Source organism: Cellulomonas sp. NEAU-ZC6, from assembly GCF_056844425.1.
Window position 1 is genome coordinate 2,001,255 of sequence record NZ_JBXFYH010000001.1, and the last position, 172,571, is coordinate 2,173,825.

The 172,571-nt window shown below is 75.1% G+C and carries 158 protein-coding genes, 4 tRNA genes and 1 pseudogene (1 of these 163 only partly in view); 58 read left to right on the forward strand and 105 right to left on the reverse strand.

The window, feature by feature from the left end; genetic code table 11:
* Nucleotides 1-1,357: the 3' portion of a xylulokinase gene (gene xylB / locus AC1050_RS09255; protein ID WP_482387060.1), read on the forward strand. The gene continues 80 nt to the left of window position 1, outside the view; only the last 1,357 of its 1,437 coding nucleotides appear in the window; its start codon lies off the left edge, out of view; the stop codon is at nt 1,355-1,357.
* 248 nt (nt 1,358-1,605) lie between these two features.
* Here the strand turns inward: xylB and AC1050_RS09260 are convergent, their stop codons facing one another.
* The 19 genes from AC1050_RS09260 to dacB all read right to left on the reverse strand — a co-directional run bounded on the left by AC1050_RS09260 (nt 1,606) and on the right by dacB (nt 21,138).
* Nucleotides 1,606-1,953, reverse strand: a complete 348-nt coding sequence (locus AC1050_RS09260; protein WP_482387061.1) for a histone-like nucleoid-structuring protein Lsr2 — start codon at nt 1,951-1,953, stop codon at nt 1,606-1,608.
* 121 nt (nt 1,954-2,074) lie between these two features.
* A complete protein-coding gene (locus AC1050_RS09265; RefSeq protein ID WP_482387062.1) occupies nt 2,075-2,248 on the reverse strand; it encodes a hypothetical protein in 174 nt (57 codons plus the stop codon).
* A gap of 57 nt (nt 2,249-2,305) precedes the next feature.
* Nucleotides 2,306-3,841 (reverse strand): lysine--tRNA ligase, encoded by a 1,536-nt coding sequence (gene lysS / locus AC1050_RS09270; protein ID WP_482387063.1) that lies wholly within the window; start codon nt 3,839-3,841, stop codon nt 2,306-2,308.
* A 37-nt stretch (nt 3,842-3,878) separates the two neighbouring features.
* Nucleotides 3,879-4,775, reverse strand: coding sequence for a carboxylating nicotinate-nucleotide diphosphorylase (nadC, locus tag AC1050_RS09275; protein ID WP_482387064.1), 897 nt, complete (start codon nt 4,773-4,775; stop codon nt 3,879-3,881).
* Nucleotides 4,776-4,880: 105 nt separating this feature from the next.
* The gene (locus tag AC1050_RS09280) at nt 4,881-6,584 is read right to left on the reverse strand and encodes an L-aspartate oxidase (protein WP_482387065.1); all 1,704 of its coding nucleotides are present in this window, start codon (nt 6,582-6,584) and stop codon (nt 4,881-4,883) included.
* Nucleotides 6,581-7,141 (reverse strand): aspartate 1-decarboxylase, encoded by a 561-nt coding sequence (panD, locus tag AC1050_RS09285; RefSeq protein WP_482387066.1) that lies wholly within the window; start codon nt 7,139-7,141, stop codon nt 6,581-6,583. Before panD ends, AC1050_RS09280 begins: the two co-directional genes overlap by 4 nt.
* Nucleotides 7,142-7,143: 2 nt before the next feature.
* Nucleotides 7,144-8,031: a pantoate--beta-alanine ligase gene (panC, locus tag AC1050_RS09290; protein WP_482387067.1), complete on the reverse strand. Its 888-nt coding sequence runs from the start codon at nt 8,029-8,031 to the stop codon at nt 7,144-7,146.
* Complete coding sequence (locus AC1050_RS09295) at nt 8,028-9,077, reverse strand: Rossmann-like and DUF2520 domain-containing protein (RefSeq protein WP_482387068.1); 1,050 nt, start codon at nt 9,075-9,077, stop codon at nt 8,028-8,030. Before AC1050_RS09295 ends, panC begins: the two co-directional genes overlap by 4 nt.
* Nucleotides 9,074-10,717 (reverse strand): PH domain-containing protein, encoded by a 1,644-nt coding sequence (locus AC1050_RS09300; RefSeq protein WP_482387069.1) that lies wholly within the window; start codon nt 10,715-10,717, stop codon nt 9,074-9,076. Before AC1050_RS09300 ends, AC1050_RS09295 begins: the two co-directional genes overlap by 4 nt.
* Nucleotides 10,714-11,235 (reverse strand): PH domain-containing protein, encoded by a 522-nt coding sequence (locus AC1050_RS09305; RefSeq protein ID WP_482387266.1) that lies wholly within the window; start codon nt 11,233-11,235, stop codon nt 10,714-10,716. Before AC1050_RS09305 ends, AC1050_RS09300 begins: the two co-directional genes overlap by 4 nt.
* Before the next feature lie 186 nt (nt 11,236-11,421).
* The gene (locus tag AC1050_RS09310; RefSeq protein WP_482387070.1) at nt 11,422-11,907 is read right to left on the reverse strand and encodes a DUF3180 domain-containing protein; all 486 of its coding nucleotides are present in this window, start codon (nt 11,905-11,907) and stop codon (nt 11,422-11,424) included.
* Nucleotides 11,907-13,415, reverse strand: a complete 1,509-nt coding sequence (folK, locus tag AC1050_RS09315; RefSeq protein WP_482387071.1) for a 2-amino-4-hydroxy-6-hydroxymethyldihydropteridine diphosphokinase — start codon at nt 13,413-13,415, stop codon at nt 11,907-11,909. Before folK ends, AC1050_RS09310 begins: the two co-directional genes overlap by 1 nt.
* The gene (gene folP, locus AC1050_RS09320) at nt 13,412-14,230 is read right to left on the reverse strand and encodes a dihydropteroate synthase (protein ID WP_482387267.1); all 819 of its coding nucleotides are present in this window, start codon (nt 14,228-14,230) and stop codon (nt 13,412-13,414) included. The genes folK and folP overlap by 4 nt, the downstream gene beginning before the upstream one ends.
* 108 nt (nt 14,231-14,338) lie before the next feature.
* Entirely contained in the window at nt 14,339-14,941 is a 603-nt protein-coding gene (gene folE, locus AC1050_RS09325) for a GTP cyclohydrolase I FolE (RefSeq protein WP_482387072.1), read from the reverse strand.
* 2 nt (nt 14,942-14,943) lie between these two features.
* Nucleotides 14,944-16,971: an ATP-dependent zinc metalloprotease FtsH gene (gene ftsH, locus AC1050_RS09330; protein ID WP_482387073.1), complete on the reverse strand. Its 2,028-nt coding sequence runs from the start codon at nt 16,969-16,971 to the stop codon at nt 14,944-14,946.
* Between the two features lie 127 nt (nt 16,972-17,098).
* Nucleotides 17,099-17,638, reverse strand: a complete 540-nt coding sequence (gene hpt, locus AC1050_RS09335) for a hypoxanthine phosphoribosyltransferase (RefSeq protein ID WP_482387268.1) — start codon at nt 17,636-17,638, stop codon at nt 17,099-17,101.
* A gap of 11 nt (nt 17,639-17,649) precedes the next feature.
* Complete coding sequence (gene tilS / locus AC1050_RS09340) at nt 17,650-18,738, reverse strand: tRNA lysidine(34) synthetase TilS (RefSeq protein ID WP_482387074.1); 1,089 nt, start codon at nt 18,736-18,738, stop codon at nt 17,650-17,652.
* Between the two features lies 1 nt (nt 18,739).
* The gene (locus tag AC1050_RS09345; RefSeq protein ID WP_482387075.1) at nt 18,740-19,726 is read right to left on the reverse strand and encodes a zinc-dependent metalloprotease; all 987 of its coding nucleotides are present in this window, start codon (nt 19,724-19,726) and stop codon (nt 18,740-18,742) included.
* 23 nt (nt 19,727-19,749) lie between these two features.
* Complete coding sequence (gene dacB / locus AC1050_RS09350; RefSeq protein WP_482387076.1) at nt 19,750-21,138, reverse strand: D-alanyl-D-alanine carboxypeptidase/D-alanyl-D-alanine endopeptidase; 1,389 nt, start codon at nt 21,136-21,138, stop codon at nt 19,750-19,752.
* Between the two features lie 184 nt (nt 21,139-21,322).
* Here dacB and AC1050_RS09355 point away from each other — a divergent pair, with 184 nt between their 5' ends.
* On the forward strand, nt 21,323-21,820 hold the full coding sequence (locus AC1050_RS09355) for an inorganic diphosphatase (RefSeq protein ID WP_213281274.1): 498 nt from the start codon (nt 21,323-21,325) through the stop codon (nt 21,818-21,820).
* 63 nt (nt 21,821-21,883) lie between these two features.
* On the opposite strand, the gene AC1050_RS09360 is transcribed toward AC1050_RS09355, so the two are convergent.
* On the reverse strand, nt 21,884-23,299 hold the full coding sequence (locus tag AC1050_RS09360; RefSeq protein WP_482387077.1) for a C40 family peptidase: 1,416 nt from the start codon (nt 23,297-23,299) through the stop codon (nt 21,884-21,886).
* Between the two features lie 516 nt (nt 23,300-23,815).
* On the opposite strand from AC1050_RS09360, the gene AC1050_RS09365 reads away from it, so the two are divergent.
* The 5 genes from AC1050_RS09365 (at nt 23,816) to AC1050_RS09385 (ending at nt 29,334) form a co-directional block, all read left to right on the forward strand.
* Nucleotides 23,816-25,135, forward strand: a complete 1,320-nt coding sequence (locus AC1050_RS09365) for a bifunctional o-acetylhomoserine/o-acetylserine sulfhydrylase (RefSeq protein ID WP_482387078.1) — start codon at nt 23,816-23,818, stop codon at nt 25,133-25,135.
* 104 nt (nt 25,136-25,239) lie between these two features.
* Complete coding sequence (gene metX / locus AC1050_RS09370; protein WP_482387079.1) at nt 25,240-26,403, forward strand: homoserine O-acetyltransferase MetX; 1,164 nt, start codon at nt 25,240-25,242, stop codon at nt 26,401-26,403.
* A gap of 53 nt (nt 26,404-26,456) precedes the next feature.
* Nucleotides 26,457-27,278, forward strand: coding sequence for a maleylpyruvate isomerase N-terminal domain-containing protein (locus tag AC1050_RS09375; protein ID WP_482387080.1), 822 nt, complete (start codon nt 26,457-26,459; stop codon nt 27,276-27,278).
* A gap of 105 nt (nt 27,279-27,383) precedes the next feature.
* Nucleotides 27,384-28,346: a zinc-binding dehydrogenase gene (locus tag AC1050_RS09380; protein WP_482387081.1), complete on the forward strand. Its 963-nt coding sequence runs from the start codon at nt 27,384-27,386 to the stop codon at nt 28,344-28,346.
* A 19-nt stretch (nt 28,347-28,365) separates the two neighbouring features.
* The gene (locus AC1050_RS09385) at nt 28,366-29,334 is read left to right on the forward strand and encodes an alpha/beta hydrolase (RefSeq protein ID WP_482387082.1); all 969 of its coding nucleotides are present in this window, start codon (nt 28,366-28,368) and stop codon (nt 29,332-29,334) included.
* Nucleotides 29,335-29,340: 6 nt separating this feature from the next.
* On the opposite strand, the gene AC1050_RS09390 is transcribed toward AC1050_RS09385, so the two are convergent.
* The gene (locus AC1050_RS09390) at nt 29,341-30,480 is read right to left on the reverse strand and encodes a restriction system modified-DNA reader domain-containing protein (protein ID WP_482387083.1); all 1,140 of its coding nucleotides are present in this window, start codon (nt 30,478-30,480) and stop codon (nt 29,341-29,343) included.
* Nucleotides 30,481-30,675: 195 nt separating this feature from the next.
* The gene (locus AC1050_RS09395) at nt 30,676-30,969 is read right to left on the reverse strand and encodes a thiamine-binding protein (protein ID WP_454050883.1); all 294 of its coding nucleotides are present in this window, start codon (nt 30,967-30,969) and stop codon (nt 30,676-30,678) included.
* Nucleotides 30,970-31,099: 130 nt separating this feature from the next.
* On the opposite strand from AC1050_RS09395, the gene AC1050_RS09400 reads away from it, so the two are divergent.
* On the forward strand, nt 31,100-31,519 hold the full coding sequence (locus AC1050_RS09400) for a DUF4383 domain-containing protein (protein WP_482387084.1): 420 nt from the start codon (nt 31,100-31,102) through the stop codon (nt 31,517-31,519).
* The gene (locus AC1050_RS09405; protein WP_482387085.1) at nt 31,516-32,166 is read left to right on the forward strand and encodes a hypothetical protein; all 651 of its coding nucleotides are present in this window, start codon (nt 31,516-31,518) and stop codon (nt 32,164-32,166) included. Before AC1050_RS09400 ends, AC1050_RS09405 begins: the two co-directional genes overlap by 4 nt.
* Nucleotides 32,167-32,490: 324 nt before the next feature.
* Here the strand turns inward: AC1050_RS09405 and rplA are convergent, their stop codons facing one another.
* From rplA to AC1050_RS09430, 5 genes are all read right to left on the reverse strand, one after another.
* Nucleotides 32,491-33,210 (reverse strand): 50S ribosomal protein L1, encoded by a 720-nt coding sequence (gene rplA / locus AC1050_RS09410; protein ID WP_482387086.1) that lies wholly within the window; start codon nt 33,208-33,210, stop codon nt 32,491-32,493.
* 100 nt (nt 33,211-33,310) lie between these two features.
* Entirely contained in the window at nt 33,311-33,742 is a 432-nt protein-coding gene (gene rplK, locus AC1050_RS09415; protein ID WP_454050879.1) for a 50S ribosomal protein L11, read from the reverse strand.
* An 82-nt stretch (nt 33,743-33,824) separates the two neighbouring features.
* Complete coding sequence (gene nusG, locus AC1050_RS09420; RefSeq protein WP_482387087.1) at nt 33,825-34,667, reverse strand: transcription termination/antitermination protein NusG; 843 nt, start codon at nt 34,665-34,667, stop codon at nt 33,825-33,827.
* Between the two features lie 73 nt (nt 34,668-34,740).
* Nucleotides 34,741-35,025 (reverse strand): preprotein translocase subunit SecE, encoded by a 285-nt coding sequence (secE, locus tag AC1050_RS09425; RefSeq protein WP_482387088.1) that lies wholly within the window; start codon nt 35,023-35,025, stop codon nt 34,741-34,743.
* 112 nt (nt 35,026-35,137) lie between these two features.
* Nucleotides 35,138-35,210 (reverse strand) — tRNA-Trp (locus tag AC1050_RS09430).
* A 200-nt stretch (nt 35,211-35,410) separates the two neighbouring features.
* Between AC1050_RS09430 and AC1050_RS09435 the strand changes: the two genes are divergently transcribed.
* From AC1050_RS09435 to AC1050_RS09460, 6 genes are all read left to right on the forward strand, one after another.
* On the forward strand, nt 35,411-36,670 hold the full coding sequence (locus AC1050_RS09435; protein WP_482387089.1) for a pyridoxal phosphate-dependent aminotransferase: 1,260 nt from the start codon (nt 35,411-35,413) through the stop codon (nt 36,668-36,670).
* 84 nt (nt 36,671-36,754) lie between these two features.
* Entirely contained in the window at nt 36,755-37,672 is a 918-nt protein-coding gene (locus tag AC1050_RS09440) for an ABC transporter ATP-binding protein (protein ID WP_482387090.1), read from the forward strand.
* Nucleotides 37,669-38,514 (forward strand): ABC transporter permease, encoded by an 846-nt coding sequence (locus tag AC1050_RS09445; RefSeq protein ID WP_482387091.1) that lies wholly within the window; start codon nt 37,669-37,671, stop codon nt 38,512-38,514. Before AC1050_RS09440 ends, AC1050_RS09445 begins: the two co-directional genes overlap by 4 nt.
* A gap of 61 nt (nt 38,515-38,575) precedes the next feature.
* Nucleotides 38,576-39,853: a histidine kinase gene (locus tag AC1050_RS09450; RefSeq protein ID WP_482387092.1), complete on the forward strand. Its 1,278-nt coding sequence runs from the start codon at nt 38,576-38,578 to the stop codon at nt 39,851-39,853.
* Nucleotides 39,850-40,503, forward strand: a complete 654-nt coding sequence (locus AC1050_RS09455; protein WP_482387093.1) for a response regulator — start codon at nt 39,850-39,852, stop codon at nt 40,501-40,503. Before AC1050_RS09450 ends, AC1050_RS09455 begins: the two co-directional genes overlap by 4 nt.
* Nucleotides 40,504-40,553: 50 nt before the next feature.
* Nucleotides 40,554-41,594 (forward strand): adenosine deaminase, encoded by a 1,041-nt coding sequence (locus AC1050_RS09460; RefSeq protein WP_482387094.1) that lies wholly within the window; start codon nt 40,554-40,556, stop codon nt 41,592-41,594.
* 61 nt (nt 41,595-41,655) lie between these two features.
* Here AC1050_RS09460 and AC1050_RS09465 read toward each other — a convergent pair whose 3' ends face one another.
* The 3 genes from AC1050_RS09465 to AC1050_RS09475 form a co-directional block, all read right to left on the reverse strand.
* Nucleotides 41,656-42,750: a UDP-N-acetylmuramate dehydrogenase gene (locus tag AC1050_RS09465; protein ID WP_482387095.1), complete on the reverse strand. Its 1,095-nt coding sequence runs from the start codon at nt 42,748-42,750 to the stop codon at nt 41,656-41,658.
* Nucleotides 42,747-43,982, reverse strand: a complete 1,236-nt coding sequence (locus tag AC1050_RS09470; RefSeq protein ID WP_482387096.1) for an MFS transporter — start codon at nt 43,980-43,982, stop codon at nt 42,747-42,749. Before AC1050_RS09470 ends, AC1050_RS09465 begins: the two co-directional genes overlap by 4 nt.
* A 77-nt stretch (nt 43,983-44,059) precedes the next feature.
* The gene (locus AC1050_RS09475) at nt 44,060-45,562 is read right to left on the reverse strand and encodes an MFS transporter (RefSeq protein WP_482387097.1); all 1,503 of its coding nucleotides are present in this window, start codon (nt 45,560-45,562) and stop codon (nt 44,060-44,062) included.
* Nucleotides 45,563-45,848: 286 nt separating this feature from the next.
* Here AC1050_RS09475 and AC1050_RS09480 point away from each other — a divergent pair, with 286 nt between their 5' ends.
* On the forward strand, nt 45,849-46,916 hold the full coding sequence (locus AC1050_RS09480; RefSeq protein WP_482387098.1) for a LacI family DNA-binding transcriptional regulator: 1,068 nt from the start codon (nt 45,849-45,851) through the stop codon (nt 46,914-46,916).
* 87 nt (nt 46,917-47,003) lie between these two features.
* Here AC1050_RS09480 and AC1050_RS09485 read toward each other — a convergent pair whose 3' ends face one another.
* From AC1050_RS09485 to AC1050_RS09510, 6 genes are all read right to left on the reverse strand, one after another.
* A complete protein-coding gene (locus AC1050_RS09485) occupies nt 47,004-47,429 on the reverse strand; it encodes a MaoC family dehydratase (protein WP_482387099.1) in 426 nt (141 codons plus the stop codon).
* A complete protein-coding gene (locus AC1050_RS09490; RefSeq protein ID WP_482387100.1) occupies nt 47,429-47,878 on the reverse strand; it encodes an FAS1-like dehydratase domain-containing protein in 450 nt (149 codons plus the stop codon). The genes AC1050_RS09485 and AC1050_RS09490 overlap by 1 nt, the downstream gene beginning before the upstream one ends.
* A 17-nt stretch (nt 47,879-47,895) precedes the next feature.
* A complete protein-coding gene (gene rpmG, locus AC1050_RS09495; RefSeq protein ID WP_147463597.1) occupies nt 47,896-48,066 on the reverse strand; it encodes a 50S ribosomal protein L33 in 171 nt (56 codons plus the stop codon).
* An 83-nt stretch (nt 48,067-48,149) separates the two neighbouring features.
* Nucleotides 48,150-48,223 (reverse strand) — tRNA-Met (locus tag AC1050_RS09500).
* A gap of 47 nt (nt 48,224-48,270) precedes the next feature.
* Nucleotides 48,271-48,342, reverse strand: a tRNA-Thr gene (locus AC1050_RS09505).
* Between the two features lie 168 nt (nt 48,343-48,510).
* Nucleotides 48,511-48,592, reverse strand: a tRNA-Tyr gene (locus tag AC1050_RS09510).
* Between the two features lie 125 nt (nt 48,593-48,717).
* Between AC1050_RS09510 and AC1050_RS09515 the strand changes: the two genes are divergently transcribed.
* The 5 genes from AC1050_RS09515 to AC1050_RS09535 all read left to right on the forward strand — a co-directional run bounded on the left by AC1050_RS09515 (nt 48,718) and on the right by AC1050_RS09535 (nt 52,546).
* Complete coding sequence (locus AC1050_RS09515) at nt 48,718-49,218, forward strand: YajQ family cyclic di-GMP-binding protein (RefSeq protein ID WP_482387101.1); 501 nt, start codon at nt 48,718-48,720, stop codon at nt 49,216-49,218.
* Nucleotides 49,219-49,327: 109 nt separating this feature from the next.
* Nucleotides 49,328-49,798 (forward strand): putative T7SS-secreted protein, encoded by a 471-nt coding sequence (locus AC1050_RS09520; protein WP_482387102.1) that lies wholly within the window; start codon nt 49,328-49,330, stop codon nt 49,796-49,798.
* Nucleotides 49,795-50,595 (forward strand): hypothetical protein, encoded by an 801-nt coding sequence (locus AC1050_RS09525; protein WP_482387103.1) that lies wholly within the window; start codon nt 49,795-49,797, stop codon nt 50,593-50,595. Before AC1050_RS09520 ends, AC1050_RS09525 begins: the two co-directional genes overlap by 4 nt.
* Nucleotides 50,592-52,067 carry an alpha/beta hydrolase family protein gene (locus AC1050_RS09530; RefSeq protein ID WP_482387104.1) on the forward strand — a complete coding sequence of 492 codons (1,476 nt, stop codon included), beginning with the start codon at nt 50,592-50,594 and terminating at the stop codon, nt 52,065-52,067. The genes AC1050_RS09525 and AC1050_RS09530 overlap by 4 nt, the downstream gene beginning before the upstream one ends.
* Entirely contained in the window at nt 52,064-52,546 is a 483-nt protein-coding gene (locus tag AC1050_RS09535; protein ID WP_482387105.1) for a hypothetical protein, read from the forward strand. Before AC1050_RS09530 ends, AC1050_RS09535 begins: the two co-directional genes overlap by 4 nt.
* 24 nt (nt 52,547-52,570) lie before the next feature.
* Here the strand turns inward: AC1050_RS09535 and htpX are convergent, their stop codons facing one another.
* A complete protein-coding gene (htpX, locus tag AC1050_RS09540; protein ID WP_482387106.1) occupies nt 52,571-53,446 on the reverse strand; it encodes a zinc metalloprotease HtpX in 876 nt (291 codons plus the stop codon).
* Between the two features lie 126 nt (nt 53,447-53,572).
* Here htpX and AC1050_RS09545 point away from each other — a divergent pair, with 126 nt between their 5' ends.
* From AC1050_RS09545 to AC1050_RS09555, 3 genes are read left to right on the forward strand one after another with little or no spacing between them, the layout of a single operon-like run.
* Complete coding sequence (locus AC1050_RS09545; RefSeq protein WP_482387107.1) at nt 53,573-54,424, forward strand: ABC transporter substrate-binding protein; 852 nt, start codon at nt 53,573-53,575, stop codon at nt 54,422-54,424.
* Complete coding sequence (locus AC1050_RS09550) at nt 54,424-55,326, forward strand: amino acid ABC transporter permease (RefSeq protein WP_482387108.1); 903 nt, start codon at nt 54,424-54,426, stop codon at nt 55,324-55,326. The genes AC1050_RS09545 and AC1050_RS09550 overlap by 1 nt, the downstream gene beginning before the upstream one ends.
* Nucleotides 55,323-56,066, forward strand: coding sequence for an amino acid ABC transporter ATP-binding protein (locus AC1050_RS09555; RefSeq protein WP_482387109.1), 744 nt, complete (start codon nt 55,323-55,325; stop codon nt 56,064-56,066). Before AC1050_RS09550 ends, AC1050_RS09555 begins: the two co-directional genes overlap by 4 nt.
* A 107-nt stretch (nt 56,067-56,173) precedes the next feature.
* On the opposite strand, the gene AC1050_RS09560 is transcribed toward AC1050_RS09555, so the two are convergent.
* Nucleotides 56,174-57,571 (reverse strand): FAD-dependent oxidoreductase, encoded by a 1,398-nt coding sequence (locus tag AC1050_RS09560; RefSeq protein ID WP_482387110.1) that lies wholly within the window; start codon nt 57,569-57,571, stop codon nt 56,174-56,176.
* A 283-nt stretch (nt 57,572-57,854) separates the two neighbouring features.
* On the opposite strand from AC1050_RS09560, the gene rarD reads away from it, so the two are divergent.
* Entirely contained in the window at nt 57,855-58,814 is a 960-nt protein-coding gene (gene rarD, locus AC1050_RS09565) for an EamA family transporter RarD (protein ID WP_482387111.1), read from the forward strand.
* A gap of 4 nt (nt 58,815-58,818) precedes the next feature.
* On the opposite strand, the gene AC1050_RS09570 is transcribed toward rarD, so the two are convergent.
* Genes AC1050_RS09570 through eccD form a run of 3 tightly spaced genes read right to left on the reverse strand, consistent with a single transcriptional unit; the run spans nt 58,819 to nt 62,810 of the window.
* Nucleotides 58,819-60,069, reverse strand: coding sequence for a S8 family serine peptidase (locus tag AC1050_RS09570; RefSeq protein WP_482387112.1), 1,251 nt, complete (start codon nt 60,067-60,069; stop codon nt 58,819-58,821).
* Entirely contained in the window at nt 60,066-61,457 is a 1,392-nt protein-coding gene (gene eccB / locus AC1050_RS09575; protein WP_482387113.1) for a type VII secretion protein EccB, read from the reverse strand. Before eccB ends, AC1050_RS09570 begins: the two co-directional genes overlap by 4 nt.
* Nucleotides 61,458-61,460: 3 nt before the next feature.
* A complete protein-coding gene (gene eccD / locus AC1050_RS09580; protein WP_482387114.1) occupies nt 61,461-62,810 on the reverse strand; it encodes a type VII secretion integral membrane protein EccD in 1,350 nt (449 codons plus the stop codon).
* 381 nt (nt 62,811-63,191) lie between these two features.
* Between eccD and AC1050_RS09585 the strand changes: the two genes are divergently transcribed.
* The 6 genes from AC1050_RS09585 (at nt 63,192) to AC1050_RS09610 (ending at nt 68,626) form a co-directional block, all read left to right on the forward strand.
* Entirely contained in the window at nt 63,192-63,503 is a 312-nt protein-coding gene (locus AC1050_RS09585; protein ID WP_482387115.1) for a WXG100 family type VII secretion target, read from the forward strand.
* A gap of 18 nt (nt 63,504-63,521) precedes the next feature.
* Entirely contained in the window at nt 63,522-63,806 is a 285-nt protein-coding gene (locus tag AC1050_RS09590; RefSeq protein WP_482387116.1) for a WXG100 family type VII secretion target, read from the forward strand.
* A 193-nt stretch (nt 63,807-63,999) separates the two neighbouring features.
* The gene (locus AC1050_RS09595) at nt 64,000-64,335 is read left to right on the forward strand and encodes a hypothetical protein (protein WP_482387117.1); all 336 of its coding nucleotides are present in this window, start codon (nt 64,000-64,002) and stop codon (nt 64,333-64,335) included.
* A complete protein-coding gene (locus AC1050_RS09600) occupies nt 64,335-65,666 on the forward strand; it encodes a S8 family peptidase (protein ID WP_482387118.1) in 1,332 nt (443 codons plus the stop codon). The genes AC1050_RS09595 and AC1050_RS09600 overlap by 1 nt, the downstream gene beginning before the upstream one ends.
* The gene (locus tag AC1050_RS09605) at nt 65,659-67,161 is read left to right on the forward strand and encodes a hypothetical protein (protein WP_482387119.1); all 1,503 of its coding nucleotides are present in this window, start codon (nt 65,659-65,661) and stop codon (nt 67,159-67,161) included. Before AC1050_RS09600 ends, AC1050_RS09605 begins: the two co-directional genes overlap by 8 nt.
* Nucleotides 67,162-67,333: 172 nt before the next feature.
* Nucleotides 67,334-68,626: a S8 family peptidase gene (locus AC1050_RS09610; protein ID WP_482387120.1), complete on the forward strand. Its 1,293-nt coding sequence runs from the start codon at nt 67,334-67,336 to the stop codon at nt 68,624-68,626.
* 13 nt (nt 68,627-68,639) lie between these two features.
* On the opposite strand, the gene AC1050_RS09615 is transcribed toward AC1050_RS09610, so the two are convergent.
* Nucleotides 68,640-69,986 carry an RDD family protein gene (locus AC1050_RS09615; RefSeq protein ID WP_482387121.1) on the reverse strand — a complete coding sequence of 449 codons (1,347 nt, stop codon included), beginning with the start codon at nt 69,984-69,986 and terminating at the stop codon, nt 68,640-68,642.
* A gap of 55 nt (nt 69,987-70,041) precedes the next feature.
* Nucleotides 70,042-71,403 (reverse strand): hypothetical protein, encoded by a 1,362-nt coding sequence (locus tag AC1050_RS09620; protein ID WP_482387122.1) that lies wholly within the window; start codon nt 71,401-71,403, stop codon nt 70,042-70,044.
* Nucleotides 71,404-71,676: 273 nt separating this feature from the next.
* Here AC1050_RS09620 and eccCa point away from each other — a divergent pair, with 273 nt between their 5' ends.
* Nucleotides 71,677-75,654 carry a type VII secretion protein EccCa gene (gene eccCa / locus AC1050_RS09625; RefSeq protein WP_482387123.1) on the forward strand — a complete coding sequence of 1,326 codons (3,978 nt, stop codon included), beginning with the start codon at nt 71,677-71,679 and terminating at the stop codon, nt 75,652-75,654.
* Between the two features lie 499 nt (nt 75,655-76,153).
* On the opposite strand, the gene AC1050_RS09630 is transcribed toward eccCa, so the two are convergent.
* From AC1050_RS09630 to AC1050_RS09715, 18 genes are all read right to left on the reverse strand, one after another.
* Nucleotides 76,154-77,623 (reverse strand): RDD family protein, encoded by a 1,470-nt coding sequence (locus tag AC1050_RS09630; protein ID WP_482387124.1) that lies wholly within the window; start codon nt 77,621-77,623, stop codon nt 76,154-76,156.
* Between the two features lie 25 nt (nt 77,624-77,648).
* Nucleotides 77,649-78,656 (reverse strand): polyprenyl synthetase family protein, encoded by a 1,008-nt coding sequence (locus AC1050_RS09635; protein ID WP_482387125.1) that lies wholly within the window; start codon nt 78,654-78,656, stop codon nt 77,649-77,651.
* A gap of 89 nt (nt 78,657-78,745) precedes the next feature.
* Nucleotides 78,746-80,554, reverse strand: a complete 1,809-nt coding sequence (gene nuoN, locus AC1050_RS09640) for an NADH-quinone oxidoreductase subunit NuoN (RefSeq protein WP_482387126.1) — start codon at nt 80,552-80,554, stop codon at nt 78,746-78,748.
* A complete protein-coding gene (locus tag AC1050_RS09645; RefSeq protein ID WP_482387127.1) occupies nt 80,551-82,140 on the reverse strand; it encodes an NADH-quinone oxidoreductase subunit M in 1,590 nt (529 codons plus the stop codon). Before AC1050_RS09645 ends, nuoN begins: the two co-directional genes overlap by 4 nt.
* 10 nt (nt 82,141-82,150) lie before the next feature.
* Nucleotides 82,151-84,058, reverse strand: a complete 1,908-nt coding sequence (gene nuoL, locus AC1050_RS09650; RefSeq protein ID WP_482387128.1) for an NADH-quinone oxidoreductase subunit L — start codon at nt 84,056-84,058, stop codon at nt 82,151-82,153.
* A 13-nt stretch (nt 84,059-84,071) separates the two neighbouring features.
* Nucleotides 84,072-84,371, reverse strand: a complete 300-nt coding sequence (gene nuoK, locus AC1050_RS09655; protein ID WP_482387129.1) for an NADH-quinone oxidoreductase subunit NuoK — start codon at nt 84,369-84,371, stop codon at nt 84,072-84,074.
* Complete coding sequence (locus AC1050_RS09660; protein WP_482387130.1) at nt 84,368-85,282, reverse strand: NADH-quinone oxidoreductase subunit J; 915 nt, start codon at nt 85,280-85,282, stop codon at nt 84,368-84,370. The genes nuoK and AC1050_RS09660 overlap by 4 nt, the downstream gene beginning before the upstream one ends.
* The gene (nuoI, locus tag AC1050_RS09665; protein WP_482387269.1) at nt 85,279-85,929 is read right to left on the reverse strand and encodes an NADH-quinone oxidoreductase subunit NuoI; all 651 of its coding nucleotides are present in this window, start codon (nt 85,927-85,929) and stop codon (nt 85,279-85,281) included. Before nuoI ends, AC1050_RS09660 begins: the two co-directional genes overlap by 4 nt.
* A gap of 100 nt (nt 85,930-86,029) precedes the next feature.
* Nucleotides 86,030-87,430, reverse strand: coding sequence for an NADH-quinone oxidoreductase subunit NuoH (gene nuoH, locus AC1050_RS09670; RefSeq protein WP_482387131.1), 1,401 nt, complete (start codon nt 87,428-87,430; stop codon nt 86,030-86,032).
* The gene (locus tag AC1050_RS09675; RefSeq protein WP_482387132.1) at nt 87,427-90,009 is read right to left on the reverse strand and encodes an NADH-quinone oxidoreductase subunit G; all 2,583 of its coding nucleotides are present in this window, start codon (nt 90,007-90,009) and stop codon (nt 87,427-87,429) included. Before AC1050_RS09675 ends, nuoH begins: the two co-directional genes overlap by 4 nt.
* A gap of 52 nt (nt 90,010-90,061) precedes the next feature.
* On the reverse strand, nt 90,062-91,408 hold the full coding sequence (gene nuoF / locus AC1050_RS09680) for an NADH-quinone oxidoreductase subunit NuoF (RefSeq protein ID WP_482387133.1): 1,347 nt from the start codon (nt 91,406-91,408) through the stop codon (nt 90,062-90,064).
* The gene (nuoE, locus tag AC1050_RS09685; RefSeq protein WP_482387134.1) at nt 91,408-92,427 is read right to left on the reverse strand and encodes an NADH-quinone oxidoreductase subunit NuoE; all 1,020 of its coding nucleotides are present in this window, start codon (nt 92,425-92,427) and stop codon (nt 91,408-91,410) included. The genes nuoF and nuoE overlap by 1 nt, the downstream gene beginning before the upstream one ends.
* On the reverse strand, nt 92,427-93,782 hold the full coding sequence (locus tag AC1050_RS09690; protein WP_482387135.1) for an NADH-quinone oxidoreductase subunit D: 1,356 nt from the start codon (nt 93,780-93,782) through the stop codon (nt 92,427-92,429). The genes nuoE and AC1050_RS09690 overlap by 1 nt, the downstream gene beginning before the upstream one ends.
* Entirely contained in the window at nt 93,779-94,576 is a 798-nt protein-coding gene (locus tag AC1050_RS09695; protein WP_482387136.1) for an NADH-quinone oxidoreductase subunit C, read from the reverse strand. Before AC1050_RS09695 ends, AC1050_RS09690 begins: the two co-directional genes overlap by 4 nt.
* On the reverse strand, nt 94,573-95,124 hold the full coding sequence (locus AC1050_RS09700) for an NADH-quinone oxidoreductase subunit B (RefSeq protein ID WP_482387137.1): 552 nt from the start codon (nt 95,122-95,124) through the stop codon (nt 94,573-94,575). The genes AC1050_RS09695 and AC1050_RS09700 overlap by 4 nt, the downstream gene beginning before the upstream one ends.
* Before the next feature lies 1 nt (nt 95,125).
* Nucleotides 95,126-95,494 (reverse strand): NADH-quinone oxidoreductase subunit A, encoded by a 369-nt coding sequence (locus AC1050_RS09705; protein WP_482387138.1) that lies wholly within the window; start codon nt 95,492-95,494, stop codon nt 95,126-95,128.
* A 128-nt stretch (nt 95,495-95,622) separates the two neighbouring features.
* Complete coding sequence (locus tag AC1050_RS09710; protein WP_482387139.1) at nt 95,623-96,918, reverse strand: geranylgeranyl reductase family protein; 1,296 nt, start codon at nt 96,916-96,918, stop codon at nt 95,623-95,625.
* A gap of 145 nt (nt 96,919-97,063) precedes the next feature.
* Nucleotides 97,064-97,765, reverse strand: a complete 702-nt coding sequence (locus AC1050_RS09715; RefSeq protein ID WP_482387140.1) for a demethylmenaquinone methyltransferase — start codon at nt 97,763-97,765, stop codon at nt 97,064-97,066.
* Between the two features lie 146 nt (nt 97,766-97,911).
* Between AC1050_RS09715 and AC1050_RS09720 the strand changes: the two genes are divergently transcribed.
* Entirely contained in the window at nt 97,912-99,240 is a 1,329-nt protein-coding gene (locus AC1050_RS09720; RefSeq protein WP_482387141.1) for an isochorismate synthase, read from the forward strand.
* Nucleotides 99,241-99,449: 209 nt separating this feature from the next.
* Here the strand turns inward: AC1050_RS09720 and AC1050_RS09725 are convergent, their stop codons facing one another.
* The 3 genes from AC1050_RS09725 to AC1050_RS09735 all read right to left on the reverse strand — a co-directional run bounded on the left by AC1050_RS09725 (nt 99,450) and on the right by AC1050_RS09735 (nt 104,089).
* A complete protein-coding gene (locus AC1050_RS09725) occupies nt 99,450-101,201 on the reverse strand; it encodes a S1C family serine protease (RefSeq protein WP_482387142.1) in 1,752 nt (583 codons plus the stop codon).
* 105 nt (nt 101,202-101,306) lie between these two features.
* Complete coding sequence (gene menD, locus AC1050_RS09730; protein WP_482387143.1) at nt 101,307-103,124, reverse strand: 2-succinyl-5-enolpyruvyl-6-hydroxy-3-cyclohexene-1-carboxylic-acid synthase; 1,818 nt, start codon at nt 103,122-103,124, stop codon at nt 101,307-101,309.
* Nucleotides 103,121-104,089 carry an o-succinylbenzoate synthase gene (locus AC1050_RS09735; protein ID WP_482387144.1) on the reverse strand — a complete coding sequence of 323 codons (969 nt, stop codon included), beginning with the start codon at nt 104,087-104,089 and terminating at the stop codon, nt 103,121-103,123. Before AC1050_RS09735 ends, menD begins: the two co-directional genes overlap by 4 nt.
* A 42-nt stretch (nt 104,090-104,131) precedes the next feature.
* Here AC1050_RS09735 and AC1050_RS09740 point away from each other — a divergent pair, with 42 nt between their 5' ends.
* Complete coding sequence (locus AC1050_RS09740) at nt 104,132-105,091, forward strand: 1,4-dihydroxy-2-naphthoyl-CoA synthase (RefSeq protein WP_482387145.1); 960 nt, start codon at nt 104,132-104,134, stop codon at nt 105,089-105,091.
* Between the two features lie 225 nt (nt 105,092-105,316).
* On the opposite strand, the gene AC1050_RS09745 is transcribed toward AC1050_RS09740, so the two are convergent.
* Nucleotides 105,317-106,378: a DUF3048 domain-containing protein gene (locus AC1050_RS09745; RefSeq protein WP_482387146.1), complete on the reverse strand. Its 1,062-nt coding sequence runs from the start codon at nt 106,376-106,378 to the stop codon at nt 105,317-105,319.
* A 94-nt stretch (nt 106,379-106,472) separates the two neighbouring features.
* On the opposite strand from AC1050_RS09745, the gene menE reads away from it, so the two are divergent.
* Complete coding sequence (gene menE / locus AC1050_RS09750) at nt 106,473-107,645, forward strand: o-succinylbenzoate--CoA ligase (RefSeq protein WP_482387147.1); 1,173 nt, start codon at nt 106,473-106,475, stop codon at nt 107,643-107,645.
* 104 nt (nt 107,646-107,749) lie between these two features.
* The gene (locus AC1050_RS09755) at nt 107,750-108,619 is read left to right on the forward strand and encodes a 1,4-dihydroxy-2-naphthoate polyprenyltransferase (protein ID WP_482387148.1); all 870 of its coding nucleotides are present in this window, start codon (nt 107,750-107,752) and stop codon (nt 108,617-108,619) included.
* Between the two features lie 10 nt (nt 108,620-108,629).
* Here the strand turns inward: AC1050_RS09755 and AC1050_RS09760 are convergent, their stop codons facing one another.
* Complete coding sequence (locus AC1050_RS09760; RefSeq protein ID WP_482387149.1) at nt 108,630-108,932, reverse strand: DUF4229 domain-containing protein; 303 nt, start codon at nt 108,930-108,932, stop codon at nt 108,630-108,632.
* Nucleotides 108,933-109,026: 94 nt separating this feature from the next.
* On the opposite strand from AC1050_RS09760, the gene AC1050_RS09765 reads away from it, so the two are divergent.
* Nucleotides 109,027-109,416 carry a PLDc N-terminal domain-containing protein gene (locus AC1050_RS09765; protein WP_482387150.1) on the forward strand — a complete coding sequence of 130 codons (390 nt, stop codon included), beginning with the start codon at nt 109,027-109,029 and terminating at the stop codon, nt 109,414-109,416.
* 387 nt (nt 109,417-109,803) lie between these two features.
* On the opposite strand, the gene ccsB is transcribed toward AC1050_RS09765, so the two are convergent.
* Genes ccsB through AC1050_RS09795 form a run of 6 tightly spaced genes read right to left on the reverse strand, consistent with a single transcriptional unit; the run spans nt 109,804 to nt 115,402 of the window.
* Entirely contained in the window at nt 109,804-110,907 is a 1,104-nt protein-coding gene (ccsB, locus tag AC1050_RS09770) for a c-type cytochrome biogenesis protein CcsB (protein ID WP_482387151.1), read from the reverse strand.
* 6 nt (nt 110,908-110,913) lie between these two features.
* Nucleotides 110,914-112,650, reverse strand: coding sequence for a cytochrome c biogenesis protein ResB (resB, locus tag AC1050_RS09775; protein WP_482387152.1), 1,737 nt, complete (start codon nt 112,648-112,650; stop codon nt 110,914-110,916).
* Between the two features lies 1 nt (nt 112,651).
* On the reverse strand, nt 112,652-113,539 hold the full coding sequence (locus tag AC1050_RS09780; RefSeq protein WP_482387270.1) for a cytochrome c biogenesis CcdA family protein: 888 nt from the start codon (nt 113,537-113,539) through the stop codon (nt 112,652-112,654).
* Nucleotides 113,539-114,147, reverse strand: coding sequence for a TlpA family protein disulfide reductase (locus AC1050_RS09785; RefSeq protein ID WP_482387153.1), 609 nt, complete (start codon nt 114,145-114,147; stop codon nt 113,539-113,541). Before AC1050_RS09785 ends, AC1050_RS09780 begins: the two co-directional genes overlap by 1 nt.
* On the reverse strand, nt 114,144-114,800 hold the full coding sequence (locus tag AC1050_RS09790; protein ID WP_482387154.1) for a histidine phosphatase family protein: 657 nt from the start codon (nt 114,798-114,800) through the stop codon (nt 114,144-114,146). Before AC1050_RS09790 ends, AC1050_RS09785 begins: the two co-directional genes overlap by 4 nt.
* 44 nt (nt 114,801-114,844) lie before the next feature.
* Nucleotides 114,845-115,402, reverse strand: coding sequence for a MarR family winged helix-turn-helix transcriptional regulator (locus AC1050_RS09795; RefSeq protein WP_482387155.1), 558 nt, complete (start codon nt 115,400-115,402; stop codon nt 114,845-114,847).
* A gap of 129 nt (nt 115,403-115,531) precedes the next feature.
* On the opposite strand from AC1050_RS09795, the gene AC1050_RS09800 reads away from it, so the two are divergent.
* Entirely contained in the window at nt 115,532-116,089 is a 558-nt protein-coding gene (locus tag AC1050_RS09800; protein ID WP_482387156.1) for a YceI family protein, read from the forward strand.
* An 88-nt stretch (nt 116,090-116,177) separates the two neighbouring features.
* Here the strand turns inward: AC1050_RS09800 and AC1050_RS09805 are convergent, their stop codons facing one another.
* Complete coding sequence (locus AC1050_RS09805) at nt 116,178-116,831, reverse strand: redox-sensing transcriptional repressor Rex (protein ID WP_482387157.1); 654 nt, start codon at nt 116,829-116,831, stop codon at nt 116,178-116,180.
* A 15-nt stretch (nt 116,832-116,846) separates the two neighbouring features.
* A complete protein-coding gene (locus AC1050_RS09810) occupies nt 116,847-117,137 on the reverse strand; it encodes a glutaredoxin family protein (protein WP_482387158.1) in 291 nt (96 codons plus the stop codon).
* 34 nt (nt 117,138-117,171) lie between these two features.
* Here AC1050_RS09810 and AC1050_RS09815 point away from each other — a divergent pair, with 34 nt between their 5' ends.
* Together AC1050_RS09815 and AC1050_RS09820 are read left to right on the forward strand one after the other, a co-directional pair.
* On the forward strand, nt 117,172-118,023 hold the full coding sequence (locus tag AC1050_RS09815; RefSeq protein WP_482387159.1) for an HAD family hydrolase: 852 nt from the start codon (nt 117,172-117,174) through the stop codon (nt 118,021-118,023).
* Nucleotides 118,020-118,550: a GNAT family N-acetyltransferase gene (locus AC1050_RS09820; protein ID WP_482387160.1), complete on the forward strand. Its 531-nt coding sequence runs from the start codon at nt 118,020-118,022 to the stop codon at nt 118,548-118,550. The genes AC1050_RS09815 and AC1050_RS09820 overlap by 4 nt, the downstream gene beginning before the upstream one ends.
* A gap of 11 nt (nt 118,551-118,561) precedes the next feature.
* On the opposite strand, the gene AC1050_RS09825 is transcribed toward AC1050_RS09820, so the two are convergent.
* From AC1050_RS09825 to arfA, 4 genes are all read right to left on the reverse strand, one after another.
* Entirely contained in the window at nt 118,562-119,131 is a 570-nt protein-coding gene (locus AC1050_RS09825; protein WP_482387161.1) for a PIN domain-containing protein, read from the reverse strand.
* Nucleotides 119,132-119,159: 28 nt separating this feature from the next.
* Nucleotides 119,160-119,585 carry a helix-turn-helix domain-containing protein gene (locus AC1050_RS09830; protein ID WP_482387162.1) on the reverse strand — a complete coding sequence of 142 codons (426 nt, stop codon included), beginning with the start codon at nt 119,583-119,585 and terminating at the stop codon, nt 119,160-119,162.
* 77 nt (nt 119,586-119,662) lie between these two features.
* Nucleotides 119,663-120,766 (reverse strand): arabinan endo-1,5-alpha-L-arabinosidase, encoded by a 1,104-nt coding sequence (locus AC1050_RS09835; protein ID WP_482387163.1) that lies wholly within the window; start codon nt 120,764-120,766, stop codon nt 119,663-119,665.
* Nucleotides 120,759-122,267: an arabinosylfuranosidase ArfA gene (gene arfA, locus AC1050_RS09840; protein ID WP_482387164.1), complete on the reverse strand. Its 1,509-nt coding sequence runs from the start codon at nt 122,265-122,267 to the stop codon at nt 120,759-120,761. The genes AC1050_RS09835 and arfA overlap by 8 nt, the downstream gene beginning before the upstream one ends.
* 291 nt (nt 122,268-122,558) lie before the next feature.
* Between arfA and AC1050_RS09845 the strand changes: the two genes are divergently transcribed.
* The 5 genes from AC1050_RS09845 to AC1050_RS09865 all read left to right on the forward strand — a co-directional run bounded on the left by AC1050_RS09845 (nt 122,559) and on the right by AC1050_RS09865 (nt 127,911).
* Nucleotides 122,559-123,905 carry an ABC transporter substrate-binding protein gene (locus AC1050_RS09845; protein WP_482387165.1) on the forward strand — a complete coding sequence of 449 codons (1,347 nt, stop codon included), beginning with the start codon at nt 122,559-122,561 and terminating at the stop codon, nt 123,903-123,905.
* 86 nt (nt 123,906-123,991) lie between these two features.
* Nucleotides 123,992-124,984 carry a carbohydrate ABC transporter permease gene (locus AC1050_RS09850; RefSeq protein WP_482387166.1) on the forward strand — a complete coding sequence of 331 codons (993 nt, stop codon included), beginning with the start codon at nt 123,992-123,994 and terminating at the stop codon, nt 124,982-124,984.
* Nucleotides 124,985-124,997: 13 nt separating this feature from the next.
* A complete protein-coding gene (locus AC1050_RS09855) occupies nt 124,998-125,858 on the forward strand; it encodes a carbohydrate ABC transporter permease (protein ID WP_482387167.1) in 861 nt (286 codons plus the stop codon).
* Nucleotides 125,855-127,234, forward strand: a complete 1,380-nt coding sequence (locus tag AC1050_RS09860; protein ID WP_482387168.1) for an arabinan endo-1,5-alpha-L-arabinosidase — start codon at nt 125,855-125,857, stop codon at nt 127,232-127,234. Before AC1050_RS09855 ends, AC1050_RS09860 begins: the two co-directional genes overlap by 4 nt.
* Nucleotides 127,231-127,911, forward strand: a complete 681-nt coding sequence (locus AC1050_RS09865) for a DUF624 domain-containing protein (protein ID WP_482387169.1) — start codon at nt 127,231-127,233, stop codon at nt 127,909-127,911. The genes AC1050_RS09860 and AC1050_RS09865 overlap by 4 nt, the downstream gene beginning before the upstream one ends.
* A gap of 2 nt (nt 127,912-127,913) precedes the next feature.
* Here AC1050_RS09865 and AC1050_RS09870 read toward each other — a convergent pair whose 3' ends face one another.
* From AC1050_RS09870 to AC1050_RS09910, 9 genes are all read right to left on the reverse strand, one after another.
* Complete coding sequence (locus AC1050_RS09870; protein ID WP_482387170.1) at nt 127,914-128,603, reverse strand: NADPH-dependent F420 reductase; 690 nt, start codon at nt 128,601-128,603, stop codon at nt 127,914-127,916.
* Nucleotides 128,600-129,652, reverse strand: a complete 1,053-nt coding sequence (locus AC1050_RS09875; protein WP_482387171.1) for an LLM class flavin-dependent oxidoreductase — start codon at nt 129,650-129,652, stop codon at nt 128,600-128,602. The genes AC1050_RS09870 and AC1050_RS09875 overlap by 4 nt, the downstream gene beginning before the upstream one ends.
* Before the next feature lie 98 nt (nt 129,653-129,750).
* A complete protein-coding gene (locus AC1050_RS09880) occupies nt 129,751-130,797 on the reverse strand; it encodes a LacI family DNA-binding transcriptional regulator (RefSeq protein ID WP_482387271.1) in 1,047 nt (348 codons plus the stop codon).
* A 153-nt stretch (nt 130,798-130,950) separates the two neighbouring features.
* Complete coding sequence (locus AC1050_RS09885; protein ID WP_482387172.1) at nt 130,951-131,880, reverse strand: carbohydrate ABC transporter permease; 930 nt, start codon at nt 131,878-131,880, stop codon at nt 130,951-130,953.
* Nucleotides 131,870-132,841 (reverse strand): carbohydrate ABC transporter permease, encoded by a 972-nt coding sequence (locus AC1050_RS09890; RefSeq protein ID WP_482387173.1) that lies wholly within the window; start codon nt 132,839-132,841, stop codon nt 131,870-131,872. Before AC1050_RS09890 ends, AC1050_RS09885 begins: the two co-directional genes overlap by 11 nt.
* A gap of 16 nt (nt 132,842-132,857) precedes the next feature.
* Nucleotides 132,858-134,135, reverse strand: a complete 1,278-nt coding sequence (locus AC1050_RS09895; RefSeq protein WP_482387174.1) for an extracellular solute-binding protein — start codon at nt 134,133-134,135, stop codon at nt 132,858-132,860.
* A gap of 480 nt (nt 134,136-134,615) precedes the next feature.
* On the reverse strand, nt 134,616-134,714 hold the full coding sequence (locus AC1050_RS09900) for a 30S ribosomal protein bS22 (protein WP_003792170.1): 99 nt from the start codon (nt 134,712-134,714) through the stop codon (nt 134,616-134,618).
* 201 nt (nt 134,715-134,915) lie between these two features.
* On the reverse strand, nt 134,916-135,161 hold the full coding sequence (locus AC1050_RS09905; RefSeq protein ID WP_482387175.1) for a helix-turn-helix domain-containing protein: 246 nt from the start codon (nt 135,159-135,161) through the stop codon (nt 134,916-134,918).
* 203 nt (nt 135,162-135,364) lie between these two features.
* Entirely contained in the window at nt 135,365-136,546 is a 1,182-nt protein-coding gene (locus tag AC1050_RS09910; protein ID WP_482387176.1) for an acetoin utilization protein AcuC, read from the reverse strand.
* A gap of 131 nt (nt 136,547-136,677) precedes the next feature.
* Between AC1050_RS09910 and AC1050_RS09915 the strand changes: the two genes are divergently transcribed.
* The 5 genes from AC1050_RS09915 to AC1050_RS09935 all read left to right on the forward strand — a co-directional run bounded on the left by AC1050_RS09915 (nt 136,678) and on the right by AC1050_RS09935 (nt 142,391).
* Nucleotides 136,678-138,054 carry a TrkH family potassium uptake protein gene (locus AC1050_RS09915; RefSeq protein WP_482387177.1) on the forward strand — a complete coding sequence of 459 codons (1,377 nt, stop codon included), beginning with the start codon at nt 136,678-136,680 and terminating at the stop codon, nt 138,052-138,054.
* Between the two features lie 121 nt (nt 138,055-138,175).
* Nucleotides 138,176-138,811 carry a potassium channel family protein gene (locus tag AC1050_RS09920; RefSeq protein WP_482387272.1) on the forward strand — a complete coding sequence of 212 codons (636 nt, stop codon included), beginning with the start codon at nt 138,176-138,178 and terminating at the stop codon, nt 138,809-138,811.
* Nucleotides 138,812-138,819: 8 nt separating this feature from the next.
* Nucleotides 138,820-140,001 carry an ROK family transcriptional regulator gene (locus tag AC1050_RS09925; protein ID WP_482387178.1) on the forward strand — a complete coding sequence of 394 codons (1,182 nt, stop codon included), beginning with the start codon at nt 138,820-138,822 and terminating at the stop codon, nt 139,999-140,001.
* A gap of 129 nt (nt 140,002-140,130) precedes the next feature.
* Nucleotides 140,131-141,336, forward strand: coding sequence for a PP2C family protein-serine/threonine phosphatase (locus tag AC1050_RS09930; RefSeq protein ID WP_482387179.1), 1,206 nt, complete (start codon nt 140,131-140,133; stop codon nt 141,334-141,336).
* 26 nt (nt 141,337-141,362) lie between these two features.
* Complete coding sequence (locus AC1050_RS09935; RefSeq protein ID WP_482387180.1) at nt 141,363-142,391, forward strand: magnesium and cobalt transport protein CorA; 1,029 nt, start codon at nt 141,363-141,365, stop codon at nt 142,389-142,391.
* Between the two features lie 63 nt (nt 142,392-142,454).
* Here AC1050_RS09935 and mmsB read toward each other — a convergent pair whose 3' ends face one another.
* From mmsB to AC1050_RS10025, 18 genes are all read right to left on the reverse strand, one after another.
* Nucleotides 142,455-143,636, reverse strand: coding sequence for a multiple monosaccharide ABC transporter permease (gene mmsB / locus AC1050_RS09940; protein WP_482387181.1), 1,182 nt, complete (start codon nt 143,634-143,636; stop codon nt 142,455-142,457).
* Entirely contained in the window at nt 143,633-145,171 is a 1,539-nt protein-coding gene (gene mmsA / locus AC1050_RS09945) for a multiple monosaccharide ABC transporter ATP-binding protein (protein WP_482387182.1), read from the reverse strand. The genes mmsB and mmsA overlap by 4 nt, the downstream gene beginning before the upstream one ends.
* A gap of 103 nt (nt 145,172-145,274) precedes the next feature.
* Complete coding sequence (gene chvE / locus AC1050_RS09950) at nt 145,275-146,414, reverse strand: multiple monosaccharide ABC transporter substrate-binding protein (RefSeq protein ID WP_482387183.1); 1,140 nt, start codon at nt 146,412-146,414, stop codon at nt 145,275-145,277.
* Between the two features lie 428 nt (nt 146,415-146,842).
* The gene (gene araA / locus AC1050_RS09955) at nt 146,843-148,351 is read right to left on the reverse strand and encodes an L-arabinose isomerase (protein ID WP_482387184.1); all 1,509 of its coding nucleotides are present in this window, start codon (nt 148,349-148,351) and stop codon (nt 146,843-146,845) included.
* The gene (locus tag AC1050_RS09960) at nt 148,351-149,100 is read right to left on the reverse strand and encodes an L-ribulose-5-phosphate 4-epimerase (RefSeq protein WP_482387185.1); all 750 of its coding nucleotides are present in this window, start codon (nt 149,098-149,100) and stop codon (nt 148,351-148,353) included. The genes araA and AC1050_RS09960 overlap by 1 nt, the downstream gene beginning before the upstream one ends.
* Before the next feature lie 32 nt (nt 149,101-149,132).
* Nucleotides 149,133-150,746: a xylulokinase gene (locus AC1050_RS09965; protein WP_482387186.1), complete on the reverse strand. Its 1,614-nt coding sequence runs from the start codon at nt 150,744-150,746 to the stop codon at nt 149,133-149,135.
* A 265-nt stretch (nt 150,747-151,011) separates the two neighbouring features.
* Entirely contained in the window at nt 151,012-152,034 is a 1,023-nt protein-coding gene (locus tag AC1050_RS09970) for a LacI family DNA-binding transcriptional regulator (protein WP_482387187.1), read from the reverse strand.
* 10 nt (nt 152,035-152,044) lie between these two features.
* Nucleotides 152,045-152,905: a pyrroline-5-carboxylate reductase gene (gene proC / locus AC1050_RS09975; protein ID WP_482387188.1), complete on the reverse strand. Its 861-nt coding sequence runs from the start codon at nt 152,903-152,905 to the stop codon at nt 152,045-152,047.
* Nucleotides 152,906-152,964: 59 nt separating this feature from the next.
* On the reverse strand, nt 152,965-153,297 hold the full coding sequence (locus tag AC1050_RS09980) for a YnfA family protein (protein WP_482387189.1): 333 nt from the start codon (nt 153,295-153,297) through the stop codon (nt 152,965-152,967).
* A 124-nt stretch (nt 153,298-153,421) separates the two neighbouring features.
* Nucleotides 153,422-155,557, reverse strand: a complete 2,136-nt coding sequence (locus AC1050_RS09985) for a permuted SH3 domain-containing protein (protein WP_482387190.1) — start codon at nt 155,555-155,557, stop codon at nt 153,422-153,424.
* Nucleotides 155,550-156,428, reverse strand: coding sequence for a hypothetical protein (locus AC1050_RS09990; RefSeq protein WP_482387191.1), 879 nt, complete (start codon nt 156,426-156,428; stop codon nt 155,550-155,552). The genes AC1050_RS09985 and AC1050_RS09990 overlap by 8 nt, the downstream gene beginning before the upstream one ends.
* A gap of 41 nt (nt 156,429-156,469) precedes the next feature.
* Nucleotides 156,470-157,702 (reverse strand): ABC transporter permease, encoded by a 1,233-nt coding sequence (locus AC1050_RS09995; RefSeq protein WP_482387192.1) that lies wholly within the window; start codon nt 157,700-157,702, stop codon nt 156,470-156,472.
* Entirely contained in the window at nt 157,699-158,436 is a 738-nt protein-coding gene (locus AC1050_RS10000; RefSeq protein ID WP_482387193.1) for an ABC transporter ATP-binding protein, read from the reverse strand. The genes AC1050_RS09995 and AC1050_RS10000 overlap by 4 nt, the downstream gene beginning before the upstream one ends.
* Nucleotides 158,429-159,703, reverse strand: coding sequence for an efflux RND transporter periplasmic adaptor subunit (locus AC1050_RS10005; protein ID WP_482387194.1), 1,275 nt, complete (start codon nt 159,701-159,703; stop codon nt 158,429-158,431). The genes AC1050_RS10000 and AC1050_RS10005 overlap by 8 nt, the downstream gene beginning before the upstream one ends.
* Before the next feature lie 204 nt (nt 159,704-159,907).
* Nucleotides 159,908-161,470, reverse strand: coding sequence for a DUF7059 domain-containing protein (locus tag AC1050_RS10010; RefSeq protein ID WP_482387195.1), 1,563 nt, complete (start codon nt 161,468-161,470; stop codon nt 159,908-159,910).
* Nucleotides 161,471-161,484: 14 nt separating this feature from the next.
* A complete protein-coding gene (locus AC1050_RS10015; protein WP_482387196.1) occupies nt 161,485-162,141 on the reverse strand; it encodes a histidine phosphatase family protein in 657 nt (218 codons plus the stop codon).
* Nucleotides 162,142-162,145: 4 nt separating this feature from the next.
* Nucleotides 162,146-162,589 (reverse strand): hypothetical protein, encoded by a 444-nt coding sequence (locus tag AC1050_RS10020; RefSeq protein ID WP_482387197.1) that lies wholly within the window; start codon nt 162,587-162,589, stop codon nt 162,146-162,148.
* Nucleotides 162,590-162,644: 55 nt separating this feature from the next.
* Nucleotides 162,645-164,939, reverse strand: coding sequence for a sodium-translocating pyrophosphatase (locus AC1050_RS10025; RefSeq protein WP_482387198.1), 2,295 nt, complete (start codon nt 164,937-164,939; stop codon nt 162,645-162,647).
* A gap of 279 nt (nt 164,940-165,218) precedes the next feature.
* Between AC1050_RS10025 and AC1050_RS10030 the strand changes: the two genes are divergently transcribed.
* From AC1050_RS10030 to AC1050_RS10065, 8 genes and pseudogenes are all read left to right on the forward strand, one after another.
* Nucleotides 165,219-165,752: a sigma-70 family RNA polymerase sigma factor gene (locus AC1050_RS10030; RefSeq protein ID WP_482387199.1), complete on the forward strand. Its 534-nt coding sequence runs from the start codon at nt 165,219-165,221 to the stop codon at nt 165,750-165,752.
* Entirely contained in the window at nt 165,749-167,191 is a 1,443-nt protein-coding gene (locus AC1050_RS10035; RefSeq protein ID WP_482387200.1) for a hypothetical protein, read from the forward strand. The genes AC1050_RS10030 and AC1050_RS10035 overlap by 4 nt, the downstream gene beginning before the upstream one ends.
* Nucleotides 167,192-167,362: 171 nt before the next feature.
* On the forward strand, nt 167,363-167,899 hold the full coding sequence (locus AC1050_RS10040; RefSeq protein WP_482387201.1) for a SigE family RNA polymerase sigma factor: 537 nt from the start codon (nt 167,363-167,365) through the stop codon (nt 167,897-167,899).
* The gene (locus AC1050_RS10045; protein ID WP_482387202.1) at nt 167,896-169,461 is read left to right on the forward strand and encodes an outer membrane protein assembly factor BamB family protein; all 1,566 of its coding nucleotides are present in this window, start codon (nt 167,896-167,898) and stop codon (nt 169,459-169,461) included. Before AC1050_RS10040 ends, AC1050_RS10045 begins: the two co-directional genes overlap by 4 nt.
* Nucleotides 169,462-169,777: 316 nt before the next feature.
* Nucleotides 169,778-170,308 carry a sigma-70 family RNA polymerase sigma factor gene (locus AC1050_RS10050; protein ID WP_482387203.1) on the forward strand — a complete coding sequence of 177 codons (531 nt, stop codon included), beginning with the start codon at nt 169,778-169,780 and terminating at the stop codon, nt 170,306-170,308.
* Nucleotides 170,305-171,651: a hypothetical protein gene (locus AC1050_RS10055; protein WP_482387204.1), complete on the forward strand. Its 1,347-nt coding sequence runs from the start codon at nt 170,305-170,307 to the stop codon at nt 171,649-171,651. Before AC1050_RS10050 ends, AC1050_RS10055 begins: the two co-directional genes overlap by 4 nt.
* Before the next feature lie 119 nt (nt 171,652-171,770).
* Nucleotides 171,771-172,301 carry a sigma-70 family RNA polymerase sigma factor gene (locus AC1050_RS10060; RefSeq protein WP_482387203.1) on the forward strand — a complete coding sequence of 177 codons (531 nt, stop codon included), beginning with the start codon at nt 171,771-171,773 and terminating at the stop codon, nt 172,299-172,301.
* Nucleotides 172,298-172,571 (forward strand): annotated as a pseudogene (locus AC1050_RS10065) (hypothetical protein); the annotation flags it as partial. The gene AC1050_RS10060 and the pseudogene AC1050_RS10065, both read left to right, overlap by 4 nt.

The following is a 172,571-nucleotide window of genomic DNA, read 5'->3' on the forward strand; positions in this document are numbered from 1 at the left end:
GCGCTCCGGTCGCGCGTCGCACCCCGACGGCACCGAGATCGACCCGCGGCACTGGTGGGACGCCCTGCAGGTGGCGGTCCGGGACGCCGGCGGGCTCGACGACGTCGACGCGGTCGCTGTCGGCGGGCAGCAGCACGGCATGGTGACGCTCGACGACGAGGGCCGGGTCGTCCGCGACGCGCTGCTGTGGAACGACACCCGCTCCGCCCCGTCGGCGCTCGCGCTGATCGACGAGCTCGGCGGCCCCCAGGCCTGGGCGGACGCGATCGGCTCGGTCCCCGTCGCGTCCCTGACCGTCACGAAGCTGCGCTGGCTGCGCGACCACGAGCCCGACGCCGCCGCCCGGGCGGTCGCCGTGGCGCTCCCCCACGACTGGCTGACCTGGCGCCTGACCGGGCAGGGCGAGGACGGGCGCAGCGCGGACCTGCGGCTGCTGACCACCGACCGGTCCGACGCGTCGGGTACCGGCTACTGGTCCCCGTTCACCGAGGGCTACCGCGACGACCTCCTCGAGCTCGCGCTCGGGCACGGCGCCGTCCTGCCCCGGGTCGTGGCCCCGCACGCCGTCGCGGGCCGCGTCGTCGCCGACGGCCTGCTGCGCGCCGGCACGGTGCTCGGCGCGGGCGCCGGCGACAACGCCGCCGCGGCCCTCGGGCTCGGCATGGTCGCCGGCGACGTGGCGATCTCGATCGGCACCTCCGGCGTGGTGTCCGCCGTCTCCGCGACGCCCACCGCGGACGGCTCCGGGCTCGTGACGGGCTTCGCGGACGCCACCGGCGCCTACCTCCCGCTCGCGTGCACGCTCAACGCCTCCCGGGTGCTCGACGCCGCGGCGCGCATGCTCGGCGTCGACCACCGCGGGCTGTCCGAGCTGGCGCTGTCCGCCCCGGCGGGGGCCGACGGCCTGGTGCTCGTCCCGTACCTGGAGGGCGAGCGCACCCCGAACAAGCCGGACGCCACCGGCGCGCTGCACGGGATGCGGCTGGCGAACACCACGCCCGCGCACCTGGCGCGGGCCGCCGTCGAGGGCATGCTCTGCGCGCTGGCCGACGGCCTGGACGCGCTGCGGGCGCAGGGCGTCCCGGTCGAGCGGGTGCAGCTGATCGGCGGCGGCGCGCAGTCCGAGGCCGTGCGGCGGATCGCCCCCGCGGTGCTCGGGCTGCCGGTCACCGTGCCGACCCCCGGCGAGTACGTCGCCGACGGCGCCGCGCGGCAGGCGGCGTGGGTGCTCGCCGGCACGGAGCAGCCCCCGGCGTGGACCGCCGCGGGCGAGCCCGAGGTGTTCGAGGCCGAGCCGGTCCCGGTGGTCCGCGCCCAGTACGCGGCGGTCCGCGACCTCACCGCCACCCGCCCCTGACGGGCGGCGGGCCCGCCCCTGACCGCACGCGCGCCCGGACGGGCTGGGCACCTGACGATCCGCGTCCCCGCGGCGTCACCGTCCCGCGAGGTCGTCAGATCGCGGCGAGGTCGTCACTCCTGCATGACGACCTCGCCGACGTATGACGACCTCGCGGCCCGGCCGGAGCGCGGCGGGACGTCCGCGCCGGACGCGCGAAGGCCCGGCACCCCGTGGGGTGCCGGGCCTTCGTGCGTGCGAGCGGGGCGTCAGCCCTGCGCGGCCTCGTAGGCCTCGCGGATCTCGGCCGAGATGCGACCGCGCTCGGAGACCTCGTGGCCGTTCTCCTTGGCCCAGGCGCGGACCGCGCCGGCGTCGGAGGAGCGGCGCGGGCGGCTGCCGCCGGCGCCGCTGCTGCCGCCGCTGCGACCGGAGGAGCGGCCGCCGACCTTGCGCGCGTGGCCGACCCAGGTGCCGAGGGCGTCGCGCAGCTCGGCGGCGTGCTCGGTCGTCAGGTCGATCTCGTACGAGACCCCGTCGAGCGCGAACGTCACCGTCTCGTCGGCGGTCCCGCCGTCAATGTCGTCCACGAGCAGGACCTGAACCTTCTGTGCCATTTCGCCCTCCCGAGCTGTTGGCCGCTGCTGCTGCCCCCGGATGGCGAGCGGCGCGAATCACGCGTTCGGGAAAAGCATGGCACCCGAGAACACCCGCCGTCAAAGGACGGCGTGCATTCGTTCAGATTTCGGGCGAGTTCTCCGGCTTATCTGCTCGCGCATCCTCGGCATCCATCCGCGCCAATGCGGCGCGTTCGGACCGGTCGGCGTTCACGAGCGCGCGGATGACCAACCAGAAGATGAGGCCGACCCCGACGGACGGGAGCAGCGCGGCCAGCGCGGGTCCGATGTTCATACCGCGCAGCGTACGCCGCGCGCCTGGACCCGCCGGGGGCCGGCCGGGTGCCGCAGATCAGGCCTGCGGCTTCACCAGCGGGAACAGGATCGTCTCGCGGATGCCCAGGCCGGTCAGCGCCATCAGCAGCCGGTCGACGCCCATGCCCATGCCGCCGGTCGGGGGCAGCGCGTACTCCACGGCGGCGAGGAAGTCCTCGTCCACCCGCATGGCCTCGTCGTCGCCGGCGGCGGCCAGCAGCGCCTGCGCCTCGAACCGCTGCCGCTGGATGACCGGGTCGACCAGCTCCGAGTAGGCGGTGGCCAGCTCGAAACCGCGCACGTACAGGTCCCACTTCTCGACCTGGCCCCGGATGCTCCGGTGGTCGCGGGTGAGCGGGCTGGTCTCGACCGGGAAGTCGCGCACGAACGTCGGGGCGTGCAGGTGGTCGCCCACCAGGTGCTCCCAGACGACCTCGACCAGCTTGCCGTGGCTGACGCGCTTCGGGTCCAGCGTCACCTCGAGCCGGTCGGCGATCTTCTGCAGCTGCGCGACGGACGTCTCGGGGGTGATCTCCTCGCCGAGCGCCTCGGAGAGCGAGCCGTACATGGTCAGCTGGGCCCACTGCCCGCCGATCTCGTACTCCTCGCCGTCGGGCAGGGTGATCGTCGTGGTGCCGAGCACGTCCTGCGCGGCGGTCTGCACCAGGTCCTGGGTGAGCGCGGCCATGGTGTCGTAGTCGCCGTAGGCCTCGTACGCCTCCAGCATCGCGAACTCCGGCGAGTGCGTGGAGTCCGCGCCCTCGTTGCGGAAGTTGCGGTTGATCTCGAACACGCGCTCCAGCCCGCCGACCGCGGCGCGCTTGAGGAACAGCTCGGGCGCGATCCGCAGGTACAGGTCGATGTCGAACGCGTTCATGTGCGTGACGAACGGCCGGGCCGCGGCGCCGCCGGGCTGCGTCTGCAGCATCGGCGTCTCGACCTCGAGGTAGTCGCGGCGGTGGAAGTTCTCCCGCAGCGAGCGCACGACGCCCGCGCGCAGCCGGACGGCGTCGCGCGCGGCCGGGCGGACGATCAGGTCCACGTAGCGCTGCCGGACCCGGAGCTCCTCGGACAGCTCCGGGGCCTCCTCGTCGCCCTTGGCGTACAGGTTGGGCAGCGGGCGCAGCGACTTGGCCGCCAGCGTCCAGGCGTCGGCCATCACGGAGAGCTCGCCGCGGCGCGAGGCCACGACGGTGCCGTGCACGAACAGGTGGTCGCCCAGGTCGACGTCGGCCTTGAACGCGGCCAGGCGGTCCTCGCCGACGTTGGCCAGGCTCAGCATGGCCTGCAGGCGGTTGCCCGCCCCGTCCTGGAGCGTGGCGAAGCAGAGCTTGCCGGTGTTGCGCAGGAACACGACGCGGCCGGCGACGCCGACGACGTCCTCGGTCTCCTGACCGGGCTCCAGGTCGGGGTGCGCGGCGCGGACGTCCGCGATGGTGTGCGTGCGCGGGACGCCGACCGGGTAGGGCTCGACGCCCTCGGCCAGCATGCGGTCGCGCTTCTCGCGACGGACCCGGAGCTGCTCGGGGAGGTCGTCGGCGGTGGGCACGGGTGCTGCGGGCGTCTCGGTCACGCCCGGAATCCTACCGAGCGCCGGGGCACCTCCCGCGTCACACCCCGGCGACGAGGTCCAGCGCCAGGTCGAGGATCGGCGAGGAGTGCGTGAGGCCGCCGACGGACAGGTAGTCCACGCCCGTCGCGGCGACCTCGGCCGCCCGGTCGAGCGTGAGGTTCCCGGTGGCCTCGAGCTCGACGCGCCCCGTGCCGCCCTCCCCCGCGCGCACCGCGGCGACGGTCGCGGCGAGCACCGGGGTCGGCATGTTGTCGAGCAGCAGGAACCGCGCGCCGACCGCCACGGCCTCCAGCGCCTGCTCGACGGTGTCGGCCTCGACCTGGATCGCGACGTCCGGGAACCGGGCGCGCACGGCCTGCACCGCCGCGGCGACGCCGCCGGCCGCGACGACGTGGTTGTCCTTGACCATCGCGACGTCGTACAGGCCCATCCGCTTGTTGGTCCCGCCGCCGCAGCGCACGGCGTACTTCTCCAGCTCCCGCAGGCCCGGCGTCGTCTTGCGGGTGTCGAGCACCTGCGCGCCGGAGCCCGCGAGCGCGTCGGCCCACCGCCGGGTGTGCGTCGCGACGCCCGACGCGCGGGACGCCAGGTTCAGGGCGGTGCGCTCGGCGACCAGCAGCGCCTGCACGGGGCCCGTGAGCACGGCGAGCACGTCGCCCGGCGCCACGGCCGTGCCGTCCGGCACCCGCTGGTCGACCGCGGCGGGCGCCAGGCCCAGCCGCGCGGTCACCTGGGCCAGCACCTCGGCGACGACGGGCAGGCCGGCGACGACGCCGCGCTCCCGCGCGACCAGGTGCGCGACGCCCGGCACGTCGGGGGCGACGGTGGCCTGCGTGGTGACGTCGCGCCCGGGCGCGGTGCCGAGGTCCTCGTCGAGGGCGGTGGCCACCGTGCGGGCCAGCCAGGCGGGGTCGAGGCCGTCGGTCGCGATCACGCCAGCCACCTTAGGGCGCGCACGCCGCCGAGATGACACCGCGCGCCTGCGCGGCCCGGGCGGCGCACAGGCGCGGACCGTCATCTCGGCGAGGGACGACCGGGGTCAGACCAGCGGGGTCGGGCGCTGGTCCAGGGTGCCGTCCGGGGCCAGCGCGGCCTCGACGCGCAGCAGCCACGCCGCGTCGTCGCGGGCGGGGTAGTCGCTGCGCAGGTGCCCGCCGCGGGTCTCGTGCCGGGTCGCGGCGGTGGCGGTGAGCACGGTGGCGACCTGGTGCACGTTGGTGGTCTCCCACTCGGCGACCTGCGGGTCCGCCACCGGGTGCTCGCCGCCGTCCACGGCCCGGTGCGCGTCGGTGCGGACGCCGCGCAGCGCCGCCGCGGCGGCCTCGAGCCCGGCGGCCGAGCGCAGCACGCCCGGGCCCTCGCTCGCGATCCGCTGGACCCGGGACCGCGCCGCACCCGCGACCAGCGCCTCGGGGCCCGGCCGCTCGACGGGGTCGACCTGCCGCAGGGTGCCGGCCTCGACGCGGCGGGCGATGTCGTGGGCGGCGCGGTGCGCGAACACCAGGCCCTCCAGCAGCGAGTTGGACGCGAGCCGGTTGGCGCCGTGCACGCCGGTGCAGGCAACCTCGCCGACGGCGTACAGGCCCCGCAGGGTCGAGCGCCCGACCAGGTCGCTGACGACGCCTCCCGAGTGGTAGTGCTGGGCCGGGGCGACCGGCACCAGGTCCGTGGCCAGGTCCAGCCCGTGCTCGGCCAGACGGCCGGCGATGGTCGGGAACCGCCGCCGCAGCCGCTCGGCGCCGAGGTGCCGCGCGTCCAGCAGCACGTGGTCGGCGCCCGTCCGGGCCATCCGCCGCACGATGGCCTTGGCGACCACGTCGCGGGGCGCGAGCTCGGCCAGCGGGTGCACCTCGGGCATGAACCGGTGCCCGTCGGTGTCGACCAGGTGCGCGCCCTCGCCCCGCACGGCCTCGGAGATCAGCGCGAGCTGGCCCTTCACGCCCGCGCCGAGCCACAGCACGGTGGGGTGGAACTGCACGAACTCGACGTCGCCGACCGTCGCGCCCGCGCGCAGGGCGGCAGCCAGCCCGTCGCCGGTGGCCTGCACGGGGTTGGTGGAGGACCGGAAGACCTGCCCGATGCCGCCGGTCGCCAGCACGACCGCCGGAGCGAGCACCGCGCCGACGCCGTCGCGGCTGCCCTCGCCGATCACGTGCAGGGTGACCCCGCAGACCGGGCCCGGCCGCCCGTCGCGGCCCGGGGCGCCGGTCAGCACGTCCAGCACCAGGGCGTGCTCGACCACCTCGATGCCCGGGTCGGCGTGCACCGCGGCGAGCTGGGCGACCAGCGCGCGGGAGATCTCGGCGCCGGTGGCGTCCCCGCCGGCGTGCGCGACGCGGTCGGCGTGGTGGCCGCCCTCGCGGGTCAGGCTGAGCGTGCCGTCGGCCTCGGTGTCGAAGACCGCGCCGCGCGCGACCAGCTCCCGGACCCGCGCCGGGCCCTCGGTCACCAGCACCTCGACGGCGCGCGGGTCGCAGAGGCCGACGCCGGCCTCGAGGGTGTCCCGCAGGTGCGCCGCCGGGGAGTCGGCCGGGTCGAGCGCCGCGGCGATGCCGCCCTGCGCCCACACGGTCGACCCGGAGACGAGCTGGCCCTTGGTCACCAGCAGCACCCGCGGCACGCGGGTGCGCAGCTCCAGGGCCGCGGTCAGCCCGGCGATGCCGGAGCCCACGACCACCGCGTCGGCCTGCACCGTCCACCCGGGGGCGGGGGCGGCGAGCCGGCGCGCGAGGCGCGGCGTCACCGGCCGGTGCCCGCGTCCCGCCCGGTGCCGTCGGCCCCCGCGCCCAGGTCGTCCCGCACCGGGTGCGCGCCCGGGTCGGCGTCCCGCGGGGCCCCGTCGTGCTCGACCAGCGCGCGACCCTCGTCGAACGGCACGCCGCTGGGGTGCAGCCCGGAGGCGGCGGTCCACGCGGCGGGCACGGTGCCCGGGTCGTGCCCGGTGTCCATGACGCGGTTGTCGGCGTCGACGAGCACGACGTGCGGCTCGTAGGTGCGCGCCTCGGCGTCGGACAGCATCCCGTAGGCGATCAGGATGACGACGTCGCCGGGGTGCACCAGGTGCGCGGCGGCGCCGTTGATGCAGATCTGCCCGGAGCCGGGCTCGCCCGCGATGACGTAGGTGGTCAGCCGGGCGCCGTTGGTCACGTCGACGACGTCGACCTGCTGGCCCGGCAGCAGGTCCGCCGCGGCGAGCAGGTGCGCGTCGACGGTGATCGAGCCGACGTAGTGCAGGTCGGCCTGGGTCACCGTGGCGCGGTGGATCTTGCCGATCATCATCGGCCGCAGCAGCGAGGTCATGGTCACGCCCACCTCACGTCGGAGTTGTCGATCAGCCGGGTGGCGCCGACGGTCGCGGCCACGGCCAGCACGGCCGTCCGCCCGGCGGGCACCTCGGTCACGTCGGCGAACGTCGCGAGGTCGACCAGGGCGACGTAGTCGGTGCCGACCCCGGCGGCGTCCAGCACCGCGCGCGTCGCCGCGCGCACCCCGTCCGGGCCCGCGCCGTCGGCCGCGGCGGCCCGGCCGGCGGCGAGCCCGCGGCTCAGCGCCAGCGCCTGCTCCCGCTCGGTCGCGGACAGGTACACGTTGCGCGAGGACAGGGCGAGGCCGTCGGCGTCGCGGACGGTCTCGACACCGAGCACCTCGACCGGCACGTCCAGGTCGCGCACCATGCGGGTGACGGCGACCAGCTGCTGGACGTCCTTGCGCCCGAACAGCGCGACGTCCGGCGCCGTCAGGTGCAGCAGCTTGAGCACGACGGTCAGGGCGCCGTCCAGGTGGCCGGGGCGGGTGGCGCCCTCGTACACCCGCCCGACGGGACCGGCGTCGACGCGCACCAGCGGGTGGCCGTCCGGGTACATCTCCTCCGGACCGGGCGTGAACACCACGTCGCCCGTGCCCAGCAGGTCGGCGGCGGTGAGCGCGGCCAGGTCGCCCGGGACGTCCCGCGGGTAGCGGTCCAGGTCCTCGGTGGGGCCGAACTGCAGCGGGTTGACGAAGATCGTCACCACGACCTGCTCGGCGCGGGCGCGGGCCGCGCGCACCAGGGACAGGTGGCCGGCGTGCAGGGCGCCCATCGTCATGACGACCGCACGCGTCGGGCGGCCGCCGGGACCGGGGCGCAGCGCGTCGGCGAGCTCGGCGCGCGTGCGCGCCACGGTGGGGGCACCGGTCCGTGCCTGGGTCATGCCTGGTCCTCCTGGTCGGCGCCGGGCGTTGCCGGGCCGTTCCCGTCGTCCTCGTCCTCCTGCGCGCCGAGCACCGTACCCCCGTCCGGACCCGGGGCGTGAGCCGGGGCCGCGGGCTCCCCCGCGGCGAGCACGTCGAGCACGGCCCGGCCCTGCTCGACGCCCAGCAGCCCGGCGGCGAGCGCGCGGCCGGTCGCGGCCCGGGACAGCGCCCGGTACGACGCGGCGACGTCGGTCGCGCCCGTCCGCACGCCCAGCGCGGTGAGCTCGTCCAGGTGGTCGCGGACGGTGCCGGCGTCGCCGCGCCGGACCGGACCGGTCAGGGTCGTGACGGCACCGGCCGTGACGTCGCCGCCGGCCTCCCGGCCGCCGCTCGCGGACTCCGCCCGCAGGGCGCCGTCGAGCGCGGCGGTCAGCAGCGGCCGCAGCACCGCCCCGGGGTCGGCGACGCCCGCCGCCGCGAGCGCCTGCCCGGCCTGGGCCACGAGCACCACCAGGTGGTTCGCGCCGTGCGCCAGGGCCGCGTGGTAGAGCGGGCGCGCCGCCTCCTCGACGACCACCGGCTCCCCGCCCATCTCGACGACCAGCGCCTGGCCGATCGGCAGCACCGCGGTCGGCGCGGTGACGGCGAAGGTGCTGCCGACCAGCCGGGACAGGTCCAGCGACGTCCCGGTGAACGTCATCGCGGGGTGCAGCGCGATCGGGATCACGCCGGCCGCCCGGGCCGGGTCGAGCACGGCGGCGCCGTACCGGCCGGCGGTGTGCACGACGATCTGGCCGGCCTGCCACGCACCGGTGGCGGCCAGGCCGGCGACCAGGTCCGCGAGCGCGTCGTCCGGCACGGCGAGCAGCACGAGCTCGGCGCGGCGCACCACCTCCGGCACGTCGAGGACGGGCACGCCCGGCAGCAGCACCTCCGCGCGGTCCCGCGACGCCGCGGACACCGCGCTGACGCCGACGACCGGGTGCCCGGCCGCCCGCAGCGCGCTGCCGAGCACGGCGCCCACCCGGCCCGCGCCGACCACGCCGATCCCCAGCCGGGTCATCCGCGCATCCACTGCTCGGGGCCGGCGCCGGCACGGGCGGTGCGGGCGCGGGTGGCCTGCTCGTCCAGCAGCCCGGCCGCCACGCGCGCGTCCAGGTGGTCGACGCGCGGCGCGACCGGCCCGGGCGTCGAGTGCAGCTGGAACGACGCGAGCCCGAGCCGGCGCTGCAGCGGCCCCTGCGCCAGCCCGAGGGACTGCGTGCGCTCGTGCGGGACGACGACCAGCTGGCGGGTGAGCACGCCGGAGCGCAGCACCAGCGCGCGCTCGGTCACGGTGACGCCGTGCCGGCGCCAGCCGACCGGGTCCAGCCAGCGCGACCTGCGGGGCGCGACGGCCCAGTCGCCCTCGCCGTCGCGGCCGGTGAGCCCGGCGTCGACCAGCGCGCGCGGGTCGGCGGTACCGAGGTCCGGCAGCACCAGCCAGAGCGCGAGCATCGCCTCGTCCCGGGTGCCGGCGGGCAGCAGCACGTTCTCGCTCTGGGTCTGGTCGGTGCCGCTGCCGTACCCGGCCACGTTGACCTCGACGCGCCACCAGTCGGGGCGCCGCCACAGGAGGCCCTGGGTGACCCGCACGGCCTGCACCCGGCCCGGGGGCACCGTCTGGGCGCGGGACTCGGTCAGGCCGTGCCGCAGCCGGATGCCGTCCGGGGAGATCGCCGCGCGGAAGTTCGCGCCCCGGTTGAACCGGGTCCACGTGTACGACACCATCCCGAGCACCGCCGGCAGCAGCACGAACGCCGACTCGAACCGGCCCGAGGTGACGATCAGCACGACGACGCCGGCGATCACGACGAGCAGCCAGAACGTCGTCGCGGACAGCAGCGTGGCGGCGAGCAGGCGGCCGACCGGGACCTCGTAGACGGGGCGCTCCGGCGCGACCGGGGCGACGTCGTCCCAGCCGTCGTCCGCGGGCTGCTCGACGGGCACGGTGACCGACGGCGCCGCGGCGGCGTCGGTCACGGGGGCCGCGCCGGGCTCCGCACCGAGGGGCGGGGGCGCCGGGGCGTCCGGCGCCTCAGGGGCTGCGGGGGCCCCGGGCACCGTGGCGGCCCCGGGCGCGTGGGCGGCCGGGGCGGGACGGCGCCCGCGGTGGATCCCCGCGGCGCGCGCGAGCAGCTCGGCCCGCAGCTGCTCGGCCTCGGCCTCGCGCAGGAACGCCAGCGACACGGCCGATCCCGCGCCGCCCGCGACCTCGAGCCGCAGCTCGGACAGCCCGAGGATGCGCGCCAGCAGCGGCTGCACCACGTCGACGGCCTGCAGCCGGTCCAGCCGGGCCTGCCGCTGCTGGCGGAACAGCACGCCGGACCGGAGGTGCACGGCGTCGTCGGTGACCGCGAACCGGGTCATCCGCCAGGCGATCGCGGAGTACCCGAAGCCGATCAGGGCGACGAGCACCACCACGCCGCCGATGTAGAGCCAGGCGCGCACCCCGAGCCACTCGGCGAGGTCCCGGACGTCGTCGGCGGCGTTCCACGCGACGACGGCCAGCATCGCGGCCAGCACCTTCCAGCCCTTCACCGCCGGGGTGACGGGGTGCATCCGGCGCCAGGCGAGGTCGTCCGCCGCGGGCTCCGGCACCGGCGGCGCGGGGGTCGTCGCGCTCGCGCCGGCGGGGACCGGCAGGGCGCGGTCCTCGGTCACAGCCCCGCCAGCCGGGCCTCGCCGCGCGACGCGAGCTGGTCGCGCAGCCGCGCCGCCTCGGCGGTCGGCAGGCCGTCGATCGACGCGTCGGTGCCGGGCGACGCCGTGTGCAGCTGCACGGACGCGATCCCCAGCTTGCGCGCGAGCGGGCCGGCGGACACGTCGACGTACTGCATCCGGCCGTAGGGCACGACGACCATCGAGCGGAACAGGATGCCGCGGCGCAGCAGCAGGTCGTCCGCGCGCTCGGCGTAGCCGAGGGCGCGGACCTGGCGCGGCACCAGCCAGACGGTCCAGAGCACGAACGCGGCGAGGACGGCGACGCCGATCCAGAGCCACGCGACCCCGGACAGCGCGGCCGCCACCGCGAGGCCGGCCAGCGGCACGCCCAGCCAGATCAGCGCGACCAGCAGCCGCGCGCTCGCGAGCCGCGGCGACACCGGCGTCCAGTCCACCCCGGTGGGCTCGAACGGCTCGCTCTCGTGCACCGGCTCGACCGCGGGCGGGGCGTCGGCCACCGCCGGCGGGGCGTCGGCGGGCGGAGGCACGTCGGCGAGCGGGAACGCCCCGGGCGACGGCGCGGCACCCGGCAGCGGGGCGGCGTCGGGCAGCGGGCGGGCGGCGGCGTCGCCGTCGGGCGTGGTCATGCCGTCATCCTCCCATCGTGGGACGGGCCCGCGGGTCGGCCGCGAGGATGAGCCGGGTCAGCCGGCGGCGGGGTCCGGCGCGGCCCCGGGCGCCTGCTCCGGGTCCTCCGGCGGCGGGACGCGGCACATCCACTCGACGACCAGGCCGACGGCGGCCAGCACCACGGCGCCGAGCACCGCCAGCCCCGCCGCCAGGGCGCGGTCCCGCTGGGACTCGATGGCGAGGTCCCCCAGCACGTCGACCACCTGGGCCGCGTACCAGCCGGCCAGCAGCGCGCCGGTGTAGCAGGAGGCCTTGGCCAGCACCGCCGTGCGGGCGGCGCGCAGCGGGTCCAGCGTCGGGTGCTTGCCGCGCAGGTACTGCCGAACCGACCAGCCCATGGCGAGCACCACCGCGGCGATCAGCACGAGCACCGCCGCCATCGCCCACGGCACGGGCGGCAGCACGACGCCCCGGCTGCCCAGGACGCGGACCACGAGCCAGCCGAGCGCCGTCGCGGCGACGGCGACCAGGACCAGCGCGCGCAGGCGGGTGCGCGCCATCAGGGGTCCAGCCGTACGGGACCGGTGCCGCCGAGCGGGTCCTGCGGGTCGTACCGGGCGTCGTGCGCGTCGTACGGGGCGTCGTGCGCGTCGTACCGCGAGTCGTGCCGGGCGTCGCGGAACGGCTCGACCAGCGGGCCGTCCAGCGGGTCGTACGCGGGCGCACCGAGCGGGTCGCCGGTGCCGATCCCGGCGGAGCCGGCGACGTCCTCGGCAGGGTCCGGCTGCGCCGCGGGCACCGCGGTGGTCAGCCAGTCGAGCGCGAGCCAGCGCACGCCGTCCCGGTCCGGCGCGGTCGCCGCGAGCTGGGCGACGGGCCCGCCGCCCAGGCCGGGCAGCACGGCGTCGGGCCGCACCTGGGCCCACGGCTGCAGCACGAACGCGCGCTCGTGGGCGCGGGGGTGCGGCAGCTCCAGGTCGTCGGTGCCCGCCGACACCTGGCCGTACACGATGATGTCGACGTCCAGCGTGCGGGGGCCCCAGTGCACGGTGCGCTCCCGCCCGTGGATCCGCTCGACCTCGGCGGTCGCGCGCAGCAGGTCGCGCGGCGACAGCGTGGTGCGCGCGATGACGACGGCGTTGAGGAAGTCGGGCTGGTCGGGCCCGCCGACCGGCGCGGTCCGGGCGAGCGCGGAGACGTCCACGACCTCGATGCCCGGCGACGCGGCGAGGTCCGCCACCGCGTCGCGCAGGGTGTCCTGCGCGGCGCCGAGGTTGGACCCGATCGCCAGCACGACCTCGACCGGTGCCGCCGGGGCGGCGTCCAGGGCGTCCTGCACGAGCTCGGCGTCCACGACGTCGTCGTCCTCGGCCGGCCCGCGGTCGTCGGGGGCGCGGTCGTCCGGCCGGGGTGCGTCGAACGGCGTCGGCACGGGCGCGTGGACCGGCGCCTGGACCGGCACCGGGGTCGGCACCGCGCTCGGCGGCGCGGGCGGCGGCGCCACCTCGGGCACGCCGAGGGCGTCCGGCGGCAGCAGCCCCGCGGACGGCGGCAGCCGCAGCGGGTCGGGGACCGCGGCGGCCTCGGCCGGCTGCGGGCCGGTCTCCGGGGCGGCGGCCGGCAGCCACCGCGGGGCGTCCGCCGGCACGGGCTCGGCAGCGGGCAGCCACGACCGGTCGCGGCGCACCTCGACGACGACGTCCCCGAAGGGCACGGTGATCGGCGCCTGCGGCTTGTGCACCGCGACGTCCACGCACTGCACCTGCGGGTGCGCGAGCACGGTCGCGGCGATCCGCTCGGCGACGGTCTCGACCAGGTCGGCCGGCTCGCCGGCGAGCACGGCGACGACCTGCTCGGCCAGGGTGCCGTAGTTCAGGGTGTGCACGAGGTCGTCCGTCGCGGCCGCGCGCCGGGTGTCCAGGTGCGCCACGACGTCCGCGACGAAGGTCTGGCCCTCGCGGCGCTCGTGGTCGAACACCCCGTGGTAGCCGGTGGCCGTCACGCCCAGCAGCCGGATCCGGTCCAGCCGGTGGCCCTGCGAGCCGACCACGTCCGCCTCGTCGCTCATCGGTCGTCCTCCCTCGTCGGCGCCGCCGCCGTCCACCGGGCCGCGACGCGCACCGCGTCGGCCGTTCCTCGTGCCTCGTGCACCCGGACGCACCAGGCGCCCGCCGCCGCCGCCAGCGCGGACACCGCCGCCGTCGCCGCGTCCCGGCGGTCGGGCGGCACGGGCGTCCCGTCCTCGCCGGCCAGCAGGTGCCCCAGGAACCGCTTGCGCGACGCCCCGACCAGGACCGGGAAGCCGTCCGCCAGCAGCTCCGGCAGGCGGGCGAGCAGCGGCCAGTTGGCGGCGCCGGGCTTGGCGAACCCCAGGCCGGGGTCCAGCACGACCTGGTGGTCGGCGACCCCGGCCGCGCGCAGCTCGGCGACCCGGTCGGCCAGCTCGCGCCGCACGTCGGTCACCACGTCGTCGTAGTCGGCGAGGGTGTCCATCACGTCGGCGTGGCCGCGCCAGTGCATCGCGACGTAGACGACGCCCGTCCGCGCGACGACCTCGCGGATCGCGGGGTCGGCCAGGCCGCCCGACACGTCGTTCACCACGACCGCGCCCGCCGCGACGGCGGCCTCCGCGACCTCGGCGCGGGTCGTGTCGACGCTGACGGCGGCGCCCCGGGCGGTGAGCTGCCGGACCACGGGCAGCACCCGGTCCAGCTCCTCGGCGACGGGCACGCGGGCAGCCCCGGGCCGGGTCGACTCGCCGCCCACGTCCAGCAGGTCCGCGCCGTCGGCCAGCAGCGCCAGGCCGTGCGCGACGGCCGCGTCGGGGGCGAACCACCGCCCGCCGTCCGAGAAGGAGTCGGGGGTCACGTTCACCACGCCCATGACCAGCGTCCGGCCGTCGCGACCGGCGGCGGTCAGCGCGGGCGGCAGCGGCGAGGGGGGACGCACGGTGTCAGCCTAGGCGTTCGCGCGGGGGCGGTGGCGCGCCGCTCAGCGCCCGCTGACGAGGCTCATCGCCTCGGCGCGCGTGGCGGGGTCGCGCATCTGGCCGCGCACGGCGGACGTGACGGTCCGGGAGCCGGGCTTGCGCACGCCGCGCATCGACATGCACAGGTGCTCGCACTCCACGACGACGAGCACGCCGCGCGGCTCCAGGATCTCCACCAGGGCGTCGGCGATCTCCCCCGTCATCCGCTCCTGCACCTGGGGCCGGCGCGCGTAGACGTCGACCAGCCGCGCGAGCTTGCTCAGGCCGGTGACCCGACCGGTCGGGCCGGGGATGTAGCCGACGTGCGCGACGCCGTGGAACGGCACGAGGTGGTGCTCGCAGGTCGAGTACACCTCGATGTCCTTGACCAGGACCATCTCCTCGTGACCGATGTCGAAGGTCGCGCTGAGCACGTCGCGGGGGTCCTGGCGCAGCCCGGCGAAGATCTCGCGGTACGCCCGGGCCACGCGGGCCGGGGTGTCCCGCAGCCCCTCGCGCTCCGGGTCCTCGCCGACGGCCAGGAGCAGCTCCCGGACCGCGGCCTCGGCGCGCGGGGCGTCGTAGGGCGGGACCTCGCGGTGCTGGCCCCGGCCGTCGGCGGCCACGCTCAGGCGTCCGGCGTCTGGCTCGGCGGGACCTCGACCGCGACCTGGGCGGGGTGCTCGTCCTTGGCCGCGGCGGCCTCGTCCTCCGGGACCACGTGCCCGTTCTGCTGGGCCTTCTCGGCGTCCGTGAGCACGGGGGGCCGGTCGGACACGGCGCGCTGCTCGGACGACAGCCACACCTGGCGCGGCGGGCGCTTGGTGATCGGCTCGAAGATGACGGCCAGCTCCTGCTGGTTGAGCGTCTCCTTCTCGAGCAGCTCCAGCACCAGGGCGTCCAGGACGTCGCGGTACTCGACGAGGATCTCCCACGCCTCGGTGTGCGCGGCGTCCATCAGCTTGCGCACCTCGACGTCCACGGCGCCGGCGACCGACTCCGAGTACTCCCGGCCGTGGCCCATGTCGCGGCCCATGAAGACCTCGCCGGAGTCCTGGCCGAGCTTCACGGCGCCGATCAGCTCGCTCATGCCGAACTGCGTGACCATCTTGCGGGCCGTGGCGGTGGCCTTCTCGATGTCGTTGCTCGCGCCGGTGGTCGGGTCGTGGAACACGAGCTCCTCGGCCACGCGGCCGCCCATGGCGTACGCGAGCTGGTCCAGCAGCTCGTTGCGGGTGGTGGAGTACTTGTCCTCCGTCGGCATCACCATCGTGTAGCCGAGGGCGCGGCCGCGGGGCAGGATCGTCACCTTGGTCACCGGGTCGGTGTACCGCAGGGCCGCCGCCACCAGGGCGTGGCCGCCCTCGTGGTACGCGGTGATCTTCTGCTCCTTGATCTTCATGACGCGGGTGCGCTTCTGCGGGCCGGCGATGACGCGGTCGATCGCCTCGTCCAGCGCGCGGTTGTCCACGATTTGCGCGTTGGACCGGGCGGTGAGCAGCGCGGCCTCGTTCAGCACGTTGGCCAGGTCGGCACCGGTGAAGCCCGGGGTGCGGCGGGCGACGGCCTCGAGGTCGACGTCCGTGGCCATCGGCTTGCCCTGCGCGTGCACCTGCAGGATCCGCTCGCGGCCCTTGAGGTCCGGCGCCTCGACGGAGACCTGGCGGTCGAACCGGCCCGGGCGCAGCAGCGCGGGGTCGAGGATGTCGGGGCGGTTGGTCGCCGCGATGAGGATGACGTTGGTCTTGACGTCGAAGCCGTCCATCTCGACCAGCATCTGGTTGAGGGTCTGCTCCCGCTCGTCGTGCCCGCCGCCCATGCCGGCGCCGCGGTGCCGGCCGACGGCGTCGATCTCGTCGATGAAGATGATCGCCGGCGAGTTCTCCTTGGCCTGGTTGAACAGGTCGCGGACGCGGCTGGCGCCGACGCCGACGAACATCTCGACGAAGTCCGAGCCGGAGATCGAGTAGAACGGCACGCCCGCCTCGCCCGCGACGGCACGGGCCAGCAGGGTCTTGCCGGTCCCGGGCGGGCCGTACAGCAGCACGCCCTTGGGGATCTTGGCGCCGACGGCCTGGAACTTGGCGGGCTCGGAGAGGAACTCCTTGATCTCCTGCAGCTCCTCGAGCGCCTCGTCCACGCCGGCGACGTCGTCGAACGTGACCTGCGGGGACTCCTTGGAGACCAGCTTCGCCTTGGACTTGCCGAACGACATCACCCGCGAGCCGCCGCCCTGCATGGACGACATCAGGAACCAGAACAGGCCCAGGATGATGATGAACGGCAGCACCAGCGTCAGCAGGCTCGCCCACCACGACTGCTGCGGGACGTCGGAGGTGTACCCCTGCTCGGGGTCCGCGTCGGCGATCGCCTCGACGACGGCCGGGCCCTGCGGCACGACGTAGTAGAACTGCACGGCCGTGCCGAGGTTCTCGTCGTCCTTGACGAAGTCCTCGGTGAGCGTGAGGTCCACGCGCTGCGAGCCCTCGGTGATCTTGGCCTGCTCGACCTTGCCGGTCTGGATCAGCTCGAGGCCGTCCGAGGTGTCGATCCGCTGCACGCCCGAGGACATGAAGGCGCTGGCCGCGACCCAGAGGATCACGACCGCGACGAGGATCCACAGGACGGGCCCGCGGGTGAGGCGCTTGAGAGTCATGGGCAGACGGGGGCGTGCCCCCTCGTCCCTCCGGTCGCAGGGGTGGAGGCTCCGAAGTTACACGCTGGACCTGGGGCCGACGGGGTCTGTTCGCCCCGGGCGGACCCCGCGGACCCGGCCCGGCGGCTCAGGAGGAGTAGACGTGCGGCGCGAGCGTCCCGACGAACGGCAGGTTGCGGTACTTCTCCGCGTAGTCCAGGCCGTAGCCGACGACGAACTCGTTGGGAATGTCGAAGCCGACGTACTTGACGTCCACCTCGACCTTGGCCGCGTCCGGCTTGCGCAGCATCGTCGCGATCTCGACCGAGGCCGGGCCGCGGCTGCGCAGGTTGGCGAGCAGCCAGGACAGCGTCAGGCCGGAGTCGATGATGTCCTCGACGATCAGCACGTGCCGGCCGGTCAGGTCGGCGTCCAGGTCCTTGAGGATCCGGACGACGCCGGAGGACTTGGTGCCGGAGCCGTAGGACGACACCGCCATCCAGTCCATCGCCAGCGGGGTGCTGATCCGGCGCGCCAGGTCGGCCATCACCATGACGGCGCCCTTGAGCACGCCGACCACGAGGATCTCCCGGCCCGCGTAGTCCGCGTCGATCTGCGCGGCGATCTCGTCCAGACGGGCCCCGAGCTGCTCCTCGGTGAGGAGCACGCGCTCCAGGTCCGCGCCCATGTCGTCCACGTTCACCGCTGCCGGTCTCCCTCGTGCGTGCCGCGGCCCGGGTCGGTCGACTCCGGGCGCAGGGAAAGCCTGCCACACCCGCGGTGCACCGCCACGTGCCCCGGCAGGTGCACCGGTCCCTGGCCGCGCCAGCCCGTGACGAGCGCCGCCAGCGCGGCGACGTGGGTCCGGGTGACGGCGCCGGCCGGTGCGCCCGCGCGGACGGCCGCGGCCCGCAGGGCGCGGTGCCGCAGCGCCGCGGGGGCGCCGTCGAGCAGGGCGACGTCGAGGTCCAGACCGGCGCCCGCGCCGGCGTCGCCGTCGTCGGGAGCGGCCGGCAGCAGCGCCCGCGCCAGCAGGTCCGCCGCCAGCGCGTCCAGGGCGTCGGCGTCCTCGCGCAGCAGGTCGGCGGTGCGGGCCAGCGCCGCGGCGACGCCGGGCCCCAGCTCCGCCTCGAGCACCGGCAGCACCCGGGCCCGCACCCGCGACCGCGCGGGGGCGTCGTCCTCGTCGGCGGCGGGCGTGTTGGTGGGGTCGAGCCACGGGTCCAGCCCGAGCGCCGCGCACGCCGCCACGGTCTGCGCCCGCGCGAGCGCCAGCAGCGGGCGGCGCAGGAGGCCGCGCGCCGCCGGCATCCCCGCGAGCGACCGCGCGCCGGAGCCGCGCGCGAGCCCCAGCAGGACGCCCTCCGCCTGGTCGTCGCGGGTGTGCCCCAGCAGCACCGCGGCGGCACCGGCCCGCTCGGCGGCGGCGTGCAGCGCGGCGTACCGGGCGTCCCGCGCCGCGGCCTCGGGTCCGCCGGGCCCGCGGGGGTGCACCCGGACCACCTCCACCGGGGCCAGGCCGAGCGCCCGGCAGGCGTCCGCCGCCCGCGCGGCGACGCCCGCGCTGCCGGGCTGCAGCCCGTGGTCCACCACGACGGCGCCGACCGCGCGCCCGGGTCCGCCGCGCCGCCGGTCCCGGTCCGCGACGAACGCGGCACCGGCCGCGAGCGCCAGGGAGTCCGGGCCGCCCGAGCAGGCGACCAGCACCGGCGCCCCGGGCGGCAGGTCGGCGAGCCCGGCGGCCACGGCACGGCGCACGGCGGCGACCGCGGGGTGGGGACCGGCCACGTCAGGCGTGCACCCGGCGCACCCACGCGGCCGGGTCGGCGATCTCCGCGGCGGTCGGCAGCGCGCCGGCCGAGGACCAGACCGCGTTCAGCCCGTCGACGCCCGCCCGGCGGCGCACGCCGCGCACGAACGCCGCGCCGTCGCGGTACTGGGCCAGCTTCACGTCCATGCCGAGCACCGCGCGCAGGGTCCGCCGCATGCCACCGGTGCCGGCGGCGCCGTCCCGGCGCGCCTCGAACCGGCGCCGGATCCGCCGGACCGACGGGACGACGGACCGGCCGACCGCGTCCATCGTCACGTCGGCGTGCCCCTCGAGCAGCGCCATGACGGCGCCCACCTCGTCCAGCACGACGCGCTGGCGCGGGTCGACCAGGTCCAGCAGCGAGCGCGGGCGGGACGCGGGCAGGTGCACGCGCGCCCCCGCGTCCTCGTCGTCCAGCAGCACCCGCAGCCGCGAGGCCAGGTGGTCGGCCAGCCACGGCGCCGCCGCGAACTGCAGCGCGTGCGTCTGCTCGTGCAGCGTGACCCACAGCCGGAAGTCGGCGCGGTCCACGCCGAGCGCACGTTCCACCGCCAGCACGTTGGGCGCGACCAGCAGCAGCGTGCCGCGGCCGGACCACGGGTCGAACTGGCCCAGCACCGAGCCCGACAGCAGCCCGAGCACCGCGGCGACCTGCCCCGCGCCGGCCGTGCCGCGCAGGCCGTGCGCCCCGGGCACGCCGACCCGGGCGGACAGCACCCGCAGCGCGTGCACGTTCGCCCGCGCCCAGGACGCGCGGTCGACCACGCGGACCTCGTGCCCGCCCTCGGCGCCCGCGTCGGCGGGCGTCAGGCGGGTCAGGCGCGCCACGTGCTCCCCGGCGACCGGGGCGGCGTCCCGCAGCGCGGCGACCACGTCCTCGCGCTCGGCGCGCGTGGCGACGGGCCCGGACCGCACCGCACGCGCGGCGAGCCGGGCGGCCAGGTCCCAGTCGACGGCCGGCTGCACCCGCCCACCGTAACCAGGCGGCGTCACGCGGAGCAGCCGCACCCGGCCAGCTGCGTGACGAACCCGTCCAGGGCCGCCCGCGGCTGGCCCTGGCCGACCGCACCGGTCTGGTCGGCCATCAGCACGAACAGCAGCAGCCGGCCGTCGGCGTCCAGCACCGAGCCGGCCAGGGAGGTCACGCCGGCCAGGCTGCCGGTCTTGGCGCGGACGAGACCCGTGCCGTCGCCGGAGGTGAACCGCTGCGCCAGCGTCCCGGTGAGGCCGCCGACGGGCATGCCGGTGCCGACCTCGCGCAGCTCGGGGTGCCCGGGGTCCACCACGAGCTGTAGCAGCCCGAGCAGCAGGTCCGGCGGCAGGGCGGACCCGTCGGCCAGGCCGGAGGCGTCCGCCAGCACCGCGCCGGTCGTGTCCGCGCCCAGGGTCTGCACGGTCCGCAGCACGGCCTGGGTCGCGCCCTCGAAGCTGCCGGGCAGGTCCAGGTCCAGCGCGACCATGCGGGCGACCACCTCGGTGATCGTGTTGTCGGACGTGTCGAGGAAGTACTGCGTGACCTCGGACGCGGGTGCGGACCGCACGACGCCCAGCACGTCGCCCGTCGCGGCCTCGCGGACGCGCGCCGGGGTGCCGGTCACGGTGATGCCGAGCTCGCCGAGGCGCGCGGCGAACTCCGTCGCGGCGTGCATCGCGGGGTCGGTGCGCCGGGGCGGGTACTCCCCGGCGCCGATCTTGGCGATGTCCACCGCCAGGGGCGCCACCGGGGCGACGAAGCCGTTGTTCACGTCCGCGGCGTCCCAGCCGGGCGCCAGGGCGGGGCCGGTGAACAGGGTGTCGTCCAGCCCCACGGTGACGGTGTCCCGGCCGACCAGCTGCAGCTGCAGCGCGACCTGGGCGGCGAGGTCCGCCAGGCCCGCGCGGCCGTTCACCGCGTCGGGGTCGCCGACCCCGGCCGCGAGCATCATGTCCCCGCCGCCGACCAGCACCACCTGGTCCCCGGCACCCTGGCGGACGGTCGTGTCGAAGGTGCGCTCCGACCCCAGCCGGGTGAGCGCCGCGACGCCGGTGACCAGCTTGGCGGTGGAGGCGGGCGTCCGGGGGGCGTCCGCGGCGTGGCCGGCCAGCACGTCGCCGGTCAGCGCGTCGGCGACGACGACGCCCGCGCTCGGGCCGACCCGCGGGTCGGTGACCAGCCCCTGCACCAGCGCCTGCACGCGCGCGGCGGCGGGCACCGGTGCGGCCGCGTCCAGGTCGGCCAGGACCTCCGCCCCCGCGCCCACCGTGCCCGCGGCCGGGGCCTGCGGGAACGGGGCCGCCGGGTCGGGCTCGGGTGCGAGCGTCACGACACCGGGTACGACGTCGTAGGCGTCCGCGGTCGCGTACGCCCCGCCCGCGAGCACCAGCACGAGCGCGCTCACGCCGATCGTCCTGCCCACGCGCGCCACCGCCGCACCCGCTCCCGCACCTCGCCGGCGCCGCGGGCTCCTCCCGCGCCGTCCGTGCGTCACACTAGGTCCTGAAGCGCGGGGGGCCACCACCTGGCACGCCGCCGTGATCAGCTGCGCGCCGCGCCCCACGGGCCGGCGGGACGAAGGAGCGGGTGTGGAGTTCGACGTCACGATCGAGATCCCGAAGGGCCAGCGGAACAAGTACGAGGTGGACCATGCGACCGGCCGCATCCGGCTGGACCGCATGCTGTTCACCTCGACCCGGTACCCGGACGACTACGGCTTCATCGACGGCACCCTGGGCGAGGACGGCGACCCGCTGGACGCGCTGGTGCTGCTCGAGGAGCCCACGTTCCCGGGCTGCCTGATCCGCTGCCGCGCGCTCGGCATGTTCCGCATGCGGGACGAGGCCGGCGGCGACGACAAGGTGCTGTGCGTGCCGACGGGCGACCAGCGGGCGGCGTGGCGCCAGGACATCGACGACGTGTCGGACTTCCACCGCCTGGAGATCCAGCACTTCTTCGAGGTCTACAAGGACCTGGAGCCGGGCAAGTCCGTCGAGGGCGCCCACTGGACCGGCCGCGCCGAGGCCGAGGCCGAGATCGAGCGGTCCCGCCAGCGCGCGATCGACGCGGGCTACGACCAGCACTGAGCCCTGCGACGACGACGGCCCCCGCCGCGTGGCGGGGGCCGTCGTCGTCTGCGCTGCCGGGGGTCAGGGACGCCCGGCGTAGGTCATCGTCCCGGAGTACCGCATCGACGTGATGCGGACCGGCGTGCCGGGCTTGGGCGCCTCGATGATCTGGCCGCCGCCCAGGTACATCGCCACGTGGTAGATGGAGCTCGCGTCGTTGGGGTTGCTGCCCCAGAACACCAGGTCGCCCGGCCGCATCTCGGCGTAGGAGATCTTCTTCACCTGGCGGTACTGGTCGCGCGACGTGCGGTTCAGGCTGACGCCGGCGGAGCGCCACGCGCCCTGGGTCAGACCGGAGCAGTCGTACCCGTTCGGGCCGACGCCGCCCCACAGGTACGGCAGGCCCAGCTTGGTCTTCGCCCACGCGATCGCGGCCTCGGCCGAGGCCGTGCTCCCGGAGGACGAGCCGCCGGTCGCCGGCGGGGTCGGCTTCGGCGTCGTCACCGGCGGCGTCGTGACCGGCGGGGCGGTGACCGGCGGCCGGGTGGCCGGCGGCGTCGTCGCGGGCGGGGTCGTCGTCGGCGGGGTGCTCGGCGTCGCGGGGGTCGACGGCGCGGCGGGGGTGCTCGGGCCGGCCGGCGTCGCCGTGCCGGTGCCGGGGGCGGCCGGCGCGGCCACGGGGGTGGTGCGCTCGGCCTGCGCCGCCGCCTCCGTCCGCGCGCGCCGCTCGGCGTCGATCTGGTCCTGGCGGGCCTGCTCGACCTCGGTGCTCGTGCTGCGCGCCGCGGCGAGCTGCACGATGAGGCCCTGGCGCTCCGTCCGGGCCGACGCCACCGCGGCGTCCGCGTCGCTCTGCGCCTGCTCGGCGGCGGTCAGCGCCGTCCGGGCCTCCTCGGACGCGGCCTCCTGGGCCGCCTCCGCCTGCTCGGCCTTCGACTTCAGCGTGGTGGCGACCTGCTCGGCGGCGAGGTAGCCCTGCACCGCCTGGTCGGCCTTGGTGCTGACGTGCGACAGGCCCTCGCTGCGCGAGACGACGTCCTCGAAGCCGTCGGCGGAGAGCACCGCCTCCAGCGTGTCCATCGACCCGCCGGACCGGGCGGCCTCGCGGGCGATGGCCACGAGCGTGGCGCGGGCCGACTCGAACTGCTCCGCGGCCTCGTCGTACTGGCCGGCGGCCTCGGCGGCGTCCTGCTGCGCGGCGGCGAGGTCGGCCTGCGCCTGGGCGTAGGTCTCACCGGCCTGCTGCACGGCGATCTCGGCGGTGTCCGCGAGGGTGCTGAGCTCCGCGAGCCGCACCTCCATCGACGCGACGGCGCCGGAGGCGGAGGTGACCGCCCGCCGCGCGTCCCGCACGTCCTGGTCGGTCACGTCCGGATCGGCCAGCGCCGCTCCGCCCGCGGGCACCAGCAGCACCGCCGCCGTGATCACCGCGGCGGCACCGCGAGCCGCGCGCGCCCGTCCGGTCGTCCGCACCACGTCCACACCCTTCGTCGTCATCGCTCCCACCGGCCGGCGCGTCCTGCGCGCCCGGCGTGGCGGGTACCGGTCGTCCGGCTCGCCCCGCGAAGGACGCTACCGGGGAAAATCACAGAAGTGAACACGAGTCACACCGTTCACACGAGTCACATCGGCGTGGTTCGGGAGGAACTGGACATCTCACCGACCGAATCACCCGCCCGGGCGACGACCGCGCCCCGACCAGGGCGCCTACCCGCCCCTCCGGCCCGGTTCCTGGACAGCGCGTCCCACATGACGAGACGCCCGTTCCGCCCCCGCGGGGCGCCTCCGTACGCTGGGCGGCATGTCCCGCCGAATGTGTCGCTGATCAGCGCACGCTCGGCTGTGCCCGCAGACCGGTCCCCGGACCCGCGGAGCCGGCGCCCCCCCGCGACAGCGACCGTCGCCCCCGGGACGCCGCACACCGGCACCTGACGGCCCGGACCCTCCTGGCACGACGCGCGTGCGCACCGCCCAGAACCGCAAGCGAACCGCCCGCAGCCCCAGGAGACCGTCATGACCCAGCCCCAGTGGTCCTTCGAGACCCGCCAGATCCACGCCGGCCAGACCCCCGACGCGGCCACCGGCGCCCGCGCCCTGCCGATCTACCAGACGACGTCCTACGTGTTCCCCGACGCCGGCGTCGCCGCCGACCGGTTCGCGCTCAAGGACCTCGGCCCGATCTACACCCGGATCGGCAACCCCACGGTGCAGGCGGTCGAGGACCGGATCGCCTCGCTCGAGGGCGGCGTCGGCGCCCTGCTGGTGGCCTCGGGCCAGGCCGCGGAGACGTACGCGATCCTCAACGTCGCCGAGGCCGGCAGCCACGTCGTCGCGAGCCCCAGCCTGTACGGCGGCACGTACAACCTGCTGCACCACACGCTGCCCCGGTACGGCATCGAGACCACGTTCGTCACCGACCCGACCGACCCGCAGGCGTGGCGGGACGCGGTCCGGCCGAACACCAAGGCGTTCTTCGCCGAGACGGTCCCGAACCCCCGGCAGGACGTGCTCGACATCGAGGCGGTCGCGGGCGTCGCGCACGAGGCCGGCGTGCCGCTGATCGTCGACAACACCGTCCCGACCCCGTACCTGATCCGGCCGCTGGAGTGGGGCGCCGACGTCGTCGTGCACTCCGCCACCAAGTACCTCGGCGGGCACGGCGCGGCGATCGGCGGCGTCATCGTGGACGGCGGCACGTTCGACTACGGCGCCGACCCCGAGCGGTTCCCGTCCTTCAACCAGCCGGACCCGTCCTACGACGGCCTGGTGTTCGCCCGGGACCTCGGCTCCGGCGGGGCCTTCGGGGTGAACCTGTCCTACGTGCTGCGCGCACGCGTCCAGCTGCTCCGCGACCTCGGCGCCGCCATCAGCCCGTTCAACGCGTTCCTCATCGCCCAGGGGCTGGAGACGCTGTCGCTGCGGGTCGAGCGGCACGTCGCCAACGCGCAGCGGGTCGCCGAGTGGCTCGAGGCCCGCGACGACGTGCTCTCGGTGACCTACGCCGGCCTGCCCTCGCACCCCCAGCACGAGCTCGGCCGCAAGTACGGCCCGCGCGGCACCGGCGCCGTCCTGGCGTTCGAGGTCGCCGGCGGGGCCGAGGCCGGTCAGGCGTTCGTGTCGGCGCTCGAGCTGCACTCCAACGTCGCGAACATCGGCGACGTGCGCTCGCTGGTCATCCACCCCGCGTCGACCACCCACAGCCAGCTCACGCCGGCCGAGCAGGCGCTGTCCGGCGTCACGCCCGGCCTGGTGCGGCTCTCGGTCGGCCTGGAGGGCATCGAGGACATCCTCGCCGACCTCGACGCCGGCTTCCGCGCCGCCAAGGGGGCCTGACCGGCCTCGTGACCCCTCCCGCCACCACCCCGACGGGCGCCGCGCTCCCCACGGCGCCCGTCGGCGCACCCCCGTCAGGACAGCCCGCCGTGCGACGATCCACCGTGCCCTCGACCTCGACCACCCGCCGCCGCGCGGCGCCCACCGACCCGCCCCGCGCGTCCTCCGCCTGGCGGGCCGGGGACCCGGTCGGCCGGCGGCAGTTCGCCGACGTCGGCGCGCTCGACCTGGAGGCCGGCGGGCACCTGCCCGGTGTGCAGCTGGCGTACGAGACCTGGGGCACCCTCGCGCCCGACGGCGGCAACGCCGTGCTGGTGCTGCACGCCCTGACCGGCGACTCGCACGTGACCGGCGACGCGGGCCCGGGCCACCCGACCCCCGGCTGGTGGTCGACGCTGGTCGGGCCCGGCGCGCCGATCGACACGGACCGCTGGTTCGTCGTCGCCCCGAACGTGCTCGGCGGCTGCCAGGGCAGCACCGGCCCCGCGAGCCCCGCGCCGGACGGCGCGCCCTGGGGCAGCCGGTTCCCGCAGCTGACGGTCCGGGACCAGGTCGCCGCCGAGCTCCGGCTGGCCGACGCCCTGGGCATCGGGTCCTGGGCCCTCGTGGTCGGCGCGTCGATGGGCGGGCAGCGCGCGCTCGAGTGGGCGGCCACCGCGCCGGACCGGGTGCGCCGGCTCGCCGCGATCGCGACCACCGCGCAGACCTCCGGCGACCAGATCGCGTCCTTCCACACCCAGCTGACCGCCCTCGCCGCGGACCCGCGGTTCCGCGGCGGCGACTACTACGACGCGCCGGACGGCGAGGGGCCGCACGTCGGCCTCGGCCTGGCCCGGCAGATCGCGCACCAGACGTACCGGTCGGCCGCCGAGCTGGACGCGCGGTTCGGCCGGGTCCCGCAGGGCGGCGAGGAGCCGCTGGACGGCGGCCGGTTCGCGGTGCAGTCCTACCTGGACCACCACGGCGACAAGCTCGCGCGGCGGTTCGACGCCAACACGTACGCGGTGCTGACCCGGTCGATGATCACGCACGACCTCGGCCGGGACCGCGGCGGCGTGGAGGCGGCGCTCGCCGGCATCACCGCCGACACCCTCGTCGTCGCCGTCGACTCCGACCGCCTCTTCCTGCCCGCGCAGTCCGCCCGGGTCGCCGCGGGGGTCCCCCACGCCCGGCCCCTGCAGACCCTGCACACCCCGTACGGGCACGACGGGTTCCTGATCGAGCACGACCAGCTCGGGCCGCTGGTCCGCGCGCACCTCGAGGGCTGAGGGGCGCCGGCCACGGCCCTCGGCGCACGCCGGCCCCGTGGCACGCTGACCCCATGACGCGCACCGAGGACATCGCCCGCCGGACCGACGTGCTCCGGCGGCAGTGGGACGCGCTGCGCTCCTGGGTGGGCGACGTGCTCGACGCCGGGACCGCGGACGTGCCGAGCGTGCTGGACGGGTGGACGGTCGCCGACCTCGTCGCGCACCTCGGCCGGGCGATGAACGCGCTGACGGTCTGCGAGCCCGCGCCCGCCGGCACCGTGCCGCTCAGCCTCGCCGAGTACCTGGGCGGCTACGCGGACCGCGCCTCCGACATCAGCCGGGTCACCCGCGAGCTGGCCGAGCAGATCGCCGCCGACCCGCTCGGCCGGGTCGACGCCCTGGTGGCCGGGGCCTTCGACCAGCTCGTCGTGCTCGGTCCCGCCGACCGGGTGGTGCAGGCCCGCCGCGGGCCCGTGCTGCTGTCGACGATGCTCGCGTCCCGGATCACCGAGCTGGTCGTGCACGCCGACGACCTGCAGCGCTCCCTGGCCCGGGCCCGCGGCGCCGCGCCCGGGTCGCGCGCGGAGCTGGGCAGCGGCGTCGGCCCGCTGCCCGGCGTGCGCGGCGGGCTCGGGCCCGCGGACGAGCTGGGCGACGGCGTGACCGCCGGCGGGCCGCTCGACGGCGACGCCCTGGACCTGGTCGCCGGCGAGCTGCTGCGCATCGTGCGGGCGCGCGGCGGCTGGGACCTGGAGGTCGCCCAGCCGCTGACCTGGGTCCGCCTGGCCGCGGGCCGGGTCCCGTACGACGTCGACGTGCTCGCGGCGGCGCTCGCCCCGCGGTTCACCTCCGACGGCGTCCCGGACCTCGGCCGCATGCTCCCCCTCCTCTGACCCCGCCCGCGCCGCCTCCCCCTTCCCGGGCCGGACGCAGGGGCGAGGGCCCGGGCGGGACCGGGGACCCGGCGGGGGCGGCGGGGCGCGGGGTACGGTCGGGGCGTGCTCGCCGCCTTCGTGTCGTCGTTCTCGTCCGACTCCCCGCTGGCCGGGCTGACCGTCGGGGAGCGACCCGAGCCGGAGCCCCGCGAGCACTGGACGACGGTGGACGTGCGGGCCGCCGCGCTGAACCAGCACGACCTCTGGTCGCTGCGCGGCGTGGGCCTGCGCCCGGAGCAGCTGCCGATGGTGCTCGGCACCGACGGCGCCGGGGTGACCCCCGACGGGCGCGAGGTCGTGGTGCACGCGGTGGTCGGCGGGGCCGGCGGGCACGGCGTGGGCCCGGCGGAGCCGCGGTCGCTGCTGTCCGAGCGCTACCCCGGCACGCTCGCCGAGCGGGTGGCCGTGCCGACGTGGAACCTGGTCGACAAGCCGGCCGAGCTGTCCTTCGTCGAGGCCGCGTGCCTGCCCACCGCCTGGCTCACGGCGTACCGGATGCTGTTCACCACCGGCCGGGCGCAGCCCGGCCAGCGGGTCCTGGTGCAGGGCGCCGGCGGGGGCGTCGCCACGGCAGCGACCGTGCTGGGTGCGGCCGCGGGGCTCGAGGTCTGGGTGACCAGCCGGGACGCGGACCGGCGCGCGCGGGCCGTGGCGCTCGGCGCCGCCGGGGCGGTCGAGCCCGGCGCGCGGCTGCCGGGACGGGCGGACCTGGTCGTCGAGACCGTCGGCGCGGCGACCTGGTCGCACTCGGTGCGGTCCGTGCGTCCGGGCGGGACGATCGTCGTCGCCGGTGCGACCACGGGCGAGCCGGAGCGGATGGAGATCCAGCGGATCTTCTTCCTGGAGATCGCCGTGCTCGGCGCGACGATGGGCAGCCGGCAGGACCTGGAGCAGCTGCTCGCGTTCCTGGCCCGCACGGGGGTGCGTCCGGTCGTCGACTCCACGGTTCCGCTGGCCCGGGTCGCCGACGGCCTGGCACGCTTGGCCGACGGCGCCCAGTTCGGCAAGGTCGTCGCCGAGATCTGAGCGAGGGGGCGGGGCGCACGTGGCGGGACGCTGGCAGACCGACGTCCTGGGCGAGGACTACCGCGTCCGCACCATCGAGCTGGAGCCGGACGACGAGGGCGAGGTCGTCGCCAGCCTGGTCCGGTACGCGCCGCCGACGCCGGAGCCGCTGCGCCCGTCGCGGGCGGTGCTCTACGTGCACGGCTGGTCCGACTACTTCTTCCAGACCGGGCTCGCCGAGTTCTGGCACGGGCAGGGGGCGGCGTTCTACGCCCTGGACCTGCGCAAGTACGGCCGCAGCCTGCGCCCGCACCAGACCCCCGGGTACGTCACCGACCTGCGCACGTACGACGAGGAGATCGAGGCGGCGCTGGCCCAGGTGCACCGCGACCTCGGCACCCGGGCCCGGGTGATGCTGATGGGGCACTCGACCGGCGGCCTGATCACGGTGCTGTGGGCGAACCGGAACCCCGGGCGCGTCCACGGGCTGGTGCTGAACTCGCCCTGGCTGGAGCTGCAGGGTGCGGCGGTCGTCCGGCACATCAGCGCGCCGGCGGTGCAGCGGCTCGCGCGGCTGCAGCCGAAGGCCCCGCTGCCGAACATCGACCCGGGGTACTACGCGCGCACCCTCCGGGCCGCGGACGGCGGCGAGTGGACCTACGACGACGCCTGGCGCCCGGTCCCGTCGTTCCCGGCGCGGGCCGGGTGGCTCGCGGCGGTGATGGCCGGGCACGCGGAGGTGGCGCGCGGCCTGCACATCGGCACCCCGGTGCTCATGCTGGCCTCGGCGCGCACCGTGATCAGCCCGCGCTGGAGCGAGGACATGCGGGCGGCCGACGTCGTGCTGGAGGTCGAGCTGCTGGCCCGGCGCGCCGTGCAGCTGGGGCCTCTGGTGTCCGTGGTGCGGATCGCCGGCGGGCTGCACGACCTGACGCTGTCGGCCCCGCCGGTGCGGGCGCGGCTGTACGCCGAGATCAGCCGCTGGACCGCGGCGTACGGCTGGTCCTGACCGGCGTCAGCCCCCCCGGCCGACGCCCTCGCCGAGCGTGGGGCCGTCGTCCCCGAACCGCCACACCCGCCAGCCGTCGGTCGGCCGCTCCAGGTCGGCCGCCACGGAGGCCGCGGCATCGGGGTCCGCGTGCACGCTGCCGTCCGGGAGCTCGATGAGCCCGTCGGCGCGCAGGGTCGCGACCAGCCGCTGACCGCGGCGCACCCGCAGCCAGACCAGCTCCATCGCCTGCCGCTCGGCGGCGGCCAGCGCGGCGAGCTCGGGCAGCGGCGTGGTGTCCTGCGCGTGCCGGTGGCGCTCGCCGTCGGCGTCGGCGCCCGGGGTGTCGTCGGTGACGGGCGCCATCAGCGTCGTCTCGTCGGCCCGGGCGGCGGGGCGTGCCGGCTCGGGCTCTGGCGCCGCGTGCCGGTGCGGCCCGTGGTCGTCGGTCGCGGGCTGCGGTGCCCCGGCGGGCACCACCGGCGTCGGGTCGGTGACGGCGGCCGGGCGGCGCCGCGGGACGGTGACCCGGGCGGGCGCCTGCTGGTCGGCGGCGCGGACCGCGGCGACCGCGCCGGTGCGCGGACCGGGCTCGACGGCGCGGCGCGGCGCGGCGGACCAGGTGAGCGGCGAGACGTCCAGGTAGCGGCGGCCGCCGGGTCCCTGCGTCACCCCGACGCGCAGCACCTCGACGTCGCCCGTGGCGGTGACGTGGTCGACCGCGTCGGCGACGTCCTCCGCCACGTCCGCGCAGACGACGACCAGCCGGGCGCCGGCCCGGGCCGGGGCCTGCGCCTGCAGGAACGGCGCGCGGTCGCGGAACACCGCGAGGTCCGCCTCGAAGGCCTCGCGGCCGCCGTGGTACATCCGGGCCAGGTCGGCGTGGCTCAGCCGGGCGGCACCGCCGGCGTGCCGCAGCGCCCGGACCAGGCCCGCGGCGTCGAGCAGCTGCACGACCTCGACGACGACCGGGCGCGCGCGGGCGTCCAGCGCGAGCAGGTGCGGACCGCCGGAGCCGCCCTCGCGCACGGTGAGCACCTGCTCCCCCAGCAGGTCGGACACGTGGTCCGCCACCAGGGTGCTGGACTCGGCCTCGAAGGAGTCGGCCCGGGGCCGCATCGGCTGGACGACGCTGCTGCGGCCGCCGTCGAGCTCGAAGATCGCCATCAGAACGCTGCTTCCTTCCCGCGGCCGCTGCTCGACCACCGTCCGCCGCGTCGCCGCGGCGTGGCGGTCACCCGCCGTCGCCCGTGCCCGGTGCCCGCGTCCGCGGTGCGCGCACCACCGGACGAAGTCTGTCAGGTCCGGGACCGGCTCCGGCCACGGATCCACCCATCTGCACCAGATGTCCACGCGCGCGCGTCACGAGGACAGGTGCGCCTCCAGCCGGTCCACCTTCCCCGTGAGCTCGCCCGTGTGCCCGGGCCGGATGTCGGCCTTGAGCACCAGGCTGACCCGCCCGGCGTGCCGCCCCACCGCCTCGGCGGCGCGGCGCACCACGTCCATGCACTCGTCCCACTCGCCCTCGACCGTCGTGAACATCGCGTCGGTGCGGTGCGGCAGGCCGGACTCCCGGACCACGCGGACGGCGTCCGCGACGGCCTCGGTCACGGACTCGCCCGCACCGAGCGGGGACACGGAGAACGCCACGAGCATGCGTCCCACCCTGGTGCACCGAGGACGCCGAGTCCAGTCCGCGCGCCGACCCATCCACCGGCCCGCGGGCTCCGAACCCGGTGCGCACACCGACACCGACCGCGGGGACGTCCCCGCAGAGGAGATCACCATGAGCCAGTCCGCCAACCGCCTCGTCGGCGGCGTCTTCGGCGCCGTGTACCTGCTCGTCGGCATCGCCGGCTTCTTCGTGAGCTCGGGCGCCGACTTCGCGGGCACCGAGGGCGGCACCCTGATCGTCTTCGAGGTCAACCCGCTGCACAACATCGTGCACCTGGCCATCGGCGCCGTGCTGCTCGGTGCCGCCTCGTCCTCCGTCCGCGCGGCGCGCGGGGCCAACACCGCCGTCGGGGCGGTCTACCTGCTGGTCGGCCTGCTCGGGCTGTTCCTGGTCGGGTCGTCGGCCAACATCCTGGCGCTGAACGGCGCGGACAACGTCCTGCACTTCGCCAGCGCGGTCCTGCTGCTGGGCGTCGGCCTCGCCGCCGACCGGGCCACCGCGGACGCGACCACCGCCCGCCGCGCGGCATGACCGCCCCGCTCGCCGCCGGGTACCGCCCGCACGGGGCGCTGCTCGGCGGCCACCCGGTCGCGCGTTCCCGGCCGGCGGGCGGCGCCCGGGTCGTGCCGGACGGCACGGCGGCCGACGCCGAGGGTGCGCTCGCGCTGACCGGCCGGACCTGGGCTGCGCTCGGCGCGCTCGGGTTCGGCCTGGTCGCCAGCGGCACCGGCGCCGGGCACCTCGAGCACCACCCCGCGGTCGGCGTCGCGCTGGCCGCCGCCGGCATCACCGCGATCGGCTGGGCGGTGCTCGCGCTGCGCGGGCCCGCACCGGCACCGCGCGCGGCGGTCGCGGCGCTCCTGGTCGCCGGCCCGGCCACGCTGCTCAGCGCGCCGCTCACCGGCACCGCCACGTCCGCCGCAGAAGGCGCCGCGCTGGTCCTGGCCCTGGGCGCGGCGATCCTGCTGGCGCTCGGCCGGCGGGCCGCCGGTGCCCCTGATCGCCCGGGCCGCCCGCACCGCCTCGGCGGCGCCGGCCAGGCGGGCGTGCTCGCGCTCGGCGCCCTGCTGGTCGCCCTGGTGACCGTGCCGGGGCTGGCCGCCACCGAGGCCGGCGCGCACGCCGTCCCGCACGGCAGCCACGGGCTGCCCGCGCAGCCGGGTCACGCCGGGCACTGAGCCCGGCCCCACGAACCCGCGCGGCGCCGGCCGGGACGGCTCCCCCGGCGTCGCGCGGCCCCGCACAGCCCGCGCGTCGACCCATCCGCACGCGCTGGCGCCCCGCGCCGTACCCGCGCCCTCCGCGGCGGCGAGGTCGTCACATCCCACCGAGGTCGTCACTCGTATGTGACGACCTCGGCCCGTTGTGACGACCTCGGGCCGGTGCGAGGACCTCGGGCCGGTGCGACGACCTCGGGCCCGGAGCGCGGGCCGCACGCACGAACGCCGCAGGCCCGGGCCCCCGAGGGGGTCCGGGCCTGCGGCGTCAGGAGGGGAGGCCGGTCAGGCCGCCTCGTCCTCCGAGGTCAGGTTCCGGGTCTTGTTCTGGTCGACCAGGATGCCGGGGCCGTTCGTGGTGGAGACGGTCGCCTTGGTGATGTAGCGACCCTTCGACGCGGACGGCTTGAGACGCAGGATCTCCTCGAGCGCCGCCGCGTAGTTCTCGACCAGCTGGACGTCGGAGAACGACGTCTTGCCCACGATGAAGTGCAGGTTCGCGTGCTTGTCGACGCGGAACTCGATCTTGCCGCCCTTGATGTCGGTGACAGCCTTGGTCACGTCCATCGTCACGGTGCCGGTCTTCGGGTTCGGCATCAGGCCACGGGGACCGAGCACCTTGCCGAGACGACCGACCTTGCCCATGAGGTCCGGGGTGGCGACCGCGGAGTCGAAGTCGGTGTACCCGGCCGCGACCTTCTCGATCAGCTCGTCGCCGCCGACCTCGTCCGCACCGGCGGCGCGGGCCTGCTCGGCACGCTCACCCGTCGCGAACACGATCACGCGGGCGGTCTTGCCGGTGCCGTGGGGCAGGTTGACCGTGCCGCGGACCATCTGGTCCGCCTTGCGCGGGTCGACGCCGAGGCGCATGGCGACCTCGACGGTCGCGTCGTACGTGGTGGTCGAGGTGGCCTGCGCCAGGCGGATGGCCTGGAGCGGGTTGTAGACCTCGGTCGCGTCGAACTTCTCGAGCGCGGCGCGGTACGCCTTGCTGTGCTTCGTCATCTGCTCTCTCTCTTCTTCAGCAGTCGTGGTCGTCGGGCCGCACAGGGCCCTGCCACTCCCGCGCCCGGGAGGTTCCCGGGCGCGGGTCGTACCCGGGCGGTCAGCCCTGGACGGTGATACCCATCGAGCGCGCGGTGCCGGCGATGATCTTCTCGGCGGCGGCGAGGTCGTTGGCGTTGAGGTCCTCGAGCTTGGTCGAGGCGATCTCGCGGACCTGGTCGGCGGTCAGCGTGGCGACCTTGACGGTGTGCGGCGTGGGCGAGCCCTTGTCGACACCGGCGGCCTTCTTGATGAGCTCCGCGGCCGGCGGGGTCTTCGTGATGAAGGTGAAGGAACGGTCCTCGTAGACCGTGATCTCCACCGGGATCACGTTGCCGCGCTGGGCCTCGGTCGCCGCGTTGTAGGCCTTGCAGAACTCCATGATGTTGACGCCGTGCTGACCGAGCGCGGGGCCGATCGGGGGCGCGGGGGTCGCCGCGCCGGCCTTGATCTGGAGCTTGATGAGGCCGGTGACCTTCTTCTTCGGGGGCATGAGCCACCCTTTCTTCTCTCGTGGGCCGACGCCGTGGGCGATGACCCGGTTGCAGTGCTGACGAACCCGCCCGGGGGCAGGGTCAGATCTTGGCGACCTGGCTGAACGACAGCTCGACCGGGGTCTCCCGGCCGAAGATGGAGACGAGGACCTTGAGCTTCTGGTTCTCGGGGCTGATCTCGGAGATCGTGGCCGGCAGCGTGTCGAACGGGCCGTCGGTGACGGTCACGGACTCGCCGACGGTGAAGTCGACCTCGATCGGGGTGGCCGACTTCTGGGCACCGGCGGCGGCGGGCGCCGTGGGCTTGGCCTCGATCGTCGGGGCGAGCATCGAGAAGACCTCGTCCTGCGTCAGCGGGACCGGCTGGTGGGTGTGGCCCACGAAACCGGTGACGCCGGGGGTGTGCCGGACGGCGCCCCACGACTCGTCGGTGAGGTCCATGCGCACGAGGACGTAGCCGGGGATCCGGACGCGGCGCACGACCTTGCGCTGCGCGTTCTTGATCTCCACGACCTCCTCCATGGGGACCTCCACCTGGTAGATGAAGTCCTCCATGTTGAGGCTCTGCGTGCGGTTCTCGAGGTTCGTCTTCACGCGGTTCTCGTAGCCCGCGTAGGAGTGGATGACGTACCAGTCGCCGGGCTGCGTCCGCAGCTGCGCCTTGAACGCCGCGACCGGGTCCTCCTCGACGTCGGGCTCGTCGCCCTCGTCGGTGCCGGCCTCGGTCTCGTCCTCGTCCGCCGCGACCTCGCCGACGGTGCCGTCGGCGTCGTCGCCGACCTCGGCCGTCTTCACGTCGTCCGTCGCGTCGACGGACTCGTCGGTGCCGGCCGCGGGGGCCTCGACCGCCTCGATCGACGCCAGGGCGTCGTCGAGCTCGGACTCGGCGGCACCCGTACCGGGCTCCTGCGATTCCTGCGACACGTGACAACCTGCTTTCTGCTGCGGATGGTGGTGCTGGCCGGACGTGCGCCCCGGCGGGGGGCGCCGCGGAGGATCAGCCCCCGAAGATCCAGAACGTCGCGCGGCCGACGACCAGGTCGACCAGGGTCACGAAGGCCATCACGACGACCACGAACACGAGGACGACGCCCGTGTAGGTGAAGAGCTCGTTCCGCGTCGGGCGGACGACCTTCTTGAGCTCCGCGACGACCTGGCGGACGAACAGGGCGATGCGCGCGAACAGGCCGCGCTTCTTCTCCTGGCGGGCGGGCCTGTCGCCACCGGTCCGCTCAGCGGGCTCGCCCGCGTCGGACGCCGCCACGGGTGCCGAGTCGCTCACCTGATCCGTTCCCCTACGTTCGCGACGCCGGCCGTCGCCGGACGCCTCATGTCCCCGCGGGCCCGGCCCGAGGGATTCCTCGAGATGGAGACGCGGTCCGTGACCACACGAGCAGGGCAGGCGAGACTCGAACTCGCAACCGCCGGTTTTGGAGACCGGTGCGCTACCAATTGCGCCACTACCCTACGGATCGCGACGCCGTCGTGACCGCCGCTGCGGGACCAGCCCGGGCGCGGCACATCATGGCGGACGTCAACCACCGAGGGACCACTGTACGCGACGCGCGGACCGGGGTCGAACCGCTCCGCCGACGGCGGACGTCGGGCGCGGGCCGTGCGGGCGGACGCCCCCGCGCCCGCCCGCGGAACTCTGCGAGGATGGCCGGGTGAGCGCGCCCGCCCAGCCCAGCCAGCCCAGCCAGCCCGCCCCCGCGGCCCCGACCACGCCGGCCCGCCGCGTCTCGCAGCGCGTCGGCGGCATCGCCGAGTCCGCCACCCTGGCCGTCGACGCCAAGGCCAAGGCCCTCAAGGCCGCCGGCCGCCCCGTGATCGGCTTCGGCGCCGGCGAGCCCGACTTCCCGACGCCGGACTACATCGTCGAGGCGGCCGTCGCCGCGGCGCGGGAGCCCGCGAACCACCGCTACTCCCCCGCGGGCGGCCTGCCGGTGCTCAAGGAGGCGATCGCGGCCAAGACGCTGCGCGACTCCGGCTACGCGATCTCCCCCGCCGACGTCCTGGTGACCAACGGCGGCAAGCAGGCGGTCTACCAGGCGTTCGCCACGCTGCTCGACCCGGGCGACGAGGTCCTGCTGCCCGGGCCGTACTGGACCACCTACCCCGAGGCGATCCGCCTGGGCGGCGGCGTGCCGGTCGAGGTGATCGCGGGCGTCGACCAGGGCTACAAGGTCACCGTCGAGCAGCTCGAGGCCGCGCGCACGCCGCGCACCAAGGTGCTGCTGTTCTGCTCGCCGTCCAACCCGACGGGCGCGGTCTACTCCCCGGAGCAGACGGCGGAGATCGGCCGCTGGGCGCTGGAGCACGGGATCTGGGTCGTCACCGACGAGATCTACGAGCACCTCACCTACGACGGCGTCGTGTCGACGCCGATGCTGCGCGCGGTGCCCGAGCTGGCGGACACCACCGTGGTGCTGAACGGCGTCGCCAAGACCTACGCGATGACCGGCTGGCGGGTGGGCTGGCTGGTCGGCCCGTCGGACGTGGTCAAGGCCGCGACCAACCTGCAGTCGCACCTGTCGTCCAACGTCGCGAACGTGTCGCAGCGCGCGGCCGTCGCGGCGCTCACGGGCGACCTGTCCGCCGTCGCCGCGATGCGCGAGGCGTTCGACCGCCGGCGCCGGACCATGGTCTCGATGCTGTCCGAGATCGACGGCGTGGTCATCCCGGCGCCCGAGGGCGCGTTCTACGCCTACCCCGCGGTCGAGGGCCTGCTGGGCCGCACCTACCGCGGCGTCACGCCCACCACCTCGGCCGAGCTGGCGGCGCTGCTGCTGGACCAGGCCGAGGTCGCGGTCGTGCCGGGTGAGGCGTTCGGGCCGAGCGGCTACCTGCGCCTGTCCTACGCGCTGGGCGACGACGACCTCGTCGAGGGCGTCGGCCGGATCCAGGCCCTGCTCGCCGAGGGCTGACCCGCGCGTCCACCGATCGGTGGACGCGCGGTCCCGTCCGCCGGTCGTCGCGGCGCCGGGGGCCGCCCGGCCAGGCTCGTCACCATGGACGACAACGACCTGGCGGTCCGGGTGACCGGGCTGGAGAAGCGGTACGGCGACAAGCGCGCCGTCGACGGGCTGGACCTCGAGGTGGCCCGGGGCGAGATCGTCGCCGTGCTCGGGCCGAACGGCGCCGGCAAGACGACCACGGTGGAGATCCTCGAGGGCTACCGGCGCCGGGACGCGGGCGAGGTCCGCGTGCTCGGCGTCGACCCGCAGACCGCCGGCCGCGCGTGGCGGTCCCGGATCGGGATCGTGCTGCAGACCAGCAACGACCTCGCCGAGGCGACGGTGTCCGAGCTGGTGCACCACTTCGCCCGGTACTACCCGGCGCCGCGCGACCCCGACGAGGTGATCGACGCCGTCGGGCTGCGCGACAAGGCCCGCACCCGCACGCGGCAGCTGTCCGGCGGCCAGCGCCGGCGGCTCGACGTCGCGCTCGGCATCGTCGGCCGGCCGGAGCTGCTGTTCCTCGACGAGCCGACCACCGGCTTCGACCCCGAGGCGCGGCACGCGTTCTGGGACCTCGTCACCGGGCTGCGCGACGGCGGGACCACCATCCTGCTCACCACGCACTACCTGGAGGAGGCCGAGCACCTCGCCGACCGGGTCGCCGTCGTGCGCTCCGGGCACGTCGTCGCGGTGGACACCCCGGCCGACCTCGGCGGGCGCTCCGCCCGGCGCGCGGTCGTCCGCTGGACCGAGGGCGGCGCCCACCACCAGGAACAGACCGACTCCCCGACGGCGCTCGTGCACGCGCTCGCCGGGCGGCTCGGCGGACCCGGCGGCGAGGTCCCCGGGCTGCAGGTGCTCCGGCCGACGCTCGAGGACGTGTACCTCGGGCTGATCGCCGACGACGAGGCGGCGTCCGTCCCCGCCACCCCCGCTCCCGCGCTGATGACCACGGAGGCCGCGCGATGACCGCCACGACCCTGCCCGCCGCCCCGGCGGCGGTGCGGCTGCCCGGGACCCTGCGCCTCGGGCTCGAGCGCTCCCGGTACGAGATCCGCGGGTTCTTCCGCGAGCGGGACGCGATCGTCTTCATCTTCGCGTACCCGATCATCATGCTGGCGATCTTCGCCACGGTGTTCGGCCAGGACGGCGCGGAGGTCGCCGACGGCGTCCCGTTCGCGCAGTACTTCCTGCCCGGGATGATCGCGACCGGCGTGCTGCTGTCCTCGTTCCAGTCGCTGGCGATCTCGATCCCGGTCGAGCGCGACGAGGGCGGGCTCAAGCGCCTGGGCGGCACGCCGCTGCCGGCCGCGGCGTACTTCCTGGGCAAGGTCGGCCAGGTGCTGGTCGTGTCGGTGGTCCAGGTCGCGCTGCTGCTGGTCGTGGCGGCGACGCTGTTCGACGTCGCGATGCCCGCCACCGCCGCGCTCTGGGGGACGTTCGCCTGGGTGTTCGTGCTGGGCGTCGCCACCGGCGCGGTCTGCGGCGTCGGGTTCTCCGCGCTGCCGCGCTCCGGCCGGTCCGCGAGCGCCGTGGTCACGCCCGTGGTGCTGGTGCTGCAGTTCATCAGCGGCGTGTTCTTCACCTTCTACGACCTGCCGACCTGGATGCAGCAGGTGGCGTCGGTGTTCCCGCTCAAGTGGATGGCCCAGGGGATGCGGTCGGTGTTCCTCCCGGACGAGGCGGCGTCGCTCGAGCCCGCGGGGTCCTGGCAGCACGGGGCGACGGCCGCGGTGCTGGTCGCCTGGCTGGTCGTCGGCCTGGTGGTCGGGGTCCGGACGTTCCGGTGGCGTCGCCGTGATGACGGCTGACCGGCCCGGGCTGCGCGAGACTGGGCGCCATGACGACGCCGGCGCCCCGGGGCGTGCCGCGGTGACCCCCGCGGCACGCCCTGGCGGCGCGCTCGCCGACGCGGAGCGGAGCCCCGCCGAGCGCGCGGACTTCTGGCGCCGGTCGCTGCTGGGCTGGGACATCGTGTTCTACCTGCTGCTCGCCATCAGCGCGGCCTCGATGGTCGTGGTCGACGGGGCGCCCCCGCTCGACGGGGCGACGGTCGCCGCCCTGGTGGCCTGCGCCGTCCTGCTCGTGGCGTACCTGGCGCTCGGCCGGCGCGGGGCGCTGCGCGGCGACGTCCGGATGACGCGGGCGTACCTGGTCGTCCTGGTGGCGGCGGTGACGCTGGCCGGCGGGGTCAGCTCGCTCGGCTCGATCATGCTGTTCATCGGGTTCTCGCAGATCTGGTTCTTCGCGTCCAGCCTGCGCGAGGGCGTCGTGGTGTCCACCGTGCAGGCCGTCGCGATCAGCGCGTCGATGGCGCTCCAGCTCCGGGCCACCGGCAGCGACCTGCTGCAGCTGGCCGGGCAGATGGCGGTCGGCCTGGCGTTCGCGCTGGCGCTGGGCATCTGGATCACCCGGCTGGCGGAGAAGTCCGAGGAGCGCGCCGGGTTGATCGAGCGCCTGGAGGCCGCGCAGGCGGAGCTCGCGGCGAGCAACCACGCCGCCGGAGTCCTCGCGGAGCGCGAGCGGATGGCGCAAGAGATCCACGACACCCTCGCGCAGGGCTTCACCAGCGTCGTCATGCTCGCGCAGACGGCGCAGGCGCAGCTGGACGCCGGCCAGGCCGACGCCGCCCGGGAGCGCTCCGCCCAGATCGAGCAGGTCGCCCGCGAGAACCTGGCCGAGGCCCGGGCGCTGGTCGCCGCCTTCGGCCCGGCGGCGCTGGCCGACGCGACCCTCGCCGAGGCCCTGGAGCGGCTGGGCGAGCGGTTCCAGGCCGAGACCGGCGTGCGGGTCGAGGTGGTGCTGGGCGCCGTCGGCCGCACCGACCGGGACGCCGAGGTGGTCCTGCTGCGCGCGGCGCAGGAGGCGCTGGCCAACGTCCGCAAGCACGCCGGCGCCCGCCGGGTGCTGCTGCGCCTGCAGCGGGACGACGGTGCCGTCGCGCTCGAGGTGCTGGACGACGGGCAGGGGCTCGCGCCCGGTACCGCCGAGGGCGTCGGGCTGCGCGGGATGCGGGACCGGGTGACCGCCGGCGGCGGCACGCTCGAGGTGGCCGGGGAGCCCGGCCGCGGGACGCGGGTGCGGCTGGCGCTGCCGCTGCACGACGACGAGGCACGGCCGCCGCTGCGGCCGGAGACGGGGACGGCGTGACGACGCAGGACGACCAGCGGGACGAGCGCGTGCGGGTGCTGGTGGCCGACGACCACCCGGTGGTGCGCTCCGGCCTGGTCGGCATGCTCGGCGTCGAGCCGGGCGTCGAGGTGGTCGGCGAGGCCGCCGACGGTGCCGCGGCCGTGGCCGCGGCGCACGATCTGCGACCCGACCTCGTGCTGATGGACCTGCGGATGCCGGTGCTGGACGGCGCCGCCGCGACCGCCCGGATCACCGCGGAGCTGCCCGGCGTGCGCGTGCTGGTGCTCACCACCTACGAGACCGACGCCGACATCCTGCGGGCCGTCGAGGCCGGTGCCACGGGCTACCTGCTCAAGGACACCCCGCGCGAGCAGCTGGTCGCCGGGGTGCGCGCCGCGGCCCGCGGCGAGTCCGCGCTGTCGCCGTCGGTGGCGTCCCGGCTGGTGCAGCAGGTGCGCGGCGAGTCGGAGCGGCTCACCCCTCGGGAGCTCGAGGTGCTGGCCGGCGTGGCGCGCGGGCTGTCCAACGCCGCGATCGGGCGCGAGCTGTTCATCGCCGAGGCGACCGTGAAGACGCACCTGCTGCGGTCGTTCACCAAGCTCGGCGTCGACGACCGCACCGCCGCCGTCACGGTCGCCATGCAGCGCGGGGTGCTCCCGGCCCCCTGAGCCGGGTGTCCCGGTGCGCCGGAGCGGGCGTCGTCGGGCAGACTCGCGGTGTGCGCGACCTGGCTCTGCTCCCGAAGGCCCACCTGCACCTGCACTTCACCGGCTCGATGCGGGTGCCGACGCTGGCGGAGATGGCGGTCGAGCGCGGCGTCCGGCTGCCCGCGACGCTGCTCGACGGCGAGGGCCTGCGGGTGCCGGCCGACGAGCGCGGCTGGTTCCGGTTCCAGCGGCTCTACGACGCCGCCCGCGCGTGCGTGCGCGGCGAGGCCGACCTGCGCCGGATCGTGCGCGAGGCCGCTGCCGACGACGCCGCGGAGGGCTCGGGCCGGCTGGAGATCCAGGTGGACCCGACGTCGTACGCCCCGCCGGTCGGCGGCATCACGCCCGCGCTGGAGATCGTGCTGGACGAGGCGCGGGCCGCGAGCGCGGACCTCGGCACCGAGGTCGCCGTCGTCGTCGCCGCGTCCCGGATGCGGCACCCGCTCGACGCCCGGATCCTCGCGCGCCTCGCGGCCCGGTACGCCGGGGACGGCCCCGGCGAGGTGGTCGGCTTCGGGCTCAGCAACGACGAGCGCCGCGGCGACACGGCGGAGTTCGCCCCGGCGTTCGCCATCGCCCGGCGTGCGGGCCTCGCGTCCGTGCCGCACGGCGGCGAGCTGCTCGGCCCGCCGCACGTCGAGGACGTGCTGGAGGCGCTGGTCCCGGACCGGCTCGGGCACGGCGTCCGGTCGGCGGAGGACGGCGCGCTGCTGCGCCGGATCGTGGACCGGGGCGTCGCGCTGGAGGTCTGCCCGGCGTCGAACGTGTCGCTCGGGGTGTACCGGCACGACGCGGACGTCCCGCTCCGGCGGCTGGTCGACGCCGGCGCGACGGTGGCGCTCGGCGCGGACGACCCGCTGCTGTTCGGGTCCCGGCTGGTCGACCAGTACACGTCCGCGCGCGAGGTGCACGGCTTCTCGGACGCCGAGCTGGCGGACCTGGCGCGGGCGTCGATCCGGGCGAGCCGGGCGAGCGACGGGTCGAAGGCCCGGCTGCTGTCCGCCGTGGACGCGTGGCTGGCCAGCGAGCCGGTTGGGCAACCCGCCGTTTGAGCAACGGTCGCGTTGGCTGCCCTGGTCAGCGGCGGCGTCGGCCCGCGTCGGCGGCCCGCTGCTACAGCGCGGTGCCGACCACGACCGGCTCGGGCTCCAGCGTGATGCCGAACCGCTGGTGCACGCCGTCCCGCACCGTGCGCGCGAGCGCCAGCAGGTCGCCGGCGTTCGCCCCGCCGCGGTTGGTGAGCGCGAGGGTGTGCTTGGTGGACAGCGCCGCCGGTCCCGGCATGCCGTAGCCCTTGCCGAAGCCGGACTGCTCGATCAGCCACGCCGCGCTGGTCTTCACCAGGCCGTCGCCGGCGGGGAACCGCGGCGCGCCCTCGGGCAGCAGCGCCGCCTCGTCGGCCGTCACGACCGGGTTGGTGAAGAACGAGCCCGCGGACCGGGTGTCGGGGTCGGTCGGGTCCAGCACCATGCCCTTGCGCCCGCGCAGGGCGAGCACGGCGGCCCGCACCTCCGGCAGGGGGGCGCGCTCCCCCACCGCGATGCCGAGCTCGCGGGCCAGCTCGGCGTACGCGATCGGCTCGGACAGCGGGGCGACGCGCAGCTGGAAGGTCACGTCGAGCACCACGTAGCGGGGCGTGGGGAACCAGGGCGCGTTCGGGTCCGCCTCGGACGGCAGCGCGCGCATCGAGCGCTTGAGCAGCGACGTCCGGTACCCGAACTGCAGGTCGACCAGCGGCAGCGTGCGCACCCGGCTGCGCTGCCGGTCCCAGACCCGCACGGTGGCGATCGTCTGCGACACCTCCTGGCCGTACGCGCCGACGTTCTGCACCGGGGTGGCGCCGGTCGACCCGGGGATGCCGGACAGCGCCTCGACGCCCTTGAGCCGGTGCGACGCTGCGTGCGCGACGACGTCGTCCCAGGACGTCCCCGCGACGGCGGTCACGGTGACGCCCGCGCACGCCGAGTGGTCCGGCGTGGTGAGGTCCTGGCGCACGTCGCGCACGACGACGCCGTCGAATCCCGCGTCGGACACGAGCAGGTTGGACCCGCCGCCCAGTACGAGCAGGGGCGTGCCCTCGGCGTCCGCGGTGCGGACCGCGTCGATCAGCTCGGCCTCGGTCGTGGTCTCGACGAGCTGCCCCGCGGGCCCGCCGACCCCGAGGGTGGTCAGCTGGCTGAAGGTCGCGGACTGCACGTCGGTCGTCACGGGACGAGCGTAGGCCGGTCGGCGGGCTCCTGCCGCGCCGGCGCCGCCGCGTTCACGACCAGCAGACCGATGACGATCGGCACCGCGATGGCCAGCAGCGCGTGCCGGTAGCCGACGTGCTCGGCCAACAGACCCAGCAGCGGCGGGCCCGCGAGGAACGCGGTGTACCCGATGGTCGACACGACGCTGACCCGCGCGGCCGCGTGCAGCGGCTCGTCGCTGGCGGCGCTCATCCCGACCGGGAAGCCGAGCGCGGCGCCCATGCCCCAGAGCACGGCGCCGGCCAGCGCGAGCCACAGCATGTCGTCCGGCACCAGGCCGAACACCAGCAGCCCGACCAGCGCCAGGCCCGCGCAGAGCCGGAGCACGGCGACGCGCCCGTACCGGTCCAGCAGCCCGGTACCGAGGAACCGCATCACCGTCATCGCGGTCACGAACACGGCGAACGACGCCGCGCCGACCGCGTCCGTCTGCTCGAACCCGTCGACCACGGCGAGGCTCAGCCAGTCGTTGCCGGCGCCCTCGGTGAGCGCCGCCGCGAGGACGACCAGGCCGATCAGCAGCGTGCGGGGCTCGAGCCAGGCCGCGAACACCGACCGGCCGGCGCGCGGGTGCTCGCCGTCGGCCGCGGGCGCGTGCTGCCCGGCGGGCAGGAACCACCGGACCGCGAGCAGCACGACGACCGACGACAGCGCGACCGCCACCGGCACGTGCACCTGCACCGGGACGTCCAGCCGCGCGACCAGCGCCGCCGCCCCGGCCGCGATCACCGTGCCCAGCGAGAAGCCCGCGTGGTACCGGGGCATGACCGTCCTGCCGAGCTTCTGCTCGACGATCGCGCCCTCCAGGTTCATCGCCGCGTCCCACACCCCCGTGCCGACGCCGAACAGCACCAGCCCCGCCGCGGTCACGACGACCTCGCCGAGCGAGGCGCCGAACGCCGCGACGACGAGCCCGGCGGCGTTCAGCATCGCGAAGCCCGCGACCGCGCGCACCGCGCCCACCCGGGTCACCACCAGCCCGGACAGCGGCAGCGCCACCAGCGACCCGCAGGCGCCGACCAGCAGCAGCAGACCCATCTGGCCCTCGGACAGCCCCAGCGCGTCCCGCACCGCCGGCAGCCGCGCCGCCCACGTCGAGAAGTTGAACCCGGCGAGGGCGAACACCGTGAACACCGCGACGGAGGCGGTGCGGACCGTGCGCGGGTCGAGCGAGGTGGTCGGGTGCGTCATCGCGTGCTCCACGTCGTGCGTCGGTGTCGTGCGTCGGTGTCGTGCGCCGGGTCGTGCCGGGTCGTGCACGGTGCGGGTCAGGCGGGGTGGACCGGCTGCGGCGCGTGGTCGCCGGCGTGCTCCCGACGGACGCTACCGGACGGCACGCAGCCGGCCGGGTCGCCGTCGGGGCCGTCCGACGCGGGGACCGCGACCGGGGCGGCGGTGGCGACGACGGGCGCGCCCGGGTCGTCCACCGGCGCGCCCACCGCTCCGGCGGGCGCGGCGGCGTCGGGGCGGCGGACGGTCTTCGCCAGCAGCACCGAGGCCACCATCGCGACGGTGATCAGCAGCAGCGCGTGCCGGGTGCCCATCAGCTCCGCCGCGAGGCCGAGCAGCGGCGGCGCGGCGAGCGACGCGGTCGACGAGAACGCCGACACGACGGCCACCCGGCTCGCCGCCCGGAGCGGGTCGTCCGACGCCGCGGCGATGCCCAGGGGCACGGTGAGCGCGGCACCGAAGCCCCACGCGACGATGCCGACCGCGGCCAGCGGCAGCGACGGCGCGAACCCGAACAGCAGCAGGCCGGCGAACGACACCAGGCCCGAGGTGCGCAGCACCACGACGCGGCCGAACCGGTCGATCAGCCTCGTGCCGAGCAGGCGCACCGCCGTCATCGCACCGACGAACACGCCGAACATCGCGGCGCCGACGGCCTCGACCTGGTCGAACCCGTCGACGACCGCCAGCGCCAGCCAGTCGTTGGCGGCACCCTCGGACAGCGCGGCGGACATGATGACGACGCCGATCAGCAGGGTGCGCGGCTCCCGCCAGGCACCCAGCGCGGAGCCCGGCCGGGCGACCCGGCGGACGCGGGCGGCCCGCAGCCGGCCGGCGATCCCGGCCTCGCGCGGCGTGCGCCCCTCGGCGCGGGCCTCGCTCGCCGCCCGGGCGGCCGCGCGGTCGGCGGGGAGCGACTCGATGACGGCGCCCGGCACGGAGAGCAGGCGCCAGACGGTCCCGACCACCGCGGTCGCGGTGAACTGCGCGAGCAGCGGGACGTCGGCCACCGCGCACAGGGCGCCGATGCCGGACCCGAGCACGGACCCGATCGAGAACGCGGCGTGGAACTGCGGGAGGACCGTGCGGCCCATCCGGCGCTCGACCGCGGCGGTCTCGACGTTCAGCGGGACGTTGCCGATGGCGAACCCGACGCCGGACAGGAAGATGCCCGCGGTCAGCACCGGCACGGACCCGATGGTCGGTCCCAGGCCGATCAGCACGTACGCCGCGGCGAACGCGACCATCGACACGTACAGCACGACCCGGCCGCCGTACCGGTTCACCAGCGCGCCGGCCACGGACACCGTGGCGAGCGACCCGACCGACCCGGCGATCAGCAGCCCGCCGAGCTCCGCGGTCCCCAGGTCCAGGGCGTCCCGGACGGCGGGGAGCCGGGCGAGCCAGCCGGACAGCATCAGCCCGCTCAGCGCGAAGAGCCCCATCAGCAGCCAGCGCGCGCGCTGCACCGCCGGGTCGACGGGCAGCCGCGGCGTCGCGCCCCGGCCCGCGCGCCCGCCGAGCCGGCGTCCGCCGGTCACGGGGGCCTCAGGTCGGGGTCGGCGGTTGGCCGGGCGGAGGGGGGCGCGGCCGGTACGGGCCCGCGGCTGGCTCACGGCAGCTCCAGATCGGTACGAGGGGTGGTCAAGCGACGGGAAACAGATCGTCGAGCGATCGTTCGAATCGATTCGATCCAGGCACCGAGATGCTCTGTCGAATCGATTCGGGGGATGGCTCAAGTCTGCGGGTACGCTGGCGGCGGCGTCAACAGACTTCCGCCGTCTGTGATCGGCGCCTCCCCCGCCCCCCAGTCCCGGAGGCCAGCCGGTGTCCCACCGCCCGACCCTGGCCGACGTGGCCGCCGCCGCCGGGGTCTCGGTGTCGACCGCGTCGCTCGCGTTCTCCGGCGCCGGCCCCATCGCCGGCGCGACCCGGCAGCGGGTGCTCGACGCCGCTGCGTCCCTCGACTACTCCGGCCCGAACCCGCTCGGCCGGCAGCTGCGCAGCGGCCGGTCCGGCATCGTCGGCGTCGTCGTCGGCGACGCGCTGCGCCGGGCGTTCCGGGACCCGATCTCGGTGCAGCTGCTCGACGGCCTGGTCGACGCGCTCGGGCCGCTCGGGCTGGGCGTGCTGCTGATCCCCGGCAACACCGACCCCGGGCAGCCCGCCGTCGACCCGCTGGTCGAGTCCGCGGCGATGGACGTCGCCGTGATGATCTGGGGCGGCACCCTGGACGACCCCACGTTGCGCGCGCTCGAGCGCCGCGGCATCCCCGCCGTCGTCGTCGAGGGGCACGACCTGCGCGACGTGGTCACCGTCGGCATCGACGACCGCGGCGGCGTCGCCGACGTCACGCGGCACCTGGTGGAGCTCGGGCACACCCGGATCGCGGCGGTCACGCTGCCGTTCGGTCCCGAGCGGCGGCTCGGCCTGGCCGACGCCGCGCGCCAGGACGAGATCGTCTGGACGCTCGCCCGCCGCCGGCTGGACGGCGTGCTGGACGCGGGCGTCACGCCGACCGCCGTGTACGAGACGCCGGCCTCGCTGGTCGAGCACGGCACCGCCGCCGCCCACGCCCTGCTGTCGGGGCCGGCCGCCGAGCGCCCCACCGCGGTGGTCGCGCACTCGGACCTGCTGGCGTCGGGCGTCGTCCTCGGCGCACGCGAGCTCGGCCTGCGGGTCCCGGAGGACGTGTCGGTCGCCGGGTTCGACGGCCTCGACCTGCCCTGGCTGGCACCGGACGTGCTCACCACGGTGGTCCAGCCGATCGCCGACAAGGGCGCGGCCGTCGGTCACGCGATCGAGGCGCTCCTGGCCGGGGACACCCCGCCGGACGCCGTGCTCCCGGTCCACCTCCGCCCGGGCACGACCACGGGCCCCGCGCCGCGCACCTAGTCCCCCGTTGAACGCGGACAACCCGGGAGACGAACCGGGACGAGACGGACGGGTTCGTCCGCGTTCAACGCCCGGCCGCGCGGGGGTTCAGGTCAGGCGGACGAGGGCCTGGCACTTGGCCAGGACGCGGGTGCCCGCGGTCGTGACCGTGAGGTCGATGCGCGCGGTGCGGGAGTCCGCGTCCAGGGCACCGACGGCGGCGACGACCTCGACGGTCGCCGCGCCCGGGTCCGGCACCGGCACGGGGCGGGCGAACCGGGTCTGGTAGTCGAGCACCGCGCCGGGGTCGCCGGCCCAGTCGGCGACGACGCCGACGGCCGCACCCATGGTCCACATGCCGTGCGCGATGACGCCGGGCAGGCCGACCTCGGTCGCGAACCGCTCGTTCCAGTGGATCGGGTTGAAGTCGCCGCTCGCACCGGCGTACCGGACCAGCCGGGACCGGTCGACGGCGATCTCGCGGCGGGCGACCTCCTGGCCGACGGCCAGGTCCTCGAACGTCGGGCGCGCCATCAGGCGTCCTCCCCCCGGACCGCGAGCGTGGAGGTCACCGTGGCGACCGGCTCCCCGTCCTCCGCGGCGATGACCGCGCGCGTCGTCACCATCGACAGTCCCGCGCGCTCGGTCACCGCGTCCACGTGCAGCACCGTGACCAGGCGGTCGCCGGCGTGGATCGGGCGGTGGTGGATGAACCGCTCGTCGGCGTGGACGACCCGGCTGAAGTCGATGCCCGCCTCGGGGTCCTCGATCAGCTGCGCCTCGGCGCGCTGCGCCACGACGACGGCGAACGTCGGCGGCGCGATCACGTCGGGGTACCCGAGTGCTCGCGCCGCGTCTGCGTCCGTGTGGGCCGGGTGCAGGGCACCGACCGACTCCGCGAACTCGCGGAGCTTCTCGCGGCCGACCTCGTACGCCTCGTTCGGCGGGTACTGGCGTCCCGCGTACTCGGGGTTGACGGCCACGACGATGTGCTGAGGGGTCAGCGGGTCTCGCGGTGGACGGTGTGCTTGCCGTCGCGCGGGCAGAACTTCTTCATCTCGAGCCGGTCGGGGTCGTTCCGACGGTTCTTCTTCGTGATGTAGTTCCGCTCCTTGCACTCCGTGCACGCGAGCGTGATCTTCGGACGGACGTCCGAGCTCTTGCTGGCCATGGTCTTGCCACCTCTCGCGCCGAGACAGCGCTTGCGATCTTCGTCGACGCGCGCCGGCGGACGCGCGACTGGTTCAGTCCTTGTAGCGGGGGCGGGGCTCGAACCCGCGACCTCACGATTATGAGTCGTGCGCTCTCGCCAACTGAGCTACCCCGCCTCGGATGCACCGGCCAGGACGAGTCCTGGCCTAGCGGCACACCACAGAGCCCCGAACGGGATTCGAACCCGTGACCTCTTCCTTACCAAGGAAGTGCTCTACCACTGAGCTATCGGGGCAGCGCGGACTAGGCTACACGGTGCTCCGGGCCGGTGCGAAATCGGCCCCGTGAGCCGCGCGATCGCGTCCGTCGGAGCCGGTCCTGCCCTGCGTCCGGAGCAGGTCGAGCCTGCCCGTGCGTGCCGACGGGGCGCCCTCCCGGAGGAGAGACGCCCCGTCGACGTGCGTGGCGGGTGAGGGATTCGAACCCCCGTAGGCGTTGCCAGCTGATTTACAGTCAGCCCCCTTTGGCCACTCGGGTAACCCGCCAGGGTGCGCGCCACGGTGACTGCGTCTCCGGGGTGCGGATGGAAGGATAGCAAGGGATCGGGCCCGGACCGAAACCGGGGCCGACGAGGGCACTGCAGCACCCGCACCACACGTCAGGAGGAGTCATGGCGAGCGAGTCGTCGTTCGACGTCGTCAGCAAGGTGGACCGCCAGGAGGTCGACAACGCGCTGAACCAGGCGGTCAAGGAGATCGCCCAGCGCTACGACTTCAAGGGAGTCGGCGCCTCCATCGCGTGGAGCGGCGAGAAGATCGTGATGATCGCCAACTCCGAGGAGCGGGTCCGCGCGGTGCTGGACGTGTTCCAGACCAAGCTGATCAAGCGGAACATCTCGCTGAAGGCCTTCGACACCGGCGAGGGCGACCCCCGGCCGTCGGGCAAGGAGTACCGCCTCGAGGGCGTCATCAAGGAGGGCATCTCCACCGAGAACGCCAAGAAGGTGACCAAGCTGATCCGTGACGAGGGCCCGAAGGGCGTCAAGACGCAGATCCAGGGTGACGAGGTGCGGGTCTCCGCGAAGTCCCGCGACGACCTGCAGGCCGTCATCGCGCTGCTCAAGGGCGCCGACGACATCGACGCGGCGCTGCAGTTCATCAACTACCGCTGAGCCGGCGGTCGCCGAGGCCGGGCACCCGCTCCGGGGCCCGGCCTCCGTCGTCCACAGATGCAGAAGACGGCCTGTCGCCGGGCCCGTGACCTCTGCTTGCATCGACGGCATGGCAGCAGGCGGAGACCCGGACGCGATCCGGCAGCACGCGCGGCGGATGCGCTCGACGGCGGACGACCTGGACCGGACCGGTGACCGGGTGCGGTCCGGCGCCGGCATCGCGTGGGCGGGCGTCGCGGCCGACCGGTACCGCGAGCGCCTCGCGCAGCACGGGGCGCGGGTGGCCGCGGCGCAGGACGCGGTGCTGGGCGCCGCAGGGGCGCTCGACGCGCTGGCCGACCGGCTGGAGGCGCGGCAGGCCGCGATCCGGCGCGCGATGCAGCTCGTCGAGGACCGCGTCGACGACGCCCGGCGTACCGTGCACCGGCTCGGTGGCCTGGCGGACGACGTCCTGACCGTGGCGGAGCGCGGCACCCGGGACGCCGCCCGGGTGCTGCTCGGCACCGTGGCGGGCGGGCTCCCCTCCCCCGGCCAGCCCGCGTGGACCGGCCTCGCCGACCGGATCGGGCGCCTCGGGTGACCGCCGCGCCGACGCTGCAGGACGGGGCGCTCCGGGCTCGGCTGGGCGAGCAGGAGTGGGCGGAGGCCTGCGCCGCCGTCACGGGCCTGCCGGGCTGGGCGGCCGCGCTGCCGGTCGACCGGGACGGCACGCCCGTCACGGTCCCGGCCGGCGCTCCCGACGACGTCGACCCCGTCCTGCGGGCCGCCGTCGAGGGTGGTGGCGCGGCGGTCGTCGCGGTCGAGGTGGCCGCCGTCGCACGCGAGCGTGCCGTGCTCGCCGTGCTCTGGTCGGACGCCGAGGCGGGCTCGGGTGTGGCCCGGGGCGTCGACGTGACACCCGGTGCCGGTCCGGCCGGCACGACGCCGCGCCCCGGGGTCGAGGTCAGCGCGTTCCCGGTGTCCCGGCTCGCCGACGAGGTGCTCCGGCACCTCCCCGACGCTCCCGTGCGGGCCGAGGCGGAACCGGCCACCGTGCCCGAGGAGCTCACCGTCGCGCTCGCGCAGGCGATGCGCACCGGCGACCACGCCACGGTCGACGCGCTGTGCGCCGAGCTCGGCACCGACGGGCCGCCCGCGGTGCTCGAGGCCGCCGTGCGCAGCACCGACGGCAACGTCGTCGTCTCCGTCAGCAGCCGCCGGCGGCCGGACGTGTCGACGCTCGGCCTGCTGCGCACCGACGCGGGCTGGGTCGAGCTGACCCGGACCGCGGACGCGCGGATCGTGCACACGCCACGCAGCCGCGCGGACGTCCGTGCCGCGCTGCTCCACGACCTGACCGGCCGGTTCGCCGCCGCGGCGACGGAGGCGGGCGCATGACCGGGCTGACCGTGAGCGGCGGCGCGGGCGGCGTCGGCGCCCGGCTGCAGGACCTGCGGTCGGAGGCCGGGCTGCTCGACGGCGCCGGTGACGACGTCCGGCGGTGGAGCGGGTCGGTCGCCGCCGTGGCGCTGCACCCGGACGTCACCATCGCGACCCTGCTCTGCCCCGCCGAGGTCGCGTCGGTGGCGGTCTCCGTCGCGGGTGCCACCATCGGCGCCGACGGGCTGCTCGTGGTGAGCACCGGCTTCGAGGCCACCGCGCTCGTCCTGCGGGCGTCCGCGACGACCTACGAGCTCGTCGACGCGTCCGCGCAGCGGGTCCTCGACCAGCTGCAGACCGTCGCCGGGTTCACCCTCGGTGCGGCCCTGCCGCTGCTCGCCCTCGGTGGTGGCGTGCTGCTGGTCGGCGGCGCCGGCGTGGCGCTGGCCACCCCCGCGACGTGGCCGGCGCTGGTCCTCGCGGCACGCACGACCGACCTCGGCAGCCTCGGGGACACCGCCGTGCGCGGCCTGTACGACAACCCGTGGCTGGTGGACGGCCTCGTCCGCGTGGCACCGGGGCTGCTCCAGGGCACGACGTGGTCGGTCGGCTCGATGCTCGGCGGGCCGGCCGGCGGGTTCGTCCTGCCGTTCGCGCTCTCCGGCGGGACGTGGCCGAGCACGTCCTACGAGGACGCGATCGGCGGGCTGGTCAACGCGGGCGGGCTGCTCGGGATGTTCCAGGACACCGGGGCGGTCGGGGTGTCGCGTGCCGCCGATCCCACGGGGAGCCACGCGCCGACCTCGATCGAGGAGATCTTCCTCGAGCAGTCGAAGGTCGGCGCGGACGTCGGCACGGTCCAGGTCGTCGAGGTCGCGCGCCCCGACGGGTCAACGTCGTACATCGTGCAGATCCCCGGGACCCAGGCGTGGGGACCCACCCGCGGCGACAACCCCGTCGACCTGACCACGAACGTCCGGCTCATGGCGGGCGACGCGACGTTCATGCAGCAGCAGGTCGCCGAGGCGATGCGGCAGGCCGGGGTCGCGCCCGGGGACGCGGTCATGCTCACCGGACACAGCCAGGGCGGGATCACAGCGGCCGCGCTCGCCTCCGACCCGGTTTTCCGCCAGGAGTTCGCCGTGGAGAGGGTGGTGACCGGCGGCGCGCCGATCGCCCGGTTCGACGTCCCCGACTCGGTGTCGGTGCTGTCGCTCGAGCACGCCCAGGACGCGGTGCCCATGCTCGAGGGGCGGCAGAACCCGGATCGCGCGAACTGGGTCACCGTCGGGCGCGATCTCGGCACCGTCCGGAGCGGCGTCCTCCCCGAGCCGTCGATCGGAGCGGCGCACGGCACGGACGTGTACGCAGCGACGGGGGCCCTGGTGGATGCCTCCGACGACCCGTCCGTCCGGGCGTGGCTGGACGGGACCGAGCACTTCTTCTCGGGCGATGCGACGGTGTCGCGCTGGCACGTGGGCAGCCGATGAGGCGAGGGCCCCTGCTCGCGCTCGCAGCGATCACGCTCGTGCTCCTCACGGCGTGCCTCCGAGGCGTGTCCGACGACGCGTCGGGCTCCGCCCCCGAGGGCGCCGTCCCGGACGACGTCCTCTTCGATCAGGTCGCCGGTCTGCCCGGGGTCAGGTCGGCCGACCTGCGGTTCCAGCACCCGTTCGGCTACCCCGCCGCCTACGCGGGCGAGATCACGATCCACGCCGGTGCGGACCCTGCGTGCGTGCTCGACGAGGCGCTCTCCGTGCTGCACCAGGGGCGCGCGGGCGTCGACCTCGGTGTCCAGGTGACGGCGGACGGGCGCTCGTACGACCTGCTCACGCTGACCGGCCGGGACGGCTCCGCCGAGGAGCGCTACGGCCCCCAGCCGACCGAGCCGCATCCCACCGCCACGGTTCGTGCGTGCACGCCGCCGGACGCGAGCGCCGCGCTCGGCAGCCCGGCACCGACGCCCTGAGCCCCGGGCACGGAGCCGATCGTGTCAGTACCGCTGGATCCCGCCGGTCCCCGCCATCCGCTCCAGCCGCGCGATGCGGTCGGCCATCGGCGGGTGCGTCGCGAACATCTTGCCGATGCCCGCGCCCTTGAAGGGGTTGGCGATCATCAGGTGCGACACGTCCACCAGGTCGCGGTCCTGGGGCAGCGGCCGCGCGGCGGTGCCGCGCTCGAGCTTGCTCAGCGCGGACGCCAGCGCGAGCGGGTCGCCGGTGAGGGCGGCGCCGTCCTCGTCGGCGTCGTACTCGCGGGTCCGGCTGATCGCGAGCTGGATGAGGCTCGCGGCCACCGGCGCCAGGAACACCATGAGCAGCGCCGCGATGGGGTTGCCGCCGCGCTCGCGGTCGCTGCCGCCGCCGAAGAACAGCGCGAACTGCGCGACGGACGTGATGACGCCGGCCACCGCCGCGGCGATCGACGACGTGAGGATGTCGCGGTTGTAGACGTGCATCAGCTCGTGGCCGAGCACGCCGCGCAGCTCGCGCTCGTCCAGGATCTGCAGGATGCCCTCGGTGCAGCAGACCGCCGCGTTGCGCGGGTTGCGCCCGGTCGCGAAGGCGTTCGGCGCCGCGGTCGGGGAGATGTACAGGCGGGGCATCGGCTGGCGGGCGGCGGTCGAGAGCTCGCGCACGATGCGGTACATCGCGGGCTGCTCGATCTCCGAGACCGGCCGGGCGTGCATGGCGCGGATCGCGATCTTGTCCGAGTTCCAGTACGAGTACGCGGTCATCGCCAGACCGGCCAGGGCGAACAGGAAGATGAACCGCCCGTTCGCGACGAAGGCCCCGATGCCGAGCAGCACGGCCCAGAGCACGCCGAACAGCAGCGCCGTCTTGAGGCCGTTGTAGTGCCGGTGTCCCATGTGCGTCCTTCCCGTGAGCGTGCGGTCGTCATCTCGTCCCGCGTGGAGGACAACGTGGCGGCGACCTGGGAGGTTCCCCGTATCCTGTGCCCCGCCCGCCCTGGCCCGCCCCCCGAGGAGTCCTCCGTGCGTACCGTCCGCTTCATCGCCCTGGCCGCTGCGAGCGCGCTGGCGCTCGCGGCCTGCGCGCCCGTCGACGAGGAGTCGGGCTCCGGCTCGACCCAGACCTCCGCGACCGACGGCGCCCTCGAGACGCTGACCGACGGCGTCCTGACCATCGGCACGTCCGACCCGGGCTACGAGCCCTGGATCGTCGACAACGACCCGACCAACGGCGAGGGCTTCGAGTCCGCCGTGGCGTACGCGGTGGCCCAGCAGCTCGGCTACGGCGAGGACCAGGTGGAGTGGGTCCCGGTCACGTTCGACCAGATCATCGCCCCGGGCGCGAAGAGCTTCGACTTCGCGATCAACCAGGTGTCGATCAGCCCCGAGCGCGCGGAGAACCTCGACTTCTCCTCGTCGTACTACGACACCGCGCAGGCCGTCGTCACGCTGGAGGGCTCCGCCGCTGCCGACGCGTCCTCGCTGGCGGACCTGCAGGACCTCAAGCTCGGCGCGATGGTCGGCACGACCAGCCTCACCGTCGCCGAGGACGCGATCGACCCGAGCACCGACATCCAGGTGTTCAACGACAACGACCAGGTGAAGCAGGCGCTGACCGCCGGCCTGGTCGACGCGATCGTCGTCGACCTGCCCACCGCGCTGTACATCACCGCGGCGGAGCTGGACGGCGGCGTCCTGGTCGGTCAGCTGCCCGCCGGCGACGACGCGGACCAGCTCGGCCTGGTGCTGGACAAGGGCTCGTCGCTGACGGACCCGGTCACCGAGGCGGTCGACGCCCTGCGCGAGGACGGCACGCTGGCCGACCTCGAGGCGCAGTGGCTGACCGACGCCGCCGGCGCCCCGGTCCTGCAGTAGTGCCCGCAGAGGTCGCCCCCGCGGACGGCACCCGCCCGGCGTGGGTGCCGTCCGCGCGCCAGCGTGAGCGCGACGCGTACCGGCGCGGCCAGACCCGGCGCTCGACGCTCGTCGCCCTGGTCAGCACGGTGCTGGTCACCGCCGTGGCCGTGCTGGGGCTCGTCAGCTCCCCGGGCTGGCCGCGGGTGCGGCAGTCGTTCCTCGACCCCGACGTCGCCTGGGCCGCGCTGCCCAAGGTGCTCGAGGGCCTCTGGCTGAACGTCCGCGTGATGGCCGTGTCCGCGGTGCTGATCGTGGTCGTCGCGCTGCTGCTGGCGCTCGCCCGGACCCTGCGCGGGCCGGCGTTCTTCCCGCTGCGCGCCCTCGCCACCGGCTACGTCGACGTGTTCCGCGGGCTGCCGCTGATCCTCGTGCTGCTGCTGGTCGGCTTCGGCGTGCCGGGGCTCCGGCTGCAGGGCGTCCCGACGTCGGCGGTCGTGCTCGGCGGGCTGGCGCTGGTGCTGACCTACTCCGCGTACGTGGCCGAGGTGTTCCGCGCGGGCATCGAGTCGGTGCACCCCTCGCAGATCGCGTCGGCGCGCTCGCTGGGCCTGACCCGCGGGCAGACCATGCGGCACGTCGTGCTGCCGCAGGCGGTGCGCCGGGTGATCCCGCCGCTGCTCAACGACCTGGTGTCGCTGTCCAAGGACTCGGGCCTGATCTCGATCCTCGGGGCGGTCGACGCGGTGCGCGCCGCCCAGATCCAGACGGCCGCCTACGCCAACTTCACGCCGTACGTCGTGGCGGGCGTGCTGTTCGTCCTGCTCACCATCCCGCTCACCCGGTTCACGGACGCGCTCGCGAAGCGCGGCGGCTGGCTCGGGTCGCAGAGCGGCCTCGCCGGGGCGGGGGCCATGCGATGACCGCCACCGCTCCCCTGCTGCGGGTCGACCGCGTGCGCAAGGCGTTCGGCGAGCACGTGGTGCTCGACGACCTGTCGCTCGACGTCACGGAGCACCAGGTCGTCGTGCTGATCGGCGCGTCCGGGTCGGGCAAGTCGACGCTGCTGCGCTGCATCAACCTGCTGGAGGAGGTCGACGACGGCGTCATCGAGGTCGCCGGCCAGGAGGTCACCGACCCGCGGGTGGACGCCAACGCGGTCCGCGCGCGGATCGGCATGGTGTTCCAGGCCTACAACCTGTTCCCGCACCTGCGGGTGCTGGACAACGTGACGCTGGCCCCGCGGCTGGTGCACAAGGTCGGCAGGGCCGAGGCCCGGGACCGCGCGGCGGCGATGCTGGAGCGCGTCGGCCTCGGCGCCAAGGCGCACGCCTTCCCCGACGAGCTGTCCGGCGGTCAGCAGCAGCGCGTGGCGATCGCCCGGGCCCTGGTCACGCAGCCGGCGCTGATGCTGCTGGACGAGGTCACCAGCGCGCTCGACCCCGAGCTGGTCGGCGAGGTGCTGGACCTGCTCGGCGAGCTCAAGGACGAGGGCACCACGATGGTGGTGGCGACGCACGAGATGGCGTTCGCCCGGCACGTCGCCGACCAGGTGTGCTTCCTGCACCAGGGCCGGATCCTCGAGCAGGGCTCGGCGGAGCAGGTCCTCGGCGCCCCGCACGAGCCGCGCACGCAGGAGTTCCTCCGCCGCATCACGGGCTAGGCCCGGCGCGCCGCGAGGTCGAGGGGTTGCGGCGAGGTCGAGGGGTTGAGCGCCCTGCTGGGCGGCAACCCCTCGACCTCGGCTGACCTCGACGAAGGCCGGGCGGGTCAGGACTCGTCGGCGGCCAGGGCCAGGGCGACGCGGACCATCTCCTCGCGGGGGACGACCTTGACCCGCTCGCGGCCGTGCGGCTCGCCGAGCGAGCGCTCGTACGCGTCGAGCAGCTCCCACCCGGACCACTGGATCGCCTGGACGCCGCGGGCGTCGAGGAAGTCGACCACCGCCTGCGGGTCGGCCTCGGTGGCGGACAGGAACGGGTTGCCGTCCTCGGTCACGTCGCCGGCGTCCTCGACCAGGTGCCGGACGGTCTCGCTCGCGTCGGACTTGGTGTGGCCGATCAGGCCGACCGGCCCGCGCTTGATCCAGCCGGTGGCGTAGACGCCCGGCACGGGCTCGCCGTCCACGTCGACGACGCGGCCCTCGCGGTTGGCGATGACGCCCTTGCCCTCGTCGAACGGGATGTCGACCAGCGGCGAGCCGAAGTAGCCGACCGCGCGGTACACGGCCTGCACCGGCCAGTCGTGCATCTGACCCGTGCCCGCGACGGTGCCGTCGCCGGCCAGGGCGGTGCGCTCGGTGCGCAGGCCGACCACCTTGCCGTCCTCGCCGAGGACCTCGAGCGGCTTGTGCAGGAAGTGCAGGTGGATGCGGCGGCTGGCCGTCATCTCCTCCGGCTCCTTCAGCGTCCAGTCCGTGAGGGTCTTGACGACCTGCTTGGTCTGGTTCGACGAGTGGATGGCCGCCATCGAGCCCTCGTCGAAGTCGAAGTCCTCCGGGTACACGATCACGTCGACGTCCGGGACGTGGCCGAGCTCGCGCAGCTCCAGCGGGGAGAACTTGGCCTGCGCCGGCCCGCGGCGCGCGAACACGTGCACGTCGGTGACCGGGTTGGCGAGCAGGCCCTCGTAGACGTTGGCCGGGACCTCGGTGGGCAGCAGGTCCTCGGGGTGCTTGGCCAGCACGCGCGCGACGTCCAGGGCGACGTTGCCGGCGCCGAGCACGGCCACCTGCTGCGCCTCGAGCGGCCACGTGCGGGGCACGTCGGGGTGCCCGTCGTACCACGACACGAAGTCCGCGGCGCCGAACGAGCCCTCCAGCTCGATGCCGGGAATCGGCAGGTCGGCGTCCTTGATGGCCCCGGTCGCGAAGATCACCGCGTCGTAGTGCCGGCGCAGGTCCTCCAGCTTGAGGTCGACGCCGTAGTCGACGTTGCACAGCAGCCGGATGTCGCCGCGCTCGAGCACCTTGTGCAGCGCCACGATGATCTGCTTGATGCGGGGGTGGTCGGGGGCGACGCCGTACCGGACCAGGCCGAACGGCGCCGGCAGGCGCTCGATCAGGTCGATGGACACGTCCAGGCCGGACCGGCTGAGGATGTCCGAGGCGTAGATCCCGGCGGGTCCGGCGCCGACGACGGCCACGCGGACAGGGCGGTTCGAGCTCACGCAGGTACCTTCCGTGTTCATGGTCCCGGCGGTGCGCGGCCCCGGCGGCGTCCGCTCGGGGACGTCAGCGCCGGCGCCCGGCGCGGCGCGCGCGGGGTGGAGCACCCAGTGTAGGGCGGCCTAACTCACCGCGCGGAGCATCTCCGACGGGCGGACGGATCGAGGCGGGACACCGCCGCCGCGAACAGCTCGATCCTGCCGACCCGCGGCGAACTCCTGCCGTCCGCCCGCCGGCACCGCATCGGCGGCCTCCCGGCGCGGGAGGCAGGACTAGCGTGCGGGGGTGACCACCCCGTCTCCCGCCGTCGCCACGACCCCCGCACCCCCGGCCGCCACCGCCCTCGACCCGCGCGGCCTGGCCACGGGCCTCGGCGCGTACCTGCTGTGGGGCGTGCTGCCGCTGTACTTCGAGCTGCTCAAGCCGTCGGGCGCCGTCGAGGTCGTCGCGCACCGCGTGCTGTGGTCGCTGATCTTCTGCGCCGCGGTGCTGAGCGCGACCCGCACGTGGCACGCGTTCGGGGTGGTGCTGCGGGCCCGCCGGACGATGGCACTGGTGGCGACCGCCGCGGTGCTGCTGGCCGTCAACTGGCTGACGTTCGTGTTCGCCGCGCTCAGCGGGCACGTGGTGGACGCCTCCCTCGGCTACTTCATCAACCCGCTGGTCACGGTGCTGCTCGCCGTGGTCGTGCTGCGCGAGCGGCTGCGGCGGCTGCAGTGGGTGGCGCTCGGGTTCGGCGTCGCGGCGGTGGTCGTCATCACCGTCGGCTACGGCCGGCTGCCGTGGGTGGCGCTCACCCTGGCGGTGTCGTTCGGCGTCTACGGGCTGATCAAGAACCGCGTCGGACGCAGCGTCGCGGCCGCGCCCGGGCTCGCCGCGGAGACGCTGGTGCTGGCACCGGTGTCGGCCGGCTACCTGATCTGGCTGCAGACGACCGGCGACGCGACGTTCGGCACCAGCGGCGGCTGGCACGCCCTCGCGCTGGCCGGCACCGGGATCGCGACGGCGCTGCCGCTGCTGCTGTTCGGCGAGGCCGCGCGGCGGCTCCCGCTGAGCGTCGTCGGGATGCTCCAGTACCTCGCGCCGGTGCTGCAGCTCGTGATCGGCGTGGTCGTGCTGCACGAGACGATGCCGCCCGCGCGCTGGTGGGGCTTCGGTCTGGTCTGGGTGGCCCTGGTGCTGCTGACCGCCGACGGCGTCCGGGCCCAGCGCGGACGCCGGCTGCGCGCGGCCGCCGTGGCCTGACGGCTCAGCCGCGCCGGCGCCGCTCGGCGACCCGGGCGACGAGTGCCGCCAGCGCGAGCACCCCGACACCGCCGATCCCCCACCAGACCGCGGTCGCGCGCGCCTCGGCCAGGGGGTCCTCACGAGGCGAGACGTCGACGACCCGCGCCTCCGCGACCTCGCCGGCGGCGACCTCGTGCACCGGGCTCGGGGGCCCGAGCGCCGTGCCGTCGTCGACGAACGCCAACGCCTCGTCCGGGCGCACCACGCCCCACCCGACCAGGTCGTCGCGCGCGGCGGGCTGCGCGCGGGCGGCGGTGACCTCGAGCCGGTGCGCCCACTGCGCGGGCGACTCCTCGGGGTACCGCTCCGCGAGCAGCGCGGCCGCGGCGCTCACGTAGGCGGTCGCGAAGCTGGTCGAGGTGCCCTCGCCGGACAGCATGCAGTCGCCGGCCGCGTGGTACGCCGTGAGCACGTTCGTGCCCGGCGCGGCCACGTCGACGTGCGGTCCGTGGATCGCGTCGCCGGACGGCCGGTCGTCCACGTCGACGGCCGTGACCGCGAGCACCCCGTCGTACGCGGCCGGGTAGCGCGGGCCGTCGGTCTCCTCGCTGCTGGTCGACCGGTTCCCGGCGCTCGCGACCACCAGCGAGCCGGCGGCGACCGCACGGCGCACGGCCTCCTCGAGCGCGGGCGTGTCGTTCGGCGTGCTCATGGACACGTTGATGACCCGGGCCCCGCCGGCCACCGCCGCGTCGATGCCGGCGGCCATCCGGCCCGCGTCGGGGGCGACGCCCTGCTCGCGGCCCTGGTCGTCGTCGGAGTAGTACACGCGCACCGGCAGGATCGTCGCGTCGGGCGCCAGACCCACCAGGCCGGAGCCGGGGTGCGGGCGGGCGGCGATCTGACCGGCCACCGCGGTGCCGTGCCCGGCGATGTCGGTCCGGCCCGTCGGCTCGCCCGCGACGCCGACCAGGTCGACACCGGGGACGACCGCATCCGTCAGGTGCGCGTTGCCGGTGTCCACGCCGGAGTCGACGACCGCGACCGTGACCCCGCGGCCGGTCGCGGCGGCCCAGGCGCGGTCCGCCGCCAGCCGGGGCAGCGCGGGGGGCGTCTGGTCGATGTACTGGACCTTCTCCTGCGTGCACGCGCCGCCCGCGGTCGCGGTGGGCACCGCGGGCAGGGCCGTCGCGCCGAGGGCGGTGCCGGGCACGACGACCGCGGCGAGGACGCCCGCCAGCACGAGCCGGCGGACCGGGCGCGGGAGGGTCACGGCGCTGCGGTGGGCTCGGTCGTGCCGGCGCCCGGGGTCGCCGCGGCGGTGCCGCCGGACACCTCGGTCGCGGCGGCCTCGACCGTCAGCGTCGGACCGGTCGGCAGCAGCTCGGCCCAGGCCGGCGGCACCCGCGTCACGTCGTCGGGCGCGTAGCCGAGGCGGGCCAGCACCTCGTCGCTCGCGTCCGGGACGGGGTAGGCGCGCCCGGAGCCGTCGACCAGCCGGACGGTCGCGGCTGCGCCGTCGGCGGACTGCGCCCGCACCAGCGCGCCGGAACCCGGGGCGACCCGCACGCCGGGCTCGGCGGCCGGTCCCTCGCGCAGCACCAGGTCGGCGCGCTCGGAGTCGCCGGTGCTCAGCGTCAGGCAGGCGGAGACGCCCGCACCGGGCAGCGCCGGGACGGTCTCGGGCAGGTCGGCCGGCGCCACCGGCGTGCCGGAGGTGCGGACGTCGGCGATCTCGGCCGAGGTCACGGCGAGCGGCCGCGCCGCCAGGTCGCCCGCACCGAGCAGGTACAGCGGGTACGCCAGCTCGCTCAGCGGGGCGAGCTCGCCCTGCGCGTCCACGACGTACCGGCGGACGCCGTCGCCGACGCCGGACACCTCGACCACCGTGCCGACGCGCGTGTCGATCGGCAGCCCGCCCTCGGGCAGCGCCGAGGACCCGGCTCCCGCCACCGTCAGCGGCGCGAGGTCGGAGCCCGCGGGCACCAGGTTCAGCCAATCCGCGCCGGCGGCGACGGGCGTGGTGGTGTCCAGGCCGAGAGCGCGCAGCACGGCGGCCTCGTCCTCGGTCGGGATCCGGTGCCGGGTGCCGTCCGCCACCAGGTACTGCGTCCCGGCGACCTCGACGAGCGCACCGGCGTCCGGGTCCACCACCGGGGCGGCGGCGTCCGGGTCGATGGTCAGGGACGTCCCGCCGTCGGGCGTCACGCAGGCGAGCCAGCCGGTCGCCGTGAGCCGGCTCGCGAGCGGCAGCTCGTCCGGCGCGCCGGGGATGCCGAGCGTCGCGCCGCGCGGGGCGTCGGTGATGTCGTCCTCGCTGACGTCGACCACGTGGAACGCGCCCGAGTCGAGCACCAGGCGGGCGCTGGTCACGTTGAGCACCGGGTGCAGGGTGCCCTGGATGCCGACGTACCGGCTGCCGTCGCCCTCGACGATCACCAGCGACTGGTCGTCCCAGCCGTCCGGCAGCGACGGGCTGAGCAGACCGAGGCCCAGGCTGCCGAGCACCAGTAGCACGCTCAGGGAGACGCCGGCCACGACGCCGCGCAGCGGCTTGGTGGGCTCGAGCTCGCGCCCGCCCGGCGCGCCGCTGGTGAAGGCGGTCAGCAGGCGCCGGCGGCTGTAGGACTGCGCCTCGACGAGGTCACGCTTGGACGCCACGGGTCAGACCAGGCCCGCCGCGGTCACGCCCAGCGGCAGCAGCAGCGCCAGGCACGCGATCTCCAGGAAGTCGCCCAGCCGCGCCAGCCCCACGCGGCGGCGCGGGGCGACGAGGCCGAGCCCGACCACCACGGCGGCCGCCGCGCCGGCGAGCACCACCAGCGCGGGTCGCCAGCCGGGGTGCTGCGCCGCCGCGACGACGGCCACGACCACCAGGACCAGCACCGAGATGCCGACGGTGAGCAGCACGTCCAGGCGCGAGTACGTCTGCCGCGTGGCCAGCAGCAGCCCGGCGGAGGCCAGCACCAGCAGCAGCGTGCCGGCGACGCCGGTGGCGACCACGGCGGGCGCCGCGAGCAGCGCCAGGGCGCCGATCGCGACCCGCAGCGACACCTGGACGCGGTGACCCGCAGCCAGCTGCGCCCGCACCCGCGCGGACTGCACGGCCGGGGGGTCCGCGAGGATCTCCGCGTCGTTGCGCGGGGACACCACGCGCAGCGGCGTGCTGGACAGCGCCAGCCACGGCACGCCGATGCTGGCCGTGGTCACGACGGCGACCACCACGGCGAGCACCTCGCCGGGACGGGCGTCGGTCAGCGCGATCGTGGTGCCCGCGACGGCGACCGCGAGGCCGCCCGCGAGCGGTGCCGCGCTCAGCTCGCGCCGGTCGACCAGTGCCGGCATGCCGAGCAGCCCGGCCACCAGCACCCCGGTCCCGGCCAGCGCGGCGGGCCAGCCCCAGGACGGCGGCGCGGTCGTGGCCGTCAGACCCGCGACGCCCGCCAGCACCGGCGCGACCAGCACGAGCACCCGCCCGGCCGCCGGCTCCGTGCCCACGCGCGCGACGACCGCGCCGGCCACCAGGGCCAGCACCGACGCCAGGGCGGCGACCACCGGCGGGACGAGCGAGGCCTGGTCCGAGCCGAGCAGCAGCGCGGCGCCCGCCAGCAGCAGCGCGCCGGCGGCCCAGGCCGCGCTCAGCGCCGAGTCGCGCGGCGTCCACGGCGCGTACTGGTTCTCCACCGCGTCGGCCACGGCCTCCACGACGTCGTCGTAGATCCGCTCCTGCTCCTTGCGGGCGCCCGACTCCAGCGTCAGCACGGCACCGTCCTCGACGCCCTCGGCCAGCAGGCTGCGGGCGGAGTCGATCGCCGTGCCGTCCGCGCGCACCAGGCGGTAGCCGCCGTGCGCGGTGCTCGCGTCGAGCAGCCCGAGCGCGCGGGCCAGGCCGGGCACGACCTCGGCCATCGGCACGGCTCCCGGGACGCCGAGGTCCAGGCGGCGCTCCCCCGCGGTCACCGACACCCGCACGAGCGTCCCGACGGACGGCGTGGTGGTGGGTGCGTCTGTCATGGGGGTCCCCTGTGTTCCCTGGGCAGGTCGGCGGTCAGCATAGCGACGGGGCGACGGTGCGGCCGCGACGCGACCACCCCCGCGCGGCCGACCGGGTGGTGGCGGCGGGTGAGATCCGCGCCGCCCGTCCCCCTCCCGGTCCGCCACCCGGCAGGGCAAATGGGGCAATAGTTGACGAATCATCCAGTTCGACATGGGCTGAACGGGTGAACCGTGACACCAGTCAGCGTGGTCGTCCACAGGGTGGGTGACCTCACCTGACGCTCGCCGGACCTGTGAGTTAGCCTCCTAGCGGTTCCGGGCTCACGTGAGGTCGGGCACAGGCGGCGCCGACGGGGCGCAGGCCAAGCAGGCCCACGGGGCCGTGTAGGGGGAGGTGACATGGCAGCAGAGGTTTCCGCAGCAGACGGCGCTCTCAAGCAGGGCGCCGACGCGGTGGCTCAGAGTCGTGGGGAGCTGCAGCGCGAGCTGGGCGCTCTCGAGGGCAAGCTGTCCGGGATCGGGTCGCACTGGCAGGGCCAGGGTGCCGTGGCGTTCAACGCCCTCATGGCCCGGTGGCGCGAGGACGCGAACAAGATCGTGTCCGCGCTCAACGAGTTCGAGTCCAACCTGCTCACCTCGCAGTCGACGTACACCGCGTCGGACGAGGCCCAGCAGTCCTCCTTCAGCCGCCTCCAGGGCCGGCTGGGCTGATCGGGAGAGGATCAGACGATGAGCGACCTCAAGGTCAACTTCGGGGGTCTGTCGACCGCCGCCGCCGACATCCAGTCCAGCGCGAGCAACATCGAGTCGCGCCTCAACGACCTGGACCGCTCGCTGCAGCCGCTGCGCGCCAACTGGTCCGGTGAGGCCTCCACGGCCTACACCGCCGCGAAGGCCAAGTGGGAGGCCGCGCTGACCGACATGAAGGCGCTGCTCGCCGACGTCGGCCGCGCGGTGTCCACCTCGGGCGACGAGTACCAGTCCACCGAGCGGAACAACGCCGCTCGCTGGTGAACCACCCGCCGCGCGCCGCCCGACACGGGCGGCGCGGGCACTGAGCACGACCCGCGCGGTCGCGCCCGCCGTGCACGACGGCAGGGTGCGACCGCGCGGCCATCGCGTCGCAGGGGGCGACGTACAGGATGACTTGCGGAGGACGGACGTGGCAGCGGACTCGGGTTACCAGGCCGAGATTCTTCGTGATCGGTTGAGCAAGCTGGTGTCGCTGTACGACACCACCGACACGCTCAAGGGGCAGATCCAGTCCGTCCGGTACCGCCAGACCTCGGCCGTGTGGCCCACGGGGATCCCGAGCGTGCAGGGAGTCGCGGACCAGTACAAGGAGAGCCTCCGCGCCATCGAGGAGCAGCTGGACGCGATCCGCGACACGATCGACGCGTGCCGGCAGGCCCTCAGCGACAGCGCCATGTCGCTCGACCAGCAGGACGCCGCGGTCGACGAGCTGATGCGACAGCTCCAGCAGCGCCTCGAGCCGGCGCCGGTACGTTACGCAGCACCGGGCTTCATGCAGCAGGCGATGTGATGCGACGAGCGGGGCTCCGCACCGTCGGCATCGCGCTGGCTCTCAGTGCACTCGTCGCGCCGTCAGCCGCCGTCGCCGCGACCGACACCGGCGACGGTCGCTGGTACTACGACATCCCGCGACTCGCGGAGGTGCACCAGCAGACCACCGGCACCGGCATCACGATCGGGCTGGTCGACGGCCGGATCAACACCGCCGTGCCCGACCTCGCCGGTGCCGACGTCCAGGTCCGCGAGCCCTCCTACTGCGCCGCGGTCGAAGGCGGCGAGGCCTATCCGGCGGTCACGACCGAGCCCGACGCGGAGCACGCCACGTCCATGGCCACCATGCTGGTCGGGACCGACGCGGGCTTGAACGGCCAGCCCGGGATCCCGGGGGTGGCACCGGGCGCGAGCCTGCGTGTCTACGTGGTCGCGCGGGAGGACGACGACCCGTGCGAGCCTCCAGCCGGTCAGCCGAAGCCGCCGAGCGCAGATGCGACGAGCGACCAGGTCGTCCGGGACGCGATCGCCGACGGCGTCGACATCATCGTCGTACCCGGCGCTCGTCGTATGACTGCCGAGGTCGTTGCCGAGGCCCAGCGTGCCGGGGTGATCGTGATCGGGTCTGCCGGCAACGACACCGGGATCGTCACCGGAAAGCCCGCCACGTACAACGGCGTGGTCTCGACCGGCACCGTCACCTCGGCCGCTGAGCTCGACCTGGGCAGCCCTTCCGGAGAGCGTCTGGGAGTCGTCGCGCCCGGGGCCAAGACCCGCGCCATGGCAGGCACCTGGGACTACTACGGCACCTCGACGGGGTCGTCGAACTCCGCCGCCTACACGGCGGGCGCGCTCGCCCTCGCCTGGTCGGCCCACCCGGACGCGACCGCCAACCAGATCCTCCAGGCTCTGGCCCGCACCGCCGGGGGGACGGTCAAGGACACTCCGGTTCACGATGACGACTGGGGGTACGGCCTGGTCAACGCTCGCACCCTGGTGAGCGTCGACCCCACCACTTACCCGGACGAGAACCCGTTCCTGTCCGGGGATCCGGGTCTCGAGCCGCTGGCCAGCGATGTCGTAGCGGACGACAGCCCGCAGGACTCCGCGACCGCGGACGACGCCGCTGGCCAGGTGCCGGAGGGTCCCGACGGGGCACCCGCGGACGAGACCGCAGGCGAAGACCAGGTCCCGACGCTGGCGATCGCGGGCGGAGCCGTCGCCCTGATCGCCCTCGCTGGCATCGCCACAGCCGTCGTGCTCGCGCGTCGACGACGCGACACGACCCTGGATCCGCTCAGCCACGACACGCAGACGCCGCCGACCTACTCAGGGGGACACCATGGGTGACAACGCCGACCGGCTCGGAGAGACCCTCGACGCCAACCCGAGCGCGGTCTACGACGCAGGAGCCGACCTCACCGGGTACAAGGACGACGTCGAGCTCACGCTCGACTCGATCCGGACCATCGGGGCGGAGACCGGCCTCAACGGTGTGAGCGCGGACGCCGCGGCTGATCGCTTCCTCGCCCTGTCCCGCGAGGTGGCGCGAATCTCCGACGCGATCGTCGGCGTCGCCCAGGGCGGCGACCGTGCTGCCGCTGCGATCGAAGCAGCCCAACAAGCCTTCAACGCGCTCCCGAGCGGTGAGCTGACCTTCGCCGAGCGCGCCCGCTTCGCGCTGGGCAGCACGGCCATGTTCCCGACGCCGGCCGGAACCGTCACCGGTGTGGTTGCCGGAGAGATCCTCTCGCAGCAGCGCGAGCGGGAACGGGAGAACAAGGCCCGCGCCGCGCTGGCAGAGCTGGACCAAGCCATGGCGGACATCTCTTTCGACGCGGTCGACCGCCGCAACTCCGGTGTGGACGACCCGACGGCCGGTGTGAGCGAGCCGTCCACTCCTGCTGGGAGCAGCGGCAGCCGGTCGGTGTCGACCACCTGGCAGCCGTCGGCCGGCGCTCGTGACAGCGGCGGCGCAACGGTCGGTTCGCTGCCGGTGACGACGCCGGGCTCGGCCGGCACGTCGTGGCAGCCGACGGACCCTAGCGGGACCGGAACCATCGGTGGCACGGTGGGCGGTGGTTCCGGAACCGGCTCCACCGGTGGCCAGGTGTCCCCCGGCTGGCCGGGAACCGGCTCCGGTGGCGGCTCCGGCATCGGCGGCGGGCACGTCCCGGGCACCGGTGACGGCAGCTCGTCCGACGGCCTCGTGGGCGGCACGGTCCCGGGCGGTTCCGGCTCCGGCGGCGGCTCCTACGGGGGCGGATTCGCCGGGTCCGGCGGCTCGGGTTCCGGCGCGGGTGGCCTGGGCCTCGGCGCCGGCGGCCTGGCCGGCGGCCTCACCGTGGGCGGTGCGGCGCTGGGCGGCGCCGGGCTGAACCGGCTCGCCGCAGGCGGCGTGAGCGGCGGTGCCGGTGGTGCCGGGACAGGCGTGGCCGGCGGTTTCGGCGGTGCCGGTGCCTACGGCAGCGTCGGCGGCGCCGGTGGTGTCGGCGGTGCGTCGCTCGGCTCCACGGGAGCGAGCTCGGGCGCCGGATCGGCGCTGTCCGGCTCCAGCTCCGGCTCCGCCCTCGGCCAGGGGTCGCAGACCGGCGCAGCGGGCGCGGCGGCCTCGGGCCAGCGCGCCGGCGGCATGATGGGCGGCCCGATGGGCGGCGGCGCCGGCGGTGCGGGCGGGGCGAACCAGTCCAAGCGCCGCGGGTCCTCCGGCCTGCTCGCGCCCGACATCGAGGTCGAGGACGGCGCGCCGCGTCCTGCTCTGGGCACGGGCGCCGGAGCCGGCGGGCGCGACTCCTTGGCAGCCCCCGTGGTGGCGCGGGCCGAGCAGGCGGACGACGAGTGGTGACGGCGATCCGCTAGCCGGCACCAGGGGCGTCCGCGGGCGTCGCTGAAATGACGAGTGTGCGGTCGTGTCCACCCGGGCACGACCGCACACGCATGTCACTCCCACGACGAACGAGGAGTCTGATGTCCCGCACCCGCCCGAGCCACCCCGCTGCTCCACACCGGGGCCTCGCATGAGCCGCCGACAGCGGCGCTCCGTGCGCGCGACGGTCGCGGCCGTTGCCGTCTCGATCTCGCTGCTCGCGCCGACCGCTGCGAGCGCGACTACCAGCGACGGGTCGGACGGTGGGCTCTGGTACTACTCGGCGACCGGGATGGAGCAGCTGCACCAGCGCGCCACCGGGGCCGGGATCAAGATCGCCGTCATCGACGGCCCGGTGAACCCCGGCGCGCCGGATCTCGCCGGGACCAGTGTCGCCGTGCGTGAGCCCACGTACTGCGTGGGCGCGGACGGTCAGCCCGGTGCTGCCGCCGCAACTGGGGACTACGCCCGGCACGCGACGCAGATGACGAGCATGCTGATCGGGACCGGAGCCGGCGTCAACGGCGAGCCCGGCACGAAGGGCATCGCGCCGGGTGCCGAGGTCGAGGTCTTCGCGCTCGACGCCGCGGGTGACCTGGAGCCGTGCACCTACTCCGACACCAGTCGCGCCTTCCTCGACGCGATCGCGAGCGGCGCCGACATCATCAACGTCTCGGGGACCATGGATCTGAGCGGCGAGGAGATGGTCGCCGCGCTCCGTGCCGGGACGATCGTGGTCGGGGCCGCTGGCAACGAGGGCGGCGCCACCACCGGCTACCCGGCCGCGTTCAGCGGAGCGGTTGCCGTCGGCACCCTCGGGCCGGACGTCCAGCTCGCGGAGGGCAGCCCGACCAGCGGTGTCGCGGTCGTCGCCCCGGGAGGGGACATCCGGGGCATCGCGGGTGACTGGCAGCGCTACGGCACGTCCACGGGATCCTCGAACGCCGCCGCGTTCACGTCCGCGGCCCTGGCACTCGCGTGGTCCCTCTACCCGGACGCCACCCCGAACCAGATGCTGCAGTCCCTGATCCGGAACGCCGGCGGCACCGAGCACGAACCGGCGATCGTCGACGGCGCCTGGGGCTACGGCGCGGTCAACGTCCGGCAGATGCTCGACAGCGACCCGCGCGGCTACCCGGACGTCAACCCGTTCATCAAGGACGGCCCGAACGCCGTCCCGCCCATCAGCCGGGTGCGCGAGGCTCTGGGCATGCCGGAGCCCGAGGCCACCCCGACGCCGACCGTCGAGGCGGAGGCCGTAGCACCGGACGCGGCGGTCCCGACGGAGACGGAGTCCGACGGCTCCGCGCCGCCCGTCGTCCTCGGGGGCGTCGCCCTGCTGGCCGTCGTGGGGACCGTCCTCGCCGTCATCCGCACCCGGCGTCACGGCGGCACGCAGCACCTGACGACTGCGGCTCGCGACGCCGGCGACGACGAGGGCTGACGCCGCCCGACCGTCAGCCCCGCGCCGCCCCCGGCGCGTCGATCCGCACCCCGCGGTCCCCCACCTGGATCGTCGACCCCGACGGCACCAGCACCCGCTGGTCGGCCGGCACGGGGATGACACGGCCACCCGGCAGCCGGAGGGTCGTGCCGTTCCCCGACCCCGCGTCGGAGACCCAGAACGTGCCGCCGTCCATCCCGAACCGCGCGTGCGTGCGGGACACCGAGCGCTCCGGGTCGTCGACGACGATGACGTGGTCGCAGCGCTCGCCGGGCGCCGGGCGCGGCATCCGGCCGATCAGGCCCGGGCCGGTGACGGTCATGACCTCGCCGGTGTCCAGGGTGACGAGGAACGGTGCGGGCTGCTGCTGGTGCGCCACCCGGCTGGGCGCGGCCGGCTCGGGCTGCGCGGCGGCGGGGACGACGGGACGGATCTCGGTCGGCGCCTGCGGACCCGAGGCGGGCTGGGACGGCGCGGCCTGCGACGGCACGGGTGATGCCTGCTCGACGGCGCGGGCGGCACGACGACCCGTGGGCGCGACCGCGTCCGGCACCCCGGGAACGGCGACGCCCGTCGGCCCGGACGGCGCCGGCGTCGACTGCGGGGGCACCGCCGCGTGCGGCACGACCCCCTGCGGCGCCGCAGGCACGGCGGGCACGGCCCGCGCCACGGGCTGCTGGACCGCCTGCACGGCCTGGTCGGCGGCGTCCAGCGCCTCCTCGACGGCCCGCTCGTGCGCGCGTACGTCGACGACCACGGCGCGGCCGACGCGGTCGTGCCACGCCTGCGCCCGGCCGGACTTGTCGAAGGCCGTCGACGCGACCACGAGCCACTGCCCGAGCCCGGCGGCGGCGTGCCCGGCGGCGAGCACCAGCCCCCGCAGGAACGCGCGCGCGGGACCGACCGAGTACGGGGTCTCCTCGCGCGCGGTGCGCAGGCCGAGCAGGGAGTTGCCCACGGTCCGGCCGGTGTGCGCCTCCCAGACCAGCAGGCCGGTCGCGAGCTCCAGCACGGTCAGCCCGACCAGCAGCAGCGACCCGGTCCACGCGTACAACCCGCCGGCGACGACGCCGACGGCGGCGGCGTCGATCGCGTAGGCGGCGACCCGTCGACCGGCGCCGGCCGGGGCGGCGTCGCCGAACGCGGGGTGCAGGACGGACGGTCGGGGCTCGCGCGGCCGGGCGTCGGCGCGCGCCCGGCCCTGGGCGCCCTCGACGACGTGCACGGTGACATCGCCCTGCACGGGCGTGCCGCACGCGGTGCAAAACCGCGCGTCGGGCCGCAGCGGCCGGTGGCAGCTCCCGCACTCGTGGACGGCGACGCTGCCCAGCGGTACGGCGGCGCTCATCGTCTGGTCCACGTCGGTCCCCCTGCCATGCGCGTCATCCTGCCACCGCGGTGCTGCCGGACCGCCGTCACGAGGTCATCCGGCGCAGCGTCTCGATCATGTCGGCGGCGACCAGCGCCGCCGGGAGGGCGAGCACGACGCCCAGGCCCTCGAAGGCGTCACCGAACCGGGAGGCGACGACGGAGCTCCACCCGCGGCCCAGCGCCAGGCTGACGGCCGCGGCGACCAGGGCCAGCAGCACGCAGCCGACGGCGATCAGCGCCGCGTCGAGCCCCAGCGTCGGGCCGGTGACGACGGCGAGCTCGACCAGCACGAGCGACGCGGCGACGCGCGGCGCCCAGCGCGCGACGGGACCACGCGCGGTCCGCGGCTGCAGGGTCAGCACCAGGACCAGCGCGGCCACCAGGACGACGGCGCCCCAGCCGCGCACCGTGTCGCCGAGGGCGGGCGCGAGCAGCACCGGGACCAGCGCGGGCGGCACCGCGCAGATCAGCAGCACGCCCGCGTCGGTGCGGCGCTCGGCGGAGCCGACCGTGCGGACCACCTGCCGCTCGTTGACCCGGCCGAGGCCGCGCGGCCGGGGCCCGCGGACGGAGGGCGCGGTGCGGGCGACGTGCGCGAGGTCGACCAGCTGCTCGTCGGGCACGCTCAGCGCCCAGACGGGCAGGACGCGCAGCGCGACCGGCACCAGCCCGAGCAGCACGGCCGCCGCGACGACGCCGGGCAGCCCGGCGAGCAGGACGGCGAGGCAGAGCACGGCGACGGTGCCGACCGCGACCAGCAGCACGGTCGCCAGGTCCTGGCCCCGGTGCTGCGCGCGGGTGGCGACGAACCGCACGGCGGCGACGCCGGTGGCCGTGATCAGACCGGCGACCAGCGCGAGCCGGCGGTCGGCGGCGGTCGCCGGGTCGACGGCCGCGACACCGGCGGCGAACCCGAGCACCGGGCCGGCCAGGGTGGCGGCGGACGTCGCGGCGACCCGGGAGACGGCGAGCACGGCCGCACCGCCGCCGAGCACGAGCGCCGCGGCGACCGCGGGCCAGCCACGCCGGTCCGGGTCGAGCAGCAGCACGGCCGCGAGGACCGCGGCGACGGCCGCGGCGGCGCCGAGCAGCGCGGGCTGCGGGTCCGGCCGGCGGGCCACCCAGGCGGCGCGGGCGCGGGCCGCACGACCCCGGGGCCGCGGTGCCGGGGCGACGACGTGCACGAGCGAGCCGTCGACCACCTGCTCGGCGACGGGCGCGGCCAGGTCGAGGACGCGGCCGCCGGAGTCGAGGACCAGCAGGCCCGGGACCAGCGGGACGCCGGCGGCGGCGAGCAGCTCGCCGAGCGTGCGGGAGGCGTCGAGCGCGACGTCCAGACGGCGGCTGCCCAGGTGCACGGCGACGCGGGTCAGGGCGGCAGGCGCGGCGAGCCCGGGGACCGTCACGCGCACCTCCTGCTCAGTCCGGTGCCACGGAGGTCGGGCGTCGGCGGAGGACCCGCCTGCCCCGGGCGCGGCGCCCGCCATGCTATGCGGTCGGACGCGCCCGCGGCCGCCCGCGACCACCGCGGCGCCCGGACGTCACCGCATCGCCCGTGACCTTCGCCCGTCCGGCCGAACGCGCGCGGCCCGAGCGGCCCGGCGCCAGGTAGGTTGACGCCCTAGACACGTCGGGGGGCGCGCGGTCCCCCGCCCAGCAGGAGGGACCGAGCGCCGCCGATGTCGATCGCGCCGCAGCAGGGGACGCGCCTGGAGCCGCCCGCCGTCCCCAGCGGGCAGGTCGTCCTGCAGCCGCCGCCCGAGATCCAGCCGTCCGACGGCATCAGCGGGATGCTCGCCAACGCCATCCCGATGCTCGGCTCCGTGGGCTCCATCGTGTTCGTCGCGATGAACCAGCCCGGGCCGCGCGGGTACATCGCCGCGGGCATGTTCCTGCTGGCGTCGCTCGGCTTCGTCGGCGTGAACGGCTGGCGGCAGCGCTCGCAGCACCAGGCGCAGGTCGTCGGCGCCCGGCGCGAGTACCTCGCCTACCTGTCGGACCTGCGGACCTCCGTGCGGCAGGCCGCGGGCGCCCAGCGCCGCGCCGCCGAGTGGTCGTCGCCCGACCCGCGCGCGCTGCCCGCCGTCGCCGAGGAGCGCACCCGCGTCTGGGAGCGCCGCGCGCAGCACGACGACTTCCTCACCGCGCGCGTCGGGGTCGGAGCGCAGCCGCTGTGCCTGGACCTCGAGGCGCCGCAGACGCCGCCGCTGGCGCAGCTGGACCCCGTCGCCGCGTCGGCCGCGCACCGGTTCCTAGTGACGCACCGGGTGCAGCAGGGCGTGCCGCTGGCGTTCGACGTCCGCTCGGTGGCCCGCATCGAGGTCACGGGCGCCGCGGCCGAGACGCGCGCGCTGGCCCGTGCGGTCGTCGCGCAGCTCGCCACGTTCCACGCGCCGGAGGACCTGCAGATCGCGGTGCTCGCGAGCGACGCCGCCCTGCCCGAGTGGGACTGGGTCAAGTGGCTGCCGCACGCCCACTCCACCCGCTCCCGCGACGCGGTCGGCGCGGCCCGGATGATGGGCACCGCGCTCGCCGACGTCGAGTCGCTGCTGCCCGAGGACCTGACGGACCGTCCCCGGTTCGGCTACGCCGCCGAGGCCCCGCTGCCGCACGTGCTGGTCGTCGTCGACGGCGGGCAGGTGCCGGTCGGCAACGCGATCCTCACCACCGACGGCGTGCTCGGCGTGACGGTGCTCGAACTGCCCGACCGCTGGGACGAGCTTGACGAGCCGACCACGCTGCGGCTGAACGTCGGCAGCGCGGTCGCGACCGAGGACGCCGTGCGCGCCCCGGTGGACGTGCTGCGGCTCGGCAACGCCCCGGTGCGTGTCGACGGCGACCAGATGTCGGTGGCCGACGCCGAGGCCACGGCCCGCCGCCTGCTGCCCCTGCACGTCGAGTCCGGGCCGGAGCGGTCCGACGACGAGGTGTCGTCCGAGCTGGTCGACCTGCTGGGCGTCGGCGACGTCCGCGACCTCGACCTGGGCGTCGCCTGGCGCCCGCGCCTGGCGCGCGACCGGCTGCGCGTGCCGATCGGCGTCACCCCGCAGGGCCAGCCCGTGGCGCTGGACATCAAGGAGTCCGCCCAGCAGGGCATGGGCCCGCACGGCCTGATCATCGGCGCCACCGGCTCCGGCAAGTCCGAGGTGCTGCGCACGCTCGTGCTCGCGCTGGCGATGACGCACTCCTCCGAGGACCTGAACTTCGTCCTCGTCGACTTCAAGGGTGGCGCGACGTTCGCCGGCATGGCCGACATGCCGCACGTCTCCGCGATCATCACCAACCTCGGCGAGGAGCTGACGCTCGTCGACCGCATGCAGGACGCGCTGCAGGGCGAGATGGTCCGCCGCCAGGAGCTGCTGCGCGCCGCGGGCAACTTCGCGAACGTCGCCGACTACGAGAAGGCGCGCAAGGGCGGCCGGACCGACCTGGAGCCGCTGCCGGCGCTGCTGATCGTCTGCGACGAGTTCTCCGAGCTGCTGTCCGCGAAGCCGGAGTTCGTGGACCTGTTCGTCACCATCGGCCGCCTGGGCCGGTCGCTGCAGATGCACCTGCTGCTGTCCTCCCAGCGCCTGGAGGAGGGCCGGCTGCGCGGGCTCGAGTCGCACCTGTCCTACCGGATCGGTCTGCGCACGTTCTCCGCCGCCGAGTCCCGCACCGTGCTCGGCGTCCCGGACGCGTACACGCTGCCGCCGGTGCCCGGCATGGGCTACCTCAAGCCCGACACCACGACGATGATCCAGTTCCGCGCGGCCTACGTGTCCGGCCCGCCGAAGGCCCGGCGCCGCGGCGCCCAGGGCGGCGCGGCGACCGGCGCCGGGCTGACCCGCCTGGAGTCCTTCACCGCCGCGCCCGTGCTCGGCGGCGTCGAGGCGCAGCCCGCGTCGACCGAGGTGGTCGCCCCGGACGCCGAGGAGACCCGCGCGACGTTCGACATCGCCGTGCAGCGGATGAAGGGCCAGGGCCCGCCGGCGCACCAGGTGTGGCTGCCGCCGCTGGTCGTGCCCCGCACCCTCGACGAGCTGATGCCCGACCTGGTCGTCGACCCGCGCCTGGGCCTGGTGTCCCCCGGCTGGCGCGCCGCCGGCACCCTCACCGTCCCGCTCGGCACGGTCGACCGGCCGCTGGAGCAGCGGCGCGAGAACCTCACCGTGCAGCTCGGCGGCGCGGCGGGCCACATGTCCGTCGTCGGCGCCCCGCGCACCGGCAAGAGCACCGTGCTGCGCTCGGTGGTCACCGCGCTCGCCCTGACGCACACCCCGCTCGAGGTGCAGTTCTACGTGCTCGACTTCGGCGGCGGCACGTTCGCGCCGCTGGCCGCGCTCGCGCACGTCGCGGGCGTCGCCTCCCGCGCAGAGCCCGACGTCGTGCGGCGCACGGTGGCCGAGGTCGAGTCGATCATCGACAACCGCGAGCGGTACTTCCGCACGAACGGCATCGACTCGATCGAGACCTACCGCACCCGCCGCGCGCAGGGCACCGCCGACGACGGCTACGGGGACGTCTTCCTGCTGGTGGACGGCTGGTCCACGATCCGCGCCGAGTTCGACGAGCTCGAGGCGCGCATCCAGGCCCTGGCCGGCCGCGGCCTGACGTTCGGGGTGCACCTGGTCGCCTCCGCCGCACGCTGGATGGACTTCCGCACGCAGGTGAAGGACGTGTTCGGCACCCGCCTCGAGCTGCGGCTCGGCGACCCGATGGACTCGGAGATCGACCGCAAGGTCGCCGTGAACGTCCCCAAGGACCGGCCCGGCCGCGGCCTCGCGGTGTCGAAGCACCACGTGCTGACGGCGCTCCCCCGCGTGGACGCCGACCCGTCGCCCGGCACGCTCGGCGCCGGCGTGCAGCACCTCGTGCAGGCCGTGAACGCCGCCTGGCAGGGCCCCACCGGCCCCAAGCTGCGGCTGCTGCCCGACGAGGTCACGCTCGAGGCGGTCCGCGGCGACGCCCGCGCCGACGGCCGCCGGCTCCTGCTCGGCATCGACGAGTCGAACCTGGCCCCCGTCGGCGTCGACGTCACCGAGGAGCCGCACCTGTACGCCTTCGGCGACGGCGGCTCGGGCAAGTCCGCGCTGCTCCGCGGCGTCGCCGCCGAGATCCAGCGCCTGCACACCCCGCAGCAGGCGCAGATCTTCGCGGTCGACTTCCGGCGGTCGCTGCTGGGCGAGATCCCCGAGGAGTACCTGGCCGGCTACTTCACCACCCAGGACCAGGCCACCGGCGAGATCGCCGGGCTCGCGGACTACCTGCGCGGCCGCCTGCCCGGCCCGGACGTGACGCCCGAGCAGCTGCGGTCGCGGTCCTGGTGGTCCGGCGCCGAGGTGTACGTGCTGGTCGACGACTACGACCTGGTGTCCACCACGACCGGCAACCCGCTGCAGCCGCTGGTCCCGCTGCTCGCGCAGGCCGGCGACGTGGGCCTGCACCTGGTGCTGGCCCGCCGCTCCGGCGGCGCCGGCCGCGCGATGTACGAGCCCGTGCTGCAGGCGCTGCGCGACCTCGCGGCGCCGGGCATCGTGCTGTCGGGCAGCCCGGACGAGGGCGCGCTGATCGGCGGGGCCAAGCCCACGCCGGGCGTCCCGGGTCGCGCGCAGCTGGTCACTCGTGACGAGGGCCGCCAGGTCGTCCAGCTCGCCTGGACCCCGCCGACCCTCTGACGGGCGCGGCCGCCGCGTCGGCGGCAATTGGGGCGACAGGCGGGACTGCCGCGCCGGCGCTGTGGCCGACGTGGCCGGGCCGCGCAGCGCGGGCCACGTGGCTGCAGGGCCGAGGCGGCGCCCGGGCGCGCCGTGACGCGTCGGGCTAGGGCGGCGCTGCCGGCCCCGGTCCCCCCGGCCCCGGGGGCGGCGCGCCTACCGGGTATCCCGGCTCCGTCATCGTGGCGTGCCGCGGGACGCCCCGGCCTCACCCGCCCGGGGTGACCCGTCCAGCAGACGCCCGTCGAGTGTCCAGAAACCAGCGGACGAAAGCCGCATCCTGGCCGAGCTTGTGGACACTCGACGGACTCCGCGCGGGACGCGCGAGCGTGTGCGGACGCATGTGCGGGCCCAGTGGCCGCGGGTGCGGGTGCGGGTGCGTGCGCGAACGGTGCGGGTACGCGAGGGGCGCGGGTCGGGCGGGTGCGGGTCGGGCGGGCGTGGGTCAGGCGGGCGTGGGTCAGGCGGGGTCGACGCGGACGCGGCGGTTGCCCAGGACCAGCGTCCAGCCCGCGGCGACCCGCGCGGGGGCTCCGGGCGGCAGCGACCACGGCTTGCCCGCGGGGTCCAGGAGCACGGTGCCGTTGGTCGACCCGCGGTCCAGCACATCGAGCCCCGCGTCAGCGGGCCAGAACGCGAGGTGCGTCGACGACACGGACTGGGTCGGGTCGTCGATCGTGACCAGATGCGCCCACGTCTCGTCGCCGGGCACCGGCCGCCGGCCGATCAGACCCGCGCCGGTGACCGGGATGCGGTCGCCCGTGTCGACGACCAGCACGAGGCCCGCGCCGGGCCCGGCAGCCTCGGGGCCGGCGGCCCAGCGGCCGACGTGGGTGTGCTCGAGGTCGCCGAGGCCCGGGACGGTGCTGTCCGGGAGGCCGTCGGGAGCGTCACGCTCCGGAGCGGGCGCAGGCCGGGCAGGTGCCGCTCCCACCGACGGAGCGGCCGGCGGGGCGGCTGGCGCCACGTCCACGGCCGGCTCCGGGGGCACCCCGGGTGCTGCAGGCGCCGCGGGCTGCGCGAGCACCAGCGGCTCCGCGGGCGCGGGCACCACGGGCTCTACAGGCACGGACGGAGCGGACGCCGCGGGCACGGACGGAACGGACACCGCGGGCTCGGATGACGGAGCGGGCTCGGGCACGACCGCGCGCGGATCCGGCTCCGTGCCGGTCGGCCGTGGCGGTCCGGACGCCGGTCCCGAGGTCGGCCGGCGCGTCGCGGCCGGGACGGACGCCGGCGCAGGCGTCGTCGCGCCGGACGCAACGGCCTCCGGGCGCGCCGCCGGCCGGGCCCGCAGGACGAGCGTGCCCGCGGCCTTGTCGTGCCAGCCGCGCTGCTCCGGCCCCTCGTCCCAGGCCCCGGACCCGGCGACCACGTAGACCCCGATGCCGCCGACGACGACGCCGAGGGCCTGCACGACGCTGCGCACGAGCACGGCCCACAGCCCCGCGGGGCGACCGGTGCGTACGGAGAGGGTGCGGATGCCGAGCAGGGCGCCGCCGACGGTGCGGCCGCCGAACGCCTCGGCGAGCCACTGGCCCGCGGCGAGCAGCAGCAGGAGCAGGCCGGGCACGAGCAGCGCGCCGAGCGAGCCGTCCTCCCCGACCGCGTGCAGCACGGGCAGCAGCCCGGCGAGCCCGACGGCGACGGCCAGCACCTGGTCGACGAGCAGCGCCACCAGCCGGCGCCACACCGGGGCGACGGCCTCGTCGACATCGACGCCGAGCGACCAAGTCGGGGCTCCGGGCTCGGGGCCGCGAGCGGGCGCGGTGGGGCGGACCGTGACCGGGGCACCCGGGGCGTCCGTGCTCTCCCCGGCCGGCTCCGCGGCGGGGACGCGCGCGCCGCAGGTGCCGCAGAACAGCGCACCGGGCTCCAGCGCGGTGCCGCACGCGGCGCAGAAGGTCACGCCGCCGGCGACCGTGGTCATGCTCCCCCTCCGCCCGCGGTCCGGCTCAGGACGCCCGGTCCACCAGCGCGTCGGCGAACGACACGAACGAGTCCTTGACCGGCCCGTCGGGCAGCGGCGCGAGCAGGTCGACGGCCTCGCGGGCGAGGGCGGCGGCGCGGCTGCGGGTCTCGGCGACCACCGGGTGCGCGCGCAGGGCGGCGACGACGTCGGCGAGCTCCGCGTCGTCGGACAGGTCGCCGTCGAGCCGGGCGACGAGCGCCGCGTCGGCCGGGTCGGCACCGGTGGCGGCGCGCTCGCGGAGCAGCAGCACCGGCATGGTGGGCACCTGCTCACGCAGGTCCGTGCCCGGGGTCTTGCCGGAGACGGCGCCGTCGGAGGTCAGGTCGAGCACGTCGTCGGCCAGCTGGAACGCGACGCCGATCCGCTCGCCGAACGCGGCGACGGTCTCGACGACGTCCGGCGCGCAGCCGCCGTACATCGCGCCGAGGCGGGCGGACGTGGCGATGAGCGACGCCGTCTTGTCGGCGAGCACCTGCAGGTAGTGCTGGACGGCGTCGTCACCGGCACCGGGCCCGGTGGACTCGTGCAGCTGGCCCAGGCACAGCCGCTCGAACGTGCCGGCCTGGATGACGACCGCCTCGGGGCCGAGCCGCGCGACGGTGAGCGACGCGCGCGCGAACAGCAGGTCGCCCACGAGGATCGCGACATTGTTGCCCCAGACCTCGTGGGCGGCGGGGGCTCCCCGGCGCATCGGCGCGGAGTCCATCACGTCGTCGTGGTACAGCGAGGCGAGGTGGGTGAGCTCGACGACGACCGCCGCGTCGAGGACCTGGTCGTTCGTGGCGTCGTCGCCGAGCTCGGCGGACAGCAGCGCGAGCAGCGGGCGCAGGCGCTTGCCCCCGGCGTCGGCCAGGTGGTGCGCGGCGTCGTCCACGAGCGGGTCCGCGTACGCGACGGCGGTACGCAGGCGACCCTCGACCAGGTCGAGGCGTCCCGCGACGCGCTCGGCGAGCACGGGGTCGGCGAGCGGCAGGGCGGTCGGGGAGGTCACGGGTCGAACCTATCTGGCCGGACGGGCCGAGGCAGAACCGACGCGACCACGCACCCGGCCCGCAGGGGGACGGGTCGTGGCCGCGCGGGTCACGGGAGGAGCTGGGCGACGCTCGCGACGGCGTCGAGGACGGGTCCGGGGAACACGCCCAGCACGACGGTGATCAGGGCGCACACGGCGATCGCGACGACGGTGAGGCCCTCGGACCGCACGACGACGGCGGCCGGGTGGCCCTCGTCGCCGTCCTCGCGGGGGCCGCCCTGCGGGCCGGTGAAGAACATCAGCACGATGATCCGGACGTAGAAGAACGCGGCCGCCGCCGAGGCGAGGACGCCGACCACCGCGAGCGGCCACGCACCGCCCTCGACCGCCGCGGAGAACACGGCGAACTTCCCGGTGAAGCCGGCGGTGAGCGGGATGCCGGCGAACGACAGCAGGAACAGGGCGAACGTCGTGGCCAGGACCGGGGAGGTCCGGCCGAGCCCGGCCCACTGCGACAGGTGCGTCGCCTCGCCCAGCACGGGGCCCTCGGGCTCGCCGGGCTCCGCGTCGCCGCCCGCACCCGGCGCACCCGCCGCCGCAGCACCCGGCGCACCCGCCGCCGCAGCACCGCCGGAGGAACCCGGCGTGGCGCCGGCCCCGGCAGGCGCGGTGACGCCCGAGCCGGCCGAGCCCGAGCCGCCCGAGCCGCCCGCGGTGGCCGCGAGCGCCGGCACCCGGGCCGCGGGCACCCCCACCGTCCGCACCGCCCCGCGCTCGCGCACGAGGGTGACGACCGCGAACGCGCCGACGGTCGCCGCCCCGTAGGCGAGCAGGTAGAACAGCACCGCCGTGATCCCGGACCCGGTCAGCGCGACCACGCCGGTCAGCACGAACCCCGCGTGCGCGATGGACGAGTACGCCAGCACGCGCTTGATGTCCGTCTGCACCAGGGCGACGACGGTCCCGAGCGCCATGGTCGCGATGGCGACCGTCCACATCACCGGCTCGAGGTCCCAGCGCAGGTCCGGCAGCACGCCGTAGAACACCCGCAGCAGCGCGCCGAACGCGGCGACCTTGGTGCACGCCGCCATGAACCCGGTGATCGGGGTCGGTGCGCCCTGGTAGACGTCCGGGGTCCAGGAGTGGAACGGCACGGCGCCGACCTTGAACAGCAGCCCCGCGAGCAGCAGCAGGCTGCCGGCCAGCAGCAGCCCGTCCATGCCGGTCTCGGTGCGCACGGCCGCGGCGATGTCGGCGTACCGCAGCGAGCCGGCGAACCCGTAGAGCAGCGCGATCCCGAACAGCAGCAGCGCGGATGCGAACGACCCGAGCAGGAAGTACTTCATCGACGCCTCCTGGCTGAGCAGGCGGCGCCGGCGGGACAGCCCGGACAACAGGTACAGCGGCAGGGACAGCACCTCGAGCGCCACGAACAGCGTCAGCAGGTCGCCGGTGGCCGGGAAGATCAGCATGCCGCCGGTGGCGAACAGCACCAGCGGGAACACCTCGGTCTGCTGCAGCCCGGCGGCACGCGCGGCGGCCTCGTAGCCGGAGCCGGGCACGGAGGCGCCCTGCGGGGCGAACGCGTCCTCGCCGCCGCTGCGGTCCGCGATCACCAGGACCGCGAGCAGCGCCAGCAGGGCGGTGGTGCCCTGGAGCACCAGGGTCGGGCCGTCGACCAGCAGCGAGCCACCGAGCACGTCCGTGCCGCCGGTGGCCGCGACGTCGTCCCACAGCAGGGCCACGGCGACGACGGCCCCGGCCAGCGCGGCGAGCGCCAGCGTGAGCTGGACGGGCCGCCGGAACCGGCGGGGCACCAGGGCCTCGACCAGCACGCCGACGACGGCCGCGCCGAGCACCAGCAGCACCGGGGTCAGCTGCCCCCACGCGATCTCGGGCACGGTGAACGGGCTCACTGGTCACTCCCCTCGTCGTCGCCGCCGTCGGCGACCGGCAGGTCCACCACGGGCGAGTCGTCGCCCACGTGCACCACGGTCTGGGCGGCGGGGTCGTCGACCAGCCGCAGCGCGGGCGCGGGGTAGAACCCGAGCACGAGCATGATCGCGATCAGCGGCCCGACCACCCAGCGCTCGCGGCCGCCGATGTCCCGGGTGGCGGCGAGGTCGTCGCGGACCGGTCCGGTGAACACCCGCTGGTAGGTCCACAGCACGTAGACCGCGGCCAGCACCACGGCGACGACGGCGATCACGGCGGCGGGCCGGTTGCTGCCGAACGTGCCGACCAGCACCAGGAACTCCGACACGAACGTCGACAGCCCGGGCAGCGACAGCGCGGACAGGCCGGTCACCAGGAACACGCCGGCGAGCACCGGGGTGACCTTCTGCAGCCCGCCGAAGTCCTCGATCCGCGCGGACCCGCGCCGGGCGACCAGGAACCCGACCAGCAGGAACAGCCCGCCGGTCGAGAGGCCGTGGTTGACCATGTAGAACGACGAGCCCGCGATCGAGGTGGACGTGAAGGCGAAGATGCCCAGCACGATGAACCCGAAGTGCGACACCGACGTGTACGCGACCAGCCGGAACAGGTCCTGCTGCCCGATGGCCAGCAGCGCGCCGTAGAAGATCGACACCAGGGCCAGCGCGATGACCACCGGGGCCGCCCACCGGGACGCGTCCGGGAACAGCGGCAGGCAGAGCGTCAGCATCCCGAACGTGCCCACCTTGTCCAGCACGCCGACCAGCAGCGTGGACGTCCCGGCGGGCGCCTGCTCGGCGGCGTCGGGCAGCCAGGTGTGCACCGGGAACATCGGCGCCTTGACCGCGAACGCCACGAAGAACGCGACGAACAGCCAGCGCTCGGTGCCCGCGGGCATCGACAGCCCGGTGAGGTTCTCGGTGAGGAAGCCCTGCTCGCCGCCGGGGCCCTGCAGGTACAGCCCGATGACGCCTGCCAGCATGACCAGGCCGCCGGCCAGCGAGAACAGCAGGAACTTCGTGGCCGCGTACCGCCGCCGGGCCCCGCCGAACGCGCCGATCATGAAGTAGACCGGGATCAGCATCGCCTCGAACAGCACGTAGAACAGGAACACGTCCCGGGCGGCGAACACCGCGACCATGAACGTGGTCAGCACCAGCACCAGCGCGAGGTAGTGCCGCAGCCGGTCGGTCGGGACGGTGTCGCTGCCCTGCTCCCGCCACGCGGCCAGGACCACCACGGGCACCAGCAGGACGGACAGCAGCACCAGCACCAGGCCGACGCCGTCGACGCCGACCGCGTAGGACACCCCGAGCTGCGGGATCCACGCGTGCGTCTCGGCGAGCTGGTGCACGGCGGCCGCGCCGGTGTCGAAGGCGAGCAGCGCGCACACGCCGAGCAGCAGCTCGACCAGCGCGGCGCCGAGCGCGATTTGGCGGGTCCGGCCCCGGGCGCCGGCGGGCAGCAGCCAGAGCGCCGCGGCGCCGACCAGCGGCCAGACGATCATCAGGGTGAGCCACGGGACGTCGGCGGACAGCACCGTGGTCGCGAGAGCGGGAGAACTCATCAACTTCCCCTCAGATCCGAGGTGCCAGGACGACGACCGCGAGCACGACCAGGCCGAGCAGCATCGTGGCGGCGTACTGCCGGGCGAAGCCCGTCTGCACCCGCCGCACGAGCTCCCCGATCCCGACCGTGAGGCGGCCGAGGCCCGTGAACGCCCCGTCGACCGCGGTGCGGTCGCCGTAGACGAGCGAGCGGGTCAGGTGCCGGCCGGGCTCGACCAGCACCGCGTCGTTCACGGCGTCCTGGTACAGGTCGACGCGCGCGGCACGGGTCAGCGCCGAGCCGGCGGGCGCGGCCACGGGCACCGGCAGCGACGCGTACTGCCGCCACGCCAGCAGCAGCCCGAGCGCGACGGCCAGCAGCGTCGCGCCCTGGATCACCGGCACCGACAGCACGGGCTCGTGGTGCTCGACGTGCCCCGTGACCGGCTCGAGCCAGGTGCTGAACCCGCCACCGAGCTGCAGCACCAGGCCGAGCGCCACCGAGCCGACCGCCAGGACGATCATCGGGACGGTCATCAGGGCCGGGGACTCGTGCGGGTGCGGCTCGTGGCCGGCCTCGTCGGTGGTCCAGCGCTTCTTCCCGTGGAACGTCATGAAGAACAGCCGCGACATGTAGAACGCGGTGATCCCGGCGCCGACCAGGGCGACCACGCCGAACACCCAGGCCCGCCACTCGCCGCCGGCCTCGGGCACGACGAACGCGGACTCGATGATCTTGTCCTTGCTCCAGAAGCCCGAGAACGGCGGGATGCCGAGGATCGCGAGCCAGCCGGCCCCGAACGTCACCCAGGTGATGACCATGGACTTCCTCAGGGCCCCGAACCGGCGCATGTCGGTCTGGTCGTCCATGCCGTGCATCACCGAGCCGGCGCCGAGGAACATGCCGGCCTTGAAGAAGCCGTGCGTCACCAGGTGGAAGATCGCGAACGCGTAGCCGACCGGGCCGAGGCCGGCGGCGAGCACCATGTAGCCGATCTGGGACATGGTCGAGGCGGCCAGCGCCTTCTTGATGTCGTCCTTGGCGCAGCCGATGACCGCCCCGATCACCAGCGTGATCGCGCCGACGACGACGACGACCAGCTGGGCCGTGGGGGCGCCCTCGAACACGGGGGCCGACCGGACGATCAGGTAGACGCCGGCGGTCACCATCGTCGCGGCGTGGATCAGCGCCGACACCGGCGTGGGGCCGGCCATCGCGTCGCCCAGCCAGGACTGCAGCGGGAACTGCGCCGACTTGCCGCAGGCGGCCAGCAGGAGCATCAGGCCCGTCGCGGTCAGGGTCGCGGTGGACGCGCCGGGGACCCCCGCCGCGACCGTCTCGAAGTCGACGGCGCCGAACGTCGCGAACATGAGCATCATCGCGATCAGCAGGCCGAGGTCGCCGATCCGGTTGGCCACGAACGCCTTCTTGGCCGCGACGGCGTACGGGGTGCGGTGGTTCCAGAACCCGATCAGCAGGTAGGACGCCAGGCCGACGCCCTCCCAGCCGACGAACAGCAGCAGGTAGGAGTCCGCCAGCACCAGGACCAGCATCGCGGCGACGAACAGGTTGAGGTAGGCGAAGAACCGGCGGCGGGCCACGTCGTGCGCCATGTAGGCCACCGAGTAGACGTGGATCAGCGAGCCGACGAACGTCACCAGCAGCACGAAGGTCAGCGACAGCGGGTCCACCAGCAGCCCGGCGGACAGGTCGAACCGCCCGGCGGAGATCCAGTCGAACAGGTGCACGTGCAGCACGCGGTCGCCGGCGGGCCGGCCGAGCAGCTCGACCAGCAGCAGCGCGCCGACGACGAAGGCCGCCGCCGACGCCAGCACGCCGAGCCAGTGGCCCCAGCGGTCGGAGCGCCGCCCCAGCAGCAGCAGCACCGCCGCGCTCGCCAGGGGCACCGCCACCAGCAGCGGGGCGAGGGAGGTCACGTCCACGATCTCCTCAGCTCTTCAGCAGGTTGATGTCGTCGACCGAGGCCGACTTCCGGGTGCGGAAGATCGAGATGATGATCGCCAGCCCGACGACCACCTCCGCCGCGGCCACGACCATGACGAAGAACGCCATGACCTGGCCGGTGAGGTCCCCGTGCAGCCGCGCGAAGGTGACCAGCGCGAGGTTGGTCGCGTTGAGCATGAGCTCGACGCCCATGAACACGATGATCGCGTTGCGGCGCAGCAGGACGGTCGCGGCGCCGAGCGAGAACAGGATCGCGGACAGCACCAGGTAGTGGGTCAGGGTCACGGCTGGGTCTCCGTCCGGGTCGAGCCGCCGCCGAGCTGGATGTCCGCCGCCGGACCGGTCGTCTCGCCGGGCGGGGCCGCCGGGGGCCGGGGCTCGTCCTCGGCCGCGCCGAGCACGGCGTCGACCTCCTCGTCGGTGACCGCGCCCCGCTGCTGCAGGACGGCGGTGACCGCGCGCCGGTAGGTGTCGGCGTGGAACTCGTCCGTGCCGGCCTCCTGGCCGCGGATCCGCAGCACGCGCGGCACCGAGTCGTCGATCGGGTCGCCGGCCGGGTCCAGCGCGGGCACGTCCATGGCGTTGTGCCGGGCGTACACGCCGGGGGCGGGCAGCGGGGTGAGCCGGGCGCCGGCCGCGACCCGCGCGGCGGCGCGCTCGGGCTGCTTGACCACGGGCCTCAGCCGCTGCCGGTGCGTGAGCACGAGCGCGCCGAGGGCCGCGGTGACCAGCAGGGCGCCGACCACCTCGAGGCCGAAGACGTGCTGCCCGAAGATGATCCGCGCCACGCCGACGGGGTTGCCGTCCGCGTTGGCGGCCGCCAGCCCGGCGGCGTCGGGGTAGACGGTCCGGCCGACCACGCCCACCAGCACGACGCCGAGGCCGAGCGCGGCGAGCCAGCCGACCCACCGCTGGCCGCGGATGGTCTCCACGAGGGAGTCCGACGCGTCGACGCCGACCAGCATCAGCACGAACAGGAACAGCATCATCACGGCGCCGGTGTAGACGACCACCTGGACGACGCCGAGGAACGGCGCCTCCTGCGCGACGTACAGGAACGCCAGCGAGATCATCACGGTGATGACGCACAGCGCGGCGTGCACGGCCTTGCGGGCGAACAGCAGGCCCGAGGCCGCGAGCACCATGATCGGGGCGAGCACCCAGAACAGGACCGCCTCGGCGGTGGACGGGGTCATCGGGTCTCCCGCCCCGCCGCGGCCGTCCCCGCGGCACCGCTGCCGGCGGCGCGGCGGCGGGCGCCGTCCAGCGTCGGGTCCTCCGGCCGGTGCTCGGCGACCCAGTCGACCTGGTCCGCCGTCGGGGCGGTGACCTCACCGCGGTAGTACTCGGTGTCCGTGGTGCCCTCGACCATCGGGTGCGGGGCCGCGAGCATCCCGTCGAGCATCGGCGCGAGCAGGTCCTGCTTCTCGAAGATCAGGCCCTCGCGGGTCGGGCCGGCCAGCTCGAAGTCGTTGGTCATGGTCAGCGCGCGGGTCGGGCACGCCTCGATGCACAGCCCGCAGAAGATGCACCGCAGGTAGTTGATCTGGTAGACGCTGCCGTACCGCTCGCCCGGCGACATCTGCAGGTCGGGGGTGTTGTCGGAGGCCTCGACGTAGATCGCGTCCGCCGGGCAGGCCCAGGCGCACAGCTCGCAGCCGATGCACTTCTCCAGCCCGTCCGGGTACCGGTTGAGCTGGTGCCGGCCGTGGAACCGCGGCTTCACCGGGGCCGTCTCGAACGGGTACTGCTCGGTGACGGTGCGGCTGAAGAAGTTCTTGATCGTGACGCCGAACCCCGCGGCCGGGGCCAGGGCGTCGGCCAGCGCGCCGCGCTCGGGGATCGCGGACCGGTACGGCCGGGCCGTGCCGGGGGCGGCGACGTCGCCGCCCGCGGGCCGGGCCTGCACCTCGCGGCCGGCGTCGCCGGCCTGGTCGGGCGTATCAGCCACGGGGCACCTCCTGGGTGGGGGACGCGGGGGCGTCGGGGTCGGCGGTGCCGTCGGGCGTGCTCGGTCCGCCGACCAGCGCGGGGGTGGTCTCCTGGGCGGCGCGGCGCTGGGTGCGTGGCGACGGGGGCAGGCTCTGACCGGGCAGCGGCGGCACCGGGAACCCGTCGGCGAAGGCGTCGAACGGCCGGTCGCCGGGTGGCGGCTCCGGGGCCGGCTTCTTCTCCGGGACCAGGAACGAGACCAGCACCGCGACCACGATCGCCCCGGCCAGCCAGAACATCAGCGCGGTCAGGTCGACCTCGGCGAACTGCCGGACGCCCTGCACCACGGCGACGGCGACCAGCCACACCAGCGCGGCCGGGATCAGCACCTTCCAGCCGAAGTTCATGAACTGGTCGTACCGGAACCGCAGCAGCGTGCCGCGGATCCAGACGAACAGGAACATGAACAGCCAGACCTTGGCCACGAACCACAGCAGCGGCCACCAGCCCTCGTTGATCCCGGGGACCGCCGACAGCGGCCAGGGGGCGCGCCAGCCGCCGAAGAACAGCGTGGTCGCCACGGCCGAGACGTTGAGCATGTTGATGTACTCGGCCAGGAAGAACCAGGCGAACTTCATCGACGAGTACTCGGTGGTGTACCCGCCGACCAGCTCGCCCTCGGCCTCGGGCAGGTCGAACGGCAGCCGGTTGGTCTCGCCGACCATCGAGATCACGTAGATGACGAAGGCGGGCGCCAGCGGCAGCAGCCACCAGACCGTGCTCTGCGAGGCGACGATCTCCGACGTCGACATCGACCCGGCCATGATGAACACGCTGACCAGGGACAGACCCATCGCGAGCTCGTACGAGATGACCTGCGCGGTGGACCGCACGGCGCCGAGCAGCGGGTAGGTCGAGTTGGACGACCAGCCGCCGAGCACGATGCCGTACACGCCGACCGAGGCGCAGGCCAGGATGTAGAGCACCGCGACCGGGAAGTCGGTCAGCTGCAGCGGCGTCACGACGCCGAAGATCGACACCTCGGGCCCGAACGGGATGACCGCGTAGGTGAGCAGCGAGCAGAACACCGCGATGAACGGCGCGACCACGTAGACGACCTTGTCGGCCGCCTTCACGGTGACGTCCTCCTTGAGCAGCAGCTTCATCGCGTCGGCCAGCGACTGGAACAGGCCGAACGGGCCGTGCACGTTGGGACCGGGCCGCAGCTGCATCCGGCCGACGACGCGGCGCTCGAACCAGATGGCGATGAGCACGCTGGTCAGCAGGAACACCAGGATGCCGACGGCCTTGAGCACCCAGACCCAGAAGACGTCCTGGCTGAAGTCGGCGGGGCCGCCCTCGTTCGCGTTCGCGAGGACGAGGCCGGGGAGCACGGCGGGCAGGCCGGTCATGCGGTCACCTCCGGGTGGGCACTCGGGGCCGGGCCGATCCGCACCACGTCGCCGGGCAGGGCGTGCAGGGCGTCCCGGACCCGGCTGCCGGCCGAGGCGGTCGGCAGCCACACCACGTGGTCGGTCATCGCGGTCACGACCAGCGGCAGCGTGATCGCCCCCGCGTCGGTGGCGACGGTCAGGTCGGCGCCGTCGGGCACGCCGACCGCGGCCGCGGTCGCGGCGGACAGCCGCGCCACCGGCCGCTTCGCGGTGCCGGCCAGGAACGGCTCGCCGTCCTGGAGCCGGCCGGCGTCGAGCAGCTGGTGCCAGGTCGCGAGCACCGCGTGCCCGGCGGGCACCTCCGGCGGCGCGGCCGGGGCGACCTGCGGCGCCGGCACCCGCGCGCCGTCCCAGTCCCCGCGCAGGGCCTCGGAGTCCGCATGCACCGCGGCGACCGTGCGCAGCCCGAGGGTCACGCCCAGCTGGTCGGCGAGCGCGTCCAGCACCCGGTGGTCGGGCATCGCCGTCGAGGTCAGCGCCTGCGGGAACGGCCGCACGCGGCCCTCCCAGCTCACGTAGGTGCCGGCGCGCTCCACCGGCGGGGCGACGGGGAGCACCACGTCGGCCAGCTCGGTCGCCTCGGACCGGCGGACCTCCAGCGAGACGACGAACCCGGCTGCCGCGAGCGCCGCCCGGGCCGCGGCCGGGTCCGGCAGGTCGCGCAGGTCCACGCCCCCGACGACCAGGCCGCCGAGCGTGCCGTCGGCCGCCGCGGCGAGGATCGCGGCGGTGTCCCGGCCGGGTTCCGTGGGCAGGTGCTCGACGTCCCAGGCCGCGGCCACGTCCACGCGGGCCGCCGCGTCGGCGACCGGGCGGCCGCCGGGCAGCAGGGTGGGCAGGGCGCCGGCCTCGACGCCGCCGCGCTCCCCCGCGCGACGCGGGACCCACGCCAGGCGGGCGCCGGTGCGCTCCGCGAGCCGCAGCACCGCGGACAGCGCGCCGGGGACCGCGGCGAGCCGCTCGCCCACCAGGACCAGCGCGCCCTCGGCACCGAGCGCGGCGCCCGCGTCGGCCAGGTCGCCCGAGCCGATCGCGTCCAGCACCTCGGGCTCGGTGCCCGGGGCGGCGGCGATCAGCCGGCCGTCCAGGCGCTCGAGCCCGCGGCTGGCCAGCGGGGCGACCGCCAGAACCTGCGTCCGGCCGGCGACGACGCCCTTGCGCAGCCGGAGGAAGACGATCCCGGCCTCCTCCTCGGCCTCCAGGCCGACGAGCAGCACGGCGGGCGCGGCCTCCAGGTCGCGGAACGTCACGCCGAGCCCGCGGCCGGCGACCGCGTGGCCGAGGAACGCGAGCTCCTCGTCCGAGTGCGGCCGGGCGCGCAGGTCGACGTCGTTGGTGCCGAGCACCACGCGGGCGAACTTGCCGTAGGCGTACGCGTCCTCGACGGTCAGCCGGCCGCCGGGCAGCACGCCGACGCCGCCGGCCGCGCGGGCCTGCGCCAGGCCGTGCGCCGCGACCTCGAGGGCCTCCGCCCAGGACGCCGGCTGCAGCTCGCCGCGACTGCCGTCCGCCGCCCGCTCCCGCACCAGCGGCGTGGTGACGCGGTCGACCGCGGCCTGCCAGGTGAACGCGAACCGGTCCTTGTCGGTGATCCACTCCTCGTTGACCTCGGGGTCCTCGCCGGCCAGCCGGCGCAGCACGACGCCGCGCCGGTGGTCGACGCGGATCGCCGCGCCGGACGAGTCGTGCTCGGCGACGCCGGGCGTGGACACGAGGTCGAACGGGCGGGCGCGGAACCGGTAGGCCGCGCCGGTCAGCGCGCCGACCGGGCAGATCTGCACCGTGTTGCCGGAGAAGTACGAGGCGAACGGGCTGCCCGACTCGTCGTCCTCGGCCGGTCCGACCGGGATGTCGGCGCCCAGGTCCACCGGGCCCGCGTAGCCGAGCACGTCGGTGTCGAACCGGCCGATCTGCTGCATCGCGCCGCGCTTCTGCAGGTCGATGAACGGGTCGCCGGCGATCTCCCGGGAGAACCGGGTGCACCGCTGGCACAGGATGCACCGCTCGCGGTCCAGCAGGATCTCGGTGGAGACCGCGATCGGCTTGGGGAACGTCCGCTTGACGTCGACGAACCGGCTGGTGCCGCGGCCGTTCGACATCGCCTGGTTCTGCAGCGGGCACTCGCCGCCCTTGTCGCAGACCGGGCAGTCGAGCGGGTGGTTGATGAGCAGCAGCTCCATCACGCCGTGCTGCGCCTTGTCGGCCTCGGCGGAGGTGCGCTGCGTGCGGACGTCCATGCCGGGCGTCGCCGTGAGCGTGCAGGAGGCCTGCGGCTTCGGCATCTTCGCGACCTTGCCGTCGCGCCCCGGGGCCCAGACCTCGACCAGGCACTGCCGGCACGCACCCGCGGGGGCGAGCAGCGGGTGGTCGCAGAACCGCGGGATCTGGATGCCGAGCTGCTCGGCGGCGCGGATCACCAGCGTTCCCTTCGGCACCGTGGTCTCGATGCCGTCGATCGTGAGGGTGACGCCCTCCTGCTTCTGCTCCGGCGGCGGTGTGGCCCCCGCCCCGGCGGGCTTCGGTGCGGTGACGGTCATCTCGGGGCCCCCGCGGGATCGGGAGCGCAGCGAGCGATGTCGTGGGGTGTGATCATGCGTGCGCTCCCGCGAGCTGGGCGCCGCTGCGGCGCGGCGTGTAGGGGACGAGCGAGGCGCGCTCCGGCGGGAACAGCACGTCGGCCGGGGTGTGCGTCCCGGCCTCGAACTCGTCCCGGAAGTACTGGATCGCCGAGGTGATCGGGCTGGTCGCGCCGTCGCCGAGCGCGCAGAACGCCTTGCCCAGGATGTTGTCGCACAGGTCCAGCAGCAGGTCGATGTCCCCCGACGTGCCCTGGCCCGCCTCCAGCCGGCCGAGCACCTGCGCCAGCCAGAAGGTGCCCTCGCGGCACGGGGTGCACTTGCCGCAGGACTCGTGCTTGTAGAACTGCGTCCACCGCGACACGGCCTTGACCACCGACACGGTCTCGTCGAACACCTGCAGCGCGCGGGTGCCGAGCATCGACCCCGCGGCGCCGACCTCCTCGTAGGTGAGCGGGACGTCCAGGTGCTCGGCGGTGAAGATCGGCGTCGACGACCCGCCGGGGGTCCAGAACTTCAGCTCGTGGCCCTCCCGGACGCCGCCGGCCATGTCCAGCAGCTCGCGCATGGTGATGCCGAGCGGCGCCTCGTACTGGCCGGGCCGGGTGACGTGCCCGGACAGGCTGAACAGCCCGTGCCCCGGCGACCGGTCGGTGCCCATCGTGCGGAACCAGTCGGACCCGCCGCGCAGGATCCCGGGGACCGAGGCGATCGACTCGACGTTGTTCACCACCGTGGGCCGGGCGTACAGGCCCGCGACGGCGGGGAACGGCGGCTTGAGCCGCGGCTGGCCGCGGCGGCCCTCCAGCGAGTCGAGCAGCGCGGTCTCCTCGCCGCAGATGTACGCGCCGGCGCCGGCGTGCACGGTGACCTCGAGGTCGTAGCCGCTGCCGTGCACGTCCTCGCCCAGGTGCCCGGCGGCGTACGCCTCCTCGACCGCGCGCAGCAGCCGGCGGTACACGTGCGCCACCTCGCCGCGCAGGTAGATGAACGCGTGGTGGCAGCCGATGGCGTACGACGTGATCGCGACGCCCTCCACCAGCAGGTGCGGGTCCGCCATCATCAGCGGGATGTCCTTGCAGGTGCCCGGCTCGGACTCGTCGGCGTTCACCACGAGGTAGCGCGGGCCGCCGTCCGGCGCGGGCAGGAAGCCCCACTTCATGCCGGTCGGGAACCCGGCGCCGCCCCGGCCTCGCAGGCCGGAGTCCTTGACGGTGGTCACCACGTCGGCGGCGTCCATCGTCAGCGCCTTCGTCAGACCCTCGTACCCGCCGTGCGCCTCGAAGGTGCGCAGCGTCCAGGGGCGGTCGGCGTCCCACCGGGCGCTGAGCACCGGGGTCAGCGTGGTCGCGTCGGCCATCACGACTCCTTCGACGTGTCGGGCGTGCTGCTGTCGGTGCGGTCGGTGCGGGCCGCGGAGCCCTGCGCGTCGCCGGCGGGCTCGGCGGTGTCGTCGGCGCGGTGCTCGGCCTGCTCCTGCGCGGGGCCGCGGTCCTCGGCCCCGGCGGCGGGCCGGTCGACGCTGGACTGCTCGCCGCCCGGCTGCGGCGTGCCGGCGGCGGGTGCCGCGGTGCCGGCGGCGGGTGCCGCGGTGCCGGCGGCGGGTGCCGCGGTGCCGGCGGCGGGTGCCGCGGGCTCGCCCTGCTCGTCCGGCTCGGCGGCGCGCTCGGCGGCGTCGAACGCGGGCGCCTGCCAGCCGCGCTCGCGCGCCAGCTCCAGCCCGCGCAGCGTCGGCGCCCCGGCGGCGACGCCCTCGTCGGCGAGCCCGTCCGGGAACCCGGCGAGCAGGCGGGAGACCTGCTGGAACGTCGGCACCCGGCTCGGCCCGCGGGTCGGGGCCACCGGCTCGCCCGCCATCAGCCGGCCGACGACCTCGGCGGCGGACTCCGGCGTCTGGTTGTCGAAGAACTCCCAGTTGATCATCATCACCGGCGCGTAGTCGCAGGCGGCGTTGCACTCGATCCGCTCGAGCGTGATCGTCCCGTCCGGGGTGGTCTCGTCGTGCCCGACGCCGAGCCGGTCGGTGAGCTCCTCCCAGACGGCGTCGCCGCCCATGATCGCGCACAGCGTGTTGGTGCAGACCCCCACGGTGTAGGTGCCGTTCGGCCGCCGCTTGTACTGCGTGTAGAACGTCGCGACCGCCGACACCTGCGCCGTCGACAGGTCCAGGGTGTCCGCGCAGAACGCGATCCCGGCGGGGCTGACGTAGCCGTCCTCGCTCTGCACCAGGTGCAGCAGCGGCAGCAGCGCGGACCGGGGGTCCGGGTACCGGGCGACGACCTGGGCGGCGTCGGCGGCTAGCCGGGCCCGGGTGTCCTCGTCGTAGGTCCCTCGTGGGCGCCCCGTTCCCGGGATCCGCGGGTGGTCGATGGCGGTCATCAGCGGTCCACCCCTCCGAGCACCGGGTCGATGGAGGCGACGGAGCAGACGACGTCCGCCACCTGCCCGCCCTCGCACAGCACCGAGACCGACTGCAGGTTGTTGAACGACGGGTCGCGGAAGTGCGCCCGGTACGGCTTGGTGCCCCCGTCCGAGACGAGGTGCACGCCGAGCTCGCCGCGGGGGTGCTCGACCGTCTGCCAGACCTGGCCGGCGGGCACCCGGAAGCCCTCCGTCACCAGCTTGAAGTGGTGGATCAGGGCCTCCATCGAGGTGCCCATGATCTCGCGGATGTGGTCGAGCGAGTTGCCCATGCCGTCCGCGCCGATCGCCAGCTGCGCGGGCCAGGCGATCTTCCGGTCCGCGACCATCACCGGGGTGCCGGCCGAGGCCTGCAGCCGGTCCACGACCTGCTCGACGATCCGCATCGACTGGTAGCACTCCTCGATGCGCAGGACCAGCCGGTCCCAGCAGTCCGCGCCCTCGGACACCGGCACGTCGAAGTCGTAGGTCTCGTAGCCGCAGTACGGGGCGGCCTTGCGGACGTCGTACGGCAGGCCGGTCGACCGGAGCATCGGGCCGGTGATGCCGAGCGCCATGCACCCGGCCAGGTTCAGCACGCCGACGTTCTGCAGCCGCCCCTTGAGGATCGGCTGGCCGAGCATGAGGTCCTCGAGCTGCGTGAGGTACCGCCGCACGCCGACCAGCGCCTCGCGCACGGAGTCGAGCCCACCGGGCGGGACGTCCTGGGCCACGCCGCCGGGGCGGATGTAGGCGTGGTTCATCCGCAGGCCGGTGACCATCTCGAAGATCCGGAGGATCTCCTCGCGCGCGGTGAACCCGATGGTCATGATCGTCGTCGCGCCGAGCTCGTTGCCGCCGGTCGCCAGGCACACGAGGTGCGAGGCGATCCGGTTCAGCTCCATCATCAGCACCCGGATCTCGGTGGCGCGCACCGGGACGTCGTCGGTGATCCCGAGCAGCTTCTCCACCGCCAGGCAGTACGCGGCCTCCTGGAACAGCGGGGCGACGTAGTCCATGCGGGTGCAGAACGTGACGCCCTGCACCCAGGTGCGGTGCTCCATGTTCTTCTCGATGCCGGTGTGCAGGTAGCCGATGCCCGCGCGGGCCTCGGTCACCGTCTCGCCGTCGATCTCCAGCATCAGCCGGAGCACGCCGTGGGTGGACGGGTGCTGCGGGCCCATGTTGACGACGATCCGCTGCTCGCCCAGCCGGGCGGCCTCCTCGGCGATGTCGGACCAGTCGCCGCCGGTCGCCTCGAAGCTGCGGATGCCGACGGTCTCGTCGTCGACGACGTGGCCGGTCGCCCTCGGCGCGCCTGTGGGTGCGGTCATGAGTAGGTCCTCCGCTGGTCGGCCGGCGGGATGGTGGCGCCCTTGTACTCCACCGGGATGCCGCCGAGCGGGTAGTCCTTGCGCTGCGGGTGCCCGGGCCAGTCGTCCGGCATCTCGATCCGCGCGAGGTCCGCGCGACCGGTGAAGACGATGCCGAAGAAGTCCCAGGTCTCGCGCTCGTGCCAGTCGTTGGCCGGGTAGACGTCGACCGTCGTCGGGATGGTCGGGTCGGCGTCGGGGACCGCCACCTCCAGCCGCAGCCGCCGGCCGTGGGTGACCGAGGTCAGGTGGTAGACGGCGTGCAGCTCCCGGCCGGTGTCGTGCGGGTAGTGCACGCCGCTCACGCCGAGCGACAGCTCGAACCGCAGGTCCTGGTCGTCCCGCAGGTGCCGGGTGACCTCGACCAGGTGCTCCCGGGCGATGTTCAGCGTCAGCTCGCCGCGGTCGACGACGACCGCCTCGACGGCGTTCGCGTAGCCCGTGCCGGACTCGTCGAGCAGCTCGGCCAGCACGTCCACGACCTCGTCGAACCAGCCGCCGTACGGCCGCTCGCTCGGGCCGGGCAGCACGACGGTCTGCACCAGGCCGCCGAACCCCGAGGTGTCGCCCGACCCCTGCACCCCGAACATGCCGTGCCGGACCTCGACCACCTCGAGCGGCAGGCTCCGGTCCGCCGGCAGGTTCTGCGAGCCGGCCTCGAGCGCGGCCTCGCTGGTGGTCTGCGCGCCGGTGTCGGCGCCCGCGGCGTCCCCGGCCTTCGCGGCCGCGGCGGCGTCGCGCTTCTCGTCGCTCATCGCAGCAGCCCCGTCATCTGCGAGGTCGGCGTGGCGCGCAGCGCGGCGGCCTCGACCTCCCGGGCGATGTCGGCGCGGTTCCGGCCGAGCGGCTCGGCCTTGATCTGCTCGTGGAGCTCGAGGATCGCGTTGATCAGCATCTCGGGCCGCGGCGGGCAGCCGGGCAGGTAGATGTCGACCGGGACGATGTGGTCGACGCCCTGCACGATCGCGTAGTTGTTGAACATGCCGCCGCTGCTGGCGCACACGCCCATCGACAGCACCCACTTGGGCTCCGCCATCTGGTCGTAGACCTGCCGGACGACGGGCGCCATCTTCTGGCTGACCCGCCCCGCGACGATCATCAGGTCCGACTGCCGCGGCGACGCGCGGAACACCTCCATGCCGAACCGGGAGATGTCGAACCGGGACCCGCCCGTGGCCATCATCTCGATGGCGCAGCACGCCAGGCCGAACGTCACCGGCCAGAGCGAGGCCTTGCGGACCAGCCCGGCGAGCGTCTCGACGGACGTCAGCAGGAACCCCGACGGTGCTTCTTCGATGCCCATGTCAGTCCTCGTCCCACTCGAGACCGCCGCGTCGCCACTCGTAGACGAACGGCACCGTGATCAGCGCGAGGAAGCCCAGCATCGCCACCAGCCCGAACGCCGCGAGCTCGCCGAAGCCCACCGCCCAGGGGTAGAGGAAGACGACCTCGATGTCGAAGATGATGAAGGTCATGGCGACCAGGTAGTACTTCACCGGGAACCGGCCGCCGCCGACCGCGTGCGGGGTCGGCTGGATGCCGCACTCGTAGGCCTCGAGCTTGGCGCGGTTGTACCGCTTGGGGCCCAGCACGGCGCTGGCGGCGAGGCCGCCGACCGCGAGGACGGCGGCGATCCCCATCATGACGAGGAGGGGGACGTACGGGTTGGTCATCGGTGCTCTCCCGGTGGGGGGTGGAGTGCTTCCGGATGGGCGGCGGTGCCGACGGGTGCCGACGGGCGGTGCGGGCGGCGGGCGAGGCCGGCGCGCGGGCCGTCGGGGCCGGCGTCAGGGCGGGGCGGTCACGAGGCCGGCGCCAGACGTGCGAGGCCGGCGATCACCCGGTCGACGGCGTCGCCGCCGTGCGGCTCGTAGCAGTCGGCGAGCAGCTTGTGCGTGAAGCGCATGACCAGCGGGCGGGGCAGGCCGTACCGCGTGCACGCCCGCATGATCTGCGGGTGCTCGATGAGCTTCACGAACACCCGGCCGAGCGTGTAGTACCCGCCCAGGTCGTCCTTCATCCGCGCGCCGTAGGTGGCGAGCGCGCGCTCGCGCCCCGCGGCGGTGCCGCGGGCGGTGGCCTGCACGATGGCGTCGGCCGCGACGCGGCCGGCCTGCAGGGCGTAGGCGATGCCCTCGCCGTTGAACGGGCTGATCATCCCGGCGGCGTCGCCGACCAGCATGAGGCCCCGGCCGTAGAGCGGGCCGCGGTTGAACCCCATCGGCAGCGCCGCGCCGCGCACGGGGCCGATCTGGTTCTCCTCGGTGAACTCCCACTCGGCGGGGGCGTTGGCCATCCACCTCGCGAACAGGTCCTTGTAGTCGACCTTCGTCGCGGCGGCGGTCGAGGACACCGAGCCGAGGCCGACGTTGGCGGTGCCGTCGCCGAGCGAGAAGATCCAGCCGTAGCCGGGCATCAGGTCGGACTCGCCGGGCCTGCCGTCCCACAGCTCGAGGTGCGACTCCATCCACGGGTCGTCGTGCCGCGGGGTGCGGAAGTACGTCCGCACGGCGACGCCCATCGGACGGTCCTGGCGCTTCTCCAGCCCCAGGCCGGTCGCGAGGCGGGCGGAGACGCCGTCGGCCGCGATCACCACGGGGGCGCGGTAGGTGACCGGGTCCCCGGCGCGCCGGCCGTCGGCGTCCACCGGCCGGGCCTGCACGCCGACGACGCGCCCGGTGCGCTCGTCGACCAGGGGCCCGGTCACGTTGGTGCGCTCCTGCACCTTGGCGCCGGCGGCACGGGCGTGCTCGACCAGCAGGTGGTCCAGCGACATCCGCGACCGGGCCAGGCCGTACGAGGGGTACGAGGACAGCTCGGGCCACGGCAGCTCGACCACGTGCCCGCCGCCCAGCACCCGCAGGCCCACGTTCCGGATCCAGCCGTCCTGCTCGCGCAGCGGCACGCCCATCCGGGCCAGCTCGGCCACCGCGCGCGGGGTCAGGCCGTCGCCGCAGATCTTGTCCCGCGGGAAGGACGCCTTGTCGAGCAGCAGCACGGACAGGCCCGCCGAGGCGCAGTGGTACGCCGCGCTCGCGCCACCGGGTCCGGCGCCCACGACGATGACGTCGGCGTCATCGCTCTTGCCACTCTGCACGGTTCGCCCCATTTGTGAATGCCTTCACACCTGTTACTCGCCGAGTGTAGTGATATCTCGCTCGGCTTGTCTGCGAAGGCTTGCCTCAGAAGCGTCGCTGCTCCTGACCAGGGGTTTTGCAGGACTTTCGTCCCATGAATACCGGCTAATTGATCCCAGGATTCGTGGCGCGGTGCAGCGCGACGATCCCGCCGGACAGGTTGCGGTAGGCCACGGACGACCAGCCGCTCTGCTTGAGCAGCCGCGCGAGGCCCAGCTGGTCCGGCCAGTCACGGATGGACTCGGCCAGGTAGGTGTACGCGTCGGACTCCCGCGCGACCACGCCGGCGACCTTCGGCAGCGCCCGCATCAGGTACCCGGAGTACAGGGTGCGGAACGGTGCCCACGTCGGGGTCGAGAACTCGCACACCACCAGCCGGCCGCCCGGCCGGGTCACGCGGCGCATCTCCTCCAGCGCCCCGACGGTGTCCACCACGTTGCGCAGGCCGAACGAGATCGTCACCGCGTCGAACGAGCCGTCCGCGAAGGGCAGCGCCGTGGCGTCGCCCGCGGTGAACGGCAGGTCCGGCCGGCGCCGCTTGCCGACGGTGAGCATCCCCGTGGAGATGTCGCACGGCACCACCTTCACGCCGGCGTCGGCCAGCGGCTCGCTCGACGTGCCCGTGCCCGCCGCGAGGTCCAGCACCGTCTCCCCCGGCAGCGCGTCGAGCGCCCGCAGGGTGGCCTTGCGCCAGGCCCGGTCCTGGCCCAGCGACAGCACGTCGTTGGTCAGGTCGTAGCGGCGGGCGACACCGTCGAACATCGTGGCGACGTCGTGCGGGTCCTTGTCGAGGGAGGCGCGGGGCATGGGCTCATCGTGTCAGGTCGGGGGGCGTGGTCGCGCGCGGGGTCGTGCGGGCGGGGGCGGGGCGGGTGCGGGCGTCGTGCGCGTCACCCGTGCCGGCGGGCTGCCGCGGCCGCGCGGGTCCGGTGGCGGTCGTACCCTGGTCGGCGATGACCAGCCCCCTCGGCGACCGCGTCCCCGCCGCGTCCCCGCACCCCGAGCCGCTCGTGGTGCGCACCGTCGCCCTCGACGCCGTCGACGACCTGCTGCACCTGCTGCCGGAGGACGCCCCGCTGACCTGGGTGCGCCGCGGCGACGGCCTGGTGGGCTGGGGCGAGGCCGCGCGGGTCGACGTCGGCGGGGCGGACCGGTTCGCCGACGCCGAGCGCTGGTGGCAGCGGCTCGTCGCGCACGCGGTCGTCCGGGACGAGGTGCACCTGCCCGGCACCGGGCCGGTCGCCTTCGGCTCCTTCGCTTTCGACGACGAGTCCGCGGCCGGTGGCGCGCTGGTCGTGCCGCGCGTCGTGGTGGGCCGCCGGGACGGACGCGCGTGGCTGACCGTCGTCGAGACCGCCGGCACCCTCGGGCCCGCCCCGGACTGGTCGCTCGTGGCGCGGCACGTGGCCGGGCTGACCCCGGTGCGCGCACCGGGAGACGTGACGTACTCCGCCGGCGCGGTCGCGGCCGACGACTGGCCCGACGTGGTCGCCCGGGGCGTCGCCGCCATCCGCGCCGGCGAGCTGGACAAGGTCGTGCTCGCCCGCGACGAGGTCGCCACCACCACCGAGCCGCTCGACGTCCGGCACCCGCTGCGCCGGCTCGCGGAGCAGTACCCCACCACCTGGACCTTCTCCGTCGACGGCCTGATCGGCGCGACGCCCGAGCTGCTGCTGCGCTCCGAGAAGGGCCTGGTCACCTCGCGCGTGCTGGCCGGGACCATCCGGCGCACCGGCGACGACGACGCCGACCTCGCCCGCGCCGCGATCCTCGCGCACTCCTCCAAGGACCTCGAGGAGCACGAGTACGCCGTGACGTCGGTGGTGCGCGCGCTGGCGCCGTTCTGCTCGTCGACCAACGTGCCGGACGCGCCGTTCGTGCTGCACCTGCCGAACGTCCTGCACCTCGCCTCCGACGTCACGGCGGTCCTGGCCGGCGACCAGGCCGACGGCACCCCGCACCCGACGTCGCTGGCCCTCGCCGCCGCCCTGCACCCGACGGCCGCCGTCTGCGGCACGCCCACCGACGCCGCCCGCACGCTCATCCGGCGCGTCGAGGGCATGGACCGCGCCCGGTACGCCGGGCCCGTGGGCTGGGTCGGCGCCGACGGCGACGGCGAGTGGGGCATCGCGCTGCGCTCCGCCGAGCTCGATCGCACCGACCCGCACCGGCTGCGGCTGTTCGCGGGCTGCGGCATCGTCGCGGCGTCGGTGCCGGCGGCGGAGCTGGCGGAGTCGCGGGCCAAGCTGGTCCCGATGCGCACGGCGCTCGCCTCGGACTGACGCGCCGCGCGGCGGGCACGCCGTCCGTCACGTGCCGACTGATCCGCGATTGGCGCGTCGGGCGCCGGAAGTGGGACGACCCCCGCAGGCGCGAGGGGGGCGCGCCGCGGGGGTCGTCGGGGGGTGGGGCGCCGGGGTGCGGGCTCGGCGTCCCGGGCCCGGGCGGGGCAGGGGGAGTCCCGCCCGGGCGTCTGGGTCAGCAGGGGCGGTCAGCCCTGGCCCTGCTGCTGCTGCTGCTGGAACCACTCCCACAGCTGCTCGGGCGTCATGTCGCGCGGGTCGGTCGAGCCGCTGCCCGAGCCGCCCTGGCCGGAGTCCGCGCTGGTCTCCTCGCGGACCGCGAGGGTGACGTCGACGTCCTGCGCCTTGCCGTCCCGCACCACGGTGAGCGTGGCCTCGGAGCCGGACGCGTACGCCCGGACGTAGCCGGTCAGCGACTCGGCACCGGCCACGGCCCTGCCGTCGATGGCGACGATGACGTCGCCCTCCTGGACGCCGGCCTCGGCCGCGGGCGAACCGGCGGTGACCGACTGCACCTGCGCCCCGGCGCGGGTGACGCCGTCGGCGGTGGCGGTGGTGTCGCTGAGCCCGACGCCGAGGAACGCGTGCTCCGCGGTGCCGTCCTCGATCAGCTGGCCGGCGATCAGGTCGGCCAGGTTCACCGGGATGGCGAACCCGAGGCCGATGGACCCGGACTCGCTGGACGTGGTGGCGATCGACGAGGTGATGCCGATGACCCGGCCCTCCGCGTCGAACAGCGGCCCGCCGGAGTTGCCGGGGTTGACCGCCGCGTCGATCTGGATCGCGTTGGTCACCACCGTCTCGGAGCCGGTCTCGGCCGTGGACACCGGACGGTCCAGCGCGGAGACGATGCCGGTCGTGACCGTGTTCGCCAGGCCGAGCGGGTTGCCGACGGCCATGACGGGGTCGCCGACGGTGATCTCGCTCGAGTCGCCGAGGGTGGCGGCCGTCAGGTCGTCCGGGGCGTCCTGCAGCTGGATGACGGCCAGGTCCGTGGTCGGGTCGGTGCCGATGACGTCGGCGGTGAAGATCCGGCCGTCGGTCAGCGTGACCGTGACCTGGTCGTCCTGCGCGCCGGCCACCACGTGGTTGTTCGTGACGATGTGGCCGTCCGTGTCGACGATCACGCCGGAGCCCTGCGCCTCGCCCTGGGCCGTCGTGACCTGGATCGCGACGACGGACGCCTGGACGGCGGACGCGACGGCCTGCCAGTCCGGGTTCGCCGACGTCGAGCCGGAGACGGGCGCGGTGTCCGTGCTGGTCCGGCCGATCGACGCGATGTCGGCGTCGCGGGCGGAGCCCTGCTCGTCGAACGCGCCGGTCAGCGCCGCGGTGCCGAAGCTGGCGAGCAGGGCCGCCGCGACGCCGACGCCGGCGACGGGGAGCCACAGGCGGTTGCGCTCCGAGCGGGTGCGCGTGGTGGTGGTGCCGCCCTCGGCCGGGGTGCCGTCCGGGCCGTGCCCCTCGGGTCCGTGCGGGCCGGCGGGGCCGCCGGGCGCACCCGGGGCCGCCGGGGCGCGGAACGCGGCGAGCGGGTCGCCGGACGGACGCTGCGGAGCCGGCTGCGGTGCGTGCGGACCGGCCTGCTGCGGCGTGTGCTGCGGGGTGTGCTGCTGCGGCGCGAGCTGCCCGTAGCGCGGCTGCTGCGGGGCGGGCTGCTGCGGCGCGCCGCCCTGCTGGTACGGGGCCGGGTACGGCGCGGGGGCGGCGGCCGGCATCTGCTGCGTGGGGGTCGGCGCGATCCGCTGCGTCGGGTTCTCCTGCGGGTGCTGCTCCGCGGCCGGGGTCGTCGGCGCTGCGGGCGCTGCGGGCACGGCCTCGGTCGCCGCGGCGCGATCGGGGGCGCCCGGCAGCTCGACCTGCTCGGTCGGCCGGTTCTCCTGCGGGGTGGACGGGCTCGACGAGCCGGCGTCAGGCTGGTGCTCGGGGTGGCTGCTCATGGGGTCTACCTCCTTCTCGTGGAGTATCAGACCGCGCCGCCCTGGAACGACGCTCGGCAGAACCTGGGAGTCCGCTGCGAGTTGCCGATGACCGCCGGGTGCCGGTCAGGCTGCAGGATCCGACGGCACGTCGGCCACCGCATCCCGGACGGCCGCCGCCAGGCGCTCGCCGAGCGCCCGCCGGTCCGCCCGGTCCACCCGCACCTCGACGACCGACGTGCCGGGTCCGGGCGCCGCGAGCGCCGCGGCCAGGGCCGTCACGTCCGAGACGCGCACGTGCCGCACCCCGTAGCCGGCGCACAGGGCCGCGACGTCGGCGGCGTGCGGGGTGCCGAACACGCGCTCGAACGTCCGCGCCCGCCCCGGGGCGCCGTGCTCCAGCGTCGCGAAGATGGAGCCGCCGGCGTCGTTCAGCACGACCAGCTGCAGGTCGACCTCAGGCTCGGTGGTGAGCCGCAGCAGCCCGCCGACGTCGTGCAGGAACGTCAGGTCGCCCAGCAGCGCGCGCACCCGGCGGCGCGGCAGCCCGAGCGCGACACCGGTGGCGGTCGACACCGTGCCGTCGATGCCGGCCAGCCCGCGGTTGGCGAGCACGGTCGGCGCCTCGGTCCAGCGCGCGACCAGGTCCAGGTCGCGCACCGGGTTGGACGAGCCGACCACGAGCACGTCCGACGGCAGGCAGGCCTCCGCGACGGCCCGCACCGCGCGCGGACCCGTCAGCGGCGGCGTGCTGCGGGTGGGCGGGGCGGCCGGGTCCTCGTCCAGCAGGGCGTCGAGCGCGGCCGCGGCGGCCGCGTCCGCGCGCTGCCAGGCGCCGAGCCAGGCGGGGTCGTCGGTCGGCCCGGCCAGCCAGGCCGCCGGGACCCCGGTGAGCACCCGGTCGGCCGCCCGGCCGGCGTCGGGCCACCCGGACCCGAGCGGGGCGACCACGGTCAGGTCGACGTCGTCCCGCGCGAGCAGCGCGGACACGGGGCGGGACAGCGTCGGCCGCCCGAGCAGCACGACCGACCGCACCCGGCCGCCCAGCGCCGGGTCGGCCAGCAGCATCCGGTAGGCGGCCGGGGCGTTCGCCCCGCCGCGGGCACCGGACGACGGCTCCGCGAGCAGCGGCCAGCCCGCCGCCTCGGCCAGCCGGCGCGCGTCGGGCCCGGCGCCGTCGCCGGCGACGACCACGACGGGGCCGGGCAGGTCGGCACGCGCGGGCACGTCGGCGGCCACGGGGAGGTCGGCAGCCGGACGCGGCACGACGGCCACCCGGCCCGGCGGGGTCCCCGCGCCGGTGGACGGCCACGGCTCGGGCCCGGGGGCCAGCGGCTCGCGGTACGCGAGGTCCAGGTGCACGGGCCCCGGGTCGCCGGTGCGCGTGCCGAGCGCCGCCGTCACCGCGCGCGAGACCAGGTGCCGCAGGTCGCGGTCCTCCCCCGGCCGGCCGGTCGGTGCGGGCACGTCGGCCTCCAGCCGGGTGGCGGGACCGAAGAGGCCGGGCTGGACCGTCGTCTGGTTCGCGCCGGTGCCGCGCAGCTCGTGCGGCCGGTCCGCGGTGAGCAGCAGCAGCGGGACCCCCGCGTGGTGCGCCTCCAGCACGGCCGGGTGCAGGTTCGCGACGGCGGTGCCGGACGTGGTCACCACCGCCACCGGGCGCGGCTCCCCGTCGACGGCGGCGGCGCGCGCGAGACCCAGCGCCAGGAACGCCGCGGAGCGCTCGTCGACCCGCACGTGCAGCCGCACCGGCGGCGCGCCGGCGGGGCGGTCGTCGTCCGGCAGCGCCGCCTCGGCGAGCGCGTAGGCCAGCGGCGCGCTGCGCGAGCCCGGCGACAGGACCACGTCGCGCACGCCGTGGGCGGCGAGCTCCTGCACGAGCAGCCGGGCGGCCTGCGGCGCCGGGGCGCCGCGCACCGGACCGCGGGGACCGGTGCCCGTCACCGCCGCACCTCCGGTGCCCCCTGCAGCGCCTGCACCGCGGCCAGCCGGTCGGCCCACCGCGCGGCCGTCGCGTCGTCCGCCGCCGTGGCGGCGAGCCGCTCGGCGCTCGGGACGAGAGCGCGCGCGTCGGCGACGGACAGCGCGCCGTCGACGGGCAGCAGCGGGCGGTCGACCACGTCGTCCGTGAACAGCTGCGCCGTCGCGAGGCCGCAGGCGTACGGCAGCTCCGGCAGCGCGGCCGCGAGCGCCACGCCCGCCGCCAGGCCGACCGACGACTCCAGCGCCGACGACACGACCACCGGCAGGCCCACCTGCTCGGCCAGCGCCAGGCACGCCCGCACCCCGCCGAGCGGCTGCACCTTGAGCACCACGACGTCCGCCGCCTCGGCGCGCACCACCGCCATCGGGTCCTCGGCCCGCCGGATGGACTCGTCGGCGGCGATCGGCACGTGCGTCGCGCGGCGCACCCGCGCCAGGTCGTCCACGGAGGCGACGGGCTGCTCGGCGTACTCCAGCCCGCGGGCCGCGCGGTCGAGCACCCGCAACCGCTCCACGGCCGTGCCGACGTCCCAGCCGGCGTTCGCGTCGACCCGGATGGCGCCGCCCGGCCCGAGGGCCTCGCGCACCGCGGCGAGCCGGTCGGCCTCCTCGGCGGCGCCCTGGCCGGGCTCGGCGACCTTCACCTTGGCGGTCGTGCACCCGCCGGAGGCGAGCACGATCCGGCGCGCGGCGTCCGGCCCCACGGCGGGGACGGTCACGTTGACGGGCACGCGGTCGCGGACCGGCTCGGGCCAGCCCTCGTCGGCGGCCTCGCGGGTGGCGCGCCACCAGGCGGCGGACTCGGGGGCGTCGTAGTCCCAGAAGGGGCTGAACTCGCCCCAGCCGGCCTCCCCCCGGACCAGGACGCCCTCGCGCACGGTGATCCGGCGGAAGCGCGTCCGGAGGGGGATCGCGTAGACGTGCACGTCGTCAGCGTACGGGCACCCGGCCGCCCTACGCTGGGGAGCGTGACCGACCAGCTGCCCCCGCGCGTCTCCGACACCTTCGACCCGTCCCGGTGGCGGGCGGTCACGGGGTTCGAGGACCTGACCGACCTGACCTACCACCGCGGGGTCGCCCGCTCGGCCGACGGCACCGGACGCGACCTGCCGGTCGTGCGCGTGGCCTTCGACCGGCCCGAGGTGCGCAACGCCTTCCGCCCGCACACGGTCGACGAGCTCTACCGCGTGCTCGACCACGCCCGGATGACGTCCGACGTCGGCACCGTGCTGCTGACCGGCAACGGCCCCAGCCCCAAGGACGGCGGGTACGCGTTCTGCTCCGGCGGCGACCAGCGGATCCGCGGCCGGGACGGCTACCGGTACACCGAGAGCACCGACGCGGAGACGGCCGACCACATCGACCCCGCGCGCGCCGGCCGGCTGCACATCCTGGAGGTGCAGCGCCTGATCCGGACGATGCCCAAGGTCGTGGTCGCCGTCGTGAACGGCTGGGCGGCCGGCGGCGGGCACTCGCTGCACGTCGTCGCCGACCTGACGATCGCGTCCCGCGAGCACGCCCGGTTCATGCAGACCGACGCCAACGTCGGGTCGTTCGACGGCGGCTACGGGTCCGCGCTGCTGGCCCGGCAGGTGGGGCAGAAGCGCGCGCGGGAGATCTTCTTCCTGGCGCGCGAGTACTCGGCTGAGCAGGCGATGGCCTGGGGCGCGATCAACGAGGTCGTGGACCACGCCCGGCTCGAGGAGACGGCGCTCGAGTACGCGCGGATCATCGCGACCAAGTCTCCCCAGGCCATCCGGATGCTGAAGTTCGCGTTCAACCTCGCGGACGACGGCCTGGCCGGGCAGCAGGTGTTCGCGGGCGAGGCGACCCGCCTGGCGTACATGACGGACGAGGCCGTCGAGGGGCGCGACGCGTTCCTCGAGCGCCGCGACCCGGACTGGTCCCGCTTCCCGTACGCGTACTGACCCCGGGCCGGGCGGCGCCCGGGGGGCCCGCGCGACCCGGGCCCAGCCAGCGTCGCGTGCCCCGGCCGGGCCGCCTCGCCGAGTGTCCAGAAACTGCGGCGATATGCGTGAGATGTCCGTGAGTTCGTGGACACTCGCCGCTGCGCGGGCGCGGGTCCGGTCCCGGGCGGGAGGTCCGGGCGCACGCGGAGGTCCGGGCGCGGACGGGGCGAGAGCGCCCCTCGCTCAGGAGATCGCGAGCGAGCCCGTGCCGGCCGGGACCAGCTCGACCCAGGTGTTCCCCGGCGACAGCAGCGCGGGCGCCCCGTCGGCGGTGAACAGCTGCATGGGCGCGTCGCGGGAGTCCTTCTGCCAGCGCACCGGGACCGTCTTGCCGCCGCTGGCCAGCGTGCCCTCGCCCGAGCCGACCAGCGTGTAGGTCGGGACCACCGCGCCGTTCTGCGCGCCGAACGGAGTGCCGGGGTGCTCCGCCACGATCGACACCACGTTGGTCGCGGTCAGCCGGGCACCGGAGGCGCCCGTCGCCGGGGTGGCGCCCTCGGAGCGGTCCCAGGAGGTCCCGTTCCAGGTCCAGGTCGGGCTGGACTGGCCCGACAGCGAGAACGCCAGGGTGGTCGCCGGGGTGCCGGCGACCACGGCGGTCGCGCGCTCGGCGGACCGGGCGAACCGGAACTGCTCGCCGGGGCTCGCCTGGTGGTTCGCGTCGGCCTGCGCGAGCAGCGCGGCCGGGTCGGCGTAGACGTTGTGCGGCGCGGACCGCGTCCGGACCCGGTACAGCCCGGGCGCGCCGGCGTCGTGGCTGATCACCTGGGTCGGGCTGGCCGCGACCAGCGCGAGGATGCCGGGCTGGCCGCCGGAGAACGTCAGCAGGCCGTTCAGCGGGGACACGATGTCCGGGTCCATCGGCCGCACGGAGCGGATCGGACCGACCTCGGCGGGCAGCTGCGAGTGCCAGACGGCGACGAGCCGCGAGACCTCGAACTCGACGATCGTCTCCCAGACGACGTCGGCCTGCTCCAGCCCGGACTGCGGGCGGGCGGTCGCGGTGTTCTCGATCTTCACCGCGAGCGCGGGGCGGTTCGCGGGCTCGCCCGCGACCCCGGTCAGCGGCCAGGTCGGCGGGACGACCGGGTCGGGCGCGGCGGCCTTGGTGGGCTCGAGCGTCGGGGCCACGGTCGACGCCTGCGGAGCGGGCTGGCCGCCCTGCGAGCAACCGGTGACCAGCAGCGCCGCGGCGACCGCCAGACCCGCGGCGCGCCGGAGCTGCCGCCTGGTGGTGTGGAGCATTCGTCGAACCCTTCGCGTGCGCCTGCTGCCCTGTGCGTCCTCCGCGCGTCCCCGCGCGACCGCGCCACTCTACGTGCGGACCTACGCTGACCCGGTGAACCGACCCGTCCGCGTCGTCCCCGTCACCCCCGCGTCGGTCCCCGCGCTGGTGACCGCGCTGGCCGCGGCGCTGGACGGATCGGGACCGGCGGTGCTGCCGGTAAACGGCGCCGAGGACGGCACCCCGGCAGGCACGGGACCGGTGGCCGACGACGTCGCCCTGCTGGTCCGGACGTCGGGGTCGACCGGATCGCCGCGCGAGGTGCTGCTCACCGCGGCGGCCCTGCGCGCGTCCGGCGAGGCGACGGCCGCACGGCTGTCCGGGCACGGGCGCTGGCTGCTGCCGCTGCCGCCCGCGCACGTCGCGGGCCTGCAGGTCCTGGCGCGGTCGATCCTGGCCGGCACGGAGCCGACCGTGCTGACCGGGCCGTTCCGGGCGGAGTCGTTCGTCGCCGCGGTGGCGGGGATGGCGGCCGGCGCGGGCCCCCGGTACACGTCGCTGGTGCCGACCCAGCTGCACCGGCTGCTCGCGTCGCCGGCGGGGACCGCGGCGCTGGCCGGGTTCGACGCCGTGCTGCTGGGCGGCGCGGCCACCCCGCCCGCACTGGTGGCCCGCGCCCGCGAGGCCGGGGCCCGCGTCGTCACCACCTACGGGATGTCCGAGACGTGCGGAGGCTGCGTCTACGACGGCGTCCCGCTCGACGGCGTGTCCGTGGACGTCGGGCCCGACGGCCGGGTGGCGATCGCCGGGCCGGTGCTGGCCGCCGGCTACCGCGACCGTCCCGACCTGGACGCCGAGCTGTTCGAGGAGCGCGCCGGCACCCGGTGGCTCCGGACCAGCGACCTCGGCCGGTGGACCGACGACGACCCGCCGCGCCTCGAGGTGCTGGGCCGCGCCGACGACGTCCTGGTCACCGGCGGGGTCAAGGTGCCGCCCGCCGCCGTCGAGCGGGTGCTGGCCGAGCGGCCCGGCGTCGGGGAGGTGCTCGTGGTGGGCGTGCCCGACCCGGAGTGGGGGCAGGCGCTGACCGCCGTCGTGGTCGCCGCGCCGAGCGGGCCGGCGCCGGACCTCGCCGACCTGCGCGCGGCGGCGGGCGACCGGCTGGGGGGCCCGGCGGCGCCGCGGCACCTGGTGCTGGTGGACGCGCTGCCCCTGCGAGGTCCGGGCAAGCCGGACCGATCGGGTGCCGCCGCGCTGGCCGCCCGCGCGCTCGGCCGCACGCCCTGACCCGCCCACGGTCGTCGGCCGGTGCGTGGCGGACCCGCGGCGCGGGTAACGTCACCGGCAGCCCCATCCCCCGCGAGCGTCCGCGGACGCACGACAGGAGCACCATGGCCACCCCGTCCGAGTGGATCGCCGGTGCGCGTCCGCGCACCCTGCCCGCCGCCGCCGCACCGGTCCTGGTCGGCACGGGCGCCGCCGCCCAGGTGGACTCCGCCCACCTCGGCCGCGCGCTGCTGGCCCTCGGCGTCGCCCTCGCGCTGCAGGTCGGGGTGAACTACGCGAACGACTACTCCGACGGCGTCCGCGGCACGGACACCGAGCGCGTCGGCCCGCTGCGCCTCACCGCCAGCGGCCTCGCCCGGCCGCGGGCCGTCAAGCTCGCCGCGTTCGCCGCGTTCGGCGTCGCCGGGCTGCTCGGGCTCGGCCTGGTCGCGCTGACCGGCCAGTGGTGGCTGCTGGCCGTCGGCGTGGTCTGCGTGCTGGCCGCCTGGTACTACACCGGCGGGAAGCGGCCGTACGGCTACGCCGGGCTCGGCGAGGTCGGCGTCTTCGTGTTCTTCGGGCTGGTCGCCGTGCTCGGCACCACCTACACGCAGGCGGGGCGCACCACCTGGCCCGCCTGGGTCGGCGCCGTCGCCATCGGCCTGATCGCCTGCGCGCTGCTCATGGTCAACAACCTGCGGGACGTCCCCACCGACTCCCTGGTCGGCAAGCGCACCCTGGCCGTCCGGATCGGCGAGCGGCGCGCCCGGCAGGCGTATGCGGTGATGGTCGTGCTGCCGATCCTGCTGGGCCTGGTGTGCGCGTTCGCGAACCCGTGGGCGCTGGCCGTCATCCTGCTCAGCCTGCCCGCGGGCGTCCTCGCGTTCACGGTGCTGGTCGGCGCCCGCGGGATCGCCCTGGTCCCCGTGCTCGCGGGCACCGGGATGTACGAGCTCGGGTTCGGCGTGCTGCTCGGGCTCGGCCTGGCGATCTGAGCCGGCGGCCTCAGGCCACGCGGCCCGGGGCGCCGTCCTCGCGCTCGGCGGCGTCCACCTCGGCGTCCTCCTCCGCGGCGTCCGCGGCTGCCCGGCGGGACAGGCGCGGCCGGTCGCCGCGCGCCTCCGCCCGCTGCTGCAGCCAGAGCGCCGCGCGGTCCCGGTACCCGCGCAGCAGCGCGTAGGACAGCAGCGCCGCGGCCAGCGCCGCCAGCACCACCCCGAGCAGGTAGCCCGTGCCGAGCCCGACGAACACGACGAGCGCCACGGCGAACAGGGCGAGGCGGAGCAGGGAGTAGGTCAGCACGGGCACGCCCCCAGGGTAAGCCGTGCTGCTGTGCCGCCTCGGCGCCCGCGCCCCGCCGCCCCGGTCGGCGAGCGCGCCCGTGCTGGTTAGGCTGGACCGCATGGTCCGCGCCCTCTTCTTCCTCGTGATCATCGGCCTGGCGGTGTACGCCCTGGCCGACATCGCCACGAGCGACGACCGGGCACGTCGCGGCATCCCCCGCGGGGTCTGGCTGCTCGTCGCCCTGGTGCCCGTGGTGGGTGCGGTGGCGTGGATCCTGTCGAGCCGCGCGGCGCGCGCGGAGGGCGGTGCCGGCGGCCCGGGCCGCTCCGGCGGGACCCGGCCCTCGAGCGGCGGCCCGCGGCGCACCGGCCCGCTCGCGCCCGACGACGACCCCGAGTTCCTCTGGCGGCTCGAGCAGGAGCGGATCCGGCGCGAGCGCGAGGCCGGCCGCTCCGGTGAGGCCGACGGCTCCAGCGGGGACGTCCCCGACGACGGCGCCCGCGGCTGACCCTCCCGCCGCACCGACCCACGCACGCCGACCGGCCAGCCCCGTCGAGCGCCCCACCGACGGATGCGCCCGGGACGAGCGCGCCGACGGGTGAGCGCGCCACCGGCCGAGCGCGCCGAGATAGGGCCGCCCCGCCGAGATAGGGCGTCCTGGTGCCCTACCTCGACGCGCGCGCCCTATCTCGACGCCAGGAGCTCGGCGTGTCAGGAGCTCGGCGTGTCAGGAGCTCGGCGTGTCAGGAGCTCGGCGTGTCAGGAGCTCGGCGTGTCAGGCAGGGGTCGGCCTGGTTCGACGGTCGAACCCGGTCGGGCGTGGGGGTCCGGGCGCGCGCGGACGGGTCCGCACCGGGGACCGCGCGCGGTCAGCGCCGCAGGGCGGCGCAGCGGGTCACAGGCCCGAGTACGAGTGCTTCCCGTCGACGAACAGGTTGACCACCGTGAAGTTGGCCAGCACGACCGCGTACCCGACGTAGACGAAGTACGCCGCCCTGCGCCCGGCCCAGCCGCGGGTGGTGCGGGCGTGCAGGTACGCCGCGTACACGACCCACGCGACGAAGGTGCCGACCTCCTTGGGGTCCCAGCCCCAGTACCGGCCCCAGGCGTGCTCGGCCCAGATGGCGCCGCCGATGAGCGTGAAGGTCCACAGCACGAAGCCGATGGCGTTCAGCCGGAACGACAGCGCCTCCAGCTGGCGGGCGGACGGCACGGTGCGCAGCCAGGACCACGCGGGCCCGGTGACGCGCCAGCGGGCGAACGCCCGGCGCAGGCCGTCGGCGCTGCGCCACGGGTGGTCCAGGTGGGAGCGGCCGGTCTCGCGGCCGTCCTGCAGGACCTGCAGCACCGCGGTGGCGAAGGCGACGGTGAAGATGCCGGTCGCGGCGATGGCGACGCCGACGTGGATGATCAGCCAGTAGCTCTGGAGCGCGGGCTGGACGGCGTCGGCCTGGACGTAGAACACCAGCAGGCCGAGGGCCAGGGCGAGCACGCCGATGCCCATCACCGCGACGCCGAGGAACGGGATCACGCGGCGGCGCTGCACGAGCACGAGCACGACGGCGGCGACGAACGTGCCGACCAGGGTGAACTCGTACATGTTGGCGGTCGGCCAGCGGCCGGCGGCGACGCCGCGCAGCACGATGCCGGCGCCCAGCAGCAGGATGCCCAGGTAGGTGGTGGTGCGGGCGATGCCGGTGGCCCGGCTCGGTCCGGCGGTGCGCTCGGGCTCCGCGTCGTCCAGCAGTCCGGAGCGGGGCGCGGCGGCGCGGTCGTCGGCGGGCGGAGCGGGCTCGGCGGGAGCGCCGGCACCCACGGTCGCGTGCGCGGCGGCCCGCGCCTGCTTGGCGGCGGCCACCCGGGCGGCGCGCTCGCGGCGGTGCTCGGCGGACGACGCGTCGGCGATGCGCGCCAGCGCCGAGGTGTACGCGATCAGGGCGATCGTGAACGCCGTCGCCGCCCCCCACACGAGCAGGGTGCTGATGTCGCCGAGTGCCATGTCCTTCTACCTTCCGGTCCGGCCGGTGGGCGCGTCGCCGTCGGCGGCACGGAGCCGGTCCATCGCCCGGTCGAGCTCTGCCTGCAGGCCCACGTCGTCGCCGCGCGCGAGCGCGGCGGCGGTGACCACTGTACGGGCTGCCCCGGGACCTTCGTCCCCGTCGGCACCCGTCGCGGGACGCACCCGGACCCACACCCGGCGGCGCGGCACGAACAGCGACGTCCCCAGCCCGGCGAACGCCAGGAGCGCGAACGTGAGCACCCACGCGAGGGACGGGTCGTGCCGCAGGTCCAGGGCGACGAACCGCGGCAGCGCGTCGAACGTCAGGGTGCCGAGCCCGTCCGGCAGGTCGACGGTCTCGCCGGGCCGCACGTAGACCGTGACCGGGAGCCCGTCCTCGGTGACCTCCTGGGTGAGGCCGGTCTCGTCCAGCTGGTAGACGTTCTGCGGGACGCCGTCGTCCAGCCCCAGGTCGCCGGTCCAGACGGCGAGCGCGAGCAGCGGGTCGGTCGGCTGCGGGTCGGTGGACCGGTAGATGCCCTCGGCGACCTGCTCGGCCGTCGGCAGCAGCACGCCCTGCAGCCCGATCTGGGGCCCGGACGTGACGTCCGGCACCTTGATGACGCCCTGCGACGTGTACACCTGGTCCTGCGGCAGGAACGGCACCGCTCCGGCGAACACGACCGTGCCGTCGGCGTCGCGCACGGTGACCTGCGGCGCGTACCCGTTGCCCTGCAGGTAGATCTTGGCGCCGCCCGCCTCGATGGGGTGGTTGACCTTGATCTGGTCCTCGACGGGCTCGCCGCCGGGCTCGGTCACCGTGACGTGGGCCGTGAAGTCGCGGGACTGCAGCGTCGTCGGGTCGAACTCGGAGTCGAACGAGTCGAGCCGCAGCGCGAACGGCTCGAGGGACGACGCGGAGAACCCGGACCCGGACTCGAACGTGTCGTAGTCGCTCTGGGTGTTCGCGAAGGCGCGGTCCTCGACGATGATCGCCTGGCCGCGGAAGTGCAGCAGCTGCCCCGTCGCGATCGAGACCAGCAGGCCGACCAGCGCCAGGTGGAACACGAGGTTGCCGGTCTCGCGCAGGTAGCCGCGCTCGGCGGCGACGCTCCACACGCCGCGGCCCTCGTCCCGGACGTCCACCCGGAACCGGCGCCACCAGCGCGGTCCGCCCAGCGCCACGGCGGCGCGCTCGGCGACCTCCTGCGGCGTGCCGTCCAGCTCCAGGTCGGCCTGCGCCGGGAACCGGTCGAACCGGCGGGGCGCGCGCGGCGGCCGGCCGCGCACGGCGCGCAGGTGGGTGCGGCTGCGCGGCAGGATGCAGCCGACCAGCGACACGAACAGCAGCAGGTAGATCGCCGAGAACCAGACCGACGAGTACACGGTGAAGAAGCCGAGCCGGTCGAGCAGCGGCCCGAGGTCCGGGTGGTCGACGAGGTAGGTGGCGACCTCCTCGGGCTGCTGCGAGCGCTGCGGGAAGATCGTGCCCGGCACCGCGGCGACGGCGAGCAGCATGAGCAGCAGCAGGGCGACGCGCATGGAGGTCAGCTGGCGCCAGCCCCAGCGCAGCCAGCCCACGACGCCCAGCGACGGCAGCTGGGGCGCGCCACCGTCCGCCGGACCGGCGGGTGCGGCGGCCGCGGGGGCCCCGGCGCTGAACGCGTCCTCGAGGCCCTCGGGCGTGTAGCGGCCGGGCGCGGGCTCGGTGACGGGCTCGGTGGTGGGTCGGTCGTGCGTCATCTCATACCGCCGGGACGAAGGGCTGGGCACCGGTGAGCAGGCCCTGCAGCCAGTTCGCCCAGGTGGTCCAGAGGCCGGTGACGAGCGCGACACCGAGCAGGAGCAGGAGGGCGCCGCCGACCCGCATCACCGCGAGACGGTGCCGGGCGAGCCAGTCGAGGGCCCGGCGGCTGCGCTGCAGCCCGAGCGCGACGGCGACGAACGGCAGGCCGAGGCCGGCGCAGAACGCGAGCGCGAGCAGCGCGCCGCGGCCGGCGGACCCGCCGTCCAGGGACAGCAGCAGAATGGCGGCGAGCGTCGGCCCGATGCAGGGCGTCCAGCCGATGCCGAAGGTCACGCCGAGCACCGGCGCGCCCCACAGGCCGGCCCGGGGGGCGAGCAGCGGCCGGCGGTCCTGCTGGAAGAACGGCAGCACGCCGAGGAACGCCAGGCCCATGGCGAGCACGCCGACGCCGAGCACCCGGGACACCGGGTCCTGCCAGCGCAGCAGGAACGAGCCGAGCGTGCCGGCGAGCGACCCGTACGCCAGGAACACCGCGCTGAACCCGGCCACGAACAGCAGCACGCCGAGCACGACCCGGCCGCGCGAGGCCGGGGTGTCGGTGCCGGGGGCGGGCGTCCCGGTCGTGAGCGCCGGCTGCGCCGGCAGGCTCGCGGCGAGGTCGAGCGGGACGCCGCCGGCCGCGGTGGCGACGGAGGGCCGCCGGGCCGGACGGGGCGTCGAGGCGGCGGACATGCCGCCGACGTAGCCGACGTAGGCGGGGACCAGCGGCAGCACGCACGGCGACGCGAACGACACCAGCCCGGCGAGCACCGCCACCGGGACGGCGGCGAGCAGCGAGCCGGACGTGGCGGCCTGCGCGAAGGAGTCCCCGACGTCGGCGAGCATCACGCCGCGGCCCCGCCGTCCTCGGCCAGGACCTCGTCGATCAGCGCGCGCAGGGTGGAGCCCTCGGCGAGGCCGACGATCCGGGCCGCGACCTTGCCGTCGCGGTCGAGCACGACCGTCGTCGGGGTGGCCTGGATCGGCACGATGCCCTGCAGCGCGGCGATCGCCTGCTTGTCGCGGTCGTCGATGCTCGGGTAAGGCACCTCGAAGCTGTTCTGGAACGGCTCGGCGGCGCCCGCGTCGTCGACGCCGTTGATCCCCAGCAGGTGCACGCCGGCGTCCGCGTACTCGTGCGCGATGTCGACCAGGTCGGGCGCCTCCTCCCGGCACGGCGGGCACGCGGCGTACCAGGTGTTCAGCACGACGACGTCGCCCCGCCAGTCCGCGACGTCGACGGCCTCGCCGGCGTAGTCGGTGCCAGCGACCTCGACCGGGCCCTCGCGGTCCGCCGCGGCCCACTGCGTGAACGAGCCGTCGCCGGACACGTAGCCCTGGTCCGCCACGTCGGTGTCGCCGGCCGTGCCGTCCCCGCCCGAGCACCCCGCGAGCGCGAGCGCGGCGCCGAGCGCGACGGCCACGGCGCCCGCGCGGCGCCGGCGGCTGGTCACGCCCCCGCCACGGCGGACGCGCCGGGCAGCAGGTCGGCGGCCGGCTCGGTGTAGGAGATGCGCACCAGGCGGTCTTCCTCGTAGACCAGGCTGGTCAGCGAGGCGAGCGAGCACTGCCGGCGGCGCGGGTCGTGCCACAGCCGGCGGTTCTCCAGCGCGAGCCGGGTGACCCAGATCGGCAGCTGGTGGCTGACCAGCACGGCCTCGTGGCCGCGGGCCGCCTGGCGCGCGCTGTCGACGACGGCGAGCATCCGGCCGACCTGCTGGCGGTACGGCTCCCCCCAGGACGGGCGGAACGGGTTGACCAGCTTGGGCCAGTGCCGCGGGTGCCGCAGCGAGCCGTCCCCGACGCCGAACGCGAGGCCCTGGAAGTGGTTCTCGGCCTCGAGCAGCCCCTCGTCCGTCCGGACCGGCAGGTCCAGCGCGGCGGCGATCGGCGCCATCGTCTCCTGGGCGCGCTGCAGCGGCGACGCGATCAGCACGGTGACGTCGCGCGCCGGGCCGTCGAGCCGGCCGGACAGGTGCGCGGCGACGCGCTCGGCCATCTCCTGACCGCGCTCGGAGAGGTGGTAGCCGGGCAGCCGGCCGTAGAGCAGACCCGACGGGTTGTGGACCTCGCCGTGCCGCATGAGGTGGATGGTGGTGGCGACCATGGGGTCAGTCTCGCAAACCCGGCTGGGTGGTCGGTCCCCACCGGCTACCGGCCCCGGCGCTCCTCGGCCTCGGCGGCGGCCTCGCAGCCCGCCTGCAGGGCCGCGCCGACCGCGGCCATCGCGTTCCCCAGGGCCTGCATCTGGGCGGGCGTCAGCACGTCGACCAGGCGCGCGCGGACCGACTCGACGTGCCCGGGCGCGGCGTCGACCAGGGTGCGCCAGCCGTGCTCCGTCATCCGGCAGTTCACGCCGCGGGCGTCCTCCAGGCAGGGCGCGCGCTCCACCAGACCGGCCGTCTCCATGCGCCGGACCGTGTGCGTGAGGCGGCTGCGGGAGTGGGCGAGCTCACCCGCCAGCTCGGACATCCGCAGCGTGCGCTGCGGCGCCTCGGACAGCCGGACCAGCACCTCGTACTCGCCGAGCGAGAGCCCCGAGGACTCCTCCAGGTCGTGCGCGAGCACGTCCAGCAGCCGCGCCGTGCCGTCGCGGTAGGCGCGCCAGGCGCGCTGCTCGTCCGCCGACAGCCAGCGGACGTCGTCACCGGACCGCGTCGCCGGCGAGGTCGCCCCCGCCTGGCCGGTCGTCGTGCTGGTGCCCGCCATGCCGTCCTCCTCCGCGCGCCGGTCGTCGGGCGCCGATCGTCCCACGCCCTTGCGCATCCGGATCCACTGCAGTAGAAATCTCAACTAACCGCAGTTGATGCTTCAACCAATACTTGCAGGAGGCACCTCATGTCGACCACGACGCTCCCCACCGCCCTCACCGCCGGCACCTGGACGCTGGACCCCTCGCACACCGAGGCGTCCTTCACCGTCCGCCACGCGGGCATCTCCAAGGTCCGCGGCACCGTCGCGGTGACCTCCGGCACCATCACCGTCGCCGAGGACCTCGCGCTGTCCGGCGTCACCGCCACGCTGGACCCGTCGACCATCGCCACCGGCGACGCGAACCGCGACGGCCACCTCAAGGGCTCCACCGACTTCTTCGACCTGGAGAAGTTCGGCGAGTGGACCTTCGCCTCGACCGCGGTCCGCGCGGACGGCGAGGACTACGTCGTCGCCGGTGACCTGACCATCAACGGCGTGACCAAGCCCGTCGAGCTGGCGACCGAGTTCGGCGGCTCCGCCACCGACCCGTTCGGCAACCAGCGCGCCGGCTTCTCCGCCTCGGTGACGATCTCCCGCAAGGAGTTCGGCATCACCTGGAACGCGGCCCTCGAGGCCGGCGGCGTCCTGGTGAGCGACAAGGTCGTCATCAACCTGGAGATCTCGGCCATCAAGCAGGCCTGATCCCCCGCCCCGCGAGGGGCTCACGGACCGCCAGGGCCCGATCGCGCACCCCCTGCCGCGATCGGGCCCTGCGCGTACCCGACCGAGGTCAGTCGGCGGCGGTGACCGGCTCGGGCGTGGTCGAGCGCTGCCGGGCGTGGAAGCCGAGGATCTGCAGCTCCGAGCCCAGGTCGACCTCCCGCACGTCCACGCCGTCCGGCACCCGCACCGTGCGCGGCGCGAAGTTGAGCACCCCGGTGACGCCCGCCGCCACCAGCCGGTCCGTGGTGGCCTGCGCGGCCGACGCCGGCGTCGCGACGATGGCGATGCTCGCCTCCGCCTCGGCGACGACCTTCTCCAGGTGGTCGACGTGCTGCACCACGTGCCCGGCGACGGTCGTGCCGACCAGCTCCGGGTCCGCGTCGAACAGCCCGACCAGGACGAACCCGCGGTCGGTGAAGCCCGAGTACGTCGCGAGCGCGTGCCCGAGGTTGCCGATCCCGACGATGACGAGCTGGCGCTCCTCGGCCATGCCGAGAGCCTGCGCGATCTGCTTGCGGAGGTGGTCCACCTCGTAGCCCACGCCGCGCCGGCCGCCGGCGCCGAGGTAGGACAGGTCCTTGCGCAGCTGGGCGGGGGACGCGCCGACGAGCTCGGCGAGCTGGTCCGAGGACGTCGTGGTCACGCCTTCCGAGGCCAGGCCGCCGAGGGAGCGCAGGTATCCCGGGAGGCGGGCGACGGTCGTCGGCGGCAGGGCTCGCACGACCACAGGGTAGGCCTACCGCGGGCCGGTCAGGGCGTCGCCGAGCCGGAGCGGGTCGATCTGCCAGTACCCGATCCGGACCCCGTCCACCTCCACGACCGGCAGCAGCTCCCCGTAGGCCTCCGCCAGCGGACGGCCGTCGGGTGCCGTCCCGCCGGCGTCGACGTCGACCTCGACCCACTGCTCGCCGTGCGCGGCCGCGACCTCCTGGACCACCTCGCGGGCGGCGACGCAGAGGTGGCAGCCCGCGCGGGCGAACAGCACGACGCGCGGGGTGGTCGGGGATCCGTGGGCGGGGGTCGGCACAGCACGAGCCTAGGCATCTGACTACAGTGGCGGCGTGCCCGAGCCCACCGAGCCCGCCCCGACGGGCACCGTCCCGGCCGGCACCGTCCCGGCCGCGCAGCCGGGACGCGTGGCGGCCTTCTTCGACGTGGACAACACGATCATCCGCGGCGCCAGCTCGTTCCACCTGGCCGTGGGGCTGTACCGGCGCGGGTTCTTCAAGACCGGCGACGTCATCCGGTTCGCGGTGCACCAGGCCCGTTACCTCACGTTCGGCGAGAACCGGCAGCAGATCGACGAGGTCCGCCAGCGGGCGCTCGAGATCATGCGGCACCGGTCGGTGGCCGAGGTGGTGGCGATCGCCGAGGACATCTACGACGAGGTGCTGTCGCTGCGGATCTTCCCCGGCACCCAGCGCCTGCTGGACCAGCACCTGCGCGCCGGCCACGAGGTGTGGCTGGTCACGGCCACCCCGGTCGAGATCGCCGAGATCATCGCCCGCCGCCTGGGCGCCACCGGCGCGCTCGGCACCATCGCCGAGCACACCGACGGCTTCTACACCGGCCGTCTGGTCGGTGACCTGCTGCACGGCAAGGCCAAGGCGTCCGCCGTGCAGGCCATCGCCGAGCGCGAGGGCATCGACCTGTCGCAGTCCTTCGCGTACGGCGACTCCACCAACGACGTGCCGATCCTGTCCGAGGTCGGGTTCCCGTGCGCCATCAACCCCGACGGCCGGCTGCGCAAGCACGCCGCCGAGGTGGGGTGGCCGATGCGCGAGTTCCGGGGACGCCGCAACGCCACCCGGCGCGGGGTCGACGCCGCGACCGTCGCGGGGTCGGCGTGGGTCGCCGGGCTGGTGTTCCGCGCCGTCCGGCGCGCGATCCGGTCCCGCTGGGGCGGCCGGTGACCGTCGTCGTCCGCCCGGCACGACCCGACGAGGCAGCCGCCGTCGCCGACCTCGCCGCGGTGACGTTCCCGCTCGCCTGCCCGCCGTCCTCCACCCCGGAGGACCACGCCGCGTTCGTCGCCGCCCACCTGACCGCGGCGCACTTCGCGGCGCACCTCGGAGACGACGCGCGGGACGTGCTGGTCGCCGACGACGACGGGGCGCTGGTCGGCTACACGATGCTGGTGTCCGGCGAGCCGTACGACGCGGGCGTCGCCGCCGTGGTCCCGCTGCGGCCGACCGTCGAGCTGAGCAAGTGCTACGTCCTGCCCGGCCGGCACGGCGGCGGCGTCGCGGCACCTCTGATGGCCGCCAGCCTGGCCGCCGCGCGGGCCCGCGGGGCCGCGGGCGTCTGGCTGGGCGTCAACGGCGAGAACCTGCGGGCGCAGGCGTTCTACCGGCGCTCGGGGTTCGAGGTCGTCGGCGAGCGCACGTTCCAGGTCGGGGACCAGCTGCACCACGACCTGGTCCTGCACCAGCCGCTCTGAGCCCGCTGCGGTCAGCGCGCCACCGCTCGTACGTGCCGGTCGACCCGCTCCCCGAACCTCGGGCAGCCCGACGCACGCAGCGCCCCGCCGAGATCGGCACCGCCTCGCCGGTCGAGGTAGAACGCCGCCTGGAGGACGGCGACCTCCCGCACCGTCGCCGGGGTCGCGTCGTCCACCAGCACGAAGAACTCGTCGGGTGACTGCACCTCGTAGGGGAGCGCGTCGGCCACACCGGGAGCCGAGAACCCGTGGTCGCCGGTCACGACGATGCCGATCCCTCCTGCACGCGCGGCCGCGTCGACGTGCCGGTCGAACCGGTCGCCCCCCGGGAAGTCCGCGGTGACGACGAAGTCGTCGATCCGGCCGCCCTCCGCGGCGCGCACGATCGTGTCCCGGACGGCGGCGATCCGGGCGCCCTCCCAGTCGGGGTGCTTGCGTCGCAGGTGGTACAGCGTCTCGGCGAGGACGTCCTCGGTCCAGCACGTCTTGTACGGCCCGCCGCACACCTCGATCAGCAGCAACCAGTCACGCAGGGTCTTCGAGTACCAGACGTTCGCGTCGGGGAGCACTCGTTGCGTCATCCGGGCACGCTAGGCGCGCCCGCAGCACTCAGTCCCCGAGCTCCACCTCGAGGAGCTCCACCACGGCCGCGCGCTGGCGCTCCAGGCGGGCGCGGCGGAACTCCAGGACGTCCGCCGTCCGCAACCGGGTGTGGCTGCCCACCTTGTGCGCGGGGATCTCGCCGGCCGCGACCAGCTTCATGAGCGTCGGCCGCGACACGCCCAGGACCTCGGCCGCCGCCGTGGTGGTGAGGATCTCCGGCATCGCCCCGACCGTGACCACCCCGCCGCGCGCGACCGTGTCGACGATGACGGACAGCAGCCGGGAGAGCTCGGTCGGTGCAGGGACCGGCGCCTCGGCTCCGTCCGAGACCGTCCAGGTCGAGCCGAGCGCGGCGTGCGCGAGGAGCTCCTGCGCCTGCCGGCGCTCCGCCGGTCCGACGACGACCTTGCGAGCATCGAGAGTGGTCGGCACCGGTGGACCTCCGCTGGTGAGTAGGTACTGCAGTCACAGTGTCCCGGGTTGCAGATATATCCGCAAGCGCCAGCGGGTCAGCCGGCCTGCTCCTCCGCCGTCGTCAGCACCGGCCAGCCGTCCGCGTCCCAGGCGAGCTCCCGCAGTGCCAGCGTCGGGGTGCCGCCGGTCGCGGCGTCGTAGTAGTGGAACGCCATGACCCCCTGGGACACCGACTGCCCGCCGGGGCCGACCATGTCCCCGGTCGTCTCCAGCAGCACGTCGCCGCCGTCCAGCAGCAGGTCGGTGCCGTCGCGCGTCACGTACGGGCCGGTGACGTCCCGCGAGCGCCCGACGGCGATGCGGTAGGTGGAGTCGACACCCTGGCAGCACGCGTCCTGGGAGACGAACAGATAGAACCAGCCGTCGTGCGGCACGACGTACGGGGCCTCGACGGCGTGCGGGGCCGCGAGCCGGCTCGCCAGCCCCACCGGCGCGGCGCCCTCGACCGGCAGCCCGGACGGCCAGGCCAGCTCGACCACCTGGATCCCGGACCAGTACGACCCGAACGTCAGCCACGGCGTGCCGTCGGCGTCCTCGACGATGCCGGGGTCGATGGCGTTGTACGGGTCCGACGGCTCGGACCGCCACACCTCGCCGCGGTCGGTCCAGCCGTAGTCGGGGTCGGACGGGTCGAGCGTCGGGCTGGTCCGCAGCCCGATGACGGACCGGTTGGAGCCGAACGTCGACGCGGCGTAGTACAGGTACCAGGTGCCGTCGTGCTCGGCGAGCTCCGGCGCCCAGTAGCTCACCACGCCGGGCACGGCCTCCTGCGCCCACCGCGGGGAGTCGGACGGCCCCCACGCGGTGCCCAGGTACTCCCACGTCGCGCCGCCGTCGGTGGACCGCCGGACCTGCACGGCACCGGCGTTCTCCCGCTCGTCGCCGGTCGAGTAGACGTACCAGGGCTCGGCCCCGTCCCCCACGACCAGCGCGGGGTCGTGCACGGCGAGGTCCCCGGCCACCGGCAGCGCGGTGGCGGCGGGGGCCGCGCCGGCCCGGGCGAGCGCCGCGATCGCGACGCCCCCTGCGGCCACGAGCGCGACGACCGCCGTCGCCGCCGCCGCGACCAGGGCGCGGCGGCGGCGACGGACGGGCGGCGCCGGCGGCCTCGGCGACCCAGGCGTCGCGGTGTCAGGCACCGAGCCGGATCACGTTCCACGACACCGGCGGGACCCGGACGGTCAGCCGGCCGCCGTCGACCGCGGCGGTGTCGTTGGCCCGCGGCAGCACGGAGGTGGCGTCGTCGGCGGTGGCGGACCAGGTGTGGTCCGGGTTGGACAGGCTGGTCGCCTCCAGGACGCGCAGCCCCGGGATGGACCGGGTGTCGACCTCGAGGGTGACCGTCTCGGTCTGCGACCGGTTGACGGCGAACAGCGCGACGGCGCCCGTCTCGGGGTCGCGGGTGGCGACAGCGTCGACGATCGCGGCGTCGCCGAACTTCGCCGTCTCGTACGTCGGGGCGTCGACGGCGACCTGCAGCACCTCGCCGGTGGCGTACCGGGACGCCTGGGCGAAGGGGTGGAACGTCGTCTGCCGCCAGATGCGGCCGCCGGGCTCGGTCATGATCGGCGCGATCACGTTGACCAGCTGCGCGAGCGAGGCCGAGTGCACGCGGTCGGTGTGCCGCAGCAGCGAGATCAGCATGCTGCCCACGACGACGGCGTCCGCGACGTTGTACCGGTCCTCCAAGAGGACCGGCGCGACCGGCCAGTCGTCGCCGGACGGCGGGACCGACTCGGCGCGCTTCTGGTACCAGACGTTCCACTCGTCGAACGAGATGTTGATCCGCTTCGCGACCTTCTTGTGCGCGCGCACGCCGTCGGCCACCGCGGCGACGGAGTCGATGAAGTGGTCCATGTCGACCGCGGACGCCAGGAAGGAGCCGAGGTCGCCGTCCTCCTCGGCGTAGTACGCGTGCGCCGAGATCATGTCGACGTGCTCGTAGGTCTCGGAGAGCACCGTCTGCTCCCACTGGCCGAACGTCGGGATCGGCACGCCGGACGACCCGCACGCCACCAGCTCCAGGTCGGGCTGGATCATCCGCATCGCGCGGGCGGTCTCGGCGGCGAGCCGGCCGTACTCGTGCGCGGTCTTGTGCCCGATCTGCCAGGGGCCGTCCATCTCGTTGCCGAGGCACCACATCCGGATGCCGTACGGGTCGGCGGCGCCGTTCGCCCGGCGCAGGTCGGACAGCGCCGTGCCGCCGCGCACGTTGCAGTACTCGAGCAGGTCCAGCGCCTCCTGCACGCCGCGGGTGCCGAGGTTGACGGCCATCATCGGCTCGGTGCCCGACGCGGCGGTCCAGCGCATGAACTCGTCGACGCCGACCAGGTTGGGCTCGGTGGAGTGCCAGGCCAGGTCCAGCCGGCGCGGGCGCTGGTCGCGCGGGCCGATGCCGTCCTCCCAGCGGTAGCCGGACACGAAGTTGCCGCCGGGGTAGCGGACCGAGGAGACGCCCAGCTCGCGGGTCAGCTCGATGACGTCGCCGCGGAAGCCGTCGGCGTCCGCCGAGGGGTGCTCGGGGTCGTGGATGCCGGTGTAGACGCACCGGCCCAGGTGCTCGACGAAGGCGCCGAAGGTCCGGCGGCGGACCGGCCCGACGCGGAACGCCGGGTCGATGGTCAGGGTGACGGTGGACATGCGGCGCAGCTCCCTTGCTGGTTCTACATCGTTGTAGGCGCATCGTGCCCGGCGGGCGTCCGACGCGTCAACCACCGGACGACCACCCGTGGACGCCGGCTCCGCGGCCGGCGGAGCGCCGTGACCAAACCGTTGCTTGACCGCGCGTCGTGCGCCGTGCGACTCTCTGCAACGTTGTAGTGCAACGATGTAGAGCACGAGGTCAGCGCCGACCGTATCCCCCGGACCGCCACCGACGGCCGTCCGCCGGCGCCGCAGACCCTGCTCGATCCGAGTGGAGGCAATGGCGCGATGACCACCAAGACCCTGCGCGTGGCGGCCCTGGCCCTCGCCGGCGCGCTCGCCCTGACGGCGTGCGGCTCCGGCGACGGCGGCGAGGACGGCGGCGACGACACGCTCACGTTCATGTTCCGCGGCGGCGCGGACGAGAAGGCGGCCTACCAGGCGGCGATCGACAAGTTCACCGAGGACACCGGCGTGCGGGTCGAGATGACCGTGACCGACGCCGACCAGTACGCCACGAAGCTGCAGGCGGCGGTGTCCGGCAACAAGGTGCCCGACGTGTTCTACATCGAGCAGGCGAACCTGCAGTCCTACGTCGCCTCGGGCGTGCTGATGGACATCACGCAGCAGGTCGAGGACGCCGGCGTCGACCTGGACAACATCTGGCCGTACGGCGTGGACTCGTACCGGTTCGACGGCACGCTGCAGGGCACCCCGGAGGGCGCGCTGTACGGGCTGCCGAAGGACGTCGGCCCCTTCGGGTTCGGCTACAACAAGACGATGCTGGAGGCCGCCGGCATCCCGCTGCCCGACCCGGACGTCCCGCTGACCTTCGACGAGTTCCGCGACCTGGCCAAGCAGCTGACCGTCGACACCGACGGCGACGGCGCGGTGGACCAGTGGGGCACCGGGCTCAACGTGCAGTGGAACCTGCAGTCGATGGTGTGGAGCAACGGCGGGGACTGGACCAACGAGGACCGCACCGAGGTCACCGTGGACACCCCGGAGTTCGCCGAGGCGCTGCAGTACTTCGCCGACCTGACGCTGGTGGACGGCGTGACCCCGTCGGCCTCGGAGGCCGCGACGCTGGACACCTACCAGCGCTGGATGGCCGGCGAGATCGGGTTCTTCCCCGTCGCCCCGTGGGACCTCAGCGTCTACAACGAGCTCGACTTCGAGTACGACGTGATCCCCTGGCCCGCCGGCAGCACCGGGGAGTCCGCGACCTGGGTCGGCAGCCTCGGCATCGGCGTCTCCAGCACGACGTCCGACCCGGAGGCGGCGGTCCAGCTCGCCACCTACCTGTCCACGGACGCCGACGCGCAGCAGACGCTGGTCGACGCGAACATCCAGGTCCCGAACCTGATCGACATGGCCGAGGAGTGGGCCCAGGCCCCCGACGCGCAGCCGGCCAACCGGCAGGAGTACCTGGACATCGTCCAGGACTACGGCCGGGCGATGCCCGCCTCCTTCACCTACGGGGCCCAGTGGTACGACGAGCTCTGGGTGAACATCCAGCCGGTGCTCGACGGCCAGCAGACCGCGGCCGACTACCTCGCGGAGGTGCAGCCGAAGATGCAGGCGCTGCTCGACGAGTCCAACGCCAACGCCGAGATGGCCGGCGGCGGGGCCTGACCCCCTGACCCGCTCCCCCGCCCGCCCGGACGCTGCCGACGCAGCCCGGGCGGGCCGGGGGCCGCTCGAGCGAAGGAGCTACGCCGATGTCCCGGACCACAGCTGAGCCCACCCCGGTCCCCACCGCGCCGGCCGCGGGGATCGTCCCGCCGGACGGCGACGAGCGCGCCGGCTCGGCGCTGCGCGCCCGCCAGGCGATGCGTCGCCTGCACCGCACCGAGCACCGCTGGGCGGCCGCGTTCATCGCGGCACCCGTGCTCGGGTTCCTCGTCTTCACCCTGTACCCGCTGGGGTACGCGCTGTACGCCTCGCTGACGCAGTGGAACGGGCTGACCGCGCCGCGGTTCATCGGCCTGGACAACTACACCCGGCTGCTGGGCGACCCGTACTTCCTGCAGACGCTGGGCAACACCGCGTTCTACCTGATCGGCATCCCGATCGGCCTGGTGCTGGCTCTGCTGCTGGCGATCGCGCTGAACCGGAAGATCCCCGGGCAGACCGCGTTCCGCACCATCTACTACGTGCCGGTCATCTCGTCGCTCGCGGCGATCGCGATCGTCTGGCAGTTCGCCTACAACGGCGACTTCGGCCTGGTGAACCAGGTGCTGTCCTGGTTCGGGATCGACGGGCCGAACTGGCTGCAGAACACCGCGACGGTCAAGCCGGCCATCATCGTCCTGGCGGTGTGGAAGGGCCTCGGGTACTCGATGCTGCTGTACCTGGCGGCCATCCAGTCCGTGCCGCGGTCGCTGTACGAGGCGGCCTCGCTGGACGGCGCGAACGGCTACCACCGGTTCCGGTCCATCACGCTGCCGATGGTGCGCCCCGTGACGTTCTTCCTCGTCGTCACGAACGTCATCGCCGGCTCGCAGATCTTCACCGAGATCAACATCATGACGCCGACCGGCGGACCCGAGTTCAGCTCGGCGTCGATCGTCTACTACATCGTCCGGCAGGCGTTCAAGTACCAGCAGATGGGCTACGCCACGGCGATGTCCGTCGTGCTCGGGCTGATCGTCTTCGTCGTCACCCTCGTCCAGTTCCGCCTGAACCGGCGCAACTCGTTCAGCATCGACTGAAGGGGATCCGAGAATGAGCCGCAAGGCCCCCCGGTCCGTCACCTCGCAGAACCGCCTGGTGAACACCGTCCTGTTCGTCGTGCTGGCGCTCGGTGCCGTCGTGATGCTCGCGCCGCTGCTGTGGATGATCACCACGGCGCTCAAGACCAAGGCCGACGTGTTCGCGCTGCCGCCGGTGTGGATCCCGGACCCGCCGCAGTGGGGCACCTTCGCCCGCATCTGGACGGACACCAACGTGCTGTCCGGGTTCAAGAACAGCGTGATCGTGGCCGGGAGCGTCACGATCGTCGGCTCGATCACCTCGTCGCTGGCCGCGTTCGCGCTGGCCAAGATGCGCCTGCCGTTCAAGAACGCGATCTTCATCGCGCTGCTGACCGGCCTGATGATCCCCTACCCGACGCTGATGATCCCGCAGTTCGTCATGTTCTCGAAGATCGGCTGGGTCGACACCCTGCTGCCGCTGATCGTGCCGCTGCTGTTCGGCAACATCGTGATGATCTTCTTCCTGCGGCAGTACCTGTCGAGCGTGCCGGACTCCATGGTCGAGGCCGCCAAGATCGACGGGGCCTCGTACCTGCAGATCTTCCGCAAGATGGTGTTCCCGCTGATCCGGCCCGCCATCGCGGCGCAGTTCATCCTCTGGTTCATGACCATCTGGAACGACTACCTCGCGCCGATCCTGTACCTGAACACCGAGTCCAAGCAGACGCTGCAGGTGGTCATCGCCAACCTGAACGTCGAGTACGCCACGCAGCGCGACTACCCGCTGATCATGGCGGCGTCGTTCCTCGCGCTGCTGCCGCTGCTGGTCGTGTTCCTGATCTTCCAGCGGCAGATCATCGAGTCGGTCGCCCTGACGGGGGCCAAGGGATGACCGCCACGGCACCGGCCACCGACCACGGCGCCGCGGGCTGGGGGGCGCGGCACGCGCACGACCCGACCGCGGTCCGGGACGACGACGGCGTCTACTGGCTGTTCTCCACCGACGCCTACGGCGACGGCCCGCTGCCCCGCGGCGGCGTGCAGGTGCGCCGGTCGGCCGACCTGGTCGGCTGGACGTTCCACAGTTGGGCGCTCGACGGCGTGCCCGCGGCCGCGGCGGCCTGGTCCGGCGCGACCGGGCTGTGGGCGCCGGACGTGGTCCGGGTTCCCGCGACGGTCGCCGTCCCGGACGCCGAGCGGTGGCGGATGTACTACTCCGCGTCGACGTTCGGCTCCCGGACCTCGGCCATCGGCCTGGCCACCGCCCCGCACCCCGCCGGACCGTGGCAGGACCGCGGCCTGGTGGTCACCAGCCGGCACGAGGTGGACGGCCCGAACGCCATCGACGCGAACGCGGTCGTCGACGCCGAGGGCCGGCACTGGCTGGTCTACGGGTCGTTCTTCGGCGGCATCCACGCGCTGGAGCTCGACCCCGGCACGGGGTTCGTGCACGGCACCGGCGGCGAGCCCACCGCGGGGCCGGGCACCGTGCTGGCCCGCCGGCCGCGGTCGGTCGACGGCGCCGTGGAGGGCGCCTTCGTGCTCGACCGCCCCGGCGGCGGGTACGTGCTGCTGACGTCGTACGACTCGCTGTTCGAGACCTACCACCTGCGCGTCGCCGCGGGACCCGCCGTGACCGGGCCGTTCCGGGACGTCACCGGGCGGCTCACCACCGACGAGGCCGGCGACCCCGCGGGCGTCGGCACGACGGTGCTGGCGGGGCACCGGTTCGCCGGCGGGCCGGGCCGACTCGCGCCCGGGCACGCCGCGGTGCTCGCCGAGCCCGCGCCCGCGCACGAGGGCGGGGTCCGGCACCTGCTGGTGCACCACGTCCGGGACGCCGACGACCCGACGCAGCACGAGGTGCAGGTGCGCCGCGTCGTGTGGACGGCCGACGGCTGGCCGCTGGTGTCCCCGCAACCGTGGGCCGGACCGCGGGAGGCCGACGACCCCGCGGACTGGCCGGCGACCACCGCGGAGCTGGCGGGCGGGTGGGAGGTGGTCACGTTCGCGCACGGCGCCGCGCTCACGCCGTCCGTCCGACGCACCGTCGACGCGACGGAGCTGGCCGGAGGCACGGCGCACGGCCGCGGACGGTTCACGTGGAACATCCCCGGGCGCGCCCCGGTGCAGGCCGTCGCGTTCCCGTCCTGGGACGCGGTCCGGGACCGGCCGGCCCTGTCCTGCGCGGTGCTCGACACGGGCACCGGCGTGGTGACGGTCGCGACCCGGGTCGAGACCCCGGCGACGGCGGGCGGTGCCCGGTGACCGCGGCGACGTCCGCGCGGGTCCCGGTGCACGACGGCGGCGAGGACGTCCCCGGCTGGGCCGGGGCCGTGATGCGCTGGCTGCGGGTCGTCGCCCGGGTGGTCGCGGTCAACCTGCTCGTCCTGCTGGGCACGCTGCTCGGCGGGGTGCTGCTCGGGGTGCTGCCGGCGCTCGGGGCCGCCGGTCGCGTGCTCGCCGCGACGGCCGCGGGCGACCCGCCGGACTCGGTCCTCCGGGCCTTCTGGTCGGCCTACCGGGCGGACTTCCGGCGCCTGAACCGGCTGGGCTGGCCGCTGCTCGCGGCGACCGCGCTGCTCGCGGCCGACGCCCTCGCGCTCCCGGGGCTCGCGGCCGCCACCGGGTCCACGGGGCCGGCCGCCGTGGCCGCCGCGGGGCTGCTGCTCCTGGGCGCGGCCGTGCTGGTGCTCGGGGCCTGGTTCCTCCCCGTGGTGCGCCGGTACGACGAGCCGTTCGGCCGGACGTGGCGGTTCCTGCTGCTGGCTCCGCCGACGTCGCCGGGCACCACCGTCGCGGTGCTCGTGACGCTCGCCGCGGTCGGGCTCGTGGCGTGGCACCTGACGGTGCTGCTGCCGCTGGGCGCGGCGGCCGTGGCGGTGCTGCTCACCGGGGTGGTCGTGGACCGGCGGCTGGACCGGGTCGACGCGTCGGCGGGCTGACGTCAGGCCCGGGCCATCGCCCGGGCCGCCGCGACCTCGCGCCCGCGGTCGGTCGCCGGGAACCGCTCGACCATCGCCCGCAGCGTCGCGGCGTCCTCGTTCGCCCCGAACGCCTCGGCGTGCGGCTGCAGGCTGACGCTGCCGGCGAGCGACCCGGCGTCGACCGGGTCGAACCCGAGCGCGTCGACCAGCTCGGAGACCCGGGCGACGGCCGCGGCGTCGTCCCCGGCCACCGCCACCGCGCGCCGCCCGGGCGCCCCGGCGGGCAGCGGCCCCTCGTCGAGGTCGTGGTACCCCATGTGGTTGAACGCCTTGACCACGGCCGCGCCGGGCAGGGCGTCGGCGACGAGCACGCTGGTCGCGACGGCCGGGTCGGCCAGGTCGGGGCGCTCGCCGTCGGCCTCCCACCAGTAGTTCATCGCGTCCACGACGACCGTGCCCGCGAGCGCCGCCGCCGGGACGTCGGGCAGCCGGCCCAGCGGGATGGCGAGCACCACCAGGTCGGCGCCGGCCGCGACCTCCGCCGTGCTCACCGCGCGCGCCCCGGGCACCAGCACCTCCACGATCAGGCGGATCCGCTCCGGGTCGCCGGACCCGGCCACGAGGACGTCGTAGCCCGCGGCCACGCCGAGCCGGGCGAGCACCGTGCCGAGCTTGCCCGCGCCGAGGATGCCGAGCGTCCCGCGGGTCACGCCGCGTCCCCCGCCCGGTCGCCCTCCGCCAGGAGCTCGCGCACCAGGGGCGCGACCTGGCTGCCGTAGAGCTCGACGGCGCGCAGCCGCGCCGAGGCCGGCTGGGGGCCGGCGGTGTAGACCAGGTCGAACCGGCTCACGTCCAGTGCGCGGACCGACCGGGCGATCTTGCGCGCGACGGTCTCGGGCGAGCCCACGTACAGCGAGCCGTGCTCCAGGTCGTGCTCGTACTCGGCCCGGCGCAGGGGCGGCCAGCCGCGCAGGGCGCCGATGGTGTCCCGCATCTGCTTGTACGGGCCGTAGTGGATCTCGCGGGCCTCCTCGTCGGTCGCGGCGACGAAGCCGGGCGAGTGCATGCCCACGGGCCGCCGCGGGGTCTCGAGCTGGTCGGCCGCGCGCCGGTACAGGTCCACGTACGGGCGGAACCGCTCCGGCTCGCCGCCGATGATCGCGAGCATGAGGGGCAGGCCGTAGCGGGCGGCGCGGACGACGGACTGCGGGGAGCCGCCGACGCCGACCCAGGTGTCGAGGCCGTCGGCCGTCTTCGGGTAGACGTCGGCGTCCTGCAGGGCCGCGCGGGTGCTGCCGCTCCAGGTGACCGGCTCCTCGGCCAGCAGCCGGTGGAACAGGTCGATCTTCTCCTCGAACAGCACGTCGTAGTCGGCCAGGTCGTAGCCGAACAGCGGGAAGGACTCGGTGAACGACCCGCGGCCGAGGATCACCTGCGCGCGGCCGCCGGACAGGGCGTCGACGGTGGCGAACCGCTGGAACACCCGCACGGGGTCGTCGGAGCTGAGCACGGTGACGCCCGAGGCCAGCGTGATGCGCGAGGTGCGGGTGGCGATGCCGGCCAGCACGGTCTCCGGGGACGAGACGGAGTACTCGGGGCGGTGGTGCTCCCCCAGCGCGATGACGTCGACGCCGGCCTGGTCGGCCAGCACGGCCTCCTCGACGACCTGGCGGATCGCCTCGGGGTGCGACAGCCGGCGCCCGGCGTCGTCGGTCGGCACGTCGCCGAAGGTGTCCAGTCCGAGCTGCAGGGTGGTCATGTCGGGTCCTCCGTGTCGTCGACGCCACGATCGTGCGTCACGGTGGTTGAACCGTCAACTAGGCGCGGGCATTCCGTGCCCGCGACGCCCCCGCCGCCTCAGGCGACGACCGGCCGCCCGCCCGCCGACCCGACGGCGCTGGGCGCCCGTGCACCGGCGGTCGACTCCCGCACGACGACCTCGAAGTCGGTGACGACCTCGACGTGCCCGTCCGGCGCGGTGCCCGCGACCCGGGCCAGCAGCAGGTCGACGGCGGTCCGCGCGATGGTCTCCCGGCCCGGCGCGACGGACGACAGCGGCGGCGAGGCGTACGCGGCGTCCTCGATGTCGTCGAACCCGATGACGGCGACCTCGTCCGGCACCGCGATCCCCCGGGCGTGCAGCACGTGCAGCGCGCCGATCGCGAGCGCGTCGTTCAGCGCGAACACGGCGTCGATCGGGGTGCCGGCGTCCAGCATCCGCTCCATCGCCTCGGCGCCCGTGGCGCGGTGCCACAGCCCGGCCTCGCCGACCAGCGCCGGGTCCACGGGCAGCCCCGCGTCGGCGAGCGCCTGCTCGTAGCCCCGGACGCGCAGCGCGGCGGAGCCGACGGTCTCGCCCTCGTGCGCGCCGAGGACGGCGATCCGGCGGCGCCCGGAGTCGATCAGGTGCTGCGTCGCGGCGCGCGCGGCCTCGACGTTGCTCATCGTCACGTGGTCGGCGGGCCCCCCGAAGATCCGCTCGCCCAGCAGCACCATCGGGAAGTCGACGGCGAACCGCTCCCGGTCCTCGCTGCCCAGCGCGAGCGGGGAGAAGATCAGGCCGTCGGTGAGGTGCCGGCGCTGGCCGGAGAGCACCTCGAGCTCCCGCTCGCGGGAGGCGTTGGTCTGCTCGATCAGCACGATGACGCCGTGCCGCTCCGCCGCGCGGATCACGGAGTCGGCCAGCTCCGCGAAGTACGGCAGGCTCAGCTCGGGCACCGCCAGGCCGATCATCCCGGTCCGGCCCTGGCGCAGGTTCCGCGCGGAGATGTTCACCCGGTAGCCGAGCTGGGCGATGGCCGCCTCGACCCGCTCCTTGGTCTCCGGGCGGATGTACGGGTACCCGTTGATGACGTTCGAGACCGTCTTGATGGAGACCCCCGCGACGGCCGCGACGTCGTGCATCGTCACGCCCGCCTGACGCCGTCTGCCGGCCACCGCCACCTCCTCGTCCCCGCTGGTCGTGCCCCTGGTGCCGCCCGCCGACCGCGCCGCGCCCCAGCGTAGGGGGCGCGGCGCGGCTCAGGTGGCGGGATCCGGGTGACGGCCGGGTGGTCCTCAGCGACCACCCAGGCCGGTGGTCGCGACCGCCTTGACGATCTGCCGCTGGAACAGCATGAACAGCAGGATCAGCGGTAGCGCGGCGATCACCGCGGAGGCCATCGTCTGCGCGTAGATCGTGCCGTAGGCGTTCTTCACCGTCGACAGCCCGACCGGCAGGGTCATGAGGTCCGGGTTGTTGGTGACGATGAACGGCCACAGGAAGTTGTTCCACGCGCCGATGAACACGAAGATCGCGACCGCCGACACGATCGGGCGGGAGATCGGCAGCACGATGGACCAGAACGTCCGCCAGTGCCCCGCCCCGTCGACCCGCGCGGCGTCCTCGATCTCCTGCGGCACCTCCGCGAAGAACTTCGAGAAGATGTAGACCATCACCGGCGCCACCAGCTGGGGCAGGATCACGCCCTGGTAGGTGTCCACGAACCCGAGCGCCTCCATCTGCCGGAACAGCGGCACGATGAGGATCTGCCCGGGCACCGCGATCAGCGCGATGGTCGCCGCGAACATCACGTTCTTGCCGCGGAACCGCGTGCGGGCGAACCCGTACCCGGCGAGGGCGCAGACGGCCACGGTGAGGATCGTGACCGACCCGGCGACCAGCAGGGTGTTGGCCATCCAGCGCGGCACCTCGCCGCGCTCGAAGACCGACCGGTAGTTCTCGAGCGTGAACCCGCCGTCGGGGAACCACTGCAGCGGCACCTCCTGGGCCTGGGCCTCGGTCTTGAACGAGGTGTCGACGGCCCACAGCAGCGGCAGCAGCCACGACACGGCCATGAGAACGAGCAGGACGATCGCGAGGACGGTCGCGACCTTGCTGCGGCCGAGCACGAGGAACCGGGTGCGCCGGTTCTCCTCGCGCCGCTCGGTGTAGGTGCGACGGAACCCCCCGTTCGTGACGGGGGCGTCGACGGTGTCAACGGCCACGGCGCTGCTCCTTCCGGCGGGCGGTGGTCGCCACCTGGAACACCACGGCGACCAGGATGATGAGCGCGAAGTAGATGTACGACATCGCCGAGGCGTACCCCATGCGGTAGCCGGTGAAGCCGGTGTCGTAGATGTACTGCAGGATCGGCCGGGTCACGCCGCCCGGGCCGCTGCCGCCGTTGAAGGCGATGAACATCTGGTCGAACACCTTGAGCGAGGCGAGCACCTGCAGCACCGTGACCAGCACGGTCGTGGCGCGCACCTGCGGCAGCGTGATCGACCAGAGCCGCCGGCCGGCACCGGCGCCGTCGAGCGCCGCGGCCTCGTACATCTGGTCCGGGATGGCCTGCAGCGCCGACAGGTACAGCAGGAAGTTGAACCCGACGGTCCACCACAGGGTCAGCAGGGCCATCGACCACATGGCGACGTTCTCGTCCGTCAGCCAGCCGACCTTGTCCAGCCCCAGCTGGTCGAGCCAGTAGTTGAAGAACCCGATCTCCGGCTGGTACAGCCAGACCCAGATCTGCACGACGACCGCGACCGGCAGCATGTACGGCGCGAAGAACGCGAGCCGCCAGACCCACTGCCCGGGCAGCCCGGTGTAGACCAGCAGGGCCATCACGAGGGCGACCACCACCAGCGGGATCGTGCTCATCAGGGTGAAGACGACCGTGTTGCCCAGCGTGGACCACATGGTCGCGTCGCCGAAGGCCTCGGCGTAGTTGTCGAACCCGACCCAGCCGCCGTTGCCCATGAGGGACTGCTCGGTGAAGCTCAGGCCGAGCCCCCACAGGGTCGGCACGACCAGGAACAGGACGGCGACGACCAGGAACGGGATGATGAACGCCCAGCCGTTGCCCTCGCGGCTGCCGCGCCCGCGCCGGGTGCGCCCGGGCAGGTCCGGCGACCGCGGCGGCGCGGAGGCCGCCTGGGACTGGGACGGTGTGGTGACAGTGCTCATGGCTGCGATCCCTCCGTCACGCCGGCGGCTTGGTCTGGAGGGCGTTGTCGAGGCTGGCGATCAGCTTGTCGACGGCGTCCTCGGGGGAGGTCTTGTCGAGCCAGGCACCCTGCAGCGCCTCGCCGACCCGGGCCTGGAAGTCCGAGCCCGACCCGGTGAACCACGCCTGCGGGTCGAACACGGCCTGCTCGCTCGCCTCCGCGTAGTGCGACTGCGGCACCTTCTCCTGGTACTCGGCCGACTCGGTGACCTCGCGGTTGGCGGGGATGTGCCCGCCGTCGGACCACAGGAGCGACTTCTGCAGCATCGCCGCGGCCGTGGCGTACGCCGCGTCGCGCCGCGCCGGGTCGACGTTGACCTGGTGCGGCAGGACGAAGACGTGCGAGTCGCCGTAGGTGGCCGGGGTGCCGAAGATGGTCGGCATCGGCATCGCGTCGACGTCCACCCCGGCGGTGAGGAACGACTGCAGCTCCCAGTTGCCGTTGAAGCACATGCCGACGCGGCCGGTGGAGAAGTTCGCCACCGCCGACGGGTAGTCGCTGTTGGCGATCGCGACCGTGTCGTCCAGCCACGACTGCACCCAGCTCACGCACTGCACCAGCGCGTCGCGGTCCACCTGCGCCGGCTCGCCCGGGTTCAGCACGACCTCGCTGCCCGTCTGCGCGTACAGGCCCCACAGCATGCGGGACATCTGCGCGCCGTCGCCGGTGTACCCGTACCCGACGCCCGCGTACCCGGTGACCTCCGCCATGGCCCGGCCGGCCTCGATGAAGCCGTCCGGGGAGTCCACCCCGACCAGCTTCCCGTCCGGACCCAGCAGTCCCGCCTGGTCGGCGAGCCCGCGGTCGAAGAACAGCAGGAACGCGTGGAAGTCGAGCGGCAGGGCCCACAGCTCGCCGTCGATCACCGCCCGGTCCCAGAGCGCCGGCGGGAACATCTCCTGGGTCACGCCGTACTCGGCGAGCTTGTCCAGGTCCCACGGGTCCAGCACGCCGCCGGGCACCCAGCCGGCCACCCGGGTCAGGTGCATCACCGCCAGGTCGGGCGAGCGCCCGCCCACCGACGCCATGACGAGCTTGGTGTAGTACGGCGCCCCCCAGGTGAGCACCACGGGGTCGATGCCGACCGCCGGGTTCTCGTCCTGGACCTCGGTCATCATCTCCTGGAAGATGCCGCCGTCACCGCCCGTGAACAGGTGCCAGAGCTGGATGCGGGTGCTCGCCGACGACGCTGCCGCGTCCGTCGCGCACCCGCTCAGCGCCCAGGCCCCGGCGAGCGCACCGGCGCCCGCCACCGCTCCTCGGAGCACGGACCTGCGGCTCAGCACCGCGTCGCCCGGACCCCCACGTCCACCTGAGATCATCCTCGACCTCCCGCCTCCACCGGTGCGTGCACCGGAGGGTTTTCATCGTTGAAAAGCCGTCGGCAGTGAATCAGCGGAGGGACATCTCCGTCAAGACATGACAATCCGCCCAGACCTCGCTGCGCGCGCGCCGACACGCCGCACCGGCCTCCGGGGCGCTCGGTCGGCGCCGCGTGCGCGGGCCCGGGCCGCGCCCGCCGAGCCCGGGCCGCGCCCGCCGGGCCGGGCCGTGCCCCCGCTCGGGCCGCGGGAGGTCGTCAGATCCGGGCGAGGTCGTCACTCGTCCGTGACGACCTCGCCGACGTGTGACGACCTCGCCGGGGATGCCCGCCTCGAGGGCGGGCGGGGACGACGAAGGGCCCGGCACCAGGTGCCGGGCCCCTCGTCAGACGCGCCGCTCAGCGGCGGTCGTCACTTCTTGTTGCGACGCTGGTGACGCGTCTTGCGCAGCAGCTTGCGGTGCTTCTTCTTCGCCATGCGCTTGCGGCGCTTCTTGATGACGGAGCCCATGGGTCCTCACTCGCTTCCTGTTGGCGAGCGCGTGAGCGTCCGCCGGTTCGTGGTCGATCGACGCGCGGCACGACCAGCCCGGGGAGCGGGTCCGACGAGTCGGCCCTGCGCCCGCGGAGCGCCCACGCACGGGAAAGTCCGACCCCACCCTACGCGATCAGCGCGGTCGCCCGCGACGCGCCGGTCCCGGACGGGTGCGGCTCAGGACGAGAGGCGCCCGGCCCGGGGGCCCTCGTCGCCGTCGGCGCGCTCCTCGAGGTCCAGGCGCGCGGTCGACAGGTAGTGGTCCAGCGCGTCCTGCGGCACCCGGAACGAGCGGCCGACCCGCACCGCCGGCATCTCGCCGGAGTGCAGCAGCCGGTACACCGTCATCTTCGAGACCCGCATGACCTCGGCGACCTCGGCCACGGTGAGGAACCGCACGCGCCCGGGCTGCTCGCTGCTCATGACGGCTCATCTCGTTTCGTGCGCGCACGACCGGTGCGCGGGACTGGTGCAGGCACAGGCGCCGCGACGACACCTTAGAGCCTGCTGTGGCTGGTGTGAAAGAGGAGGCAGGTGGGACCACCCGTCAGGATGCACCCACCCTCTCGCACCCGGTCGCAGACCGCCTCCCGCGACCGGCCGGCGCGACCCTGCCGGCCCCGCGCTCAGTCGTGCAGGGCGTCGAGTCCGAGCAGGGGGAAGACCGCGGACCGCGTCGCGCGGATGGCCCGGTCGACGTCGTCCGCCGGGTCGAACCCCGAGGCGAACGGGCGCCAGGCCAGGGGGGCGCCGTCGGACATCGTCGCGGGCCCGGCACGGCCGTAGAGCTCGACCACCTGGGCGCGCCAGTCGTCCGGCATCCGGGTCCCCGGGTCCAGCGGGTGGTGCGCGGCGATCGCCAGCAGGTGGGTCCAGGCGCGGGGCACCACGTCCACGACCGCGTACCCGCCGCCGCCGAGCGCCACCCACCGGCCGTCCGCGGCCTCGTGCGCGAGGTCGTGCAGCCAGGACGACGCGAGCCGCTCCGCGTCGACGGAGACGTCCAGGTTGGCGATCGGGTCCTCGACGTGCGCGTCGCAGCCGTGCTGGGTGACGAGCACCTGCGGCGCGAACGCCCGCACGACCGGCGGGACGACCGCGTCGATCGCCCGCAGCCACGCCGCGTCCTCCGTGTGCGACGGCAGCGCGAGGTTGACCGCGGTGCCGGGCGCGTGCGGCCCGCCGGTCTCGTCGGGGAACCCGGTGCCGGGGAACAGCGTCGCGCCGCTCTCGTGCACGGAGACCGTCAGCACCCGGGGGTCGTCCCAGAACGCCCGCTGCACGCCGTCGCCGTGGTGGGCGTCGATGTCGACGTAGGCGACGCGCTCGGCGCCGGCCGCCAGCAGCGCGCGGATCGCGACGGCCGCGTCGTTGTAGACGCAGAAGCCGGACGCGGCCCCGGGCATGGCGTGGTGCATGCCGCCGGTCAGGTTGACGGCGTGCTCGGCGCGCTGCTCCCAGACGGCGAGCGCGGCCTCCCGGCTGCCGGCGACGATCCGGGCGGCGGCCTCGTGCATGTGCGGGAAGACCGGGTCGTCCTCGGTGCCGATGCCGCGGGCCGGGTCGCCCGCGCCGCCGTCGGACGCCTGGCGCACGGCGGCGACGTAGGCGGGCTCGTGCGCGGTCTCGATCTCCGCGTCGGTGGCGGGCTCGGCACCGACCACCTCGACGCCCGGCAGGTCCAGCAGGCCGAGCGACCGGGCGAGGCGCACCGTGAGGTCCAGCCGCAGCGGCGCCATCGGGTGGCCGGGGCCGAAGTCGTACCCGAGCAGCTCGGGCGTCCACACCACGCGCACCCGGCTGGTCATGCCCACACCGTAGCCGCTCGCGGCCGCCGGGCCGTCGCCGTGCCAGAGTAGGGCTCCCGCGCGCGCGAGCCGTGCCGGGCCCGTCCGGCGGCCGCCGGCGGTGCGTGGTGAGCGAGCGGGGCGGAGGGCGGATGGCACGGGGCTTCTCGGGCGCCTTCTGGTCGGGTCGTGAGCTGATCGACCGCCTGGCCCGCCAGTCCCCGGCCCGCCTGGCGCTCGGGGTGTTCGCCTCGGTCATCGCGGTGTTCACGGCGCTGCTGTCGATGCCGTGGGCCACGGCCTCGGGCGAGCGCGCCCCGTTCGTGGACGCCTTGTTCACCGCCACGTCGGCGGTCTGCGTCACCGGACTGGTCACGGTGCCGACCGGGACCTACTGGTCGACGGCCGGGCAGGTCGCGATCCTGGTCGCGATCAAGATCGGCGGCCTCGGCGTGATGACGCTGGCGTCGATCCTCGGCCTAGCGGTGTCCCGCCGGATCGGGCTGACCCAGAAGCTGCTGGTCAGCTCGGAGACCAAGGAGACCCGGCTCGGCGAGGTGGGCTCGCTGGTCCGGACGGTCATCGTCACGTCGACGGCGCTCGAGGTCGCGATCGCGCTGGTGCTGATCCCCCGGCTGCGCATCGTCGGCGACGACTGGGCCGAGGCGATCTGGCACGGCGTGTTCTACGCGGTGTCGGCGTTCAACAACGCCGGGTTCATCCCGACCGAGGAGGGCCTCGAGCCGTTCGCGGCCGACTGGTGGATGCTGCTGCCGATTATCATCGGCGTGTTCATCGGCTCGCTCGGCTTCCCCGTGATCCTCAACATCGCGCGGACCTGGCGCCGCCCCCGGCGCTGGAGCCTGCACTCCAAGCTGACCGTCACCACGTCCGCCGTCCTCGTGGTGGTCGGCTCGGTGCTGGTGGCGGCCTTCGAGTGGACCAACCCGCGCACGCTCGGCGGGATCGGCTGGAACGAGACGATCCTGGCGTCGCTGTTCGCCGGGGTCATGCCGCGCTCCGGCGGCTTCTCGACCGTCGACGTCGGTGGCATGCACGAGAGCACCTGGTTGCTGAACGACGCGCTGATGTTCGTCGGCGGCGGCTCGGCGTCCACCGCGGGCGGCATCAAGGTGACCACGCTGGCCGTCATGCTGCTGGCCATCGTGGCCGAGGCGCGCGGCGACAAGGACGTCGAGGCGTTCGGCCGGCGCATCCCGCGCGAGGCGCTGCAGGTCGCGATCGCCGTCTCCCTGGTGAGCGCGACGATCGTCCTGGTGACCAGCCTGCTGCTGCTCGCGATCACGGGCGAGACCCTGGACGTGGTGCTGTTCGAGGTGATCTCGGCCTTCGCGACCGTCGGGTTGTCGACCGGGCTCACGCCCGAGCTGCCCGACGCCGGGAAGTACGTGCTCACCGTCCTGATGTTCATCGGCCGGACCGGCACGATGACGCTGGCCGCGGCCCTCGCGCTGCGCAGCCGTCGTCGGGTCATCCGGCTGCCCGAGGAGAGGCCGATCATTGGATGACCTGAACCGGACCGGCGCGACCGGTCTGCAGCCCATCACCAGCGGCGAGGGTGACGTCTCCGCGCGCTCGCGCGAGGCGGCCGACCGGCGCGGCGGGAAGAAGCCGAAGCGGGAGGCGGGCATCCTCGTCATCGGGCTGGGCCGGTTCGGCTCCGCCATCGCGGCGACGCTCGACCGGCTCGGCCAGGACGTGCTGGCCGTCGAGCGCGACCCGGAGCTGGTCGCGCAGTGGGCCGGCCGGATCCCGCTGGTCGAGGCCGACTGCACCAACCCGCAGGCGCTCGAGCAGCTCGGCGCCCGCGACTTCTCGGTCGCCGTGGTCGGCGTCGGGTCGTACCTGGAGGCGTCGGTGCTCATCACCGGCAACCTGGTCGACATGGGCACGCCGCAGATCTGGGCGAAGGCCGTCAGCGCCGAGCACGCCCGCATCCTGCAGCGGATCGGCGCGCACCACGTGGTGCTGCCCGAGGCCGACGCCGGGTCGCGGGTCGCGCACCTGGTGTCCGGGAAGATGCTCGACTACATCGAGGTCGAGGACGGCTTCACCATCGTCAAGATGAAGCCCCCGCGCGAGACCCAGGGCTTCACGATCGGGCAGTCCAAGATCCGCGAGCGGTACGGCGTCAGCGTGATCGGCGTGAAGAGCCCGGGCATCGACTTCGTCTACGCGACGCCGGAGACCCGGATCGGCGCGAACGACCTGCTGATCGTCTCGGGGCACGCGGAGCTGCTCGAGCGGTTCGCCGCGCGGCCGTGAGCGGCGGGGTGCCGCGCCGACCCGCCGAGCCGCGCCCGCCGTGGCGCACGTCGGCGCCCGGTGCGCGGGACAGCCGCACGCTGCTGGTCGACGCCCTGCGCCGGGCCGACGCACTCACCCAGGTGGAGCTCGCGGCCGCCACGGCGCTGTCGCCCGGCACCGTGTCCGGGGCCGTCGCCGCGATGGCGGCGGACGGCCTGGTGCGGGTGCACCTCACGACGCGGTCGGGACGGCGGGCGCGGTCGGTGCAGCTGGCGACGCCCGCGCTGGCCGGGGTGCACTGCTACCTGGACGAGGTGCGCGTCGTGCTGGACCTCGGCGACGGCGGCCGGGTCGAGGAGGCCGTGCCGCTGCCCGGCGGGCACCGGGCCGAGCACGCGGTGCGCACCGCGCGGGCGCTGCTGGACCGGCTGCTCGCGTCCACGGGGACGGACCCCGCCGCGGTCGCCGCCGTCGGGGTCGGCGTGCCGGCCCCCGTGGAGGTCCGCACGGGCCGCGTGGCGGGCTCGGGCGTCCGCGACGGCTGGGGCGGCATGGTCGGCGCGCCCGCGCTCTTCGCGCCCTCCCCGGGCGTCCCGGTGGTGTTCGACAACGACGGCAACCTGGGTGCGCTCGCCGAGGCGCGGCTCGGCGCCGGCCGCGGCTGCGCCACCGTGGTGCACGTCGCGGTGAGCGAGGGCGTGTCCGGCGGGATCGTCGTCGGCGGGGACGTCGTGCACGGGCGCACCGGGACGGCCGGCGAGCTGGGGCACCTGACCATCGACCCCGACGGCCCGGTGTGCTCGTGCGGCAACCGCGGCTGCCTGCAGGTCTACGCGGGCTCCGCCGGCGTGCTCGACCTGCTGCGCGCCAGCCACGGCCCGGTGACCATCGCCGACGTCCTGGACCTGGCGCTCGCCGGGGACCCCGGGTGCCGCCGGGTGCTGTCGGACGCCGGCCGGCACCTCGGCACGGCGATGGCGTCGGTCTGCACCGTGCTCGACCCCGACGTCCTGGTGGTCGGCGGCGCGCTCGCGGCCGCGGGCGACCTGCTGCTCGACCCGCTGCGGGAGGTGCTGGCCGAGCGCACGGCGGTGACCTCCGGCGCGGTGGTCGACGTGGTCGGCGGCGCGCTGGGCGCGGCCGCACCCGCGCGCGGCGCGCTCCTGCTGGCGCGGGACGCCGTGCTGACGGGCGCCCCGGCCGCCTGAGCGCCGGGGGGCGCACGGGCCCTCGCGCCCGTGAACCGGGGCACACGACCTCATTCTCCGCCGCCGCGTGCCGATGAACACGGTGAGCGCCGCCCGACCGGGGCGGCCGGCTGGGGAAGGAGGCGCGAGGTGACCGGACCCGTGGTGACGGCCGCCCTGCCCGCCGCTCCCGGCACGCTGCCCACCGCTCCCGGTGCGGAGCGCCCCGAGCCCGACGCCGCCCTGCCGAACGGCGTCGTCCACCGGCTCGCCGCGCTCGAGCGGGTCGGTGCCGTGACGTCGGACCCGGAGCCGCGGTTCGACCGGGTGGTCCGGCTCGCGCGCCAGCTCTTCGACGTCCCGACGGCCACGGTCTCCCTGATCGGGGCGGGCGACACCGCGCACGTGCCGCCGGCGGCGCCCGTCGAGGTCCGTCCGACCGACGCACCGGCCCCGCCGGTGTGCGACACCTCGGTGATCGAGGACCGGGGACCCGGCACCCGGCTCCGGTTCTACGCCGAGCACCCCCTGGTCGGCCCCGACAGCCGGCGCCTGGGCACCCTGTGCATCGCCGACACCCGGCCGCGCCGCTTCACCGCCGACCAGTCCGCCCTGCTGCGGGACCTCGCGCACTGGGTGGCCAAGGAGCTGTCGGTCGACGCCGAGCTGCACCAGGCGCAGCAGGTGCAGATCGGCCTGCTGCCCCGCGAGACCCCCGCGGCGGACGGCTACGAGCTGGCGGGTGCCTGCCTGCCCAGCCGGATGGTCGGCGGCGACTTCTACGACTGGTACCCGGCCGACGGCGGCCTCGTGCTGACGCTCGCCGACGTGATGGGCAAGGGCCCGGCCGCCGCGATCCTGGCGGCGGCCGTGCGGGCCGTCCTGCGCGGGTCGGCGCACGGCGAGGACGTCGACCGCGCCATGCTGCACGCCGGGGCCGTCCTGCACGCCGACTTCTCCGACGCCGCGCTGTTCGCGACCGCGTTCCACGCCCGGCTGGACGCGGCCACCGGGCGGGTCACCTACGCCGACGCGGGGCACGGGCTGACGCTGGTGGTCCGGGCCGACGGCACCTGGGAGCGCCTGGAGGCGCTCGGGCTGCCGCTCGGCGTCACCGACGAGGCGCACCGCGCGCTCGGCGAGCGGCACCTGGGCCCGGGCGACCTGCTGGTCACCTTCAGCGACGGCGTGCTCGACCTGTTCGACGGGACGCTGCGGTGCGTGCCGCTGCTCGCCGGCGAGCTGCTGGACTGCCCCAGCGCCGACGAGGCCGTGCAGCGCGTGCTGCGGCTCGCCGCGGTGGCGCCGGGACGCCCCGACGACATCACCGTCGTCGCGCTGCGCCGCGCGCGCTGACCCGACCTCCTCCCTACAGTGAGGACGTGACGGACGTGCAGCGGCTCGGGGCGGACGCGGTGGTCGGCGACTGCGGCCTGTACACCGACGGGGAGCGCGTGCCCGGGCGGGTGCCGCTGGAGGACGCCGCCCGCACGGCGCGCCGCACCGCGGGGTACCTCTGGGTGGGGCTGCGGGAGCCGACCGACGCCGACATCGCCGAGGTCGCCGAGCAGTTCCGGCTGCCGACGCTCGCGGTCGAGGACGCCGTGCACGCGCACCAGCGGCCCAAGCTCGAGGTGTACGAGGACGTCGTGTTCGCCGTGCTGAAGCCGGTGCGGTACGTCGACCACGTGGAGGTCGTCGAGATCACGGAGATCGCGATGTTCCTGCAGCCGCACGCCGTGGTGTCGGTCCGGCACGGCGAGGGCGGGGTGCTGCGCCAGGTGCGCGCCGAGCTCGACACCGGCGTGCCGCCCGAGCAGGACTTCGGCGCGGCCGGGGTGCTCTACCGGACCGCGGACCGCGTGGTCGACGGCTACGAGGTCGCGCTCGGGCACATCGAGCTGGACGTCGACGACATCGAGAGCCTCGTGTTCGGCCCCGGCGAGGACGACCACTCGGAGCGCATCTACAAGCTCAAGCAGGAGGTCGCGGAGTTCCGGCGGGCCATGCTGCCGCTGCAGCGCCCGCTCGAGCGCCTGGCGGCCGGCGAGGTGCCGCACGTGCCGGCCGCGGCGGAGCCGTACTTCCGGGACGTGCACGACCACCTGCTGCGCGCCGCCGACGCCATCGAGGTGATCGACCGGCAGCTCACGGACGTGCTGCAGGCCAACACCGCGCGGGTGACGACCGGCCAGAGCCGCGTGGCGCTGCGGCAGAACGAGGACATGCGCAAGATCTCCGCCTGGGCCGCGATCGCGCTGCTGCCGACCGCGATCGCCGGCATCTACGGCATGAACTTCGAGCACATGCCGGAGCTCGGGACGCGGTACGGGTACTACGTCGTGCTGGCCGTCATCGTCGGCGGGTGCGTCGGGCTGCACCGGGCGTTCCGCCGGAACCGCTGGCTCTGAGCACACGGCGAGGGCCGGGACGGATGACCCGTCCCGGCCCTCGGCCGTGCGTGCGTGCGCTGCTCAGCGGGCGACGCTGCCGCGGCGCTTGTTGAAGATGTCGAACGCGACGGCCAGCAGGAGCACGAGGCCCTTGACGATCTGCTGCACCGACTGGTCGACACCCATCAGCTGCATGCCGTTGGACATGACGGCCATGATCAGGCCACCGACCATCGCGCCGGTCACGCGGCCGACACCACCGGTCGTCGACGCGCCACCGATGAAGCAGGCGGCGATCGCGTCGAGCTCGAACATGTTGCCCGCGCTCGGCTGGGCACCGTTGGAGCGGGACGAGTAGACCGCACCGGCCACGGCGGCCAGGAAGCCCATGTTGACGAAGATCCAGAAGTTGACCTGCTTGACCTTCACGCCGGACAGCTGGGCGGCGGACAGGTTGCCACCGATCGCGTAGACGTGGCGGCCGAAGACGGTCCGCGTGGTCACCGTGTTGTACACGAGGATCAGCACGGCCAGGATGATCAGCACGATCGGCAGGCCGCGCGAGTGCGCCAGCTGCCAGGCGAACGCCATCACGACGGCCGCGATCAGGACCAGCTTGAGAACGAACAGCGGCAGTGCCTCGACGGACTGCTGGTAGCGGATGCGGCCCATGCGGGAGCGCCAGGCGCTGAACGCGTAGCCGACGAGCGCGATGGCCGCGATGATCAGCGTGAAGGCGTCGTACCCGTCACCGCCGAGCAGGCCGTTGATGAAGCCGCCGGCGACCTTCTGGTACGTCTGCGGGAACGGCGACAGCGAGATGTTGTCCAGCACCTGCAGGGTCAGGCCGCGGAACAGCAGCATGCCGGCCAGGGTGACGATGAACGCCGGGATCCCGACGTACGCGACCCAGAACCCCTGCCAGGCGCCGACCACCAGGCCGACCGCCAGCGCCGCGAGGATGCCGAGCCACCACGGGTGGCCCTGCTGGATCACGACGACCGCGGACACCGCGCCGGTCAGCGCCACCACGGACCCGACCGACAGGTCGATGTGCCCGCCGATGATGACGATGACCATGCCGATCGCCAGGATCAGGATGTACGAGTACTGCAGGACGATGTTGGTGAGGTTGCCCGGGGAGAGCAGCACACCGTCCGTCAGGATGGCGAAGAGTCCGATGATCGCGACGAACGCGATGTAGATACCACTTTGCCGCAGGTTCTTCGTGAAGATGTCCCGCAGGCCTGCAACAGCCGTCATCGAACCGTTTCCTTTTCCTTCGTCATGAGCTCCATGAGGCTCTCCGGGGTGGCGACCGCACGCTCCTGGACGCCGGTGATCCGGCCGAACGCGAGCGTGTAGATGCGGTCGCAGATCCCCAGCAGCTCAGGCAGCTCGGAGGAGATGACCACGACGGCCTTCCCCGCGTCCGCGAGCTTGTTGATGATCGTGTAGATCTCGTATTTGGCACCGACGTCGATGCCGCGGGTCGGCTCGTCCAGGATCAGGACCTCGGGGTCCGTGTAGATCCACTTGGACAGGACGACCTTCTGCTGGTTGCCGCCGGACAGCTTGCCGGTCAGCGCCATCACCGTCGGGGACTTGATGTTCATCGACCGCCGGTACTCCTCGGCGACCTTGATCTCCTCGTTGCCGTTGACCCAGCCGGCCTTGGACAGCTTGCCGAGCGCGGCCGCGGAGATGTTCTGCCGGATGTCCTCGATGAGGTTCAGGCCGTACGTCTTGCGGTCCTCGGTGGCGTACGCCAGGCCGTGGTCGATCGCCTCGGAGACGGTGCGGGTCTGGATCTCCTTGCCGTGCAGGAAGACCTTGCCCGAGACGTTGCGGCCGTAGGACCGGCCGAAGATGCTCATCGCGAGCTCGGTGCGCCCGGCACCCATCAGGCCCGCGATGCCGATGATCTCGCCGGCACGGACCTGGAACGAGGCACCGTCGACGACGACGCGGCCCGGCTGGGTGGGGTGCTCGACGTGCCAGTCCTCGACACGGAACACCTCCTCGCCGATGTGCGACTCGTGCGGCGGGTACCGGTGCTCGAGGTCGCGGCCGACCATGCCCTTGATGATCCGGTCCTGGGTGACCTTGTCCTCGACCATGTCGAGGGTCTCGATCGTCTTGCCGTCGCGGATGATCGTCGTGGAGTCCGCGATCTCGGCGATCTCGTTCAGCTTGTGCGAGATCATGATCGAGGTGATGCCCTGGCCCTTGAGGTGCCGGAGCAGGTCGAGCAGGTGCTCGGAGTCGGAGTCGTTCAGCGCGGCCGTCGGCTCGTCGAGGATGAGCAGCTTGACCTTCTTGGAGAGCGCCTTGGCGATCTCCACGAGCTGCTGCTTGCCGACGCCGAGGGCGCCGATCGGCGAGGTCGGGTTCTCGTCCAGGCCCACCCGCGCCAGCAGCGCGGCGGCCTCGGAGTTGGCCCGGTTCCAGTCGATGAGCCCGCGGTGCGCGCGCTCGTTGCCCAGGAAGATGTTCTCCGCCACGGACAGGTACGGCACCAGGGCGAGCTCCTGGTGGATGATCACGATCCCCTTGTCCTCGGAGTCGTTGATCGAGCCGAACTCGACCGTCTCCCCGTCGAACCGGATCTCACCGTCGTAGGTGCCGTGCGGGTACACGCCCGACAGCACCTTCATGAGGGTGGACTTGCCGGCCCCGTTCTCCCCGCAGATCGCGTGGATCTCTCCCCGCTTGACGTTCAGGTTGACGTCCTGCAGAGCCTTGACCCCGGGAAAGGTCTTGGTGATGGAGTGCATTTCCAGGATGTGGTCGCTCATGCGGCCTCGACCGTCCTCGTTCGTCGGGCGTGGTTCGGTTCCGCGCAGACCGGCCGGCACGTCGCGTGCCGGCCGGTCCGCGGGACTCGCGTGGGTCAGGCGATCAGGCCTGGCCGCTCGCGACCTGCTCCTCGGTCCAGTAGCCCGAGTCGATCAGCAGGGACTGGATGTTGCTGGCGTAGACGATGTCCGACTCCAGCAGGTAGGACGGGACGACCTTGACGCCGTTGTCGTACGACTCGGTGTCGTTCGCCTCGGGCTCCTCGCCCTCCAGGAACGCCTGGGCCGCGACCACGGACTGCTCCGCGAGCTTGCGGGTGTCCTTGAAGATCGACGCGAACTGCACGCCGTCGTTGATCAGCTTGACCGAGGCGATCTCGGCGTCCTGGCCCGTGACGGGCGGCAGGCCGGCCTCGATCGAGTCGCCGTAGCCGGCGTTCTGCAGCGCGGTGATGATGCCGCGGGAGATGCCGTCGTAGGGCGACAGCACGCCCTGGACCTTGGTGCCGTCCGAGTACGTGGAGGTCAGGAGGTCCTCCATGCGCTTCTGGGCGGTCTCCTGCAGCCAGCGCAGCGTCGCGACCTGCTCGATGTCCGTCTGGCCGGACTTGACGACCAGCGTGCCCTCGTCCAGGTACGGCTGGAGCGTGTCCATCGCGCCCTGGTAGAAGAAGTGCGCGTTGTTGTCGTCCAGCGAGCCGGCGAACAGCTCGATGTTGAACGGGCCCGTCGCGGTGCCCTCGGAGCCGTCCTCGTTGAGGAGGCCCAGGCCGACCAGCAGCGAGGTGGCCTGCTGGACACCCACGTTGTAGTTGTCGAACGTGACGTAGAAGTCGACGTTCTCGGTGTCGCGGATCAGGCGGTCGTAGGCGATGACCGGGATGCCGGCGTCCGCCGCGGCCTGCAGCTGGTTCGACAGCGCGGTGCCGTCGATCGAGGCGACGATCAGCAGGTCGACGCCCTTGGTGATCATCTGGTCGATCTGCTGCGACTGCGTCGGGATGTCGTCCGCCGCGTACTGGAGGTCGACCGAGTAACCGGCCTCCTCGAGCTGGCTCTTGACCGCGTCGCCGTCGGCGATCCAGCGCTCCGAGGTCTCCGTCGGCATCGCGACGCCGATCGTCATGTCGGCCGGGTCGCCGCCGCCGGTCTCCTCGGTGCCGCTGCCGGCACCGCCGCCGGAGCACGCCGCCAGGCCGAGCGCGAGAACGCCGCCGAGCGCGACGATCTTGATGCTCTTCATGTCCTTCTCCTCCTCGAGAGGGTTGCTGACCTCGTCGTCTGCGGGGACGCGTTGCGTCGTCGCCCGCCCTGCCCTGCGCCGCGCTGACGGGGTTCTTTCCCCGTCGCCGGCGAGCACCTGCACACTCTCCCGGGGTTGAGTTCAAGAAGTCAAGCCAAAGATTCAGGGCGCAGGTTGCAGATGGATAACGGCCGGGCCGGCACGGCCCCCGGCGGGTGTTGATGCTGGTCAGCGGCGCTTTCCGATCGTCGCGCGCCGACCGCGGTTCACCCGCTCGGGACGGCGAGCGGGTGACTGCTGAGTTCTGCGACCGAACTCAATGGCGCGATCGAGTGGCGCGCGCTGCGACGCCACCCGGGTACGCGGACGGCCCGCCCCCGATCGCTCGGGGGCGGGCCGTCGGCCGTGCGGTGCGGTGCGGTGCGGGTCTACAGACCCTGCGCCACCCGGTAGTACACCTGGTTCCAGCGCACCTGGTCGCGGAACCCGCGGCGGGTGGTGTCCTCGTCGATGACCAGCAGCTCCGTGCCGGCGATGTCGGCGAAGATCTCGAACGCCTCGACGCCCGCGGCGGTCGACATCACCGTGTGGTGCGCGCCGCCGGCGGTGAGCCAGGCCTCGGCCGAGGTGGCGAAGTCGGGGCGGGGCTCCCACACGGCACGGGCCACGGGCAGGTTCGGCAGCTCCTGCGTCGGCGGCACGATGTCCACGACGTTCGCGGTCAGCCGGAACCGGTCCCGCATGTCCGCCATCGAGACCACGACGCCCACGCCCGGGTCGGCGTCGAACACCATGCGGACCGGGTCCTCCTTGCCACCGATGCCGAGCGGGTGGATCTCCACCTTCGGCTTCGAGGTGGTCAGGGTGGGGCAGATCTCCAGCATGTGCGCGCCGAGGATCTTCTCCGCGCCGGGGGTGAGGTCGTAGGTGTAGTCCTCCATGAGCGACGCGCCGCCGGGCAGGCCCTCGCCCATCACCTTGGCGGCACGCACCAGGACGGCGGTCTTCCAGTCGCCCTCGGCGCCGAAGCCGTAGCCCTTGGCCATGAGGCGCTGCACGGCGATGCCGGGCAGCTGGCGCAGGGCGCCGAGGTCCTCGAAGTTGGTCGTGAACGCCTTCGCGCCGACCGACGTCAGGAAGGTCTCGAGCGCGATCTCCTGCCGGGCGGCGTACCGGAGCGACTCGTGGCGGTCCCCGCCGCGGCGCAGCTCGGGCACGACGTCGTACAGGTCCTCGTACTCGGCGACCAGCGTGTCGACGTCGGCGTCCGCGACCGCGTCCACGGCGGCGACCAGCTCGTTGACGCCCCAGGTGTTCACCGTGACGCCGAACCGCAGCTCGGCCTCGGTCTTGTCGCCCTCGGTGACGGCGACGTTGCGCATGTTGTCGCCGAACCGGGCCAGCGTCAGCTCGTGCGTGGCCGCCCAGCCCGCCGCGGCGCGCGCCCAGGTGCCGATCCGCCGGGTGACGGCCGGGTTGGAGGCGTGGCCGACCACGGTCGTGCGGGCCACGCCCAGGCGGGTCGCGATGTACGCGTACTCGCGGTCGCCGTGCGCGGCCTGGTTGAGGTTCATGAAGTCCATGTCGATGCTGTCCCAGGGCAGCTCGACGTTCGCCTGCGTGTGCAGGTGCAGCAGCGGCTTGCGCAGCGCGTCCAGGCCGGCGATCCACATCTTGGCCGGGCTGAACGTGTGCATCCAGGTGATCACGCCGAGCACCCGGTCGTCCGAGTTCGCGTCGAGCATCGCCCGGCGGATCGCGGCCGAGTCCTTGAGGACGGGCTTCCAGACGACCGTCACCGGCACGTCGGACGCGGCGTCGATCTGCCGCGCGACCTCCTGCGACTGCTCGGCGACCTGGCGGAGGGTCTCCTCGCCGTAGAGGTCCTGGCTGCCGGTGAAGAACCAGACCTCGCGGTCGGCGTAGGGCTTGCTCATCAGTGCTGCTCCTTCGGGGTGGTGGCCGCAGCGGCGCTGCTCTGGCCGTAGACGTTCTGGTACCGGGCGTACAGGGAGTCGACGTCGGCCTGCGGGATCCGGGTGGGCTCGCCGAGCTGGCGGGAGATGTGCACGGTGCGCGCGACCTCCTCGACCATGACGGCGGCCTTGACCGCCGCCTTGGCGTCCTTGCCGATCGTGAACGGGCCGTGGTTGCGCATCAGCACGGCCGGGCTGCGCGACTCCCGCAGCGTCTCGACGATGCCGCGGCCGATCGAGTCGTCGCCGATCAGGGCGAACGGCCCGACCGGGATGTCGCCGCCGAACTCGTCGGCCATCATCGTCAGCACGCACGGCACGGGCTCGGCGCGGGCCGCCCAGGCCGTGGCGTACGTCGAGTGGGTGTGCACCACGCCGCCGATCTCGGGCATGTGCGTGTAGACGTAGGCGTGCGCCGCGGTGTCCGACGACGGGCTGCGCGTGCCGTCGACCAGGTTCCCGTCCAGGTCGCAGACGACCATCGACTCCGGCGTCAGCTCGTCGTAGGTCACGCCGGACGGCTTGATCACCAGCAGGTCGGCCGCCGACGGCCCGGCGGGGTCGACCTGGACGCGCTGCGACACGTTGCCCGCCGTCCACACGACGAGCTCCCAGCGGGGCAGCTCGGCGTGCAGCTTCGCCACCACCTCCCGGGTGCGCGCGACGGCGTCCTGCACGGCCTGCGGGTAGTCGGCCAGGGTTCGGGTCATCGGGTGACTCCTCGGGTGTCTCGGTACCGGTGTCAGAGGGCCTGGGTGGCGGCGCGCTCGACCGCCAGGCCGGCGCGGTAGCGGTCCAGGAAGGTGGCGTAGCCCGCGACGTCGGCGGCGTCCGGGTCGACGACGTCGACGTCCGCGCCGGCGAACACGCGCTCGGCCAGGTAGGTCGGCAGGTCGTGCTCGCCGGCCGCGTCCAGGTACGCCGCGAGCACCGCGATGCCCCACGCGCCGCCCTCGGCCGCCGTCTCCCCGACGGCGACGGGGGCGTCGACCGCGGCCGCCAGCAGCCGCTGCGCGACCCCGGCCGTCTTGAACATGCCGCCGTGCGCGAACATCGCGTCGATCGCGACGTCCTCGCCCCGCAGCACCTGCATACCCAGGCTGAGCGTGCCGAACGCGGAGTACAGCTGGGTCCGCATGAAGTTGGCCAGCGTCAGGCGGCTGTCCGGCGTGCGGACCACCAGCGGCCGGCCCTCGTCCAGCCCGGTGATCGGCTCGCCCGACAGGTAGTTGTAGGCGAGCAGGCCGCCGCCGTCCGCGTCGCCCTCCAGCGCCGCGCGGAACAGCGCGCCGAACACGTCGTCCGCGGCGGCCGGGGCCCCGAGCGCGGCCGCGAACTCGCCGAACAGGCCGGCCCAGGCGTTCAGCTCGCTCGCGCCGTTGTTGCAGTGCACCATCGCGACCAGGTCGCCGGCGGGCGTCGTGACGACGTCCAGCTCGTGGTGCACGCGGGCCATCGGCTGCTCCAGCACCACCATCGCGAAGATCGAGGTGCCGGCGCTGACGTTGCCGGTGCGCGGGGCGACCGAGTTGGTGGCCACCATGCCGGTACCGGCGTCGCCCTCCGGCGGGCAGAGCGGGATGCCGGCCTGCAGCGTGCCGGTCGGGTCGAGCAGCGCGGCACCCTCGGCGGTCAGCCGTCCGGCCTCCTGGCCCGCGGTCAGCACCTCGGGCAGCAGGGCCTCGAGCCGCAGGCCGGGGCGCCGGGTCGCGACGATCTCGTCGACCTGCGCCAGCATCGTCGCGTCGTAGCCGCGGGTGGCCGGGTCGATCGGGAACATGCCCGACGCGTCGCCGACGCCGAGCACCTTGCGGCCGGTCAGCCTCCAGTGCACGTAGCCGGCCAGCGTGGTCACGAAGTCGATCTGCGGCACGTGCGCCTCGTGGTCGAGGATCGCCTGGTAGAGGTGGGCGATCGACCAGCGCAAGGGGATGTTGAAGCCGAGCTTGTCGGTCAGCTCGTGGGCCGCGCGGCCCGTCGACGTGTTGCGCCAGGTGCGGAACGGCACCAGCAGCTCGCCGTCCGCGTCGAACGGCAGGTAGCCGTGCATCATCGCGGACACGCCGAGCGCGCCGAACGTGGTCGGGCGCACGCCGTACCGCTGCTCCACGTCGGCCAGCAGCGTGCCGACCGACTCCTGCAGCCCGGCCCAGACCGCGTCCAGCGAGTACGTCCAGACGCCGTCGACGAGCTGGTTCTCCCACTCGTGGCTCCCGGTCGCGACCGGGGCGTGGTCCGGGCCGATCAGGCAGGCCTTGATGCGGGTCGAGCCCAGCTCGATCCCGAGCGACGTGCGGCCCTCGGCGATCGCCGCCCGGACCTCGTCGAGGCGTGCGTCCTGCTGCTCCTGCGCCATTGCGTGCTCCGTCCTCGCCCGGGCTGCTCTGCCCGTTGCCTGCGATGGTCCCGCACGCGACCGACCGCCACGCGCCGAGACCTCATGTTAGCGCTCACATGCGCCACGGACCAAGCACTGCCCGCCGTGCGCACCGCCGAACCCCACCCTGTGACGGCCCGGTCGCCGAGATGGCAGTTCCCGCCTGCGACGACGTCGCGGCGCACAGGCGAGAAGTGTCATCTCGGCGCGGCGGTCAGCGGCGCGGCGGTCAGCCGCGCGGCGGTCAGCGCGGAGGTGCGGTGCTCGCGCGGGGGACCAGGGTGGCCGGCAGCAGGGTGCGCGGGACGTCCTCGCCCGCCAGCGCGCGGACCAGCGCGTCGATCGCCGAGCGGCCGAGCGCGGCGAAGTCCTGGCGCACGGTGCTGAGCGGCGGCACGAAGTACGCGGCACCCGCCTCGTCGTCGAACCCGACCACCGAGACGTCCTGCGGCACCCGCACCCCGCGCTCCCAGAACGCCCGCAGCAGGCCGAGCGCGAGCTGGTCGTTCGCGGCGAACACCGCGGTCGGCAGCCCGTCGGCCACCAGGCGCAGGCCCTCGCGGTACCCGGACTCCGCGGACCAGTCCACCTCGACGGGCTCCGGCGCGGCGGCACCCGCGGCGGCGCACGCCTCGCGCCAGCCGGCGAGCCGCTCCCGGGCGTCGAACCAGTCCTGCGGCCCCGCCAGGTGCACGACCTCGCGGTGCCCGAGCCCGACCAGGTGCCGGGTGGCGGCGCGGGCGCCCTCGCGCTGGTCGACGCCGACCGCGACGACGCGGCCGCCGGGCCCCGGCTCCCCGGACGTCACGGTGACCACCGGGACCGGCGCGGCGAACGCGACGACGGCCTCGGCCACGTCGACCTGCGGCGCGATGATGACGATGCCCTCGACCGCCTGGTCGAGGAAGTGGTCCAGGACGCCGCGCATCGTGGCCGCGTCGAACCGGTCGATCGCCGCGACGCTCACGTAGTAGCCGACCTCGCGGGCGGCGCTCTCCAGCCCGATCAGCGTGCTGGTCGGGCCGTGGTGCACCGAGGACGTCGTCACCACCCCGAGCGCCCCGGACCGCCGCGTCACCAGGGCGCGGGCCGCGCTGTTGCGGCGGTAGCCGAGCTCGGCGATGGCCGCGAGCACGCGGGCGCGCGTCTCGGGCCGGACGCTCGGGTGGTCGTTCAGCACCCGCGACACCGTCTGGTGCGACACCCCGGCGAGCACCGCGACGTCGCTCATCGCGGGCGGGCGGCGGGTGTCGGGCGCGCCGGTCACGGCGGGAGGCCTACCGGTCCTCGTCGGCCGCGACGGGCGCCGCGGGCAGCGCCGCCGCACCGAGCTCGCGGGACCGGTCGTACGCCGCGCGGGCCGCCGCGACGACGCCGGCGCGGACGCCGTGCGCGTCGAGCTGCGCCACCCCGGCCACCGTCGTGCCGCCGGGCGAGGACACCCGCTCGCGCAGGACGACCGGGTGGTCCCCGGTGCCCGCCGCGAGCGCCGCGGAGCCCTCGACGGTCGCGACCGCGAGCCGCGTCGCGAGGTCCCGGGTCAGGCCCAGCAGCACGCCGGCCTCGGCCATCGCGTCGATCAGGTAGAACGCGTACGCCGGGCCGGAGCCCGAGATCGCGGTCACCGCGTCCAGGTCCTTCTCCGCCACCCGCACCACGAGGCCCGTGGCCGCGAGCGCCTGCTCGACCAGGTCCAGGTGCTCGTCCGTCGCGTGGGTGCCGGGGGCGATCGCGCTGGCGCCCTTGCCGACCAGCGCGGGCGTGTTCGGCATCACCCGGACGACGGGCGTGCCCGCGGGGAGCGCCGCCTCGTACACCGCCACCGGGATGCCCGCGGCGACCGACACCACCAGCGTGCCGGGGCGCAGCGCGGGCGCGATCTCGGCCAGCACGTCCGGCACCACCTGCGGCTTCACCGCGATCAGCACCAGGTCCGCGCCCTTCGCGGCCTTGCGGTTGGGGTCGGCGGCGCGGACGCCGTACTTCCCCGAGAGCTCCATGGCCCGCGCGGCGCTGCGCTCGGTCACGTCCACGTCGTCCGCCGTCCAGCCGGCGTCGAGCAGCGCCGACACGAGGGCCTCGCCCATGACGCCGCCGCCGAGGACCGCCGTGTGCGGTCGTGCCGTCGTGCTGGTCATGCGGTGCTCCTCGGTGCCGGGTCGTGCGGGTGACTGGCCGCGAGCCTAGCGGTGGCCGCTCAGGCCGGACGCGGCGCGTACATGATGAGACCGACCCCCGCGAGGCACAGCAGCGCGCCGGCGACGTCCCACCGGTCCGGCCGGAACCCGTCCACGACCATCCCCCACGCCAGCGACCCGGCGACGAACACCCCGCCGTACGCCGCGAGGATCCGGCCGAAGGACGCGTCCGGCTGCAGCGTGGCCACGAACCCGTACAGGCCGAGCGCGATCACGCCCGCACCGATCCAGGCCCAGCCCCGGTGCTCGCGCACGCCCTGCCAGACCAGCCACGCGCCGCCGATCTCCAGCAGCGCGGCGAGCGCGAACAGCACGACCGACCGCAGCGGCACGGTGACCCCCTCCTGCCGCACCGCACGGGGCGCCGGCGGGACCAGGGTGGCACGGAGGCGCCCGGCCCGGTCCGAGCAGGGGGATGCGGACCGGACCGGGCGCCGTTCGTGGGGCCCAGGAGCCTCAGCTCCCGGGCGGGGTGCCGGGCACCTGGCCGCCGAAGCCGCCACTGCCCGGGGCCATCATGCCGCTCCCGGACGGCACCGTGGTGCTGTTCGAGCCACCGAGCCCGGACAGACCGCTGCTCGACTCGCCGTCCTCGGACACGAGCGCCCGGCTGAGGTCGGCCAGGACCACCTCGTCACCCGCGGACAGGCCGGACACGATCTCGGTCAGCTCGGAGCCGACGGCGCCGCGCTCGACCTCCACCGACTCGGCGGTACCGTCCCGCAGCACCTGGACCGTGGCGGTCGAGTCGTCCAGGTGCACGGCCGACGACGGCACGGTCAGGGTGTCGTCGGCGCCGGCCACCGCGATGGAGACCTGAGCCGACGCGCCGTTGAACAGCACGGCGTCGCCCGCGTCCAGGGCGAGGTCGACGGTGTACGTCGGGTCGGACGAGGTGGTGGACGCGTCGAGGATGCCGACCCCTGTCACCGTGCCGACCAGGTCCTCGTCGCTGCTGCTCACCGCGACGGTCGCCTGCTGGCCGACCTCGACCAGGTCGACCTGGCTCAGCGGGACGGTGGTGGACACGGTGTATCCGTCCTCCCCGATGACGGTGATGACCGCCGACGTGGAGGTCGCCTCGACCGAGTCGCCCGCCACGATCGACACGGCGGCGACCGTGCCCGCGATCGGGCTGGTCAGGTCGACCAGGTCGAGCCTGCTCTGCACGAGGGCGAGCTCGGCCTCGGCCTGGTCGATCACGGCCTGGTCGGCGAGCAGGTCGGCGGCGGTGGCGACGGTCGTGCCGCCGGCGCCACCCGCGGTGCCGGTGCCGGTGCCGGTGCCGGTGCCACCCGAGCCGGTGGTCGCGCCGGTGGCTTCCGTGGTGCCGGTCCCCGTCCCGGTCGACGCCGTGGCTGCGGCGGCCGCGGTGTCCGTGCCGGCGCTGCCGGTCGCGGCACCCTCCGTGGTCCCGGCGGCGCCGGACGCGGCGGTCCCGGGCCCGCTGGTCCCGGTGCCCGCGGAGCCGTCGGCCGATCCCGACCCGGCCGCGGTGAACGCGTCCTGCGCCGCCGACACCGCCGCGTCGAGCGCGGTGACGTCGGTCATCAGCGTGGCCTGCGCCTCGTCGACCGCGGTCTGCGCCGCGAGGACGGCGGTGACCGCGTCCTGGCAGGCGGTGAGGTCGTCCGTCGTGGAGGTGGCGGCGGTCGGGTACGCGGTGCCGGTGATCACGGCCTCCGTCGACGCCGCCGCACCCTCGGCCGACGCGTCGGTCGCCGGGTCGGCGGACGGCTCCGTCGTGGGCTCGGCCGGCTCCGTCGCCGGGTCGGTCGTCGGGCCGGTGCTCGGCGTGCCGGTCGACGCGTCGCTTCCGGCGCCGTCCCCGGCGTCGTCGCTGCCGCCGTCGTCGAGGACGGCCTGGCACGCCTCCTGCGCGGCGGTGGTCGCGGCGCTCGAGGTGGCCAGCAGGTCCTGCGTGGTCTGGAACTGCGCGAGCAGCGCCTGCTGCGCGGCCCGGACGGCTGCGATCGCCTGCGTGACGGCCGGGGCGACGGTCGTGCCGTCCCCCGCCCCGTCGCCAGTGCCGTCCCCCGTGCCACCGGTCCCCGACCCGGTGCCCGCGCCGGAACCCGCCGCCGCGGCTCCGGTGGCGCCGGACGCGCCCCCCGACGCGTCGCCGGAGGTGCTCCCGGACGTGCTGCCCGACGTCGTCGAGCTGCTGCTCGACGTCTGCGAGTCGATGTCGTCCTCCAGCTGCTGCTCCGCGTCGGCCACGGCCTGCCCGGCCTGCTCGACGGCGTCCTCGAGGGACCCGGTGTCGAGGGTCGCGAGCACCTGGCCGGCGGTGACGGTGTCCCCCACGGCGACGTCGACGGTCCCGACGGTGCCGGCGACGGAGAACGCGCGGTCGTACCGGCTGGCCGAGGCGACCGTGCCGGTGGCGTCGATGGTCTGCGCGACGGCGCCGACCTCGGCGGTGGCGGTCCGGTAGCCGGAGCCGCCGGACCCGCTCACGGCGAGCGCCACGCCACCGCCGACCAGGCTGAGCGCGAGCGCCGTGGCGACCCCGCCGACCAGCAGCCGGCGGCGCCGTGTGCGGCGGCGGGCCCGGGCCTTCGGGGTCTCGCGGCGGAGGCTGTCACGCATCGAAGCCCTCACCCTCGGTGGTCGCGGTGGAGTCGTCGGGGCGCGCGCCGCCCCGGCCCCCGAAGCCGGTGGAGCAGCCGTCGTCGCCGGCGTCGGACAGCACGAGCACCGTCGCCGCGACCTGGCCGGAGCTGTCGGACTCGCCCTGCGCGGTCACGCAGCGGCCGACGGTGATCGCGCTCACGTCGGCCGTGACCGTGCTGGTGTAGGAGGTGGCGTCGTCGACGGTGACCGTCGAGGCGGTCGCGTCGTCGCCGGGCTCGAGGGTGATCGTGCTGCCGTCGACGGCGGTGACGAGGCCGGCCGTGATCCCGCCGGAGCCGCCGCCCGCGGGCGGCTCGCCGTCGGTGCCGCCTGTCCGGGCGCCGTCCGGCATCTCCGGCAGGTCGGTCGGCGCGCCGTCGGGCAGCTCGCCGTCTGCGGGCGCCGCGCCACCGGGCATGCCGCCGCCCCCGGCCCCGCCGCCGAACCCGCCGGTGCACTCGCCGTCGACCGGGCTCGTGATCGCCACGGAGGTCGCGGCCGCCGCGTCGTCGTCGCCGGACGTCATCGCGACCACGCAGGACCCGACGGTGACGTCCGCCAGCGCGGCCGCGACGGTCTGGCTGATCGTGGTCGCGTCGTCCCAGGTGACGGCGGTCTGGCCGTCGTCGCCCTGCACCTGCAGCAGGGCGTCCGAGACGGCGGCGACCTCGCCCGCGGTCCCGCCGCCGCGGGGCGTCGCGCCCTGCTGCGCGGCCGGTGCCTGGGTCTCCGCGGCGGACGAGTCGGTGCCGGCGGTGTCGCCGGACCCGCCGGAGCAGGCGGCGAGCAGCACCAGGACGGCCGTGGTGGCGGGGACCGCCAGCAGGCGGGGACGGGTGCGGGACATGGCTCTCCTCGGGGTGGGGCGGGACAGGGGACGCACGCGGCTCACTCCGAGCGCAGCGCGTCGATGGGTGCGAGCCGCGCGGCCCGCGTGGCGGGGTAGACCCCGAAGACGATGCCGATCGCGATCGCGACGGCGACCGAGCCGCCGACGGCCGCGCCGGACACCACGATCGAGGTGTCGAGCAGGCCCGGCAGGACCGCCGCGGCGACGATGCCGAGCACCGCGCCGAGCACGCCGCCGGCCAGGCCGAGCACGGCGGCCTCGACCAGGAACTGCCGGCGGATCGCCCACGGCGGGGCGCCGAGCGCCTTGCGCAGGCCGATCTCGCGGGTCCGCTCGGTGACCGACACCAGCATGATGTTCATGACGCCGATGCCGCCGACCAGCAGCGACAGCGCCGCGATGCCGGTGAGCAGCACGGTCAGCGTCCGGTAGACCGAGGTGGCGGTGCTGACCAGGGAGTCCTGGCTGCTGATCGAGAAGTCCGCGCTGTCCGCGTCGGTGATGCCGTGCAGGTTGAGCAGCAGCTGGTTCGCCTCCTGGTAGGCGGCGGACAGCTGGTCGGCGGACGCCGCCTGCACGTAGATGGTCGACACCGAGCTGCGGTCGAGGCCGCCGGACACGGTGTTCGCGGCGGTGGTCAGCGGGACGACGACGAGGTCGTCCAGGTCGGTGTCCGTGCTGGCGCCGGCCGAGGACAGCACGCCGGTGATCGTGAACGCCGTGCCGGCGACCGTGATCTGCTGGCCGACGACGTTCGTCGTGCCGAACAGCTCGGTGGCGGTGGTCGCGCCGATCACGGCGACGGCGGCGCCGGACGCGTCGTCGTCCGCGGTGAGGAACTCCCCGGAGGCGACGGTCCGCGACCGCACGTCGAGCCAGTCCTCGGTGGTGCCGACGACGGTCGTCGTCCAGTTGGTGTCGTTCGCCTCGACGGAGAGCGACGACTCCTTCTCCGGCGCGACGGCCCCGATGTCAGGCGCGTTCACCGAGGACGCGAGCGCCTCGGCGTCGGACCGGGTCAGCGTGGCGCCGGTGCCGAACCCGCCGCGCACCCCGTCGGAGTCGGTGGACGACCCCGGGGTGACGATCAGCAGGTCGGAGCCCAGCGCGCTGATCTGCCGGCTGACGTCCTTCTGCGTGCCGAGGCCGAGGCCGACGGTGAGGATCACCGCGGCGATGCCGATGAGGATGCCGAGCACCGTCAGCATCGAGCGCAGCTTGTGCCCGCGCACGGCGGCCCAACCGGTGCGCAGCGTCTCGGACCAGGTCATCGGGGGTTCACCTCGTCCGACTGGAGGAGGCCGTCCCGCACGAAGACGATCCGCCGGGCGTGCTCGGCGACCTCCAGCTCGTGGGTGATCAGCACGATGGTGCGGCCCTGGGCGTGCAGCTCGTCGAACAGCGCGAGCACGTCCTCGGTGGACCGGGAGTCGAGGTTGCCGGTGGGCTCGTCCGCGAGGATCAGCGACGGCTCGCCGACCAGCGCACGAGCCACGGCCACGCGCTGCTGCTGGCCGCCGGACAGCTCCCCCGGGCGGTTGTCGAGCTTGTCGCCCAGGCCGACCCGCTCCAGGGCGGCGACCGCTCGCTCCTTGCGCTCGTGCGCCGGCACCCGGCCGTACACGAGGGGCAGCTCGACGTTCCGCCAGGCCGACAGGGACGGCAGCAGGTGGAACTGCTGGAACACGAACCCGAGGCGCCGGTTGCGGACGTCGGCGAGCTCGACCTCGTCCAGCTCGCCGACGTCCTCCCCCGCCAAGCGGTAGGTGCCCCGGGTCAGGACGTCCAGGCAGCCGACGATGTTCATCAGCGTGGACTTGCCGGAGCCGGACGGGCCCATGATCGCCACGTACTCGCCGGTCCGGATGGCCAGGTCGACGCCGCGCAGGGCCTCGAACTCGATGCTGCCGGTGCGGTAGGTCTTGCGGGCGCCGTCCAGCTCGATCACGGGGTCGGCGGCGCCGTCGGTCCCGCGCGCGGCGCGGTCCAGGACGAGCTCAGCCATTGCTGCCACCCGGCACCTGGCCGCCGCCACCGGGCAGCTGCGAGAAGTCGGGCATCTCGCCGGACGAGAAGTCCGGCATCTGGCCCCGCTCCGCCTGGTCCCCGGTCCCGGCGTCGTCGGACCCGGTCGCTCGCGGGCTGAACGTGGTGACCAGCACCTCGTCGCCCTCGGCCAAGCCGTCCGTGATCTCGACGAGGTTCCCGGAGGTCTCACCGACGGTGACCGCCGTGGTGACCGTCCCGCCGTCCGCACCCTCCTGCGTGACGACGGTCTGGCCGTCCACGGTCGTCACCGCAGCGCTCGGCACGGTCAGCACGTCGGTGCGGCGCTCGTAGATGATCGAGGCCTCCACCGACTCGCCGTCGTGCAGGTTCTCGGGACTGCCCGTCACGTCGACGAGGACCGGGTACGCGGCGACGTCGCCGGTGCTGCTGGACAGCAGGCCGATCTCGCCGACGGTGCCGTAGACGGTGTCGGTCGAGCTGTCGGTGGTCATCTCGACCTGGTCGCCGACGGACAGCAGCGCGACGTCCGTCTCGTCGACGGTGACGCTCACCTGCCACGCGTCGGTGCCGGTGATCGTGAACGCGGCACTGGTGGTGGTGCTGCTGGAGCCGGTCGATCCGGTCGTCCCGGTGGAGCCGGTGCTACCGGTCGAGCCTGTGCCGCCCGACGACGAGCCCGAGCCGGTTACCGTGTCCCCGACCTCCAGGTCCACCGCGGTGAGCAGGCCCGCGACCGGGGCGGTCAGCGTCGCGCCGGCCATGTCGGCCTCCGCGTCGTCGGCCGCTGCCTGCGCCACGTCGACCTGCGCCGACAGCGCGGCGACCTGCGCGTCGGACGCCGCGGTGCCGTCCGCCTCGTCCTCGGCGTTCGACAGCGACGCCTGCGCGCTCACCAGGTCAGCCTTCGCCTGCAGCAGCGCGGCGTTCAGGTGGAGGGTGTCGACCGTCGCGAGCTGCTGCCCGGCGGCCACGGTGTCCCCGACGGCGACGTCCACGGACGTCACGGTGCCGCTGACGTCGAACGACACGTCCTCCTGCACGGCGGGCGTCAGCGTGCCGCTCGCGGTCACGGACTGCTGGACGGTCGTCAGGCTCGCGGCGACCGCGGTGCTGGACGACTCGGGGGTCGCGGCCTGCGCCTGCTCCTCGCGGAACCCGAACCAGTAGATCCCGGCGCCGACCACCCCCACCAGCAGCGCGATCGCCACCACCCGCACCCAGACCCGGGTGCGCCTCCACAGCGACAGCATGTTCTCCCTCACGACGGTCCGACCTCCCGGAACCGTCCGCGGGGAGCGGGCGGGAGTCCGGGCTGGTCAGGACCGTAGGGATGCAGGCTGGGGCGGCCTTAGCACCACCCTGTGTCCCCCCTGTGCGATCACCGGCGCGGGCGCGGGATCGTGGTCGTCGTGGGCGGTACGCACCCCGTGCTCGTGCGCTGTCGACGGGCGCGCGGGGTGGGCGGGTCAGGCGGGGAGCAGGAGGCCGTCCCGGATCAGGCCGCGCACCTCGGGCAGCACGTCGGCGGCCACCGCGGCAGCGCCGACGTCCAGCAGCGCGCCGAGCGCGTTGACGATCTGCCCGACGGCGAGCTCCCCGTCGCAGGCGCCGACGAACCCGGCCAGCGCGGTGCCGACCTGCACGGTGCGCCCGAGCCCGCCGCCCTGGCGGAGCAGCACGATCTGCGGGTCGGCCGCACCGGGGCGCAGGTAGCGCTCCTCGGTGACGTCCTCGGCCACGCGCAGCCGCTCGGCCGCGAGCGCCGCGTCGTCCCGGGCGCGGAGCCAGTCGTCGGCGGCCAGGCTCGCGCCGAGCGCGGGGCCGAGCGGCTGGCGGACCGAGCCGGTGATCTCCTCGAGCCGGCGCAGGCGCCCGCCGGGTGCGTCGTCGGCCGGGCGGCGCAGCACGACGATGCCGAACCCGATGCCCTCGACGTCGCGGGAGGCGAAGTCGGCCAGCCACGCGGCGTACCGGGCGCGCCAGGCCGCGGGGTCGCGGTCGGCAGTGGTGCCGCCGTCGCGGATCCAGGTCTCGGCGTACTGGGCCGGGTCCTGGAGCTCGCGCTGCACCACCCAGCCGTCCAGCCCCGACGCGTCCAGCCAGGAGCCGACGCGCTCGTCCCAGCGCTCGCCGCGACGGACCTCCCAGTTGCCGAGCAGCTGGGCGACGCCACCGGGCGCCAGCACGCCGCCGACGGACGTCACCAGGTCGGACACGATCGCGTCGCCGGTCCGCCCGCCGTCCCGGTACTCGTAGGTGGGCACGTCGGCGGTCGCCCGGGGAGTGATGACGAACGGCGGGTTGCTCACCACCAGGTCGAACTGCTCGTCCGCGACCGGCTCCAGCATCGAGCCGAGCCGCAGGTCCAGCCCGTCCGCGCCGAGACCCGCCAGCGCGGCGTTGAACCGGGCGAAATCGAGCGCGCGCGCGGAGATGTCCGTGGCGACGACCACGTCCGAGTGCCGGGACGCGTGCAGGGCCTGGATGCCGCAGCCGGTGCCGAGGTCCAGCGTGCGCCGGCTGGGCTCGCGCACCGTCACCTGGGCCAGCGTGGTCGAGGCGCCGCCCACGCCGAGCACGTGGTCGGTGCGCAGCGCACCGCCGGTGGCCAGCTCCCCCAGGTCGGACGCGATCCACCAGTCGACCGGCCCGGCGGCGTCCTCGGCCTCGTACGGGCGGAGGTCGACCCGGGCGCGCACCGCGGCGTCCGCGCCTGCGCCGTCGACCGCGACCAGGCCGAGCCGCTCCGCACCGGTCACGCCGAGCGACGGCAGCGCGCGGGCCAGGTCGGCGGCGTCCACCGGGACGCCGAGCACGAACGCCCGGACCAGCGCCGCGCGCGGGTCGTCCCCGGTGGTGGCGAGCAGCGCCGGCACCGGCTCCTCCCGGTGCAGCGCGGCCGCGGCGACGGGGCCGAGCAGGTCCTCCACGCCGGGCACCGTGAACCCCGCGGCCGCCAGGTCCGCGCGCAGGGCGCCGACCAGCGCGGGGTCGGCGGTCAGGGGCTCGGTCGAGGGGGTGCTGTCCACCCGCCCATCCTCGCTCAGACGGGCAGCGGCTCGCCGCCGGGTCCGTCGCCGCCCGCCGCGGTCGCGTGCGGCACCACCTCGTCCTGCCAGCGCGTGGCGTACCAGCCGGCCGGGCCGTCCTGCTCGAGCGTCACCACGCCGGTGTTGTCCAGCGACCGGCGGCCCGCGGTCGCGGGGTCCAGGTTCGCCGCGCGGGCGAGCGACCACAGCCGGATCATCGCGCCGTGGCTGACCACCGCGACCGTCCGCGCCCCGGAGGCCAGCAGCTCGTCGACCACGGCGTCGAACCGGTCGAGCGTCGCCCGGCCCGACTCGCCACCGGGCATCACCGCGTCCAGGTCGCCGCTCGCCCACGCGACCATCGTCCCCAGGTACCGGTGCACCGACGCGGGATCGGTGCGCATCTCCAGCTCCCCGGCGAGCACCTCGCGCAGCCCCTCCCGGACCTGCACGTCGAGCCCGTGCGGACGCGCGATCTCCGCCGCGGTCGCCCGGGCACGGTCCAGCGTCGACGCGTAGACGGCGTCGAGCGGCTCCGCGGCGAGCACCTGGCCGACGGCCTCCGCCTGCCGCAGGCCCTCCGCGGTCAGCGGGGCGCCGGGGGCGGCGGTGTCGAGCGCCGAGATCAGGTTGGACGGGGTCTGGCCGTGCCGGACGAGGTGCAGCCGCATCGGGTCAGGCGTCGCAGTTCTCGGAGATGTAGGTGCTGAGGTTGTCGCCCGCCGTCGACAGGTCCTCCGAGTTCGCGGTCTCGGCGAACTCCTGCAGGGCCGCGGTGAACGCCTCCTGGTCGGTGGCGTCGATGTCCTGCAGCGCGTCGTCCAGGTCCCCGAACGTGCTCGTGAACACGGCCCAGTCGTCCTCGATCTCGGCCGGGGCCTCGACGGACTCGAAGCCCTCGCGGGCGTCGGCGATCGCCTGGGCGAACGCCTCCGGGTCCGAGCCGAGCGACCCCGCGGCGTCGACCTCGGCGATCGCCTCCTCGCCCTGGTCGCAGAACGCCTGCACGTCGTCCTCGCCCCCGGAGCACGCCGCCAGCGGCACGAGCAGGCCGGCGAGCGCGAGGCCCACCAGCGTCCGGCGGCGGGCGGAGGGACGGACCAGGCGGGAGCGGCTCATGCCGACCACCTTGCCGGACGCGCGCCCGCCCGTCGAGGCGGGGCGCGGGTGCCCGTCATGCCGGTAACCGCACCTCGCGCTCGAGCCGCGCCTCCTCGTCGACGCGGGCCGCACGCAGCCGCGACACCAGCACGGCCCCGAAGGCGATCAGCGCCGCCAGCACCGCGATGGTCAGCCGGAGCACCTGGTTGGCGTCGTCGCCGACGCTGACCGTCACCACGGCCGGCGCGATCAGCAGCGCGACCAGGTTCATCACCTTGATCAGCGGGTTGATCGCGGGGCCGGCCGTGTCCTTGAACGGGTCGCCGACCGTGTCGCCGATGACGACCGCCGCGTGCGCCGGCGACCCCTTGCCGCCGTACCGCCCGTCCTCGACCAGCTTCTTCGCGTTGTCCCAGGCACCGCCGGAGTTCGCCAGGAACACCGCCATCAGGACGCCGCTGCCGATCGCCCCGGCGAGGAACCCGGCGAGCGGGCCGATGCCGAGGCCGAACCCGACCGCCACCGGCGCGGACGCCGCCAGCAGACCGGGGGTGGCGAGCTCCCGGAGCGAGTCGCGGGTGCAGATGTCGACGACCTTGCCGTACTCGGGACGCTCGGCACCGGTCATGATCCCGGGGTGCTCGCGGAACTGCCGGCGCACCTCGAACACGATCGCGCCGGCAGCGCGGGTCACGGCGTCGATCGCCAGCCCGGAGAACAGGAACACGGTCGCACCGCCGAGGATCACCCCGACCAGGGTCACCGGGCTGATCACCTGGTAGTCGGTCATCGCCAGCACGATGTCGCCCGGCACCTCGGACAGGGACAGCCGCGCCACCGCCCCGGCCACCGCGTCGGCGTACGAGCCGAACAGGGCAGTCGCCGCCAGCACGGCCGTGGCGATCGCGATGCCCTTGGTCACCGCCTTGGTGGTGTTCCCGACGGCGTCCAGGTCGGTGAGGATCTGCGCACCCTCCTCGGTGACGTCGCCCGACATCTCGGCGATGCCCTGCGCGTTGTCGCTCACCGGGCCGAACGTGTCCATCGCGACGATGACCCCGACCGTGGTCAGCAGCCCGCAGCCCGCCAGCGCCACCAGGAACAGCGACAGCGCGATGGAGCCGCCCGCCAGCAGGAACACGCCGCAGATCGCGGCCGCGATGATCCCCGCCGTGTAGACGGCGGACTCGAAGCCCACCCCGATGCCCGACAGCACGACCGTCGCCGCGCCGGTCTGCGAGGTCCGGGCGACGTGGATCGTCGGCTTGGACGTCGTGCCGGTGAAGTAGCCGGTCACCCAGAGGATCAGCCCCGCCAGCACCACGCCGATCGCCACCGCGCCGGCCGCGACCAGCCGCGGGTCGCCGTCGTCGGCACCGAGCCCCGCCGTGCCGCCGAGCGCCTCGAACGACGACGGCAGGTACGCGAACGCGGCGACGGCTGACAGCACCGCGCCGGCCACCGCCGCGATCGCGAACCCGCGGTTGATCGCCGTCAGGCCGCTCTCGTCGCCGCGCACCCGGGTCACCAGCACGCCCAGCGCCGCCACGAGCGCTCCGATGGCCGTGACGATCAGCGGGAACACCAGCCCCTGCTCCCCGTACGCCGCCCGGCCGAGGATCAGCGCCGCCACCAGCGTCACCGCGTACGACTCGAACAGGTCCGCGGCCATGCCCGCGCAGTCGCCGACGTTGTCCCCCACGTTGTCCGCGATCGTCGCGGCGTTGCGGGGGTCGTCCTCCGGGATGCCCTGCTCGACCTTGCCGACCAGGTCCGCGCCGACGTCGGCCGCCTTGGTGAAGATGCCGCCGCCGACCCGCATGAACATGGCCAGCAGAGCGGCGCCGAACCCGAAGCCCTCCAGCACCGCCGGCGCCTCGCCCCGGTACAGCAGCACGACCGCCGCCGCGCCCAGCAGCCCGAGCCCGACCACCGACATCCCCACGACCCCGCCGGTGCGCAGCGCGATCCGCGCGCCCTCGGCCCGGCCTCCCGGCAGCGACGCCGCCGCGGCGACCCGCACGTTCGCGCGCGTCGCCAGCCACATGCCCAGGTACCCGATCGACGCCGAGAACGCCGCGCCGACCAGGAAGAACACGGACCGGCCGACCCGCACGCCCGTGTCGCCCGGCAGCAGGAACAGCAGCGCGAACACGACGACGGCGAACAGCACCAGCGTGCGCAGCTGCCGCGCCAGGTACGCGGAGGCGCCCTCCTGGATGGCTGCGGCGATCGCCCGCATCGACACGGACCCCTCGTCCGCCGCCAGGACCTGGCGTCTGAGGACCACCGCCACGACCAGTGCGGCGACCGCGACGACCGCGATGACGGCGACGACCGCGAGGCTTCCCGACCCGAGCTCGACCATGCATCCTCCTCGGACGCGGGCCCTGCCCCCTGCTGGGGACGCGACCCAGACGCACGCCGCTCCGTTGCCGCGTGAGGCGGCCACTGTAGCCAGAGATGTCCGCTCTGTCCGGGAAAGCGAGCGGGCAGTGCTCGCCGCCGCGGGATCCCCGCTGGGCCGATCGGGTGACGGCGTGCCCGGACCCCAACGATCCGGTGCCCCGGCGCCGTCCACCGGGCACGACACTCACCTCGGGGGCACGCGGACCGCGCTCCCCGACCGGCACGGCGGAGGACCCTGGTGACCTGGCAGGACGACCTGGCGGCGTTCGCCCGCGAGCGCGGACCGGCGCTCGTGGGCTACGCCCGCCTGCTGACCGGCGACACCGCCGCAGCGGAGGACCTGGTGCAGGAGGCGATCGTGCGCGCCTGGTCGCGGCGACGCTCCGGCGCCGACATCCAGTGGCTCGAGGCGTACGTGCGCCGCGCGGTCCTCAACGGGTGGGTGGACCAGTGCCGGCGGGAGCGGGCGTGGCGGGACCGCGCGCACCTGTTCGCCGTCGAGGTGCCCGTGCCCTCCCCCGAGCGCGCCGCCGTCGACCGCGCCCAGGTCGCCGCGGCGCTCGACCGGCTCGCGCCGCGCGAGCGCGCCTGCACCGTCCTGCGGCACTACGACGACCTGACGGTCCCCGAGATCGCGAAGCGCCTCGACCTGTCCGAAGGCGCCGTCAAGCGCTACCTGTCCGACGCCGCGCGTCGTCTGAGCAATCTGCTCGACCTCGCGGACGACCTCGACACCGAGGACCTCTCCACCACGAACGGAGGCCGGCGATGAGCCACGAGCTGCGCCGCGCGCTGGACGACCTCGTCCAGGGCGTCGCGACCGACCAGGAGAACCGGGCCCGTTCCGGCGACGGGCTGCCGGTCGCCGCGATGACCGCACGCGCGCGCCGTGGCCGGGTGCGCCACGCGGCGCTCGTGTCGACGGCGGCGGCGTGCGCCGTGCTCGCCGTGGGCGCGGGCGGGGTGGCCGTCGCGACCTGGGACCGGGCGGAGCCCGCCCCTGCCGCGCCGCCCACCCAGATCAGCACCCCGACGCCCTCGCAGGAGGTGCCGTCGCCCTCGCCGTCGGCCACGCCGTCCGCGACGGCGACCGCGCCTGCCGTGGTCCTGCCCACCGGGGACCCCGGCCTGCCGTTCGGCGTCTGCGGATCGACCATCGACGCGGCGGCCGCGCTGCCGAGCTCGCCGGCCGTCGCCCTCACCCTCGCGGCGGGGCCGTCGTCGGTGCTCCAGGGCCAGCCCGTCGAGCTGCGCACCGAGCTCGCGGTGACCACGCCGGAGGTCACCGCGTTCGGGCCGGACAGCGGACCCACCGCCGTGCTGCTGCGCGACGGTGTCGTCGTCGCGACCGCTCGGACGTACCCCGTCGGCACCGGGCCCGAGACCGTCGCCGTCCTCGAGGAGAGCCCGGACGCCCGCCTCACCTCGCAGTTCGTCAGCCACACCACCCTGGTGGTCTGCGACGCCCCGGGCGCGTCCGCCGGCGCGGACCTGCCCGCCGGCGACTACCAGGCGGTCGCGCTCAGCGACGTCTGGACGGCCGACCGCGACGCGGCGTCCGCGTTCCTGTCCGACGGCGTGCGGACGATCGCGGACATCGCGCCGTCCGTCCCGCTGCAGCAGGTCGTCGCGGTGTCGGCCCCGGTCGCCGTGCAGGTGGGCGGCACCACGGTCGACCCGGCCGCGGTGCCGGTCCCGCCCGCAGCCGCACCGGTGCTCGGGGACCGCAACGTCCCCGACGGCGACCCGTACCCGTCCGCGTGCAACCCGACGACGACTCCGGGCGACGCCGGCGGCCTGCTGCCCGTCACCGCACCGGGCACCACGGTGACCGCGGGCGGTGCGAGCCCGGACGCCGCGGTGTCCGTCACCTACACCGGCTCCGGGCGCATCGCCCTGTTCGTGACCGGCCAGCTCCTGCGGGTGGTGCAGGACGGTGCCGTGGTCGCGGTGTCGTCGTCGACGCCCCAGCGGGTGGACCTGGACCACGGCTCCACGCTGACGACCCCGGTGACGACGTGGCAGAGCTGCGACGGCGGCTGGCCCGGCCCCGCCACCACCCTGGCACCGGGCACGTACACCGCCTACCCCGTCGCGCTGGTCGGCGTGCTGGGGCTGGTCGCGGCCGACGGCACCGAGCTGCAGCCGCGCGCCGGCGAGGTGGACCTGCACCAGCTGGTCGGGGCACCCGTCACCCTGGTGATCCCGTAGCGGCAGCAGCCGCTACGGGCACGGCGGGCGCGGCGGGGAACCCCGCCGTGCCCGCTGCCGTTCGGGTGAATCACCGCACGCGCCCAACGTTCCGCACCAGGTCTACGTCCCACCTCACGACAGGATCACCGCGGCCCACCCCAGGGGACGGCCGACGACGAGGGGGACCACGTGGCGTGGGAGGACCAGGTGACGGCGTTCGTCACCGCACGCGGCCCGGCGCTGGTCGGGTACGCCCGGCTGCTGACCGGTGACCACGACAGCGCGCAGGACCTGGTCCAGGACGCGCTCGCGAAGGCGTGGTCCCGACGGCGGGCGGGCACCGACATCGAGTCGCTGGAGGGCTACGTCCGCAGCGCCGTGCTCACGACCTACCTGGACCAGTACCGGCGCCGCCGGCTGTGGCAGGGGCGCGCGCACCTGTTCGTGACGCCCGAGGCAGAGCCCGAGCGGTCGTCGTCGACGGACACCGCGACCGACCTCGCCACGGCGCTGCGCCACCTGCCCCCGCGGGAGCGCGCGTGCGTCGTGCTGCGGTTCTACGACGACCTCACGGTCGCCGGGATCGCCACGCGGCTCGGGCTCTCCGAGGGTGCGGTCAAGCGGTACCTGTCCGACGGCACGAAGCGCCTCGGCGCGCTCATGGGGGAGGTGCACCCGGCGGCGGAGACCGTCGAGGTGCGGACGGCGGGAAGGGACCGGCGATGAACGAGCACGACCTGCACGGCGCGTTCGACGACCTGGCGCGGCAGGGTGCCGACGAGCAGTCGGAGCGGCTGCACCGGGGAGCCGGACTGTCCGCGCCCGACATCGCGCGCCGCTCGGCGCGGGCTCGCCGTCGCCGGACCACCGTGACCGCCGCGACCGGGCTCGCCGCGGTGGCCGGCCTGGTGCTGGCGGGCTCGGCGCTCGCCGACCGGCCGGACCCGCAGCCGGCGGACACCCCGACGATCACCCACCCGACGCCCGAGCCCTCGCGGACCCCGGCGCCGTCGCCCTCGCCATCGCCCTCGACCAGTGCGCCGGCTGCGGGCCCGGACGAGCAGGACCCGGTGGTCGCGACCTCCGGCGTCGTCCGTCCGTACCCCACGGCGCCGAACGTGCTCTGGCGCGCGCCGGTCGACACCCTCTGGACCTCGACGGTGATCGACTCGCAGGGCGCCACCCCGATGGTCGGTGACGTCGCCGCGACCCCGCACGCGTTCACCTCGTCCCGCGCGCTGGCTGCCGGCGGCACCTTCCTCTTCGCCATGGGCGTGCCGGCCGTCGACGAGCGCCTCGTCGGGGTCGACGAGGTCGGCGGAGCCGTCCTCTGGGCTTGGGAGCAGAGCGGGGAGGAGCGGGTCCTGAGCTGTGCCGGCGTCTACGACGGTCTCCTCGTCTGCCAGGGAGTGGTGGACGGGGCACCGGTCGTGCAGCTCCGCGACCCGGTGTCCGGTGCGGTGGCCCGCACGGTCGGCCCGGGGGGCAACGGCATCGCCGTCGCCGAGGACGCCGTCGTCGTGCACAGCGCCGAGGGCACGGACGTGCACGTCCGCGTGCTCGACCTCGCGGACGGCGCCGTGCGCGCCGCTGTCGACCTCCCGGGCTACATCGACCCGAGCACGCCTGGTGGTGACTTCGTGGTGTGGCCGGAGGTCGCCGGGCCCCTGGTGCTCCTGCACGGGGTCCAGTTCGAGCTCGCGCTCGACGTGCGGACCGGGGCGGTGCTCGGCGAGGGCATGGCGCCGGTGGGCCTCCGTCCTGACGGCTGGGTGACGGCGATCGCGCCCGACGGGAGCACGCACGCCGTCGGGCCGCACGGTGAGGACGTGCCCCTGCCCGGGAGCCCCGCGTTCACCCCGGACGCCTGGGCCCCGGCCGCCGGGGTGGACGTGCCGCTGCTGACCTGGTCGGACACCGGGGACGGGCTGCCGGACGCGGTCCACGCGGTCGACGCGCAGACCGGGGACGTCCTGTGGTCCGTCCCCGGGGCCGGTGTGGTCCGGGCCGTCGCCGGCCGGACGGTGGTGCTGCAGGGCGACACGGGCCTCGTGGGCGTCGACGTGGTCACCGGCGGCGAGCTCTGGCGCGCCGGTTGGGGCTCCGTCGAGGCCTTCGACGGTGAGCGGTTGGTGATCTCCGACGCGTCCGGCGTGCGAGCCGTCCGGGCCACCGACGGGGACGTGGCGTGGACGCTGCCGCAGGACCAGGTGACCGGGGTGCTCGTGGTCGACTCCCGGCTGGTCGGGGTCGCGCCGGACGGGTCCCTGAGCGCACTGGCGCCGTGACCCCGGCGTCCGGCGCTGCGCCGACCGGGTGATCCGCGAGGCCCGGACCCAACGGTCCGGGCCTCCCGCACGTCGTGGTGGGTGGGGCCGCGCGGCCGGGGTCGGACCCGCCGCCCGGACGCCGCCCGCCGGAGGTGCGCTGCAGGGGCGCGCACCTCCGGCGGTCGTCGTGTCGTCACCGACGGTCCCGCGAGCCGCACGTGGTGGTGCCACCGGCGCCGGTTGCGCCGTTCGGGTGACCTTCCCAACCCCCGGCCGGGCCCGGGCGTCTGAGGGGGCGACAAGATCGGGTGCGGTACGAGGACGAGGAGACGGCGTGGCCTGGGAGCGGGAGCTCGAGGACTTCGTCCGCGAGCGGGGTGACGCGCTGGTGGGATACGCCTACCTGCTCGCGGGCGACCTCGCCGCGGCGGAGGACCTCGTGCAGGAAGGCCTCGTCCGCACCTGGACGAGACGGCGCGCAGGCGCCGACGTCGAGTGGCTCGAGGCCTACGTGCGGCGGTGCATCCTGCACGCGTTCGTCGACGGCCGCCGCCGCGCCCGCCGGTGGCGCGACGTCGCCCACCTCGTCGCCCTGCCCGAACGCGGCGAGGGCCACCAGGGCAGCGACGACCGCGACGCGGTCCTGACCGCCCTGACCCACCTCACCCCCCGCCAGCGCGCCTGCGTGGTCCTGCGGTTCTACGAGGACCTGCCGCTGCAGGACATCGCCGACCGGCTCCAGATCAGCGAGGGCGCCGTCAAGCGCTACCTGCACGAGGCCAACCGCGCCCTGGCACCACGCCTCGGCCCCCAGGCCGGCCTGACCGCCGAGGACATCCCGACCACGAAGGGCGGCACGCGATGAACCACGACCTGGACGCCGCGCTGCACGACCTCGCCGCCGGCGCCGCCGCCGCCCACCGCACCCGCACCACCACCGACACCGGACTCCTCCTGACCCCGACCCTCCGCCGGGTCCGCCGCCGCCGCCGCACCCGCGCCGCCGCCGCGGCCACCGGCAGCCTCGCCGTCATCACCGGCCTCGTCCTCGGCGGCATGGCACTCGGCCAGGAGCCCGACCCCCAACCCGCCGGACCGAGCCCGTCGACCACCCCCACCCCGGCACCCTCACCGACGTCCACCTCGACGGTGCTGCCCACCGGCGACCCGGCCCTGCCGTTCGGCACCTGCGGGGCGCTCGCGACCGCCGACCCGTCCGCCGACGCGCCCCTCGACGACCGGTGGAGCGTCAGCACCTCCCTCGTGAGCCCCGAGGCAGTGGCCGGGGGTGGCCTGGCCGTGAGCACCCGGATCGACGTGAACCTGCCCGGTGACTGGTCCCCCATCGGCGTCGGGCACGGGATCTGGCCCGGATCCGGACCGCGGTTCCTGGTGCTGCACGACGGCGTCGTGGTCGGCACCGGCGACCTGTACGGCGACCTGCCGGCTGCGCCCGAGTCGTACGACGTCAGCGCGGGCGCGAGCTCGGCCGCGTTCCAGGGACTGGTTCCGCTGCGGTCCTGCGCGGACGGCCGTCCGCTGCCGCCCGGCGACTACGCGGTGCTGTCCACCTCGCGTGTGCTGCCGCTCGGAGACGACCCGTCCGTCGCGAGCGAGCTCGCGGCCGACGGGGCGGAAGCCGTGGCCGCGCGGCACCCCGACGCCTGGCGTCAGGCCGTCGGTGCACCGCTCGAGTTCACGATCGTCGACGGCGGGCCGGCGAGCCTGCCGCCCGCACAGACGGTCGACGAGCCGGGCGTCGTCCCCCAGCCGACCTGCGGTGCACCGCTGACCCCGTCCGAACCCGGGTTGCTCACCTGGGACGTGCTCGCTCCAGGCCGGGCCCCGTACGGATCAGCTCCCGACTCGGCCGGCGACCTCCGCTACACGGGGCCGGGGCGGCTGCGTGCCGGGGTGCAGACCGCGCCCGCGTACTGGGCGCTGCAGGACGGGATCGTCGTGGGCGGCCCGTCGGAGATCTCGGGCGCGTACTACAGCGTCGTGGACCTCGGCAGGGACCTCCCGCTCCACCTGACCGGCGGCGTGGACCTGCGTGCCTGCGCGGACGGCCAGCCGCTGGCTCCGGGCACCTACACGGTCGTGCCGTCCCTGCTCGTGTCCGGCGCCGAGGCACGGACTCCCGAGGGCGCACGGGACCTGCCCTCCGGGGTCGTCACCGGGGAGTCGTTCACCCTTGTCGTCGAGTGACGCCGCGCCGGCGCTCCGGCGCCGGTTGCGCCGTTCGGGTGACCTTCCCAACCTGCGGCCGGGCCCGGGCGTCTGAGGGGGCGACAAGATCGGGTGCGGTACGAGGACGAGGAGACGGCGTGGCCTGGGAGCGGGAGCTCGAGGACTTCGTCCGCGAGCGGGGTGACGCGCTGGTGGGATACGCCTACCTGCTCGCGGGCGACCTCGCCGCGGCGGAGGACCTCGTGCAGGAAGGCCTCGTCCGCACCTGGACGAGACGGCGCGCAGGCGCCGACGTCGAGTGGCTCGAGGCCTACGTGCGGCGGTGCATCCTGCACGCGTTCGTCGACGGCCGCCGCCGCGCCCGCCGGTGGCGCGACGTCGCCCACCTCGTCGCCCTGCCCGAACGCGGCGAGGGCCACCAGGGCAGCGACGACCGCGACGCGGTCCTGACCGCCCTGACCCACCTCACCCCCCGCCAGCGCGCCTGCGTGGTCCTGCGGTTCTACGAGGACCTGCCGCTGCAGGACATCGCCGACCGGCTCCAGATCAGCGAGGGCGCCGTCAAGCGCTACCTGCACGAGGCCAACCGCGCCCTGGCACCACGCCTCGGCCCCCAGGCCGGCCTGACCGCCGAGGACATCCCGACCACGAAGGGCGGCACGCGATGAACCACGACCTGGACGCCGCGCTGCACGACCTCGCCGCCGGCGCCGCCGCCGCCCACCGCACCCGCACCACCACCGACACCGGACTCCTCCTGACCCCGACCCTCCGCCGGGTCCGCCGCCGCCGCCGCACCCGCGCCGCCGCCGCGGCCACCGGCAGCCTCGCCGTCATCACCGGCCTCGTCCTCGGCGGCATGGCACTCGGCCAGGAGCCCGACCCCCAACCCGCCGGACCGAGCCCGTCGACCACCCCCACCCCGGCACCCTCACCGA

What these genes read in the sequence shown, in the direction of transcription:
- folK (WP_482387071.1), bottom strand. Translation starts at nt 13,415, where the DNA reads ATGAGCGACGAGGCGGACGTGGTCGGCTCGCAGGGCCACCGGCTGGAC.
- chvE (WP_482387183.1), bottom strand. Translation starts at nt 146,414, where the DNA reads ATGAAGAGCATCAAGATCGTCGCGCTCGGCGGCGTTCTCGCGCTCGGC.
- AC1050_RS09900 (WP_003792170.1), bottom strand. Translation starts at nt 134,714, where the DNA reads ATGGGCTCCGTCATCAAGAAGCGCCGCAAGCGCATGGCGAAGAAGAAG.
- rplK (WP_454050879.1), bottom strand. Translation starts at nt 33,742, where the DNA reads ATGCCCCCGAAGAAGAAGGTCACCGGCCTCATCAAGCTCCAGATCAAG.
- AC1050_RS09905 (WP_482387175.1), bottom strand. Translation starts at nt 135,161, where the DNA reads ATGAGCAGCGAGCAGCCCGGGCGCGTGCGGTTCCTCACCGTGGCCGAG.
- AC1050_RS10015 (WP_482387196.1), bottom strand. Translation starts at nt 162,141, where the DNA reads ATGCGGCTGCACCTCGTCCGGCACGGCCAGACCCCGTCCAACCTGATC.
- AC1050_RS09445 (WP_482387091.1), top strand. Translation starts at nt 37,669, where the DNA reads ATGACCGCCACGACCCTGCCCGCCGCCCCGGCGGCGGTGCGGCTGCCC.
- folP (WP_482387267.1), bottom strand. Translation starts at nt 14,230, where the DNA reads ATGGGCGTGGTGAACGTGACCCCCGACTCCTTCTCGGACGGCGGGCGG.
- AC1050_RS09295 (WP_482387068.1), bottom strand. Translation starts at nt 9,077, where the DNA reads ATGACCCGGCTGGGGATCGGCGTGGTCGGCGCGGGCCGGGTGGGCGCC.
- AC1050_RS09530 (WP_482387104.1), top strand. Translation starts at nt 50,592, where the DNA reads ATGACCGGGCTGACCGTGAGCGGCGGCGCGGGCGGCGTCGGCGCCCGG.
- AC1050_RS09585 (WP_482387115.1), top strand. Translation starts at nt 63,192, where the DNA reads ATGGCAGCAGAGGTTTCCGCAGCAGACGGCGCTCTCAAGCAGGGCGCC.
- mmsA (WP_482387182.1), bottom strand. Translation starts at nt 145,171, where the DNA reads ATGAGCGACCACATCCTGGAAATGCACTCCATCACCAAGACCTTTCCC.
- ccsB (WP_482387151.1), bottom strand. Translation starts at nt 110,907, where the DNA reads ATGGCACTCGGCGACATCAGCACCCTGCTCGTGTGGGGGGCGGCGACG.
- AC1050_RS09705 (WP_482387138.1), bottom strand. Translation starts at nt 95,494, where the DNA reads ATGACCAACCCGTACGTCCCCCTCCTCGTCATGATGGGGATCGCCGCC.
- AC1050_RS09725 (WP_482387142.1), bottom strand. Translation starts at nt 101,201, where the DNA reads ATGAGCAGCCACCCCGAGCACCAGCCTGACGCCGGCTCGTCGAGCCCG.
- AC1050_RS09915 (WP_482387177.1), top strand. Translation starts at nt 136,678, where the DNA reads ATGGCACGGGGCTTCTCGGGCGCCTTCTGGTCGGGTCGTGAGCTGATC.
- AC1050_RS09880 (WP_482387271.1), bottom strand. Translation starts at nt 130,797, where the DNA reads ATGCACGACGTCGCGGCCGTCGCGGGGGTCTCCATCAAGACGGTCTCG.
- AC1050_RS09675 (WP_482387132.1), bottom strand. Translation starts at nt 90,009, where the DNA reads ATGACCGTCACCGCACCGAAGCCCGCCGGGGCGGGGGCCACACCGCCG.
- proC (WP_482387188.1), bottom strand. Translation starts at nt 152,905, where the DNA reads ATGACCAGCACGACGGCACGACCGCACACGGCGGTCCTCGGCGGCGGC.
- AC1050_RS09660 (WP_482387130.1), bottom strand. Translation starts at nt 85,282, where the DNA reads ATGACCCCGTCCACCGCCGAGGCGGTCCTGTTCTGGGTGCTCGCCCCG.
- nuoF (WP_482387133.1), bottom strand. Translation starts at nt 91,408, where the DNA reads ATGGCCGACGCGACCACGCTGACCCCGGTGCTCAGCGCCCGGTGGGAC.
- AC1050_RS09795 (WP_482387155.1), bottom strand. Translation starts at nt 115,402, where the DNA reads ATGGCGGGCACCAGCACGACGACCGGCCAGGCGGGGGCGACCTCGCCG.
- arfA (WP_482387164.1), bottom strand. Translation starts at nt 122,267, where the DNA reads ATGTCCACCGTCACCCTGACCATCGACCCGGCGTTCCGCGTCGGGCCG.
- AC1050_RS10035 (WP_482387200.1), top strand. Translation starts at nt 165,749, where the DNA reads ATGAGCCACGAGCTGCGCCGCGCGCTGGACGACCTCGTCCAGGGCGTC.
- AC1050_RS09695 (WP_482387136.1), bottom strand. Translation starts at nt 94,576, where the DNA reads ATGAGCGACGAGAAGCGCGACGCCGCCGCGGCCGCGAAGGCCGGGGAC.
- AC1050_RS09310 (WP_482387070.1), bottom strand. Translation starts at nt 11,907, where the DNA reads ATGGCGCGCACCCGCCTGCGCGCGCTGGTCCTGGTCGCCGTCGCCGCG.
- AC1050_RS09990 (WP_482387191.1), bottom strand. Translation starts at nt 156,428, where the DNA reads ATGTCCCGCACCCGTCCCCGCCTGCTGGCGGTCCCCGCCACCACGGCC.
- AC1050_RS09745 (WP_482387146.1), bottom strand. Translation starts at nt 106,378, where the DNA reads ATGCTCCACACCACCAGGCGGCAGCTCCGGCGCGCCGCGGGTCTGGCG.
- AC1050_RS09515 (WP_482387101.1), top strand. Translation starts at nt 48,718, where the DNA reads ATGGCGAGCGAGTCGTCGTTCGACGTCGTCAGCAAGGTGGACCGCCAG.
- AC1050_RS09390 (WP_482387083.1), bottom strand. Translation starts at nt 30,480, where the DNA reads ATGGCGATCTTCGAGCTCGACGGCGGCCGCAGCAGCGTCGTCCAGCCG.
- AC1050_RS09375 (WP_482387080.1), top strand. Translation starts at nt 26,457, where the DNA reads ATGACGCGCACCGAGGACATCGCCCGCCGGACCGACGTGCTCCGGCGG.
- hpt (WP_482387268.1), bottom strand. Translation starts at nt 17,638, where the DNA reads ATGGGCGCGGACCTGGAGCGCGTGCTCCTCACCGAGGAGCAGCTCGGG.
- AC1050_RS09535 (WP_482387105.1), top strand. Translation starts at nt 52,064, where the DNA reads ATGAGGCGAGGGCCCCTGCTCGCGCTCGCAGCGATCACGCTCGTGCTC.
- AC1050_RS09755 (WP_482387148.1), top strand. Translation starts at nt 107,750, where the DNA reads ATGGCCACCCCGTCCGAGTGGATCGCCGGTGCGCGTCCGCGCACCCTG.
- AC1050_RS09590 (WP_482387116.1), top strand. Translation starts at nt 63,522, where the DNA reads ATGAGCGACCTCAAGGTCAACTTCGGGGGTCTGTCGACCGCCGCCGCC.
- AC1050_RS09780 (WP_482387270.1), bottom strand. Translation starts at nt 113,539, where the DNA reads ATGCTCGCCGACGTCGGGGACTCCTTCGCGCAGGCCGCCACGTCCGGC.
- AC1050_RS09265 (WP_482387062.1), bottom strand. Translation starts at nt 2,248, where the DNA reads ATGAACATCGGACCCGCGCTGGCCGCGCTGCTCCCGTCCGTCGGGGTC.
- AC1050_RS09440 (WP_482387090.1), top strand. Translation starts at nt 36,755, where the DNA reads ATGGACGACAACGACCTGGCGGTCCGGGTGACCGGGCTGGAGAAGCGG.
- AC1050_RS10055 (WP_482387204.1), top strand. Translation starts at nt 170,305, where the DNA reads ATGAACCACGACCTGGACGCCGCGCTGCACGACCTCGCCGCCGGCGCC.
- AC1050_RS09890 (WP_482387173.1), bottom strand. Translation starts at nt 132,841, where the DNA reads ATGAGCACTGTCACCACACCGTCCCAGTCCCAGGCGGCCTCCGCGCCG.
- AC1050_RS09985 (WP_482387190.1), bottom strand. Translation starts at nt 155,557, where the DNA reads ATGCGTGACAGCCTCCGCCGCGAGACCCCGAAGGCCCGGGCCCGCCGC.
- AC1050_RS09600 (WP_482387118.1), top strand. Translation starts at nt 64,335, where the DNA reads ATGCGACGAGCGGGGCTCCGCACCGTCGGCATCGCGCTGGCTCTCAGT.
- AC1050_RS09875 (WP_482387171.1), bottom strand. Translation starts at nt 129,652, where the DNA reads ATGACCACCCTGCAGCTCGGACTGGACACCTTCGGCGACGTGCCGACC.
- AC1050_RS10000 (WP_482387193.1), bottom strand. Translation starts at nt 158,436, where the DNA reads ATGGCTGAGCTCGTCCTGGACCGCGCCGCGCGCGGGACCGACGGCGCC.
- AC1050_RS10025 (WP_482387198.1), bottom strand. Translation starts at nt 164,939, where the DNA reads ATGGTCGAGCTCGGGTCGGGAAGCCTCGCGGTCGTCGCCGTCATCGCG.
- AC1050_RS09395 (WP_454050883.1), bottom strand. Translation starts at nt 30,969, where the DNA reads ATGCTCGTGGCGTTCTCCGTGTCCCCGCTCGGTGCGGGCGAGTCCGTG.
- AC1050_RS09800 (WP_482387156.1), top strand. Translation starts at nt 115,532, where the DNA reads ATGTCGACCACGACGCTCCCCACCGCCCTCACCGCCGGCACCTGGACG.
- AC1050_RS09960 (WP_482387185.1), bottom strand. Translation starts at nt 149,100, where the DNA reads ATGACCCGAACCCTGGCCGACTACCCGCAGGCCGTGCAGGACGCCGTC.
- AC1050_RS09605 (WP_482387119.1), top strand. Translation starts at nt 65,659, where the DNA reads ATGGGTGACAACGCCGACCGGCTCGGAGAGACCCTCGACGCCAACCCG.
- AC1050_RS09610 (WP_482387120.1), top strand. Translation starts at nt 67,334, where the DNA reads ATGAGCCGCCGACAGCGGCGCTCCGTGCGCGCGACGGTCGCGGCCGTT.
- panC (WP_482387067.1), bottom strand. Translation starts at nt 8,031, where the DNA reads ATGACCCAGGCACGGACCGGTGCCCCCACCGTGGCGCGCACGCGCGCC.
- AC1050_RS09965 (WP_482387186.1), bottom strand. Translation starts at nt 150,746, where the DNA reads ATGGCGCAGGAGCAGCAGGACGCACGCCTCGACGAGGTCCGGGCGGCG.
- AC1050_RS09405 (WP_482387085.1), top strand. Translation starts at nt 31,516, where the DNA reads ATGACCGCCCCGCTCGCCGCCGGGTACCGCCCGCACGGGGCGCTGCTC.
- rplA (WP_482387086.1), bottom strand. Translation starts at nt 33,210, where the DNA reads ATGACGAAGCACAGCAAGGCGTACCGCGCCGCGCTCGAGAAGTTCGAC.
- AC1050_RS09860 (WP_482387168.1), top strand. Translation starts at nt 125,855, where the DNA reads ATGACCGCCACGGCACCGGCCACCGACCACGGCGCCGCGGGCTGGGGG.
- nuoE (WP_482387134.1), bottom strand. Translation starts at nt 92,427, where the DNA reads ATGACCGCCATCGACCACCCGCGGATCCCGGGAACGGGGCGCCCACGA.
- araA (WP_482387184.1), bottom strand. Translation starts at nt 148,351, where the DNA reads ATGAGCAAGCCCTACGCCGACCGCGAGGTCTGGTTCTTCACCGGCAGC.
- AC1050_RS09555 (WP_482387109.1), top strand. Translation starts at nt 55,323, where the DNA reads ATGACCGCCACCGCTCCCCTGCTGCGGGTCGACCGCGTGCGCAAGGCG.
- rpmG (WP_147463597.1), bottom strand. Translation starts at nt 48,066, where the DNA reads ATGGCCAGCAAGAGCTCGGACGTCCGTCCGAAGATCACGCTCGCGTGC.
- AC1050_RS09790 (WP_482387154.1), bottom strand. Translation starts at nt 114,800, where the DNA reads ATGGTCGCCACCACCATCCACCTCATGCGGCACGGCGAGGTCCACAAC.
- AC1050_RS09700 (WP_482387137.1), bottom strand. Translation starts at nt 95,124, where the DNA reads ATGGGCATCGAAGAAGCACCGTCGGGGTTCCTGCTGACGTCCGTCGAG.
- resB (WP_482387152.1), bottom strand. Translation starts at nt 112,650, where the DNA reads ATGACGCACGACCGACCCACCACCGAGCCCGTCACCGAGCCCGCGCCC.
- AC1050_RS09485 (WP_482387099.1), bottom strand. Translation starts at nt 47,429, where the DNA reads ATGGCGCGCCCGACGTTCGAGGACCTGGCCGTCGGCCAGGAGGTCGCC.
- AC1050_RS09715 (WP_482387140.1), bottom strand. Translation starts at nt 97,765, where the DNA reads ATGCCCCGCGCCTCCCTCGACAAGGACCCGCACGACGTCGCCACGATG.
- eccD (WP_482387114.1), bottom strand. Translation starts at nt 62,810, where the DNA reads ATGACAGACGCACCCACCACCACGCCGTCCGTCGGGACGCTCGTGCGG.
- eccCa (WP_482387123.1), top strand. Translation starts at nt 71,677, where the DNA reads ATGTCGATCGCGCCGCAGCAGGGGACGCGCCTGGAGCCGCCCGCCGTC.
- AC1050_RS10020 (WP_482387197.1), bottom strand. Translation starts at nt 162,589, where the DNA reads ATGAGCCGCTCCCGCCTGGTCCGTCCCTCCGCCCGCCGCCGGACGCTG.
- AC1050_RS09645 (WP_482387127.1), bottom strand. Translation starts at nt 82,140, where the DNA reads ATGAGTTCTCCCGCTCTCGCGACCACGGTGCTGTCCGCCGACGTCCCG.
- AC1050_RS09825 (WP_482387161.1), bottom strand. Translation starts at nt 119,131, where the DNA reads ATGACGCAACGAGTGCTCCCCGACGCGAACGTCTGGTACTCGAAGACC.
- AC1050_RS09400 (WP_482387084.1), top strand. Translation starts at nt 31,100, where the DNA reads ATGAGCCAGTCCGCCAACCGCCTCGTCGGCGGCGTCTTCGGCGCCGTG.
- AC1050_RS09845 (WP_482387165.1), top strand. Translation starts at nt 122,559, where the DNA reads ATGACCACCAAGACCCTGCGCGTGGCGGCCCTGGCCCTCGCCGGCGCG.
- AC1050_RS09520 (WP_482387102.1), top strand. Translation starts at nt 49,328, where the DNA reads ATGGCAGCAGGCGGAGACCCGGACGCGATCCGGCAGCACGCGCGGCGG.
- AC1050_RS09995 (WP_482387192.1), bottom strand. Translation starts at nt 157,702, where the DNA reads ATGACCTGGTCCGAGACGCTGCGCACCGGTTGGGCCGCCGTGCGCGGG.
- AC1050_RS09850 (WP_482387166.1), top strand. Translation starts at nt 123,992, where the DNA reads ATGTCCCGGACCACAGCTGAGCCCACCCCGGTCCCCACCGCGCCGGCC.
- AC1050_RS09690 (WP_482387135.1), bottom strand. Translation starts at nt 93,782, where the DNA reads ATGACCGCACCCACAGGCGCGCCGAGGGCGACCGGCCACGTCGTCGAC.
- AC1050_RS09765 (WP_482387150.1), top strand. Translation starts at nt 109,027, where the DNA reads ATGGTCCGCGCCCTCTTCTTCCTCGTGATCATCGGCCTGGCGGTGTAC.
- AC1050_RS09260 (WP_482387061.1), bottom strand. Translation starts at nt 1,953, where the DNA reads ATGGCACAGAAGGTTCAGGTCCTGCTCGTGGACGACATTGACGGCGGG.
- AC1050_RS09360 (WP_482387077.1), bottom strand. Translation starts at nt 23,299, where the DNA reads ATGACGACGAAGGGTGTGGACGTGGTGCGGACGACCGGACGGGCGCGC.
- AC1050_RS09470 (WP_482387096.1), bottom strand. Translation starts at nt 43,982, where the DNA reads ATGACGCACCCGACCACCTCGCTCGACCCGCGCACGGTCCGCACCGCC.
- panD (WP_482387066.1), bottom strand. Translation starts at nt 7,141, where the DNA reads ATGACCTCGCTGCTGCGGCCGATGATGATCGGCAAGATCCACCGCGCC.
- AC1050_RS09910 (WP_482387176.1), bottom strand. Translation starts at nt 136,546, where the DNA reads ATGACCAGCCGGGTGCGCGTGGTGTGGACGCCCGAGCTGCTCGGGTAC.
- AC1050_RS10045 (WP_482387202.1), top strand. Translation starts at nt 167,896, where the DNA reads ATGAACGAGCACGACCTGCACGGCGCGTTCGACGACCTGGCGCGGCAG.
- AC1050_RS09855 (WP_482387167.1), top strand. Translation starts at nt 124,998, where the DNA reads ATGAGCCGCAAGGCCCCCCGGTCCGTCACCTCGCAGAACCGCCTGGTG.
- AC1050_RS09630 (WP_482387124.1), bottom strand. Translation starts at nt 77,623, where the DNA reads ATGACCACGGTCGCCGGCGGCGTGACCTTCTGCGCCGCGTGCGGCACC.
- nuoH (WP_482387131.1), bottom strand. Translation starts at nt 87,430, where the DNA reads ATGACCGGCCTGCCCGCCGTGCTCCCCGGCCTCGTCCTCGCGAACGCG.
- ftsH (WP_482387073.1), bottom strand. Translation starts at nt 16,971, where the DNA reads ATGACTCTCAAGCGCCTCACCCGCGGGCCCGTCCTGTGGATCCTCGTC.
- mmsB (WP_482387181.1), bottom strand. Translation starts at nt 143,636, where the DNA reads ATGACGGCTGTTGCAGGCCTGCGGGACATCTTCACGAAGAACCTGCGG.
- AC1050_RS09365 (WP_482387078.1), top strand. Translation starts at nt 23,816, where the DNA reads ATGACCCAGCCCCAGTGGTCCTTCGAGACCCGCCAGATCCACGCCGGC.
- AC1050_RS09720 (WP_482387141.1), top strand. Translation starts at nt 97,912, where the DNA reads ATGACCAGCCCCCTCGGCGACCGCGTCCCCGCCGCGTCCCCGCACCCC.
- htpX (WP_482387106.1), bottom strand. Translation starts at nt 53,446, where the DNA reads ATGGGACACCGGCACTACAACGGCCTCAAGACGGCGCTGCTGTTCGGC.